Annotated in this window: 230 protein-coding genes, 1 other RNA gene, 1 pseudogene and 1 other annotated feature (1 of these 233 only partly in view); of the genes and pseudogenes, 149 read left to right on the top strand and 83 right to left on the bottom strand. The window is 74.2% G+C overall.

Annotated features, from left to right (window positions below):
• The 3 genes and pseudogenes from MY526_RS00005 to MY526_RS00015 all read right to left on the bottom strand — a co-directional run.
• Positions 1–411, bottom strand: a 411-nt coding sequence (locus MY526_RS00005; protein WP_436703069.1) for a DDE-type integrase/transposase/recombinase, incomplete at its 3' end; no start/stop codon positions are given.
• Positions 385–522: pseudogene (locus MY526_RS00010) on the bottom strand (IS3 family transposase); the annotation flags it as partial. The gene MY526_RS00005 and the pseudogene MY526_RS00010, both read right to left, overlap by 27 nt.
• A 68-nt stretch (positions 523–590) precedes the next feature.
• Positions 591–718 (bottom strand) — a sequence feature (AL1L pseudoknot).
• Positions 613–1,002, bottom strand: coding sequence for a transposase (locus MY526_RS00015; protein WP_436702893.1), 390 nt, complete (start codon positions 1,000–1,002; stop codon positions 613–615). (Overlaps the previous feature by 106 nt.)
• A gap of 972 nt (positions 1,003–1,974) precedes the next feature.
• Here MY526_RS00015 and MY526_RS00020 point away from each other — a divergent pair.
• Positions 1,975–2,475 (top strand): hypothetical protein, encoded by a 501-nt coding sequence (locus tag MY526_RS00020; RefSeq protein WP_436689683.1) that lies wholly within the window; start codon positions 1,975–1,977, stop codon positions 2,473–2,475.
• 250 nt (positions 2,476–2,725) lie between these two features.
• On the opposite strand, the gene MY526_RS00025 is transcribed toward MY526_RS00020, so the two are convergent.
• On the bottom strand, positions 2,726–3,349 hold the full coding sequence (locus MY526_RS00025) for a hypothetical protein (protein ID WP_436689685.1): 624 nt from the start codon (positions 3,347–3,349) through the stop codon (positions 2,726–2,728).
• 1,505 nt (positions 3,350–4,854) lie between these two features.
• Here MY526_RS00025 and MY526_RS00030 point away from each other — a divergent pair.
• The 4 genes from MY526_RS00030 (at position 4,855) to MY526_RS00045 (ending at position 7,169) form a co-directional block, all read left to right on the top strand.
• Positions 4,855–5,307: an SRPBCC family protein gene (locus tag MY526_RS00030; RefSeq protein WP_436689687.1), complete on the top strand. Its 453-nt coding sequence runs from the start codon at positions 4,855–4,857 to the stop codon at positions 5,305–5,307.
• Positions 5,300–5,824, top strand: coding sequence for a TetR/AcrR family transcriptional regulator (locus MY526_RS00035; RefSeq protein WP_436689689.1), 525 nt, complete (start codon positions 5,300–5,302; stop codon positions 5,822–5,824). Before MY526_RS00030 ends, MY526_RS00035 begins: the two co-directional genes overlap by 8 nt.
• A 197-nt stretch (positions 5,825–6,021) precedes the next feature.
• Positions 6,022–6,636: a hypothetical protein gene (locus MY526_RS00040; RefSeq protein WP_436702895.1), complete on the top strand. Its 615-nt coding sequence runs from the start codon at positions 6,022–6,024 to the stop codon at positions 6,634–6,636.
• The gene (locus MY526_RS00045) at positions 6,633–7,169 is read left to right on the top strand and encodes a tryptophan-rich sensory protein (protein WP_436689693.1); all 537 of its coding nucleotides are present in this window, start codon (positions 6,633–6,635) and stop codon (positions 7,167–7,169) included. The genes MY526_RS00040 and MY526_RS00045 overlap by 4 nt, the downstream gene beginning before the upstream one ends.
• 143 nt (positions 7,170–7,312) lie before the next feature.
• On the opposite strand, the gene MY526_RS00050 is transcribed toward MY526_RS00045, so the two are convergent.
• Positions 7,313–9,331 carry a transcriptional regulator gene (locus MY526_RS00050; protein ID WP_436689695.1) on the bottom strand — a complete coding sequence of 673 codons (2,019 nt, stop codon included), beginning with the start codon at positions 9,329–9,331 and terminating at the stop codon, positions 7,313–7,315.
• Positions 9,332–9,495: 164 nt separating this feature from the next.
• On the opposite strand from MY526_RS00050, the gene MY526_RS00055 reads away from it, so the two are divergent.
• The 5 genes from MY526_RS00055 (at position 9,496) to MY526_RS00075 (ending at position 13,459) form a co-directional block, all read left to right on the top strand.
• Positions 9,496–10,314 (top strand): alpha/beta fold hydrolase, encoded by an 819-nt coding sequence (locus MY526_RS00055; protein ID WP_436702897.1) that lies wholly within the window; start codon positions 9,496–9,498, stop codon positions 10,312–10,314.
• A 167-nt stretch (positions 10,315–10,481) separates the two neighbouring features.
• Positions 10,482–11,075 (top strand): hypothetical protein, encoded by a 594-nt coding sequence (locus tag MY526_RS00060; protein ID WP_436702899.1) that lies wholly within the window; start codon positions 10,482–10,484, stop codon positions 11,073–11,075.
• A 109-nt stretch (positions 11,076–11,184) separates the two neighbouring features.
• The gene (locus tag MY526_RS00065; protein WP_436689701.1) at positions 11,185–11,997 is read left to right on the top strand and encodes an SRPBCC family protein; all 813 of its coding nucleotides are present in this window, start codon (positions 11,185–11,187) and stop codon (positions 11,995–11,997) included.
• Between the two features lie 134 nt (positions 11,998–12,131).
• On the top strand, positions 12,132–12,638 hold the full coding sequence (locus MY526_RS00070; protein WP_436702901.1) for a SixA phosphatase family protein: 507 nt from the start codon (positions 12,132–12,134) through the stop codon (positions 12,636–12,638).
• A gap of 173 nt (positions 12,639–12,811) precedes the next feature.
• Positions 12,812–13,459: a DUF6308 family protein gene (locus MY526_RS00075; protein WP_436702903.1), complete on the top strand. Its 648-nt coding sequence runs from the start codon at positions 12,812–12,814 to the stop codon at positions 13,457–13,459.
• Positions 13,460–13,466: 7 nt separating this feature from the next.
• On the opposite strand, the gene MY526_RS00080 is transcribed toward MY526_RS00075, so the two are convergent.
• The 3 genes from MY526_RS00080 to MY526_RS00090 all read right to left on the bottom strand — a co-directional run bounded on the left by MY526_RS00080 (position 13,467) and on the right by MY526_RS00090 (position 16,632).
• Positions 13,467–14,930, bottom strand: coding sequence for a protein adenylyltransferase SelO (locus MY526_RS00080; RefSeq protein WP_436702905.1), 1,464 nt, complete (start codon positions 14,928–14,930; stop codon positions 13,467–13,469).
• Positions 14,931–14,939: 9 nt separating this feature from the next.
• Positions 14,940–15,908 carry a hypothetical protein gene (locus tag MY526_RS00085; protein WP_436702906.1) on the bottom strand — a complete coding sequence of 323 codons (969 nt, stop codon included), beginning with the start codon at positions 15,906–15,908 and terminating at the stop codon, positions 14,940–14,942.
• A 304-nt stretch (positions 15,909–16,212) separates the two neighbouring features.
• Entirely contained in the window at positions 16,213–16,632 is a 420-nt protein-coding gene (locus tag MY526_RS00090; protein ID WP_436702908.1) for a DUF1761 domain-containing protein, read from the bottom strand.
• Between the two features lie 86 nt (positions 16,633–16,718).
• On the opposite strand from MY526_RS00090, the gene ppk2 reads away from it, so the two are divergent.
• The 3 genes from ppk2 to MY526_RS00105 all read left to right on the top strand — a co-directional run bounded on the left by ppk2 (position 16,719) and on the right by MY526_RS00105 (position 20,407).
• Positions 16,719–17,555 carry a polyphosphate kinase 2 gene (ppk2, locus tag MY526_RS00095; protein ID WP_436689713.1) on the top strand — a complete coding sequence of 279 codons (837 nt, stop codon included), beginning with the start codon at positions 16,719–16,721 and terminating at the stop codon, positions 17,553–17,555.
• Between the two features lie 65 nt (positions 17,556–17,620).
• A complete protein-coding gene (locus MY526_RS00100) occupies positions 17,621–18,907 on the top strand; it encodes a nucleotide disphospho-sugar-binding domain-containing protein (protein WP_436702910.1) in 1,287 nt (428 codons plus the stop codon).
• A gap of 99 nt (positions 18,908–19,006) precedes the next feature.
• On the top strand, positions 19,007–20,407 hold the full coding sequence (locus tag MY526_RS00105) for a TonB-dependent receptor (protein ID WP_436689717.1): 1,401 nt from the start codon (positions 19,007–19,009) through the stop codon (positions 20,405–20,407).
• Between the two features lie 16 nt (positions 20,408–20,423).
• Here the strand turns inward: MY526_RS00105 and MY526_RS00110 are convergent, their stop codons facing one another.
• The gene (locus MY526_RS00110; protein WP_436689719.1) at positions 20,424–20,642 is read right to left on the bottom strand and encodes a hypothetical protein; all 219 of its coding nucleotides are present in this window, start codon (positions 20,640–20,642) and stop codon (positions 20,424–20,426) included.
• Between the two features lie 92 nt (positions 20,643–20,734).
• Between MY526_RS00110 and MY526_RS00115 the strand changes: the two genes are divergently transcribed.
• Complete coding sequence (locus MY526_RS00115) at positions 20,735–21,049, top strand: hypothetical protein (RefSeq protein ID WP_436702912.1); 315 nt, start codon at positions 20,735–20,737, stop codon at positions 21,047–21,049.
• 9 nt (positions 21,050–21,058) lie between these two features.
• Here MY526_RS00115 and MY526_RS00120 read toward each other — a convergent pair whose 3' ends face one another.
• A complete protein-coding gene (locus MY526_RS00120) occupies positions 21,059–22,411 on the bottom strand; it encodes a GmrSD restriction endonuclease domain-containing protein (RefSeq protein WP_436702913.1) in 1,353 nt (450 codons plus the stop codon).
• 201 nt (positions 22,412–22,612) lie between these two features.
• Here MY526_RS00120 and MY526_RS00125 point away from each other — a divergent pair, with 201 nt between their 5' ends.
• From MY526_RS00125 to MY526_RS00150, 6 genes are all read left to right on the top strand, one after another.
• Complete coding sequence (locus tag MY526_RS00125) at positions 22,613–23,008, top strand: nuclear transport factor 2 family protein (RefSeq protein ID WP_436702914.1); 396 nt, start codon at positions 22,613–22,615, stop codon at positions 23,006–23,008.
• 126 nt (positions 23,009–23,134) lie between these two features.
• On the top strand, positions 23,135–24,316 hold the full coding sequence (locus tag MY526_RS00130; RefSeq protein WP_436689726.1) for an acyl-CoA dehydrogenase family protein: 1,182 nt from the start codon (positions 23,135–23,137) through the stop codon (positions 24,314–24,316).
• 113 nt (positions 24,317–24,429) lie between these two features.
• Entirely contained in the window at positions 24,430–25,434 is a 1,005-nt protein-coding gene (locus MY526_RS00135) for an ABC transporter substrate-binding protein (protein ID WP_436689728.1), read from the top strand.
• A gap of 63 nt (positions 25,435–25,497) precedes the next feature.
• Positions 25,498–26,370, top strand: coding sequence for an alpha/beta hydrolase (locus tag MY526_RS00140; protein WP_436689730.1), 873 nt, complete (start codon positions 25,498–25,500; stop codon positions 26,368–26,370).
• Positions 26,371–26,492: 122 nt separating this feature from the next.
• Positions 26,493–27,632, top strand: coding sequence for a globin domain-containing protein (locus tag MY526_RS00145; protein WP_436689732.1), 1,140 nt, complete (start codon positions 26,493–26,495; stop codon positions 27,630–27,632).
• Entirely contained in the window at positions 27,629–28,399 is a 771-nt protein-coding gene (locus tag MY526_RS00150; protein ID WP_436689734.1) for a DivIVA domain-containing protein, read from the top strand. The genes MY526_RS00145 and MY526_RS00150 overlap by 4 nt, the downstream gene beginning before the upstream one ends.
• A 16-nt stretch (positions 28,400–28,415) precedes the next feature.
• Here the strand turns inward: MY526_RS00150 and MY526_RS00155 are convergent, their stop codons facing one another.
• A complete protein-coding gene (locus tag MY526_RS00155) occupies positions 28,416–28,595 on the bottom strand; it encodes a hypothetical protein (protein ID WP_436689736.1) in 180 nt (59 codons plus the stop codon).
• 192 nt (positions 28,596–28,787) lie between these two features.
• On the opposite strand from MY526_RS00155, the gene MY526_RS00160 reads away from it, so the two are divergent.
• Positions 28,788–29,546, top strand: a complete 759-nt coding sequence (locus MY526_RS00160; RefSeq protein WP_436702916.1) for a hypothetical protein — start codon at positions 28,788–28,790, stop codon at positions 29,544–29,546.
• Positions 29,547–29,548: 2 nt separating this feature from the next.
• Here the strand turns inward: MY526_RS00160 and MY526_RS00165 are convergent, their stop codons facing one another.
• The gene (locus MY526_RS00165) at positions 29,549–30,898 is read right to left on the bottom strand and encodes a multidrug effflux MFS transporter (protein WP_436689740.1); all 1,350 of its coding nucleotides are present in this window, start codon (positions 30,896–30,898) and stop codon (positions 29,549–29,551) included.
• A gap of 138 nt (positions 30,899–31,036) precedes the next feature.
• Here MY526_RS00165 and MY526_RS00170 point away from each other — a divergent pair, with 138 nt between their 5' ends.
• The 4 genes from MY526_RS00170 to MY526_RS00185 all read left to right on the top strand — a co-directional run bounded on the left by MY526_RS00170 (position 31,037) and on the right by MY526_RS00185 (position 35,333).
• Complete coding sequence (locus MY526_RS00170) at positions 31,037–31,651, top strand: hypothetical protein (protein WP_436690004.1); 615 nt, start codon at positions 31,037–31,039, stop codon at positions 31,649–31,651.
• Between the two features lie 139 nt (positions 31,652–31,790).
• Positions 31,791–32,798: an ABC transporter substrate-binding protein gene (locus MY526_RS00175; protein ID WP_436689742.1), complete on the top strand. Its 1,008-nt coding sequence runs from the start codon at positions 31,791–31,793 to the stop codon at positions 32,796–32,798.
• A 142-nt stretch (positions 32,799–32,940) separates the two neighbouring features.
• Positions 32,941–34,386 carry a M1 family aminopeptidase gene (locus tag MY526_RS00180; RefSeq protein WP_436689744.1) on the top strand — a complete coding sequence of 482 codons (1,446 nt, stop codon included), beginning with the start codon at positions 32,941–32,943 and terminating at the stop codon, positions 34,384–34,386.
• 89 nt (positions 34,387–34,475) lie between these two features.
• Positions 34,476–35,333, top strand: coding sequence for a CmcJ/NvfI family oxidoreductase (locus MY526_RS00185; RefSeq protein WP_436689746.1), 858 nt, complete (start codon positions 34,476–34,478; stop codon positions 35,331–35,333).
• Positions 35,334–35,338: 5 nt separating this feature from the next.
• Here the strand turns inward: MY526_RS00185 and MY526_RS00190 are convergent, their stop codons facing one another.
• Positions 35,339–36,226: an acetoacetate decarboxylase family protein gene (locus MY526_RS00190; protein ID WP_436689748.1), complete on the bottom strand. Its 888-nt coding sequence runs from the start codon at positions 36,224–36,226 to the stop codon at positions 35,339–35,341.
• A 220-nt stretch (positions 36,227–36,446) separates the two neighbouring features.
• On the opposite strand from MY526_RS00190, the gene MY526_RS00195 reads away from it, so the two are divergent.
• Entirely contained in the window at positions 36,447–36,797 is a 351-nt protein-coding gene (locus MY526_RS00195) for a hypothetical protein (protein WP_436702918.1), read from the top strand.
• 91 nt (positions 36,798–36,888) lie between these two features.
• Positions 36,889–39,186, top strand: a complete 2,298-nt coding sequence (locus MY526_RS00200; protein ID WP_436702920.1) for a putative bifunctional diguanylate cyclase/phosphodiesterase — start codon at positions 36,889–36,891, stop codon at positions 39,184–39,186.
• 2 nt (positions 39,187–39,188) lie between these two features.
• Here MY526_RS00200 and MY526_RS00205 read toward each other — a convergent pair whose 3' ends face one another.
• The 4 genes from MY526_RS00205 to MY526_RS00220 form a co-directional block, all read right to left on the bottom strand.
• Positions 39,189–39,728, bottom strand: coding sequence for a PaaI family thioesterase (locus MY526_RS00205; protein ID WP_436689753.1), 540 nt, complete (start codon positions 39,726–39,728; stop codon positions 39,189–39,191).
• 170 nt (positions 39,729–39,898) lie between these two features.
• Positions 39,899–40,732, bottom strand: coding sequence for a succinate dehydrogenase/fumarate reductase iron-sulfur subunit (locus MY526_RS00210; protein ID WP_436689755.1), 834 nt, complete (start codon positions 40,730–40,732; stop codon positions 39,899–39,901).
• Entirely contained in the window at positions 40,729–42,675 is a 1,947-nt protein-coding gene (locus MY526_RS00215; RefSeq protein ID WP_436689757.1) for a fumarate reductase/succinate dehydrogenase flavoprotein subunit, read from the bottom strand. The genes MY526_RS00210 and MY526_RS00215 overlap by 4 nt, the downstream gene beginning before the upstream one ends.
• 11 nt (positions 42,676–42,686) lie before the next feature.
• Positions 42,687–43,391, bottom strand: coding sequence for a succinate dehydrogenase cytochrome b subunit (locus tag MY526_RS00220; RefSeq protein ID WP_436702922.1), 705 nt, complete (start codon positions 43,389–43,391; stop codon positions 42,687–42,689).
• Positions 43,392–43,570: 179 nt separating this feature from the next.
• Here MY526_RS00220 and MY526_RS00225 point away from each other — a divergent pair, with 179 nt between their 5' ends.
• Genes MY526_RS00225 through MY526_RS00235 form a run of 3 tightly spaced genes read left to right on the top strand, consistent with a single transcriptional unit; the run spans position 43,571 to position 46,508 of the window.
• The gene (locus MY526_RS00225; RefSeq protein WP_436689760.1) at positions 43,571–44,179 is read left to right on the top strand and encodes a molybdopterin-dependent oxidoreductase; all 609 of its coding nucleotides are present in this window, start codon (positions 43,571–43,573) and stop codon (positions 44,177–44,179) included.
• Positions 44,172–44,894 carry an FAD-binding oxidoreductase gene (locus tag MY526_RS00230; RefSeq protein ID WP_436702924.1) on the top strand — a complete coding sequence of 241 codons (723 nt, stop codon included), beginning with the start codon at positions 44,172–44,174 and terminating at the stop codon, positions 44,892–44,894. The genes MY526_RS00225 and MY526_RS00230 overlap by 8 nt, the downstream gene beginning before the upstream one ends.
• 36 nt (positions 44,895–44,930) lie before the next feature.
• Positions 44,931–46,508, top strand: coding sequence for a succinic semialdehyde dehydrogenase (locus MY526_RS00235; RefSeq protein WP_436702926.1), 1,578 nt, complete (start codon positions 44,931–44,933; stop codon positions 46,506–46,508).
• Between the two features lie 27 nt (positions 46,509–46,535).
• On the opposite strand, the gene MY526_RS00240 is transcribed toward MY526_RS00235, so the two are convergent.
• Both MY526_RS00240 and MY526_RS00245 read right to left on the bottom strand, forming a co-directional pair.
• On the bottom strand, positions 46,536–48,017 hold the full coding sequence (locus MY526_RS00240) for a M1 family metallopeptidase (RefSeq protein ID WP_436702929.1): 1,482 nt from the start codon (positions 48,015–48,017) through the stop codon (positions 46,536–46,538).
• Positions 48,018–48,192: 175 nt separating this feature from the next.
• The gene (locus MY526_RS00245; RefSeq protein WP_436702930.1) at positions 48,193–49,497 is read right to left on the bottom strand and encodes a BtrH N-terminal domain-containing protein; all 1,305 of its coding nucleotides are present in this window, start codon (positions 49,495–49,497) and stop codon (positions 48,193–48,195) included.
• 266 nt (positions 49,498–49,763) lie between these two features.
• Here MY526_RS00245 and MY526_RS00250 point away from each other — a divergent pair, with 266 nt between their 5' ends.
• A complete protein-coding gene (locus MY526_RS00250; RefSeq protein WP_436689769.1) occupies positions 49,764–50,279 on the top strand; it encodes an N-acetyltransferase family protein in 516 nt (171 codons plus the stop codon).
• On the opposite strand, the gene MY526_RS00255 is transcribed toward MY526_RS00250, so the two are convergent.
• Positions 50,280–50,978, bottom strand: coding sequence for a monooxygenase (locus tag MY526_RS00255; RefSeq protein WP_436702931.1), 699 nt, complete (start codon positions 50,976–50,978; stop codon positions 50,280–50,282). It abuts the gene before it with no gap.
• A 236-nt stretch (positions 50,979–51,214) separates the two neighbouring features.
• Here MY526_RS00255 and MY526_RS00260 point away from each other — a divergent pair, with 236 nt between their 5' ends.
• Both MY526_RS00260 and MY526_RS00265 read left to right on the top strand, forming a co-directional pair.
• The gene (locus MY526_RS00260; RefSeq protein WP_436702932.1) at positions 51,215–54,331 is read left to right on the top strand and encodes an ATP-binding protein; all 3,117 of its coding nucleotides are present in this window, start codon (positions 51,215–51,217) and stop codon (positions 54,329–54,331) included.
• 154 nt (positions 54,332–54,485) lie between these two features.
• Positions 54,486–56,483, top strand: a complete 1,998-nt coding sequence (locus MY526_RS00265; protein ID WP_436703070.1) for an AarF/UbiB family protein — start codon at positions 54,486–54,488, stop codon at positions 56,481–56,483.
• Positions 56,484–56,522: 39 nt separating this feature from the next.
• Here MY526_RS00265 and MY526_RS00270 read toward each other — a convergent pair whose 3' ends face one another.
• The 6 genes from MY526_RS00270 to MY526_RS00295 all read right to left on the bottom strand — a co-directional run bounded on the left by MY526_RS00270 (position 56,523) and on the right by MY526_RS00295 (position 62,967).
• Positions 56,523–56,912, bottom strand: a complete 390-nt coding sequence (locus MY526_RS00270) for a hypothetical protein (protein WP_436702934.1) — start codon at positions 56,910–56,912, stop codon at positions 56,523–56,525.
• Between the two features lie 105 nt (positions 56,913–57,017).
• Positions 57,018–58,694: an MFS transporter gene (locus MY526_RS00275; protein WP_436702935.1), complete on the bottom strand. Its 1,677-nt coding sequence runs from the start codon at positions 58,692–58,694 to the stop codon at positions 57,018–57,020.
• Between the two features lie 9 nt (positions 58,695–58,703).
• Positions 58,704–59,417 carry a Crp/Fnr family transcriptional regulator gene (locus tag MY526_RS00280; RefSeq protein ID WP_436702937.1) on the bottom strand — a complete coding sequence of 238 codons (714 nt, stop codon included), beginning with the start codon at positions 59,415–59,417 and terminating at the stop codon, positions 58,704–58,706.
• Positions 59,418–59,885: 468 nt separating this feature from the next.
• Positions 59,886–61,199 (bottom strand): TldD/PmbA family protein, encoded by a 1,314-nt coding sequence (locus tag MY526_RS00285; protein ID WP_436689781.1) that lies wholly within the window; start codon positions 61,197–61,199, stop codon positions 59,886–59,888.
• Positions 61,196–62,671 carry a TldD/PmbA family protein gene (locus MY526_RS00290; RefSeq protein ID WP_436702939.1) on the bottom strand — a complete coding sequence of 492 codons (1,476 nt, stop codon included), beginning with the start codon at positions 62,669–62,671 and terminating at the stop codon, positions 61,196–61,198. The genes MY526_RS00285 and MY526_RS00290 overlap by 4 nt, the downstream gene beginning before the upstream one ends.
• Positions 62,668–62,967, bottom strand: coding sequence for a hypothetical protein (locus MY526_RS00295; RefSeq protein ID WP_436689785.1), 300 nt, complete (start codon positions 62,965–62,967; stop codon positions 62,668–62,670). The genes MY526_RS00290 and MY526_RS00295 overlap by 4 nt, the downstream gene beginning before the upstream one ends.
• Before the next feature lie 116 nt (positions 62,968–63,083).
• Between MY526_RS00295 and MY526_RS00300 the strand changes: the two genes are divergently transcribed.
• Both MY526_RS00300 and MY526_RS00305 read left to right on the top strand, forming a co-directional pair.
• On the top strand, positions 63,084–63,674 hold the full coding sequence (locus MY526_RS00300) for a GAF domain-containing protein (protein WP_436702941.1): 591 nt from the start codon (positions 63,084–63,086) through the stop codon (positions 63,672–63,674).
• Positions 63,652–64,464 carry a S8 family serine peptidase gene (locus tag MY526_RS00305; protein ID WP_436689789.1) on the top strand — a complete coding sequence of 271 codons (813 nt, stop codon included), beginning with the start codon at positions 63,652–63,654 and terminating at the stop codon, positions 64,462–64,464. The genes MY526_RS00300 and MY526_RS00305 overlap by 23 nt, the downstream gene beginning before the upstream one ends.
• A gap of 159 nt (positions 64,465–64,623) precedes the next feature.
• Here MY526_RS00305 and MY526_RS00310 read toward each other — a convergent pair whose 3' ends face one another.
• Positions 64,624–66,738 (bottom strand): catalase, encoded by a 2,115-nt coding sequence (locus tag MY526_RS00310; RefSeq protein ID WP_436702943.1) that lies wholly within the window; start codon positions 66,736–66,738, stop codon positions 64,624–64,626.
• A 173-nt stretch (positions 66,739–66,911) separates the two neighbouring features.
• Between MY526_RS00310 and MY526_RS00315 the strand changes: the two genes are divergently transcribed.
• Together MY526_RS00315 and MY526_RS00320 are read left to right on the top strand one after the other, a co-directional pair.
• Positions 66,912–67,814 carry an ATP-binding cassette domain-containing protein gene (locus tag MY526_RS00315; RefSeq protein ID WP_436702945.1) on the top strand — a complete coding sequence of 301 codons (903 nt, stop codon included), beginning with the start codon at positions 66,912–66,914 and terminating at the stop codon, positions 67,812–67,814.
• Positions 67,811–68,560: an ABC transporter permease gene (locus tag MY526_RS00320; protein ID WP_436702947.1), complete on the top strand. Its 750-nt coding sequence runs from the start codon at positions 67,811–67,813 to the stop codon at positions 68,558–68,560. Before MY526_RS00315 ends, MY526_RS00320 begins: the two co-directional genes overlap by 4 nt.
• A 17-nt stretch (positions 68,561–68,577) precedes the next feature.
• Here the strand turns inward: MY526_RS00320 and MY526_RS00325 are convergent, their stop codons facing one another.
• Entirely contained in the window at positions 68,578–69,765 is a 1,188-nt protein-coding gene (locus tag MY526_RS00325) for a serine hydrolase domain-containing protein (RefSeq protein ID WP_436702949.1), read from the bottom strand.
• A 53-nt stretch (positions 69,766–69,818) separates the two neighbouring features.
• Positions 69,819–70,367: a DUF1990 family protein gene (locus MY526_RS00330; protein ID WP_436689798.1), complete on the bottom strand. Its 549-nt coding sequence runs from the start codon at positions 70,365–70,367 to the stop codon at positions 69,819–69,821.
• Positions 70,368–70,412: 45 nt separating this feature from the next.
• Here MY526_RS00330 and MY526_RS00335 point away from each other — a divergent pair, with 45 nt between their 5' ends.
• The 4 genes from MY526_RS00335 (at position 70,413) to MY526_RS00350 (ending at position 74,191) form a co-directional block, all read left to right on the top strand.
• Positions 70,413–71,267: a HipA family kinase gene (locus MY526_RS00335; RefSeq protein ID WP_436689800.1), complete on the top strand. Its 855-nt coding sequence runs from the start codon at positions 70,413–70,415 to the stop codon at positions 71,265–71,267.
• On the top strand, positions 71,264–71,656 hold the full coding sequence (locus MY526_RS00340; RefSeq protein ID WP_436702950.1) for a DUF3037 domain-containing protein: 393 nt from the start codon (positions 71,264–71,266) through the stop codon (positions 71,654–71,656). The genes MY526_RS00335 and MY526_RS00340 overlap by 4 nt, the downstream gene beginning before the upstream one ends.
• A 124-nt stretch (positions 71,657–71,780) precedes the next feature.
• Positions 71,781–73,727, top strand: a complete 1,947-nt coding sequence (locus MY526_RS00345; RefSeq protein ID WP_436689804.1) for a PhoX family protein — start codon at positions 71,781–71,783, stop codon at positions 73,725–73,727.
• Between the two features lie 86 nt (positions 73,728–73,813).
• Positions 73,814–74,191, top strand: coding sequence for a VOC family protein (locus MY526_RS00350; protein WP_436689806.1), 378 nt, complete (start codon positions 73,814–73,816; stop codon positions 74,189–74,191).
• A 3-nt stretch (positions 74,192–74,194) separates the two neighbouring features.
• Here MY526_RS00350 and MY526_RS00355 read toward each other — a convergent pair whose 3' ends face one another.
• From MY526_RS00355 to MY526_RS00375, 5 genes are all read right to left on the bottom strand, one after another.
• The gene (locus tag MY526_RS00355; RefSeq protein ID WP_436689808.1) at positions 74,195–74,488 is read right to left on the bottom strand and encodes a 4a-hydroxytetrahydrobiopterin dehydratase; all 294 of its coding nucleotides are present in this window, start codon (positions 74,486–74,488) and stop codon (positions 74,195–74,197) included.
• Between the two features lie 134 nt (positions 74,489–74,622).
• Entirely contained in the window at positions 74,623–75,333 is a 711-nt protein-coding gene (locus MY526_RS00360; protein ID WP_436689810.1) for a phosphoadenylyl-sulfate reductase, read from the bottom strand.
• A gap of 168 nt (positions 75,334–75,501) precedes the next feature.
• A complete protein-coding gene (locus tag MY526_RS00365) occupies positions 75,502–77,190 on the bottom strand; it encodes a nitrite/sulfite reductase (protein WP_436702952.1) in 1,689 nt (562 codons plus the stop codon).
• Between the two features lie 277 nt (positions 77,191–77,467).
• Entirely contained in the window at positions 77,468–78,019 is a 552-nt protein-coding gene (gene cysC, locus MY526_RS00370) for an adenylyl-sulfate kinase (RefSeq protein ID WP_436689814.1), read from the bottom strand.
• Positions 78,020–78,065: 46 nt separating this feature from the next.
• Complete coding sequence (locus MY526_RS00375) at positions 78,066–78,548, bottom strand: RrF2 family transcriptional regulator (protein ID WP_436689816.1); 483 nt, start codon at positions 78,546–78,548, stop codon at positions 78,066–78,068.
• Between the two features lie 46 nt (positions 78,549–78,594).
• Between MY526_RS00375 and MY526_RS00380 the strand changes: the two genes are divergently transcribed.
• Together MY526_RS00380 and MY526_RS00385 are read left to right on the top strand one after the other, a co-directional pair.
• Positions 78,595–79,356 carry a (deoxy)nucleoside triphosphate pyrophosphohydrolase gene (locus tag MY526_RS00380; protein WP_436689818.1) on the top strand — a complete coding sequence of 254 codons (762 nt, stop codon included), beginning with the start codon at positions 78,595–78,597 and terminating at the stop codon, positions 79,354–79,356.
• A gap of 128 nt (positions 79,357–79,484) precedes the next feature.
• A complete protein-coding gene (locus tag MY526_RS00385; protein ID WP_436689820.1) occupies positions 79,485–80,369 on the top strand; it encodes a DUF559 domain-containing protein in 885 nt (294 codons plus the stop codon).
• Positions 80,370–80,463: 94 nt separating this feature from the next.
• Here MY526_RS00385 and MY526_RS00390 read toward each other — a convergent pair whose 3' ends face one another.
• Positions 80,464–80,634, bottom strand: a complete 171-nt coding sequence (locus MY526_RS00390; protein WP_436689822.1) for a CsbD family protein — start codon at positions 80,632–80,634, stop codon at positions 80,464–80,466.
• A 346-nt stretch (positions 80,635–80,980) separates the two neighbouring features.
• Between MY526_RS00390 and MY526_RS00395 the strand changes: the two genes are divergently transcribed.
• The 7 genes from MY526_RS00395 (at position 80,981) to MY526_RS00425 (ending at position 88,071) form a co-directional block, all read left to right on the top strand.
• Positions 80,981–82,594 carry a peptide ABC transporter substrate-binding protein gene (locus tag MY526_RS00395; protein ID WP_436702953.1) on the top strand — a complete coding sequence of 538 codons (1,614 nt, stop codon included), beginning with the start codon at positions 80,981–80,983 and terminating at the stop codon, positions 82,592–82,594.
• Between the two features lie 139 nt (positions 82,595–82,733).
• On the top strand, positions 82,734–83,657 hold the full coding sequence (locus MY526_RS00400) for an ABC transporter permease (RefSeq protein WP_436689826.1): 924 nt from the start codon (positions 82,734–82,736) through the stop codon (positions 83,655–83,657).
• On the top strand, positions 83,650–84,618 hold the full coding sequence (locus MY526_RS00405; protein WP_436689828.1) for an ABC transporter permease: 969 nt from the start codon (positions 83,650–83,652) through the stop codon (positions 84,616–84,618). The genes MY526_RS00400 and MY526_RS00405 overlap by 8 nt, the downstream gene beginning before the upstream one ends.
• Positions 84,615–85,664, top strand: a complete 1,050-nt coding sequence (locus MY526_RS00410) for an ABC transporter ATP-binding protein (RefSeq protein WP_436689830.1) — start codon at positions 84,615–84,617, stop codon at positions 85,662–85,664. Before MY526_RS00405 ends, MY526_RS00410 begins: the two co-directional genes overlap by 4 nt.
• Positions 85,657–86,712, top strand: a complete 1,056-nt coding sequence (locus MY526_RS00415) for an ABC transporter ATP-binding protein (RefSeq protein WP_436689832.1) — start codon at positions 85,657–85,659, stop codon at positions 86,710–86,712. Before MY526_RS00410 ends, MY526_RS00415 begins: the two co-directional genes overlap by 8 nt.
• 37 nt (positions 86,713–86,749) lie before the next feature.
• Positions 86,750–87,655: an N-acetyl-1-D-myo-inositol-2-amino-2-deoxy-alpha-D-glucopyranoside deacetylase gene (gene mshB / locus MY526_RS00420; RefSeq protein ID WP_436702954.1), complete on the top strand. Its 906-nt coding sequence runs from the start codon at positions 86,750–86,752 to the stop codon at positions 87,653–87,655.
• Complete coding sequence (locus MY526_RS00425) at positions 87,652–88,071, top strand: hypothetical protein (RefSeq protein ID WP_436689836.1); 420 nt, start codon at positions 87,652–87,654, stop codon at positions 88,069–88,071. The genes mshB and MY526_RS00425 overlap by 4 nt, the downstream gene beginning before the upstream one ends.
• On the opposite strand, the gene MY526_RS00430 is transcribed toward MY526_RS00425, so the two are convergent.
• Complete coding sequence (locus MY526_RS00430; RefSeq protein WP_436689838.1) at positions 88,028–88,780, bottom strand: GNAT family N-acetyltransferase; 753 nt, start codon at positions 88,778–88,780, stop codon at positions 88,028–88,030. The two genes, MY526_RS00425 and MY526_RS00430, sit on opposite strands and share 44 nt — an antisense overlap.
• A 159-nt stretch (positions 88,781–88,939) precedes the next feature.
• On the opposite strand from MY526_RS00430, the gene fdxA reads away from it, so the two are divergent.
• Genes fdxA through MY526_RS00445 form a run of 3 tightly spaced genes read left to right on the top strand, consistent with a single transcriptional unit; the run spans position 88,940 to position 91,304 of the window.
• Positions 88,940–89,266 carry a ferredoxin gene (fdxA, locus tag MY526_RS00435; RefSeq protein WP_436689840.1) on the top strand — a complete coding sequence of 109 codons (327 nt, stop codon included), beginning with the start codon at positions 88,940–88,942 and terminating at the stop codon, positions 89,264–89,266.
• Between the two features lie 32 nt (positions 89,267–89,298).
• A complete protein-coding gene (dapC, locus tag MY526_RS00440) occupies positions 89,299–90,384 on the top strand; it encodes a succinyldiaminopimelate transaminase (protein ID WP_436703071.1) in 1,086 nt (361 codons plus the stop codon).
• Positions 90,381–91,304, top strand: coding sequence for an aminoglycoside phosphotransferase family protein (locus MY526_RS00445; protein WP_436702955.1), 924 nt, complete (start codon positions 90,381–90,383; stop codon positions 91,302–91,304). Before dapC ends, MY526_RS00445 begins: the two co-directional genes overlap by 4 nt.
• Before the next feature lie 2 nt (positions 91,305–91,306).
• Here MY526_RS00445 and MY526_RS00450 read toward each other — a convergent pair whose 3' ends face one another.
• On the bottom strand, positions 91,307–91,972 hold the full coding sequence (locus MY526_RS00450) for a hypothetical protein (protein WP_436689843.1): 666 nt from the start codon (positions 91,970–91,972) through the stop codon (positions 91,307–91,309).
• A gap of 98 nt (positions 91,973–92,070) precedes the next feature.
• Between MY526_RS00450 and MY526_RS00455 the strand changes: the two genes are divergently transcribed.
• Entirely contained in the window at positions 92,071–93,204 is a 1,134-nt protein-coding gene (locus MY526_RS00455; protein ID WP_436702956.1) for an alpha/beta fold hydrolase, read from the top strand.
• Positions 93,205–93,216: 12 nt separating this feature from the next.
• Here the strand turns inward: MY526_RS00455 and MY526_RS00460 are convergent, their stop codons facing one another.
• Complete coding sequence (locus MY526_RS00460) at positions 93,217–94,590, bottom strand: TrpB-like pyridoxal phosphate-dependent enzyme (protein ID WP_436689847.1); 1,374 nt, start codon at positions 94,588–94,590, stop codon at positions 93,217–93,219.
• Between the two features lie 189 nt (positions 94,591–94,779).
• A complete protein-coding gene (gene dapD / locus MY526_RS00465; RefSeq protein ID WP_436689849.1) occupies positions 94,780–95,754 on the bottom strand; it encodes a 2,3,4,5-tetrahydropyridine-2,6-dicarboxylate N-succinyltransferase in 975 nt (324 codons plus the stop codon).
• A 129-nt stretch (positions 95,755–95,883) separates the two neighbouring features.
• Here dapD and dapE point away from each other — a divergent pair, with 129 nt between their 5' ends.
• Genes dapE through MY526_RS00495 form a run of 6 tightly spaced genes read left to right on the top strand, consistent with a single transcriptional unit; the run spans position 95,884 to position 99,596 of the window.
• The gene (dapE, locus tag MY526_RS00470; protein ID WP_436689851.1) at positions 95,884–97,002 is read left to right on the top strand and encodes a succinyl-diaminopimelate desuccinylase; all 1,119 of its coding nucleotides are present in this window, start codon (positions 95,884–95,886) and stop codon (positions 97,000–97,002) included.
• On the top strand, positions 96,999–97,838 hold the full coding sequence (locus MY526_RS00475) for a TIGR00730 family Rossman fold protein (RefSeq protein ID WP_436702957.1): 840 nt from the start codon (positions 96,999–97,001) through the stop codon (positions 97,836–97,838). The genes dapE and MY526_RS00475 overlap by 4 nt, the downstream gene beginning before the upstream one ends.
• A gap of 3 nt (positions 97,839–97,841) precedes the next feature.
• Complete coding sequence (locus MY526_RS00480; protein ID WP_436689855.1) at positions 97,842–98,192, top strand: DivIVA domain-containing protein; 351 nt, start codon at positions 97,842–97,844, stop codon at positions 98,190–98,192.
• Entirely contained in the window at positions 98,185–98,643 is a 459-nt protein-coding gene (locus tag MY526_RS00485; RefSeq protein WP_436689857.1) for an SRPBCC family protein, read from the top strand. Before MY526_RS00480 ends, MY526_RS00485 begins: the two co-directional genes overlap by 8 nt.
• A 47-nt stretch (positions 98,644–98,690) precedes the next feature.
• Positions 98,691–98,876: a hypothetical protein gene (locus MY526_RS00490; protein WP_436689859.1), complete on the top strand. Its 186-nt coding sequence runs from the start codon at positions 98,691–98,693 to the stop codon at positions 98,874–98,876.
• Positions 98,877–98,888: 12 nt separating this feature from the next.
• The gene (locus MY526_RS00495) at positions 98,889–99,596 is read left to right on the top strand and encodes a DNA alkylation repair protein (RefSeq protein WP_436689861.1); all 708 of its coding nucleotides are present in this window, start codon (positions 98,889–98,891) and stop codon (positions 99,594–99,596) included.
• 2 nt (positions 99,597–99,598) lie between these two features.
• Here the strand turns inward: MY526_RS00495 and MY526_RS00500 are convergent, their stop codons facing one another.
• Both MY526_RS00500 and MY526_RS00505 read right to left on the bottom strand, forming a co-directional pair.
• Entirely contained in the window at positions 99,599–99,931 is a 333-nt protein-coding gene (locus tag MY526_RS00500) for a hypothetical protein (RefSeq protein ID WP_436689863.1), read from the bottom strand.
• A 71-nt stretch (positions 99,932–100,002) separates the two neighbouring features.
• Entirely contained in the window at positions 100,003–100,623 is a 621-nt protein-coding gene (locus MY526_RS00505) for a LysE family translocator (protein ID WP_436689865.1), read from the bottom strand.
• Between the two features lie 52 nt (positions 100,624–100,675).
• Between MY526_RS00505 and MY526_RS00510 the strand changes: the two genes are divergently transcribed.
• The 6 genes from MY526_RS00510 (at position 100,676) to MY526_RS00535 (ending at position 106,888) form a co-directional block, all read left to right on the top strand.
• On the top strand, positions 100,676–101,605 hold the full coding sequence (locus MY526_RS00510; protein WP_436702959.1) for a DMT family transporter: 930 nt from the start codon (positions 100,676–100,678) through the stop codon (positions 101,603–101,605).
• A gap of 131 nt (positions 101,606–101,736) precedes the next feature.
• Positions 101,737–102,285 carry a DNA-3-methyladenine glycosylase I gene (locus MY526_RS00515; RefSeq protein ID WP_436689869.1) on the top strand — a complete coding sequence of 183 codons (549 nt, stop codon included), beginning with the start codon at positions 101,737–101,739 and terminating at the stop codon, positions 102,283–102,285.
• Positions 102,286–102,400: 115 nt separating this feature from the next.
• Complete coding sequence (locus MY526_RS00520; protein WP_012947303.1) at positions 102,401–102,568, top strand: DUF3117 domain-containing protein; 168 nt, start codon at positions 102,401–102,403, stop codon at positions 102,566–102,568.
• 89 nt (positions 102,569–102,657) lie between these two features.
• Complete coding sequence (locus tag MY526_RS00525; RefSeq protein WP_436702960.1) at positions 102,658–104,169, top strand: leucyl aminopeptidase family protein; 1,512 nt, start codon at positions 102,658–102,660, stop codon at positions 104,167–104,169.
• On the top strand, positions 104,169–105,632 hold the full coding sequence (locus MY526_RS00530) for a hypothetical protein (RefSeq protein ID WP_436689874.1): 1,464 nt from the start codon (positions 104,169–104,171) through the stop codon (positions 105,630–105,632). Before MY526_RS00525 ends, MY526_RS00530 begins: the two co-directional genes overlap by 1 nt.
• A gap of 194 nt (positions 105,633–105,826) precedes the next feature.
• Positions 105,827–106,888 carry an MBL fold metallo-hydrolase gene (locus MY526_RS00535; protein WP_436702961.1) on the top strand — a complete coding sequence of 354 codons (1,062 nt, stop codon included), beginning with the start codon at positions 105,827–105,829 and terminating at the stop codon, positions 106,886–106,888.
• 1 nt (position 106,889) lies between these two features.
• Here the strand turns inward: MY526_RS00535 and MY526_RS00540 are convergent, their stop codons facing one another.
• Positions 106,890–108,392 carry a phytoene desaturase family protein gene (locus MY526_RS00540; RefSeq protein ID WP_436689878.1) on the bottom strand — a complete coding sequence of 501 codons (1,503 nt, stop codon included), beginning with the start codon at positions 108,390–108,392 and terminating at the stop codon, positions 106,890–106,892.
• 137 nt (positions 108,393–108,529) lie between these two features.
• Between MY526_RS00540 and MY526_RS00545 the strand changes: the two genes are divergently transcribed.
• Entirely contained in the window at positions 108,530–108,928 is a 399-nt protein-coding gene (locus MY526_RS00545; protein WP_436689880.1) for a hypothetical protein, read from the top strand.
• An 85-nt stretch (positions 108,929–109,013) separates the two neighbouring features.
• The gene (locus tag MY526_RS00550; RefSeq protein ID WP_436689882.1) at positions 109,014–109,703 is read left to right on the top strand and encodes a DUF6766 family protein; all 690 of its coding nucleotides are present in this window, start codon (positions 109,014–109,016) and stop codon (positions 109,701–109,703) included.
• Between the two features lie 228 nt (positions 109,704–109,931).
• On the opposite strand, the gene MY526_RS00555 is transcribed toward MY526_RS00550, so the two are convergent.
• From MY526_RS00555 to MY526_RS00565, 3 genes are all read right to left on the bottom strand, one after another.
• Positions 109,932–111,035: a spore photoproduct lyase family protein gene (locus MY526_RS00555; protein WP_436702962.1), complete on the bottom strand. Its 1,104-nt coding sequence runs from the start codon at positions 111,033–111,035 to the stop codon at positions 109,932–109,934.
• 64 nt (positions 111,036–111,099) lie between these two features.
• Positions 111,100–112,134, bottom strand: coding sequence for a M23 family metallopeptidase (locus tag MY526_RS00560; protein WP_436702964.1), 1,035 nt, complete (start codon positions 112,132–112,134; stop codon positions 111,100–111,102).
• Positions 112,131–112,832, bottom strand: a complete 702-nt coding sequence (locus MY526_RS00565) for a hypothetical protein (protein ID WP_436689888.1) — start codon at positions 112,830–112,832, stop codon at positions 112,131–112,133. Before MY526_RS00565 ends, MY526_RS00560 begins: the two co-directional genes overlap by 4 nt.
• A 166-nt stretch (positions 112,833–112,998) precedes the next feature.
• Between MY526_RS00565 and MY526_RS00570 the strand changes: the two genes are divergently transcribed.
• The 4 genes from MY526_RS00570 (at position 112,999) to MY526_RS00585 (ending at position 118,385) form a co-directional block, all read left to right on the top strand.
• Entirely contained in the window at positions 112,999–113,268 is a 270-nt protein-coding gene (locus MY526_RS00570; protein WP_436689890.1) for a hypothetical protein, read from the top strand.
• Between the two features lie 121 nt (positions 113,269–113,389).
• Positions 113,390–115,330 (top strand): hypothetical protein, encoded by a 1,941-nt coding sequence (locus tag MY526_RS00575; RefSeq protein ID WP_436702966.1) that lies wholly within the window; start codon positions 113,390–113,392, stop codon positions 115,328–115,330.
• Positions 115,327–116,850, top strand: coding sequence for an SCO6880 family protein (locus MY526_RS00580; RefSeq protein WP_436689894.1), 1,524 nt, complete (start codon positions 115,327–115,329; stop codon positions 116,848–116,850). The genes MY526_RS00575 and MY526_RS00580 overlap by 4 nt, the downstream gene beginning before the upstream one ends.
• A complete protein-coding gene (locus MY526_RS00585; protein WP_436689896.1) occupies positions 116,847–118,385 on the top strand; it encodes a hypothetical protein in 1,539 nt (512 codons plus the stop codon). Before MY526_RS00580 ends, MY526_RS00585 begins: the two co-directional genes overlap by 4 nt.
• 117 nt (positions 118,386–118,502) lie before the next feature.
• On the opposite strand, the gene lepB is transcribed toward MY526_RS00585, so the two are convergent.
• The 11 genes from lepB to glgA all read right to left on the bottom strand — a co-directional run bounded on the left by lepB (position 118,503) and on the right by glgA (position 129,939).
• On the bottom strand, positions 118,503–119,129 hold the full coding sequence (gene lepB, locus MY526_RS00590; RefSeq protein ID WP_436689898.1) for a signal peptidase I: 627 nt from the start codon (positions 119,127–119,129) through the stop codon (positions 118,503–118,505).
• 110 nt (positions 119,130–119,239) lie between these two features.
• Positions 119,240–119,890, bottom strand: coding sequence for a hypothetical protein (locus MY526_RS00595; RefSeq protein ID WP_436689900.1), 651 nt, complete (start codon positions 119,888–119,890; stop codon positions 119,240–119,242).
• Entirely contained in the window at positions 119,887–121,863 is a 1,977-nt protein-coding gene (locus MY526_RS00600) for a multicopper oxidase domain-containing protein (RefSeq protein WP_436689902.1), read from the bottom strand. Before MY526_RS00600 ends, MY526_RS00595 begins: the two co-directional genes overlap by 4 nt.
• Before the next feature lie 135 nt (positions 121,864–121,998).
• Positions 121,999–123,354: a sensor histidine kinase gene (locus MY526_RS00605; protein ID WP_436689904.1), complete on the bottom strand. Its 1,356-nt coding sequence runs from the start codon at positions 123,352–123,354 to the stop codon at positions 121,999–122,001.
• Positions 123,344–124,030 (bottom strand): response regulator transcription factor, encoded by a 687-nt coding sequence (locus tag MY526_RS00610; protein WP_436689906.1) that lies wholly within the window; start codon positions 124,028–124,030, stop codon positions 123,344–123,346. The genes MY526_RS00605 and MY526_RS00610 overlap by 11 nt, the downstream gene beginning before the upstream one ends.
• 204 nt (positions 124,031–124,234) lie before the next feature.
• Entirely contained in the window at positions 124,235–124,648 is a 414-nt protein-coding gene (locus MY526_RS00615; protein ID WP_436689907.1) for a response regulator, read from the bottom strand.
• A gap of 214 nt (positions 124,649–124,862) precedes the next feature.
• The gene (locus MY526_RS00620; RefSeq protein WP_436689909.1) at positions 124,863–125,618 is read right to left on the bottom strand and encodes a GAF domain-containing protein; all 756 of its coding nucleotides are present in this window, start codon (positions 125,616–125,618) and stop codon (positions 124,863–124,865) included.
• A gap of 82 nt (positions 125,619–125,700) precedes the next feature.
• Complete coding sequence (locus MY526_RS00625; protein ID WP_436689911.1) at positions 125,701–126,504, bottom strand: ABC transporter ATP-binding protein; 804 nt, start codon at positions 126,502–126,504, stop codon at positions 125,701–125,703.
• On the bottom strand, positions 126,501–127,589 hold the full coding sequence (locus MY526_RS00630; protein WP_436689913.1) for a FecCD family ABC transporter permease: 1,089 nt from the start codon (positions 127,587–127,589) through the stop codon (positions 126,501–126,503). Before MY526_RS00630 ends, MY526_RS00625 begins: the two co-directional genes overlap by 4 nt.
• Positions 127,590–127,600: 11 nt before the next feature.
• A complete protein-coding gene (locus MY526_RS00635) occupies positions 127,601–128,542 on the bottom strand; it encodes an ABC transporter substrate-binding protein (protein WP_436702968.1) in 942 nt (313 codons plus the stop codon).
• 224 nt (positions 128,543–128,766) lie between these two features.
• Positions 128,767–129,939, bottom strand: coding sequence for a glycogen synthase (gene glgA, locus MY526_RS00640; protein WP_436689917.1), 1,173 nt, complete (start codon positions 129,937–129,939; stop codon positions 128,767–128,769).
• Positions 129,940–130,012: 73 nt separating this feature from the next.
• On the opposite strand from glgA, the gene glgC reads away from it, so the two are divergent.
• Positions 130,013–131,233 carry a glucose-1-phosphate adenylyltransferase gene (gene glgC / locus MY526_RS00645; RefSeq protein ID WP_436689919.1) on the top strand — a complete coding sequence of 407 codons (1,221 nt, stop codon included), beginning with the start codon at positions 130,013–130,015 and terminating at the stop codon, positions 131,231–131,233.
• 96 nt (positions 131,234–131,329) lie between these two features.
• On the opposite strand, the gene MY526_RS00650 is transcribed toward glgC, so the two are convergent.
• Positions 131,330–131,995 (bottom strand): O-methyltransferase, encoded by a 666-nt coding sequence (locus tag MY526_RS00650; RefSeq protein ID WP_436689921.1) that lies wholly within the window; start codon positions 131,993–131,995, stop codon positions 131,330–131,332.
• Positions 131,996–132,185: 190 nt separating this feature from the next.
• Between MY526_RS00650 and sigE the strand changes: the two genes are divergently transcribed.
• The 4 genes from sigE to MY526_RS00670 all read left to right on the top strand — a co-directional run bounded on the left by sigE (position 132,186) and on the right by MY526_RS00670 (position 135,490).
• Complete coding sequence (sigE, locus tag MY526_RS00655; protein WP_436689923.1) at positions 132,186–132,803, top strand: RNA polymerase sigma factor SigE; 618 nt, start codon at positions 132,186–132,188, stop codon at positions 132,801–132,803.
• Positions 132,800–133,393: a zf-HC2 domain-containing protein gene (locus MY526_RS00660; RefSeq protein ID WP_436689925.1), complete on the top strand. Its 594-nt coding sequence runs from the start codon at positions 132,800–132,802 to the stop codon at positions 133,391–133,393. The genes sigE and MY526_RS00660 overlap by 4 nt, the downstream gene beginning before the upstream one ends.
• Positions 133,394–133,692: 299 nt before the next feature.
• The gene (locus MY526_RS00665; RefSeq protein ID WP_436689927.1) at positions 133,693–135,000 is read left to right on the top strand and encodes a S1C family serine protease; all 1,308 of its coding nucleotides are present in this window, start codon (positions 133,693–133,695) and stop codon (positions 134,998–135,000) included.
• Positions 135,001–135,094: 94 nt separating this feature from the next.
• Positions 135,095–135,490 (top strand): twin-arginine translocase TatA/TatE family subunit, encoded by a 396-nt coding sequence (locus MY526_RS00670; RefSeq protein ID WP_436689930.1) that lies wholly within the window; start codon positions 135,095–135,097, stop codon positions 135,488–135,490.
• 51 nt (positions 135,491–135,541) lie between these two features.
• On the opposite strand, the gene MY526_RS00675 is transcribed toward MY526_RS00670, so the two are convergent.
• A complete protein-coding gene (locus tag MY526_RS00675) occupies positions 135,542–136,693 on the bottom strand; it encodes an Mrp/NBP35 family ATP-binding protein (protein ID WP_436689932.1) in 1,152 nt (383 codons plus the stop codon).
• Between the two features lie 213 nt (positions 136,694–136,906).
• Between MY526_RS00675 and MY526_RS00680 the strand changes: the two genes are divergently transcribed.
• On the top strand, positions 136,907–137,602 hold the full coding sequence (locus tag MY526_RS00680; RefSeq protein WP_436702970.1) for an AzlC family ABC transporter permease: 696 nt from the start codon (positions 136,907–136,909) through the stop codon (positions 137,600–137,602).
• A complete protein-coding gene (locus MY526_RS00685; RefSeq protein ID WP_436689936.1) occupies positions 137,599–137,919 on the top strand; it encodes an AzlD domain-containing protein in 321 nt (106 codons plus the stop codon). The genes MY526_RS00680 and MY526_RS00685 overlap by 4 nt, the downstream gene beginning before the upstream one ends.
• Before the next feature lie 14 nt (positions 137,920–137,933).
• Here MY526_RS00685 and MY526_RS00690 read toward each other — a convergent pair whose 3' ends face one another.
• Both MY526_RS00690 and MY526_RS00695 read right to left on the bottom strand, forming a co-directional pair.
• Complete coding sequence (locus MY526_RS00690) at positions 137,934–138,452, bottom strand: DUF1003 domain-containing protein (RefSeq protein WP_436689938.1); 519 nt, start codon at positions 138,450–138,452, stop codon at positions 137,934–137,936.
• Positions 138,445–139,674 carry a magnesium transporter MgtE N-terminal domain-containing protein gene (locus MY526_RS00695; RefSeq protein WP_436689940.1) on the bottom strand — a complete coding sequence of 410 codons (1,230 nt, stop codon included), beginning with the start codon at positions 139,672–139,674 and terminating at the stop codon, positions 138,445–138,447. Before MY526_RS00695 ends, MY526_RS00690 begins: the two co-directional genes overlap by 8 nt.
• A 34-nt stretch (positions 139,675–139,708) precedes the next feature.
• Here MY526_RS00695 and MY526_RS00700 point away from each other — a divergent pair, with 34 nt between their 5' ends.
• The 3 genes from MY526_RS00700 to MY526_RS00710 all read left to right on the top strand — a co-directional run bounded on the left by MY526_RS00700 (position 139,709) and on the right by MY526_RS00710 (position 142,607).
• Positions 139,709–140,587, top strand: a complete 879-nt coding sequence (locus MY526_RS00700) for a PhzF family phenazine biosynthesis protein (RefSeq protein ID WP_436689942.1) — start codon at positions 139,709–139,711, stop codon at positions 140,585–140,587.
• A 74-nt stretch (positions 140,588–140,661) separates the two neighbouring features.
• A complete protein-coding gene (locus tag MY526_RS00705; protein WP_436689944.1) occupies positions 140,662–141,555 on the top strand; it encodes a DMT family transporter in 894 nt (297 codons plus the stop codon).
• A 98-nt stretch (positions 141,556–141,653) separates the two neighbouring features.
• Positions 141,654–142,607 carry an HpcH/HpaI aldolase/citrate lyase family protein gene (locus MY526_RS00710; protein ID WP_436689946.1) on the top strand — a complete coding sequence of 318 codons (954 nt, stop codon included), beginning with the start codon at positions 141,654–141,656 and terminating at the stop codon, positions 142,605–142,607.
• Positions 142,608–142,688: 81 nt separating this feature from the next.
• On the opposite strand, the gene MY526_RS00715 is transcribed toward MY526_RS00710, so the two are convergent.
• Together MY526_RS00715 and MY526_RS00720 are read right to left on the bottom strand one after the other, a co-directional pair.
• The gene (locus MY526_RS00715; RefSeq protein WP_436689948.1) at positions 142,689–143,078 is read right to left on the bottom strand and encodes a DUF4190 domain-containing protein; all 390 of its coding nucleotides are present in this window, start codon (positions 143,076–143,078) and stop codon (positions 142,689–142,691) included.
• Positions 143,079–143,104: 26 nt separating this feature from the next.
• Positions 143,105–143,770 carry a hypothetical protein gene (locus MY526_RS00720; RefSeq protein WP_436702972.1) on the bottom strand — a complete coding sequence of 222 codons (666 nt, stop codon included), beginning with the start codon at positions 143,768–143,770 and terminating at the stop codon, positions 143,105–143,107.
• Between the two features lie 103 nt (positions 143,771–143,873).
• Here MY526_RS00720 and MY526_RS00725 point away from each other — a divergent pair, with 103 nt between their 5' ends.
• Entirely contained in the window at positions 143,874–145,073 is a 1,200-nt protein-coding gene (locus MY526_RS00725; RefSeq protein ID WP_436702974.1) for an acyl-CoA dehydrogenase family protein, read from the top strand.
• A 15-nt stretch (positions 145,074–145,088) separates the two neighbouring features.
• On the opposite strand, the gene MY526_RS00730 is transcribed toward MY526_RS00725, so the two are convergent.
• The gene (locus tag MY526_RS00730; protein WP_436689954.1) at positions 145,089–145,796 is read right to left on the bottom strand and encodes a DUF4230 domain-containing protein; all 708 of its coding nucleotides are present in this window, start codon (positions 145,794–145,796) and stop codon (positions 145,089–145,091) included.
• An 87-nt stretch (positions 145,797–145,883) separates the two neighbouring features.
• Positions 145,884–146,330: a hypothetical protein gene (locus MY526_RS00735; protein WP_436702976.1), complete on the bottom strand. Its 447-nt coding sequence runs from the start codon at positions 146,328–146,330 to the stop codon at positions 145,884–145,886.
• 566 nt (positions 146,331–146,896) lie between these two features.
• Between MY526_RS00735 and MY526_RS00740 the strand changes: the two genes are divergently transcribed.
• From MY526_RS00740 to MY526_RS00755, 4 genes are all read left to right on the top strand, one after another.
• The gene (locus MY526_RS00740) at positions 146,897–147,835 is read left to right on the top strand and encodes a quinone oxidoreductase family protein (RefSeq protein ID WP_436689958.1); all 939 of its coding nucleotides are present in this window, start codon (positions 146,897–146,899) and stop codon (positions 147,833–147,835) included.
• Between the two features lie 79 nt (positions 147,836–147,914).
• Positions 147,915–148,247, top strand: coding sequence for an EthD family reductase (locus tag MY526_RS00745; protein WP_436689960.1), 333 nt, complete (start codon positions 147,915–147,917; stop codon positions 148,245–148,247).
• A gap of 31 nt (positions 148,248–148,278) precedes the next feature.
• Positions 148,279–149,829, top strand: a complete 1,551-nt coding sequence (locus MY526_RS00750; RefSeq protein ID WP_436702978.1) for an acetolactate synthase large subunit — start codon at positions 148,279–148,281, stop codon at positions 149,827–149,829.
• A 7-nt stretch (positions 149,830–149,836) separates the two neighbouring features.
• Positions 149,837–150,655 (top strand): alpha/beta hydrolase, encoded by an 819-nt coding sequence (locus MY526_RS00755; protein WP_436702980.1) that lies wholly within the window; start codon positions 149,837–149,839, stop codon positions 150,653–150,655.
• On the opposite strand, the gene MY526_RS00760 is transcribed toward MY526_RS00755, so the two are convergent.
• The gene (locus MY526_RS00760; protein WP_436689966.1) at positions 150,648–151,037 is read right to left on the bottom strand and encodes an MmcQ/YjbR family DNA-binding protein; all 390 of its coding nucleotides are present in this window, start codon (positions 151,035–151,037) and stop codon (positions 150,648–150,650) included. The genes MY526_RS00755 and MY526_RS00760 overlap by 8 nt on opposite strands.
• Before the next feature lie 184 nt (positions 151,038–151,221).
• Here MY526_RS00760 and MY526_RS00765 point away from each other — a divergent pair, with 184 nt between their 5' ends.
• Positions 151,222–152,952 carry a hypothetical protein gene (locus MY526_RS00765; RefSeq protein ID WP_436689968.1) on the top strand — a complete coding sequence of 577 codons (1,731 nt, stop codon included), beginning with the start codon at positions 151,222–151,224 and terminating at the stop codon, positions 152,950–152,952.
• Positions 152,953–152,989: 37 nt separating this feature from the next.
• Here MY526_RS00765 and MY526_RS00770 read toward each other — a convergent pair whose 3' ends face one another.
• On the bottom strand, positions 152,990–153,670 hold the full coding sequence (locus tag MY526_RS00770) for a class I SAM-dependent methyltransferase (RefSeq protein ID WP_436689970.1): 681 nt from the start codon (positions 153,668–153,670) through the stop codon (positions 152,990–152,992).
• 68 nt (positions 153,671–153,738) lie between these two features.
• Between MY526_RS00770 and MY526_RS00775 the strand changes: the two genes are divergently transcribed.
• Positions 153,739–154,722 carry a helix-turn-helix domain-containing protein gene (locus tag MY526_RS00775; protein WP_436702982.1) on the top strand — a complete coding sequence of 328 codons (984 nt, stop codon included), beginning with the start codon at positions 153,739–153,741 and terminating at the stop codon, positions 154,720–154,722.
• Positions 154,723–154,957: 235 nt separating this feature from the next.
• Here MY526_RS00775 and MY526_RS00780 read toward each other — a convergent pair whose 3' ends face one another.
• From MY526_RS00780 to MY526_RS00795, 4 genes are read right to left on the bottom strand one after another with little or no spacing between them, the layout of a single operon-like run.
• A complete protein-coding gene (locus tag MY526_RS00780; RefSeq protein ID WP_436702984.1) occupies positions 154,958–155,659 on the bottom strand; it encodes a 2OG-Fe(II) oxygenase in 702 nt (233 codons plus the stop codon).
• Entirely contained in the window at positions 155,656–156,219 is a 564-nt protein-coding gene (locus tag MY526_RS00785) for a methylated-DNA--[protein]-cysteine S-methyltransferase (RefSeq protein ID WP_436702986.1), read from the bottom strand. Before MY526_RS00785 ends, MY526_RS00780 begins: the two co-directional genes overlap by 4 nt.
• Positions 156,209–156,694: an RNA polymerase sigma factor gene (locus tag MY526_RS00790; protein WP_436702988.1), complete on the bottom strand. Its 486-nt coding sequence runs from the start codon at positions 156,692–156,694 to the stop codon at positions 156,209–156,211. The genes MY526_RS00785 and MY526_RS00790 overlap by 11 nt, the downstream gene beginning before the upstream one ends.
• Position 156,695: 1 nt before the next feature.
• Entirely contained in the window at positions 156,696–157,181 is a 486-nt protein-coding gene (locus MY526_RS00795; RefSeq protein WP_436689980.1) for a methylated-DNA--[protein]-cysteine S-methyltransferase, read from the bottom strand.
• 334 nt (positions 157,182–157,515) lie between these two features.
• Here MY526_RS00795 and MY526_RS00800 point away from each other — a divergent pair, with 334 nt between their 5' ends.
• The 6 genes from MY526_RS00800 to MY526_RS00825 all read left to right on the top strand — a co-directional run bounded on the left by MY526_RS00800 (position 157,516) and on the right by MY526_RS00825 (position 162,593).
• Positions 157,516–158,184, top strand: a complete 669-nt coding sequence (locus MY526_RS00800) for an ATPase, T2SS/T4P/T4SS family (RefSeq protein WP_436702989.1) — start codon at positions 157,516–157,518, stop codon at positions 158,182–158,184.
• Between the two features lie 3 nt (positions 158,185–158,187).
• Positions 158,188–159,630 (top strand): recombinase family protein, encoded by a 1,443-nt coding sequence (locus tag MY526_RS00805; RefSeq protein ID WP_436702991.1) that lies wholly within the window; start codon positions 158,188–158,190, stop codon positions 159,628–159,630.
• Between the two features lie 173 nt (positions 159,631–159,803).
• On the top strand, positions 159,804–160,169 hold the full coding sequence (locus MY526_RS00810) for a hypothetical protein (RefSeq protein WP_436702993.1): 366 nt from the start codon (positions 159,804–159,806) through the stop codon (positions 160,167–160,169).
• Positions 160,170–160,690: 521 nt separating this feature from the next.
• Positions 160,691–160,957 (top strand): hypothetical protein, encoded by a 267-nt coding sequence (locus MY526_RS00815; RefSeq protein WP_436702995.1) that lies wholly within the window; start codon positions 160,691–160,693, stop codon positions 160,955–160,957.
• A 128-nt stretch (positions 160,958–161,085) separates the two neighbouring features.
• The gene (locus tag MY526_RS00820; RefSeq protein WP_436702997.1) at positions 161,086–161,997 is read left to right on the top strand and encodes a hypothetical protein; all 912 of its coding nucleotides are present in this window, start codon (positions 161,086–161,088) and stop codon (positions 161,995–161,997) included.
• A 347-nt stretch (positions 161,998–162,344) separates the two neighbouring features.
• Entirely contained in the window at positions 162,345–162,593 is a 249-nt protein-coding gene (locus tag MY526_RS00825) for a hypothetical protein (protein ID WP_436702999.1), read from the top strand.
• A gap of 97 nt (positions 162,594–162,690) precedes the next feature.
• Here MY526_RS00825 and MY526_RS00830 read toward each other — a convergent pair whose 3' ends face one another.
• Positions 162,691–163,149: a hypothetical protein gene (locus tag MY526_RS00830; RefSeq protein WP_436703000.1), complete on the bottom strand. Its 459-nt coding sequence runs from the start codon at positions 163,147–163,149 to the stop codon at positions 162,691–162,693.
• A gap of 215 nt (positions 163,150–163,364) precedes the next feature.
• On the opposite strand from MY526_RS00830, the gene MY526_RS00835 reads away from it, so the two are divergent.
• Together MY526_RS00835 and MY526_RS00840 are read left to right on the top strand one after the other, a co-directional pair.
• The gene (locus MY526_RS00835; protein WP_436703001.1) at positions 163,365–163,892 is read left to right on the top strand and encodes a hypothetical protein; all 528 of its coding nucleotides are present in this window, start codon (positions 163,365–163,367) and stop codon (positions 163,890–163,892) included.
• Between the two features lie 649 nt (positions 163,893–164,541).
• On the top strand, positions 164,542–165,798 hold the full coding sequence (locus MY526_RS00840) for an IS110 family transposase (protein ID WP_436703003.1): 1,257 nt from the start codon (positions 164,542–164,544) through the stop codon (positions 165,796–165,798).
• 157 nt (positions 165,799–165,955) lie between these two features.
• Here the strand turns inward: MY526_RS00840 and MY526_RS00845 are convergent, their stop codons facing one another.
• Positions 165,956–166,537 (bottom strand): hypothetical protein, encoded by a 582-nt coding sequence (locus MY526_RS00845; RefSeq protein WP_436703004.1) that lies wholly within the window; start codon positions 166,535–166,537, stop codon positions 165,956–165,958.
• Positions 166,538–166,673: 136 nt separating this feature from the next.
• Between MY526_RS00845 and MY526_RS00850 the strand changes: the two genes are divergently transcribed.
• The 7 genes from MY526_RS00850 (at position 166,674) to MY526_RS00880 (ending at position 171,213) form a co-directional block, all read left to right on the top strand.
• Positions 166,674–167,288 (top strand): CpaF family protein, encoded by a 615-nt coding sequence (locus tag MY526_RS00850; protein ID WP_436703005.1) that lies wholly within the window; start codon positions 166,674–166,676, stop codon positions 167,286–167,288.
• Positions 167,276–168,148: a type II secretion system F family protein gene (locus tag MY526_RS00855; RefSeq protein WP_436703006.1), complete on the top strand. Its 873-nt coding sequence runs from the start codon at positions 167,276–167,278 to the stop codon at positions 168,146–168,148. Before MY526_RS00850 ends, MY526_RS00855 begins: the two co-directional genes overlap by 13 nt.
• Before the next feature lie 70 nt (positions 168,149–168,218).
• Complete coding sequence (locus MY526_RS00860) at positions 168,219–169,160, top strand: type II secretion system F family protein (protein WP_436703007.1); 942 nt, start codon at positions 168,219–168,221, stop codon at positions 169,158–169,160.
• Between the two features lie 29 nt (positions 169,161–169,189).
• A complete protein-coding gene (locus MY526_RS00865; RefSeq protein WP_436692387.1) occupies positions 169,190–169,396 on the top strand; it encodes a hypothetical protein in 207 nt (68 codons plus the stop codon).
• A 91-nt stretch (positions 169,397–169,487) separates the two neighbouring features.
• A complete protein-coding gene (locus MY526_RS00870; RefSeq protein ID WP_436703008.1) occupies positions 169,488–169,850 on the top strand; it encodes a TadE/TadG family type IV pilus assembly protein in 363 nt (120 codons plus the stop codon).
• Entirely contained in the window at positions 169,847–170,314 is a 468-nt protein-coding gene (locus MY526_RS00875; protein ID WP_436703009.1) for a hypothetical protein, read from the top strand. The genes MY526_RS00870 and MY526_RS00875 overlap by 4 nt, the downstream gene beginning before the upstream one ends.
• A 515-nt stretch (positions 170,315–170,829) precedes the next feature.
• Positions 170,830–171,213: a hypothetical protein gene (locus MY526_RS00880; protein WP_436703010.1), complete on the top strand. Its 384-nt coding sequence runs from the start codon at positions 170,830–170,832 to the stop codon at positions 171,211–171,213.
• Between the two features lie 137 nt (positions 171,214–171,350).
• Here MY526_RS00880 and MY526_RS00885 read toward each other — a convergent pair whose 3' ends face one another.
• Together MY526_RS00885 and MY526_RS00890 are read right to left on the bottom strand one after the other, a co-directional pair.
• Entirely contained in the window at positions 171,351–171,863 is a 513-nt protein-coding gene (locus tag MY526_RS00885; RefSeq protein ID WP_436692383.1) for a DinB family protein, read from the bottom strand.
• Positions 171,864–171,990: 127 nt separating this feature from the next.
• On the bottom strand, positions 171,991–172,653 hold the full coding sequence (locus MY526_RS00890; RefSeq protein ID WP_436703011.1) for a hypothetical protein: 663 nt from the start codon (positions 172,651–172,653) through the stop codon (positions 171,991–171,993).
• A gap of 334 nt (positions 172,654–172,987) precedes the next feature.
• Here MY526_RS00890 and MY526_RS00895 point away from each other — a divergent pair, with 334 nt between their 5' ends.
• Both MY526_RS00895 and MY526_RS00900 read left to right on the top strand, forming a co-directional pair.
• The gene (locus MY526_RS00895; protein WP_436692381.1) at positions 172,988–173,182 is read left to right on the top strand and encodes a hypothetical protein; all 195 of its coding nucleotides are present in this window, start codon (positions 172,988–172,990) and stop codon (positions 173,180–173,182) included.
• Between the two features lie 321 nt (positions 173,183–173,503).
• Positions 173,504–173,707, top strand: coding sequence for a hypothetical protein (locus MY526_RS00900; protein WP_436703012.1), 204 nt, complete (start codon positions 173,504–173,506; stop codon positions 173,705–173,707).
• A 21-nt stretch (positions 173,708–173,728) separates the two neighbouring features.
• On the opposite strand, the gene MY526_RS00905 is transcribed toward MY526_RS00900, so the two are convergent.
• Complete coding sequence (locus MY526_RS00905) at positions 173,729–176,275, bottom strand: Hsp70 family protein (RefSeq protein ID WP_436703013.1); 2,547 nt, start codon at positions 176,273–176,275, stop codon at positions 173,729–173,731.
• A 186-nt stretch (positions 176,276–176,461) separates the two neighbouring features.
• Here MY526_RS00905 and MY526_RS00910 point away from each other — a divergent pair, with 186 nt between their 5' ends.
• The 19 genes from MY526_RS00910 to MY526_RS01000 all read left to right on the top strand — a co-directional run bounded on the left by MY526_RS00910 (position 176,462) and on the right by MY526_RS01000 (position 195,996).
• Positions 176,462–177,130 (top strand): histidine kinase, encoded by a 669-nt coding sequence (locus tag MY526_RS00910; RefSeq protein WP_436692378.1) that lies wholly within the window; start codon positions 176,462–176,464, stop codon positions 177,128–177,130.
• Positions 177,121–177,786 carry a response regulator transcription factor gene (locus tag MY526_RS00915; protein ID WP_436692377.1) on the top strand — a complete coding sequence of 222 codons (666 nt, stop codon included), beginning with the start codon at positions 177,121–177,123 and terminating at the stop codon, positions 177,784–177,786. Before MY526_RS00910 ends, MY526_RS00915 begins: the two co-directional genes overlap by 10 nt.
• 86 nt (positions 177,787–177,872) lie before the next feature.
• Complete coding sequence (locus tag MY526_RS00920; protein ID WP_436692376.1) at positions 177,873–179,210, top strand: hypothetical protein; 1,338 nt, start codon at positions 177,873–177,875, stop codon at positions 179,208–179,210.
• The gene (locus MY526_RS00925; RefSeq protein WP_436703014.1) at positions 179,207–181,453 is read left to right on the top strand and encodes a sensor histidine kinase; all 2,247 of its coding nucleotides are present in this window, start codon (positions 179,207–179,209) and stop codon (positions 181,451–181,453) included. Before MY526_RS00920 ends, MY526_RS00925 begins: the two co-directional genes overlap by 4 nt.
• 94 nt (positions 181,454–181,547) lie before the next feature.
• Positions 181,548–182,747 (top strand): hypothetical protein, encoded by a 1,200-nt coding sequence (locus MY526_RS00930; protein WP_436703015.1) that lies wholly within the window; start codon positions 181,548–181,550, stop codon positions 182,745–182,747.
• 321 nt (positions 182,748–183,068) lie between these two features.
• The gene (locus MY526_RS00935) at positions 183,069–183,293 is read left to right on the top strand and encodes a hypothetical protein (RefSeq protein ID WP_436692373.1); all 225 of its coding nucleotides are present in this window, start codon (positions 183,069–183,071) and stop codon (positions 183,291–183,293) included.
• Between the two features lie 113 nt (positions 183,294–183,406).
• Positions 183,407–184,195 carry an esterase/lipase family protein gene (locus MY526_RS00940; RefSeq protein ID WP_436703016.1) on the top strand — a complete coding sequence of 263 codons (789 nt, stop codon included), beginning with the start codon at positions 183,407–183,409 and terminating at the stop codon, positions 184,193–184,195.
• A 156-nt stretch (positions 184,196–184,351) separates the two neighbouring features.
• Entirely contained in the window at positions 184,352–184,747 is a 396-nt protein-coding gene (locus tag MY526_RS00945) for a hypothetical protein (protein WP_436692371.1), read from the top strand.
• 77 nt (positions 184,748–184,824) lie between these two features.
• Positions 184,825–186,045 carry an acyl-CoA dehydrogenase family protein gene (locus tag MY526_RS00950; protein ID WP_436703017.1) on the top strand — a complete coding sequence of 407 codons (1,221 nt, stop codon included), beginning with the start codon at positions 184,825–184,827 and terminating at the stop codon, positions 186,043–186,045.
• Positions 186,046–186,078: 33 nt separating this feature from the next.
• Positions 186,079–186,990 carry a hypothetical protein gene (locus MY526_RS00955; RefSeq protein WP_436703018.1) on the top strand — a complete coding sequence of 304 codons (912 nt, stop codon included), beginning with the start codon at positions 186,079–186,081 and terminating at the stop codon, positions 186,988–186,990.
• Between the two features lie 60 nt (positions 186,991–187,050).
• Positions 187,051–187,683: a DivIVA domain-containing protein gene (locus tag MY526_RS00960; RefSeq protein WP_436692368.1), complete on the top strand. Its 633-nt coding sequence runs from the start codon at positions 187,051–187,053 to the stop codon at positions 187,681–187,683.
• 32 nt (positions 187,684–187,715) lie between these two features.
• Positions 187,716–188,606: a HesA/MoeB/ThiF family protein gene (locus MY526_RS00965; RefSeq protein WP_436692367.1), complete on the top strand. Its 891-nt coding sequence runs from the start codon at positions 187,716–187,718 to the stop codon at positions 188,604–188,606.
• The gene (locus tag MY526_RS00970; protein WP_436703019.1) at positions 188,603–190,951 is read left to right on the top strand and encodes an MMPL family transporter; all 2,349 of its coding nucleotides are present in this window, start codon (positions 188,603–188,605) and stop codon (positions 190,949–190,951) included. Before MY526_RS00965 ends, MY526_RS00970 begins: the two co-directional genes overlap by 4 nt.
• A gap of 248 nt (positions 190,952–191,199) precedes the next feature.
• A complete protein-coding gene (locus MY526_RS00975; RefSeq protein WP_436703020.1) occupies positions 191,200–191,886 on the top strand; it encodes an RNA polymerase sigma factor in 687 nt (228 codons plus the stop codon).
• Between the two features lie 63 nt (positions 191,887–191,949).
• A complete protein-coding gene (locus tag MY526_RS00980; protein ID WP_436703021.1) occupies positions 191,950–193,590 on the top strand; it encodes a phytoene desaturase family protein in 1,641 nt (546 codons plus the stop codon).
• A 2-nt stretch (positions 193,591–193,592) separates the two neighbouring features.
• A complete protein-coding gene (locus MY526_RS00985; protein WP_436692363.1) occupies positions 193,593–194,183 on the top strand; it encodes an ester cyclase in 591 nt (196 codons plus the stop codon).
• Positions 194,180–194,818 carry a superoxide dismutase family protein gene (locus MY526_RS00990; RefSeq protein WP_436692362.1) on the top strand — a complete coding sequence of 213 codons (639 nt, stop codon included), beginning with the start codon at positions 194,180–194,182 and terminating at the stop codon, positions 194,816–194,818. Before MY526_RS00985 ends, MY526_RS00990 begins: the two co-directional genes overlap by 4 nt.
• A gap of 114 nt (positions 194,819–194,932) precedes the next feature.
• Positions 194,933–195,412, top strand: coding sequence for a hypothetical protein (locus MY526_RS00995; protein ID WP_436692361.1), 480 nt, complete (start codon positions 194,933–194,935; stop codon positions 195,410–195,412).
• A 5-nt stretch (positions 195,413–195,417) separates the two neighbouring features.
• Positions 195,418–195,996 carry a hypothetical protein gene (locus MY526_RS01000; RefSeq protein ID WP_436703022.1) on the top strand — a complete coding sequence of 193 codons (579 nt, stop codon included), beginning with the start codon at positions 195,418–195,420 and terminating at the stop codon, positions 195,994–195,996.
• A gap of 46 nt (positions 195,997–196,042) precedes the next feature.
• Here MY526_RS01000 and MY526_RS01005 read toward each other — a convergent pair whose 3' ends face one another.
• The 3 genes from MY526_RS01005 to clpS form a co-directional block, all read right to left on the bottom strand.
• The gene (locus tag MY526_RS01005; RefSeq protein ID WP_436703023.1) at positions 196,043–196,726 is read right to left on the bottom strand and encodes a hypothetical protein; all 684 of its coding nucleotides are present in this window, start codon (positions 196,724–196,726) and stop codon (positions 196,043–196,045) included.
• Positions 196,727–197,416: 690 nt separating this feature from the next.
• Entirely contained in the window at positions 197,417–197,911 is a 495-nt protein-coding gene (locus tag MY526_RS01010; RefSeq protein WP_436692358.1) for a DUF2017 family protein, read from the bottom strand.
• Positions 197,908–198,195 (bottom strand): ATP-dependent Clp protease adapter ClpS, encoded by a 288-nt coding sequence (gene clpS, locus MY526_RS01015; RefSeq protein ID WP_436692357.1) that lies wholly within the window; start codon positions 198,193–198,195, stop codon positions 197,908–197,910. The genes MY526_RS01010 and clpS overlap by 4 nt, the downstream gene beginning before the upstream one ends.
• 110 nt (positions 198,196–198,305) lie before the next feature.
• Between clpS and MY526_RS01020 the strand changes: the two genes are divergently transcribed.
• On the top strand, positions 198,306–199,370 hold the full coding sequence (locus MY526_RS01020) for a hypothetical protein (protein WP_436692356.1): 1,065 nt from the start codon (positions 198,306–198,308) through the stop codon (positions 199,368–199,370).
• A gap of 24 nt (positions 199,371–199,394) precedes the next feature.
• Positions 199,395–200,432: a methyltransferase domain-containing protein gene (locus MY526_RS01025; protein ID WP_436703072.1), complete on the top strand. Its 1,038-nt coding sequence runs from the start codon at positions 199,395–199,397 to the stop codon at positions 200,430–200,432.
• On the opposite strand, the gene MY526_RS01030 is transcribed toward MY526_RS01025, so the two are convergent.
• Complete coding sequence (locus MY526_RS01030) at positions 200,399–200,758, bottom strand: nuclear transport factor 2 family protein (protein WP_436692355.1); 360 nt, start codon at positions 200,756–200,758, stop codon at positions 200,399–200,401. The genes MY526_RS01025 and MY526_RS01030 overlap by 34 nt on opposite strands.
• A gap of 148 nt (positions 200,759–200,906) precedes the next feature.
• Between MY526_RS01030 and MY526_RS01035 the strand changes: the two genes are divergently transcribed.
• Positions 200,907–203,567, top strand: coding sequence for a putative bifunctional diguanylate cyclase/phosphodiesterase (locus MY526_RS01035; RefSeq protein ID WP_436703024.1), 2,661 nt, complete (start codon positions 200,907–200,909; stop codon positions 203,565–203,567).
• Positions 203,568–203,573: 6 nt separating this feature from the next.
• Here MY526_RS01035 and MY526_RS01040 read toward each other — a convergent pair whose 3' ends face one another.
• Entirely contained in the window at positions 203,574–204,524 is a 951-nt protein-coding gene (locus MY526_RS01040; RefSeq protein WP_436703025.1) for a helix-turn-helix domain-containing protein, read from the bottom strand.
• A gap of 279 nt (positions 204,525–204,803) precedes the next feature.
• On the opposite strand from MY526_RS01040, the gene MY526_RS01045 reads away from it, so the two are divergent.
• On the top strand, positions 204,804–205,670 hold the full coding sequence (locus tag MY526_RS01045) for an alpha/beta hydrolase (RefSeq protein ID WP_436692352.1): 867 nt from the start codon (positions 204,804–204,806) through the stop codon (positions 205,668–205,670).
• Positions 205,667–206,473, top strand: coding sequence for an MBL fold metallo-hydrolase (locus MY526_RS01050; protein ID WP_436692351.1), 807 nt, complete (start codon positions 205,667–205,669; stop codon positions 206,471–206,473). Before MY526_RS01045 ends, MY526_RS01050 begins: the two co-directional genes overlap by 4 nt.
• A 9-nt stretch (positions 206,474–206,482) precedes the next feature.
• Here MY526_RS01050 and MY526_RS01055 read toward each other — a convergent pair whose 3' ends face one another.
• Complete coding sequence (locus tag MY526_RS01055; protein ID WP_436692350.1) at positions 206,483–206,719, bottom strand: hypothetical protein; 237 nt, start codon at positions 206,717–206,719, stop codon at positions 206,483–206,485.
• Positions 206,720–206,781: 62 nt separating this feature from the next.
• On the opposite strand from MY526_RS01055, the gene cutA reads away from it, so the two are divergent.
• Both cutA and MY526_RS01065 read left to right on the top strand, forming a co-directional pair.
• Positions 206,782–207,111: a divalent-cation tolerance protein CutA gene (gene cutA / locus MY526_RS01060; RefSeq protein WP_436703026.1), complete on the top strand. Its 330-nt coding sequence runs from the start codon at positions 206,782–206,784 to the stop codon at positions 207,109–207,111.
• A gap of 99 nt (positions 207,112–207,210) precedes the next feature.
• Complete coding sequence (locus tag MY526_RS01065; RefSeq protein WP_436692348.1) at positions 207,211–208,980, top strand: putative bifunctional diguanylate cyclase/phosphodiesterase; 1,770 nt, start codon at positions 207,211–207,213, stop codon at positions 208,978–208,980.
• Between the two features lies 1 nt (position 208,981).
• On the opposite strand, the gene MY526_RS01070 is transcribed toward MY526_RS01065, so the two are convergent.
• Positions 208,982–209,269 (bottom strand): DUF6343 family protein, encoded by a 288-nt coding sequence (locus MY526_RS01070; protein WP_436692347.1) that lies wholly within the window; start codon positions 209,267–209,269, stop codon positions 208,982–208,984.
• A gap of 45 nt (positions 209,270–209,314) precedes the next feature.
• Between MY526_RS01070 and prfB the strand changes: the two genes are divergently transcribed.
• The 8 genes from prfB (at position 209,315) to MY526_RS01110 (ending at position 216,073) form a co-directional block, all read left to right on the top strand.
• The gene (gene prfB, locus MY526_RS01075; RefSeq protein ID WP_436692346.1) at positions 209,315–210,430 is read left to right on the top strand and encodes a peptide chain release factor 2; all 1,116 of its coding nucleotides are present in this window, start codon (positions 209,315–209,317) and stop codon (positions 210,428–210,430) included.
• A 211-nt stretch (positions 210,431–210,641) separates the two neighbouring features.
• A complete protein-coding gene (ftsE, locus tag MY526_RS01080) occupies positions 210,642–211,331 on the top strand; it encodes a cell division ATP-binding protein FtsE (RefSeq protein ID WP_436692345.1) in 690 nt (229 codons plus the stop codon).
• Between the two features lie 81 nt (positions 211,332–211,412).
• Complete coding sequence (ftsX, locus tag MY526_RS01085; RefSeq protein WP_436692344.1) at positions 211,413–212,297, top strand: permease-like cell division protein FtsX; 885 nt, start codon at positions 211,413–211,415, stop codon at positions 212,295–212,297.
• Positions 212,298–212,407: 110 nt separating this feature from the next.
• The gene (gene smpB, locus MY526_RS01090; RefSeq protein WP_436692343.1) at positions 212,408–212,884 is read left to right on the top strand and encodes an SsrA-binding protein SmpB; all 477 of its coding nucleotides are present in this window, start codon (positions 212,408–212,410) and stop codon (positions 212,882–212,884) included.
• Entirely contained in the window at positions 212,884–213,807 is a 924-nt protein-coding gene (locus MY526_RS01095; protein ID WP_436703027.1) for an NADP-dependent oxidoreductase, read from the top strand. The genes smpB and MY526_RS01095 overlap by 1 nt, the downstream gene beginning before the upstream one ends.
• A gap of 95 nt (positions 213,808–213,902) precedes the next feature.
• On the top strand, positions 213,903–214,763 hold the full coding sequence (locus MY526_RS01100) for an alpha/beta fold hydrolase (protein ID WP_436703028.1): 861 nt from the start codon (positions 213,903–213,905) through the stop codon (positions 214,761–214,763).
• A gap of 48 nt (positions 214,764–214,811) precedes the next feature.
• Complete coding sequence (locus MY526_RS01105) at positions 214,812–215,705, top strand: amidohydrolase family protein (protein ID WP_436703029.1); 894 nt, start codon at positions 214,812–214,814, stop codon at positions 215,703–215,705.
• On the top strand, positions 215,705–216,073 hold the full coding sequence (locus tag MY526_RS01110) for a VOC family protein (protein ID WP_436692340.1): 369 nt from the start codon (positions 215,705–215,707) through the stop codon (positions 216,071–216,073). The genes MY526_RS01105 and MY526_RS01110 overlap by 1 nt, the downstream gene beginning before the upstream one ends.
• 4 nt (positions 216,074–216,077) lie before the next feature.
• On the opposite strand, the gene MY526_RS01115 is transcribed toward MY526_RS01110, so the two are convergent.
• Entirely contained in the window at positions 216,078–216,398 is a 321-nt protein-coding gene (locus tag MY526_RS01115) for a GYD domain-containing protein (RefSeq protein WP_436692339.1), read from the bottom strand.
• A 115-nt stretch (positions 216,399–216,513) separates the two neighbouring features.
• Here MY526_RS01115 and MY526_RS01120 point away from each other — a divergent pair, with 115 nt between their 5' ends.
• The 9 genes from MY526_RS01120 to MY526_RS01160 form a co-directional block, all read left to right on the top strand.
• The gene (locus MY526_RS01120; RefSeq protein WP_436703030.1) at positions 216,514–217,497 is read left to right on the top strand and encodes a GNAT family N-acetyltransferase; all 984 of its coding nucleotides are present in this window, start codon (positions 216,514–216,516) and stop codon (positions 217,495–217,497) included.
• A complete protein-coding gene (locus MY526_RS01125) occupies positions 217,494–217,895 on the top strand; it encodes a protein-tyrosine phosphatase family protein (RefSeq protein ID WP_436703031.1) in 402 nt (133 codons plus the stop codon). Before MY526_RS01120 ends, MY526_RS01125 begins: the two co-directional genes overlap by 4 nt.
• A 50-nt stretch (positions 217,896–217,945) precedes the next feature.
• Positions 217,946–218,809 carry an SCO6745 family protein gene (locus MY526_RS01130; protein WP_436692336.1) on the top strand — a complete coding sequence of 288 codons (864 nt, stop codon included), beginning with the start codon at positions 217,946–217,948 and terminating at the stop codon, positions 218,807–218,809.
• Positions 218,806–219,342, top strand: a complete 537-nt coding sequence (locus MY526_RS01135; protein ID WP_436703032.1) for a carboxymuconolactone decarboxylase family protein — start codon at positions 218,806–218,808, stop codon at positions 219,340–219,342. The genes MY526_RS01130 and MY526_RS01135 overlap by 4 nt, the downstream gene beginning before the upstream one ends.
• A 27-nt stretch (positions 219,343–219,369) precedes the next feature.
• The gene (locus MY526_RS01140) at positions 219,370–219,630 is read left to right on the top strand and encodes an anion permease (RefSeq protein WP_436703033.1); all 261 of its coding nucleotides are present in this window, start codon (positions 219,370–219,372) and stop codon (positions 219,628–219,630) included.
• Positions 219,631–219,856: 226 nt separating this feature from the next.
• On the top strand, positions 219,857–221,002 hold the full coding sequence (locus tag MY526_RS01145; protein ID WP_436703034.1) for a magnesium and cobalt transport protein CorA: 1,146 nt from the start codon (positions 219,857–219,859) through the stop codon (positions 221,000–221,002).
• 161 nt (positions 221,003–221,163) lie between these two features.
• Positions 221,164–221,538: a transfer-messenger RNA gene (gene ssrA, locus MY526_RS01150) on the top strand.
• A 140-nt stretch (positions 221,539–221,678) separates the two neighbouring features.
• Positions 221,679–224,447, top strand: a complete 2,769-nt coding sequence (locus MY526_RS01155) for an ATP-binding protein (RefSeq protein ID WP_436703035.1) — start codon at positions 221,679–221,681, stop codon at positions 224,445–224,447.
• Positions 224,448–224,548: 101 nt separating this feature from the next.
• Positions 224,549–225,978: the 5' portion of an FAD-dependent oxidoreductase gene (locus tag MY526_RS01160; protein WP_436703036.1), read on the top strand. It continues 145 nt past the right edge of the window; the window shows 1,430 of its 1,575 coding nt (coding positions 1–1,430); its start codon is at positions 224,549–224,551; its stop codon lies off the right edge, out of view.

Genomic DNA, 225,978 nt, shown 5'->3' on the forward strand with positions numbered 1-225,978 from the left:
TGACGTCGCACCATCGAACACCTCCGTGATCACGGGGTGTTGCGACGACCGGTTGAGTCCGCCTTGCGAGCCCCTGTCCGACTGGTGAATGAGCCCGCGGACTTCGTGGCCGTCGACGGCGCGCTGCCACAGCCCCTGCTCGAGGGCGTCGGCAGCCAGGTCGGTGCGCAGCGAGGTCGAGCAGCGCCAGCCGACGATGCGCCGCGAGTAGACGTCCATGACGAAGGCGACGTACACCCAGCCCGACCAGGTCGCGACGTAGGTCAGGTCGGCCACCCACAGCCGGTTGGGCGCCGAGGACCGGAAGACGCGCTGCACCAGGTCATCGGGGCGGGTGTCGACCGTCGGCGCCGGGACGGTGGTCCGCTTGACCTTGCCGCGCACCGCGCCAGCCAGGCCGAGGTCGCGCATCAGCCGCTCGACCTGGCAGCGCGGCACCCGATGGCCCTCGCGCTTCAGAGTCCGCCAGACCTTGCGGTCTCCGTAGACGCCGAGGTTCGCCTCGAAGACCCGCCCCATTTCGGCTAGAGCTGCTCGTCGCGGACCGACAGATCCGAGAGAGGTCTGGTCCGCGCGGCGTAGTAGGTGCTCGAAGCGATCGCCGCGCCCGCCTCAGTGAGCGCGCGGCAGATCGGCTCGACTCCGAACTCCTGACGATGCTGGTCGATGTAGTCGATCAGCCTGGGATGGCCGGTCGAGCTCGGCTGCGAAGAAAGCCGACGCGCTCTTGAGGATCGCGTTGGCCCGGCGCAGCTCACGGTTCTCCCGCTCCAGCTCGACCAGTCGCGCCCGCTCGTCGGTCGTCAGACCCGGCGCGCTGCCCGCGTCGATGCGGGCCTGCTGCACCCAGTTCCGCAGCGAGTCCGGCACGATCGCCAACTGCTCGCCGACCCGCTTGCACGCGGCGTTGACGCTCAGCTTCTCCGGCCCCTCCACCAGATCGAGCGCGAGGCGGATCGCCCGCTCACGCAGCTCGTCGGGGTACTTCCGCGGTGCCGCCATGACTTCCGTCCTTCGGTGGTTGGAAGCCTCCATCAATCCCGGGGCGGTTCAACCTCAAGCGCACCGAGACAGTCACTCGGCCAAGCGCCATGCTCCCGCTGGATAGGTCTACGGCCCTCAGGTGTTACTGCCCATGGCGGCCCGCCTTGCGCGAGCCGGTCGGCCGGGACGTGTAGAGGCTCTGTTCGGACTACTGCGTGGCCGCGTACTGCACGGACACCGAGGGCATGGGCCGGTATTGGACGGCAGTGTGCTTGGCCTGAATGAGCTGGGACGGCCTTGTGTGACACCGTCCGCCACGTCGGGCTGAGACTTGTGATCTGTTGGTTGGCACGGCGGTGTCGTCCCGAACGGCGACTCCGGGCCACGCATGTCTGTCTGTGAAGACGACGCTGCTCAACTGCCTGTGCGCGGCCATCCCGGCGCGCGAGCGGGTGGTCACCTGCGAAGAGGTGTTCGAGCTCACGGTCACCGGGATCGCTGCACAGAGTGTTAGCCATGTCCCACCGGCCAGATGTGGCTGCTCACCTGCCTGTGCGCGTCCATCCCGGCGCGCGAGCGAGTGGTCGCCTGCGAAGAGGTGTTCGAACTGTCCCGTCCCTCGCCCCAGGTCTACGGCGGTCGCCTTCGGTGCCGGGTCCGGCAGGCGCCCGTTCCCCCGATCTTGGTGAGGGTGCGTGCGCCCTCGTGCATGGACACCGCGCCGCGCACAGGGCAGCGTGCCCGAGGGGATGAGGAGGGGATGTGGCAGAACAGGGACGGCTGACCCGCCGGCGGCAGTCGCGGTGGTCCGGTCGGCTCCCCTTCATCATCAGCATCGCTGCCGTCCTGGTCGCCTGTGGTGGAGACCCGACGACTCCTGGCATCCCGGACTCCTCCGTCCCCGACGCGCTACCCGGCACCCCGGCGGAGGTGGAGGAGGCCCTCTTGACCACCGACGACCTGGGGGAGGGGTGGGTCGACCTCGGTGCGGTGCCGCTCGACGAGCGGGGTTTCGACGGTTGTCCCGAAACGCGGGTGGTCACCTCCGGAGCGGACCCCACCCGGCTGGGGGAGGCGCAGAGCCTCTACGCCGAGGGCGACCCGCCCGTCCCGACGTTCGGCGAGTCCGTCTCCCTGTGGGAGTCACCGGAGGTGGCGACGGAGAGGTTCGCTGCGTTCGCGTCGATGACGTCGGAGTGCCGGTCCTTCGAGCACGAGATGCCCGACGGGAGCACGGCCACGGTGAGGATGCTCTCGCGCGAGGCGCCGCAGTTGGGCGACGAGGCAGTGGGCGTGGTGATGGAGGCCGACCACGACGACGGGCCCACGATCCTGCGGGACACCATGATCGTCCGCATCGGCGACGTGCTGGTGCTGGCCGAGGGCGTCGACCGCTCTGAGGACGATCCCGAGGCCGACCGCCAGCAAGAGCGCTTTGACGAACTGACCCGGCAGGCGGTCGACAAGGCGACCTCGATCCTTTCCGACTGACGGCCCGGGCCCCTCCACGGGTCGTCATGGCGGGGGCACGCGTGGGTCCCGACCTGCTCAGCGACACCGGCTGACAGCAGATCCGCTCTGGCGGGCTCGAGCTCACCGCGTGACCCGTCTTGGGCACGGGGAGGCCCTCGTAGAGGCGCACGACGGGAGCCACCTGGCCGATCGCGCCGCCTGGCGTGACCAATCCATGACCGAAGCGGCGGTGCGCGCCCTGGCAAGACTGGAGGCCCTCTGTCGCCCGCTACTCGTCATCGGGGAGTCTTGCGTCTATGTCGTCATTCCAGTAGGACAGCTCGTACGTTCTGATGATCGCCCACTTACGGAATGCTGCAGACTGGTACAGGCATCCCGCTGCGACAAGTGCGAGGACGAGCGCGGTCAGTCCTGCAAACAGTGGAGAGCTACTCGTGAAGGTCTCCACGAGAGCCATCAAGGCGCCCAGGGCGAGTGGGGGGACCGAGCGACTCAGCATCAGGCCGATGGCTCTCAAGCGCGAGATCTCAGCAGCAGCCTCGTTGTCGTCCGCCTCCAGCGCGGCGAGGAGCGTGAACGGATCCAACTGCAGGAAACGTCGCGGGGTTGCAATGGCGTTGCGTCGAAGAAACTCCTCCTTCGCCTCTACCGACGGTTCGATCGAGCTGAACGGGTTTAATCGATCGATGATGCTACCGAGAGGGCTTGACGCCTGTCCCGTCAAGAACGCCGCGACAGCCAAGGCGGTGAGCAGCAGCAGAGAGGGAAGACCCAGAAGGCTCGGGACTTCGATCCAACCGGCTCGGTGAGATGCGTACGCGAGAGCTGTCAGGTATAGCGATCCTGGTACCGCGTACGCGAGCAAGTCGAAGAGGCCGAGTACTATCGCCATTCCTTGCTCCCAGTGGTCGACCTGACGGGGCGTTGGTGATCCGCTGACCGATGTCGTCTGTGTGGGGTTCCACTTCGACGTGCGACCTGTAGGGGACTGTCCCGAGTCCTGTTGGCTCGTCGGGTAGGCGTCAGGCCGCGGGTAAGAGACTCGCACCTGACGGGGTCAGACGTCCGGGGCGGTAGTTCCGCTCGATCGTCACTCGTCGGCACAGGCGCTTGGTCGACAGCCCCCTCCGTCGATGTCCACAGATTGCCGATGACCCGCTGATCGTTCGCTCCGGCGTCTGATGGCGTGTCAGACCCGTGCCCGGAGGATGCGGCGGAAGTAGATCCCGGCAGCACGTATCGGTCGACGAACCAGGTCGTGCGGCGGGGCTTCATCGGATCGACGAACGGCACCGACGGGGTCGGCCGGCTGTCGCGATCGACCTCGACGAGCGTCAGCTTCCGTCGGCTCACGGTGATCGGCATGACCGTGTAGCCGTCGAACCGCTGCATCGGCTTCCCGTTCCGGGCGGCGGCCGTGTCATGGGCCAGTATCTGGACCTGGTGCCGGAGCGCCCCGCCCGACGGGCGGGTCGCCACGTCGGCCGCATCGCCGATCGTCCAGATCGACTCGTGCCGTCGGGAGCGCAGCGTGTGCGGGTCGATGTCGACGAGGCCAGGGACCGAGTCCGCGGTGAGGCCGGCCTCCGCGATCCAGCGCGGAGCCCGGCCCGATGGTGCGAGACAGTGGGGGTGAAGTCGAGCTCCTCGAGCACCCGTCGGCCCGTCCGCGAGGTGACCGTGATGGCGTGGGTGTCCCAGTCCACCCGCTCGATGCCGGCCTCGCGCAGTACCTCCACCCCGTAGCTGGCGAAGGTGCCGTCGAGGTGTCCTCCGGTGCGGCCGTTGCGGTCGGTCCAGAAGGACCAGCCGGACCTCGAGGTCTGCCAGGACGCCGGTGCGCCGCCAGTGATCGCACGCCATGAGCAGCGGCTTGAGCGCCGTCGAGCCGCAGGACGCCGGTTCCGGTGGCATGGTGTCCTCCACCAGACCGGGGCAGAGGTCGAGGGTCGAGGGTCGAGCAGTGCAGCGTGCGCCCTCCGCGCGTGCGCACGGTCATGGCGCCCGGATCGACGGTCTCGACGCTGTCGCGGACCCAGCCGCACCCGTCGGGGACGACGTCTCCCATCGGGCGCTCCAGATCCGCCGTCGTCGCCTGCCCGCCGGCGACGTGGTTCAGCCGCGGCTTGTACCGGTGCACCGGCTGAGGGGCCACGAGGGTGAGGTCCGAGGCGCCGTTGTGGATCAACCCCGCCGCAAAGGGAGATGCCGGGTTGCCGCCGCCGACGAACAGCACCTCGGATGCTCCACGTCCGCCTCCTGAGCATGGCGGACATGCGGGTGATCTGGCCCCGGCTCTCTGCCGGAGGACCATCAGCATCAAGGGTCTTGACGAAGGCTAACGTTGTTAGCCACTCTGTGCGCTAACAACGTTAGCCAGTGCGGAGGAGGAACGTCATGGCCAAGCGACTGATCGCCGACGTCGACATCGCTGCGACACCTGACCAGGTCTGGCGGGTGCTCACCGATCTCGCCGCCTATCCGGCGTGGAATCCGTTCATCGTGCGGGCAGAGGGGGTCGTGGAGCCGGGCCGTCGGCTGACCCTGACCATGCAGCCGGTAGGCGGTCGAGCGGCGACCCTGCACCCCCGGCTCATCGAGGTGGACGTGGGCCGGCAATTGCGGTGGCGCGGCACGGTGGGGATTCCCGGCTTGATGGACGCCGAGCACACCTTCACGCTCGAGCCGCGGGGCAGCGACACCCGGCTGATCCAGCTGGAGGAGTTCCGAGGCGTGCTCGTCCCGTTCCTCGCAGCGTCGCTAGACCGGACCACGCTGCCTGCGTTCGAGGCGATGAACGAGGCGCTCAAGAGCCGGGCGGAGCACGCCACGTCGCGCCGTCGTGGCTGACCCGCTCTCGACCCGCGCGCGCGAGATCGTGGCCGTGGCCCGCGATGTCCTGGAGCGGGAGGGCTCAGACGCGCTGACCATGCGTCGGATCGCCGAGGTCCTGGGGATCCGGGCCCCGTCCCTCTACAAGCACGTACCCGGCAAGGACGCGCTGGAGGTCGCGATCATCATCGCAGGCTTCGAAGAGGCCGCCGAGGCGTTCGAGACGGCCACTGACGGAGCGTCGGAGCCCCTGGCGGCCTTCGTCGGGGCCTATCGCGCCTTCGCCCACGGACACCCGCACCTGTACCGGCTGATGACCGATCGACCCCTCCCTCGCGCGGACCTGCCTCCGGGGCTGGAGGAGCGCACCGCCGCGCCGCTCCAGCGAGCCACGGGCAGCCCCGCCCGGGCTCGCGCGGCGTGGGCCTTCATCCACGGCATGGTCCTGCTCGAGCTGACGGACCGCTTCCCCAAGGACGGGATCACCGAGCAGGCCTGGCAGGCCGGTATCGCCGCGATGCAGCGCCCCGAGTGATGCGCCCCACCTGAGCCGTGCGGTCGCGCAGATGGATCGCTCCTCCATGGAGTACCGGGATGGAGCACAGCGTCGACCCATCGCCGTGGCGCGCCGATCGTCGAGCGAAATGCCCTCGGGATCGTCGCGCTCGTCGCACTGATGACAGGCGTCGTCGATCACCCCGTACCAGTCACATCCACTCCTGGGAGACCGTCGTGGACATCCCGCACTGCCTGGCCGACTTCGGCGACTGGGCCTTCGACCGCCACGCCAACCCGCTCAGCTGGTACATCAGGCCGCTGTTCCTCCTGCCGCTGGCGTGGTTCGCCTACCGACGCAGCGGCTGGGGCATGGCCTGCACCCTCGTCGCGCTGGCCTCCAGCATCTTCTGGTTCCCGGCGCCGGCGCAGCCCGATCCGCAGGTCCTGGAGTTCCTCGACTTCGAGCGGAAGTGGCTCACCGGCAACTGGAACGCCCAGAAGACCCTGCTGGCGCTGGTCGCTCCCCTGTCACTCGCCGCCTTTTGTCTCGCGTTCTGGAAGCGGTCCGTCGGGTGGGGGCTGGTCATCCTCAACCTCATGGCCGGCGCCAAGCTGCTGTGGGGCGTCGTCTCCGGGGACGGCACCGGATGGGCGATGACCGCGCCTGCGCTGGTCGGCCTGGTGCTCGGGGACGTCGCCTTCCTATGGGCGCTCCGGCGGCTGCGAGAGCGCCGTCACGGGCACGCCGACCAGCTGACGGTCCGGCCCGTCGTGACATCGCCCGAGTTCGTCGTAATCCCGGGCCGCGTCTCGGCACGCCCTACTCACCGGACAGGAGATCCCCGATGACCATCCAGAACCCTCCTGCGGCCACGACCGTGCCCATCCGCATGAGGCGGCAGTCCTTGGTGCGGGCGAGCGTCTGCACAGGGGTGGCCGCGGTTGCCGGGAACGCCTTCGTCGGCAAGGCGGCGATGGACTGGTTCCGAGGCCTCACAGCTCCGCGCTGGCAGTTGCCGATGCCTGCTCTCGTGGTCGTTGCTGGGCTCTACTACGGGGTCATCGGCTACGTGCTGGCACGGAGCATCGACCGTCGCGACGCCAGGAGCACCGCATGGAGCGTGGCGGTCATCGTCGGCAACGAGGCCTGGAACGGAGCCTTCTTCGGCCGTCGAAGCACTCGTGCCGGCGTCGTCGGACTGTGCGCCTTCATCGTTCCTCTGGTGGCGCTACAGCGATCGGTTGCGGGGGACGCACACTCGCGCCACGCATTGACCCCGTACACGGCCTACGTCGTCATCTACGACCTGCCGTGGGTCTACCGGCTGTGGCGGCTGAATCCCACACGCGTGCGGACACACCTCCCCGGGACCGATGACTGACCAGCGGGGCGCCGAGGCGCAGTCCCGCGGCTCGGTGCGCATGGAGGGCGAGGACCACGTCGGGCAGGACGGCGACCTCCGTGGATTTCCGCTTCGATGTGTAGCTGCAGCAAGGGTCGATCGCCGGCCGCCGCCTCCCGATGTCAGAACACCCATCCGGCGGGCGCGCGGGGATCGGGGACGTAGGCGCAGTACGTACCGGTGCGGATCGTGCGGTCCAGGTGCTCGCCGAGTTCGAGATGGTGCTCACCGATCCGCGCGATCGCCTGACGGATCGCGCGGGTGACGCCGGCTCGGGCGCGCTCGGACGAGGACGCAGCTCGTCGACCACGGCCACCGAGCCCGAATGCACGGGCGAGCTCGTGCACCAGGAAGTCGCGTTCGGCGTCGGACTGCGCAGCTCGTCCGGCGTCCCCCATCTCCCGCGCCTCGGCGATGTCGTCCTCGATCTCGGTGAGGCGCCGCCGGTAGGCGTCCCTGGCCTGCGCGTCGAGGAGCTCGCCCGCGTCACCGAACGTCGAGTGCGTGACCTCTGCGGCCCGGCCGGTGGCGCCGGGCGCACTCGTGCCGGCCTCCGCGGCGACGAGGTCCAGCACATGGAACTCGTGTCCCGGATGGGCGAGCAGCCGTGCGAGGTACCGCATGCCCTTGAGGTCGCGCACGAGGACCGTCTGCCCGTCGAAGACCACTGACCAGTAGTCGCCCGCGCGACGGAAGACGTTGTCGCTGGCGTCCGACGGCCCGTCCAGGGGAGCCTGGCCGCCGGGGGGGTCCACGAGTGGCGCGGCCGCGATCCTGTCGAGGATCGTCCGGGCTGCTCGGCGCTCCAGGGCGGCCCGGTGCTCGCTTCCGCTGGCGGCGTGTGCCTCGGCCAGGCCCATCCGTGCGCGTGCCGCCTCGTACGGTGCGCCCACTTCGTTCCAGAGTCCTACCGCTTCGGACAAGGACTGCTCGGCCTGGGCCGCATCGCCGTCGGCGAGCTGGACCCTGCCGCGCGCGAGGGCGGCGCTGGCGGTCAAGGCCTTGTTCTGGAAACGGGCGGCGACGAGTTGCAGTTGGTCCGCGGCCGATCGGGCGCGGACGACGTCGCCGGCCGCGATCTCGATCTCGACCTGCGCCTCCAACAGCGGCGCACGCTGCAGGTCGGTGTCCGGTGGGCGCTCTTTCCACGGCACCCGCAGAGGGCGCTCGAGCGCGTCTCGGATGGAGGCGGCCGCGGTGGTCACGTCCCCCCGGCTCAGGCGTACCAGAGCCAGACCCGGTTGGGGATCCCACCCGGCGCGGTGGCTGGCCAGCAGGGCTTCCTCCGCACCCGCGATGTCCCCCTTGTGCAGGCGGATGCGTCCGAGCTCGTTCAGCGGCCACCCGAGCTCGCGTCCCAGGTAGGGGCGTAGTTCCTCGCAGGCCATCAGCGCCTGACCCTCCGCCTCGCTGCACGCCCCCCGGAGCCGGAGGATCTCGGCGCGGTGGACCCGGCAGCGCCCGTGGAGGCTCCCGATGGCACTCCTCTCGCCCCAGCGTTCCATCGCTTCGGTCCACTGCTCGGCCAGGTCGTACTGGGCCAGGCCCTGTAGAGCGCACACCAGTTCGCAGTAGACGACCCCGGTCGAGAGGGGATCGAGGTCCCCGGACACGGCCGTCACCCCGGCCTGGTCGAGCAGCGTCAGACCGCGCCGGACATCGCCGTCCAGGATGAGCAACCGGGCCTGTGCGACCTGTCCGATGGTGGCCGCGGCTGGATCACACGTCGAACCCACCTCGATGGCCTGGCGCGCCCAGCGCCGAGCGTTCGGCAGGTCGCCGGTCAGCATCCGCTCGTACGCGCGGACGACGCCCAGCCACGCGTGCACAGGTGTCGGGCCTCGATCCTCCAGAAGCCCGTCCGCTCGTGCCAACCAGCCACGCACCGGGGCCATGAGGGCGGTGTCGAAGAGCAGGTGCATGGCGACGCGCACGGCGGCTCCCGCGGCCGCGAGATGGTCTCCGGCTTGCAGACCGGCGGCGTGGACCCGCTCCCACGCCTCGATGGTCACATCCAGCTGGCCGGCCGTATAGGCGACCTCGCCGAGCGCCTCGAGATCGGCGGCCTCCAGGAGGCCGTTCGCGTCCGCCTCGATGAACAGGTCGAAGGCCTGCTGCCAGGCGCCTCGGGAAGCTGCCACCCGTGCCCGCTCCACGAGGCCGTGCTCAGCGCCACCGCTCATCGCGCCCCTGCCGTGTCCGACGGCCGCCGTAACCGTGGCGGTTACCGCCGTAACAGTCCTCCTTCCGCATCTCGGGTGGGGACCACGAACCCCCGAATCAGCGAGGCATCCGAGGAGAAGTCATGGAGCGTGCAACCGTCAACGACGTCGAACTCGCCTACGAGGTGGTCGGATCCGGTGAACCCGTGCTGCTCATCAGCCCCGTCCTCGCCGACGGGTTCCTGCCGCTGCTCTCAGAACCGGCGCTCGCCGGCCGCTATCAGCTGATCCGGTACCACAAGCGGGGTTGGGTCAGCAGCACCCACTCGCCGCCGCCGGTGAGCGTGGCGACGCACGCTGCCGACGCCGGGGCGCTCCTGGCGCACTTGGGCGTGCCGCGCGCCCACATAGCCGGCCACTCCAGCGGCGCGGCGGTCGCGGCCCAGCTGGCACTGGACTGCCCGGATCGCGTGCACACGCTGGCCCTGCTGGAGCTGTCGCTGCTCTCCGTGCCCAGCGGCGAGGCCTTCTTCCAGCAGGTCGGCCCCGCGTTCGAGGCGTACGGCAGCGGCGACCACGAGGGAGCGGTGGCCCGGTTCCTGAGTGTCGTGGGCGGCGTCGACTGGGTGACCTGCCGGGCGGTTCTCGACGAGCGGCTACCGGGCGCCGTGGAGCAGGCGGTCAAGGACGCGGACACCTTCTTCGGCGTCGAGCTGCCGGCCCTGGCCGAGTGGGCGTTCAGGTCCGAGGAGGCTGCCGCCATCGATCGCCCCGTCTTGTCGGTGCTCGGCGCGGACACCCAGCCGCTGTGGGTGGAGGTCGCCGGCTTCCTCCGTTCCTCACTCCGGCAGGTCGAGGAGCGCACGATCGACGGCGTCGGCCACCTCCTGCACATCCAGCAATCCCCGCCGGTGGCCAGAGCCATGGCCGACTTCCTGGGCCGCCATCCGATGGCCGGCTGAGGAGGGCCGCGCCGGCCATCCGTCGCCCCCAGCTGCTGGACCCCGTCCAGGCGATCCGGCCCAGCGGGGTGAGCGGCTGTCCTGCCGCTCGGTGACGGCGCGACGGGAACACCCGTTCGCGGGCGCCCTGCCTCTGCGCCGTCCCCTCGACGGTGTCACCGTCGGGCATGCGCACCCGGGGACAGCGGGTGGGGCCGGTGCTCCTGGCGACCGCCCTGGCCCTGTGCGGCTGCAGCGGGGAGGAGTCGGCGGGTGAACCCGTCGCCACGGTCTTGGTGACGGTCGTCCCCGAGCCGGCCGCGCCCGACCCCGCCCCGCCCGACCCGGCGCCGCCCGACCCTGCTCCACCCGACCCGGCTCCACCGGACCCGGGGGCGGTCCACCCCGACGCGGGCGAGCCGGAGCAGGCGGCCCCCGTACCGGCCTCGGTCACCTCGTCGCCGATGGCCGTGGCATGTGCCGACGCGGTCGCGGCGCTCACGGATGCGGTCACCGCCTACGAGACCGAGGCGCTGGCCGAGGGCGGGGGTGGCGGCGACCGGGCAGCCACCGCCGCGGAGATGCGCGCGGCGTGGGATCGGGCGTGGGCGGCGGTGTACCGGGTCGGGGCCGGACTGCCCGAGGCAGCGGCGCCGGCCATGGCCGCCGTCACCGCCCTCCACGACGGTCTCGCCACCCGCCCGACGCTGGACGAGAGCGATGCCGATCCCTGGCGGGCTGCCCGGGAGGACCTGCAGGACTGGTGCCAGGCGCAGGGTTGAACGCCCCCGCGCCACGAGGCCCTCAGCGGCCGCGGGCTTCACCTGCCGGCACCCGGGGTAGCGCTGGGACACGTTGTTCCGGAAGTCCTGAGACGAGGGAGGGCGCGCGATGACGACCAAGGTGGAGAAGTCGATCCAGGTCGACGTACCGGTGACCACGGCCTACAACCAGTGGACCCAGTTCGAGGACTTCCCGCACTTCATGGGCGGGGTGAAGCAGGTCCGCCAGCTCGACGACCAGCGACTGCACTGGGTCGCCGAGATCGCCGGTGTGAAGCGGGAGTGGGAGGCCGCGATCCTGGAGCAGGTGCCGGACCAGAAGGTCGCCTGGGCCGCCACGAGCGGCGCGACGAACGCGGGTGCGGTCCGGTTCGAGCCCGCCGGGGCGAACTCGACCATCGTCTACCTGCAGTTGGAGTACGAGCCCGAGGGTCTCGTGGAGCAGGTCGGCGACAAGCTCGGCATCGTCGAGCGGCAGGTGAAGTCCGACCTGGAGCGGTTCAAGGCGCTGATCGAGGACCAGGGCTACGCCAGCGGTGCCTGGCGGGGCTCGGTGAACGAGGACCTCGACGTCGGCACGCCCGGGGTCGGTGCCGCCTTCGGCTCGGAAGGCGACAGCGGGAAGGCAGGGGTGTCGGCGAAGGGCGTCATCGCCGGCGCGGCAGCCGTGGCCGGCGTCGCGGCCGCAGGTGTCGCCGCGGCGACGTCCAGGAGCGGCCAGCAGTCCGAGACGGAGCAGGGCGTGGTCCAGCCGCAGGAGGTGGCCGTCGTCCCGCAGCCACCCGACGACGCGGTGCGTGACGACGTGCTGGTCGAGGAGTCGCACCCAGAGGGCTACACCACCGCGCCGTCGACCGAGGGCGTGGAGAAGGGCGTGCGCGACACCGGCGACGACCCGATGATCGGCGGCGGCAGCCGCTGACCACACGCGAGACCTGCGAACTCGGGGCCATCGCCCGCTGATCGCCACGAGTTCGCAGGTCTCGAGGGGGCGACCACGCCGCGGGTCCGCGACTCGGGGTGAGCCCGCGCGCGGGAAGGTGCCAGACTCGGCCGGTGCAGCTGCACAGACTCCTGCTGATCCGCCACGCCAGGGCCGCTGGCGGCCACGTCGATGCGGACCGGCCGCTCACCGAGAAAGGCCGACGGCAGGCCGCGGCGATCGGGACCTGGCTGGCCGAGGCCGGGATGGTGCCCGACACGACGCTCGTGTCTCCGGCCCGTCGGGCGGCGCAGACCTGGGCGCAGGCGAGTGCCGCGCTGGAATCGGGACGGCAGCCGATCGTCGACTCGCGCATCTACGACAACACGGTCGAGGCGCTGCTCGCCGCCGTCCGGGAGACCTCCGAGGACGTGCGGATCCTGGCGGTCGTCGGGCACAACCCGTCGGTCGCGGAACTCGTGAGCACCCTCGACGACGGTCGCGGCGATCCGGTTGCCCGGCGTGCCGTCGAGGCCGGGTTCCCAGCCGGTGGTGTCGCCTTGTTCGACGTCGCCGCGCCGTTCGCCGCGGTCATCGAGGGTTCGGCCACGCTGACCGACTTCCAGGTGCCGGGCGGCTGATCCCCGCACGGCAGCCGCCGGCCACGCGCCAGACCTGCGAAGTCGTGGCCATCGCGCGCTGATCGCCACGAGTTCGCAGGTCTCGAGGGGGCCGCAGAACCACCCCACCCCTCCGGGTGCCCCGGCCGGTCAACCGCGACCGCCCGGCCCACAGCGGATGCGACGGTGGGCTGATGTGCACCCTGACGATCGGTGGACGGACGGTCGACCGCGGCGAGGCCCGCGCGTTCGCCCGGCGGTACCTCACCGAGGGCGTCGGCTGGTCCTACCCCTCCTACGACGGCTTCGACGCCGCGGGAGCGCGGGGACCTCTCGTCGACGGCGACTTCCTGGCGCCGGTCCTGCTCAACGTCCGGCACCTCGCGGTGACCACGTACGAGAACCTGCAGCGGGTGCGGCCGGCGCTCCAGTCGGCGCTCGACGACCTCCCGCCGGACCTGTCCCTGCTGGACGCGCGGCCGGCCGACCACCGCCTGCTCGCCCGCCTGTTCGCGGTGCTCGATGGTCCCGGGGTGGGCGGGGTGAGGGGCACCGTGCTGTCGAAGGTGCTCCACCGGAAGCGGCCGGCGTTCATCCCGCTCTACGACGAGCGGGTCCGCAGCGTCTACCAGGACGGCGTCGACGCCCCCGTGCCCCCGGAGGCCAGGTCCTGGGCGGACTTCTCGATGCTGTTCGCCCAGGCCGTGCGGGCCGACCTCGAGCGGGAGCTCCCGTTCTGGGAGGACCTCACCAACTTCGCCGCCGGACCGCCGATCACCCCGCTGCGCGCCCTCGACATCGTGGCCTGGTGGGCCGGCGCCGGCCCGATCGACGAGGAGTGACGCGCGCTCAGGTCCCGCAGAACGTCCGGTAGGCGCCGAAGTCCTGCGGGGCCGGGGCGGCGTAGCGCTCCAGGCCCGGCCGCTCGCCGAACGGGTCGGTCACCGCGTCGAGCAGCCGTTCCAGCGGCCCCAGGTCGCCGTCGGTCGCGGCCGCGAGCGCCTCCTCGACGAGGTGGTTGCGGGGGATGTAGGCGGGGTTGACCCGGTCCATCGCATCGGGGTCCGGACCCAGGGCGCGCCAGCGCTCCAGCCAGGCGTCGAACCCCGCGAGGTCCAGGAACAGGTTGCGGGCCAGGTCGACGTCGCCGCGAGCGGCCGCACCCAGTGCGCGGAAGGACGACGTGTGGTCGACGTGGTCCCGCCGGAGCAGGGCGAGCCACTCGTCGCCCAGCGCCGAGGCCACCGCGTCGTCCAGACCCTCGGGCAGACCGAGCTTCGCGCGCATCCCGGCCGACCAGGCCGCGCCGTACCGACGGCGGAACGCGCCGAGGGACTCCACCGCGAGCGCGACCGCCGTCTCCGGGTCGTCGTCGATGAGCGGGAGGAGGGCCTCGGCGAGCCGGGCGAGGTTCCACTCGGCCACCAGCGGCTGGTTGCCGTACGCGTAGCGCCCGCTCTCGTCGATCGAGCTGTAGACCGTGGCGGGGTCGAACGCCTCCAGGAAGGCACAGGGCCCGTAGTCGATGGTCTCGCCCGAGATGGTCGTGTTGTCGGTGTTCATGACCCCGTGGACGAACCCCACGAGCATCCACCGGGCCACGAGCGAGGCCTGGACGGCGACCACCGCCTCGAACAGCGCCAGGTACGGGCGCTCGGCCGCCGCGGCGCCGGGGTGGTGGCGCGCGATCGCGTGGTCGGCCAGGCGGCGCAGCAGGTCGACGTCGTCGGTCGCCCGGGCGTACTGGAAGGTCCCCACGCGCAGGTGGCTGCCGGCGACCCGGGCGAGCACGGCGCCCGGGAGCAGGGTCTCGCGGCGCACCTGCCGCCCGGTCGCCACGACGGCGAGGGAGCGCGTCGTGGGGATGCCGAGCGCGTGCATCGCCTCGCTGACGACGTACTCGCGCAGCATCGGACCGACCGCGGCGAGGCCGTCCGCACCACGGGAGAACGGCGTGCGCCCGGAGCCCTTGAGGTGCAGGTCGCGGAGGCGGCCGTCGGCGTCGGCGAGCTCACCGAGCAGGAGGGCGCGGCCGTCGCCGAGCCGCGGGGCGTACCAGCCGAACTGGTGCCCGGCGTAGGCCTGCGCCACCGGGGTGGCCCCCTCGGGAACGAGGTTGCCGACCAACAGCCGCCGGCCCTCGTCGGACCGCAGCCAGCCAGGATCGAGGCCGAGTTCGGTGGCCAGCGGCTCGTTGAGCACCAGCACCTGCGGGTCGGGGGCGGCGTCGGCCTGCCAGGGGAGCGCCAGTTCGGCGAGCTCGCTGGCGAAGCGGTTGCCGAGGGCGATGGTCGGCGGCGGGGCGACGCTCATCCACCGAGGTTACGGGGGAGTTGGCGAGGCGTCAGAAGTCGAGCGGCTCGCCCCGGCCGGGAGGACGTCAGTCGCCGTCTGAACCGCCGGACTCCCAGAACTGGGATCGCTGTCCAGAGAGGACCGGTCGCGCTTGTGCGGAGCCGACTCCCCGAGTCGGTACAGCTGATCCCGGCTCGTGAAGTGGGAGGCGATCAACCGTCGACGGTTGTCGATCTCCTCGTCGGTGTAGGCGTTCTCCAGGATCTTTCGGTCGCCAGGCTTGACACGTACGAGGTCGACTTGTCGCTGGTTGGCGAATGACAGGATCTCGCCTGTCGGTTGACCGGTGAGGAACCATCCGTGGCCGAGATTGGCACTCCTGATCTTCTCACCGACCTCGAAGTGGAACTCGCCGATACCCATGACCGGCCCGACCAGCTCGTCCTCGCACTTGTAGGTATGGCCCTCGAACCTGTAGAAGAGGCGGACGGGTGCGAGCCTCTCGATGGCCACGGCGGTGGCACCCCACCAGGCCAGGAACAGGCCTTGTGAGTCGTACTGCCTGCCGGACAGGTCGAACGCATCCACGGAGCCGGACAAACGGATCTCCAGCAGGGTCACGGCTTCCAGTCTCGCTCCGCCGTCTCTGCTGGGGACCAGCACGTATTGCCACCAGAGCCCATCGGCCAGCCGGGCCGCCGCCTGGCGCGGTTCGTAGTCGACTATCCAGAACCGCTGTTCTCGCGCATCGCGCAGGGACAACGCAAGAGTGATGGCGGAGCCGGCGAGGACGACAATCGCGACGACGATGATCGTGGTCCTTCTCGTCTCCTCGTCGGTCGAGGTGGAGACGATGGCTGTACCCAGAAGCGTCAGTGCAAGGACGAAGAAGGCGTAAGTGCGATCTCTGAGTTGCACCTCTTTCAGGGAGCTGTTGAGCGCCTGGAGGACCGAGAAGGGGCCGACACCGCTTGACGAAGGTTCGTAACCGGTCATGAGCGTTCCTCGCCGTTGAGGCCGGATCGCAGCGCTCAGCGGTCGATGGGAGACGTGGGCTCGGCTCCTCGACCGAGCAGCTCCATCGGCCGCTCGCGAATGGATCCGTCGAACTCGACGGTCCACCATCCCGGCGACACGTCACGGATGCGTCACCGCAGCGCGCGCCATGGGAACGGATGTCGGCGAGCTGTTGGCGCCCGACGGCGTCGCGGCTCGACCCAACCGACGTTGAGAGCCGCGGACGACTCCCGCACCTGTAGGTGGCCGGTAGCAGCAAGCCCGGCACTCGCTGAGCCCGCGGTCATCGGGCGGCCCAGTCGGCCCTCCGGCCGCTTCGGCCGGCGATCGTCGAGACCAGCACCAGCTTCACCAGCCAGTCGCCCGCGTGGATCGCGGCCTGTCGCCACGGCACCCTCTCGTGGACGACGGAGCCGGTGAGCAGGACGACGGGGAAGGCGCCCCACAGCGTCAGCCCGAGCGTCACCGCCTCCCGCGTCGTGGTCACCCCGGTCCGCGCGGCGAGGGCCGCCACGGCCGCCGCGACCGTGCCGCTGCGCACCAGCTCGACCGGCAGCACCCAGGCCGGCATCGAGGGGTCGGCGTAGGCGTCGTCCAGCCGGGCCAGCTCCTTCCCGAACGCCGCGTACCAGGCGCCGCTCGCGGCCACGGCCGCCGCGGATGCGACGCCGACCCTCCGCAGGTCCGTCTCCCGTTGCCTCATGCAGGTCAGACGGCGGGGAGCCGGGGGAGTCATCGGTAGACCGACCCGGGTTGCCGACCTGCCGCGGCGGGTCGATCCTCCGCAGCATGGCAGCAGCCCGTAGATCAGCGCCGTCGGTGGAAGAAGCGCCGCAGTCGACCGCGAAGGTGGACAAGGCCTACTACGAGAAGGAGATCGCCCGGCTGCAGATCGAGCTGGTCAAGCAGCAGGAGTTCATCCGGGCCCGGGGCCTGCGGGTCGTCGTCGTCTTCGAGGGTCGGGACGCGGCGGGCAAGGGCGGGGCGATCCAGCGGATCACCGAGACCCTCAACCCCCGTGCCGCCCGCGTCGTCGCGCTCGCGGCGCCGACCGACCGCGAACGGGGCCAGTGGTACTTCCAGCGCTACGTCGCGCACCTGCCGGCGAAGGGCGAGATGGTCCTGTTCGACCGGTCCTGGTACAACCGCGCCGGAGTCGAGCGGGTCATGGGCTTCTGCACCGAGGCGGAGTACCGCGAGTTCCTCCGCTCGTGCCCGGAGTTCGAGCGGATGCTCGTCCGCAGCGGGATCACGCTGATCAAGTACTGGTTCTCGGTCAGCGACGTCGAGCAGGAGAAGCGCTTCCAGGCCCGGCTCAAGGACCCGACCAAGCGCTGGAAGCTGAGCCCGATGGACCTCGAGGCCCGCAACCGCTGGGTCGACTTCTCCCGCGCCAAGGACGCGATGTTCGCCGCCACGGACATCCCGGAGGCGCCGTGGTGGGTGGTCGAGGCCGAGGTCAAGAAGCGGGCCCGCCTCAACGTCATCAACCACCTGCTCGCCCAGGTCCCCTACGAGGACCTCACCCCCGAGCCGCCGACGCTGCCGCCCCGGCCCCCGGTGCAGGACGACTACGTGCGGCCGCCGAAGGACAGCCAGAACATCATCCCCGACGTCGTGCCCTGACTCCCCGGGCGGAGGAGCGCGCGGCACCCCTCCCTGACCCCGCGGACGACGGCGAAGACTGCCCCATGGCCGCTTCCCGCCCGGGCACCGTCCTGCTCGTCACCCTCCAGGGCGGAGGCAACGTGCCGCCGCAGATGGGACTGGCCCGTCGGCTCACCGGGCGCGGGCACCGCGTCCACGTGCTGAGCGAGCCGAGCGTGGCCGGCGAGGCGCGCGCGGCCGGGTGCGCGTTCACGCCGTGGCCGACCGCTCCCTCCGGCAACGCCGTGGACCGGGACCGCGCGGCGGCCCGAGACTGGGACCTGCGCACCCCCGCGAAGGCCGTGCGGTTCGTGCGGACGGTGGGCGACTTCCTCTTCGGCGCCGCCGGGCTCTTCGCGCGGGACGTGCTGGCCACGCTGGAGGAGGCTCCGGCCGACGTCGTCCTGGTGGACCTGGCGCTGGTGGGGGCACTGGCCGGCGCGGAGCGGTCCGGGCGGCCGACCGCGGCCCTGATGCCGAGCATCTACATGCGGCCGACCCGGGGCCGTCCGGTGCTGGGCAGTGGGTGGCAGCCCGCCCGGGGCCCGCTCGGCCGGCTGCGCGACCGGGCGGCTCCGGCCCTGTTCAGCCGGTTCGTCGACCTCGGCCTGCCGCGGCTCAACGCCGCCCGCGCCGACCTGGGGCTGGCGCCCGTGGACGGCGTCTTCAGCGCCCTGGACCGCTGCGCCCGGGTCCTGGTCATGACCAGCCCGACGTTCGACCCGCCCCCGGACCACCTGCCGGCCAACGTCCGCTACGTGGGCCCGCTCGTCGACGACCCGGCGTGGGCCGGTGCCGGGCCGGTGCCGGTGCCGCCGGGCGACGAGCCGCTGGTCCTGGTCGCGATGAGCTCCACCTACCAGGCGCACCAGGAGGTGCTCGGCCGGGTCGTCCGCGCCCTCGCCGCGCTCCCGGTCCGCGGGCTGCTCACCCTGGGCCCCGGTCTCCGCGCCGAGGAGGTCCGGGGTGCCGGCAACGTCAGCGTCGTCCCCTCCGCACCGCACGCGGTGGTGCTGCGGGAGGCGTCGGCCGTGGTGACCCACGCCGGGCACGGCACCGTGGTGAAGGCCCTGGCCGCCGGTGTGCCGATGGTGTGCCTGCCGCACGGGCGGGACCAGGAGGACAACGCCGCGCGCGTCGTGCGCCGCTGCGCCGGGCTGCGGATCTCCCGGCGGTCGGAGCCGGGCACCATCCGGGACGCCGTGCAGCGGGTCCTGGCCGAACCCCGGTACCGGGAGGGCGCGGGCCGGATGGCCGCCGTCCTCGCCGCGGAGGCCGCCCGTGGGCCGTCGGCCGTCGACGAGGTCGAGGCGCTGCTCCGCGGCGGCTGACGACGGGCGTGATCACGGTCCCGATCGCGCCCGTCCACACGTGCTCGGGAGCGCCCGGCGGGGCTACTCTCGCCGCCACTCACCGGAAGGGGAGCGCTCATGGACGCCGGCGCGGACACGCTCCAGAAGGCGTTGCGGGTCAACCTCGACCCCCGCTGGTACGGGACCATCGCCGAGATCGGCGCCGGCCAGGAGGTCGCCCGCTGGTTCTTCCGGGCCGGCGGCGCGGCGGGCACCGTCGCCAAGACCATGTCGGCCTACGACATGGCGGTCAGCGACGCGGTGTACGGCAAGGCCGACCGGTACGTCTCCAAGGGCCGGCTGCAGGCCATGCTCGACCACGAGTTCCAGCTCAACCTCGACCGGCTCGGCGACGACCGCGGGGACGACACGGCGTTCTTCGCCTTCGCCGACACGGTGGTGGCGCGCAGCTACCGGGGCGGGAACGAGTGCCACGGCTGGATGGGCGTGAAGTTCCAGTCCCACCCCCGCGACGAGCCCAGCCAGGTCGTCCTCCACGTGCGGATGCTCGACGACGAGGCCGCGCTGCAGCAGGAGGCCCTCGGCGTCGTCGGGGTCAACCTCCTGCACGCGGCGTTCTTCCAGCACCACCAGCCCGACGAGCTCGTGGAGAGCCTGCTCGACCGGCTGACCACCGGCCGCATCGAGGTCGACATGATCGAGATGAGGGGGATCGAGTTCCGCGCCGTCGACAACCGGCTGATGGCCCTCAAGCTGGTCCAGCTCGGGCTCAGCGGCGCGGCGATGTTCGGGCCCGACCGGCAGGTGCTGCAGCCGAGCGAGGTGCTGCGGAAGAAGGCGATCCTGGTCGAGCGGGGCAGCTTCCGCCCGCCGACCGTCGTCAACATCGACATGCTCGAGGCGGCCCGAGGGAAGTTCGAGACCGACCCCGCGGTCGCCGGCCGCGACATCCTCCTGCTCACCGAGCTGACCATGGCCAACCTGCGCGCCGGCAGCGACGTCGTCGACCGGCGGGACTTCCTCGCCCGCGCCGACCTGCTGGCCGCCTGCGGGATGACCGTGCTCATCTCCGACTACGTCGCCTACCACCGGCTGGCCGCCTACCTGGCGTGGCGCACCGACGGCCGCATCGGCATGGTCATGGGGGTCCCGAGCCTCGCCGACCTGTTCCACGAGGCCAACCACGCCGCCCTGCCCGGCGGCATCCTCGAGAGCTTCGGCCGGCTGTTCAAGAACGAGCTGAAGCTCTTCGTCTACCCCATGCTGCGCGACGGCGAGGTGGTCACCGTCGACACCCTCGCCGTCGGCGAGGGCCTCCAGCCGCTCTACGACTACCTGTACCGCCGCGGCAGCTTCGTGGGCCTGGACAACTACAAGCCCGACTACCTGCCGATCCTCAGCCGCGACGTGCTCCGGCGGATCCCCACGGACGACGAGACCTGGACGTCGATGGTGCCGTCGGAGGTGTGCGAGGTGATCAAGAAGCGCGGGTTCTTCGGCTACCAGCGCGCCCGCTGAGGACCGGCGGCCCTCGTCAGCGGCGCGGCAGCCCGGCCAGCACGTTGCCGATGCCCGCCGAGTGGGTGTCCTGGCTGTCGAGCTGGCGCACGGTGCGCCAGTGGCCCGGAGCCCAAGCCCGCGACATCAGCCCCTCCGCGGAGAGGGCGATCAGCGCACCGCCCTCGGTCGCGAGCAGTTCCGCCTCGACCCGCTCGTCCTCGCCGCCTGCCGTCCGCACTGTCCACACCGGCATGTCGCGCTCCCCCGGCTCGGGGCGCCGCTGCTTGACGCCCGATCCCGCGTAGCCAACCGGGCACGCCGAGCGAGCGTCAATCGCGGCCGGGCGTGGCATCGCTCTGCGCGACGGAACGAGAGAGATCGGAAACAGGGGGTTGCCCGCTGGGCCGGGACGGCGAGCACTTCTCGGCCGAGCGCGTCGCCCTGGCGCTCGGTGAGCTGCCGCCCAAGCAACTGCGGTACCTCGGCGGCGACCTCGACGGGGTCCAGGTGCGGGCGACCGACGTCGACTGGTCCCACGGCGCCGGAGAGCCCGTGACGGCGCGGGCGGGCGACCTCCTGCTGCTGGCCTGCGGCCGCCGGGTCCCCGCCGAGCGGCTGGCCGGGCCGGCGGCCGCGCGGTTCACCGGGTCGGGCGCGTAGCCCGCCGGCTCACTCGCAGCCCACCCCGTCCCGGTCCCGGTCGAACTTCTGGTCCCAGCCGGGGTCGCCCGCGCGGATCGGGGCGGCACCCGCCGCCCGGACGGCGTCGCAGTTCGCGTAGGACGGCCCGGGCGCCGGCGCCGGGACGGGGACGACGGGGGCGGGTGCCGGTGCGGGCACGGGCGCGGGAGCCGGCGCGGGCCGCGGCGCCGGAGCCGGGGCCGGCACGACCACCGGAGCCCGCGGCGCCGGGGAGGCAGCCGGGACCGGTGCAGGAGCCGGAGGGGAGGTCGGCGCGGGGAGCTGCGCCACCACACCGCGGGGCAGCGGCTCGTCGGGGCAGGCGCTGAGCACGGTCGCGATGGCGTTCTTCTCGGCCTGCGTCATCCAGAGCCCGTAGCCGACCTTGACCGCCACCTGCCGGGCCACGTAGGCGCAGCGGTAGGAGCGGGCCGGCGGCAGCCAGCTGGCCGCGTCGCCGTCGCCCTTCTGCATGTTGAGCGGGCCGTCGACGGCGAGCAGGTTCAGCGGGTCGTTGGCGAAGGCGGTGCGCCGTCCGCCGTCCCAGCCCTGCGCGCCCTTCTGCCAGGAGTCGGACAGCGCGACGACGTGGTCGACCTGCACGTCGTCGCTCGTGGTCTGTCCCCGCTGGAAGGCGATCGTCCGCCCCGAGTAGGGGTCGGCCAGGGTGCCGGTCAGCACCACGCAGTTGCGGGTGCCCGGCTTGACCGTCTCCCCGGTCAGGTCGCGGGCGAGGACGTCGTTGCGCGTGTCGCAGCCGTTCCGGTCGGTGTCCACCCAGCCGGACCCGAACAGGTCGCGGTCGTACCCGGTCCGCGGTGCCCGGCCCCGCACCTCCACGGCCGCGAGGGCGGCCAGCGCCGACGTCCGCTCCGCACCCGCGACGGCGGCCTGCGCGTCCTGGTCACCGAGCAGGCCGCTCGCGGCGACGCTGGTCGGGGCGCTCGTCGGTGCCGCGACCTCGTCGGTCTCGGTCTGTGCCAGGGCGCGCTCCGCGGCCGCGATCGCCGCCTCGTCCGGGGTGGGGGAGGCGGGGGCGGAGGGAGTCGGCGTGCTCGGCCTCGACGCGGCCGCCGTCGGGACGGTCGGGGGTGCGGTGGCCGCGCCGGCCACCAGCGCGACGACGCCGGCCGCCGCGACCAGGCCGGCCGCCTTCCGGCCGGCGATGAACGCCCAGCGCGCCCGGCCGGTGATGGCCGCCCCCGTGCCCAGCAGCAGCGCCGCCAGGCCGGCCATCAGCACTCCACCGGGGAGACCGCTCGCGGCCAGGCCCCCGACGACGAACAGCAGGACCACCGCGACGGCTGCCCATCGCACGACCCGTACCGGCCGACCGGTCATGGGATCCCCCTCAGGAGCGGAACTGCGGAGTCCGGAAACTACGGGCGCGGCGGGGCCCTCCCGGGGACGTGACCGGGGGCACGCCCGGCGGCGTCCCACCCGCCACACCGGCCACGCCGGGTGCCGGGCGCGGGGGCGGCGCGGAGTCCCCGCGGGCGTGGGACCGTGCTCCGACGCCGGCACACCACCGAGGAGCGGGCCGTGGACGATGCAGCCGTACGGGCAGTGCTGCTCCACTACCTGGAGCGCAGCGCGGCGGGCGACGAGGAGGGGGCGAGCTCGATCTACCACCCCGACGCCGTGCTGGAGTTCCCGCAGTCCGGGGAGCGCTTCGAGGGTGTCGCCACCTTCCTGCCGTGGCGCCGGGAGTACCCCGCGACCTCGATCGAGTACGAACTGGACCGGGTGCGGGGCGGGGGCGACGTCTGGGTCGCCGAGCTGCGCATCCGCTACGACGGCGGTCCCTGGCTGTTCGGGGTCGACGTCCTGGAGTTCCGCGGCGACGAGGTGGTGCGGGAGTCGATCTACGTGGCCGAGGGCTGGGACGCCCCGGAGTGGCGGGCCCGGTGGCGGGCCGCGCCTCCGCCGACCGGGTGACCGCTTGACGTGGGTAACAGTTCGACATGACGGAACTCCTGTCGTGTATCTCTTTGACTGCGGAATCAGCGGCTAACCTCCCTGGAGTGGGCGCAGGAGCGCCCGCCGACGGTGGAGGGACGCACGATGACGACGGTGGACGAGCAGCGGGCGGTCGCCGGGCCGGGGCAGGCGGATGCCGCCGAGGTGATCCGGCAGGCCGAGGGCCTGTTCGACCTGATCGACAGCCACGGCGAGGAGAACGACCGCGAGGGCCGCATCGCCGAGCCGGTCGTCGAGGCGCTCTACCGGATCGGCGCGATCGGCGTGTTCACCCCGCGCGAGCTCGGCGGCCTGGAGATGACCCCGCGGCAGTCGATGGACCTCTTCCGCACCCTCTCGTACGCCGACCCGTCGACCGGTTGGGTGACGATGGCCATGGGCCTGGCCACCGGCCTGGCGGGGGCGTTCTTCGACCGCGCGACGGCCGAGGAGCTGTTCGCCACCCCCCGGCTGGGCATCGCCGGCCAGGGCACCAAGCCGGGTCGCGCCGTCCCCGTGGAGGGCGGCCACCGGATCAGCGGTGACTGGTCCTTCGCGTCGGGGATCAAGCACTCCACGCACCTGCACACCGCAGCGCAGGACACCGAGACCGGCGAGACGCGGTTCTTCATCGTCCCGGTCGAGCAGGTGACCTTCATCGAGAACTGGGACGTCCTGGGGCTGCGCGGCACCGGCAGCATCGACTACACGCTCGAGGACTGCTTCGTCCCGATCGAGTACAGCTACCCGTCGTTGAGCACCGAGCCGGTCACCGGCGGCGACCTCTACCGCATCGGCATCGGCAACTTCGCCAGCATCAACCACGGTGGCTGGGTGCTCGGCGTCGGCCGCCGGCTGCTCGACGAGCTCGCCGCCGTCGTCCGCGCCAAGGCCGGCCGGCCCGGCGCGCAGACCGACACCGCCGCCTTCCACGAGAACTTCGCGAAGGCCGAGGTGGAGCTGCGCGCGGCCAAGGCGCTGCTGTACGAGGTGTGGGAGGACACCGAGCAGGTGCTCGCGCGCGGCCAGGAGATCCCGCTGCGGCTGCACACGCTCAACCGGGTGGCGCTGCACAACGCCACGTTCTCCGTGGCCGGGATCGCCCAGTTCGTCTACACCTCGGCCGGCACCGACGCGCTGCGCCGCGGGACCATCCAGCGGCTGTTCCGCGACGTCCACGGCGGCACGCAGCACGTCTCGTCCTCGCCGCTGATCATGCAGGCGGCCGGGCAGGAGCTGGCCGGGCTCGCCGAGGGCAAGCGGTGGGTCCACTTCTCCCTGAAGTGAGATTCCCCAGCACGGAACTTCCGTGTCAGTCATTGCAGTCACAGGAAACGGTGACATACGTTACGGCGCCCCCCGGGACCACCGACGTCCCGAACGAACTACCGAGGAGACCGATGAAGCGCTCGAAGGCCGCCTGGGCGGTGGTCACCGCCGCCGTCCTCATGGCCGGCACCGCGTGTGGCGGGTCGGACGACGACGCCTCGAGCAACGCGTCCGGCGCGACGACCGGGGGCGCGGACGGTGGCCCGACCACGCTGACCATGGCCGAGACGCCCGGCAGCCCCTTCGCCTTCGTCAGCTACGGGGTCCAGCGCGGCCACTTCGAGGACGAGGGCATCGACCTGCAGCCGCGGGTCAACCCCGGCGGCGGGACGTCCAGCGTCCCGGCCCTCCTGCAGGGCGACATGGACATCCTGGGGCTGGACTTGGTGTCCACGCTGACCAGCATCGGCGCGGACCTGCCGATCAAGATGGTCGCCGCCGGCAGCGCCACCTCCGAGGACGCCGAGGGCGACTTCGCCGCGGTGCTGGTGCGGGCCGACAGCCCGATCCAGGGCCCCGAGGACCTCGACGGCGTCCGCATGGGCGTCAACGCGCTGCGCAACGTCAACGAGCTCTACATCCGGGAGACCTTGGACGAGCTGGGCAAGCCGCAGGAGGCCATCAGCCCGGTCGAGCTGCCCTTCCCCGACATCCTGGCCGCCATCGACCGGGGTGACGTCGACGCCGGCGTGGTCATCGAGCCGTTCGCGACCATCGGCCAGAACCAGGGGCTGCGCGTCGTCGACCGCCCGTGGCACGCGATCGAGCCGGGCCTGCAGATCGGCACGATGGTCATGACCGACGAGACCGTCGCCCGGGTGGGCGAGGACGTCGTGGCGGCCTTCGGCCGGGCCGTGCAGGCCACCGCCGAGGACATCCAGCAGGACCCCGACGCCTTCCGGGAGGCCCTCCCCGGGCTGGTCGAGCTCGACCCGGCGCTGGCGCAGTCGATCAACCTCATCCAGTGGCGCGGCCAGAACGACCGCGAGTCGATCGAGCTGACCGGGGAGCTGATGACGCAGTTCGGCCTGCTGGACGCGGAGATCGACTACGACGAGGTCATCCTCGACGACTGATCACGGACCCCGGTGCGGCAACGGTGCCGCACCGGGGACGCCGTTCTCCCGGGAAGGAGACCCATGACGAGCGGCCTGCCGACCGGCGGCCCGCAGTTGGTCGACGTCCCGGCCGAGGACGGCGTCCTGCTCCAGGGCCTGCTGTACCCGCCGCCGGCCCGCCCGGCGGCGGCGCTGCTGCACGTGCACGGCAAGGGCGGCAACTTCTACTCCGGGCCGCCGCGCACCCTGCCGCCGCACATCGCGCCCGACCGGTTCGTCCACCTCGCGCTCAACCTGCGCTGCCACGACCTCGCCTACAGCCGGCTCGGCGACGCGCCCGGCATCGCCACCGGAGCCGAGGCCGCCGACGGGGGCATGTGGGAGCGGCTGGACGACGGCCCGATCGACATCCGCGCCGGCGTGGCCTGGCTGCGCGAGCGGACCGGCCTGCCGGTGGTCGTCGTCGGCCACTCCGCCGGTGGCTACTTCCTCGGGGACTGGGCTCCCGGCCCCGGCGAGGTGGCCGGCCGGGTGTTCCTCTCCCCGCTGACCTCCGTCCGCTTCCCCCTGTCGGCGTGGTTCGCCGACGACGCGGAGCTGGAGCGTGCGCGGGCGCACGCCGAGCGGCTCGTCGAGGCGGGGCAGGGGCACCTGCTGCTCCCGGTGCCGGCCTGGTACTTCGCCATCTCCGCGGCGTCGTTCCTCGAGCGCCTCGCCGAGCGCCCCGGCCGCTGGCTCGAGGGCGTCGAGGCCTCGGCGAGCCCGCTGCTGCTGGCCTGGGGCGGCGCGGAGACCCGGGCCGCCGCGTGGCGCGAGCTCTTCGACCGGATGACCGTCCCCGACCGGAGGTGCGTCGAGCTGCCCGGAGCCGGGCACGAGTACGGCGGCCACGAGGCCGCCCTCGCGCGGGAGATCACCCGATTCGTCGAGGCCCACGTCCGGCCCCGCCCCTGAGATCGCGACCGAGCCGGACCGTCGATACGGTAGCTCGGACGCGACGTCTCCGTCACCGGCTGTAGACCACGGCCGCGGGGAGTCGCACGCAGTGTCGACAGCACGGGGGAACGGAGGTGCTGGTGGACATCCCTGCGATGCGGGCGAGCTTCGCCAAGGCGGCCGCCGCCGGTGACGAGGCGCCCCTCTACTTCTACTCCCACCTGTTCCTGAGCCATCCCGAGGCGCGGAAGCTGTTCCCCGTCTCGATGGCCCACCAGCGCGACCGGCTGTTCCAGGCGCTCGGCGACGTCATGGAGTACGTCGACGACCTCGACCGGCTCGTGCCGATCCTCCAGGAGCTCGGGCGCGACCATCGCAAGTTCGGCACGGTCGCCGCGCACTACCCGGCGGTCGGCGCCAGCCTGATCGCGACGCTCCGGCACTTCGACGACCAGTGGAACCCCGCCCTCGAGCAGAGCTGGGCCGAGGCCTACGGCGTGGTGGCGCAGGTGATGATCGAGGCGGCGGAGGCGGGGGCGGACCAGCCCCCGTGGTGGGAGGCCGACGTGGTCACCCACGAGCGCCGCACGATCGACACGGCGGTCATGTGGCTGCGCCCCCGGCCGGAGTTCCCCTACCGGGCCGGGCAGTCGGTGTCGCTGGAGAGCGACGTCCGGCCGAAGCTGTGGCGCTACTACTCGCCGGCGAACGCCCCGCGCCCCGACGGGCTCATGGAGATCCACGTCCGGGCCTACGACGGCGGCCCGGTGAGCACCGCCCTCGTCCGCCGGGTCGGCCCCGGCGACGTGCTGCGCCTCGGCCCGCCGATGGGGCACATCGCCTTCGACGCGGACTCCGACCGCGACCTGCTGCTGGTCGCCGGCGGCACCGGCCTGGCGCCGCTGAAGGCCGTCGTCGACCACGTCGCCCGGTACGGTCCGGCGCGGCGGGTCGACCTGTACGTCGGCTCCCGCACCGAGGAGCGCATCTACGATCGGGTCGACCTGGAGCGGATGGCGGGGGAGCACCCCTGGCTGACCGTGACGTTCGCCGTCTCCGGGGACGACCTGTCGCCGCTGGAGCAGGGCGACGTCGGTGAGGTCGTCGTGCGGCACGGACCGTGGTCCAGCCGCGACGTGTACGTGGCGGGCCCGGCCGCGATGGTCGAGGACACGACGACGAGGCTGGTGAAGGACGGCGTCCGCCCGGAACGCATCCGCAGCGAGGTGTTCGCCCCGAGCCGGCTGGGACCCAGCCTTGACGGAGAGGTGACCGAATGACCGGCGACGAGTACGGGCAGGCGCGGGCGGGACGGCGGCTGACGCCGGGCGACGTCCGCAACGTGCAGTTCGCCCGCGCCACGATGCTGCGGCCCGGGTACAACGACGTCGAGGTCGACCGCTTCCTCGACCGCATGGCCGAGGAGCTGGCGCAGCTGCACGCCGAGAAGGCCGAGCTGCGCGACGAGGTGCACGTGTTGCGCGACCAGGTGGCCGGGGCGGCCGCGGTGGAGCCGCCCAGCGACCAGGCGGTGCGCATCCTCGCGACCGCCCAGCAGACGGCCGACGGCTACGTCGCCGAGGCCGAGGACTTCAGCCGGCAGATGACCGCCGACGCGCGGGCCCAGTACGAGGAGCAGTTGCGCCGGGCCAAGGAGAGCGCCGGCGAGATCATCCACGCGGCGCAGGAGGCCGCGGCGCGGATGGTCGCCGGCGGCGCGCCGCCGGTGCCGGCCGAGGGCGGCAGTGCCGGCGAGCGCACCACCCAGGAGCTCGAGGACCAGGTCGCCTACCTCAAGGCGTTCGCCCAGGCCTGCCGGGTGCAGCTGCGCGCCTACCTGGAGGCGCTGCTCACCGACGTCGAGAGCGAGTGGGGACGGGCCGACCCGGGGTCGTTGCCGCAGGTCCCGATCCGCGCGTCGTCGCACCGCCCCGAGGTCTCGCGCAACGTCGCCCGCGAGGTGCCGCTCGACGACAGCACCAGCGAGCGACCGGCGGTCACCCCGGGCGAGGGCGCCGAGGTCGCCACCCGCCGCCGGGGGAGCTGAGCCCGGGCCTCCGCCCTCAGGCGGACGGCGTCGGGCGCCCGGGTGCCGGCTCCGTCGGCCAGGGCAGGTCGACGCCGTCCCCCGGCGGCTCGCCGGGCTCGCTCGAGCGGGCCACGCCGACCGCCACGGCCAGCCACAGGACGCCGACCGAGGCGGCGATCGCCCACGCGACCACCGCCCACATCCACCAGTCCATGACCGTCTCCCCCTGAGCCGTGCGGTGCGGAGGACGACGGTCGCGCCGCCACCCCGCTCCGGCAACGCATGCCGGGCCGGGAGCACCCGGACGGGTGGCCCGGGTCACACGGGGTGACGCGGTGTCACCCGATCGGGCGACGCCGCAGGTCACGCTGAGCGACGTCCGGGCGGCCCCCATAGCGTCGATTTCATGATCGCCTCGATGCGCCGCCGCCGCAGCCTGCCGATCGTCCTCGCCGGTCTGGGGGTGGCGGCCGCGGTGGCCGGCTGCGCCGCCCGCGGGGAGGGTGAGGCGGCCGCTCCCGCGTCGGGCGAGCCCGCGTCGGCCGGCAGCTCGGCGGCCGCGGAGGAGGACGGCGGCAGCACCCAGGACGAGCTGGCCGCCGCGCTGCTCCCGGCGGAGGCGTTCGGGCCGGACGCCAACGTCGTCACCGTCGACGTGCGGCAGGTGAGCACGTCGGCCACGGGTCGGCTGCCGCCGGACGCGACGGTCACGCCGCCGGAGTGCGGGCAGAGCGTCGGTGCGACGCAGCTGACCCCGGAGGACTTCGGGGCGATCGTGGCCCAGTCGGCCACCGGCCCCGCCGACGTCACCGTCGAGGTGCTGGCCGAGAGCGACCAGCTCGACGGCGAGGCCGCGAGCTTCGACGAGCTGGTCGTGCAGTGCCCCCAGGTGATCGTCAGCGCGCCGGACGGCACCACCGCCACCATCGACTTCACCGACCTCGCGGTGCCGGACCTCGGTGACGCCAGCGACGGCGTCGCGTTCACCACCGCCGTCCGGGCGGCGGACGGAACCGGCCTGACCGTCCCGACGTTCCTGGCCGTGGCCCTCGACGGGCAGCGCATGGTGTACCTGCAGCGGACCGGGACCTCGTCGGCGCCCCTGGACGAGGCGGCCTTCGGCGAGCTGTTCGAGCAGGCCTTCGCGGCCCAGCAGGACGGCTGAGCTCAGCCGGACGCCGGCTGCTCGTCGGCCTCGGTCAGCTGCCACGGCCGGACGACGGTGACCAGGACGGCGATCGCCACGAGCAGCGCGCCGACGACGACCGTGCCCATCGCGGCGGCGTCGTTGCCCAGCACCCCCACCAGCGGGGCGACCGCGGCACCGACGCCGAACTGGACGGCACCCAGCAGCGCCGCGGCCGCGCCCGCCGCCTCGCCGTGCCGTGCCAGCGCGAGGGCCGGGGCGTTGGGCAGCGCCAGACCGCCGGCGAAGAGCACCGCCCACAGCGGCAGCACCACGCCGGCGAGACCGCCGGTGCCGGTGGCGGCCAGCACGAGCAGCACGGCGCCCGCGACCGTCCCGGTCAGCACGCCGGCGACCAGGATCTGCGCGGGTGACCAGCGGCGCAGCGCGACCGGGTTGAGCTGCGTGGCGGCGATCAGCCAGAACGCCCCCGCCCCGAACAGCAGGCCGAACTGCTGCTCGTCGAGGCCGAACTCCCGCTGGAAGACGAACGAGGAGCCGGACACGTAGCTGAACAGCCCGGCCATCGTCAGCCCGGCGACCAGCACGAGCCCGACGTACGTGCGGTCCCGCAGCAGACCCCGGTAGGTCCGCAGCGTGCCGCGCACGCCGTCGCTGCTCCGCCGCTCGACGGGCAGCGTCTCGCGCAGCACGAACGCCCCGACGGCGAGCATCAGCAGCGCGTAGCCGGCCAGCAGCACGAAGATGCCGCGCCAGGAGGTGAACCGCAGGACCTCCCCGCCGATCGTCGGGGCCAGCACCGGAGCTGCCCCGAGCACGAGGAACAGCCGGGAGATCATCGTGGCCGCGGCCCGCCCGGTGAGCAGGTCGCGGACGACGGCCATCGCGATCACCGCGCCGGCCGCGCTCCCCATCCCCTGCAGCACCCGCAGCGCGCCGAGCACGCCCACGTTCGGCGCGACCAGCACCAGCAGCGAGGCCAGGACGTACAGCGCGGTCCCGGCCAGCAGCGGGCGGCGCCGGCCCAGCGCGTCCGACAGTGGCCCGAGCACCAGCTGGCCCAGCGCCAGGCCGACCAGCGTGCCGGTGAGCGTGAGCTGGATCGTCGCCGACGTCGCCCCCAGGTCGGCGGTGATCGTCGGCAGTGCCGGCAGGTACATGTCGATGGTGAGCGGCCCGATGGCGACGAAGGCGCCCAGGACCAGCGTGAACAGCGCCCGCCGGCGGCCGTCCAGGGGAGGGGCGACGGCGGGCGGGCGGACCGGAGAGGTGGTGGTGGCGGTCACGGGGTCCCCCGGCTCGAGACGGTGTCGGATGAGGCCCTCGTCGGCCACGTACGTGCAGGCGAAGTCCGCAGGTGGGTCGTTCATTCCGCCCGGCAGGGTGGTCGGGGTGTCGGTCGGGCCACATCCGGGCCGGGCTCCGCGGCGGACGGGGGGATGCCGGACCGCGCGGTGCGCGACGATGGGCCGCCACCTGCGTCCGACCACGAGGAGACCGACGTGACGATGCCCCCGGGAGCGCAGCACCAGGCCGCGATGGTGGTGCCGATGTTCTTCATCAAGCAGCGGATCACCGTCATGGTCAACCGCTACGAGGTGATCGCGGCCAACCCCGACGGCTCGGAGGCCGACCTGCTCGCCTTCGCCGAGCAGAAGCGGATGAAGCTCAAGGAGGAGGTGGTCTTCTGGGCCGACACCGCGAAGACCCGCCAGGTCTTCTCCTTCAAGGCCCGGCAGCGGCTCGACGTCCACGCCGAGCACGACGTCTTCGACGAGTACGGGCAGCCGCTGGGCACGTTCAGCAAGCAGTTCGGCATGAGCCTGCTGCGCTCGACCTGGAACCTGGACGCCCCGGGGATCTCCGCCGTCGGCCGCGAACGGCGTCCGGCCATCGCCGTCCTGCGCCGGATCTGGGACTTCCTGCCCTTCGTCGGTGACATCTGGGTGCCCTTCGTCTTCCACTTCGACTTCGTCGACACCGCCACCGGCGCGACCGTGCTGGTCAGCGAGCGGCAGAAGGCGATCCGCGACCGCTACACCGTCACCGTCCCGGATCCCCGCCTGGACTTCCGCGTCGCGGCGTCGATGGCCGTGGCCCTGGACGCGCTGCAGAGCCGGTGACCGAAAGCCGCGCGGACAGTTGACCGTGTGATGGCCGTCACCTAGGTTCCGCTTCGGACAACTCGTCCGGAAACCGCACCTGCGTTCGGATGCCGCACGTTCGTCGTCCCGCCGGCGCGCCCGCACCACTGGAGGACCGTTGCGCACTTCGACCAGGGCCCGTGCCACCTCACTCGCCGCCGCGCTCGCGCTGCTGCTCAGCGCCTGTGGCGGGGACTCCGGCGAGGAGGGCGGCGGAGGTGGGGACGGCGGCGCCGAGGCGACCGGTACCCAGACGGTGCAGGTCGGGATCATCCCGGTGAGCGACGTCGCGATCCTCCACCTCGGCCAGGACCAGGGCTTCTTCGCCGAGCGCGGGATCGAGCTGGAGTTCAACCTCGGCCAGGGCGGCGCAGCGCTCGTGCCGGCCGTCGTCACCGGCGAGTACGCCTTCGGGTTCAGCGGGATCGTCTCGATCCTGCAGGCCCGCGAGCAGGGCCTCCCGGTCACCGCGATCGCGCCGACGTCCTGGAGCAACGGGCAGGAGGGCCAGCACATCAACGCCCTCATGGCCAGCGACCCGGCGATCCAGGACGCCGGGGACCTCGAGGGCCGGACGGTCGCGCTCAACATCCTCAACAGCCAGGTCGAGACCCTCGCCCGCAACTCGATCGAGGTCGCCGGCGGCAACCCCGACAACGTCAACTTCGTCGAGATGTCGCTGCCCGACGCGGTCACCGCGCTCGGCAGCGGCCAGATCCAGTCCTTCGTGTGCGGCGAGCCGTTCTGCACGCTGGCCATGGACGGCGGCGCCCGGGTCATCGCCGACAACTGGCTGGACCTCGTGCCCGACGGGATCGGCCTCTCCGGCGTCTACTTCTCGACCACCGACCAGATCGAGGCCGACCCGGAGCTGTTCGAGGGCATCCAGGCCGCGATCCTGGAGTCGCTGGACTACGCGGCCGCGAACCCCGACCAGTGGCGCGCGCAGATCCCCGAGTACACCGAGATCGACCCGGGACTGGTGGGGCGGCTGACCATGCCGCTGTTCAAGTCCGAGCTGGAGCCCGAGGAGTACGAGGCCGCGCCGCAGAAGGCGCTCGAGTACGGCATCCTCGACGAGGACGTGCCCTCGGTCGAGGAGTTCTTCTGGCAGCCGGAGAACTGACCGGTACTTGACGATTGCAGTTCCGGGGGCGCGACGGGTGCCGCAACGGGGGGATTCGCCCTAGATTGCGCGCCAGCGGGGGCGGTCGTGAGCAGACCCGTCGAGCGCGGGCCCGGCCGCACCCGCGGGGTGGGCAGAGACGATGCTCGACGCGACCGACCGCAGGACCGCGGGACGCCGATGGGCCGCGGGCTGCGGCGCGGTCGTGCTGCTCGCGGCGTGCACCTCGTCCCCGGAGGAGCGGGCCGAGCAGGCCGGTCCCGCCGCCGACTGCAGCACGGTGGAGCGGGCCGCGCCCGCCCCGGACCGGCCGGTGGTCACCCTGGACTTCCGGCTGGACGACGACCGGCGCACCGTGACAGGGACCGAGACCGTCGTCTTCACCCCCGACCTGGCGGTCGAGGAGATGTGGTTCCGGCTCATCCCCAACGCGCCGCAGTCGGCGGGCCACGAGTTGCGGGTCGACGCGGCGCGCGGGGACGACGTGGCCGGCGGCCGGCACGTCGCCGCCGAGGCCGCGCCCGGCACCCCCGGCGGGCTCTACCGGGTCGACCTGCGGTCGCCGGTCGCAGCCGGGGAGACCGTCGAGATCGAGCTGGACTTCACCCTGCGGCTGACCACCGGGCGCACCCCGGCCGGCTTCGACCGGCTCGGCTCCCGCGACGACGTCACCTGGTGGGCCGGCGGCTATCCCGTCCTGACCTGGGAGCCCGGGCACGGCTGGGCGGAGGACCCGTTCAGCGAGATCAGCGGGGAGACGACCGCGACCGCGGTGGCCGACACGACGATCACCGTGTCGGCACCCGAGGAGCTCACCGTGCTCATGACCGGCGACCAGGAACCCCCGCAACCGGCCCCGGGCGGCCGCCGGGTGTGGGAGTCGCACGAGCCCGTCGCGCGGGACGTCAACGTGACGGCCGGTGAGTTCGAGACCGCCGAGGTGCAGGCGGGTGACACGACGGTCACCGCGGGCGTGCTGCCGGGGGCGGACGACTCCGCGGAGGATCTGGCCGAGGACACCGCCGCGGCGATCGCCCTGCTGGAGGAGCGCTTCGGCCCGTTCCCGTACCCGACCCTCACCGTGCCGCTGGTGGCGGACGACGGCGGCGGCGAGGAGTACGGCTCGTCGATCCTGCTGGGCAGCGACGGCTTCGGCCTGGTCCTCCACGAGGTCGCCCACATGTGGTTCTACGGGCTGGTCGGCAACTCCCAGTTCCGCGACCCATGGCTGGACGAGGCGTTCGCGTCCTTCGCCGAGTCCGTCGCCGACGACGGCCACGACGGCCACGACGGGGACGACCTGGACCGGGGCGGTCCGGTGGCCGGCACGATGGCCGAGTTCAGCGACCAGGACGACTACGAGAACCGCGTGTACTCCAAGGGCTCGGCGGCGCTGCACGCGGCCCGGGAGGCGGCCGGCGAAGAGGCCTTCGACGAGGCGATCCGCTGCTACGTCGAGACCCAGGCGTGGACGATCGCCCGCCCCGAGGACGTCGCCCGCGCCCTGGCCGACCTCGAGCCGGCCATCGACGTGCTCGTCGAGGCCGGCGCGCTCGACCGGCAGGACGTCGAGGCCGCCGCCGAGTGACCGGTCTTCCGCCTGACCGAACGCGCGGTGACGGCGGGGGCCCGGCGTGCCCAGACTCGGGGGCCGGATCCCGAGAGAGGCCGACGACGATGACGCTGACCCCCGCACCCGACCAGGGCACCGCGGTCCAGGCCGAGCTCAGCTACCTCGCCGAGGGGTCGACCGTGCTGCGCCGGTTCACCGCCCCCGGCCACAGCGTGAACACCGGGCGGTACGAGACGCACGTCGTCCCGATCCGTAACGGCCGTCCGGTGCAGGACCGCTTCACGGTCGCGGAGAACGGCTTCCGCATCGCCCGGCACGAGAGCGCGGTCCGGGACTTCACCGACAAGCCCGAGGTGGACGACGTGTACGTCCCCGAGGTGCTCGACTTCGTGAAGGAGCAGCTCGGCGCGGACCGGGTGGTCTCCCGCGGCTGGGTGTTGCGCCGGTCGGCCGCCCCCGGGGAGAACGCCTCCCAGCCGCAGGCCGGCCTGGTGCACATCGACTACGCGCCCGAGGGGGCCGCCGAGATGGCGGCCGCGGTCTACGCCGAGCACTGCCCCGACGGCCCGGGCTTCCGGCGGGCCGTGGCGACGAGCACCTGGCGGGTCTTCAGCCCGCCGCCCCAGGACTGGCCGCTGGCCCTCTGCGACTTCCGCAGCGTCGCGCCCGGGGACGGCCTGCCCAACACCCTCTACTTCGTCGACCGCGTCCCCGACGACCCGTTCGGCCCGGTTGACGGGCTGACGCGGGTCACCAGCGGTTCGGAGTTCCACCACGACCCGGCGCACGAGTGGTGGTACTTCCCGGACATGACCCGCGACGAGGTGCTCTTCTTCGTCTTCCACGACTCCGACCACGAGCGTGCCTGGCGGGTGCCGCACTCGGCGTTCCGGGACCCGACCGCGCAGGCCACCGTCCCGCGGCACAGCATCGAGGTCCGCACCTTCGCCTTCTTCGAGTAGACGGCTCAGGTCGCGACCGGCACCGGCGCCGACAGGTCCAGCGGCGGGGTGTGCGGGTAGCGGACGGTGAACCGGCCCGCCTCCCGGTCCGCCCCCCGGTGGCCGCTGTACGCCGGGGCCGGCCCCACCGGGCGCCCCGCCGGGAGCACACTGCGGTGGTCCAGGTAGTCGAAGACCGCCAGCGGCCGCGGCGCGATCCCCAGCCCGCGCAGGGAGTCGGCCACCGGGTGGTCGCCCAGCCGCAGCTCGCCGGCGTCGGCCCCGAACGCCACCCGCAGCCGCCCGGCCATCGGCACGACCGTCTCCAGCAGCTGCCCGCCCAGCGTCGTGTACATCGCCGCCGGACGGCGGTCGGTCACCACCGGCCCGCGGCCGCGCACGGCCAGCTCGAGCACCGTCGTCCCGCCCTCGGCGAGGGTGACCCGGCGGACCGGCCGCTCCTCGGCGAAGTCCATGTCCGCGACGAACTTGGGAAAGCCCCACAGGGCGGCCCCGGCGTCCCGCGCCTCCCGTGTCGTCACCGGGAGGTGCAGCACGAACATCGACAACCGGCGCCGCAGCACCGGCAGCAGCCGTGGCGCCGGCCCACGGGTGACCACGACGCCGACCGACACCTCCCCGTACGGGGCCAGCAGGCCGGCGGGGCTGTCGGCGGTCGTCACCGCGCGGTAGCGGAAGGCGGCCACCGAGACCAGGGCGCGGCCGTCGGTCCAGCGGGCCGGCCGCAGGTCGCTCGCCGGCAGCGCGGCCGCGACGGCGTCGTAGGACGCCGGGTGCACCGCCGCGAAGCAGGAGGAGTCGGAGTAGCGCAGCGGCAACCGCAGTGAGCGGTCCCCGACGCGCACCTGCGGCGTCGGCCCGTCCCAGTCGTCGGGCTCGTCCCGGTGGGTCACGGCGACCTCCCTCGCGCGGCTGCCCCCAGGCTCCCGCGGCCGGGGTGCCGCGGTCGAGGGGGCTACGCCCGCGTCGGGGCTGCGGCGACGCCGGCGGCCACCTGCACCAGCCGGCCGTCCTGTCGCAGCGGCGCCGACACGGGGGCCGCCCGGCTGGAACCCGGGACGACCGGCACTCACCCGTCAGGGGGGAACCGGGTGAACAGTCCGCCGAGGATGGGTGACGTCGCTCGAGGGAGCCCCCGCGGCGGCCGATCGTGGGGACGTGGACGTCTCCGGCGCTCTCCTGCTGCTCCTCGCCGCCGCCACCGCCGCGGCGGCCGGTCTCCTCATGACCGGCGGCTCGACCCGCGAGCGGTCGGCGACGGCGGGGCTGGTCGTCGCCTGGGTCGCGGTGGCCGCCGCGGCCACGGGGGCGGCGTCGCTCAGCTCCGGAGCGGTCTCGGTGCGCGGGCTCGCTCCGTTCGGGCTCGCCGTGATGGCCGTCGTCCTGCCCCTGGCCGCAGCGGCCGCGTGGGGGCGTGCCCGGCCGCACGCCCAGGGACGGCGGGTCCGCGCCCCGGGGCACTGACGACCCGCCACGTGCCCCTTCCGGGGGGAGCCGGCCGGTCCGGGCGACGGCTGGGGTTGAGGGCCGCCGCGGGGCGGCCGATGCCTTGGACGTGGTCGAGGAGCACCGCGCCCGACGGCGGGCCCGCACCCGGCAGATGACCGACCGGTCGCTGCGGTGGGTGCGGATCGCCGCTGCCCTTCTCGGGATCACCTACGTCGCCTCGGTGGTGGCCCTGGCGCTCGGCGCCACCGGTCCGCTGGCCGTGCTGGCCGGCAGCGGCAAGCTGCTGTTCCTCGCGGGCGTGGCCGTGCTGCTGGCCAGCCGCGCGGTGGTCCGGACCGCCGATCGCGCCGCCTGGCTGTGCTTCGCCGGCGCGGTCGCCTCCTATCTGGCCGGTTCCCTCCTGCACGAGGTGCTCTACGCCGACCGGGCGGCGGTGCCGCGCCCGTCGTGGGCCGACCTCGGTTGGATGGGCCTCTACCCGCTGGCCTACGCGGGGCTGTTCCTCCTGCTGCGCGCGCGGATCCGCCGGCTCACCTCGAGCATGTGGCTCGACGGCGTGGTCAGCGGGCTCACCGCGGCCGCCGTCGGCTCCGCGCTCGCCCTCGGCGCGCTGCTGCGCGCGGCCGACGGCCCCGCCGGCGCGGTCGTCACCGCGGCCGCCTACCCGGTGGCCGACCTGCTCCTGCTGGTGCTCATCGGCGGCGCGCTCACCGTCATCGGCCGTGGCGCCGGCGGGGTGTGGTGGTGGGTGGCCGGGGGGATGGTGCTGTTCGTCGTCACCGACACCGTGTACGCCTTCCAGGTCGTCCACGAGACCTTCGTCCCGGGCGGCGTCCTGGACGTCGGCTGGGGCCTGGCCTTCGCCTGCTTCGGCCTGGCCGCCTGCCAGCGTCCCCGCGCCGGCGGGACCAGCCGGCTGGAGGGCCTCGGCGCGCTCGCCGTCCCGGTGGTCTGCGCGCTGACCGCGCTGCTGCTGCTGTTCGCCGGCTACCTCGACGACGACGACGACCCGCTGGCCGGCTTCCTCGCCCTCGTCGCCGTGCTGGCCGCGCTGGCCCGCACCGCCCTGACCTTCCGCGACGTCCGGGCGCTGGCCGACAGTCGCCGGCAGGCGCGCACCGACGACCTCACCGGACTGCCCAACCGGCGGCACGTGTTCGAGGCGCTCGCGGCCGCCGACGTCGAGCTGGCGCGCGGTGGCTCGACCGCGGTGCTGGTCATCGACCTCGACCGGTTCAAGGAGATCAACGACTCGCTGGGGCACGACGTCGGGGACGCGCTGCTCCGGCAGGTGGCTCCGCGGCTGGTGGCGCAGCTGCGCGACGGGGACCTGCTGGCCCGCCTCGGCGGCGACGAGTTCGTCGTCCTCACCGCCGGTCTGGACGAGACCGCCGCGCTCGCCCTCGCCGAGCGGCTGTGCGCGGCCCTGCAGCGGCCGTTCCGGCTCTCCGGGATGGCGCTGAGCGTCGACGCCAGCATCGGCATCGCGCTCGGGCCGCAGCACTCCCGGTCGGCCGAGGAGCTGCTGCAGATGGCCGACCTGGCCATGTACTGCGCCAAGGCCGGCCGCCGGGGCGCCGCCGTGTACGACGAGGCGCGGGACGGCTCGGGCCGGCACCGGATCGAGGCGGTCGAGCAGCTGCGCGCGGCCATCGGCGGCGGACAGCTGGTGCTGCACCACCAGCCCAAGCTGACGCTGGCCACCGGCCGCGTCGAGGGGGTCGAGGCGCTGGTCCGCTGGCAGCACCCCACCCGCGGGCTGCTGTGCCCGGACGCCTTCATCGAGCTCGCCGAGTCCGCCGGGCTCATGTCGGCCCTGACGAGGGCGGTCGTCGACCTGGCCCTGGCCCAGCGCAGGGCGTGGGCCGACGCGGGCCGGGAGCTGACGGTGGCGGTGAACGTCAGCCCGTCCGACCTGGTCGACGAGCGCTTCCCCGACGAGGTGGCCGAGCTGCTGGCACACCACGGGGTGCCGGCGCCGGCGCTGACCCTCGAGGTGACCGAGAGCCTGCTCATGGAGGACCGCGAGCGCGCCGTCCGCGTGCTGGCCCGGCTGCGCGCCTCGGGCATCGGCGTCGCCATCGACGACTACGGCACCGGCTACTCGAGCCTGGCCTACCTGGCGGCGCTCCCGGTGACCGAGCTCAAGCTGGACCGGACGTTCGTCGGCGCGCTCACCGGCAGCCCCCGGTCGGCCGCGATCGTCACCTCCACCCTGCAGCTGGCCCACGCGCTCGACCTGACGCTGGTCGCCGAGGGGGCGGAGGACCAGAAGACCGTCGACGCGCTGGCCGCCCTCGGCTGCGACGTCGTCCAGGGCTACCACCTGAGCCGCCCGCTGCCGGCCGACCGGCTGACGGAGTGGATGGCCGACCGGGAGACCGCCGCCGACCTCGTGGGGTGAGCTCAGCCCGGGATCGGGAACACCAGCAGGGAGCTGGACGCCGTCGCCACGGTCGTGCCCGCGGCGTCGCGCACCTCGCCCTCGGCGAAGGCGACCCGCCGGCCCGGCTTCACCACCGTGCCGATCGCGGTGAGCGGCCCGCTGCCGGCGTGCACCGCCCGCAGGTAGCTCACCTTGAGCTCGATCGAGGTGTACGCCAGCCCGCGGGGGAGCGTGGAGTGCACCGCGCAGCCGGCCACGGTGTCGAGCAGCGTGCAGACCAGCCCGCCGTGGACGACACCGATCGGGTTGTAGACCGACTCGTCGACCGCGCAGCTGAACTCCACCCTGCCCTCCTCGACCGCGATCAGGTCCATCTGCATCAGCGGCACGATCGGCGGGGGCGGGAGGACGCCGTCACGCAGCGCCTGCAGCGTCTCCAGCCCGGAGCGCTCCAGCCCGCCGGCGGCGGCGATCATCGGGTCGTACCAGGTCACGGTGCGGGAGCGGGGCTCGCCCCACTCGGCCGGCGCGGTCGGGACGTCGGTCTGCTCGGTCGTCACCCGGCTAGGTTCGCACACCGAACTCAGCAGCGTCCACCCGGGGGCCCTCGAGGGGCCGAAGTGGCCACCTCGGCCCCTCCGGGGTCCGCCGGAGACGCCGCGGGCGGGGACCCCGATGGGGATCCCCGCCCGCGGCCGGCCCTCCTGCGCGGGGCAGGAGGACCCCTTCGTCAGCTCTTCGGCCGGGCGCCGGCGCGGAGGGCGCCGAGCAGGTCGTGGTTGAGCCGGGAGATGGTCTCCATGGAGATGCCCTTCGGGCAGGCCGCCGAGCACTCGCCGATGTTCGTGCAGCCGCCGAAGCCCTCACGGTCCTGCTGGGCGACCATGTTGACCACGCGGTCGTTGCGCTCGGGCTGGCCCTGCGGCATCAGGCCGAGGTGGGTGACCTTCGCCGAGGTGAACAGCATCGACGACGCGTTCGGGCAGGCGGCCACGCACGCGCCGCAGCCGATGCAGGTCGCCGCGTCGAACGCCGCGTCGGAGTCGTTCTTCGGGACCAGGATCGAGTGGGCCTCCGGCGCGGTGCCGGTCGGGGCGCTGATGTAGCCGCCGGACTGGATGATCCGGTCGAAGGCGCTGCGGTCGACCGAGAGGTCCTTGATCACCGGGAAGGCCGAGGCACGCCACGGCTCGATGTCGATGACGTCGCCGTCCCGGAACTTGCGCATGTGCAGCTGGCACGTGGTCGTGGGCCCGTTGGAGATGCCCCGGCCGTGCGCCGTCCCGTTGATCATCAGGCCGCAGCTGCCGCAGATGCCCTCGCGGCAGTCGTGGTCGAAGACCACCGGCTCGTCGCCGGCGAGTATCAGCTGCTCGTTGAGGACGTCGAGCATCTCCAGGAACGACATGTCCGGCGAGATGTCGGCGACCTTGTAGGTCACCATCTTGCCCTTGACCGTCGGGCCCTTCTGCCGCCAGACCCGCAGGGTCAGGGTCATGCCCCGCTTCTCGCCGGGCGCACCCCCGCCGACGGTGCGGATGGCGCCCTCTTCCGTGACTGTCACTTGTAGCTCCGCTGGGCGAGGTGGACGTACTCGTACTCGAGGTCTTCGCGGTGCAGCACCGGGGGAGCGCCCTCGGGCGTCCACTCCCAGGCGGCGACGTAGGCGAAGTTCTCGTCGTCGCGCAGCGCCTCGCCCTCGGGGGTCTGGCTCTCCGCGCGGAAGTGCCCGCCGCAGCTCTCGTTGCGGTGCAGCGCGTCGACGCACATGAGCTCGGCGAGCTCGATGAAGTCGGCCACCCGGCCGGCGTGCTCCAGCGTCGGGTTCATCGACGTCCAGTCGCCGGAGACCTTGACGTTGGTCCAGAACTCCTGGCGGATCTCCGGGATGCGGTCCAGCGCCTTGCGCAGGCTCTCCTCGGAGCGCTCCATCCCGCAGAGGTCCCACATCAGCTTGCCGAGCTCGCGGTGGAAGGACGCCGGCGTGCGGTTGCCGTTGATGTCGAGCAACCGGCGGACCTGCTCCTGCACGCCGCGCAGCGCCTCGGCCGCCGCCGGGTGGCTGTCGTCGATCCGCTCGAACGGGGCGTCGGCGAGGTAGTCGGTGATCGTCGCCGGCAGGACGAAGTAGCCGTCGGCCAGGCCCTGCATGAGGGCGCTGGCGCCGAGCCGGTTGGCGCCGTGGTCGGAGAAGTTCGCCTCGCCGATGACGAACATGCCGGGGATCGTCGACTGCAGGTCGTAGTCGACCCACAGGCCGCCCATCGTGTAGTGCACCGCGGGGTAGATCCGCATGGGCGTCTCGTAGGGGTCCTCGCCCGTGATCTGGGCGTACATGTCGAACAGGTTCCCGTACTTGGCCTCGATCGCCGGGCGGCCGAGTCGCTGCATGGCGTCGGAGAAGTCCAGGTACACGCCGAGGCCGCCGGGCCCGACACCGCGACCCTCGTCGCAGACGTTCTTCGCCTGGCGGGAGGCGATGTCGCGCGGCACGAGGTTGCCGAACGCGGGGTAGATGCGCTCGAGGTAGTAGTCGCGCTCGCCCTCGGGGATGTCCCGCGGGTTGCGGCTGTCACCCCGCTCCTTGGGCACCCACACGCGGCCGTCGTTGCGCAGCGACTCGCTCATCAGCGTGAGCTTGGACTGGTAGTCGCCCTTCACCGGGATGCACGTCGGGTGGATCTGCGTGTAGCAGGGGTTGGCGAAGTACGCGCCCTTCTTGTGGGCCCGCCAGATCGCCGTGGCGTTGGAGCCCTTGGCGTTGGTGGACAGGTAGAAGACGTTGCCGTACCCGCCGGTGGCCAGGACGACGGCGTCGGCCATGTGCGTGCTGACCTCGCCGTTGACCAGGTTGCGGGCGACGATGCCCCGCGCCCGGCCGTCGACGACGATCAGGTCGAGCATCTCGTGCCGGGCGTACTGCTCCACGCTGCCGGCCGCCATCTGCCGCTCCAGGGCCTGGTAGGCGCCGTAGAGCAGCTGCTGGCCGGTCTGGCCGCGGGCGTAGAAGGTGCGCGACACCTGCGCGCCACCGAAGGAGCGGTTGTCCAGCAGGCCGCCGTACTCGCGGGCGAACGGGACGCCCTGGGCCACGCACTGGTCGATGATGTTGACGCTGACCTCGGCGAGCCGGTGCACGTTGTTCTCGCGGGAGCGGAAGTCGCCGCCCTTGACCGTGTCGTAGAACAGCCGGTGCACGCTGTCGCCGTCGTTGCGGTAGTTCTTCGCGGCGTTGATCCCGCCCTGGGCGGCGACGCTGTGCGCCCGGCGCGGGCTGTCCTGGTACCAGAACGACTTGACCTTGTAGCCGGCCTCGCCGAGCGTCGCGGCAGCAGCGCCGCCGGCCAGGCCGGTGCCGACGACGATGACCGTCATCTTCCGGCGGTTGGCCGGGTTGACCAGGCGGCCACGGAAGCGGCGGGTGCTCCACCGCTCGCCGATCGGCACGTCCATCGGCGCCTTGGTGTCGGCGATCGGGTCGCCGACGGTGAACAGATCGAGGGGCATCGCGGAGCTCCTTAGTCGATGAGCCCAGAGAGGACGGAGAAGGGCACGAGCAGGAAGCCGCCGATCAGGACCACCGAGAAGCCCAGGGCGAAGAGGCTGACGGTGCGCTCCCGGCGCTTGTTGCTCTGCCCCAGCGTCTGCGTGGCGCTCCAGATGCCGTGGCGCAGGTGCATGCCGAGCAGGATGAGCGAGATCGCGTACGCGATGACGACGATCGGGTTGTTGAACCCGGCGACCAGGCGGTCGTACGGCGTGCTGCCGGTGCCGTCGGGGTTCGCCACACCCAGGGTGAGGTCGAGGATGTGGTAGATGATGAACGCCAGGACGATCACGCCGCCCCAGCGCATGGTGCGCGACGCGTAGCTCTGCGCCACCGCCTTCTTCGTGACGTAGCCCTCGGGGCGGGCCCGCTTGGCCTGGCGCCAGAGCAGCACGGCCGACACGATGTGCGCGATCACCGCGACCAGCAGCACCACGCGGATGACCCACAGCGTGGTCTGCGCCGGGACGGCGGGCTCTCCGATGGTCCGGATCCACTCGGAGTAGTGGTTGAAGGACTCGCGGCCGGCGAAGGCCTTGAGGTTCCCGATCATGTGGGCGATCAGGTAGAGCACCAGGATGATGCCGCTGACCGCCATCACCGCCTTCTTGAAGACCGAACTGGTCTTGGCGGCCTTGGGCGTCCTGCGCTGGCCCGACTGCGTTCCCGTCACCACGGCGCCAACGCTAGGTCGTTGCCGTCTTGACGGCCAAGTTAACGCGTGGTGACACAGCTCTCGTAAGGCTGCCCTAACCGCTGGGAGCCGCTAGGGTGCGCTCGGCCGCCGCTGCGGCGCACCGGGCAGCGCCTCCTCCTGGGAGGTCGCGGCCCACCCCGGAGGGCGAGGAGGAGTCCGTGCCCGGACCCACCCGCGGCTTCCTGAGCCGCCGACGTGACCGCGATCCCCGGCTCCCGCCTGGGCAGTACGACGCCGGCCGGGACTGGCCGGTCCTCACCGCCGAGCCGACGCCGCGGATCGCCCCGGAGACGTGGAGCATCACCGTCGACGGGCGGGTCGCGACGCCGACGACGTGGACCTGGGACGAGGCCCACCGGCTGCCCGGGTCGGAGTACCGCGGGGCCATCCACTGCGTCACGACGTGGTCGAAGTTCGACACCTGGTTCGCCGGCGTCAGCGTCGACACCCTGCTCGAGGCGGCCCGGCCCACGCCCGAGGCGCACTTCGTCATCGCGACGTCGAAGACCGGGTACACGACCAACCTGCCGCTCGAGGACGTCACCGGCGGGAAGGCGTGGGTCGTGTGGGAGTACGACGGCGGGCCGCTGCCGATCGAGCACGGCGGGCCGGTGCGGCTGCTCGTCCCGCACCTCTACTTCTGGAAGAGCGCCAAGTGGGTCACCCGGCTGACCCTGGTGCAGCGGGACCAGCCCGGCTTCTGGGAGCAGAACGGCTACCACGACCGCGGCGACCCCTGGCGCGAGCAGCGCTACCAGGGTGACTGAGCGCCTCGGGGCCGGGCTGCCCGGCGCGCCCAGCGGCGGCTGGCGGACCGCGACGGTGGTGGCGGTCGACCACCCCCTCCCGCGGTCGGTCCGGCTGCGGCTCGACGTCGCCGACCGCATCGGGCACATGGCCGGCCAGCACTACGTCGTCCGGTTGACCGCGCCCGACGGCTACACCGCCCAGCGGTCCTACTCGGTGTCCTCGGCGCCGGGGGACCCCCTCGTCGAGCTCTTCGTCGAGCGGCTGGAGGACGGCGAGGTCTCCACGTACCTGGCCGACGTCGTCGAGCCCGGCGACGAGCTGGAGGTCCGCGGGCCGATCGGCGGCTGGTTCGTGTGGGACGGCGAGAGCCCGGCGCTGTTGGTCGGCGGCGGCACCGGAGTGGTGCCGTTCGTCGCCATGCTGCGGTCTGCGCAGGAGCTCGGGCGCACCGGGCTGCTGCGGACCGCCGTCTCCACGCGCACCCTCACCGGGCTGCCCTACGCCGACGAGCTGCTCGCCTCCGGCGCCCTGGTCGTGACCACCCGGGAGGCGCACGGCATCCGGCCCGCCGGACGGCTCACCGACGCCGACCTCGTGCCGCTGTGGGAGCCGGGCCAGACCGCCTACGTGTGCGGATCGGCGTCCTTCGCCGAGGCGGCCAGCCAGCTGCTGGTCGGCATGGGGGTGCCGGCCCCCCACATCCGCGTCGAGCGCTTCGGCCCCAGCGGCTGACCCGCACGCGACGCCGCGCGAGCGAGGGGAGCCGCCATGACCGCCGACGCCACCGACCGGGCACCGGCCGCCGCACGGCTGGGCGCGGAGACCGCGCCCCGGCTCGCGGCGCTGGTCACCGCAGCTCCGGGCCGGCCCCGGCAGACCTCCGCCTGCCCGTTCGACGGGTCCCCGGTCGGTGAGGTGCCGACGTGCACCGCCGAGGACGTGCGGACCGCGCAGCACCGTGCGCGGGCGGCGCAGCGGGACTGGGCCGGGCGCCCGCTCGCGGAGCGCCGCCGCGTCGTGCTGCGCTTCGGCGACCTGGTCGTGCGGCACCGCGAGCGGCTGATGGACGTGCTCCAGGTCGAGACCGGGAAGGCCCGCATCAGCGCCTTCGAGGAGGTCGCCGACGTCGCGATGACCGCGCGGTACACCGCCCGAGCCGCGGCCGCTCACCTGCGGCCGAGCCGCCGGCGCGGGGCCGTGCCCGGGCTCACCCGCCCGCTCGTGCACCACCGCCCGAAGGGGCTGGTCGGGGTGATCAGCCCCTGGGACACCCCGATGACCCTGGCGGTCTCCGACGCCCTCCCCGCCCTCGTCGCGGGCAACGGCGTGGTGCTGAAGCCGGACGCCCAGACGCCGTTCTCGGCACTGGCCGTGGTGGAGCTGCTGTACGAGGCCGGCCTGCCCCGCGAGCTGTTCCCCGTGGTCACCGGGCGCGGCACGGTCCTGGGCCCGCCGCTGATCGACGGTGTCGACCACCTCACGTTCACCGGCTCGACCGCCACCGGGCGCACCGTCGCCGAGCGGTGCGCCCGCCGGCTGATCGGGTGCTCCGCGGAGCTGGGCGGGAAGAACCCGATGCTCGTGCTGGCCGACGCCGACCTCGGCCGCGCGGTCGAGGGCGCGGTGCGCGGCTGCTTCTCGAACGCCGGCCAGCTGTGCATGCACGTCGAGCGGATCTACGTGGAGGACGCCGTCCACGACCGGTTCGTCCCCGCGCTGGCCGACCGGGTCCGGCGGATCCGGCTCGGCCCCGGGTTCGGCTGGGACGTCGAGATGGGGTCGCTGGCCAACCAGCAGCAGCTCGACGTCGTGACCCGGCACGTCGAGGACGCCGTCGCGCGCGGCGCCCGGGTGCTGGCCGGGGGCCGGGCGCGCCCCGACCTCGGCCCGCTGTTCCACGAGCCCACCCTGGTCGAGGGCGTCACCGGCGACATGCTGCTCGCCCGCGAGGAGACCTTCGGACCGGTGGCCGGCGTGACCCGGGTGCGGGACGCCGCCGAGGCGGTCGCGCGGGCCAACGAGAGCGCGTACGGCCTCAACGCCAGCGTGTGGTCGACACCGCGGCGGGGTGCGGCGGTCGCCGCCGCCCTGCGCGCGGGGACGGTGAACGTCAACGAGGGCTACGCCGCCGCGTGGGCGTCGCACGACGCCCCCATGGGCGGCATGGGGGACTCCGGCCTGGGGCGCCGGCACGGCCGCGAGGGCACCCTCGCCTACACCGAGGCGCAGACGGTCGCCGTGCAGCGCGGCCTGCCGCTCGGGCCGCTGCCCGGGATGCCGCTGGACCGCTACGCGCGGGTCATGACCCTCGCGCTGCGGGCGCTCCGGCGGGTGCCGACGGCCTGACCGCCGGCGGCACCCACCGCGGAGTCGTCAGCCGAGCGCCGGCCGCTCGGGGGTGAACAGCCACGCCTGGAAGAGGTCGTCCAGGTCGCGTCCGGCGAGCTCCTCGGCCAGGGCGGTGAACTCGTCCGTGGTGACCGCCTCACCCGCGCGGGAGGTGGCCCACTCCTCAACGATCTGGAAGAAGGCGGTGTCGCCGACGACCTGCCGCAGCGTGTGCACGGCCATCGCACCGCGGAAGTACACGGCGATGTCGAAGAGCGCGCCCGGCCCGGGATCGCCGATGACGACCTGCCAGAACTCCGGCGGCGCACCCGTGTAGATGGCGTCGAACTGCTCCTGGGCGGTGGCCACACCCTCCTGCTCCAGCCACAGCCACTCCGCGTAGGTCGCGAAGCCCTCGTTGAGCCAGGTGTGCTGCCAGGCGGCCAGGCGGACCGAGTCGCCGTACCACTGGTGGGCGAGCTCGTGTACGACGACCGTGTCGGCGAGCACCGGGTCGGCGAAGAAGCCCGGGGCGTAGACCGGCCGGGTCTGGTTCTCCAGGGCGAAGCGCAGCTCCGGGACGGCGTCGACGATGCCCCCGGAGGTGCTGAAGGGGTACGGGCCGAACACCCCGGACAGGAACCCGATGATCTCGGGCTGCCGCGCCAACGCCGCCCGGACCTGGTCGACGACCGACACCGGCTCCGGCGCCGGCGGCGGAGGAGCCGCCGGGTCCTCGGGTGGCGGCAGGAACGGGACGGCGGTGGTGTCGAGGTCGATCGCGTCCCAGAACCGGATGCCGTCGGCCTCGTACTCGCTGACCTCGAACTCACCCACGGCCAACGTCACCAGGTACGGGGCCATCGGCTCCTCGGCCTCCCAGGCCCAGGTCGTCCACCCGTCCTCCGTCGCGGCGTCCTCGAGCGCGCCGTTGGAGATGCCCTCCAGCCCCTCGGGCACGGCGATCGCGACGTCCACCGTGGCGGCGTCGAGCGGGTGGTCGTTGGCCGGGAACCACGTCGCCGCGACGTCGGGCTCACCGATGACCAGGGCGCCGTCGTCGGTGTGGATGAAGCCCGACGGCCCGATCAGGGGGTCCTGGATGGTGGCCGGGACGCCGGAGTACGTGACGACGACCTCGAAGGCGTGCTCCTCGCGGAGCGGGCGCTCGGGGGTGACGGTCAGCTCGCCCTCGGCCCGGGTGTAGGTGGCCGGCCGCCCGTCGACCGTGAGCTCCGAGACGTCAAGGCCGACGAAGTCGAGGTTGAAGGCCGACAGGGCCTGCGTCGCCTCCGCCTCGATGGTCGCCGTCCCGGAGAGGACGTCGGTCCCCGGGTCGTAGCGCAGGTCGAGGTCGTAGTGCTCGACGTCGTAGCCGCCGTTGCCGTCGAGCGGGTAGTACGGGTCGCCGATCCCGGGAGCGCCGGGGGACGGCGGCCCACCCCCCTCCTCCTCGGCGTTCGCGGTGGCCGGGACGAGCCCGACCAGGACCGTCGTCGCCATCAGCACTGCAGGCCTGCGGGTCATCGCACGCTCCCGGGTGTGTGCCGCCGTCCCCGCGCCGGGACACCGTGATGCTGGGCCCCGGCGCGGGTTGCTGCACGACGGCATCTCGGATCAGGCGCGTTTCGTGACCCTGGGCGGGTGTGGGGTCGCCCGCGGCTACCCCGGGTCGTGCGCGGCTACCCCGGGTCGTGCGCGGCTACCCCGCCGCCACCTGCTGCAGGGCGGCGCAGGCCTCCCGCTCGACGTCGAGCACGTCCGCGGCCAGCTCCCCGATGCGGTCCAGGCGGTCCAGCCGGTCGGCCTCGGACACGTCGTACGCGGTGGCGAACGCGGCTGCCTGCCGCGCCAGCTCCTGCAGCTCGGCGGTTGCCGCGCTGCCGCGGTCGAGCAGCAACTCCACCCGGCGCTCGGCCAGCTCCCGGTAGGGCGCCATGGGACCGTCCACCGCCGCGTCGGCGATCCGCGTCCACAGGTCGCCGGCGCGGCGGTAGAGGACGGCGCACTCGGCGGCGGCCGGAGCGTCCAGGACGCCGGCGGCCGCGTCGAGGCAGTCGGCGTAGAGCGGCCGCACCGCACCCGGCGAGGAGTGGTCGGTCGTCAGGCAGTCGTGCAACCGGCGCATCGCCGTCGCGAACGCCGGACCGCTGTCGAACAGCCGGGCCCAGCCGGTCTTCGTGCGCCGGTCGGCCACCGCGCCGGCCCACTTCGCCAGGCCGCGCAGGCCGAAGTTGCCGGCGAAGTTGTTCGGCATGACGTCCTCGGTGAGGTCGTGGGCCGTTCCGGCGAGGGCGGCCCGGATCGCCGGAGCCAGCGCGACGGGGGCTGCGGCCGGCTCCACCACGACCATGCGCTGCCGGCTCTGCCGGTGCGCGGCGCGGGCGGCGGCGAACACGTCCTCGGCGACCGCGTTCGGCTCCAGGCAGTCGTCGTCGAGCAGCACCGTGCCGTCCCGGCGCCCGAGGACGGCCACGTCGTAGGGGGTGGCGCCCTCGAGGTCGTCGGCCCAGGCCTGGTAGGGGACGCTGCCCCGGTCGAGCGTGCACACCGGAGTGCGGCCGGCGGCCAGCGCGGCGTCGAGCTCCCGGGCCGCCTTGGCGGCGGTGGTCGTCTCGACCACGCGGTGCCCGACGCCGGCGCGCTCCAGGGCACCGCGGACGAACGGCCGCGGGTGGGTGCGCGGCACGATCGTCATCGTCGGCAGCCAGCCGGCGTAGGCGAACGTGAAGTACATGAAGCCGATCCCGCCGGCGAGACCGGCGACGACGGCCTCCTCCAGCGGTTCGCCGTCGGTGTCCGCAGTGACGCCCGCCGCCGCCAGGACGTGCGCGAGCAGCGCGCTGTCGTGGTGCCGGCCGCCGCCCACGGCCGGGTAGCCGGCGGGCAGGTCGGGCCGGTCCTCGCCGGCGGCCGCGGTGAGGTTGCGGTGCGCGGTCGTGTAGTGCTCGCCGGTGCGGGCCATGCGGGCGCGGACGGCGGCCTTCAGGTGCTTCTGGCGGGTCATCGTGAGCTCCTCGGCGGCAGAGGTCCGACCGACCCCACGCGTCGCCGGACCCGGCCGCAGCGGAGAGGGCTCGACTGCTGCAGGTCGCGTTCCCCGAGGACACCGATCCCCTCTGCCCTCGCACGGCCGGAGGCGTGGGCAACCGGTCAGAGGGTCCGGCGTGGGGCACGCCGCAGGCGGACGGTACCGGACGCCGGGAACCGCCCGGAAGGCGCGACGGACCGCCCGCGTCGGGGGCCCGCGGCGGCACCCGGAGAATCGGCGGCATGCGCACCGACGTCTCGCCGATCGTCACCGTCGACGAGGAGCTCCGGTCGGAGCTGCTGGCCTGCTGGATCGACGTCAGCAACGCCGGGGGAGCGGTCGGGTTCGTCGCCCCGGTGACGGCGGACGACGTCGTGCCGGTGCTCGACGCGATGGTCGAGCGGGTGAACCAGGGGCGCGACGTGCTGGTCCTGCTCCGCGTGGACGACGAGGTGGCCGGGTTCGCCGTCCTGTCGCTGTCCCTGTCCCCCCTGCGCACGCACTGGGCCAGCGTCTTCCGGGTGCAGGTGCACCCCAGCCGGCAGGGGCAGGGCCTGGGCACGGTGCTGATGTCCGGCGTGCACGACATCGCGCGTGCCCGCGGCATGGAGTTCCTCCACCTGACCGTGCGCGGCGGCACCGGCATCGAGCGCTTCTACGCCGGCTTCGGCTACCGGGAGTTCGGCCGCATGCCCGGCGCGATCCGGGTCGCGCCAGGGGACGACCGCGAGGAGATCCACCTGACCTGCCGGCTGTAGTCAGCCCAGAGGGTCGCGCCCGCCGACGGTGCCCGCGGCCGAGAGCAGCGCCAGCCGGGCGAACAGCTCCTCGGCGTACCAGCCCTCCTGCGCCGTGCGGGTGACCACCGCCGCGTGCGGCGCGCGGTCGTAGGCGAAGGAGTTCAGCGCCGCGGCGGAGTCCCAGACGCTGAAGGTGCCCTGCAGGCCGATCGGCGCCTCGCCGATGCCGAGGGCGAACCGCAGGCCGGGGCTGGCGTGCAGGTCGGCCGAGACCGGCGGGACGGCGCGCCAGAACGCCAGCGCCTTGCGCGGGACCAGCCGGGCGCGGGTCACCGCGGCGACCCGCCCGTCCCAGCGCTGCGGCCAGGGCCGCCCGAACGGCTCCTCCCTCGACCAGCGGCCGCGGGCGGCCAGCGGGCGCAGCCGGGCGGCCCACTGCTCGTCGGCGATCCTCCGCCACCGGCGCAGCACGTCGCCGCCCTCGAAGGCGTCCGCCGCGGCGGCGTCGTCCCAGACCGCGAGGAGCGCCCAGCGGCGGGGGTCGGCGTCCCGCACGGTGAAGGTGCGGCCGCTGCCGGTGCCGAGCAGCTTGGCGAACCGCAGCCCGGGGGTACGGCGCAGCGCCCGCCGGTCCGCGGCCATCCGGACCAGCGCGGCCGGCACCGCGCGGCCCGGCACACCCCAGACGTGCAGCGTCGCCACCCGTCGAGACGTCACGACCGTGGATCCTCCCCTCCGGACACCCGGGCAGCACGACGGGCGGGGCTCACGCGATGGGCGCGGTGCCGCTGGAGCGGCGCGACGTCGGACCGCCTGGGCTCGATACCGCCACTGACGACCGAGCCGGACGGGTTCGTCGGGCCTATCGTCCCCCCATGCCGACCTGCGGGGCATGCGGTGAGGACCTTCCTCCGCGCTTCCGCTTCTGTGGTGCCTGCGGCACGCCCGTGGCCGTGGAAGCAGCTCCGCAGCGCGAGATCCGCAAGACGGTGACGGTCCTCTTCTGCGACGTCGTCGACTCGACACGGCTGGGCGCCCGACTCGATCCCGAGTCGCTGCGGCAGGTCATGAGCCGCTACTTCGAGGTGGCCCGGGCGGCGCTGCAGCGGCACGGCGGGACGGTCGAGAAGTTCATCGGTGACGCGGTCATGGGCGTGTTCGGCGTTCCCACGGTGCACGAGGACGACGCGCTGCGTGCCGTCCGGGCCGCGGCGGACCTCCGGGACGCGATGCGGGGCCTCAACGACGAGCTGGCCGGCCAGTGGGGCGTGGAACTGACGCTCCGGATGGGTCTCAACACCGGTCAGGTCATCGCCGGTGACCCGGCCGGCGGCCAGACACTGGTGACCGGTGACGCGGTCAACGTCGCCGCGCGGTTCGAGCAGGCCGCGGGCCCGTCGGAGATCCTCATCGGGCCGGTCACGTGGACGCTCGTCCGCGACGCCGTGGTCGCCGAGCCGGTCGCCGGGCTCGTGCTCAAGGGGAAGGACGACGTCAGCCAGGCCTACCGGCTGGTGTCGGTGACCCCGAACGTGCTCGGCCGTGCTCGACGGACCGACACCCCGATGGTGGGGCGCGAGCGTGAGCGCCGCCTGCTGGACCAGGCCTTCGAGCGGTCGGTCGCCGAGAGCGGCTGTCACCTGTTCACCGTCCTGGGGCCGGCAGGAGTAGGGAAGTCGCGACTGGTGCACGACTTCCTGGCCGACGTCCGCGCGACGGCGACCGTGGTCAGGGGGCGGTGCCTGGACTACGGAGAGGGGATCACCTTCTGGCCGATCGTGGAGATCGCGCGGGAGGCGGCCGGCGCCGAGGAGACCGACGACGTCGAGCGGCTGCGCGCCCGCCTGACCGAGCTCATGGCCGGCGATCAGCACGGTGAGCTCGTCGCCGACCGGCTGGCCGCGCTCGCGGGCACCGATGAGGTCGCCAACCGGGCGGAGGAGGTGCCGTGGGCCGTCCGCAAGTTCCTCGAGAACCTGGCCCGCCACCGGCCGCTCGTCGTCGTCCTCGACGACCTGCACTGGGCCGAGCCGACGTTGCTGGACCTCGTCGAGCACGTGGCGGACTGGAGCCGCGAGGCGCCGATCCTCCTGCTGTGCATCGCCCGCCCGGAGCTGCTCGACGAGAGGCCGGGCTGGGCCGGTGGGAAGCTGAACGCCACCTCCATCCTGCTGGAGCCGCTGAGCCCCGTGGAGTCCGCGACGCTGGTCGCGAACCTGCTCGGGCAGATCGCCGACGGGGAGGCGGTCCGGACCCGCATCGCGGCCGCGGCGGAGGGCAACCCGCTGTTCGTCGAGGAACTGGTCGCGATGCTCGTCGAGGACGGCCTTCTCGTTCGCGAGGGGAACCGGTGGGTCGCCACGGCCGATCTCGGCACGACCCCGATCCCACCGACGATCTCGGCACTGCTGGCCGCGCGGCTCGACCGGCTCGCCGTCCAGGAGCGGTCGGTGGTCGAGCGCGCCAGCGTCGTGGGCAAGGTCTTCTACCGCACCGCGGTCGCCGAGTTGTCGCCGTCGGAGGTGCGGCCCGACGTGGCGAACAGCCTCATGGCACTGGTGCGCAAGGAACTGATCCGACCGGACCGGTCCGGGTTCCTCGGCGACGACGCGTTCCGCTTCCGGCACCTGCTCATCCGGGATGCGGCGTACGAGGCGATGCCCCGTCGGGAACGGGCCGAACTGCACGAGCGCCTGGCCGACTGGCTGTACGACGCCGCCGCCGGCAAGCTGGCCCAGTTCGAGGAGATCCTGGGCCACCATCTCGAGCAGGCCTACCGGCAGCGGGCCGGCATCGGCATGGCGGACGAGCACGTCATCGGGCTCGCGAGGCGCGCTTCCCGCCACCTGGCCGCCGCCGGCCGCCGTGCATCCGCACTGTTCGACGTCCCGGCGTCGCTCGGCCTGCTGCGCCGCGCCTGGGAGGTGGCTCCGGAGGAGGACCGAGCGGCCATCGCCGCCGACCTGGTGTCGGTGCTGGTGGATGCGGGACGGCTGGACGAGGCCCGCGAGGTGCTGGACGGGACCGAGGCGCCCGAAGCGAGCCCGGGCGCCGTCTCGCTGCGTGTGGCCGGGCTGGAGCTGGAGTGCACCACCAGGGGTCGGGGTCTGATCGATCTGGAGGCGGAACTCGAGTCCCTCCTCCCCGTGCTCGAGCGGGAGCCGGTCGGCCCGGCGCTGGTCCGGGGGTTGCACCTCCTGGCCCGGCTGCACTGGGAACAGGGGCACGTCCGGCGGGCGGACGAGCTGACCCAGCGGGCGCTCGACGGCGCGCGCGGGGTCGGGGACATGCGGCGCGCCAGCCACGCGCTCACCCAACTGGCCTATTGCAGTCTGATCGGGCCGACACCCGTCGACGAGGCCATCGACAGGTGCCAGACCTACCTGGTCGAGGCGGGGGAGGACCGGCGCCTGCGGGCATCGCTGCTGCAGACCGTCGCCGGCCTGCGCGCGCTGCGCGGCGAGTTCGAGGAGTCGCGGCGCCTGGCGGCCGAGTGCACCGCGGTCTTCGAGGACCTCGGACTCGAACTGGCCGCGGGCCAGGCAGCCATGGAGTTCGCCATCCGGGAGTTGCTGGCCGGCGACCCGCTCGCCGCAGAGGCCGTGGCGCGACGGGGCTTCGAGACGCTGCAGCAGATGGGCGAGAAGTCGTTCCTGTGCAACTGCGCCGCGGTGCTGGCCCAGGCGTTGTCGTTGCAAGGGCTGCACCACGAGGCCGGCCGGTTCGCGGCCATCAGCGCGGAGGTCACGGACGACGACGATGTGGCCGGGCAGGTGCAGTGGCGGATGGCCAGGGCCCGGGTGGCATCCGCGCTGGGGCGATCGAGCGAGGCGGTGTTCCTCGCCGAGTCGGCGCTCGAGCGGCTGGCGGGGACCGAGTTCGACTTCTTGCACGGCGATGCCCTCTTCGACCTCGCGCAGGTCTACCGCCAAGCCGGACGACATCCGGACGCGGTCCGGGCCGCGCGGGCGGCCTTGGAGGTGTTCGAGCGCAAGGGCGTCGCCGCCGTGACCCCGTACGTCGTCGCGTTCCTCGACGAGTTGTCCGACGAGCAGCTCAGTGGGGTCTAGAGCCGTGCCCCGGCCCGGACCCGGCGTCGTGTCAGGCAGACTGCGTGCCGCCGGTGCCCAGGTGGGTCGGGGGCTGCGGCTACCACTGGTCTTGGGGGGCCGGGCGCCGGGGCTGGCCCGTGCCGCGCTCACGGACGGTGACCGGTTGCCCGCCATGGTCCGAGATCTGCTCGTCGCACTGGGCCCCGCCTACGTCAAGGTCGGTCAGGTGCTCAGCACCCGCGTGGACGCACTGCCGGCGCGGTGGGTCGCCGAACTCGCCGTCCTGCGCGACCGGATGGCCCCCGAACCGGCTGCTGCTGTCACCGCCGTGCTGTCGAGGGCCTTCCCTGACGGTCTGGCCCGGGTCTTCTCCGAGTTCTCCCAGGTGCCGGTGGCAGCCGGGACGGTGGCCCAGGTCCACCGGGCGCGCCTGGTCACGGGCGAACTCGTCGCGGTCAAGATCCTCCGGCCTCGTGCCGAGGACCGGCTGCGGGCGGACTTCACGGTGCTCCTGGCGCTGGCCGGCGCCGCGGAACGGTTGAGCACGGCCGCACGGGTGCTGAACCTCCGCGGGCTGGTCGTCGAGTTGCGCGACCTGCTGCTCTCGCAGACCGACCTGACCCGGGAGGCGCGCAACCACCGGCGTTTCGCCCGCGAGTTCGCCGACGACGACACGATCCGCATCCCCCGGGTCTTCGGTGCGGTGAGTTCACCGGAGGTGCTGGTCACCGAGTTCGTCGAGGGGATCGACCCCTACGACATCGGACGGGTCGCCTGCGATGCCGGCACCCTGGCGCGGCGGGTCGACGACCTCGTCGACCGCATGATCTTCGTCTCCGGCCTCTGCCACGCGGACCTGCACCCGGGGAACTTCTTCTGGACCGCCGCCGGCCGGATCGTGCTGGTCGACCTGGGACTGGTGCACGACGTCTCCGAGGAGGAGCGGCAGCACCTGCTCGCGTTCTACTCCGCCGTCCTCGACGGCTTCGACGAGTTCGCGGCGGCATACGTCCTCCGGCACCTCACCCGCCTCGCCGGCGAGCCGGTCGAGGAGTCGGACGTTCCCGCCGCGGCCTTCGAGGCCGTCGGCCGGCTGGTGCGGAAGCACTGGATCGACTCCGCGGGCCGGCCGAGTTTCTCCGCGATGTTCGTCGACCTCCTCGGCGTCCTCGGGCAGCACCGGCTGCAACTGAGGCACCACTACAGCAGGCTCTTCCTGACCCTCGTCACGGTCGAGGGGTACCTGTTCTCCCTCGACCCGACGTTCGACACGCTGGAGAACGCGCGACGCAAGCGGGTCGAGCAGGCGGAGTACGTGAGCATCCCCCCGGCGGCCGACGCGCTGGTCCTGCAGGGCTTCGCCACCTACTCGACAGCCCTGTTCGGCGACGGCGCAGACCCGCGGCAGGCGTGGGCCGACCGCGACCGACTCGTGCTCGACGCACTCGGCGTCGGGCCGGGCACGTCCTTCCTGGACGTCGGGTGCGGCCGTGGACAGTTGCTCGTCGCAGCCGAGCACCGCGGCGCCAAGGCGCTCGGCGTCACGATCAGCCGGACCGAGCACGAGGTCTGCACCGCCCGGGGACTGGACGTGGTGCTCAGCAGCTGGGAGGACGCCGACCGCCACCTCGCCGGCCGTGCCGGCGTGTTCGACGCCATGGCCGCCATCGAGATGGACGGCCACCTGGGAACGCTGCACGAGAACCGGGTCGGCCTGTTCGACCTTCGGCTGGAGCGCTTCTTCGCCTGGGCTCAGGCCCACCTGCGGACCGACGGGAAGCTCTTCGTCCAGACGCTCAGCGTTCCCGAGCAGCTGCTGCACGACCCCGCGGAGGCCGCCGAGTTCGAACGGCTGACCGGTGCACTGCCGTGGTTCGGGTTCAGCACGCTGCCGCAGATGATCCGGTGCTCGGACCGGTACTTCGCGGTCGAGCAGGTGCTCGACCACTCCGGCGACCTGCTGCCGACCCACGCGTTCTGGCGGGACAACGTCAACCGGCAGCTGCCGGACCTGCGTCGGATCGCGAGTGACGAGACGATCGTCCTGGTCCGGCGGCAGCTGGACACGCTGATCGGCTTGGCGGAGTCCGGGCGGCTGTCGCTGTACCGGATCCTCCTGCGGGCACGGAACGCGCCGGACCGGACGACCGCGAGTCACCGGCCAGGGTGACGAGCGGCCGGTGCCTGTTCGACTCCGGCCGCCCGGCCCTCAGGTCCCGTCCTCGGTCTTCTTCTTCGATCCGAGTGCGCCGCTCAGGTGGCCGGCGACGTCGTCGTCCTCGCGGGCCTTCGGGTCGGTCGGCCGGTAGCGGCCCCGGATGACGTGGCCCTGGGTGTCGTCGGTCTCGTCGCGCTCGGCGTCGGCGCCCCACCGTGGTGCGTGGCCGTGGGTGTCGTCGGTCTCGTCCCGTTCGGCGTCGGCCCCCCACCTGCCGGCGTGGCCCTGGGTGTCGTCGGTCTCGTCCCGTTCCGAGTCCGCTCCCCACCTGCCGAGGTGGCCCTGCGTGTCGTCGGTCTCGTCGCGTTCGGCATCGGCGCGCGCCTTGTAGAGGTGGCCCTCGGTGTCGTCAGGGTCGAAGACGGGCTGCTGCGGGTTCATCGGTTCCTCCTCGGGGTGCGGACTTGCTGGTACTGCGAGTCTTCGACCGCCGGCGGCACCGGACTGTCGAGCCGGCGACTCCGCAGCTGTCGGCTGCGCGACACGTCAGGCTCTCCCCGGGGTGCGGGCCAGCCGGGTGCTGATGCCGGTGGTCAACGTCGGGGACAGGGTGGGTGCTCCGGTCACCGCCTCCAGGAACAGCTCACCGGGGATGCGCCACAGCAGGGCCTCGGTCGCCGCCGTGACGGTGGCGGTGCGCGGCACCCGCTCGACCAGACCGATCTCGCCGAGGTAGTCGGGCGCCGTCATCTCGTTGATCCGGCGCACGGTCACGCCGTCGTCGTGGTCGACCACCAGGTCGCCGTCCACGAGCACGAAGAGGTCCTCGGCCGGCTCCCCCTGCCGAAGGACGACGGTGCCCCCGGGCAGCCGCTCCTGACGGACCGCGGCGGCCAGCCGCTCGATCGCCGCGGGACCGGCTCCCTCGAACAGCCGCAGTGTCTGCAGGACGGCGACCCGCGGCTCCAGCGCGTGCCGCCCGCGCTCCGTCGCGGCGTCGAACCCGCGCAGCAGCGACAGCGAGGCGGCCGCGATCAGCACCGGTGTCAGTCCCGCGACGGCCAGCGTGGCCGGGAGCCCCAGCCCGTCGACCAGGGCCGGGGCGACGAGGGTCCCGAGGGCCGTGCCGACCGCGGAGAGGGAGAGGACCAGACCTGACACCCGACCCAGGACGTCCCTCGGCACGGTGCGCTGCATCGTCGTCTCGATGAGGATGTCGAGCGCCACGATGGCCACCCCCTCGACGACGAGGACGAGGTAGGCCACTGCCGGCGCCCTGACCAATGCCAGCGCCGCCAGGGGCACCCCGGTGAGCAGGACGAGGATGGCGATGGTCAGCCTCGGGCGGCGTGCCCGCGCGAACCGGGGGCTGAGGGTCGCCCCCAGGATCCCGCCGACGCCGGAGGCGGCGAGCAGCCAGCCCAGGCCCTGGGAGCCGGTCCCGAGCAGCTCGCTGCTGACCAGGACGAGGACGACGAGCTCGACGCCGTACACGAGCGTCCCGGCCACCAGGCAGCCGACGAGGACGAGGACCACCCGATCTCCGACCAGGGCCCCGACGCCTTCCCGCAGTTCACCGAGGACACTCCCGTGCGCGGACGGCGTGGTGCGCCGGGATCGGGTGCGGATGGCCAGCAGCAGCAGGGCCGAGATCCCGAAGGTCGCCGCGTTGATCCCCAGGGCGATCGCCGGCTGGCCGAACAGGAGGAGCAGCGCGCCACCCGCGGGTCCGGCGACGAAGGCGACCTCGTCGACCGTGCTCATCAGCGCGTTGGCCGCCGCGAGCTCGTCCTCCGGGACGACGGTGGTCACCATGGCCGATGCCGCCGCGTGGTACAGCGTGGCCGCCGACGCGGCGACCGCGGAGAGGACCACCACGAGCGGGACGGGCCCGGACATCGCCGCGGTCACCGTCAGGCCCGTCATCACCGCCAGCTGGACGACGTCCCCGGCGGCCATCACCGTGCGGCGTTCGTAGCGGTCGGCGATCACGCCGGCGATCGGGGACAGCAGCGTGTAGGGGACGAACCGGCTCAGCGCCGCCGCCGACACCCACGCGGCGGACCCGGTCTGCGCGAACACGTACGCGACCAGCGCGACGATGTAGAGGAAGTCGCCGAGCTTGGACGTGGTGAACGACAGCAGCAGCAACCGGTAGTCGCGCCGCCCGAGCACCTGGCGCCGCGGGCTGCTGCGCGTGACGGCTGCCCGCTCGGTGACCATCGGCGTCCCTCAGCCGACGAACCGGTGCAGCGCGTCGACGTCGTGCAGCCGGATCTCCTGGGAACCCACGGTGACCCACCCTCGGCGCTGGAAACCCTGCAGCGCCGCGTTGAGGCTCTGCCGGGAGGCCCCGACCCGGTCGGCCAGCTCCGCCTGGGTGAGCCGGGTTCGGACGACGACGGCGTCGCCGTCTGCCCGCGGGAGCGACAGCAGCAGCTTGGCGACCCGCCGCGGGATGTCGAGGAACACCAGGTCGGCGGCGTGCCCGGTCAGCCGCCGCACGGTGGAGGCGAGCGAGTCGAGCAGCGCCCGGGTGAGCGCCGGCGAGCGCTCCGCGGCCGAGAGGACCGCCTCGCGTGGGATGCGAAGCACGGTGGCGTCGGTCAGGGCCGCGATGGTCGCCGACCGCGCACCGCCGTCGGCCACGGTCAGCTCACCGACCGTCTCCCCCGGCTCCACGACGGCCAGCAGCAACTCCTCGCCGTGCGGCGAGCTGCTCACCGCCTTGAGGCTGCCCTCGACGACGACGAGGAGAGAGTCCCCGGGGTCCCCCTCGTAGACGAGCAGCTGCCCCCGCCGGTAGCGCCGAGCCGTGGCGACGGTGGCCAGGCGCTGGAGGTCGGCCTCGGGGACGCCGGCGAACAGCCGGCACCGGGAGAGCGCCCGGGCCCGTCCCTGCTCGTCCACCATGCCCCCGCCCCACGACGATGTGATCTGAGTCATGAACGGCCCGGTGAGCATGACTGCCCTCGCCCCCGCTGGGAAGGCCGGGCGGGACGTTCCCGGCTCGTATCGCGTCCTGCCCCAGCGCCTCAGCGGTCGCGTGGAGCGTCGCCCTGACGTGCTTCCACGGCTGCGAGGCGCCGGTCCAGCTCCTTGACCGCCTCGATGAGCGGTGCGACCAGGCCCGCGTAGCCGACCTGCTTGCGGCCCTGCTCATCGGTGGTGACGAGCGCGGGGAATGGCCCTGCGTGTCGTCGCCGCCGGATCCGGGGGCCGTCTCCTGCAGCGTGGTGAGGGCACTGCTGAGCTGTGCGACGGCCTGCTCGAGGCCGCTCGCGTCGTGGGTGCCGGTCGTCTCGGATTCCCTCTCTCTCGTGGGTGGTGGCACGAGCCTGTCCCGGACGACATCCCCCGGCTGTCGGGGTGTGCGACAGCCCCGCGGTCGGATGCGCGACGCCGCGCGCCGGCTCACCGCAGTCCCCGAGGCAGGAGGACGGTCGGCGCTCGGACGGGGGCGCCGGTGACGACGCGGGCGTTCGCGCCCACGCCGCCGACCTGGGACCACAACTCCCCGAGCGTCGTGGACCAGGGCAGGACGGGGAGCCGTCCCGCGGGCTGCCCGTCCTGCACGAGGTGGCCGACGAGGCCGACGTCCACCCGTCCGGTCACCGGCCGGATGCCGCTGCCCTCGCCGGTCAGCTGCCGGACGTGCACCGCCTCGTCCGCCGTCACCACGCCGGACGGCGCGAGCCGGAGCGTCGTCGGGGCGACGACGGGCAGCGACCGGTGACTGCCCCGGCGCGCGTTGCCGGTCGACCGCTGACCCGGGGGTGCGGTCGCCGAGGTGTGCAGCGCCCCGACGAGGCGGCCGGCCTGCAGCAGCGGCGTCAGCTGCCGGGGCACCCCCTCGTCGTCGACGGGCGCCGCGAGGGGGGACGCCGGGTGGAGCCCGTCGTCCACCAGGGTGACGCCGGGTGCGGCGACCTCCTGGCCGAGCCCGCCGGAGAACGGTCCGCGCCCGTCGAGCGCCGGGCCGGTGAGAGCCCGGCCGAGCGCGGCCAGCAGGGGGGCGGTGACCTCGGGGGCGAGCAGGACCGGCCATCCGGGGGGCAGCGCCCGGTGCGGACCGAGCAGGTCAGTCGCGGAGCGGACGGCGTCCTGGGCGACCGACGCCGTATCGCACCCGCTGTCCGTGCCCCACCACTCCGCGTACCCGCTGGCGGTTCCGTGGGCGTCCTCGCCGACGACGGCGAGATCCACCTCGACGGACCGTCGGGAGTACCCGGTCCGCACCCCGCGCGACGAGGCGACGGTGACCTCCACGCACTCCTCGCGCCAGGAGGCGGTGTCGACCGTCCGCACCCGCGGGTCGAGGGTCGGCGCGCGGCGGGCGAGCTCGATGGCGAGGGAGATGCCGTGCCTCAACCCCGTGCCCTCCGCCGACGACGAGGACGGTGCCGGTGGCAGCGGCGCGGGGTCCGGCAGCCGGTTCGCCGGGGACGGCGTGGACAGCGCCGCTGCCGCGCGAGCCGACCCCAGCGTGGCCGCCAGCCCCGCCGCGCCGAGGTCGGTGGTCGACGCGTAGCCCATGCGGTCGCCGGTGACCAGCCGCAGCCCCACCCCCTGGCTCTCCGACCGGCCGACCCGACGCAGCCGGCCCCCGGCGCCGGCCTCGACCCGCGTCACGAGCCGGTGCAGTCCGTACACCTCGACGTCCTCGTGGCCCTGGCAGCGGGCGAGCAGCGCGTCGACCGCTCCCGCGATGTCCGGTGCGTCGGTCACGAGGCCACCCCCGTCACGACGAGGCCGTCGATGCGCAGCGTCGGGCTGCCGTAGGACACCGGCACCCACTGACCGTCGTTGCCGCACAGCGCCTGGGTGAACACGAGGTCGTCGGCCACGGCCGAGATGCCCGCGAGCGCGGCGGGTCCCTTGCCCAGGAGGGTCACTCCGGACAGCGGCATGGTGAGCGCCCCCCGTTCGACCAGGTGGGCCTCGCTGGCGGTGAACGAGAAGTCGCCCGTCGCGATGTCGACCTCCCCGCCGGACAGCCGCGACACGTACACGCCGTGGGCGACGTCACCGAGCAGATCGGCCGGGTCGGCGGGGCCCGGGCGCAGGTGGGTGTTGCTCATCCGGCACAGCGGGGCCGACGCGGCGGACTCGCGGCGGCCGTTTGCCGTGCGCGACCGGCCGAGCTCGTCAGCGGTCGAGCGGTCGGTCATCGCGGCCGCCTGCACCCCGGAGTCGATGAGCACCGTCGGGGCGGCCGGCGCCCCCTCGTCGTCGACCCGGTAGGAGCCGAACCCGCCGGGCAGGGTCGGGTCGTCGACCAGGGTGACGTGCGGGTCGGCCAGTTCCCGGCCCTGCGTGCCGGCGTAGATCGAGGTGCCCCGTGCCACCCCGTCGGCCTCGAGGCCGTGCCCGCAGGCCTCGTGCACCAGCAGGCCTCCGCCGCCGGGCCCCAGGACGACCGGCATGGGGCCGGCCGGTGCCGGCCCGGCGTCGAGCATGCGCAGTGCCCGGCCGGCGGCCTCGGCGCCGATCCCCTCCGGCGGGCGATCGTCGAACAGCTCCAGGCCGCCGCCGTGACCGGGGCCCTCGAAGCCGGTGGCCGTGCGGCCCGACCGCCGAGCCACGACGCGGCAGGTCATCCGCGTCCGCACGCGGGTGTCCCGGGCGAGCAGCCCGTCGCTGGTCGCGACGAGGACGTGCTGCACCACCTCGACGAGGGTCACCGTCACGGAGCGGACGGCGGCGCCCGCTCCGTGCGCCGCGTCCGCCGCCCGCCGGAGCAGGTCGGCCCGGACGGCCGTGTCCACGTCGGCCCTGTCCACGTCGGCCGGGGGCCGGCCGACGGCCGGTGCGGTCGTCCGGTCGAGCGGACGGACGGCGACCCGGGAGCCTGTTCCGTCCCGGACGGCGGCTGCCGCCTCCGCCGCCCGGAGCAGGGACGGCCGGGTGAGGAGCGTGGTCGAGGCGGAGCCGCGGGGTCCGCGCCCCCCGACGCGGACCCCCGCCCCGACGTCCCGGTCGCTGCGGAACTCGAGCTCCCCGTCGTCGAGCCGCGCGGTGGAGCTGGTGCGGTGCTCGGCGAACACCTCGCTCCACGTGCCGCCGCGGACCAGTGCGGCGGTGAGCGCGGCGGTGACGTCCCCGGGGTCGAGGAGATCCCGGAGGGGGTCGATCGGCCCGTTCGGCTCGCCGCCCGCCTCGACCGCGCCGTCCACGTCGGGGCGGCGGGCTCCGGTCACGGCTTTTTGTAGCCCTGGGGTGCCTCGGGCGGGTCGGTCTCGGCGTCGGCCCGAGCGAAGTGGCGGCGGTGGCCTTCGACGTCGTCGGTCTCGTCGGATTCGGCGTCGGCGTGCCGGAAGTTGCGGCGGTGGCCTTCGACGTCGTCGGTCTCGTCGGTCTCGGCGTCGGCTCGCTTGAAGGGCATGTGGCCCTCGACGTCGGGGGTCTCGTCGGTCTCGGCGTCGGCCCTGTACCGGAGGGGCATGTGGCCCTCGACGTCGGCGGGCTCGGGGACGGGGCGGTCGGTCTCGGTCATGACGTCCTCCTGTGGTGGTTGCTGCGGTGCAGCACTACCGTCCCGGCGCGGCGGCGGGCAGCCTGTCCGCCGTCGGACGTCGGAGTTGTCGGATTCCGGACAATGCAGGGGGTCTCGTGGCCGCGCAACACGTGGATGCCCTCCTGGCGTCGCTCACCGAACTGGGCCGCCGGGTGTTCGGTGCAGCGGCCTGCTCGCTGGCCGTCCTGGAGCCCGACGACGAGCACCTCGTCTTCCGCGCCGCGAGCGGGGCGGGCGCCGACGAGGTCGTCGGGTTGCGGCTGCCGGTGAGCAGGGGCATCGCCGGGTGGGTGGTCTCGTCCGGGCAGCCGATCGCCGTCCACGACGTCCGCGCCGATCCGCGCTTCGCCGTCGACGTCGCGGAGTCCACCGGCTACGTGCCGCGGTCCATCCTCGCCGCGCCGATGACCGCTTCCGGCGAGGCGATCGGCGTGGTCGAGGTGCTCGACCGGCAGGCGGTCGACGGCCGCGACGACATGGACCTGCTCACCCTGTTCGCCGACCAGGCGGCGCTCGCCATCGGCCTGGCGCGGACGTCGCCGACCGCACCGCCCGGAACCGACCCGGCTGCCGTGCTCGCCCAGGTGTCCCGGCTCGGCGCAGCCGAGCAGCGGGTCGTCGTCGGGCTGCTGAGCGAGTTCCTCGCCTACGTGGGACGGCGCGGTGGACCTGCCGGCCTGGTCTGAACCGTTCACCGCCGAGCGGCTGGGGACGGTCCGACCCCTGGGGGTGCCGATCACCCGGGAGTGGGCCTGGGGCGGCTCGACCGGGCGGGGCGTGAAGGTCGCCGTCATCGACAGCGGCGTCGACGGAGGGCACCCGCGCGTCGGCGGGGTCGACGGCGCGGTGGCGCTGGAGTACGACCCGGACGCGCCGGACGACGTCCGCGTCCTCGAGGGGCCGCACGAGGACCTGTTCGGCCACGGCACCGCCTGCGCGGGGGTCATCCGGGGACTGGCCCCCGACTGCGAGATCCACAGCGTCCGGGTCCTCGGACGGCGGCTGACCGGCAAGGGCCTGGTCTTCGCCGCCGGCCTGCGCTGGGCGATCCAGGCCGGGATGGACGTCGTCAACCTCAGCCTGAGCACGTCGCGGCGGGAGTACTTCCCGCTGTTCCACGAGCTGGCCGACGAGGCCTACTTCCGCCGGGTGCTGCTCGTGTCCGCGGTGAACAACACCCCGGCCGCGAGCTACCCGTCGCTCTACTCGTCGGTCTGCTCGGTGGCCGCCCGGCCCGGGCCCGGCCCGGGCTTCGCCTACAACCCCGACCCGCCGGTCGAGTTCGGGGCGGCGGGGGTGGACGTCGACGTCGCCTGGCTCGACGGCGGTGCCATCACGGCGACGGGCAACAGCTTCGCCGCCCCGGTGATCGCGGGCTACGCGGCACTCATCCTCGCCAAGCACCCGGGCCTGACGCCGTTCCAGGTGAAGACCGTCCTGCAGGCGACCGCCGACAACGCCGCCCCGACCGCCTGAGCCGGTGCCGGAGCGGAACGGATGCGTTCCGGCAGGCGCGGGGTCACAGTGCTGTCCTCCGGCACGGAGGCGACATGGCGACGCGGACGTTCCTGTTCGTGGACCAGGTGGGGTGCCCGAGGGGCAGAAGTGGCCACTTCTGCCCCTCGGGGGCGGAGCTCAGACAGTCGGCGGGACCAGGGAGGCGCTGACCAGCGGGGTGCGGTCCCAGGCGCGGTGCAGCCCGAGGGCGCCGACCAGGCCGGCGGCGAGCGCCTTGTCCGACTTCTTGCCGGTGAGCACGCCCGGGGCCTCGACGTCGATGCCCGCGGTCTGGAGCACCTGCACGCCGTCGCCCCACGCGCCGACCGCCTTCAGGTGCCGGAAGGCCTCCTGAAGCATCACCAGCGCGCGGAAGTCGCCGTCCTTCGGGGCGCCGTCGGCCACGACGATCGCGTCGAACTCGATCGACCGGCCGGTGGCGAAGGTCCGCTCGACGATCTCCACGTCCTTGCCGTCGACGAGCTGCCCGCCGTGCGGGGCGATGACCCGCAGCAGCGCGCCCTCCGCCTCGAGCGCCGTCCGCAGCGTGGCGATGCCCTTGAGGTCGGCGCCGGGACCGGCCACCACGCCGACGATCCGGCCGGCGATCGGGAAGGGGGTCGGCGTGATCTGGCGCAGCGCGGGGGACTCGACGGTGGGCCGGACGGGGTCGAGCTCCGGCGCGGGCAGGCCCAGGCCGGTGGCGACCTGGGTGCACAGCTCGGCGTCGATCCGGGCCAGCACGGTCAGCGCCCGCTCCTTGATGCCCTGCTCGTAGCACTTGCCGAGCTCGAAGGTGTAGGCGTCGATGACGTGCTGCTGCTCGACGCCGGTGAGGCTGGCGTAGAACAGCGCCGGCTGCGAGAAGTGGTCGTCGAAGGACGCCGGCGCCGCGCGCACCGCCTCGCCCTGGATCACCCGCGGCACGTTCACGTAGCCGCCCTCGGCCCAGTCGGAGGGGAACGGCGCGCCCGCGTCGACGCTGTTGGGCGTGTACGGCGCCTGCCCGGTGTGGACGGCGTGCTGGTGGAAGCCGTCGCGGGTGTTGTCGTTGACCGGCGCGTGCGGCCGGTTGATCGGGATCTGGGTGAAGTTCGGGCCGCCGAGCCGGGTGAGCTGGGTGTCGAGGTAGGAGAAGTTCCGGCCGGCCAGCAGCGGGTCGTTGGTCGGCTCGATGCCCGGCACCAGGTGCCCGGTGTGGAACGCGACCTGCTCGGTCTCGGCGAAGAAGTTGGTCGGGTTGCCGTTGAGCACCAGCGTGCCGATCACCTGCACCGGCGCGAGCTCCTCCGGGACGATCTTCGTCGGGTCCAGCAGGTCGATGCCCTCGAACGTCTCCTCGGGGGTGTCCGGGAAGACCTGGATGCCGAGGTCCCACTCGGGGAAGGCGCCGGCCTCGATGGCGTCGTACAGGTCGCGGCGGTGGAAGTCGGGGTCGACGCCCGCGGCGATCTGCGCCTCCTCCCAGGTCAGCGAGTGCACGCCCAGCCGGGGCTTCCAGTGGAACTTGACCAGCACGGTCTCCCGGTCGGCGTTGACCAGCCGGAAGGTGTGGACGCCGAAGCCCTCCATCGTGCGGTAGCTGCGCGGGATGCCCCGGTCGCTCATGTTCCAGATCGTGTGGTGGGTGGCCTCGGTGTGGAGGGTGACGAAGTCCCAGAAGGTGTCGTGCGCCGACTGCGCCTGCGGGATCTCCCGGTCCGGGTGCGGCTTGCCGGCGTGGATGATGTCGGGGAACTTGATCGCGTCCTGGATGAAGAAGACCGGGATGTTGTTGCCGACCAGGTCCCAGGTCCCCTCCCGCGTGTAGAACTTCGTCGCGAACCCGCGGGTGTCGCGCACGGTGTCGGCCGACCCGCGCGAGCCCAGCACGGTCGAGAACCGCACGAAGACCGGCGTCTCCAGGCCCTTCTCCGCCAGGACGGCGGCCCGCGTGACCTTGGCGGCCTTCCCGTTGGCGGTGAAGACGCCGTGCGCCCCCGCGCCGCGGGCGTGCACCACGCGCTCCGGGATCCGCTCGTGGTCGAAGTGCATGATCTTCTCGCGCAGGTGGAAGTCCTCGAGGAGGACCGGGCCGCGGGGGCCCGCCTTGAGCGAGTGGTCCGAGTCGGGGATCCGGACGCCGTTGGGCGTGGTGAGCGCGTCGCCGGCCTGTCCCCGCGGGTCGCGGCCCGCCGCCGGGCCCTCGTACACCACCCCCGTGGGGCTGACGGTGGCGGGCGCGGACTGGTCGGGCTGACGTGCGGGGGGCATGGCTTCTCCTGACGGGACTGCGAGTGCGGTACCGGACCGCTACCCGGCGCCCGCCGCGTCACAAACGGACGGCCGCAATCCGGTGGGGCACCGGCGACCCGAGGCGCCCGCCGCGTCACACGGACGGCCGCGCCTCCGCGGGAGCCGGGTCCGCGGTCGTCATGCTGACGCGCGTGATCGAGCTCGACGGCCTCACCAAGGAGTACCGGGACCGGGTCGCCGTCGACGACCTCACCCTCCGCATCGAGCCGGGCCGCGTGACCGGCTTCCTCGGCCCCAACGGCTCGGGCAAGACGACGACGATGCGCTGTGTCCTGGGGCTCACCCGGCCCACCGCCGGGACGGCGACGGTGCTCGGCGTGCCCTACCGGCAGCTGGACCACCCGGCGCGGCGGGTCGGCGCGCTCATCGACGCGCGGGCGTGGCACCCCGGCCGCACCGCCCACGCCCACCTGCTCGCCCTCGCGCAGAGCAACGCGCTGCCCCGGTGGCGGGTCGACGAGGTGATCGAGCTGGTCGGCCTCGGCGCCGTCGCCTTCGAGCGGGTGCGCAGCTTCTCCCTCGGCATGGGGCAGCGGCTCGGCATCGCCGCCGCGCTGCTGGGGGACCCCGACGTCCTGATCCTCGACGAGCCGGTCAACGGGCTGGACCCGGAGGGGATCCGCTGGGTGCGCGAGCTGCTGCGCGGGCTGGCCGCCGAGGGCCGCACGGTGCTGGTGTCCAGTCACCTGATGAGCGAGATGGAGGACACCGCCGACCACCTCGTCGTCCTGGGCCGGGGCCGGCTGCTGGCCGACGTGTCCGTCCCCGACCTGCTGGGCGGGCACGCGGCCGTGCGCGTGCGCAGCCCGCGGGCGCCGCTGCTGTCGGCGGCCCTGCGGCAGGCCGGGGCGCTGGTGTCCCTGGAGGTGGACGGCGCGCTGCGGGTGGAGGGCCTGGACACCGTCGCCGTGGGGGACGTCGCCTTCGCGGCCGGGGTGCGGGTGCACGAGCTGACCGCGGTGACGGTCTCCCTCGAGGCGGCCTACCTGGCCCTCACCGGCGACGAGGTCGAGTACCGGGCGGTGGCCCGGTGAGCCGCGGCGTCCCGTTCCCCGCGCTGCTGCGCAGCGAGTGGACCAAGCTGCGCTCGGTGCGTTCGACGTGGTGGTCCAGCGCGGTCTACGTGGTGGTGGTCGGGGCGTTCAGCTGGCTGGCCGCGGCGGTCACCGACCGGGCGCCGGCGGCGGGCGTCGCCGTCTCCACGGCGCTGACCGGGTTCGGGTTCGGCCAGGTCGTGCTCGTCGTCCTGGGCGTCCTCGTCGGGGCAGGGGAGCACACCACCGGCATGGCGCTCGCCTCGTACGCGGCGGTGCCCCGGCGCACCCGGCTGCAACTGGCCCGGACGGTCGTCGTCGCCGCGCTCGTCGCCGTCCTCTCCGTCGTCCTGGCCGTGGGTTGTGCGCTCGCCGCCCGGCTCCTGACGGTCGTGCCCGGCGGCGTGGACCTCACCGACCCCTCCGTGCTGCGGCCGCTCGGGCTGCAGGTGCTGAGCGCGGTCGCGCTGGTCGTGCTGGGGGTGGCCGTCGGGACGGCGCTCCGCTCGACCGCCGGCGGCGTGGGGGCGTGTCTCCTGCTCGTCCTGGTCCTTCCGGTGCTGCTGGCCGCGGACGGCGGGCCGTGGACCGAGCGGCTCGGTGAGGCCCTGCCGGCGCTGCGGGTCGGCGAGGACGCGTTCCTCGTCGGCGCGTCGACCTGGCCGGTGGGCCTGGTGGTCGTCGGTGCGTGGGCGCTGGGGGCCTGGGCGATCGGCGCCGTGCTGATCGAGCGCCGGGACGTCTGAGGAGGACCCCGCCCCCCTCACGCCTCGCCGGCTCGGCACGAGCCTGCGGGCGGGGCCGCACCGAAGGCGACGGCCCGGAGGTCACCGAACACCGCCGGCGGCTCGGGGGAGGACCACATCTGGTTGGTCAGCAGGATCGCCGTGGCCCCGCTGACCGGATCGGTCCACCAGGAGCCGCCCAGGCCGCCGTCCCAGCCGAAGGACCCGGCGTGCCGGCCGCCCGGCTCGTCGGCCCGGCGGACGCCGATGCCCAGCCCCCAGCCGCCGCCCTCGTCGTCGACCGGGCCGGCCTGCTCGGTGGTCATCGCCCGGACCGCCGCCGCGCTCAGCACGCGGTTCCCGCGCGGCGTGCGGCCGCCCGCGGCGAGCATCCCGGCGAAGGCGGCGAGGTCGTCGACGGTCGCGACCAGCCCGTCGCCGCCGTCGGGGAACGCCGGCGGTCGGGCCCACTGGCCGTCGGCGGGGTCGTAGAGCGCGCGGGTGCCGTCGTCGGACGGCGGGGTCCAGTGCGGACCGAGCCGGCCGCGCGCGTGCTCCGGCACGCCGAACCCGGTGTCGGCCATGCCGAGGGTATCGAGCACCCGCTCGGCCAGCACGTCGGGCAGCGGCCGGCCGGCCACCCGGGCGACGAGGACACCCAGGACGCTCGCGCCGGTGTGGTACAGCCAGCGTTCCCCGGGCTGGTACGCCAGCGGGACGGTGGCCAGCCGGCGCAGCCACTCGTCCGGCTCCGGCGTCGCCTGCGGGTTGGGCGGTCCGGCGGGCAGGCCGGCGTCGCCCAGCGCGGCGACCGTCGGCGACGGCCACGGGGCGGTGAAGTCCAGCCCGAGCCCCAGCCGGAACGTCAGGACGTCGCGGACGGTGATCGCCCGGCGGGCCGGCACGGTCCCCGCCGCCGGATCGGCCGGGTCGGCGAGGACCCGCCGGTCCGCGAGCTCGGGGAGGACGTCGTCCACCGGGTCGTCCAGGACCAGCGTGCCGTCGTCGACCAGCGCCATCGCCGCCGCGGCGACCACGGGCTTGGTGATCGAGGCGATGCGGAACACGGTGTCCGGTCCGATGCGGTCGTCGCCGCCCGGCGTGTGCGCCCCCGCCGCGCCCCGGGCCACCTCGCCGCCTCGGGACACCCACCACGCCGCGCCGGGCACCCCGCCCGCCGCCACGGAGCCGGCCACCACCGCCTCGACGTCCTCCGCCAGCCCCACGCCGCCTCCCCGGTCCGCTCGCTCCCAGGTCCGACCGGCCGGCGGTCCGGGACTCATCGGTCCCGGGCGGCCCGCCGGATCGCCGACAGGTAGCGCGCGGTCGCCAGGCGCTGCACGACGGTGCTCACCGGCCCGCCGAGACGGGCGAGCGGGGAGGCCAGCCGGGCGAAGACCCGCACCGCGAAGACGACCTCGCCGTCCGGCGTGCGGCGGACGAGGAACGCCTCCTCGCCGCTCTCGGGGTGCCCCGGCAGGGTGCCGTAGCCGAAGCCGTGCTCGTCGCCGTCGGTCCGGGCCCACACGACCCGGCAGGGGATGTCGTAGCCCAGCCGCGGCAGGCCGGCGGTGAGGACGACGACCGTGCCGGGTTCGGACGCCGGACCGCTCGCCGCCACCCGCAGCCCGACGCCGCGCTGCGCCCGCCAGTCGAACACCGCGGCCGCGGCGCGCTCGAACACCGCGTCGCCGCGGCCGACGACGACGGACCGCTCGACGTGGTCGTAGCCGGCCGGCAGCTCGGCGTCCCGGGTCGCGCCCACATCGGGATAGGTGAACGGCGCGTCGGCGAGGTCGGCGGGGGAGGTCGCGCGGAGGAGGCCCACGCCCGCAGTCTCCCCGGCCGGGCCGCCGGTAGGGTCGCGGCCACTGTGCTGCCCGCCGTCACCGCCACCCGCTACGTCACCCCGCTGCGCGAGGGTGGCTCGCTGCCGGGGCTCATGGAGGCCGACGACCTGGGCACCTACGTGGTCAAGTGGCGGGCCGCCGGGCAGGGCGTGAAGGTCCTCGTCGCCGAGGTCGTGTGCGGCGAGCTCGCCCGGGCGCTGTCGCTGCCGGTGCCCGCGCTGGTCACCGTCGACGTGGCGCCGGAGCTGGCGGTGGGGGAGCCCGACCCCGAGGTGCAGGAGCTGCTGCAGCGCTCGGCCGGGCGCAACCTCGGCCTGGACTACCTGCCCGGCGCGCTGGACTTCGAGGCCGGCGTCGCGTCGGTGGAGCCGGAGCCGGCCGGCCGGGTGCTCTGGCTCGACGCGCTGATCGGCAACGTCGACCGCTCCTGGCGCAACCCCAACATGCTGTTCTGGCACGGCCGGCTCCAGCTGATCGACCACGGTGCCGCGCTGACGTTCCACCACCACTGGCCCGGCGCCGCGGCCGCGGTTGCGCGGCCCTACGACGCCGCGCAGCACGCGCTGATCGACTGCGCGCCCGACCTGCGGGCGGCCGACGCCGCGCTCGGGCCGCGGGTGACGCCCGAGCTGCTGGCCGGCGTGCTGGCCCAGGTGCCCGACGAGTGGCTGGAGGGTCCCTCCCCGGACGACGCCCCGGACGCCGTCCGCGCCCGCTACGCCGACCAGCTGCTGGCCCGGCTGGCCGCCCGGGACGCCTGGCTGCCGCCGCTGGTGGCCGCCGCGGAGGCCGGAGGGTCGCGCCGCCGGGCGCCGCGGGGCGAGAACCGGCCGTCGTGGCTGGGGCCGCCACCGCCGGAGGGGGTGACCCAGCGATGACCCGGGACACCTTCGAGTACGCCGTCCTGCGGGTCGTGCCGCGGGTCGAGCGGGGGGAGTCGCTGAACGCCGGCGTCCTCGTCTACTGCCGGCAGCGGGACTACCTCGGCTCGCGGGTGCACCTCGACGTCGACCGGCTGCACGCCCTGGACCCGACCGCCGACGCCCGGGCCATCCGGCGGGCGCTGCAGGTGGCCGCCGACGTCTGCGCGGCCGACCCCGGGGTGGGCGCGGCCGGCCGGGAGGCGCTGGGGTCGCGGTTCCGCTGGCTGACCGCGCCGCGCAGCACCGTCGTCCAGCCGGGCCCGGTGCACACGGGGCTCACCGAGGACCCCGATGCCGAGGCGGACCGGCTGCTGCGCCTCCTGGTGCTGCCCGTCGCCGGCTGACCGGGACGGGTGAACGGCGGGTGGCCACCGGGTTCACCGGTCGGCCGCCCGGCGGCCACGGCGCCGTCGATCCGGCTCCCTAGCGTCCGCGGCGGTCCACCGCCGAATCCCAGGAGCATCCTCCGTGACGCTGACGTCCGACCCCGCCCGCCCCGACGCCGTCGACCCCGACGACCTGCCGTCCAACCCGACCAGCAGCACCCCGCTGTCGGACCTCGTGACGGCGCGGGTCTCCCGCCGAGCCGTGCTCACCGGCGGTGTGCTCGCCGCCGCCGGATTCCTGACGACGAGCCTGGTCGCGCCCCCGGCGGCGCAGGCCGCGCCCGGCCGCGGTGCCGGGCGGGCGCTGCTCGGCTTCGCCCCGATCGGGCCGAGCACCGACGACGTGGTGCACGTGCCCGCCGGCTACACCGCGCGGGTGCTGATCCCGTGGGGCACGCCGATCACCGGTGCGCACCCGGCGTTCGTCCCCGGGACCCCCGGCGAGCCCGGCGGCAACGCGTCGGGCAACACCGCCGCCCAGCAGGCCGAGCAGGTGGGCATGCACCACGACGGGATGACGTACTTCCCGCTGGAGTCGGGGCGCCGGGGCGACGAGCGCGGCCTGCTCGTGCTCAACCACGAGTACACCGACGAGTTCTACCTGCACACCGGGAGCTACACCGCCGGCTACAAGCCGATCACCGCTGAGGGCGTGCACAAGTCGCAGGCCGCGCACGGCGTCTCCGTGGTGGAGATCGAGCGCGGCCGCTCCGGCGAGTGGGCCCCGGTGCGGTCCGCCCGCAACCGCCGGATCACCGCCACGTCGCCGATGGCCTTCTCCGGGCCCGCCGCCGGGCACCCGCTGTTGCGCACCGGCGCCGACCCGCAGGGCAGCACCCCGCTGGGCACGATCAACAACTGCGGCAACGGCGAGACCCCGTGGGGGACGTACCTGACCTGCGAGGAGAACTTCAACGGGTACTTCCGGGTCGACGGCCCGCTCGCCCCGGCCGACGCCGCGCGCGTGTCGCGGTACGGGGTGGGCGGCGACCGCAACGGCTGGGCGGCGCACGACCCCCGCTTCGTCCTGACCGCCGGCGACCCGAACGAGCCCAACCGGTTCGGCTGGGTCGTCGAGATCGACCCGTTCGACCCGTGGTCGACGCCGGTCAAGCGGACCGCCCTGGGCCGGCTGAAGCACGAGGACGCCACCGTCCACGTGACCAGGGGCGGCCGGGTCGTCGTCTACATGGGCGACGACCAGGTGTTCGAGTACCTCTACAAGTTCGTCAGCGCCGACAACTGGAGGTCGATGCGGGCCCGCCGCCGCAGCCCCCTCGACGAGGGCACGCTGTACGTCGCGCGCTTCGACGCCGACGGCCGAGGCACCTGGATCCCGCTGGTGCACGGGCAGGGTCCGCTGACGGCGGACAACGGCTTCGCCGACCAGGGCGCGGTGCTGGTGGACACCCGGCAGGCGGCGACGCTGGTCGGGGCGACGCCGATGGACCGGCCGGAGTGGACCGCTGTCGACCCCCGCACGGGCACCGCCTACCTGACCCTCACCAACAACACCGAGCGCACCGAGACCGACGCCGCCAACCCGCGGACGGCCAACCGGTGGGGGCACATCATCCGGTGGGACGAGGACGGCGGCGACCACGCGGCGACCGGTTTCACCTGGGACGTCTTCCTGCTCGCCGGCCCGGGAGGCGGCGTCGAGGGCTCCACGATCGCCGCCGAGGACGCCTTCGGCTCGCCCGACGGGCTGTGGCTGGACCCCGACAGCCGGGCGTGGATCCAGACCGACGGCACCCAGCCCGGCTCGGCCAACAACCAGATGCTCGCGGCCGACCCCACGCGCACCGACGTCACGGGAGCGCCGGAGGTGCGCCGGTTCCTGACCGGGCCGAAGCAGTGCGAGATCACCGGCATCGCGATGACCCCGGACCAGCGCACGCTGTTCGTCAACGTGCAGCACCCAGGGGAGAACGGGCAGAGCGCCTGGCCCGCGGAGGACGGCGTCGCCACGCCGCGCTCGGCCACCGTCGTCGTCACCAAGGACGACGGCGGCGTGATCGGCACCTGACGGCCCGCTGCGCCGCTCACGGCGCCGTGACCACCGGGCGCGGGTCACGGCGCCGTGCTGTCGGAGGCCGGGTGCAGGCCTGCGGCATGGAGATCGCCGCCGTGGCCGTGAGCGCCACCGACCTGCCCCGCGCCGTCGCCTTCTACGAGCTGCTCGGTTTCCGCTTCCCGCCGCTCGAGCCGGACTCGGCGCACGTGGAGGCCGAGGCCGGCATCCGCCTCATGATCGACACCGCCACCCTCCTCGAGGGCCTGCACGGCGAACCCCCGCGGCCGGGGAACACCGCCGCCTTCGCGCTGCTGTTCGGCTCGCCCGCCGAGGTGGACGACGCGGTCGGCCGGGTGTCGGCGGCCGGGCGGACCGTCGTGGACGAGCCCTTCGACGCCCCCTGGGGCCAGCGCTACGCGACCGTGGCCGACCCCGACGGGTACCGCATCGACCTGTTCTGTCCCCTGCCGGGGTGAGGGTCAGCCGGGCAGGAGCTCGTCGATCCGGCGGGCGAGCTGCAGGTCCAGTTCGGTGACCCCGCCCGCGGAGTGGGTCGCCAGCGTGAGGTGCAGCGTGCGCCAGCGCAGGTCGACGTCGGGGTGGTGGTCCAGCTCCTCGGCCACGAACCCGATGCGGACGATCGCGGCGACGGCGTCCGGGAAGCCCGCGGTCTCGACGCTGCGGTGCAGTCCCTCGCCGTCCCCCGACCACAGCGGCAGCCCGGACAGGGCGGCGGCGATCTCGTCGGGGGACAGGCGGGGAGGCGGGGCCACGGCGGTGAGTCTGCCGCCTCGAACGGCCGCGTTCCAGGGTGCCGCGGCGCGGCCCCGTCCCGAGGCTCGCCATGAGCTCGCGAAGGGTGAGGAGGACGGGGTCCTTCGATCGTGGGGTGGAACGGGGTCCTTCGTCAGACGTGCAGGCCGCACTCGGTCTTGCCGATGCCCGCCCAACGGCCCGCGCGCGGGTCCTCGCCCGGGGCCACCGGCCGCGTGCAGGGCGCACAGCCGATGGACGCGTAGCCGATCTCCTGCAGCGGGTTGACCGGCACCTGGTGCTCGGTGATGTAGGCGTCGACGTCGTCCTGCGTCCACGCGGCGAGCGGGTTGACCTTCACCATGCCGCGCTTGTCGTCCCAGTCGACCAGCCGGGTGCCGGCGCGGGTCGGCGACTCGTCCCGGCGCACGCCCGAACCCCAGGCCACGTAGCCGGCCAGCGCCTTCGCCAGCGGCGTGACCTTGCGCAGCGAGCAGCACAGGTCGGGGTCGCGCTCGTGCAGCCGCGGGCCGTACTGGGCGTCCTGCTCGGCGACCGTCTGCGGCGGCTTCACGTCGACCAGCGTGATCGGCATGACCGCGCTGACCCAGTCGCGGGTGCCGATCGTCTCGGCGAAGTGGTACCCGGTGTCGAGGAAGACGACGTTCACCCCGGGCACCGCCCGGGAGGCCAGGTGGGCGAGCAGCCCGTCGGCCATGGACGACGTGACGGCGAACTCGTCCCCGAAGGTGTCCCCGGCCCACGCCAGCACGGCGAGCGCCTGCTCGACCGGGTCGGCGATGCCCTCGAACAGGGCGTCGGCCTCGGCGGCGAGTTCTGGCGTGGCACGTACGGCGGTCGTCATGGGTGCTGCACTCCTGTTCCGGTCAACCGGACGGCGAAGGTCCGCAGGCAGGCGGCGCAGTGCCACTCGCCCCCGTCCCCGTGCGGGGTCAGTTCCTCGTCCCCGCAGTACGGGCAGCAGAACACCGGGAGCTGCCGGACCCTTCCCGCCGTCGGCTCGTCGTCCATGTCAGAGCAGCCAGGCTTCCTCGGCGCGGGCGACGTACGAGGCGAAGGTCTCACCGGGCGCCCGGCGGTCCAGGTAGCCGCGCAGCACCCGCTCGCAGTAGTCCGCGGTCTCCGCCTTGGTCACCTTGTGCCCGCGGAACTTGCGCCCGAAGGCGGCCTCGATCCCCAGGTGCCCGCCCAGGTGCACCTGGAAGCCCTCGACCATCTCGCCGCTGTCGTCGCGCACCATCGACCCCTTGAAGCCGATGTCGGCCGTCTGGAACCGGGCGCAGCTGTTCGGGCAGCCGTTGACGTTGATCGTGATGGACTCGTCGAAGTCCGGCAGCCGCTTCTCCAGCTCGCCGTAGAGCTCCTGGGCGTGCTGCTTGGTCTCGACGATGGCCAGCTTGCAGAACTCCAGGCCGGTGCACGCCATCGTGCCGCGGCGGAACGCACTCGGCCGGACCTGCAGGTCGAGGTGGTCCAACGCCGAGATCAGGCCCTCCACCCGCTCGTCGGGGACGTCGAGGACGACCAGCTTCTGCTGCGCGGTGGCGCGGATCCGGCCCCGGCCGTGCTCGTCGGCCAGGTCGGCGACCCGGGTCAGCAGCGTGCCGCTGATCCGGCCGGTGCGCAGCGCGAAGCCGAGCGCGTTGGCGCCGTCCTTCTGCTTCATGACGCCGACGTGGTCGCGCTGGTCGTGCCGGGCCGGCTCCGGCGCCGGGCCGTCGGGCAGCTCGTGGTGGAGGTACTCGTCCTCCAGCACCTGGCGGAACTTCTCCGGGCCCCAGTCGGCCATGAGGAACTTCATCCGCGCGTGGTTGCGCTGCCGGCGGTAGCCGTAGTCACGGAAGATCGAGGTGACCGCGGCCCACACGTCGGTGACCTGGTCGGGCCGGACGAAGACGCCGATCCGCTCGGCCAGCTTCGGGTTGGTGGACAGCCCGCCGCCCACCCAGAGGTCGTAGCCGGCCTGGCCGTAGTCGTCGAGGACGCCGACGAAGGAGACGTCGTTGATCTCGTGGTTCGTGCAGTGGTCGGCGCACCCCGACATGGACGTCTTCCACTTGCGCGGCAGGTTGCTGAACTCCGGGCTGCCGACGTACTTGGCGACCGTCTTCGCGAGCACGTCGGTCGCGTCGACGACCTCCTCCTCGAGGAGGCCGGCCAGCGGGCAGTTGAGCATGACGCGCGGGGTGTCGCCGCACGCCTCCGTCGTCGACAGCCCGACGGCCTCGAGCCGCCGCCAGATCTCGGGGACGTCCTCGATGCGGATCCAGTGCAGCTGCACGTTCTGCCGGTCGGTCACGTCGGCGACGTCGCGGCCGAACTCCGTGCTGATGCCGGCGATCGTCCGGAGCTGGTCGCTGGTCAGCGCGCCGCCGTCGATGCGCACGCGCAGCATGAAGTAGGAGTCCTCGAGCTCCTCCGGCTCGAGGACGGCGGTCTTCCCGCCGGGGATGCCCTGGGCGCGCTGGGTGTAGAGGCCCATCCAGCGCATCCGGCCGCGCAGGTCGCTGGGGTCGATGCCGTCGAAGCCGGTCTTCGAGTAGATGTCGAGGATCCGCTGGCGGACCGTGAGGCCGTCGGCGTCCTTCTTCATCCGCTCGTTGGGGTTGAGCGGCTCACGGTAGCCCAGTGCCCACTGGCCCTGGCCGCGCTGGGGCCGGTTGCTGGTCCGGGTCGGGCCGGAGCCGGTAGAGGGAGTCACGAGGGCACTTCCTTCTGCGCCGCCCGTCCGGCGCCATACCGGGACGGAGTGGGCGCTGCCAGATCGGAGGGCGCAGCGGAGCTGCGCGGGGGAACCGGGGGTCAGCGCGCGGGGCGACAGACCGCGCTGCTGACCAGCGCCAGATCGATGTGACGGCGCGCGACGAGGAACTGCCCGCGATCGGTCACGCCCTCCATCGTCCCACACGTGGCCAGGGCCGCCGAGTGGAACTCCGACCGTGCCCGCCGGGACCTTCTCTCGGGGTGGCCGGGCGGCGTCACGCGACGGACGCCGGCCGCCCGTCCATCGCCTCCCGGATGCGGGCCACGGACTCCGCGAGCGGCGTCACCGAGGTGTCGATGACCAGCTCGGCGCGGACCGGCGGCTCGTACGGGTCGTCGATGCCGGTGAAGCCGGGGATCTCCCCGGCGCGGGCCCGGGCGTACAGGCCCTTGACGTCGCGGCGCTCGCAGACCTCGATCGGGGTCGACAGGTGGACCAGCACGAAGCGGCCGTGCCGTTCGACCAGCGCGCGGGCCTCCTCGCGGGCGTTCTCATAGGGGGCGATCGCCGCGACGACGACCGTTCCGCCGTGCTTGACCACCTCGCCGGCGACGAAGCCGATGCGGCGGATGTTGAGGTCGCGGTCCTCGCGGGAGAACGAGAGCTCGCTGGAGAGGTGGGTGCGCACCACGTCGCCGTCCAGGACGGTGACCGGCCGGCCGTCGTCCTCCAGGGACGCCACCAGGGCGTCGGCGATCGTGGACTTCCCGGCACCGGACAGCCCCGTGAGGAACACGGTGACGCCCTGCCGCTGCGTGCCTGCCATGCCCGCCAGTCTCGCCCAGGCCGTCCGGCCGCCCGCCACCCGCCCCTCAGCGCGACGGTTCGTCGCCGAAGGAGCGCCAGGCCTCCTCGAGCGCGGTCAGCTCCGCGACGGCGGCCGGCAGCTTGCCCGCAGCCACGTCGGCAAGGGTGACCTCCTCCAGCACCCGCCGGTAGGCCTCCCGCGCGGCCACCCAGACGTCGGCCAGCGGGGCGGCGGCACCCGGGTACTCGACGTCCTCGGGGCGCTCCCCGTGCACCTCGGCGAGGAAGCCCTGCTCGATCCGCATGACCCGGGCGATCGAGACCTCCTCCGGCGGGAGCGCCAGCCGGTAGCCGCCCTCCCGGCCGCGCTGGCTGGTCACCAGCCGGGCGTGCTGCAGGTCGCCGAGGATGGACTGCAGGAAGCGCGAGGGGATGCCCTGCGCGGTCGCGATGCGGTCGCAGGTGAGCGCGCCGGGCGCCGCGGCCGCGAGCTCGACGGCGGCGCGGACGGCGTAGTCGACCCGGGCAGTGATGCGCACGGGGGTCATCCTGCCGTGGGATGGGCCGGCGGACCCGGTCTGGGACCCTGATCGGGTGTCCCAGCTGCGTTTCACCACGCTGGTCGAGGCGCCGCTGACGGTGGCTTTCGACGTCGCGCGCGCCCTCGGCCGGCCGTGGCCGGTGCCGCTGGAGGAGGTCGTGTCGGTGCGGCCGGCGCGGGACGTCTATGCGGTCGGGCCCGGTCGCGGCTGGCGCTGGCTGACCCACTCCCGCCGGTTCACCCCCACCGGCGCCGGCACCCTCGTCGACGAGCAGGTGGACTGGTCGACCTCGCTGCCGGCCCCGCTGGACCGGGTGCTCGACCGCCTGCTGCGCCGCCGCATCCTGCGGGCCATGCGGGCGCACCTGGACGCCTACTCCGCGGCGGCGGCCCGGCGCGCGCTCGACGTCGTCCAGGTGGTCGGCGCCGCGATGGTCGACGGCGACCGCGTGCTCGTGGCGCAGCGGTCGGGTGGGCCGTACGACGGCTGCTGGGAGTTCCCCGGCGGCAAGGTCGAGCCGGGGGAGGACGACCTGACCGCCCTCGTGCGCGAGATCGGGGAGGAGCTCGGCGTCGTCGTCGCCCCGCAGGCGTTCCTCGGGGAGGTCGTGCTGGACGGCGTCGTGGCCGGCGGGCTGCCCGGCGCCTCGACGCTGCGGGTGTGGTGGGCGCGGATCGTCGACGGGGCGGAGCTGACCGCGCTCGAGCACGCCGAGCTGCGGTGGCTGCCCGCCGACGAGCTGGACGCGCTGGACTGGATCCCCGCCGACCGCCCCCTCCTCCCCGCCGTCCGCTCCCTCCTCACCCGCCTCTGACCCGCCTCCGTCGGTTTCCGCGGAAAGCGACGGCACGACCCCCGGCGGTTTCCGCGGAAATCTCCGGGGCGGACGGCGGCCTGTGGACAACTCCCCGAGCACGCCATCAGGTCGGCGAGCATCCGCGGATGCTGCTGCGATCGCTGGGCCTGCACGGTGTGTTCCTCGGGTCCCACGCCGTCGGGGAGGGAGCGCTCTCCCAGAGACAGCTGCGAGAGGGGCCGTACGTCCGCGTGCTCCACGGCGTCTATGCCGACCCGTCCCTCCCGCGGGACCACCTGCTGCGCTGCCGGGCGGCCGCGCTGCTCATGCCAGCGGGAGCGGCACTGGGTGGGAGGTCCGCGGCGGCGGTCCTGGGTGCGCCGGCGCCGTCCTACGGCGACCCGGTCACCGTCGTCCTGCCCGCTCCGCTCAAGTGGGCAGGCCCCAGAGGCGTCCGGGTGCACCGGACCGACCTCGAGACCGAGGACATCGGTCGCGGCGTGGACGATCTGCCGGTCACGTCCCCGTTGAGGACCGCCTGGGACCTCGCGGTGCTGGAGACGGTGCCGACAGCCGTTGGCGTCCTGGATGCGATGGTGCGCAGCGGTCAGGTGACCACGGAACAGTTGCTCGGCCTGATCGACCGGAGCACCGGCCGATGGGGGCTCCGGCGAGTCCAGCGCGCTGTCGACCACGTCGACGGACGCAGTGAGTCACCGCCGGAGTCGTGGGTGCGGGTGGCCTGTGCTCAAGCGGGACTGCCCGCCCCGGTCCCGCAGTACGTCGTCGTCGAGGACGGGGACTTCCTGGGCAAGGTCGACCTCGCGTGGCCGGAGGCCCGGCTGGTCGTCGAGTACGAGGGCGAACACCACTTCGACGAGCTGCAGATCCGACGCGACGACCGCCGGTACGAGCGGCTGGTCGCTGCGGGATGGCGCGTCATCCGTCTGTCGGCGGCGGACCTGCGCGACCTGGAGGCCGTCGTCCGTCGGATCGCCGAGGCGCTGGGTGTGACGGCTCGGGTCGGCTGAGCCGGACCGGCGGTTTCCGCGGAAACCGCCGGGGCCGGCGGCGGGCGCCGGCCGGGTGGCGCGGCGCCCGTCGGCCGTGCGTCCGGGGCTGTGGTTACTTGAAGACGTCCTTGACCTTCTCGCCGGCCTGCTTGAGGTTGCCCGACGCCTGGTCGGCCTTGCCCTCGGCGCGCAGGTCCGGGTCGTCGGTCGCGTTGCCGACCGCCTCCTTGCCCTTCCCGGACAGTTCCTCGGCCTTGTTCTTCATCTTGTCCATGCCGCTCATGCCGGGACTCCTCTCGCTCGGTTCGGGTGGGAGACGTACCCCGGCGGGGCTGACCCGACACCCTGCCGCAACACTTGCGGCCGAACAGGGTCTGCGCCGCAACCCGTACGGCTCCTGACCGGTCGGCTGGCCGCGAGGAGGAGTCCACCCTGTGGGATCCTGAGCCGAGGTCACAAGTCGGTGACGGTCGTGGACGCTCCTCGCGGCGCGCGCCTAACGTCCCCCGTCGTACCGACGAGACTCCGGTACCTGTCCGCAGGTCCACCAGCCGTCCGGCCCATGGCGCCGGGCAGCTGGGAGAACCCGTCCATTCCCCCCGCACCGCGGGACGAGGGAGGCATTGCACGTGAAGTTGAGCAAGCACTCTGCTGCGCTCATCTCGACCGGCCTCGCCGGTCTGATGGTCTTGTCCGCCTGTGGCGGCGGTGACGACGAGGGGGAGGGTGGCGCCAGCGACGGTGCCGGCACCTTCAGCATCTACACCGGCGAGCCCGAGAACCCGCCGGTCCCCGGCAACACCACCGAGCAGAACGGCGACCGCATCGTCAACGCCCTGTGGACCGGCCTCGTGAAGTTCACGCCGGAGGGCGAGATCGACTTCTCCGGCGTCGCGGAGTCGATCGAGTCCGACGACAACGTCAACTGGACCATCACGCTCAAGGACGGCTGGACCTTCCACGACGGGACGGCGGTCGACGCCGAGTCCTTCGTCGACGCCTGGAACTACACCGCCAACCCGGCGAACGCCCAGGACGGCGGCTCCTACCTGTCCCGCATCGCCGGGTTCCAGGAGCTGCAGGACGGCGCCGCGACCGAGCTGAGCGGGTTGACGGTCGTCGACGAGCGCACCTTCACCGTGCAGCTGAGCGCGCCCTTCGCGCTGTTCCCGGCGGTCGTGGGCTACAACTCGTTCTACCCGTTGCCGGACGCGTTCTTCGAGGACCCGGAGGCCTTCGGCAACCGCCCGATCGGCAACGGGCCGTTCCAGGCCGATGGCGACTTCGTCCCCGGCGAGGGCATCACCCTGACCCGGTACGACGACTACGCCGGCGAGGACGCCGCGGAGTCCGGTGGCGTGGAGTTCGTCATCTACGCGGAGCAGGACACCGCCTACACCGACGCCCAGGACGGCAACGTCGACATCGTCGACGTCATCCCGCCGGACGTCATCGAGAGCGCGGAGCAGGAGTTCGGCGACCGGTTCATCGAGACCGAGTCCTCCCAGATCACCTACCTCGGCATGCCGACCTACGACCCGCGGTTCTCCGACCCGCGGGTGCGGCAGGCCCTCTCGATGGCCGTCGACCGCGAGGCGATCTCCGAGGCCATCTTCGCCGGTACCCGCGCGCCGGCGGACTCCTTCATCCCGCCGGTCCTCGACGGCTACCGGTCCGGCTCGTGCACCTACTGCATCCTGGACGTCGAGCGGGCCAACCAGCTGCTCGACGAGGCGGGCTTCGACCGCAGCCAGCCGGTCAACCTGTGGTTCAACTCCGGCTCCGGGCACGACGCCTGGATGGAGGCGGTCGGCAACCAGCTCCGGCAGAACCTCGACGTGGAGTTCACGCTGCAGGGCCAGCTGGACTTCGCCGAGTACCTGCCGCTCGGCGAGCAGAAGGGCTTCACCGGCCCGTACCGCTACGCGTGGAGCTTCGACTACCCGGCCGCGGAGGGTTACCTGACCCCGCTGTTCACGGCCGCGTCCTTCCCGCCCATCGGGTCGAACTACAGCTTCTACGACAACCCGCAGGTCAACCAGGCCATCGCGCAGGGTGACCAGGCGTCGGACGAGGCGGCGGCGATCGAGTCCTACCAGGCGGCGGAGGACATCATCGCCGAGGACATGCCGATGGTCCCGATGTTCTTCACCGAGATCCAGTCGGTGCACACGGAGAACGTCTCCAACGTCCGGCTGGACCTGTTCCAGCGGGTCGTGCTCTCCGAGGTCACCGTCAACTGACCCCTGAGGGCCCGCACCACCCGCCGGGGGCGCCCGTCCGCGAGGACGGTCGCCCCCGGCGGCGCGCGGATCCCGTTCCGGGCACGATGGACTCCGTGCCGCCGGGTCGTCCCGGCGCCACGCCGACCCGAGGGGGGACATGGGCCGCTACGTAGCGCGCCGTCTTCTGCTGACCATCCCGGTCCTGCTCGGCGCCTCATTCCTGATCTTCGCGCTCGTCTACGCCCTCCCCGGGGATCCGATCCGCGCCCTCGGCGGTGACCGGCCGCTCAGCCCCGCGGTGGTCGAGGAACTCACCCAGCGGTTCAACCTCGACGACCCGCTGTGGGTCCAGTACTGGGAGTACCTGAAGAACCTCCTCCAGGGCGACCTCGGCACCGACTTCCGCGGCCGGCCGGTCGCGGACACCATCGAGCGCACGCTGCCGGTCACGGTGCGGCTGACCGTCGTCGCCGTCGTGTTCGAGGTCGTCATCGGCATCATCGCCGGCGTGCTCGCCGGTCTCCGCCGGAACAGCTACTTCGACAACCTGGTGCTCGTCTCGACCACGCTGGTCGTCTCGGTCCCGATCCTGGTCCTGGCCTTCGTCGCCCAGCTGCTGTTCGGCCTGGAGCTGGGGTGGTTCCCCATCGCCGGCACCCGCGAGGGCTGGTACAGCTACGTGCTCCCCGGCCTGGTCCTGGCCGCGGGGTCGCTGGCCTACGTCGCCCGGCTCACCCGGACGAGCCTCGCGGAGAACATGCGGGCCGACTACGTGCGGACGGCGAGGGCGAAGGGGCTGCCCCGGCGCACGGTCGTGGTCCGGCACACCCTCCGCAACAGCCTCATCCCGGTGGTGACCTTCATCGGGGCCGACATCGGAACCCTGCTGGGCGGGGCCATCGTCACCGAGTCGGTCTTCAACCTCCCCGGCGTCGGCCGCGAGGTCTTCGACGCCATCCGCTCCCAGGAGGGGGCGGTGGTCGTCGGCATCGTCACCCTGCTGGTCTTCTTCTTCATCTTCTTCAACCTGGTGGTGGACGTGCTCTACGCCGTCCTCGACCCGAGGATCCGCTATGACTGAGCCCAGTCGCCGGTCCGACCAGCAGCTGGCCGACCTCCGGCACGACGAGGTGGAGGCCGGCACCACCACCGGTCTGGCCTCGCCCTCCGTCGACGTGACCAGTGCCCGGCAGAACAGCCTGTGGAGCGACGCCTGGCGCGACCTGCGACGCAACCCGCTGTTCTGGATCGGGGCGGTGCTCGGCGTCGTCTTCCTGGTGATGGCGGTGTTCCCGCGGGCGTTCACCCGGGGTGCCGACCCGCGCGCCTGCGACCTGGCCAACTCGGCCGAGCCGCCGTCGGCGGACCACTGGTTCGGCTACGACCAGCAGGGCTGCGACTACCTGGCGAACGTGGTGTCCGGGGCCCGCAACTCGCTGATCATCGGCTTGCTCGCGGTGACGGTCATCCTGCTGCTCGGCGTGCTCGCCGGCGCCGTCTCCGGCTTCTTCGGCGGGGTCACCGACGGCGTCCTCTCCCGGATCGCCGACATCTTCTACGGCCTGCCGCTGATCCTCGGCGCGCTGGTCGTGCTCCGCAGCGGCACCCTGGGCCGCGGCGTCGTCGCCGTGGCCATCGCCCTGGCCGCGTTCAGCTGGATGACCGCGATGCGGCTGGTCCGCTCACAGGTGATCGCGGTGAAGAGCTCCGACTACGTGGCCTCGGCCCGCGCCATGGGGGCCTCCAACCGGCGGATCCTGCTGCGGCACATCCTGCCCAACGCCGTCGCGCCGGTCCTGGTCTACACGACGATCACCATCGGTGTCCTCATCGCCGCCGAGGCGACCCTGACCTACCTGGGCGTCGGTCTCCAGCGGCCGGCGATCTCCTGGGGGCTGCAGATCGAGGCCGGCCAGTCGCTGCTGCGCTCGGCGCCGCACCTGGTGCTCTTCCCCAGCGTGATCCTGACCCTGACCGTGATGGCGTTCGTCATGATGGGCGACGCCCTGCGGGACGCACTCGACCCGAGGCAGCGCGCATGACCCGACCCGGCCCCTCCGCCCCCCTCGTCGCCCCCGGCGCCGGTCCGACCGTCCTCGAGGTCGACGACCTGCACGTCGAGTTCCGCACCCGCAGCGGTGTGGTCAACGCCGTCAACGGGGTGAGCTACCGCCTCGCCGAGGGCGAGACGTTGGCGATCCTCGGCGAGTCGGGCTCCGGCAAGTCGGTCTCGGCGCAGGCCATCATGGGGATCCTCGACACCCCACCGGCGGTCATCAGCGGCGGCGGAATCCACTTCGCGGGCCGCAACATCCTCGAGATGTCGGAGGAGGAGCAGCGCAAGGTCCGCGGCCCCGGCATCTCCATGATCTTCCAGGACGCCCTGTCGTCGCTGAACCCCGTGTACAGCGTCGGCTTCCAGATCGGCGAGATGTTCCGCGCGCACCGCGGCGCCTCCCGCAAGGAGGCCAAGCAGAAGGCCATCGAGCTGATGGACCGGGTGCGGATCCCGGCGGCCCGGTCCCGGGTCAACGACTACCCGCACCAGTTCTCCGGCGGCATGCGGCAGCGGGTCATGATCGCGATGGCGATCGCCCTCGACCCGCGGGTCCTCATCGCGGACGAGCCGACGACCGCGCTCGACGTCACCGTGCAGGCGCAGGTCATGGACCTGCTCAAGGACCTGCAGCGGGAGACGGGGATGGGCCTCATCCTCATCACGCACGACCTCGGCGTGGTCAACGAGGTGGCCGACAACGTGGTGGTCATGTACGCGGGGAAGATCGTCGAGCGCGGCACGGTGGACGACGTCTTCACCAACGCCGCCCACCCCTACACCGACGGGCTCATGAGCTCGGTGCCCCAGGTGGAGGCCAAGGGTGGCCGGCTGCAGCCGATCGCCGGCCAGCCACCGAACCTGGCGGCGATCCCGTCCGGGTGCTCGTTCCACCCGCGCTGCTCGCGTCGCCGGCTGGGGGCGGCCGCCGCCCCGGGCCGCGAGTGCGCCACCGACGTCCCCCCGCTGCGGCTGGTCCTCCCGGGCCGCGAGGCGGCCTGCCACTACAGCGAGGAGTTGCTGGGTGTCTGATCTCCCGACCTCGTCCGCCTCGTCGCTGCGCGGCGCCCTCGGCGAGACCCTGCTCGAGATCCGGGGTCTCAAGAAGCACTTCCCGCTCACCCAGGGCGTCGTCTTCAAGCGGACGGTCGGCCACGTCCAGGCGGTGGACGGCGTCGACCTGACGTTGCGCCGCGGCGAGACCGTCGGCCTGGTCGGCGAGTCCGGCTGCGGCAAGTCGACGGTGTCCAAGCTGCTCGTCGCGCTGGAGAAGCCCACCGACGGCCAGATCCTGTTCAAGGGCAAGGACCTCGCCAGGATGTCCGGCCGGGCACTCAAGGACTACCGGCGCGAGGTCCAGATCATCTTCCAGGACCCCTACGCGTCGCTGAACCCGCGGATGACCGTCGGGGACATCGTCGCCGAGGGCTGGTCGGTGCACGCCGACGTCGCGCCGAAGAAGGGCCGCCTGCAGCGCACCCAGGAGCTGCTGGACCGCGTCGGCCTCAACCCCGACTACGTCAACCGCTACCCGCACCAGTTCTCCGGCGGCCAGCGGCAGCGCATCGGCATCGCCCGCGCCCTCGCCCTGCGCCCCGAGGTCATCGTCTGCGACGAGCCGGTGTCCGCCCTCGACGTCTCGGTGCAGGCACAGGTGGTCAACCTGCTCGAGGACCTGCAGGACGAGTTCGGCCTCTCCTACCTCTTCATCGCGCACGACCTGTCCGTGGTTCGGCACATCTCCGACCGCGTGGCGGTGATGTACCTGGGCAGGATCGTGGAGGAGGGCACCGACGTCGAGGTCTACACCGCCCCGTCGCACCCCTACACGCAGGCGCTGCTGTCGTCGGTGCCCCTGCACGAGCCGGCGCTGCGCGGGCAGAAGGACCGGATCCTGCTGCAGGGGGACGTGCCGAGCCCGGCCAACCCGCCGTCGGGCTGCCGGTTCCGCACCCGCTGCTGGAAGGCCCAGGACGTCTGCGCCGAGGAGGTCCCGGCGCTGGTCGACCGCGGCCAGGGCCACCCGTCGGCCTGCCACTTCGCCGAGGCCCGCGCGGTGGTCCCGGTCGACGTGGAGTAGGAGGCGCGTCGCCGGCCCGGCCGCGGTACCCGCGACAATGTCCCCCGTGACCGCTGAACGACGGCTGCTGCTGGTGCACGCCCACCCCGACGACGAGACGATCAACAACGGCGCGACGATGGCGCGCTACGTCGACGAGGGGGTCGCGGTCACCCTGCTCACCTGCACGCTGGGAGAGGAGGGCGAGGTCCTGGTCCCCGACCTCGAGCTGCTGGCCGTCGACCACGCCGACCAGCTGGGCGGGTACCGGATCGGCGAGCTGCAGGCGGCCATGGCGGCCCTGGGCGTCAGCGACTGGCGGTTCCTCGGCGGGCCGGGCCGCTACCGGGACTCCGGGATGATGGGGACGCCGGCCAACGACCGGCCCCGCGCCTTCTGGAACGCCGACCTCGACGAGGCGGTCGCGCACGCCGTCGCCGTCGTCCGGGAGGTGCGGCCGCAGGTGGTCGTCACCTACGACGAGCACGGCGGTTACGGCCACCCCGACCACATCCAGGCCCACCGCGTCGCCATGGGCGCCGTCGAGGCCGCCGCCGACCCGGGGTACCGCCCGGACCTCGGCCCGGCGTGGGACGTCGCCAAGGTCTACTGGTGCTGCATGCCGCGCTCGGTGCTGCGCGAGGGCATCGCGGCGATGGCCGCGCTGGGGGAGGAGTCCCCGTTCGACTCGCTCGGCGACATCGAGGAGGTGCCGTTCGCCGTCCCCGACGAGCTGGTCACCGCCGCGGTGGACGGCCGGCCGCAGGCCGGGCGCAAGGACGCCGCGATGCGGGCGCACGCCACCCAGATCACCGTCGACGGCCCGTTCTTCGCCCTGTCCAACAACCTCGGCCTCGAGGTCATGGGCGTCGAGTACTACCGCCTCGTGCGCGGCGAGCGCGGACCCGCCGGCGGGGCCCCCAACGGCTGGGAGGACGACCTGTTCGCCGGTCTGACCGGATGAGCCGGAGCCCCTGGGCGCGTGCCGGGGCGGGGCTGCTGGTCGTGGTGATCGCGGTGGAGCTGGCGCTGGTCGAGGTGTTCTGGCTGCCGCTGCGCGTGCTGGGCGTGCTCGTTCCGGTGTCGGTCGTCGCCGCCGTCGCCGGCAACCTGCTGCTGGTGTCGCTGGCCGCCCGGCTCACCGGGTCGCGGGTCGCCGCGGCGCTGCCGGCGCTGGTCTGGCTCGTCGTCGCGGTGGCGGGCAGCATCCGCCGTCCCGAGGGGGACCTGCTCATCACCGGCGGCGGCGTCGCCGGCTTCGTCAACCTGGCGTTCCTGCTCTGCGGTGTGGTCGCCGCGGCCTTCGCCGTCGGCAAGGCGATGGCCGCGCCGCCGGTCAGCCGGGGGCGTACCGGTAGTGGTAGCGGTGGTGCTCGATGAACCCGGCGCTGCGGTAGAACGCGCGGGCGGGCGCGTTGGACGACGTGACCTGCAGGTACACCCACGCGGCTCCGCGCTCGGCGGCCCAGCGCTGCAGCGCCGCCATGACGGCGGTGGCCAGGCCCCTCCGGCGGTGCTCCTCGGCGACGGTCACCGCGGTGACGCCCAGCCAGTCCCCGGTGACCACGCCGCGGGCGACGGCGGCCAGCGGCGCCGGTCCGGGGTCGAGGCGCACGGAGGCGAAGACGACGTCGTCGGCGTTGGTCAGCACCGCGCGGGCGGTGGGCGGCAGCGGGCGGCCGCGGTGGTGGTAGCCGGCCAGCCAGGCGTCGTCCGGCTCGGGGGCGAGCGCGACGGGGACGCCGCCGTCCGGCGGAGGGGTCAGCGGTGCGGTGAGCACCAGGACGTCCTCGTCGCGGTCCCAGCCGGCGGCGGCGAGGGCGGCGTCGGCGGCCCGGGCCTGGCGGCCGGGCAGCTGGGCGCAGGGCCGCAGGTCCCGGTCGCGGTACCAGGTGGCGACGGCGTCGACGGCGTCCGCCAGGGGCAGGCCGGGATCGCCGACGACGAGCACGGAGTTGGCCCGCCCGGTGAAGCCCCCGCCGGCGCGCAGCAGCCAGTCGCCGAGCGCCGCCTCCTCGGTGCCGCGCCACCCCCGCGCGGCGATCCGCTCCAGGCCCGCGACGTCCAGGGGTGAGCGGCTCTGTCCCATGCCGCGATCCTGCGCCGGTGCCCCCCGTCCTCACCCGCGCGGGTCCCCGCGCCGACCCGTCGCACCCACGACCAGCGCGACGCGCCATACTGAGCACCGGAACAACCGGCCTGGCCCCGGCCAGAGCCCGAGCCTGCGCGTCCCCGGGAGGGATCCACCGTGACCTACGTCATCACCCAGGCCTGCGTCGACGTCCTCGACAAGGCGTGCATCGACGAGTGTCCGGTGGACTGCATCTACGAGGGCGACCGGATGCTCTACATCCATCCCGACGAGTGCGTCGACTGCGGTGCCTGCGAGCCGGTGTGCCCCGTGGAGGCCATCTACTACGAGGACGACGTCCCGGACAAGTGGAAGGACTTCTACAACGCCAACGTGGAGTTCTTCTCCGACCTCGGCAGCCCCGGCGGTGCGGCGAAGACCGGCAAGATCGGCAAGGACCACCCGCTGGTCGCCGCTCTGCCGCCGCAGGCGGAAGGGCACTGACGACCACCGTCGCGGGGACGGCGGCCGGCCGGCTGCCCGACTTCCCCTGGGACTCCCTGGCCGCGGCGCGGGCGAAGGCGGCCCGGCACGCGGGCGGCGTGGTCGACCTCTCCATCGGGACGCCGGTCGACGACACCCCTGAGGTGCTCGCCGACGCCCTCGCCGGCGCGGGCAACGCACCGGGGTACCCGACCGCCCTCGGCACCGCCGAGCTGCGCACCGCCGCGGCCGGCTGGCTGCAGCGACGGCTGGGCGTGCACGTGGCGGACCCGCTCGGCACCGACCCCTCGGTCATCCCGACCGTGGGCTCCAAGGAACTGGTCGCGCTGCTGCCCACGCTGCTGGGCCTGCGCGGCGGCGGGAGCGTCGTCCTCCCCGAGGTCGCCTACCCCACCTACGAGGTCGGGGCGGTGCTGGCCGGGCTCAAGGTGCGCCGCACCGACACCCCGCCGGACGACGCCACCGGCATCGTGCTCGCCTGGCTCAACTCGCCGGGCAACCCGCACGGCCGCGTGCTCACCGACGACCAGCTGCGGCGCTGGGTGGCGTGGGGCCGGGCGCACGGCATCCCGGTCGTCGCCGACGAGTGCTACGTGACCCTCGGCTGGGACGTGACGCCGCGGTCGATCCTCCACCCGGAGGTCGCCGGGGAGGACCACAGCGGCCTGCTGGCCGTGCACTCGCTGTCCAAGCAGTCCACCGCCGCCGGCTACCGGGCCGGGCTGCTCTCGGGTGACCCGGAGCTGGTCCGCCAGGTCTGGGAGGTGCGCCGCCACGTCGGCCTGCTGGTGCCGGGCCCGGTCCAGGTGGCGATGACCGCCGGGCTGGCCGACGACGCGCACATCGACGTGCAGCGGGAGCGCTACCGCGCCCGGCGCGACAAGCTGGCCGCCGCGGTGCGCCGGGCCGGCGCCCGCATCGACCACTCCGAGGCCGGGCTCTACCTCTGGGTCACCCGCGACGAGGACTGCTGGACGACGATCGACTGGCTGGCCGGCCTGGGCATCGTCGCCGCCCCGGGGTCGTTCTACGGCCCCGCGGGCGTCCGGCACGTGCGCCTGGCCCTCACCGCCACCGACGAGCGGATCGCCGCCGCGGTCGAGCGCCTGGCGGGATGAACCCTGTCGTCCCTCCCGCGCTGGTCGCGGCGATGGGCGACCTGCACGGCGACGCCGGACGGAACTGGTGTGCCGGGCTGCCCGACGCGGTGCGGCGTGCGGCGCGCCGGTGGGAGGTGACGGTCGGTCCGCCGTACCCGGCCACCTACCACTGGGTGGCGCCGGCGGTGCGGGCCGACGGGGCCGCCGTCGTCCTCAAGCTGGGCCTGGCCGGGGACCTCGCGGAGGAGGCGGCCGTCCTCGGCGCCTGGCGCGGTCACGGCGCGGTGCGGGTGCTGGCGTACGAGCCGGACGACGGCGGGACGGCGGCGCTGCTGGTGCGGGCCGCCGTCCCGGGCAGCGACCTGTGCACCCTGCCCGACGAGCAGGCCCTCCCGGTGCTGGCAGCGGTCGCCCGCCGGCTGCACGACAGCGGCGCGGCCCGGCCCGAGGGCGTCCCGGACAGCCGCCGGCGGGTGCCGCTGCTGCGCGCCGGTCACCCGCTCGTGCCGGCGACGGTCACCGGCGCCGCCGCCGACGTCCTCGAGGGGCTGCTGGCCACCGCGGCGCCGCCGGTGCTGTGCCACGGGGACCTGCACTCGGCCAACGTGCTCCGCGACGGGGACGGCTGGGTGGCGATCGACCCGCACGGCGTCTGGGGCGAGCCCGCGCTGGACGCCGGCACGGCGCTGCACAACCCGGTGCGGCCGTGGGCGTCGGTCCCCGGGCTGCCGGACCTGCTGGCCCGTCGGGTGGCCCTGCTCGCCGAGGGCCTGGGCGTGCCGGCCGCGCGGGTCCGCGACTGGGGCCTGGTGAGCGCCGCCGTCGGGGCGGTGTGGACGGCGGAGGACCACGGCCGGCGCGACGACGACGCCGTCGCGCTGGTCGCCGCGCTCAGCGCGCTCGACGCCTACGCGCTCGGGGCCGGCGCCCTCGGGTGAGGTCAGCCGCAGGGCAGGTCGTCGACGTCGATCGCGGCCGTGAGTTCGACGGCCATGCCCTCGTGCTTCTGGTAGGCCTCGGGGAAGCCGCTGCGCTGCACGATCTGGGCGGCGTCGGTGAGCCGGCGGGTCTCCCAGCCGGGCACGCGCACCAGCCCGTCGTAGAACTTCCCGGCCGCGTAGACCGGGTCCTGCACCTGCGCTTCGGTGCCCCAGCCCTGCGACGGACGCTGCTGGAACAGCCCGAGGGAGTCCCGGTCCCCGTAGGCCAGGTTGCGCAGGCCCGACTCCTGCATGGCCGTGGCCAGGGCGATGACGACGGCCCGCTCGGGCAGCCCGCGGTCGTGGCCGACCCGGGCGATCGCCCGGGCGTTGGCGATCTGCTCAGGGGTGAGCTGCACGCCGGTCGCGGGCAGGGTGCACTCCGCGGTCACGGTGGCGGTGTCCTCCGGGTCGTTCGTCGTCGTGAGCGCCACGAGCGCGACCACGGCCACCACCACCGCGAGCCAGGCCCAGGACGCCAGGTCCCGGCGGCGGTTGCGCCGCCCCGGCGACGGGCGGCGCGCCGACGGCCGTCGACGGCGGTGCGGACGGCGGGCCGAGGAGGGGCGCCGGGCCGCCGTCCGCCGGACCGGGCGGGCCGCGGTCGCACTCCGTCCACTGCTCATCACCGCCGACTCTAGGTGCCGGTGCCGCGAGGACCGTGGTGTCGCGGCCGAGGTGTCCGTCGCTAGGGTGCCTCCGCCCGTCACCTGTGAGGAGACCGATGAGCGACGTCCTGCTGCCCGGCATCACCGCCACCCGCGTGCCCACGCCGCGGCTGACGCAGAACGTCCTGCAGCCGGCCGGCACCGACCCGGCCGGCCCGGGCGAGGCGGTGCTGTTCGTGCACGGCAACGTCAGCTCCGCGCTGTTCTGGCAGCAGCCGATGCTGGCGCTCGCGGAGACCGGGCGGGTGCGGCCGCTCGCCGTCGACCTGCGCGGGTACGGCGACACCGATCCGCTGCCCATCGACGCCCGGCGCGGCGTGCGCGACTGGGCCGACGACGTCGCGGCGCTCGTGGAGGCGCTCGGCCTGGAGCGGGTGCACCTGGTCGGCTGGAGCATGGGTGCGGGTGTGGTGCTGCAGTACCTGCTCGACCACCCGGAGCGGGTCGCCTCGGTGGCGCTGGTCGCGCCGATCTCCCCGTACGGCTTCGGCGGCACGGCCGGCCCCGAGGGACGGCGGCTCTCCGACGAGGGCGCCGGCGCGGGCGGGGGCGCGGCCAACCCCGCGTTCGTGGCCGCCCTGGCCGCCGGCGACACCAGCGCGGACGAGCCGACCAGCCCGCGGTCGATCCTGCGGGCCTTCTACGTCGCGCCCGGCTCGCTGCCGATCGACCCGCAGCTGGAGGACCTCTTCGTCGCGTCGATGCTCAGCACCCGCACCGGCGAGGACCACTACCCCGGCGACGCCGCCACCTGCGGCACCTGGCCCGGCATCGCGCCGGGGGAGCGCGGGGTGCTCAACACGATGGCGCCGACGGTCTTCGACCTCAGCGGGGTCGTCGACCTGGCCCAGAAGCCGCCGGTGCTGTGGATCCGCGGGGACGCCGACGCCATCGTCTCGGACGCGTCGATGTTCGACCTGGCGCAGCTCGGGGCGCTGGGCGCGGTGCCGGGCTGGCCGGGGGAGGAGGTCTGCCCGCCGCAGCCGATGGTCGCCCAGACGCGCGCGGTGCTGGACCGCTACGCGGCGAGCGGCGGCGCCTACCGCGAGGTCGTGCTGCCCGGCGTCGGCCACTCCCCGCACGTGGAGCGCCCGCAGGAGTTCGTCGTCGCGCTGCTCGAGCACCTGAGCTCCCCGGCGGCCGCGCCGTCGAACACCCCGGAGACGCCCGGGCCGGGGGACCTGGGCTGATCCGGCCGGGCCTCAGGCCCCGGCGGGCACCGGCGGCAGCTCGGCCAGGCCCGGCGCCAGGCGGTCGTCGGTCACGTCCTCGTCGGTCATGCGCCCGGTCAGGTACGCCTCGTACGCCGCCAGGTCGAAGTGGCCGTGCCCGCACAGCGCCGTGAGGATCACCTTCTCCTCGCCGGACTCACGGCACGCCTGTGCCTCGCGCAGGCAGGCGGCGAGCGCGTGCGACGGTTCCGGCGCCGGGACGATGCCCTCGGTGCGGGCGAAGCGCACGGCGGCCGCGAAGCACTCGGTCTGCGGCAGCGCGAGCGCCTCCACCAGCCCCAGCTCGTAGACGTGCGAGAGCAGCGGGGACATCCCGTGGTAGCGCAGCCCGCCGGCGTGGATGGGGTCGGGGATGAACCGGTGGCCGAGCGTGTGCATCTTCAGCAGCGGGGTCATGCCCGCGGTGTCGCCGAAGTCGTAGGCGTACACCCCGCGGGTCAGCGACGGGCAGGACGCCGGCTCGACCGCCCGGATCGTCGGGGACATCCGGCCGGCCAGCTTCTCGCGCAGGAACGGGAAGGCGAGGCCGCCGAAGTTGGAGCCGCCCCCGGTACAGCCGACGATGACGTCCGGACGCTCGTCGACGGCGGCCAGCTGGAGCAGCGCCTCCTCGCCGATGACGGTCTGGTGCAGCAGGACGTGGTTGAGCACGCTGCCCAGGGCGTAGCGGGTCTGCGGGTCCTGCGCGGCGACCTCCACCGCCTCGCTGATCGCGATCCCGAGCGACCCGGGGTGCTGCGGGTCCTCGGCCCGGACGTCGCGGCCGGCGGCCGTGAGCTCCGAGGGCGAGCGGTGCACGGTCGCCCCGAAGGTCTCCATCATGACCCGCCGGTAGGGCTTCTGGTCGTACGAGGCGCCGACCATCCACACCTCGCACTCGAGGTCGAACAGCGCGCTGGCGAAGGCCAGCGCGGTGCCCCACTGCCCGGCGCCGGTCTCGGTCGTCAGCTTCCGCACGCCGGCCTTCGCGTTGTAGTAGGCCTGCGGAACGGCGGTGTTCGGCTTGTGCGAGCCGGCCGGTGAGACGCCCTCGTACTTGTAGTAGATGCGGGCGGGCGTGCCGAGGGCCTTCTCCAGCCGGCGCGCGCGGTACAGCGGCGAGGGCCGCCACAGCCGGTAGACGTCGAGCACCTCGCCGGGGATGTCGACGAAGCGCTCGGCGGTGACCTCCTGCGCGATGAGGTCCATCGGGAAGAGCGGGGCCAGGTCGTCGGGGCCCACGGGCTGCATCGTCCCCGGGTGCAGCGGGGGTGGCGGTGGGCTGGGCAGGTCCGGGACGACGTTGTACCACTGCGTCGGCAGCTGGGACTCGTCGAGCTGGATCTTGGTCCGCGTCTCGGTCACCGTCGTCTCCTCCGACTCGGTCCGCGCACGAGTGCGGGCGAGCGTAGTGCCGGACGCCGTCGGTTTCCGCGGAAACCGACGGGGCTCGGTCCACCCCGGACTTTCGGCGCGGAAAGTCCGGTAGCCGTAGGCGTCGGTTTCCGCGGAAACCGACGGGGCTCGGTCCACCCGGGGGAGTCCGGGAGGTGTTCAGTTCTTGTGGAGCTCCGCGTTCAGCGCGCCCCAGTCGCCGTCGCGGGGCAGGGCCTCCAGCGCGCCGCTGACGCTGTTGCGCCGGAACAGCAGCCCGTCCCGGCCGGAGAGCTCCGCGGCCTTGACCACCGAGCCGTCGGGGAGGGTGACCCGGGAGCCGGCCGTCACGTAGCAGCCGGCCTCGACCACGCACCGGTCGCCGAGGGAGATCCCGACGCCGGCGTTGGCGCCCAGGAGGCAGCCCGAGCCGATCGAGATGACCTCCTTCCCGCCACCGGAGAGGGTGCCCATGATCGACGCGCCGCCGCCCACGTCGCTGTCGGCCCCGACGACGACGCCGGCGCTGATCCGGCCCTCCACCATCGACGGGCCGAGCGTCCCGGCGTTGAAGTTGACGAAGCCCTCGTGCATGACCGTCGTCCCCTCGGCCAGGTGCGCACCGAGCCGCACCCGGTCGCCGTCGGCGACCCGCACGCCCGAGGGGATGACGTAGTCGACCATCCGCGGGAACTTGTCGACGCCGAACACGGTGACGTGGCCCAGTGCCGCCCGGAGCCGGTGGACGTTGAAGGTCGCCGCCTCGACCGGGCCGGCGCTGGTCCAGGCGACGTTGGTGAGCAGCCCGAAGACCCCGGTCATGTCGGCACCGTGCGGGCGGATCAGCCGGTGCGAGAGGAGGTGCAGCCGCAGCCAGACGTCGTGGGTGTCGACCGGCGGCGCGGACAGGTCGGGGATGACGGTGCGGACGGCGATCACCTCGACCCCGCGGGCCTCGTCGCGGCGCACCAGGCCGCCGTAGTCGGGGCCCAGCTCCCCGGAGAGCTCGAGTGCCCCGAGCCGGCTGGTCCCAGCCTTGGCGCCCTCGGGCGCACCGAGCCGGGGCTCGGGATACCAGGTGTCGAGCACCGTGCCCGAGGGGGTCACGGTGGCCAGACCGGCGGCGACGGCGGAGAGCGGGGCGGTGTCGGTCACGGCGACGACGCTACCGAGGGCGGGACGACGGCGTGCCCGGCGGCCCGCGGGGTGAACGTCGGGTGACCGGTCGGTGCCCTGGCGCGCTGCGGCGGCCGGGCGCGACCGCCGCCCGTAGGCTCGGCTGCCGTGAGTGCCGCGCTCGATCTGTCCGCCGACGTCCTGACGCTGACCCGGGCGCTGGTCGACACCCCGTCGGTGTCGGGCACCGAGGAGGCGCTGGCCGACGCGGTGGAGACGGCGCTGCGCGGGCTCGGCGGCCTGGAGGTCGAGCGGGTCGGCAACGCCGTGCTGGCCCGCACCAGCCTCGACCGGCCCAGCCGGGTGGTGCTGGCCGGCCACCTGGACACGGTGCCGATCGCCGACAACGTGCCCAGCCGGCTAGACGAGGAGTCCGGCCGCCTCTACGGCTGCGGCACCAGCGACATGAAGGCCGGCGACGCGGTGATGCTCCGGCTGGCCGCGCGGTTCGGCGTCCCCGGTGCGGAGCCGGCGCACGACCTCACGTTCGTCTTCTACGACAACGAGGAGGTCGAGGCGGTCAAGAACGGCCTCGGCCGGGTGGCGCGGGAGCGCCGCGGTTGGCTGTACGGCGACCTGGCGGTCCTGCTGGAGCCGACCGACGGCGAGATCGAGGCCGGCTGCCAGGGCACCCTGCGGGCGGTGCTCGAGGTGCCCGGACGGCGGGCGCACAGTGCGCGCGGCTGGCTGGGCGTGAACGCGATCCACGGTGCCGCCGACATCCTCACCACACTGGCCCGGTACCGGGCCCGCGAGGTCGAGATCGACGGCTGCACGTACCGCGAGGGCCTCAACGCCGTCCGGGTCGAGGGCGGGGTCGCCGGCAACGTCATCCCGGACCGGTGCGCGGTGACGGTGAACTTCCGCTACGCGCCGGACCGGGACGAGGACGCCGCCGAGGCGCACGTCCGCGAGGTGTTCGCCGGCGCGCTGGCGGCCGGCGTGACGCTGACCGTCGTCGACAACGCCGGCGGTGCGCTGCCCGGGCTGGCCGAGCCCGCGGCCGCCGCGTTCGTCGCCGCCGTCGGCCGGCCGGCGCGGGCCAAGCTCGGCTGGACCGACGTCGCCCGGTTCGCGGCCTTCGGCATCCCCGCCGTCAACTACGGGCCCGGCGACCCGCAGCTCGCCCACACCCGCGAGGAGCACGTCGTCGTCGACCGGCTGCAGCCGGCCGAGGACGCGCTCGTCGCCTATCTCTCGACGCCCACCGGAGGAAGCGCCGCATGACGACCACCCCTGAGCCCGCGACCGGCCGCAAGCCGCGGCCCACCCGGCACCGCGGCCCGGTCATGCTGCGCGGCGGCGAGCCGGACCCGCGCACCCAGGGGACGACGACCGATGCCCGGCTGCTCGACCGCCGCGGCCCCACCGACTGGGTGCACACCGACCCGTGGCGGGTCCTCCGGATCCAGAGCGAGTTCGTCGAGGGCTTCGGCCTGCTCGCCGAGCTGCCGCGCGCGGTCAGCGTCTTCGGCAGCGCGCGCACGCCCCGCGACCACCCCCACTACGAGTCCGGCGTCCGGATCGGCGCGGCGCTGGCCGACGCCGGGTACGCGGTCATCACCGGCGGCGGTCCCGGGGCGATGGAGGCGGCCAACCGCGGCGCCTCGGAGGCCGGCGGGCTGTCCGTCGGGCTGGGCATCGAGCTGCCGTTCGAGCAGGAGCTCAACGAGTGGGTGGACGTCGGCATCGCGTTCCGCTACTTCTTCGTGCGCAAGACGATGTTCGTGAAGTACGCCCAGGCGTTCGTGATCCTCCCCGGCGGCTTCGGCACCCTCGACGAGCTGTTCGAGGCGCTCACCCTGGTGCAGACCCGCAAGGTCACCCGGTTCCCCGTCGTCCTCTTCGGGTCGGAGTACTGGACGGGGCTGGTCGACTGGATCCGCGGCACGATGGTCCCGGCTGCCACCATCCGGGAGAGCGACCTGGACCTGTTCACCGTGACCGACGACGTCGACGAGGTGGTCCGGGTCATCCAGGAGGCCGAGGCCGGCCGCGTGGCCGGCGACGCCGGCGGTGGGATGCGGTCGCTGCCGGTCGACACCGCGCCCAGCGACGCCTGAGCCGTGCTCTCCGCCGTCGTCTTCGTCGTCACCGTCCTGGTCGTGGGGGCCCTGGTCTTCCTCGGCGGGTCGCTGCTGCTCGGGCGCGGGGAGACCCGGCCACCGGCCGATCCGGACCACTCGCCGGTGGAGCTGCCCGAGGACCGGCCGGTCACCGCGGACGACGTCCGCGGGCTGCGGCTCTCGGTGACCGTCCGCGGCTACCGGATGACCGAGGTGGACTGGCTGCTGGAGCAGCTCGCCCGGACGCTGGAGGAGCGCGACGCGGAGCTGGCCGCGCTGCGCGGCCGGGTGGACGCCGGTGGCCCGGGCGACGCGCCGTCCGGCCCGAGCGGGCGGCACGCGCGTGCCTGAGCTGGTCGAGACCGTCGACGTCGACGCGCCACCCGAGCGGGTGTGGGCCGCGCTCACCGACTGGACGCGGCAGGGCGAGTGGATGCTCCTCACCGACGTGGAGACCGTCGGCGACACCGTGGCGGGCGTGGGTGCCCGGTTGGCCGCCCGCACCGGCGTCCCCTGGCGCCGCGGCCGGCACCTCGGGGTCCTGGACACGATGGTCGTCACCGAGTGGGACCCCCCGCGGCGCGTGGTCGTCCAGCACACCGGCCGGATCGTGCGCGGCCCCGGCATCTTCGTCGTCACGCCGCGGGGCGAGCACGCGACCCTGGAGTGGACCGAGCGGCTGTACCTGCCCTTCGGCGTGCTGGGCCGGCTGGGCTGGCCGCTGGTGCGCCCGGTCATGGTGATCGGGGTGCGCCGCTCGCTGCGCCGGTTCGCCGCGTTCGCCGCGACGCACCCCGGCTGAGCGCGACGGGCCTGGTCAGGCCGGCCCCCGCGGCCCAGACTGGAGCCATGACCGAGCGCGCCGGCGGGCCCTTCGACCTCAGCCTCGAGGAGTTCGACCGCCTCGTCCGGGTACCCGAGGAGGTCCGTGAGGAGTGGGTGCCCGTGGTGCCGCCCGTCGTGCCCGACCCGTCCACCTGGCTCGCGGCCGGCGGCGGCGGGGGAGCGGACGCCGGCGGCTGCGACGGTGACTGAGCAGCACAGCGGGTGACCGCGGCGCGGATCCGGGCGGAGCTGGCGGCGGCCGCCGACCCCGAGCGGGCCGCCGGGATGGCCCGCTACTTCCAGGTCCGGCCCGGCGGGTACGGGGAGGGTGACCGGTTCCTCGGTATCGGCGTGCCCGCGCAGCGGCGGATCGCGCGGCGGCACGCGGCCACCACGCCCCTGGAGGACGTCGAGGCGCTGCTCGCCAGCCCGCTGCACGAGGAGCGGCTGACCGCCCTGTTCGTGCTGGTGCAGCGCTTCGGCACGGCCGACGTCGGCGAGCGGCAGCGGATCGTCGACCTCTACCTGCGCTGCCGGGCGCACGTCTCCAACTGGGACCTGGTCGACGCCTCGGCGCCGTACCTCCTCGGTCCCTGGCTGATCGACCGGGACCGCGCCGTGCTGGACGAGTTGGCGGCCTCGCCGTCGGTGTGGGACCGCCGGATCGCGGTGATGGCGACCTTCGCCCTCATCCGCGCCGGGGAGTTCGCGCCGACGCTGCACCTGGCCGACCGGTTGCTCGACGACCCGCACGACCTCGTGCACAAGGCGGTCGGCTGGATGCTGCGCGAGATCGGCGACCGCGACCGCGCCCTGGCCGAGGAGTTCCTCGCGTCCCGCTACCGGCGGATGCCGCGGACGATGCTGCGCTACGCGATCGAGAAGTTCCCGCCCGAGCGGCGCCGCGGCTACCTCGCCGGGACGGTCTGACCTCAGCGGCGCCGGGAGCGGACGAACTCCAGGGCCTCGCGGGCCAGCGGCAGGTCGGAGGCGGGATCGCCGTCCGGCAGGGTGACCCACTCGCGGTACGGCTGCCCCTTGCCGTTGCCGAACGGCGCCCCGGTGCCCGCGGCCAGCAGCGCCTCGACCCGCGTGCCCGGCAGCTTGAGCACCAGCGCGCCCTGCACGAGCATCGCGAAGATCGAGCCGCCGGCCCGCAGCGTGGCCGAGCCGAAGCGGCGACCGCCGTCGGCGTCGGGCGGCGTCACCCCGGGGTCGTCGGCGAGGGCGTCGACGAGGGCGGTGAAGCGGTCCTGTGCGTCCACCCGCCCATGTCAGCGGTCCAGGTGCCGGTGCACAAGCCCGGCCGGGCGGACGCGCGGCTGACGTACCAGCGTCAGGCGCGCTCGGTGGCCAGCCGGGCGCCGAAGCCGAGCAGCGCGCAGCCGGTCAGCGCGTCGAGCGCGCGGCGGAGCGGTCGCCGGGAGAGCACCGCGCGGGCCCGGTCCAGCCCGGCGACCAGCAGCAGCAGCCAGCCCAGCCCCAGGACGGCGTGGGTGAGCGCGAACGCCGCCAGCACCGGCACCGTGGCACCCGGGCCGAGGAACTGCGGCAGCACCGCGAGGTAGAAGGCGAGCACCTTCGGGTTGGTGATGTTGGAGACGAGGCCCTGCCGCCAGCCGGCCAGCGCCTGCCCGGTGGGGGCGTCTCCGGCCGACAGCGCCGGGTAGCGGCCGCGCACGGCCGAGCGCAGCGCCTGCACGCCGAGCCATCCGAGGTAGGCCACGCCGGCCCAGCGGATCGCCTGGAACACCGGCTCGACCCGCACGACGACGGCGGCCAGCCCTGCGGCCGCTGCGACGCCCTGCACCACGTTGGACGAGGTGATGCCGAGCGCGGCCCAGGCACCGCGGCGCCGCCCGCCGGAGAGCGTGTTGGTCACGACCACCGCGAAGTCCGGCCCCGGCACGAGGACCAGCACCGCGGCGAAGAGGACGAAGCCGCCGTACCCCGACATGAGCCCACCGTAGGACGTCGGTGGGCTCGGGCAGGATGTCCGCCGTGAGGTCGTGCAGCGCAGCGCGTCGGCAGCGATGAGCCGGAAGGGCTGGGCGCTGTTCCTGGCGATGTCGGTGATCTGGGGTGTCCCGTACCTGCTCATCAAGGTGGCGGTCGGCGAGCTCTCCCCGGTCATGGTGGTCTTCGGCCGCTGCCTCCTCGGCGCGGCGCTGCTGCTGCCGTGGACGGTCGCCCGCGGCCAGCTGCGCCCGGCGCTGCGGTACTGGAAGCCGCTGCTGCTGTTCACCGTGCTGGAGATGACCGGCCCCTGGCTGCTGCTCTCCTACGCCGAGCAGACGCTGTCGAGCTCGCTGACCGGGCTGCTGGTGGCCGGCGTCCCCTTCGTCGCCGCGCTGGCCGGCCGGCTGGCGGGCGACGAGGAGCGGCTCACACCGGTGCGGCTGGCCGGCATGGGCCTGGGCGTCGTCGGCATCGCCGTCCTGCTGGGCCTCGACGTCGAGGGGCTGGCCCTGCTGCCGCTGCTGGCGGTGGCGCTGGTCGTCGTCGGTTACGCCACCGCTCCGCTGATCGTCAGCCGGGCGCTGCCCGACGTGCCCGGGGTGGCGGCCAGCGCGATCGCGCTCACCGTCACCGGTGTCGTCTACGCACCGTTCGCCGTCCCCCGGCTGGGCTCGGCGGTGCGGGCTCCCGCCGACGCGCTGCTGTCGGTGCTCACCCTCGGAGTGCTGTGCACCGCGGTCGCCCTGGCGCTGTTCTTCGCGCTGATCCGCGAGGTCGGTCCGCAGCGGGCGCTGGTCATCACGTTCCTCAACCCGGCGGTCGCGGTGCTGCTGGGCGTGCTGCTGCTCGACGAGCCGTTCACCCTCGGCCTCGCCGTCGGGCTGCCGGTCATCGTCCTGGGCTGCGCGCTGGCCACCCGGCGCAGCCCCGTGCGCACCGACCGCTGCGAGCTGTCCGACGTCGACGCCGCCGTCCCCTGACCCCGGCGGCCGGTCAGCCCAGCCGGCGCAGCTGCGGCGGGGGTAGCGGTGCGACGGGGCGGAGGGAGGTCGCCGGCGCGGCCACCGGACGACCGTAGGGGTGTCGGTGCCCCCGGCTAGCGTTCCGCGCCGTGGACCGCATCAGGTGTGAATGGGGGGACAGCGCCCCCGAGTACGTCGTCTACCACGACGAGGAGTGGGGCACCCCGCTGCACGGCGACGACGCCCTGTTCGAGCGGCTCTGCCTGGAGGCGTTCCAGTCGGGGCTGTCGTGGATCACCATCCTGCGCAAGCGCCCGGCGTTCCGGACCGCGTTCGCCGGGTTCTCGATCGACGCGGTCGCCGAGTTCACCGAGGAGGACGAGGCCCGGCTGATGGCCGACGCGGGCATCGTCCGGAACCGGGCCAAGATCCGGGCGTCGATCGCCAACGCCCGGGCCGCGCAGCAGGTGCCGGAGGGGCTCGACGCGCTGCTGTGGTCGTTCGCACCGCCCGGTCCGCGGCCCCGTCCGGCGTCGCTGGCCGACGTCCCGGCGACCAGCCCCGAGTCCACGGCGATGGCCAAGGAGCTCAGGCGCCGCGGCTTCGTCTTCGTCGGCCCGACGACCGCTTACGCGCTCATGCAGGCCACGGGGATGGTCGACGACCACGTCGCCGACTGCTTCCGGGCGGGCCCCTGAGGGGGCTCGTGTTGGAACCCTGCCGCGGATACGGGATCATGGGACCGGAGCTGAGCATCGACGAACGCCACACCACGACCGGCCCGGTCGTGGGTGGCCGGTGAAGGAGGCACGCATGGCGGCCATGAAGCCGCGCACTGGTGAAGGTCCCCTGGAGGTCACCAAGGAGGGGCGCGGCCTGGTCATGCGCGTACCGCTCGAAGGCGGCGGTCGCCTGGTCGTCGAGCTGTCGCCCGACGAGGCCGCGGCCCTCTCCGAGGCACTGAAGGGCGCGACCAGCTGAACACCGCAGCGCATCTGCCCCCGGGCAGCCCCGCGCAGGACGTCACGGCCCCGGCCGCCGGCAGCACGCCGGCGACCGGGGCCGCGCCGTTGCCGCGGGTCGAGGTCACCACCACGCTGCCGGCGCTGGGGGAGGACGACGTCCTCGCCGTCCCGGTCGGCTCCGGCACGGCGCTGCCCGGCTGGCTGGAGGCACCCGGCTCCCCGGTCGACGCCGCGCTGCTCACCGGCGCGCTGCGTGACACCGGCAACACCGGCCGGCCGGGCACGATCACCAACGTCCCGGTCCCCGGCCGGCGCCCGCGCAGCGTGGTCGCGGTCGGCGTCGGCGACGCCACCCTGCTCGACCTGCGCGCCTACGTCGGTGTCGCGGTGCGCCGAGCCCAGACCCTCGCCGAGCACGGCGCCCGCCGGCTGGTCCTCCCCGTGGACGACGCCGCCGCGCCGGCCGGAGCCGAGGAGGTGCGCGCCGCCGTCGAGGCCGCGCTGCTGGCAGGCTACCGCTACCGCGAGACTTCCCGGCCGCACCCGCCGCGCCTGGCGACCGTCACCGTCGTCGCCGCGGACGCCGCCGACCCCGCCGTGGGCGCGGCCGCCCGCGCCGGCGAGGTCGCCGGGCACGCGGTGGCCTGGGCCCGCGACCTGGTCAACACGCCCAGCAACACCAAGGACCCCGCCTGGCTGGCCGAGCAGGCGACCGCCCGGCTGGGCGGCCTGCCGCACGTCACCGTCACCGTGCTCGGTCCCGAGGAGCTGCGGGCAGGCGGCTTCGGCGGCGTGCTCGCCGTCGGTGGCGGGTCGGCCAGCCCGCCCCGGGTCGTCGTGGCGAGCTACCGCCCGCCGACGGCGCGGCCGGGACACCCGGTCCTCGTCGGCAAGGGGATCACCTTCGACACCGGCGGCATCTCGATCAAGCCCAACGCCGGCATGCGGGAGATGAAGACCGACATGGCCGGCGGCGCCGCGGTGCTGGCCGCGGTCGACGCCGCGGCGCGGCTGGAGCTGCCGGTGGCGGTCACCGCCGTCGTCCCCGCGGCGGAGAACGCCGTCTCCGGCTCGTCCTACCGTCCGGCCGACGTCGTCCGGCACGTCGGCGGCCGGACGACGGAGGTGCTCAACACCGACGCCGAGGGCCGCATGGTGCTCGCCGACGGCCTGGCCCACGCGCGGTTGCGCCTGGGCGCCACCGTGCTGGTCGACGTCGCCACGCTGACCGGGGCGATGAAGGTCGCGCTGGGCACCCGCACCGCCGGCCTGTACGCCACCACCGACGGCCTGGCCGATGCGCTGCGCACCGCCGCCGCGCACGCCGGGGAGGCGGTCTGGCGGATGCCGCTGGCGGAGGAGCACGCCGACCTGCTGGAGAGCGCGATCGCCGACGCCAACAACGCGCCCGGGAACCCCGGCGGCACGACCGCCGCGCTGTTCCTGCGGCCGTTCGCCGGCGACCTGCCGTGGGCGCACCTCGACGTCGCCGGCCCGGCGCGGGCGGGTGCCGACGAGGCGGAGATCGTCAAGGGCGGCACCGGCTTCGGCGCCCGCACCCTGCTGCGGTGGCTGGAGGCCGGCGCACCGGCCTCCGCCCCGATGACCGTGGACTGATGGCCGACGACACCGGCGTGGTCTTCCCGGCCGGGCCCGACGGGCGGCGCAGCACCGCGGCCCTCGGCCGGGCCGTCGTCGCCGACGCGCTGCGCGGGGTCGACCCGCCCGGCGCGCTCGCTGCCGAGCGGGAGACCAACTGGCGGGCCGGGTACCTGACCCACTTCCGGCGGCTGGTCGAGGCGGGGCTGCCCTCGCGGGCCGCGGCGCTGTCCATCGCCGACGCGGGCCTGACGTCCCTGCACGGGCGGATGCGGGTCACCGGCGCGGACGGCGCCGAAGCCGGTCTCGACGCCCTGGCCACCGCACCGGCCGGGCGCCCCCTCGCCACGGCCGAGGTGCGCGGCACCGCGGAGCCAGAACGTGAGCTGTCCGTGCCGTTCCGGGGCTCGCGGCTGCGCGGCGACGCGCTGCTGCGCCGGCTCGACAGCTGGGTCGAGGCCGGGGTCGTGGAGCCGTCGTGCGCCGAGGCGGTCCGCACCGTCGCCGCGCATCCCGAGTGGCTGGCGCTGCCCGACACCACCGTGGTGGTCCTCGGGGCGGGCGCGGAGATGGGGCCGCTGACCGCGCTGCTGCGCTGGGGTGCGCGGGTGGCCGGGATCGACCTGCCCCGTTCGGCGCTGTGGGAGCGGGTGCTCGACACCGCCCGCCGCGGGGCGGGCACGCTGCTGCTGCCCACCAGCGAGGCGGGCGCCGCGACGCCCGCCGCGGCCGGGGCCGACCTGATCGCCGAGGTGCCCGCCGCCGCCGACTGGGTGGCCGCGCTGCCCGGGCGGGCGGTGCTGGGCAACTACGTCTACGCCGACGGCGCGACCAACGTGCGGGTCTCGGTGGCCGTCGACGCCCTCACCGTCCGGCTGGCCGCGGCCCGTGACGACCTCGCGCTGGCGTTCCTCGCGACGCCCACCGACGTGTTCGCCGTCCCCGCGGAGGCGGTCGAGCAGTCGGTGCGCGCCTATGCCGGGCGGTCGCGGCTGGGCAAGCTGGTCGGTCGGCCGCTGCGGACTCTCTCGGCCGGCCGGCTGCTGCGGCGGGCCTACGTGCCGGGCACCGATCCGGGCATCGCCGACAGCCTGGTGGCCCAGCAGGGCCCGAACTACGCGCTTGCCAAGCGGCTGCAGCGGTGGCGGGCGACGACCGCGCGGGCGGCGGGGACCACGGTGTCCATGAACGTGGCGCCGCCGACCCGCACCCGGTCGGTCGTGAAGAACCGGGCGCTGGCGGCGGCCTACGCCGGGGCGCACCGGTTCGGCGTCGAGGTGTTCGAACCGGCGACATCCAACGTGCTCATGGCGGCGCTGCTCGTCCACGACCTGCACACCGGCGGCGGCCCGGCGCACGAGCACCCGTGGCAGGACGAGGCGCACGCCGCCGCGCACGGCGGCCTGTGGCGAGGCCCCTACGCGCCGCGCAGTGCCCTCGGCCTGGCCGCCCTGCTCGGCTACGGCGCCGCCCGCGGCTGACCGCCGGCCCCGGTCGTGCGACAGACGTCCGTGTCGTCGCCGTGCGTCGTGAGTCGGACAGGAGCCCGCCGCGGTCAGGTCCGTCCCCGCGCACTAGCGTGTCGCGCATCTCACCGAGCCCAGGTGGATGTCAGAGGGCGACCGCGCCCGCTGCACCGAGAGGGACGCTCATGACCCTTCCGTCTCACGGTGGGATGTCCCGACGAAGGCTGTTCACCGTCTCCGGCGGTGCCGTCCTGGCCTCGGGTCTCCTGGGGGCCGCCGCGCCCGCAGCCGCCGCTCGAACCACCGACCAGTCCACGCCGGTGCCCGGCACGGGGACGCACGTCGTCACGCTCGGCACGGCCGCCGGCCCAGCCATCCGGGGGCCGCGGATCGGCATCTCCACCGCCGTCGTGGTCACCGGGAACCTGTACCTGGTCGACTGCGGCCTGGGTATGGTCCGGCAAGCGGCCGCTGCGGGCCTGACCATGGACCGCCTGCGCGCCCTGTTCATCACCCACCTGCACTCCGACCACATCAGCGAGCTGCCCGGCCTGCTGCTCTACAACTGGGGCCCGGGCGTGAACGGCATCGTCGAACCGGTCCGCATCCTGGGCCCGGGGCCGGCGCCGCTGCCCCAGGGCGCCGAGGTCCACGTCCCTCCGTCCACGGCCAGCACCGAGCGGTTCGTCGTCGACCTGCTGCAGGCGTACGCCTACGACGTCAACATCCGGGTGTACGACGAGGGCCGGGCACCTCTCGACGACCTCGTCCGGGCCGAGGACATCCGGCTCCCCGCAGCGGTCCACGCGGATCCGGACCGCAACCCGTGCCCGGAGATGGAGCCGTTCGAGGTCTACGCGGACGCGTCCGTCCGCGTGCTGGCCACGCTGGTCAACCACCCACCGGTCTTCCCGGCGTTGGCTTTCCGGTTCGATTCGGCAGACGGCTCGGTCGTCATCTCCGGCGACACGACCGAGCACCCGAACGTCGTCCGGCTGGCCACCGGCGCAGACGTCCTGGTCCACGAGGCGATCGACCCCGCGTTCTACCAGGCGCAGGGCCTGCCCCCCGACCTGCTGGAACACATCCTCGAGAGCCACACCGACCTGCAGGCCGTGGGCCGGGTGGCCCGGGACGCCGGCGTGGGCCACCTCGTGCTCAGCCACCTCGGCGGCATCCAGGACGACTCGGACGCGGCCCCGACCCGGACCGTCTTCGGCGGTCCGGTGACGGTCGCCGCCGACGGGCAGGTGTTCGCGGTCGGGCAGTGACTCACACGGGACCGACGAGCCCGGCGACGATCTCGGCCGACAGCGCCACGAGCGGCAGCCCGCCCCCGGGGTGCGAGGAGCCCCCGACGAGGAAGAGGCCGGGGACGGGGGAGGCGTTGCCGGGACGGAGGAACGCCGCCCGGGCGCCGTTGCTCGACGTCCCGTAGATGGCCCCGCCCACGCTGCGGGTGTCCCGCTCCAGGTCGGCGGGGGTCCGGACGACGCACCAGCGCAACCGGTCCCGGACGTCGAGCCCGCGCCGCGCCATCACCTCGAGCACCCGGGATGCGTAGCGGTCGGCCAGGCCGGGGGCGTCCCAGTCGACTCCCCCGGCCGGGTCGTGGCGTGCGGCGTTGACCAGCACGAACCACGACTCGCTGTCCTCGTCGGGCCGCGTGGCCGGGTCGTCGGGCGCGCTGATGTAGACGGTGGGATCGTCCACCGGTTGCGGCCGCCCGCGGTGCCGGCCGCCGCCGAACACCGCGTCGAACTCCGCGTCGTAGTCCTCGGGGAAGAGCACGGTGTGGTGCGCGAGCCCCGGTGTCCGCCCGCGCAGGGCGAGCAGCAGCACGACGCCCGACAGCGACGGCGTGCTCCGGGCCAGGTCGCGGCGCACGCTGCGGGTGGACCGGGACGCCGGCAGCAGGTCGGCGTAGAGGCCCGCGGCGTCCGCGCCGGAGACGACGACGTCGGCGCGCACCGCCTCCCCGCCGGCCAGCCGCACCCCCGACGTCCGCCCACCCGCGGTCAGCACCTGCTCCACGGTGCAGCCGGTGCGGACGACGGCGCCGCGCTCGACCGCCCGCTCCGCGACCGCCACGGCCAGCCGGCGCAGCCCCCCGCGTACGTACCAGGAGCCGAACTCCTGCTCGACGTAGGGGACCGTGGCCAGGACCGCCGGCGCCCGCCGCGGGTCGGACCCGGAGTAGGTGGCGTACCGGTCGAGCAGGGTGCGCAGCGCCGGGTGCGCGAGGTGGGCCGCGCCCAGGCCTCGCAGCGTCTGCCAGGGCGCCACGGTGGCGACGTCGGAGGCGCTGCGGGCCAGCCGCGCGAGCGTGGCGGCACCGGCCAGGGGCGAGCGCAGGAAGGGCCCCTCGGTGACCCGCCACATCGCTTCTCCCCGTTCGAGGAGGCCGGCCCACTGCGCTCCGGCGCCCGGTCCGAGGGCGGCGTCGAGCGCGTCCGGGATCGCGGCTCGGGTGCCGGGCACGACCAGCGGCGTCCCGTCGGCGAAGCGGTAGGCGACGGCGGGATCGAGACGCACCAGCTCGACGGCGTCCTCCAGCGGACCACCGGTCGCGTCGAACAGGTCCCGGTACACCTGCGGCAGGGTCACCAGGCTCGGGCCGGTGTCGAAGCCGTGCCCGTCGCGGGCGTACCAGCCGAGCTTGCCGCCCACGGCCGGCGCCTGCTCCAGCACGGTGACCGCGTGCCCGAGAGCGGCCAGCCGGGCCGCCGCCGCCAGCCCGCCCAGTCCGGCGCCGACGACCGCCACCCGCGCCACGCGGCCACGGTAACCGCGGACGCCGAGGCAACCCCCGGTTCCCCCGACGGGTGAAGATCGTTTGACGGGTCTCCGGGGCGGGAAGGCGATCGTCCCGGCGACCACCGCCGGGTGGAGGGGGAGAGCAGGAGGGCCACGTGGGAACCTCGACGAAGAGGTGCCTGGTGGGCGCGGTGCTGGGGGTCGCGGCGCTGCTGTCCGGCTGCGCCGGTGCGCAGTCGGACGACGTCGGCGACGTCGCCGCGGCGTTCGAGGACACCGAGGGGAACCCCGGCGAGCGGTGCGCCCTGCTGGTGCCGGCCACGCTGGCCGCGCTGGAGTCCGAGGAGTCGGCGTCCTGCGCCGACGTGATCTCCGAGCTCCCGCTGGAGGGCGGCGCCGTCGAGTCGGTGGAGGTCTGGGGCGGTGACGCCCAGGTCCGGCTCAGCGGCGACACGCTGTTCCTCACCGAGACCCCCGCGGGGTGGCGGGTGGTCGCCGCGGCCTGCGAGCCCCGGGCCGATGCCCCCTACGACTGTGAGGTGGAGGGGCCGTGAACGGCGTCCGGGCGGTGTTCGTCGGGTTCCTGGTCGTGATCGTGGTGGGGATCGTCTACGTCACCGCGCTGGGGTTGATGGGCCGATGAGCGCCCCCGACCGCTACGGGTTCTTCCGGGCCAACGCGCTCAGCCTCGCGTTCGGTGCGCTGTTCGTCGTCACGCTGGCCGGCCAGGCGATCTCCGGGACCGCCGACGTCAACGCCCAGCAGGTGGCCAACGGGCTGCCGACCGTCTCGTTCCTCGACTACGTCACCTCGTCGTCCTTCGGCGTCGACGTCATGGAGAACTGGCAGTCGGAGTACCTGCAGTTCTTCCTCTACGTCTTCGCCACCGTCTGGCTCGTGCAGCGCGGGTCGTCGGAGTCGAAGAAGCCCGGCGAGGAGGGGACGGAGTCCGACGAGGAGCAGCAGGTCGGCCGGCACGCCGACGGGCACTCCCCGGCGTGGGCGCGGCCCGGAGGCTGGCGGACGGCGGTGTTCTCCCGCTCGCTCGGCCTGCTGATGGGCACCCTGTTCCTGCTGACCTGGGCCGCCTCGTCGATCGCCGGCTGGGCGGCCTTCAACTCCGAGCAGCTGGCCGAGAAGCAGGACCCCGTCACCTACGTCGGCTACCTGGGCGAGGCCGACTTCTGGAACCGCTCCTTCCAGAACTGGCAGTCGGAGATGCTCGCCGTCGGCTCGATGGCGGTCTTCGCCGTCTACCTGCGCCAGCGGGGGTCGCCGGAGTCCAAGCCGGTGGGCGCCGCACACGCGGAGACCGGCCAGACCGGCTGACCACCCGCTACGCGGAACGGACACCGCGAGCACGGCGAGGTCGTCGGCCTCGTGCCGCGAGGTGCGCAGCTGCTCCTCGACGGCGCTGGTGGGGGGCGACGGTGCCGGCGTCGAGCGTCATCCCCCTCCTCGCCTCTCCGGGGAGTGGTACCAGGGTCGCGCACGCCACGTCAGGCAGTGGACACGCAGCGTCGACATGGCGTCATGTCGACATCGCGACACGTCGGCTCAGAACGCGTAGCGCACCCGCAGCCAGGGCGCGTGCGCCGCGATCAGCTCCTGCAACCGGGTCACTCCGGCCCGCTTGACGTCATTGCGGTAGCGCACGTTCCACTGGCCGTTCTGGCTGCGCTTGGGCTGCTGGAGGTCCGGCCGCCAGAGCAGCTCCTCGGCCTTCGGGTGCCAGCCGAGGTTGACCTCGTGCAGGTCGCGGTTGTGGGTCAGCATGATCACCTCGGCCGCGGCCTGGGCCTTGGCCGCCGGGGACAGCTCGTCGTCCAGCCGGCGCAGCAGCTCGGCCCAGTCGGCCTCCCATCCCTCGCGCAGCACGACGGGGGAGAGGTTGAGGTGCACCTCGTAGCCGGCGGCGACGAAGTCGTCGACCGCGGCGATCCGCTCGGGGACGCGGCTGGTGCGCACGTCGAGCACCTTCGCGTCGACGTCGGGCATGAGCGAGAAGCGGATCCGGGTGCGGCCCTGCGGATCGAGGTCGAGCAGCTGCCGGTTGACGTACTTGGTGGCGAACGACGCCTTGGCCGTCGGCAGCCCCCGGAAGGTGCCGACCAGGTCGGCGACGTTGTCGCTGACCAGCGCGTCGACCGAGCAGTCGCTGTTCTCGCCGATGTCGTAGACCCAGCTCACCGGGTCGCACTGGTCGGCCTCGGTCTTGGCACCCTGCCGGGCCACGTGCCGGCGCAGGTAGCCGGTGATCTGCTCGATGTTCGTGAACACCGTGATCGGGTTGGCGTAGCCCTTGCGCCGCGGCACGTAGCAGTAGGCGCAGGCCATGGCGCAGCCGTTGGACGTCGAGGGCGCGATCCAGTTCGACGAGCGGCTGTTGGCCCGCGCGGTCAGCGACTTCTTGACCCCGAGCACCAGCGTCTCGGACTTCACCCGGACCCAGCGGTCGACGTTGCCCGCGTTGCCGTGCAGCTCGGGGATCTGCCAGTGCGACGGGACCTCGATCACCTCCGCGCCGGGGAAGCGGGCCAGCACCTCCCGTCCCCGGGCGGAGTCGAGGGCGGCCGGTTCGGCGTGGATCTCGCGGACCTGCAGGAGGCGCGACAGATCGGTGTCGGGGTGGACGGGGGACGGCGAGGCGGCGGCTCCCACACCAGGTCCAGCAGCGCCCGCGGGCGCGGGATTCCGGCCGGGACTGCGCCCTGGGCCACCCTCGTCAGCGCAGGTCGAGGCCGCGGTCGGTGAGGAAGGGCAGCGGGTCGACCGGGGCGCCGTCCTGGTACACCTCGAAGTGCAGGTGGCACCCGGTCGAGTCGCCCTTCGTGCCCACGCGGGCGACCTGCTGGCCGGCGACGACCGGCTGGCCGACGACGACGAGCAGGTCGTCGTCCTCCATGTGCGCGTACCGGGTGACGACGCCGCCGCCGTGGTCGACGACGACGAGGTTGCCGTAGCCGGAGGACGCGCCGGCGCGGACGACCACCCCGGCCGCCGCCGCGACGATGGGCGCGTCGCAGCCCGGCGCGAGGTCCAGGCCGGCGTGCAGCCGCACCCCGCCGCCGGTCGGGCTGTTGCGCTGCCCGAAACCGCTGGTGAGCGGGCCCTCGGTGGGGATGGTCCACTCGCCGGTGACCGACCGCAGCAGCGGGCTGACCCCGGTGCACGCGACCGATCCGGTGCCCGGCGCGAGGCCGGTGACGGTGGCGCCGGAGAGCGCGGCGGCGACCTCCAGCGCGTCGTCCCACCAGCGGGCGTAGTGGTACGGGTCGGCGTTGCGCTGCGTCTTGTGGGCGGCCAGCGTCGGCGGCAGCGCCTCCCAGCCCTCCACCTCGAGCAGCGCGGCGTAGAAGTTGGTCGCCGAGGTGGTCGGGTTCATCCGGTCCTCGTAGCTGCCCCACGCCCCGTTGGCGCGCTGCTGGAACAGCCCGCGACTGTCCGGGCCGACGGCGTCGCCGTGGTCGACCACCGTCAGCGAGGACTCGCCCATCGCGGTCATGACGCCGATGACCTGGCCGCGGGCGCTCACGCCCATCGCCTCGCCGGCCTCCATGATCAGCGCCGCGTTCACCAGCTGCTGGCCCTCCCAGCCGGCGACGGGCCCGTCCGGCATGCCCGCCACGCTGACCGACGTCCCGACCGGGGCGCAGGCGCCGGCCTGCGGGTCCTCGTGGGTGACCAGGGCCGCGGTGACCAGGCCGCCCGCGACGAGGACCGGTGCGACGGCAGCGGCCACCAGGAGCAGGCGCCTCACGGTGCCGGCTCCGTGGCTCCGGTCCCGGGAACCGGGGCGTCGCCGTCCAGCGCGCCGCCCGCGTCCTCCGCGGTCCCGGCCTCCGGCGGCACGGTCTCGGCCTCCGGAACGGCGGGCTCGGCCGGGTCCACCGACCCGGGCCCGGCCGGGTCCACCGGCTCCACCGGCGCGACGTCCCCGGGCACCGCGGGATCGGCGGCCTCGACCGGCGTGATCCGCTCGACCAGCCACGGCGCGCCGGCGCCCTCGCGCACGAGGAGGACGGCGTACTGGCCCGCGTCGGTCGGCACGCGCACGGTCGCGAGGTAGGGGCTGACCGCCGGCGTCGGCAGCGGGGCCCCGGTCACCGCGGACACCGGGACCAGCGCGGGGTCGGTGCCCTCGTAGGCGACCGTGGCCGACGGGCTCAGGAACGGGGAGAACTCCGTCCACCAGGTGCCGGCGTCGAGGTCGGGCCGGGCGAAGGCGGTCATCGCGGCCGTGGCCGCGTCGAGGGCGGACTGCTGGGAGTCGGCGTCGTCGGTGGGGGAGGGCAGCGCGGCCGGGAGGGCGGCGTCGGCGTCACCGGGCCCGTCCTCCGCCGCGGCGGTGGGCTCGGGGCGCGGCTCGGGTCGATCCGGGGCGCCGCCGCAGCCGCCGAGCAGGAGCGCCACGACCAGTGCGGCGGTTCCCGCGAGCCACCGTCGCGAGCTGGACATGCCCGAGCCCTCCTGTCAACCCCGGCGGGACCCCCGCCACACCGGTGCAGCAAGGAGTAGAGCCGGTCGGAGGACCCCGACGGCACCCCCAATGTCGGGCATTGCCGCTGGTGCGGCCCGCACTGCACCGTGGTCATGCCACTCACGACATCCAGGGACGGAACCGATGAGCTCGCTCGCACCTCTCGCGCAGGCCGTGGTCGACCCCGGCCAGGGCATCGCCCCGCCCGGGTCGGAGGGCATCGTCACCATCGTCCAGTGGGTCGCGTGGACCGTGCTGGCCGTCTGCGTCGTCGGCGTCCTGATGGTCGGGGCGCGGATGGCGCTTGCCCACCGGCGCGGTGAGGGCGCCGAGCACGCGGTGAGCCTGGCCTACGTCCTGGGTGGAGCGGTCCTCGTCGGTTCGGCCTCCGGGCTGATCGCGGCCCTGGTCTGACGGGCGCTCGGGGGCGAGGTCAGGCATGGCAGCGGAGACGACGACGGCGGAGGCGACGGCCACCTCGGCCGCGCCCACGTCTGCGTCGACGTCCGTGCCCGAGCCGTCCCCGGAACCCGCGGTGACCGCCACCGCAGCCCCCTCGCCGGAGCCGGAACCCGAGCCGGAGCCGCCGGCCCCGGCTCCCGAGCCGAGCCCTGAGCCGACCACCCCGGCTCCCGAGCCGAGCCCCGAGCCGACCACCCCGGCTCCCGAGCCGAGCCCCGAGCCGACGACGCCGGCTCCCGACCCGACGACGGACCCGGCGACGCCGACCACGGACCCGACGACGGACCCGGCGACGCCGACCACGGACCCGACGACCGACCCGGCCACCCCGACGACGGACCCGGCGACGCCGACCACGGACCCGACGACCGACCCGGCCACCCCGACCACGGACCCGACGACCGACCCGGCCACCCCGACCACGGACCCGACGACGCCGACCACGGACCCGGCGCCGCCCACGCCGGAGGAGACCGCGGTCGAGACCGACCGCATCCCCGCCGGCGTGGTGGACAACGCCCCACCCCCGCCGGCGCCGCCCACGCCGCAGGAGACCGCGGTCGAGACCGACCGCATCCCCGCCGCGATCGTGCCGCCGGCCGCGGACCCGGGCGACGGCCGCTCCGGCGGCGGCGACTTCGGTGGCGGCGGGCCGGGCGGCTCGGGGCTCGACGGTCCCGACGGCGCCGGCCTCGACGCAACGGGCCTCGACGGCTCGGGGCTCGACGGCTCCGGCCTCGACGCCCTCGGCATCGGCGACACGCTCTCCGGCAGTGCCGACATCAGCAGCACCGACCCCACCGCCGCCGACTTCGGCGAGGCGTTCCTCGACCCGGCCATCCCGGCCGCGGGCGTCGGCGTGGTGGACCAGACTGGAGGAAGTGACCCCTTGGGCGACTTGGCGCGGGAGATCGTCGAGGCGGCCGGCGACGCGCTGGCCGCCGTGGCGCGACTGTGGGCGGACCCGCCGTCCCCCGGCATCGGCACCATCGGCGCCGACGGCATCGCGACGCCGTCCGAGGCGACCGGGCTGCTGACCGGGTCGCTGGCCTGGTACACCGGCGCGATCGCCGTCCTGGCCGTGCTGGTCGCGGCCGGCCGGATGGCCTGGATGCGCCGCACCCAGCCGCTGGCCGAGCTGCTGCGCGGCCTCGGCACGCTGGTGCTGGTCTCCGGCGCCGGCCTGACCGGCGTGATCCTGCTGGTGAGCGCGTCCGACGCGTTCTCCGGCTGGATCCTCGAACAGGCCACCGGCGACGTGGAGGCCGGACTGACCGACCTGCTCGCGCTCCAGCGCACCGAGGAGCTCTCCGTCGTCCTCAGCGTGCTGGTCGGCACGGCCACGCTCCTGGCCGCCGTCGTGCAGGTCGTGCTGCTGGTCGCGCGGGGCGTGGTGCTGGTGGTCCTCGCCGGCGTGCTGCCGCTCACCGCGTCGGCGACCAACACCGACACCGGGCGCGCCGTCTTCGTCCGGACCCTCACCTGGACCGTCGCGTTCGCGCTCTACCAGCCGGCCGCCGCGCTCGTGTACGCCGCCGCCTTCCTCACCCCGCTGCCCGAGGACTCGCCCCTGGTCGCCGCGCTGACCGGGACCACGTTCCTCCTGCTGGCCATCGCCGCCCTGCCGGTGATGCTCCGGGTGCTGCGGCCGATGGTGCGGACCGTCGCCGCCAGCAGCCGGGTCCGCGCCGCCGGCGCACACGGGCTGCCGACCGGTGCCCGTGCGGTCGCCCCCGTCACCGTGGCCACCGGCGCCGGCGGCGGTGCCGCGTCGGTGCGGGTGCCCTCGGCCCGCGGCGCTGCCCCGCGCCACGCGGCCGGCACCCTGCCCCGGGACGCCCGCGTCGGCGCCGCCCGGCTGGGCGTGGCCGGCCCGGTCGTCGACGCCTTCCCCGGGCTGGGCCGCAAGCCCGAGCGTGAGGCCATCCGTGCCCGGGTCGCCAGGGCCGGCGCCGCCACCGAGATCGCCCCGATCCCCACCCAGCGCCCGGATCGAGAGGACTCCGACTCGTGACCGCGCCGTCCGACTCCCCCCGCACCTACGGGAACTGGCGCCGGCCGGGCAGCGCCGGCCTGGGCAGCCTGGGCGCCCTCGGGACGGCGCTCCTGCTGCTCGGTCTGATCGGCGTCATCGCCGCCCTGATGCTCGCCGGTCTGCTGTGGGCGATCGCCGTCGCCGTGGTCCTCGGCCTGCTGCTGACCCTGCTGGTGGTCCGTGACCGGCACCACCGGTCGGGGGTGCAGCGGCTGTCGACCCGGCTCGGCTGGGCGCGGGCCCGGCGCAGCGGGGCGAACGTGTACCGCTCGGGCCCCCTCGGCCGCGTCCCGACCGGGACGAACCAGCTGCCCGGGCTGGCCGCGGCGTCCGAGCTGTCGGAGTGGCAGGACTCGCACGGCCGCCCGTTCGCGATGGTCACCGTCCCGGCCACCCGGCACGCCACGGTGGTCCTGGTCACCGAGCCCGACGGCGCCTCGCTGGTCGACGAGGAGCAGATCGACACCTGGGTGGCGCACTGGGGTGCCTGGCTGAGCGCGCTCGGCAACGAGCCGGGTCTGGTGGCCGCGTCGGTCACGGTGGAGACCGCGCCGGACTCCGGCACCCGGCTGCGCCGCGAGGTCGACACCCACCTCGACCCCCGCGGCCCCTCGGTCGCCCTCGAGATGCTGCGCGAGGTGGTCGACACCTACCCGGCCGGCTCGGCGACGGTCACCGCGTACGTCTCCCTCACCTTCACCGCCGCGGGCCGCGCCGGCGGCCGCAAGCGGGAGCCCGCCGACGTCGCCCGCGACATCGGCACCCGGCTGCCCGGCCTCACCGCCGGCCTCAGCGCCACCGGCGCGGGCGTCGTCCGCCCGGCGACCGCGCAGGAGCTGTGCGAGGTGGTCCGGGTGGCCTACGACCCGTCCGCCGCGCGGGTGCTCGACGAGGCGCACGCCACCGGGGCCGCTCCCGAGCTGCAGTGGTCCGACGTCGGCCCGACCGCCGCCCAGGCCGCCTGGGGTCACTACCGCCACGACGGGGCGCTGTCGGTCACCTGGTCCATGACGGAGGCGCCGCGCGGCGAGGTGTACTCCTCCGTGCTGGCCGACCTCATCGCCCCGCACCCCGACATCGACCGCAAGCGGGTCACCCTGCTCTACCGGCCGCTGGACGCCGGCCGCGCCGCCCGCGCCGTCGAGCAGGACCGGCGCACCGCCGACTTCCGCGCCTCGTCCTCCTCGCGGCCCACCGCCCGGACGCTGCAGGAGCAGCGCGCCGCGGCGCTCACCGCGGAGGAGGAGGCCCGGGGCGCCGGCCTGATCGACTTCGGCATGCTCGTGACGGCGACCGTCACCGACGCCGACCTGCTCGACGACCCGCACGCCGCGCTCGACGTCGTCCGCGCCGCCGTCGACAGCCTGTCCGCGACCGCCCGGATCCAGCTGCGCCCGGTCTACGGGTCGCAGGACTCGGCCTTCGCCGCCGCGCTGCCCCTGGGTATCGTGCCCTCGGCCCACCTGAACGTCCCGAGCGAGCTCCGGGAGGCGCTGTGACGCGCAAGCGGGCGAGCCGGCCGGCCCCGGGGCCCGGGTCCCGCGGCTGGCCCGGCCGCGGCGGGGGAGCGGCGACGTACGTGCAGGCCCCCGACGAGTGGCGGGCCACCACGGTGCAGGCGTGCGGCCTGTGGCCGTTCGCCGCCGGCGCGGGGACGCCGATGACCGGCGTGCCGCTGGGCCGCAACCTGCTCTCCGGCGCGACCCTGTGCTGCGACCCGATCAGCTGGTTCCAGCGGGCCAACCTCATCAGCAACCCGTCGGCCTTCGTGCTGGGCAAACCCGGCCTCGGCAAGTCGACGGTCGTCCGCCGGATGGCCCTCGGCCTGGCCGGCTACGGCGTGCTGCCGATGGTCCTCGGCGACCTCAAGCCCGACTACGTCGACCTGGTGGAGGCCATCGGCGGCCAGGTCATCCGCCTGGGCCGCGGCCGCGGTCACCTCAACGTGCTCGACCCGGGCGAGGCGCTCGCCGCCGCCCGGCGGCTGACCGGCGACGCCCGCACCCAGGTGCTGGCCGACGCCCACGGACGCCGGCACGCCATCGTCTCCGCGCTCATCACCGTCATGCGCGGTACCCCGCCCACCGACCGCGAGGAGACGGTGCTCGACCGGGCGCTGCGCGTGCTCGACGACACCCACGACGCCGAGCGGCTGGGAGCGCCGACGCTGCACCACCTGCTCGAGGTGCTGCGGGCCGCGCCCGAGGACGTCCGCGCCGCGGCGCTGGACCGCGGGGACCGTGCCCGCTACGACGACGTGACCGAGGAGCTCGAGGCGACCCTGATCGGCCTCACCGGCGGTGGGCGGCTGGGCCGCATCTTCGCCGAGCCGACGACGACGCCGATCCGCCGCGACCGCCCGGTCGTCTTCGACGTGTCCAGCGTCGACGACGCCCAGAACGACCTGCAGGCCGCGGTGCTGCTCGCCTGCTGGTCGGCCGGCTTCGGCTCGATCAGCGTCGCGCACGCCCTGGCCGACGCCGGCCTGGAGCCGCGCCGGCACCACTTCGTCGTCCTCGACGAGCTGTGGCGGGCGCTGCGCGCCGGCCGCGGCATGGTCGACCGGGTCGACGCGCTCACCCGGCTCAACCGGCAGCGCGGCGTCGGCATGGCGATGGTCAGCCACACGATGAGCGACCTCCTGGCCCTCCCCACCGAGGAGGACCGGATGAAGGCCCGTGGCTTCGTGGAGCGCTCCGGCATGGTGATCTGCGGCGGGCTGCCGTCGGCCGAGATGCCGATGCTGACCTCCGCCGTCCCGCTCACCCAGGCCGAGCAGGACCTGCTGGTCGGCTGGCAGGACCCGCCGGCCTGGAACCCGGGCACCGGCGCGGAGGCCGAGCCCCCCGGCCGCGGACACTTCCTCGTCAAGGTCGGCGGCCGCCCCGGCATCCCGGTGCACGTGGCGCTCACCGCCGTCGAGCGCGAGCTCAACGACACCAACAAGCTCTGGCACGAGCTGTCGCGGTCCGCCGACGACCTCGCGTTCCCCTCGGCCGGTTCGCCGGCCACCGACGGCCCCGTCCGCGGCTGAGCCGTCCCGGTCGCCGCTGAGTGGCGACCGGGACTCCTCCTCCCGAGGCATCCCGCACCGCAGCGAGCTCCGGTGGCCGGACCGGCCACCGGAGCTCGCGGGCGTGCGGGGAGGGCCTCAGCAGCCCGCGTACGGGTCGGGGAGGGTGCCCGGGGACGGCCAGAGCCGCAGGGACACCGTGCCCACCATCGAGCTGGTCGGCACCGGGCCGAACGTGCGGGAGTCGATCGAGCGGTCGCGGTTGTCGCTCAGCAGGAAGAGCGTGCCCTCGGGGACGTCCACCGGCCCGTGGAAGACGCCGTCCAGCCGGGACCGGTCGATGGCCGGCTCGCAGACCTCCACGCCGTTGACCAGCAGGACCCCGTCCTCGATGGCGACCACGTCGCCGCCGACGCCGACCACCCGCTTGACCAGCATCCCCTCGGCGTCCTGGGGGTCCTCGACGGCGACGACGGTGCCGTGCTCGACCGGGCCCGAGCCACGGTCGACGACGAGGAGGTCCCCGATGTCGATCGTCGGCTGCATGCTGTCCGAGTCGACCCGCATGACCTGCCAGGGCAGGAGCCCGGACATCGACGCGATGAGCACCAGCACCGTGCCGATCGCGAGCCAGGGGCCGAGCTGCAGCAGCCGGCGCCACAGGGCACCGCCGCGGACGCCGGTGCGGGGGTCACCGGCGTCCGCGGCGGTCGTCCGGGGGGAGGTGCCGCCGTGGTCACCGGTGCGGGGGTCACCGGTGACCACGGCGGCAGACCGGGCGGCCGTCCCCGGGCGGGGACGACGGTGCCGGCCACCGCCACGGTCACCGGTGCGGGGGTCACCGGTGACCGTGACGGTTGATCGGGGGGCGGTCCTCATCCGAGGACGCCGGCGAACCAGAGGATCCAGGCCAGCCCGCCGAGGGCGAACAGGCCGTTCACCGCGGTCCGTCGCCAGGACGACGGCAGGAGCGCGGTGAGCCCCAGGACGGTGAGCAGCTCGACCGCGACCGTCGCCGTGCCGACCGCCTCGGGCCCGTGCCGGGTGGCGACCGGGTCGCCGGCCATGGCGACGGGACCGTCGGCCTGGGACATGCCCGCGAAGTAGTCGACGCCGGTCACCGGGTCGTAGCGCAGCATGCGCTCCATGTTGTCGCTGTGCGCGTGGGCGCCGGTGGCGTGGTCGGCCACCGCGAACGCGTCGAGCAGGTTCGTCGCGTGGGCCACCAGGTACAGCGCCAGCAGGCCGACCGTGCCCAGCAGGGCCAGCGCCACCAGGCGACGGTCCGGCGTCGACCTCGTCATGCTGGTGAGGAGCAGCCAGCCGGCGAAGCCGACCTGGACGAGCGCGGTGAGCAGGAAGAACCCGACCGCGAGCTCACCGGCACCCAGGTGGTCGACCGCGGCGGCCACGTGCAGCGCGCCCGCCGCGGCCGCGCCGAGGGCCGTGATCCGCAGCCACCAGGCGGACCGGTCGCGGCGTCCGTCGGTGGGTGCCGCGACCGGCTCGGCGACGGCGGTGCTCACTGCCCGCCGCCCTCGGTCGTCGTGGTGCCGGTCGTCGTGGTGCCGGTCGTCGTGCTGCCGGTGGCCGGGGTGGTGGACCCGGTCGAGGTGGTCTCCGACGAGCCGGACGTGCTCGACGTGCTCGACGTGCTGGAGGTGCTGGACGAGTCACCCGAGGACGAGTCGTCGACCGGCTCGGCCGGGGCCGCGGCCGCCGGCGGCTGCGCGGGAACCAGGTCGGGTGCCGGCAGCGGCTTGGGCGGGCAGGAGTTGATCGCGTCGCAGTCGATGTCGTGGTGCCCCACCTGGTACTGGAGCATCATGTCGTGGTCCTCGTGCGACAGGTTGTGGCAGTGGATCATGTACCGCCCGTCCTCGTGCTCGAACTTCATGAGCAGTCGCACGGTCTCGCCCTCGGCGATGTAGACGACGTCCTTCGGGCCACGTTCCTCGGGCGCCGGCGGCAGGCCGTTCCGGGTGAGGACCTTGAAGTCGATCAGGTGGATGTGCAGCGGGTGGAACCAGCCGCCGCCGTTGTTCGTGACCTCCCAGATCTCGATGTCGTCACGCTGGGGGTTGGCGAACAGGCGGGTGTAGTTGGACCGCACGACGTCGTCCCACGTCTGGTCGTTGATCTTCCACAGGCCGTTGCTGCGGTGCAGCTCCATCGTCCGGACGGTCTTCCGGTCGGCGGCCTTCAGCGCCATCGCCGGGTGCGGCGCGCCCAGCTGGCCGGGGGCCTTGTTGTTCGCGGTGCTGGTCACCTTGGTGCCGACCTCGAACTGCATGATCTTGCCGGTGTTGTCGTAGTCGATCGCGTTGGCCACGCCGTCGTTGAGCAGCTGGACCTTCTGCCCCTTGAGGTCCTTGAAGTCGAGGATGAACTCGTAGCGCTCGGCCATGCCGATCCGGAACGTGGTCACGTCCTGGGCGAACTGCATGAACCCGCCGTCGGTGGCGATCAGCTTGAACGACATGCCGTTGCTCATCCGGAGCTGGTAGCCGCGGGCGAGGGAGCCGTTGAGCATGCGGAACCGGTACTTGCGCGGCTCGACCTTCATGTTCGGCCACGGCACGCCGTTGACCAGGATGATGTCGCCGTAGAGGCCGTCGTCGCCGGAGTCGTCGAACACCAGCTGACCGTCGGCGCTGAGGATGACGTCGCTGAGGATCAGCGGCGCCTCGTACTGGCCGGGGGCGACCGGCGGCAGGTTCGGGTCGTACTGCGGGATCTCGAGCGCCTGCTCCAGCTCCCGGTCGACCAGGTGGTACTGGGCGGCCAGGCCCATGTAGACGTTCTCGGCGGTGTGGTGCACGCCGTGGTCGTGGTACCAGAGCGTCCGGGGGGTGCAGCTGTTCGGGTACTCGTAGTTCTTCCACTCGCCCGGGTTCGTCAGGTCGCCGGCGTAGCCGTCGAACTGCGGCTTGGAGGGGGACCCGTGCAGGTGCAGGGAGGTCCACGGCACGTAGCCGGCGGTGGGGTGCTTGACCGGCAGGTCGTTGATGACCTGCATGACGGTGCGGCGGGGGGCCTTGTTGCCGTTCGCGTCCCTGCCGATGTAGGACCGGATGGTCGGGCCCGGCACCGAGCGGATCGTCGAGCCGTCCTTCGCCTTGCCGGAGTAGCACCAGAACTTCGTCCACATGCCGGGCGCGATCTGCGCCTGGACGTTGGTCTCGGTGATCCGGTAGTAGTCCGTTCCGGCGTAGGCGCTGCCCGTGATCGGCTGGCCGGGGAAGTGCGAGTTGCCCGGGACCGGGACGTAGTCGTCCGGGACCTTGCCGTAACTGTTGCCGGGGACGTCGTCCCGGGCGACCGGCTCGAGCACCGCCGGTGCCTTGAAGGCGGCGAGGAAGGGCTTCGGCATCTTGGTCTCGGCGAGGGTCGACGCCGTCGCCGCCTTCAGGACAGCCTGGAAGGGCAGGGCCGCTGCGGCGGTGCCGGCGAGCGAGACCTTGAGAACGTCGCGTCGGTTCAGGCTGGGCGTGTCCATCGGGGAAGCTCCTTCTACTGCCGCCTCGTGCGGTAGTGGAACTCTCCCGTTCGGGACCCTCTCGTCACAGCCGTCACAGGGGGTGGACGGCATCCCGTATTTGGGGGGTCTGTGCAGGTCAGACGCCGTATTGGGTCACTGACCGTCACTCAGTGGTACCACTGTGGTCAGCATCGCCCCTCCACCGGGCCGCTCACTGAGCGTCACGGTGCCACCGAGGTCGACCACGCGGTCCCGGAGGAGTGACATGCCCAGGTGGCCCTCCTGCCGGCGGTCGGTCCCCGTCGCCGGGAAACCCACCCCGTCGTCGGCGATCTCCAGGCGCACCGCGGGACAGTCGGCCACCTCGGTCTCCTCCAGGGTCACCCACGCGTGCTGGGCCTGGGCGTGCTTGGCCACGTTGGCCAGAGCCTCCTTGGCGGTGCGGTAGAGCACCGCCGCGGCGTCCGGCGTCATCTCCGGCAGCGGGCCGGCGTCCACGAGGACCTCGACCCCCTCGGCCCGCAACGGTTCGGCCATGTCCTTGATCGCCTCGCCCAGACCCGGGCCGCTGAGGTCGGGCGGGTAGATGTCGACCATGAGCCGGCGCAGCGACTGGACGGCGTGCCGCACGGCACCCACCAGCCGGTCGACCGTCGGTTGGCGCTCCGGTGGCAGGCTGCCGCGCAGCGCGGAGAGGGCGTAGCTCACCCCGGCGAGGTCCTGGACCGGCCCGTCGTGCACGTCGGCAGCGATGGCGCGGCGCTCGCGGTCGGAGGCGTCCATGGTGCGCTGCATGAGGGCGGTGCGCTCGGCCTCCTGCCGGCTCACCCGGCGGGCCAGGGACGTGGCGATGGGGATCTGCACCAGCTGCAGGAGCACCAGCGCGCCGATGGCCATGGGGATGATCTGCCCGCGCAGCCGTGCGGCCTGCCGGTCGATGGTCTCGTAGGAGAAGTACGCCTCGAAGGCGAAGTCCTCGCCGGCCGCGGAGAGCGGGGCGTAGACCTCGAGCAGCGCCTCGGCGCCGTTCGTGGAGGTCTCGGGCGACTCGTCGACGTCGGAGACGGTCTCGCCCCCGACGGCCCGCAGCATCTCCTCCGAGGGCTCCAGCGTGCGGCCCATGAGGTTGGGGTCGCTGGAGTAGACGATCTCGCCGGTGGCGCGCCAGACCACCATCTTGGTGACCGAACCGTCGCTCATCCGGTTCTGGACGGCACGGTCGAGCACCTCCCGCCGGCCGGGCAGCCCCAGCAGCAGCTCCTCGAGGTCCGGTGCGACGAGGAGCGCACCCAGACGCTCGGCGGAGCGCTCGGCCTCGGCGAGGGCGTTGGCGCGAGCGATCCGCTCGCTGATCCACACCGTCCCCGCCGACACGACCAGCAGGACCAGCAGGGCGGTCAGGCAGAAGGCCAGCAGCTCGCGACGTGGGCCGCCGCCCCGGGCGGGACGGCGGCCCTTCGTGGACCTGGTGATGACGGAGGGGATTGGCGCAGGGGCCTCAGTGCTCATCAACCGAGCTGATCAGGCCCAGCTGCTGGGCCTTGACGACCGCCTCCAGCTGCGAGCGGACGCCGAGCTTCGCGTGCAGCGACTTCACGTAGCCGCGGCAGGTCTCCAGGGTGATGCCGAGGACCCGCGCGATCGCCTTGACCTGCATGCCGCGGCCGAGGCAGTCGAGGACCTCCTGCTCGCGGCGGGTCAGCTGGGGCACCGTGCCCCGGTCGCCGGTCGACGCCGGCGCGCAGGTGGGGCCGCCGGCGAAGGTCGAGGGCGCGACGAGCATCTGGCCGGGCTGCACCCGGGAGAGCACGTCGATCATCTCGGCGAGGGAACCGTCCTTGGGGATGAAGGCCGAGGCGCCGGCCTGCGCCGCGCGGACCACCCAGTCGGGGTCGCGGTGCGCGGTCACGACGGCGACGACGGCCTGCGGCGCGACCTCGCGGATGCGGCGGGTCGCGGCCAGCCCGTCCTGGCGCGGCATCTCGATGTCCATGACGACGATGTCGGGCTGCAGGTCCTGGGCCATGGCGATCGCCTGGGCGGCCGAGTTCGCGGTCCCCACGGCGTCCATGCCCGCGAACGCCAGCGCTCCCGACAGCAGCTCGGCGAACGTGCGGTGGTCGTCGACGACCAGCACACGCGTCGTGGCTGTGTCTGCCGGCCGGTCCATCTGTGCAAGCGCCATGGGATCCCCCCCGTTGGTCAGCGAGTGCTCCCGCCCGACTCAGCGGGGGGAGCGCGCTTATGTGACCTGAGCGGGGCTCTTCTCACCAAGGGCTTCGCGCCCATTCGGGTCGAAGGTCCCTGCCGTCACCCACATCACATCAGCGAGTCGACACGCAGCGTAAGTGAGACGGTGGGGTTCCGTGCCCTGACCCGAGGGGACCCGTCACCCGTTCGGGGCACCTGCCGATGCGGCCGCATCACTCCACGCCGTCCGTCCGGCCGCCACCGCACGTACGTGGCCCGGGAGCGCGCCGGGGTCGTCGTCCTTGAGCAGGTAGCCGGCGACGCCGATCTCCTGCGCCTCCTTCACCAGCGCGGGGGTGAGCTGGCCGGTGAGCAGCACGATCTTCGCGTCGGGGTGTGCCGACAGCAGCTGTCGGGCCGCCTCCAGCCCCGTGACGCGGGGCATCCCGACGTCGAGCAGCACGACGTCGGGCTGGGTGCGCTGCGCGGCGTCGAGCACCTGTGCGCCGTCCTCGCAGGCGGCGACGACCTCGACGTCGCCGCTGGAACCGAGAAGCTCGACCAGGGAGTCCCGGACGAACGCGTGGTCGTCGGCGAGCAGCACCCTGATCACGCGTCACCTCCTCCTTCGGCACCTGCGCCCCACCCCGGTGGGCGGAGCGCACCGTACCCACGGTCCGTCACGACGATGCGAGGGACCTTGGTCGGCAGGGACGAGTCTCGCAACCGGTGGACCCCCCGGCGACAGCCGAACGGCGGGGGTGTCCGACCCCCAATCGAAGGGATGGCGCGCAGCCGACCCGTGACCCACGGTGAACGCGGCGAGCTCAAACGGGTGGCCGCTCCGCCGGGTCGTCGACGTCCGCGCGGAGGTGGGCCGGGTCCACCCGGCCGTGCACCACGTCCTCGGCCAGCTCGTCGACCGACCGGTCCGACGACCAGGCCGCGGCGCGGAGCAGGTCGAGCGCCGTCGGGGCGTCGACGTCGCGCGCCATGCTCGTGTGGCCCATCGCCTCCCAGACCAGCGCCCGGCGCTGCGCGGTCGGCCCGTGCAGCCACGCCGGCCCGCCCTGGGGCGACCAGGACGACCACACGGCGGCGTCCCCGAGCGCGGCGGTGACGAGGTCGCCGACCACCATCGCCTCGAAGACGTCGAGGTCGGTCACCGTCGCCTCGTCGGTGAAGAACAGGTCGAGGGCGCCCTTCCCGGCCAGGGTCTCGCCGAGGGGGAGGGCGACGACCGCGCGGTACCCGGTCCGCTCGACCAGCAGCTCGGCGAAGGTGGGCCACCGGCGGCGGAGGTCGGACAGGGCGGCGAAGACCGGCTCCCGGTGCTCCTGCGCGGTCTCGCACGGCCCGCTGCCGGCGGTGAACTGCAGGCGCTCGGCGACGGCGGCCTCGGCCGAGCTGGCCCCCAGTGGGATCCGTCGTCCAGCGGCGTCGTGCACGCTCAGACCGGCCCCGTCGACGCCGAGCATCCGGGCGCAGGCCCGGGACAACCGCACCGGCAGTAGTTCGGGAGCGGCGAGGTCGGGGTCGTCCTCGAGGTCCAGCGCGGCCGTGAAGCGCGCGGCGATAGACACACCTCATGATGCGGCACGCCGACGTTCCGCACCGGGTGAATCGGGACGTCAGCGGGCCGGGTGCCGGGACCCCGGCGACGACTCACGCCCCGTCGTCCCCCGGGGCGCGGAGCGGGAGGACGGCGGGGCCGAACGGGCCGGGGACGACCTCGGCGCGGGCTCCGTAGTGCCGCTGCAGCGCCTCGGCGGTCAGGACCTCGGCCGGCCGGCCCTCGGCCACCACCCGTCCCTCCGACAGCAGGGCCAGCCGGTCGGCGTACTGCCCGGCGAGGCTGAGGTCGTGCAGCGTGCTCAGCACGGTGAGCCCGTCCTGCCGGCGGAGCCGGTCGACCAGGTCCAGCACCTGCTGGGCGTGGCCGAGGTCGAGCGCGGCGGTCGGCTCGTCGAGCAGCAGGACCCGCGGCTGCTGCGCCAGCGCCCGGGCCAGCACGGCGCGCTGCTGCTCGCCTCCGGAGAGGGTGGACAGCAGCCGGTCGGCCAACCCGGAGAGCTCCAGCCGCTCCATCACGTCGGCGACGACCTGCCGGTCCACGTGGCGGGGCGCCGCCAGCAGCGCGCGGTGGGGGGTGCGGCCCAGGGTCACGTAGTCCCCGGTCGTGACGCCCTCCGGGACGATCGGGCGCTGGGGGGCGTAGGCCAGCTGCCGGGCGCGCTCCCGGCGGGGCATCCCGCCCGTGGGGACGCCGTCGACCCGCACCATCCCCTCGTGCGGGTGGAAGCGGAGCACCGCGCGCAGCAGGGTGGACTTGCCCGAGCCGTTGGGGCCGATGACCGCCGTCCACCCGCCGGGCTCCACCGCGAGCCGGACGTCGGACAGCACGCGCGTGCGCCCATAGGCCGCCGACAGCCCGACGACCTCGACGCTGGCCCCGCCGCGGGGCGTCACCGGTGCCGCGCCCCGACCCAGAGCAGCCCGGCGAAGAAGGGCGCCCCGACGAAGGCGGTCACCACGCCGATGGGCAGTTCGGCCGGGGCCAGGGCCACCCGCGCGACCAGGTCGGCCAGCACGAGGAAGGCCCCGCCGGTGAGCAGCGCCGTGGGCAGCACCCGCGCGTTGGACCCGCCGACCAGGCGGCGGGCGATGTGCGGGACGACCAGCCCGACGAACCCGATCAGCCCGCTCACCGCCACGGCCGAGGCGGTGGCCAGCGACGCGGCGACGATGACCAGCAGCCGCAGCCGCCCGGGGTGGACGCCGAGGGACCGCGCCTCGTCGTCGCCGACGGCGAGCACGTCGAGGGCCCGCCCGCACAGCAGCAGCACGAGGCAGGCCGCGCCCAGGTAGGGCAGGACGAGCACGACGTCGGTCCACTGCGCCCGGCCCAGCTGGCCGAGCAGCCAGCCGTAGACCTCCCGCAGGTCGTCGGTGTTCTGCTGCTGCACCAGCGTCTGCGCCGCGGCGAGGAAGGAGGCGACCGCGATCCCCGCGAGCAGCAGGGTGGCGCTGTGCGACCCGCCGGCCGCCGTGCCGAGCACCAACGCGGCCCCGACGCCGACCAGCGCCCCCGCGAAGGCGGCCAGCGGGACCACGCCGAACGGCCCCAGGGACGTGCCGGGCGCGTACGCGATCACCAGGGTCGCGCCCAGCCCGGCCCCGGCGGCCGCGCCGAGCAGGTACGGGTCGGCCAGCGGGTTGCGGAAGACGCCCTGGTAGGCCGCACCCGACACGGCCAGCCCCGCGCCGACGAGCGCGGCCAGCACGACGCGGGGCAGCCGGAGCTGCAGCAGCACCGCCGCGCCGGTGCCCTCGAGGCCGCCGGGCACCTCCACGCCCAGCGGCGCGAGGGCGCGGTCGGCGAGGGTGGCGACGACCGCGCCGGGAGGGAGCGGCAGCGCCCCCACCCAGACGCCGGCCAGCATGGCCAGCACGAGCGCCGCAGCCGAGCCCCACAGCACCAGTGCGGCCCGGTGCCGGCGGCGGGCGGGCGCGGGTGCTGCGGGGCTGCGGGTGCCGCCCGTGGTGGCCGTCATCGCCGTGCCGGTCAGCCCTGCAGGACCCCGGCGACGTCCTCGGCGAAGTCCGCGACCCGCGGCCCCCACCGGGAGGCGATGTCGTCGTCGGCCTCGAGCACCCGGCCCTCCTGCACCGCGGGCACCGTGTCGAACGCGGGGCGCTGGGCGAGCGCGGTCGCGTCCTGCGCGCAGCACACCGTGTCGGCGAGCACGACGACGTCGGGCGCCTGGCCGACGACGTACTCGGCGGACAGCTGCGGGTACCCGCCGGCGGTGTCGGCGGCGCCGTCGGCGATGTTCTCCAGGCCGAAGAGCGAGTAGATCCCGCCGATGAACGTCTCGCTGGTCGCGGAGAAGAAACTCGGGTCGAGCTCGTGGTAGACCCGCATGCCCTGCGCCTCGGCCGGGACCGAGGCGACGGCGGCCTCGATCCGCTCCTGCACGTCGGCGACGACCTCGGTGGCCTCGTCGGCGTGGCCGGTCGCGTCGCCGAGGGTCTGCAGCTGGGCGTAGCTGTCGTCGAGGCTGCCGGCGGCGCCCAGGAGGAGGGTGGGCACCTCGAGGGCGTCGAGGGCGGCGACGATGCCGTTGAGGTCGTCGCTGAGCACGACCAGGTCGGGGGAGTACGCGGCGATCGCCTCGGCGTTGGGCGTGAAGCTCGACAGGTCGGTCACCGGCGCCTCGGCCGGGAAGTTCGACGTGCTGTCCACGGCCTCCACCTGCTCGCCGGCGCCCACGGCGAAGAGCATCTCGGTCGCGGTGGCCGACATCGACACGATGTTCTCCGGCCGCTGGTCCAGGGTGAGCTCGCCGTCGTCGCCGGTCACGGTGACCGGGAAGTCCTCGGCGGCACTCGGGGAGGCGCCGGCGGTGTCGCCGGCGGCGTCGTCGCCGGCGCACGCCGACGTGACGAGGAGCAGGGGGAGCAGCAGCGCGGCGGGGGCGAGCCGGCGGGAGACGGTGCTGGGCAACGGAGGCCTCTCGGGAGGCGGCAGGCGCCGCCCACAGGGCGCCCGACGCCCGATGCGCGACCCTTGCCGCGAGGGTCGGAACAGGGCGCACGGCAGGCGATCTGGCTCAGGTCGACGGGCGACCATCACAGTTGCGGGACAGCACCGGGTTCGCACCGGACTTCGCTGATCGTGCGCCGCCGGCTCGGTGGCCGGCGGGGGAACGGTACCAGCGGCGCGGCGGATCAGCCGCGCGTGGACAGCACGGCGGAGTAGACCCCCACGGTCTGCTGCGCGATCGCCGGCCAGCCGAACTCCGCGAGCACCCGCTCCCGCCCCGCGGCGCCCATGGTCGCGGCCCGGGCCGGGTCGGCCAGCAGCTCGGCGATCCGGGCGGCCAGACCCGCTTCGAACGTCGCCTCGTCCTCGGGGGTGTAGGGCACCAGCAGCCCGGTGCGGCCGTCGTCGACCACCTCCGGGATGCCGCCGACCGCGCTGGCGACGACGGCGGTGCCGCAGGCGGCGGCCTCGAGGTTGACGATGCCCAGCGGCTCGTACACCGACGGGACGACGAAGACGGTCGCCGCGGTGATCAGCGGGACGAGCTGCTCGCGCGGCAGCATCGCCTCGATCCACACGACGCCGTCCCGCCGGGCCTGCAGCGCGGCCACCGCGTCGGCGACCTGCTGCCGCTCGGCGGGGGTGTCGGCCGCGCCGGCGCAGAGCACCAGGCCGGCGCCGGCCGGCAGCTGCTCGGCGGCGGCGAGCAGGTGCATCACCCCCTTCTGCCGGGTGATCCGCCCGACGAACAGCGCGTAGGGGCGGTCGGGGTCCACGCCCAGGGACCGGACGACGCCGGGGTCCTGCACCGGCCGGTAGGCGTCGGCGTCCACGCCGTTGCCGACGACGTGCACCCGCTCGGGGTCGAGGTCGGGATAGGCGTCGAGCACGTCGGCCCGCATGCCGTTGCTGACGGCGACCACCGCGTCGGCGGCCAGGTAGGCCGTGCGCTCCACCCACGAGGAGAGCCGGTACCCGCCGCCGAGCTGGTCGGCCTTCCACGGCCGGCGCGGCTCCAGGGAGTGGGCGGTCACCACGTGCGGCACGCCGTGCACCAGGCCGGCGAACAGCCCGGCGGCGTTGGCGTACCAGGTGTGGCTGTGCACGAGGTCGACCCCGGCCAGGGCGCCGGCGATCTCGACGTCCACCCCGAGCGCCTGCAGCGCGCCGTTGGCCGCCTGCAGCCCCGCCGGGACGGCGTGACCGGTCGCGTCCGCGCGCGGATCGCCGAAACAGTGGACGTCGAGTTCGGGGCCGGCAGGGAGCGCCCGGAGCGCCGCCACGAGGTGCTCGACGTGCACCCCCGCCCCTCCGTAGACGTCCGGCGGCCACTCGCGGGTCACGATCCCGATGCGCACCGGCTCACCCTAGGGGGCACCGCCGCGCACCGTGGTGCGGCGACGACCCCGTTCAGCAGCTACGTTGCGTCACATGCGTGGCGGTCCTCGGGTTCTCGGCATCGTCCTGGCCGGCGGTGAGGGCAAGCGGTTGGCCCCGCTCACCGCGGACCGGGCCAAACCGGCGGTGCCCTTCGGTGGCAACTACCGGCTCATCGACTTCGTGCTGTCGAACCTCGTCAACGCCGAGGTCCGGCAGATCGCGGTCCTCACCCAGTACAAGAGCCACAGCCTCGACCGGCACATCACCACGACGTGGCGGCTGTCGCAGATGCTGGGCAACTACATCACCCCCGTGCCGGCGCAGCAGCGGCTCGGACCGCGCTGGTACACCGGCAGCGCCGACGCGATCTTCCAGAGCCTCAACCTGATCTACGACGCCCGGCCGGACATCGTCATGGTCTTCGGGGCCGACCACGTGTACCGGATGGACCCGGCGCAGATGATCGACCAGCACCTGCAGACCGGCGCCGGCGTGACGATCGCCGGGCTGCGGGTGCCGCGCGCCGAGGCCACCGAGTTCGGGGTGATCGACGCCGACGCCGACGGCCGGGTGCGCGGCTTCCTCGAGAAGCCGGCCGACCCGCCGGGGCTGCCGGACTCTCCCGAGGAGAGCTTCGCCTCGATGGGCAACTACGTGTTCAGCACCGACGCCCTGCTCGAGGCCCTGCGCGCCGACGCCGAGGACGAGAACTCCGTCCACGACATGGGCGGCTCGATCATGCCGATGCTGTCGGACGCCGGGGACGCGTGGGTCTACGACTTCTCCACCAACATCGTCCCCGGCACCACCGAGCGCGACCACGGCTACTGGCGGGACGTCGGGACGATCGACTCCTACTTCGACGCCCACATGGACCTCGTGTCGGTCACCCCGGTGTTCAACCTCTACAACGACCGGTGGCCGATCCTCACCTCGCCCCCGCAGCTGCCGCCGGCGAAGTTCGTCCTCGGCGGGCGGGCGGAGGAGTCGATGGTCAGCGCGGGCGCGATCATCGGCGGCGGCTCGGTGCACAACTCGGTCATCGCGCCGGGCGTGCGGGTCGAGCGCGGCGCCCGCGTGGAGGACAGCGTGCTCATGGACGGCGTCTACGTCGGTGAGGGCGCCTACGTCCGGAAGGCCATCCTCGACAAGAACGTCGTCGTCCCGCCGTGGGCGCGGGTCGGCGTCGACCTGGTCGGGGACGCCGAGCGCTACCACGTCAGCGCGGGCGGGGTGACCGTCCTCGGCAAGGGGTCCCGCGCGTTCGTCTGAGGCGGCCCCCCCGCTCCCACCACTGGTGTCCCTGCACCGGCCCCGACCAGGGCACCGCCCCGAGGGTGCGCGGGGCGGGGAGGGCGGGGTCCGTTCCTAGCGGCGCCTGGTGGCGACCAGCAGTCCGGCGCCGATCGGCAGGACGGCGGACGTGAGGTCCTCGTGCTCCCGGACGGCGCGGGCGAGCTCCCGCCAGGTCACCGTCTGCGCGTCGCGCGCGGCCCGGTCGGCGATCCGGTTGCCCTCGAGCAGGCCGTGGCAGGCCAGCGTGCCGCCGATCCGCACCAGCTCGAGCAGGGCGTCCAGGTGCGCGGCGTACTCGGTCGGCGCGCCGGCGCAGACCACCATGTCGTAGGCGCCCGGCGAGAGCCGGGGCAGCACCTCGCCGGGTGTCCCGAAGATCATCCGGGTGCGGCCGGCCGGGAAGCCCGCCTCGGTGAACGCCCGGCGGGCGGCGCGCAGCTGCTCGGGGTCGCCGTCCAGCGCCGTGAGGACGCCGTCGGTCCGCATCCCCCGCAGCAGCCAGAGCCCGGCGACGCCCCCGCCGCTGCCGATGGAGACGACCGAGCGGGCGCCGCCACCGGCGGCCAGGACGGCGAGCGTGGCGCCCACCGCGGGCTCGACGGGCGCCGGGCCGCCGAGCTGCGCGGCGCGGGACCGGGCGGCCACCAGTTCGGGGGTCTCGGTCGCGAAGCGGTCGGCGTACGCGGCGCCGTCGCCGCCCGGTCGCGGCCGCTCCGCTCCTCGATCACCGGCGCTCATCACCGGGCGAGGGTAGTGGCCCTCCCGGCCGCGACGGCCCGCGACCGGCGCAGCTGTGAGTGTCCTGTGAACGGGAACACCACCCCGTCGCCGGCCCGTTGGTCCTGACGTGCGCCCTGAGCGAGGAGTCAGACCCCGAACCGCCGACGGCGGGGAGTCGCCGACGACGTCCGTCTGCGATCCTGGTGGGGTGTCCGACCCCGCTTCCCCCGTCCAGCCGGCCGCCGCGCCCGACGAGCCCGGCCCGGCGGCGGACGTCTGGGTCGCGCCGACGTGGGAGCAGGTCGTCCGCGACCACTCCGCGCGGGTCTACCGGCTGGCCTACCGGCTCTCGGGCAACCCGCAGGACGCCGAGGACCTGACCCAGGAGACGTTCGTCCGGGTCTTCCGCTCGCTCGCCGACTTCTCGCCCGGCACCTTCGAGGGCTGGCTGCACCGCATCACGACCAACCTGTTCCTCGACATGGTCCGCCGCCGGCAGCGGATCCGGTTCGACGCGCTGCCCGAGGACACCGAGCGGCTGCCCGGCACCTCGCCCAGCCCGGAGCAGGTCTACACCGACACCCACCTCGATCCCCAGGTGCAGGCGGCGCTGGACGCGCTCTCCCCGGAGTTCCGCGTCGCCGTCGTCCTCTGCGACATCGAGGGTCTGACCTACGAGGAGATCGCGGCGACCCTGGGGATCAAGCTCGGCACGGTGCGCAGCCGCATCCACCGCGGCCGCGTGCAGCTGCGCGAGGCCCTCGCGCACCTCGCCCCGCGCCGCCCGGGTGCCGCCGTGGGCGTCGTCGAGGGGGGCGCCGGGTGAACATCCCCGAGAGCCACCTCGCGCAGGAGGCGATCGCGGCCCTGGTCGACGGCGAGCTGGCCGGCGGTCCGGCGGCGCGCGCGGCCCGGCACCTCACCGGGTGCGCGCAGTGCCGGATGGCCGTCCAGGCCCAGCGCGAGGCCAAGGAGGCGCTGCACACCTGCTCCGAGGTCGCGGTGCCCGGTGACCTCCTGTCCCGGTTGCGGGCCATCCCCTTCACCACCGACGTCCCCGGCACCGGCGGGGGACTCGGTGCGCTCAGCGCGGGCCCCGGGCAGCTGACCGTCAGCGGCGCGTCCGGCTCCTGGTCGGTGCCGCTAGACCCGCCCGCCCCGGCTCCCGCACGGCCGCACCAGGCACGGTGGCTGCGCCGCGGCATGGGCGGCGCGCTGGCCGGGCTGGGGCTCGGTGTCGCCGTCCTCGCCCTCAACCTGCCCGCCGCCGGTGCCGACCGCGACCGCTCCGTGCCGGCCTCGGTCGCCGACTCCCCGGCGGAGGTGCGCACCGAGATCGTGCCGCCGGTGGTGCGCGCGATGACCGTCGGCGCCGGCGGGTCACCCGCACCCGGCACGCCGGGCGGGACGCCCTGACCAGCCGCACCGACCCCCCGGCCGGGGAGGACCCGCTGCCCGAGACCCCGCAGACCCCGGAGGAGCCGCGGCCGGCGCCCGCCGACCCGGTTCCCGACGAGGTCTTCGCCCGCCCGCGGGACGGCGTCGGCGGCTTCGACCCGCCCCCGGCCCACCCCCGGCCGGCGGGGGCCTCCGTCCCGCCGCCGAGCCCGGCCCAGCAGGCCGCCTTCGGCCGCCCGGCCGCGATCTCCGGCAGCTTCGCCGGCGACCGTCCCCTGCCGCCGGCCCGTCCGGTCCCGCCACCGCCGCCGGAGGCGGTGCTGCGTGCCTTCGCGCCCGCCGGACCGGGACAGCGCGGCCTGCAGGAGCCGCCCGGTGGGCGGCCCGGACGGCGGCGCACCGCCACCGGCCCGTGGTGGAAACCCGACGCCCGCAACGACCCCTGGCGGGACCCGCACGCGCCGGCCGGGCTCACCGGCCCGGCGGTGTTCGAGGAGCCCGAGGAGCAGGAAGGCCCGGTCGTCGTCGACGCGAAGGGTCGCAAGCGGCTGCGGCTGCGCGACCTGACGGTCCGGCTGTCGGTGCTCGTGCTGCTCGCCGTCCTGCTCGTGGGCGCCGCGGGCGGGGCGGCCGGCTACCTGCTGACCCGCACCGCCACCGAGGAGCCGCTGCTGGCCCCGGACACCCAGCTCAACCAGACCGACGAGGGGATCGCCCGCGAGCCGGGTTCGGTCTCCGACATCGCCGAGCGGGTGACCCCCACGGTGGTCTCCGTCGAGGTGCGGCTCGGCCAGGCCGGCGCCACCGGGTCCGGCGTCGTCATCGACGGCGCCAACGGCTACATCGTCACCAACAACCACGTCATCTCCGGCGCCGACGGCGTCGAGGGCGCCGAGATCCGCGCGGTGTTCTCCGACGGCAGCGGCTCGGCGGCCCGCATCGTCGGCCGCGACCCGGCCAGCGACGTCGCCGTCCTCAAGGTGGAGAAGCCCGGGCTGCTGACCGCCGCGCTCGGCAGCTCGGACGCCGTCGTGGTCGGCGACCCGGTCGTGGCCGTCGGCTCCCCGCTGGGTCTGGCCGGCACTGTGACCAGCGGGATCGTGAGCGCCCTGGACCGGCCGGTGCGGCTTTCGGGGGAGGGCAGCGACACGAACGCCGTCATCAGCGCCGTGCAGACCGACGCCCCGATCAACCCCGGCAACTCCGGCGGCGCGCTGGTCAACGCCTCCGGCGAGCTCATCGGCATCAACACCGCCATCGCCTCGCTCGGCGGGGGCAGCGTGGGCCTCGGGTTCGCCATCCCGATCGACGCCGTCCGCGACATCGCCCAGCAGCTGATCACCACCGGTCAGGCCGTGCACGCCGCGCTCGGGGTGAACGCGCGCTCGGTGACCGACGGCACCCGCGACGGCGCCCTGGTCGTCAACGTCGAGCCCGGCAGCGGCGCGGCCGAGGCCGGGATCCAGGAGCAGGACGTCATCATCGCGGTGGACGACGACGCGGTCGGCAGCTCCGAGGAGCTGGTCGTCGCCATCGACGCGCACGACCCCGGGGAGACGGTCACCCTCGAGCTGATCCGCAACGGGTCCTCGACCACGGTCCAGGCCACGCTCGACCAGGCCTGAGACACCCCCCGGACTGGGCACTGACCGGGCGGCCCCGTCCGCCTAGTCTTGAGGCCTCGGCGGTCAGGGGGTCCGCAGGAGGAGGGAGGCGCGCGTGTTCGACTCGATCGGCTGGGGCGAGATCATCGTCCTCGCCCTGGCTGCGCTCTTCATCTTCGGGCCCGAGCGGCTGCCGGACCTCGCGAAGGACGCCGCCGCCGGCCTCAAGAAGGCCCGCTCGGCGATCACCGGCGTCCGGGCCCAGGTCGACGAGTCACTGGGTGACGACCTCGCGAAGCTGCGCGACCTCGACCTACGGCAGTACCACCCGCGGACGTTCATCAAGAACCAGTTGCTGGGCGACGACGACGAGCCACCACTCCGGCGGGGCAGCGTCAGCGGGACGGTGGGCCTCACCAAGGGGGGCGCCGGAGCCGCGGTGGCCGCGCGCGACGCGGTCCGCACCCGGGACGCCAACACGCCGCCCCCGTTCGACCCCGACGCGACGTGATCAGCGGCCCGGTCCCCTCCGATGAGGGGACCGGGCCGCTGTCGCGTCCGGCTAGCGGCGGACGGGCGTGAGCCCCAGCGACATCCCGGACAGCCCGCGCTGACGGCTGGCGAGGCCTTCGGCGATCGCGGCCAGCGCCATGGCGGCCGGCGACTCCGGCTCGGCGAGCACGACCGGCGCACCGGCGTCGCCCGCCTCGCGGACCCGCGTGTCCAGGGGGATCTGGCCGAGCAGCGGCACGCGTGCACCGAGGGTGCGGGTCAGCGCGTCGGAGACCGTCTGGCCGCCACCGGAGCCGAAGACCTCCATGCGGGAGCCGTCGGGCAGCTCCAGCCACGACATGTTCTCGATGACGCCGACGACCTGCTGGTGGGTCTGGGTGGCGATCGCGCCGGCCCGCTCGGCCACCTCGGCGGCGGCCAGCTGCGGCGTCGTCACGACGAGGATCTCGGCGTTGGGCAGCAGCTGGGCGATGGAGATGGCGACGTCGCCGGTGCCGGGCGGCAGGTCGAGCAGGAGGACGTCGAGGTCGCCCCACCACACGTCGGCGAGGAACTGCTGCAGCGCGCGGTGCAGCATCGGCCCGCGCCACACCACGGGGGTGTTGCCCGGGGTGAACATGCCGATCGAGATGACCTTCACGCCGTAGGCCTGCGGCGGCATGATCATGTTGTCGACCTGGGTGGGCTTGTCGTCGACCCCGAGCATCCGCGGCACCGAGTGGCCGTAGATGTCGGCGTCCACGACGCCGACCGACAGGCCGCGCCGGGACAGCGCGGCGGCCAGGTTGACCGTGACCGACGACTTGCCGACGCCGCCCTTGCCGGAGGCGACGGCGTACACGCGGGTCAGCGAGCCGGGCTGGGCGAACGGGATGACCGGGTCGGCGGCGTCGGTGCCGCGGACGGTGCGGCGCAGCTCGGCGCGCTGCTCGTCGTTCATCACGTCGAGGCCGACCTGGACCGAGGTGACGCCGGCGACGGCCGACACCGCCTGGGTGACCCGGTTGGTGATCGTCTCGCGCATGGGGCAGCCCGAGACGGTCAGGTACACCTCGACCCGGACGGCGCCGTCGGCGCCGATCTGCACGTCCTTGACCATGCCCAGCTCGGTGAGCGGGCGGTTGATCTCCGGGTCCTGCACGGTGGCCAGGGCGGCGTTGACGGCGTCGAGCGCCGGCGCGCCGGTCAGCGGGGCGGACATCGTTGCGGCTGTCTCCTTCGGCGGGGGACCCGGTCCGGCCCGCCGAGAGGCGACGGCGACCTGCGCACACGGGTCTCCTGCCACTGTACGGCGGCCAGGATCCGGAACCGCCCGCCGGAGCGTGATCCGTCCCGCAGCCCGCACCGGTCTCGGCGCCGTGCCCCGCCCCCCGAGCCGCCGCCGTGTCGGACCGGGTCGTTAGCCTCGGTCACCGTGTCCGCAGATCGTTCCGCCACCCTGCGCGACGCGGTCGGGCTGGGGCTCGCGGTGGGTCTCTACGGCGCGGCCTTCGGTGCCGCGGCCGACGCGGCCGGGCTGGATCTGTGGCAGGCCATGACGATGTCGCTGCTGATGTTCACCGGCGCCTCGCAGTTCGCCCTGGTCGGCGTGCTGGGCGCGGGTGGCAGCGGGCTCGCCGCGGTCGGCAGCGCGCTGCTGCTGGGTACCCGCAACACCGTCTACGGCGTCCGGATGCTGCCGCTGCTGCGGCCGCGCGGCGTGCTCCGTCGGGTCGGAGCGGCGCACTGGGTCATCGACGAGACGACGGCGCTGGCGATCGCCGCCCCCGACCGGGCGCTTGCCCGGCTGGCCTTCCTGTCCGGCGGCGGCACGATCTTCCTGGTCTGGAACGCCACGACCGTGGTCGGCTCGCTCGGGGCCGCGGCGCTGTCCGGGGCCGCCCTGGCCGCCCTGGACGCCGTCGTCCCGGCCGCCTTCCTGGCGCTGCTGTGGCCGCGGCTGCAGCGGTCGTTCCCCGAGGCGGCCGTGCAGCGGCGGGTGGCGGTGGGCGGCGCGGTGGTCGCGCTCGCGCTGACCCCCGTCGTGCCCGCGGGCGTGCAGGTGATCGCCGCGGTGGTCGCGGTGGCGCTGGCCGGGCGGCCGCGGGTGGCGTCGGAGGAGGCCCGATGACCGGCACCGCGCTGTGGGTGACTGTCGTGGCGGCGTCGCTCGGCTGCTACCTGCTCAAGCTCGCCGGGCTCTCGGTGCCCGCCGCCTGGGTGGAGCGGCCGTGGGTGACCCGCGTCGTCGACTTCGTGCCCGCTGCGCTGCTCGCTGCACTGGTCGCGGTGCAGGCCGCCACCACCGACGGCGCGCTGGTCGTCGACGGTCGGCTGGCCGGGCTCGCGGCCGCAGCGCTGGCGCTGGCGCTGCGGTCGCCGTTCATCGTCGTCCTGGTGGTCGCCGGGGCGACCGGCGCCCTGGTCCACGTCGTCGCCGGCGGCTGAGCCGGCCGCCGTCCTCAGCCGACCGCGTCGCGCTTCTTCCGCGCCTTCTTCTCGCGCCGGTCGGCGTCGTCGGCGGCGTCCTCGGCCATGCGGTTGAGCTCGCCGCGGATGAAGTCGCGGGTGGCCAGCTCGCCGATCGCCACCCGCAGCGCGGCCAGCTCGCGGGCCAGGTACTCGGTGTCGGCGCGGGTGGTCGAGGCCCGGGCGCGGTCCTCCTCCAGGGCCACGCGGTCGCGGTCGGCCTGCCGGTTCTGCGCCAGCAGGATCAGCGGGGCGGCGTAGGCGGCCTGGGTGGAGAACGCCAGGTTGAGCAGGATGAACGGATACGGGTCCCACTGCAGCTGGACGGCGAAGACGTTGAGCCCGATCCAGACGATCACGAGCACCGTCTGGACGGCGAGGAACCGGCCGGTGCCCAGGAAGCGGGCGATGGCCTCGGCGAACTGGCCGACCGCGTCCGGGTTGAACCGCACGAAGCTGCTCAGCCGGCGGGTCCGGCCGCGGGGGACGTCGAGCCGCTGGCTCTCAGCCACGTCGGGCCCGTTCGCGCCAGTCGTCGGGCAGCAGGTGGTCGAGGACGTCGTCCACGCTGACCGCGCCCACGAGGTGCCCCTGCCCGTCGACGACCGGGGCGGCCACCAGGTTGTAGGTGGCGAAGTAGCGGGTCACCTCCGCCAGCGGCGCCTCCGGCGTGAGCGGTTCCATGTCGTCGAGCACGCCGCTGACCAGCGTGGACGGCGGCTCGCGCAGCAGCCGCTGGATGTGTGCCAGCCCGAGGTAGCGCCCGGTCGGGGTGGCCGACGGCGGCCGGCAGACGTAGACCTGGCTGGCCAGGGCCGGGCTGAGCTCGGGCTCGCGCACCCGCGCCAGGGCCTCGGCGATCGTGGCGTCGGGGGTCAGGATCACCGGCTCGCTGGTCATGATCCCGCCGGCGGTGTCCTCGGAGTACTTGAGCAGCTGGCGCACCGGCTCGGCCTCGTCGGGCTCCATGAGCTCGAGCAGCCGGTTGCGGTCGACGTTCGACAGCTCGGCCAGCAGGTCGGCGGCGTCGTCGGGGTCCATCACCTCGAGGACGTCGGCCGCGCGGCTCTCGTCCAGCGTGCCGAGGATGGTGATCTGGTCGGCCTCGGGCAGCTCGCCCAGCACGTCGGCCAGCCGCTCGTCGTCCAGCGCCTCGGCGACCTCGTGCCGGCGCTTGATCGGCAGCTCCTGCAGCGCGTGGGCCAGGTCGGCGGCGTTGAGCTCGCGGTAGGTCGCGATGAGCGTCTCGGCACCCTGTCCGGTCTGCGGCAGGCTCAGCCCGCGGACCTCGTCCCAGTTCAGCTGGTGCAGCTGGCCGCGGCGGCCCAGCCGGCCGGGTTCCTGGACGGCGAGCTTGGAGAGCACCCAGTCGCCGGTGCGGGTCTGCTCCATCCCGGCGTCGACGACCACGGCGGGACGACCGGACTCGGCGAGGTGGACCGAGCGGTCAAGCAGCTCGCCGAGGACCAGGGTCTCGCCCCGCCGCTGCTCGAAGCGCTTGAGGTTGAGCGTGCCCGAGCCGAGGACCACCGCGCCGGGGTCGACCGAGGTCACCCGGCCCATCGGCACGAAGATCCGGCGACGGGCGACCACCTCGACGACCAGGCCGAGGACGCGGGGCGGCGCCGTGCCGACGCGCAATGCGACGACGGCGTCGCGGACCTTGCCCACCCGGTCGCCGTTGGGGTCGAAGACGGTCAGCCCGGCCAGCCGGGAGACATACGCCCTCGTCACCGTCGTCACGGGACGTGAGGCTACCGTCGGCGGCGTGTCGTCCCCCGCAGCCGAGCTCGAGTACGAGGTCGTCGACGTCTTCGCGCCGCGCGCCTTCGCCGGCAACCCGCTCGCCGTCGTGTTCGACGCCGACGCGCTGACCACCGAGCAGTGCCAGGCGCTGGCCCTCGAGTTCCACCTCTCGGAGACCTCGTTCCTGTGCGCGCCGACCGCCGGCTCGGGCGCCACCTACCGGGTGCGCATCTTCACGCCCTACGCCGAGCTGCCCTTCGCCGGGCACCCGAGCGTCGGCGCGGCGCACACGCTGGTGCGGGCCGGCCGGGCGGCCACGGGCACGCTGCGGCAGGAGTGCGGCGCCGGCGTGCTCGACGTCGTGGTCGACGAGCAGGGCGCGACGCTCACCGGCGGCCGCCCCACGCTCGAGGACGGCCCGGACCTCGCCGCGCTGGCCGAGGCGATGGGCCTGTCGGCGGCCGACGTGGTCGGCGTCCCGGCGCACGTGGCCGGCTGCGGCCTGCCGTTCACGTTCCTCGCGGTGCGCCCCGAGGTGGTCGACCAGGCGGCGCCCGTTCCGGCACTGCTGGGCCGGCTCGGGGTGGGGGAGGGCGTCTCGGTCCTCGCCTGGGACGGCGCGGCCTCCACCGCGTACGCCCGGGTGTTCGCCGCCGACATCGCCTGGGGCGAGGACCCGGCGACCGGATCGGCGGCCCTGGGCGCCGGCGTCTGGCTGGTGGCCGCGGGGCTGGTGGCCGGCGACGGGACGTCGTCCTACGTGGTCCGGCAGGGCGAGGCGATGGGCCGCCCCTCGGTCCTGACCTGCACCGTCACCGCGTCCGGTGGTGCGGCCGTCTCGGCCACCACGCACGGGGCCGTCGTGCCGGTCGCGCGCGGCCGGATCCGGGTCCCGAGCTGAGAGAGGACCCCGTCCCGCTCACCCCTGGCTCCGCTCGGCGCGAGCCTCTGGACGGGGCCGGCTCCGCGTGGGCGGTGCACCGTCCCGGCGGCCGGGACGTCGGGTTGATGGCCGCCGCCGTCGTCGGCATCTCGCTGTCCGCGCCGCTGACCACGCTGCTGGCGGCGCCGATGCTGGCGCTGGCGTTCTGGCGCAACGTGGGCGGCGCCGCGGTGCTGCTGCCGGTGCTGCTCCTGCGGGAGCGTCCGGTGCTGGCCGGGCTCCGGTTCCGCCACCTCGGCAGCTCCGTGCTGGCCGGGCTGTTCCTCGCCGCGCACTTCGCCGCCTGGCTGCCCAGCCTGTCGATGACCACGGTCGCCGCGTCGACCGCGCTGGTCACGACGACGCCGATCTGGACGGCGCTGGTCGCCCGGATCAGCGGGGTGCGGCTGCCCGCGGCGATCTGGTGGGGGCTGGTGCTGGCCGTGCTGGGGGTCGCCCTCATCGCCGGGGTCGACGTCACGGTCAGCGTGCGGGCGCTGGTCGGCGACGGGCTGGCGCTGCTGGGGGCGGTCTGCGCCGGCGGGTACGTCCTGGCCGGGGCGCGGGCCCGGCAGCGGCTGTCCACCGCCGCCTACGCGATCGTCTGCTACTCGGTCTGCGCGCTGACGATCGCGGTCGCGGCGGTCGTCGTCGGCGCCCCGCTCGGCGGGTTCAGCGGCCGGGACTGGCTGCTGATCGCGGCGATCACCGTGTGCGCCCAGGTGCTCGGCCACACCCTGCTCAACCTGGTGCTCTCCTCGGTCGGACCGACGGTGGTCAGCCTGGTGGTGCTGCTCGAGGTGCCCGGGGCGCTGCTGTTCGCGCTGGTCCTGCTCGGGCAGGTGCCGCCACTGCTCGCCCTGCCCGGCGTGCTGCTCGTCGTCCTCGGGGTGGCGCTGGTGGTGCGCGCCAGCCGGCCGGTGACCCTCGTCGAGCCCGCGACCTGAGGGGCAGAAATGGCCATTTCTGCCCCTGACTACCCTCCGGTAGCGACCTGACCCCGACCAGCTGTGTCGTCCGCCCACCCCACCACCCCGGAGGACCCGTGGCCGAGCTCCGATCCCGCCGTTCCAACCTGGCCGTGCCGGGCAGCAACCCCCGGTTCCTGGAGAAGGCCAAGGGCCTGCCCGCCGACCAGGTGTTCCTCGACCTGGAGGACGCCTGCGCCCCGCTGGCCAAGCCCGGCGCCCGGAAGAACATCGTCGCCGCGCTCAACGAGGGCGGGTGGGGGGAGAAGATCCGCACCGTCCGGGTCAACGACTGGACGACGGAGTGGACCTATCACGACGTGATCGAGGTCGTCGGGGGCGCCGGGGCGAACCTGGACTGCATCATGCTGCCCAAGGTGGTCGACGCCGCCCAGGTGCAGGCGCTGGACCTGCTGCTCACCCAGGTCGAGAAGTCCACCGGCCTGCCGGTGGGGCGGATCGGCATCGAGGCGCAGATCGAGAACGCCCAGGGGCTGATCAACGTCAACGCGATCGCGTTCGCCAGCCCGCGGATCGAGACGATCATCTTCGGCCCGGCCGACTTCATGGCCTCGATCAACATGAAGTCCCTCGTGGTGGGGGCGCTGCACCCGGACTACGCCGGCGATCCGTTCCACTACATCCTCATGCAGATCCTGATGGCCGCCCGGGCCCGCGGCGTGCAGGCGATCGACGGCCCGTTCCTGCAGGTCCGCGACGTCGACGCGTTCCGCGAGGTGGCCAAGCGGTCGGCGGTGCTGGGGTTCGACGGCAAGTGGGTGCTGCACCCGGGGCAGATCGACGCGGCCAACGAGATCTACGCGCCGTCGCAGGAGGACTACGACCACGCCGAGCTGATCCTCGACGCCTACGAGTGGTCCACGTCGGAGGCCGGCGGCGCGAAGGGCTCGGCGATGCTCGGCGACGAGATGATCGACGAGGCCAGCCGCAAGATGGCGCTGGTCATCGCCGGCAAGGGCCGCGCCGCCGGCATGGCCCGCACCTCGACGTTCAGCCCGCCGGAGAGCTGACTGCCCGCTGAACGAGGCATAGGAAGCTCTCCCCCCGTCCAGCACCCGTCGACGTGGGTAGAGCTTCCTATGCCCGAGGCGTCAGGGGCCGAAGGAGACGCCGGCCAGCGCGGCGACCGCCACGAACCACAGCACGATCGCCAGGACGACGAGCGCGCAGAACACCGCGCCGACGATGATGCCGGCCAGGGCCAGGCCCTCGCCGTCCTCGCCGGTCCGCCTGATCTGCCGGCGTGCGACGACGCCGAGCACCACGCCGGCCGGTGCGAAGACGAACGCCATGACCAGGGCGAGGACCGCCAGGGTGTTGGTCGGCCGCGGGTACGGCGCGGGTGGCGCGTACGGGAGGCCGTAGCCGGGAGGCGGTCCGTAGCCGGGAGGCGGTCCGTAGCCGGGGTCGGCGTACGGCGGCGGGGGCGGCACGGTGGCGGGGGAGTCGCCCCGGTACCGGCCGTCGTCGTGCGTGCTCATCGGGTCCTTCCGTCGGGGGCGCCGGGTCACCGCCCGACGGCGGCGCCGGGCAGCGCGGCCATCCGGGTCGCGATGCCCCGGGCGGCGGTGGCGCCTGCGGCAGGATCCTCCGCGATGAGCACCGACACCACCGCGCCACGCCCTTGGGCGAGCACGTCCTGCGTGGTCCCGTCCGCCAGCCGGTAGCGCACCGCGACGACGGTCCCGGCCAGTCCCTCGACGACCGGCGGCTCGACGAGCGTGCGGTCGCCGGCCGTGCAGGACTCGAAGGCGTCCCGCAGCTCGGTCAGCGCCAGCTCACCGGACTCGGCCGAGTCGTAGGCGATCGCCTCGGAGACGACGGTGGCGGCGCCGGCCGGGTGGAGGCCGACGACGGGGTGCTTGGCGACCCGGTGCTCCTCGGAGGCGAAGGCGACGCCGCAGATGCCGTCGAGGCTCGGGTCGCCGGCCAGGTCGCCGTCCGGCACGGGGTTGGCCTGCACCGACCAGCCGGCCGGGAGGTCCGTCGCCCGCAGCGCGACCGCGAGGGCCGCCTCCTCGGGGGTGGTCGCGGCCGCGGGGTCGGCCGTCGCGGCTGCCGACTGCTCGGCCTGGGCCGGCGCGGGCTCCTCCCGCGGGGCGTCGTCCGCCGGCGGGCTCCCGCAGCCGGCGGCCAGCAGGACGGCGGCGAGCGCGACGACCAGGGACCTCACCCCGGCGACGCTAGCCCGGCGGGCGGGTGTGACGAGGGCGGGTGGGCGGTGGCCCATACTCACCGGTAACTACGGACACCGAAGTCCCGGAGGAGCGACCGCCATGACCCGTCTGGCCCAGACCGCCGACCTGACCGACGTCCAGCAGGAGATCCTGGCGACGGTCCGCAGCTTCGTGGACAAGGAGATCATCCCGCACGCCCAGCAGCTCGAGCACGCCGACGCCTACCCGACCGAGATCGTCGAGGGCTTGAAGGAGATGGGGATCTTCGGGCTGATGATCCCCGAGGAGTTCGGCGGGCTGGGCGAGTCGCTGCTGACCTACGCGCTGGTGGTCGAGGAGATCGCCCGCGGCTGGATGAGCGTCTCGGGGGTGATCAACACCCACTTCATCGTGGCCTACATGGTGCTGCAGCACGGCACGCCCGAGCAGCGCGAGCGGCTGCTGCCGCGGATGGCGACCGGCGAGGTGCGCGGCGCGTTCTCGATGTCCGAGCCGGGGCTGGGCTCCGACGTCGCCGGGATCCGCACCAAGGCCGTGAAGCAGGTCGAGGGCGACTACGTGATCGACGGGCAGAAGATGTGGCTGACCAACGGCGGGTCCTCCACGCTGGTCGCGGCGCTGGTGCGCACCGAGGAGGGTGCGGCGAAGGCGCACCAGAACCTGACCTGCTTCCTGGTGGAGAAGCCGGCCGGGTTCGGTGAGGTGCTGCCCGGGCTGAGCATCCCCGGGAAGATCGACAAGATGGGCTACAAGGGCGTGGACACCACCGAGCTGGTGTTCGACGGCTTCCGGATCGGCGCCGAGCACGTCCTGGGTGGGACGCCGGGGCGGGGGTTCGCGCAGATGATGGACGGCGTCGAGGTCGGCCGGGTGAACGTCGCGGCCCGCGCCTGCGGCATCTCGATCCGCGCGTTCGAGCTGGCCATCGCCTACGCCCAGCAGCGGGAGACGTTCGGCCGGCCGATCGCGCAGCACCAGGCGATCGCCTTCCAGCTGGCCGAGATGGCCACCAAGGTCGAGGCCGCGCACGCGCTGATGGTGAAGGCCGCCCGGTTGAAGGACGCCGGCTCGCGCAACGACGTCGAGGCGGGCATGGCCAAGCTGCTGGCCAGCGAGTACTGCGCCGAGGTCACCACGACCTCGTTCCGCATCCACGGCGGGTACGGCTACTCCAAGGAGTACGAGATCGAGCGGCTGATGCGCGAGGCGCCGTTCCTGCTCATCGGCGAGGGCACCAGCGAGATCCAGAAGACCATCATCAGCCGCGGCCTGCTCAAGGAGTACGCCCTCAAGCGCTGAGGGAGGACCCCCCGATCAGCCGGCCGAGTCGGCCGGCTGCTCGAAGGTGACCTCGACCCGGTCGACGCCGAGCGAGCGGGCCAGCCCGGTCAGCATGTCCCGCGTGTTGTCCTCGGCCCGCTCGCGCAGGTCGCTCTCCGCGGCCGCGGCGGCCAGCCGGTCCTCCGCCAGCGCGTAGAGCTCGGTGTCGTCGACCGGGTTGTCGCCGAAGGCGTCGCCGACCCGCTCGAACAGCCCGCGGTCGCGGTCGAGGACCCGGCTCTCCGCCGGGTCGATGCGCACCTCGCCGACGCGCGGCGAGGGCAGGTCGATGGTGGCCGACGTGCCGTCGGCGGAGAGGGCGACCCGGCCGGAGTCCAGCCCCTCGAAGTCGACGTAGGCGTCCGCGGTGCCGGTGGCCAGGAAGCTGACCCGCTCGCCGCTGATCACCGACGGCACGTACCGGGTGTCCTTCTCCTGGTCGACGACGACCTGGAAGGTGCCGGTGGCCGCGTGGTACTCGTGCAGGTCGTCGAGGGCCAGCAGCAGCGGCGTCGTGCTGCGGTCGACGACGTCCTGCTCGAACGGGTTGCCGGGCAGCCAGTCCCACACCTGGCCCGACACGGGCACGAGCACGGCCAGCCCGATCGCGGCGGCGACCAGGCGGCGGGGCACCCGGCGCCGGCGGCGCGGCGTCCGCTCGGCGGTGCTGTCGGTGGACCGGTCCAGCAGGAGTGCGGGCATGCGCGACCTCTTCCGAACGGGCGGGGGACTGCCCTGTTCAGCGACGGGCAGCCGCCCGTCATTCCCGCGATCGGGGACGGCGGTGCGTCAGCGGGCCGGCCGCCGGTCGTACGCGGCCCGCGCCCACAGGTACCCGGCCCAGCGCGATCGCCGCGCACCAGCCGACCGACAGCAGGCCGTTGATGCCGCCCGGTGACGGAGATGGCGGGGGTCATGGTCGTCACGCCCGTCGGACGACGATGTCGCCGAAGCCGGTGCGGGCGCGCAGCCGCACGGTCTCCTGCTCACGGTGGCCCGGACGGCGCCGAGCGGCCCGGAGCAGTCGACGTCGCCGGTCCCGCAGTCGACGGCGAGCACCGAGCGCTCCGGCAGGAGGACGTCGACCTCGACCGATGGCAGGCCGCCGCCGAAGAACAGCAGGCGGGGCCGGCGGGGCGAGCTGACCAGCAGCGTCCCGCCGTTGTACTCGACCCGGGTCTGCTCGGCGGCCTGGATGCGCGCGGCAACGGGGCCGGGGGTGGCGAAGGTGGGCACGGTGGACCTCCGGACGGGTGGGTGTCGGGGCAGCGGGCGGGCGGCGGTCAGCTGACCCAGCCCGAGTAGGTCTGGCCGGACCAGCGGCCGCGGCGGCGTCCCGGCGCGTCCGGGCCGCCGTCCTGCAGGGCGCGCGTGACGGCTCGGACCAGCCAGCTGTTGACCGAGGAGCCCTGCCGCTCGGTGGCCTCCTCGACCCCGGGCCTTGAGCGCGTCGGGCAGGCCCAGGGTGATCCGCGCCGTCCCGCCGTCGTCCGCATCTCCCGGCGCCGGCTGCGCGGAACCCCGGGTCGGCCTCCGGAGCGCCCTCCTCGTGCGGCGGCACCGGGTGCGTCACGACCAGGCCGATGTCGCTGCCGCGCAGCCGCACGTCGACGGCTCCGGGCGCCAGCTGGCCGGTGAGCTCCTCCGCGGCCGCGGAGAGGGGCCTGAGCAGGGCGAGCCGCAGCGAGGAGTCCAGCGGCGCGGTGAGCCGTTCGGCGAGTGCGCGCCGGCGTCACGGTCCGGGGTTCCACGTCACGGAAGGGCGGGGAACACGTCGCGCGGGCCGGGGCTTGGCTCGGGACATGAGAGCTGTCGGAGTGACCGAGTTCGGTGGGCCGGAGGCCCTGCACCTCATCGACGTCCCGGCCGAGCCGCTGGGGCCGGGGCAGGTCCGGCTGCGGGTGACCGCGGCGACGGTGAACCCGACCGACACCCACGCCCGCAACGGCACGTACGCCCAGCGGGACCCGGTCAAGGAGTTCCCCTACGTGCCCGGGATGGACGCCGCCGGCGAGCTGCTCGAGATCGGCCCCGACGTCGAGACCGACCTGCAGGTGGGCGAGCGGGTGATGGCGATCGTGCTGCCGTCGGGGGCGCACGGCGGCTACCGGGAGGATCTCGTCGTCCCGGCCGGGTCGGTGGCCCGCTCGCCGAAGGGCGCCACGGACGCCGAGGCCGCGACTCTGCCCATGAACGGCCTCACCGCACGGCTGGCGCTCGACCTGATGGCGCTCGAGCCCGGCCAGGTGCTCGCGGTGACCGGCTCCGCGGGTGCGTTCTGCGGCTACGTGATCCAGCTGGCCAAGCGGGAGGGGCTGACCGTCGTCGCCGACGCCTCGGAGGCCGACGAGCAGCTGGTCCGCGACCTCGGCGCCGACGTCGTCGTCCGGCGCGGCGACGACGTCGCCGACCGGGTCCGCGAGCTCTACCCCGAGGGTGTCGACGGGCTGGCCGACGGCTCCGTGCAGGACGAGCTCGTGCTCCCGGCCGTGAAGGACGGCGGCACCGTCGCGACCGTGCGCGGCTACCGGGGCGACGGGCAGCGCGGGCTGCGCGTCCACCCGGTCGCCGTCCGGAACTACGTCGAGGAGCAGGAGCGGCTGGACGGCCTGCGGCAGCTGGTGGAGGACGGCGTGGTGACCCTGCGCGTGGCGCGGACGATCCCCGCCGAGGAGGCCGCCGAGGCGCACCGGCTGCTCGAGCGCGGCGGCGTCCGCGGGCGCCTGGTCCTCACCTTCTGAGGTCGCGGGAGTGGCCCCCGACCTGCCAGGGTGGGGCCACTCCCGGGCACCGGTGCCCGGCCGACGTGGAGGTGCGCAGATGGTGCACAGGCTCGTGGTCAACTATGGGCAGCCCGATGACCCGGGCGCGTTCGACGACTACTACCGCGACACGCACATGCCCCTGGCCATGGAGATGCCCGGGCTCATCCGGTTCACCGCCGGCCACGCCAAGTCGATGGACCCCTCCCAGCAGGCGCCCTACTTCGTCGCCGAGCTCGACTTCGAGTCCGAGGAGTCGATGATGACGGCCTTCGCCTCGCCGGAGGGCCGGTCGGCGGGGGAGGACGTCGCCAACTTCGCCACCGGTGGCGCGACGATGGCGCACTTCGACGTCCGCGAGATCAAGATCGGCATGCCGTACGTGCCGTGACGGCCTGTTGCGGTCGGCCGGGGCGCGGCCGGTGAACGGGGCGCAGGCGCTCATCCGCACCCTCGTCGCGGCCGGGGTCGACGTCTGCTTCGCCAACCCCGGCACGTCGGAGATGCACTTCGTCGCGGCCCTGGACGACGTGCCGGAGATGCGCGCCGTGCTGACCCTGTTCGAGGGGGTCGCGACCGGCGCCGCCGACGGCTACGCGCGCATGGCCGGCCGCCCCGCCGCGACCCTGCTGCACCTCGGCCCGGGGTTGGCCAACGGCCTGGCCAACCTGCACAACGCCCGCCGGGGCGGCGCCCCGCTGGTGAACGTCGTCGGCGACCACGCGCGGTCGCACAAGCGGCTGGACGCCCCGCTGGAGTCCGACGTCGACGCCCTCGCCGGCGCGGTGTCGGGCTGGGTGCGCCGGTCGCTGTCGCCGGCCGACGTCGCAGCCGACGCCGCCGAGGCGGTGGCGCAGGCGGCGCGGGGAGCGGTGGCGACCCTCGTGCTGCCCGCCGACGTCTCCTGGGAGGACGGCGCCGCGCCGGCCGAGCCGGTGCCGGTGCGGCCCGCCCCCCGGGTGCCCGACGCGGTGGTCGAGGACGTGGCCGCCGCGCTCGCGTCGGGGGAGCCGGCCGTGCTGTTCCTCGGCGGCGACGTCGTGGCGTGCGAGGAGGGACTGCTCGCCGCCGGCCGGGTCGCCGCCGGCACCGGCGCGCGGCTGCTGACCGAGACGTTCCCCGCGCGGACGGTGCGCGGCGCCGGCCTGCCCGACGTCGACAAGCTGCCCTACCCGCCGGAGATGGCGATGGCCGCCCTCGAGGGGACGGCGCACCTGGTCCTGGCCGGGGCGACCGGGCCGGTGCACTTCTTCGCCTATCCGGACGTGCCGGGGACGCCGGTGCCCGAGGGCTGCACGGTGCACGTGCTCTCCGCCCCGGGGGAGGACGGCGTGGCCGCGGTGCGGGCGCTGGCCGACCGCGTCGCGCCCGGCACCGAGCCGGAGCCGGTCGAGGCCGCCCGCCCCGAGCTGCCCACCGGCCTGCTGGACCCGCGGTCGATGGCAGCGGTGGTCGGCGCGCTGCTGCCCGAGCGGGCGATCGTCGTCGACGAGGCGCTCACCTCGGGGGTGGGCCTGGCCGAGCTGACCGCGGGCGCGCCGCGGCACGACTGGCTGGCGCTGACCGGCGGCGCGATCGGCGACGGGCTGCCGATGGCGGTCGGCGCCGCGGTGGCCTGCCCCGACCGGCCGGTGCTGTGCATCCAGGCCGACGGCAGCGCGATGTACACCATCCAGGCGCTGTGGACCCAGGCCCGCGAGCAGCTCGACGTCACGACGATCGTCTGCGACAACGGCTCCTACGCGATCCTCGAGCACGAGCTGTCCCGCGTGGGTGCCGACGGCGACGGCGAGCGGGCCGGGCAGCTGCTGCACCTGGGCGGTCCCGGGCTGGACTTCGTCGCGCTCGCGACCGGTATGGGCGTGCCGGCGACCCGCGCGACGACGGCCGAGGAGCTGGCCGACCAGCTCCGGCGGGCGCTGGCCGAGCCGGGCCCGCACCTGATCGACGCGGTGCTCCCCGGCCGGCACTGAGCGTGCGGTGGCGCGGCGGGCCGCTCGCGTCGCCGTGGCCGTCGTCCTGGTGCTCGCCGTGCTGACCGGGCTGCTCTGGGCCCTGCAGCGGCGGCTGGTCTACCTGCCCGACGACGGCCCGGTGCCGGCCGCGGCCGACGTCCTCCCCGGCGGGCGGGACGTCGTCCTGCGGACCTCCGACGGGCTGGCGCTGGGGGCCTGGTTCGTGTCCGGCCGCGCCCCGGACGCCGCCGCGGTGCTGGTGGCCAACGGCAACGGCGGGCACCGCGGACTGCGGGCGCCGCTGGCCCGCGCGCTGGCCGGTCGCGGGCTGGCTGTGCTGCTCTTCGACTACCGGGGCTACGGCGGCAACCCGGGCAGCCCGAGCGAGGCGGGGCTGGCCCGCGACGTGCGCGCGGCCCGCACCTTCCTGGTGGCGGAGGCCGGCGTGCCGCCCGGCCGGCTCGTCTACTACGGCGAGAGCCTGGGCGCGGCGGTGGTCGCCGAGCTGTCCGGCGAGCACCCGCCCGCGGGACTGCTCCTGCGTTCGCCGTTCACCGACCTCGCCGCCGTGGGCAGCGAGCACTACCCGTTCCTCCCGGTGCGGGCGCTGCTGCGCGACCGCTACCCGGTGGCCGAGCGCATCGCCTCGGTGCGCGCGCCGACGACGGTGGTGCTGGGCGACGCCGACTCCATCGTGCCGCCGGCGCAGAGCCGTGCGGTCGCGGACGCCGCGGCGCGGCTGCACCGGCTGGTCGAGGTCCCCGGGGCCGACCACAACGACCGGGTGCTGCTGGACGGCGACGCGCTGGTCGACGCGGTCGTGGAGCTGGCCGGCGTCAGGTAGCCGCGTCGAGGTACGCGCGGGCCAGCCGCTTCGGAGCGCGGGCCAGCCACGCCTCGGTGACCAGCTCGGGGAGCTCCTCGACCGCCATCTCGTCGAGCCGCACCAGCACGACCGGGTAGCCGGTGAAGTGCGGCGTCGTGAAGTAGACGGCCGGGTCGTCGGCGAGCAGCTCCTCCTTGGCGCCGAGGTCGGGCACCCAGGCGGCGAGCACCGGCCCGTCGGGAGCCTGGTCGCCGAGCGCCTCGAGGTCGGCGCGGCGCAGCGGCCGCTCCCAGACGAAGCCCTTGTCCCGCACCCGCCACTCGTGGCGGCCGCGCGCGTCGCTCTCGGTGACCTCGGGCAGGGTCAGTGCCACCTGCCGGACGTCGGTCCAGGTCGCCACGGGCGGCAGGGTAGTGCTCTCGGCTGCCCTGACGGGGCCCGGCCGCTGCGCCACCGAGCCGTCCGACCCCTGGCCCGCGTGGCCAAGGGCACTGGTGGTGCCGGGCGTCCCGCGCCACCGTCCGAGGCGGCGGTGGGGGAAGCGGGGCGGCAGCGTCCCGGCGCCGCCGGTGGAGCTGATCGACATGTCGTATCGGACCGGCGGTCGGCCGCTCGCGGCACTGCTTCTCGCACTGGTGACCGGAGCCCTCTGTCTGGTCGCCGTCCCGGCGGCGGCGCAGCCGTGCACCCAGGCGGACCCGATCGAGCGCCACCACTGCGAACTGGGGGGAACGGCGTCCTTCCTCGGCCCACCGCTGGGTCCCCAGTACCCCGTGGGTGCCGGCCGCGGACAGGACTATGCCGGTGGGGCGATCTACTGGTCGCCGGGCACGGGGGCGCACGAGGTGCACGGCTGGGTCCGCGACCGGTACCTGGCGCGTGGCGGGCCGACGGCTTTCCTGGGGTTCCCGGTGACCGACGAGACGCCGGTGGGCGACGGGGTGGGGGTGTTCAGCCACTTCCAGGGCGGGTCGGTCTACTCGACGCCGGGCACCGGGGCGCACGAGGTGCACGGCTGGGTGCGGGACCGGTGGAACGGATCGGGTGGAGCGCGGGGGTTCCTGGGTTATCCGGTGACCGACGAGACGCCGGTGGGCGACGGGGTGGGGGTGTTCAGTCACTTCCAGGGCGGGTCGGTCTACTCGACGCCGGGCACCGGGGCGCACGAGGTGCACGGCTGGGTGCGGGACCGGTGGAACGGATCGGGTGGAGCGCGGGGGTTCCTGGGTTATCCGGTGACCGACGAGACGCCGGTGGGCGACGGGGTGGGGGTGTTCAGTCACTTCCAGGGCGGGTCGGTCTACTCGACGCCGGCCACCGGGGCGCACGAGATCCACGGCTCCATCCGGGGGAGGTACGACTCGCTGGGTGGGCCGCGCAGCGTGCTCGGCTACCCCATCACCAGCGAGTACGACGTCGTCGCGGGACGGCAGAGCGACACCCAGGGCGGGTTCCTCCGGTGGACCGCGGCCACCGGTGCAGTGCGGGTGGCCGTCCTGGACCCCTACGAGCACGCCGGCACCTGGATCACCCGGTTCCGGTTCAGCCGCGAGTACGGCGGCCCGAACCCCGTCATCCGCCCCGAGCACGTCGACGCCATGGCGGACGCCGGTGTGCACACGATCTACCTCCAGGCCGCGGCACCGGATCCGCGCTACCCCGGCCTGATCAGCCCGGACCTGCAGGCGGCGTTCCTCACCAGGGCGCACGCGCGCGGGATGCGCGTGGTCGCCTGGTACCTGCCGACCTTCACCGACGTGGACGCCGACCTGCGACGGCTGATGGCGATGGTCGACTTCCGGGCGTCCGGGCAGGCGTTCGACGGGATCGGCGTCGACATCGAGGACCGCACGGTCACCGACGTGGCCACGCGCAACGCCCGGCTGGTCGACCTGTCCACGAGGCTGCACGCTGCCGCCCCCGGCGTGACCCTGAGCGCCATCGTGCTCCCGCCGGTGGTTCTCGACGTCATCAACCGCAACTACTGGCCGAGCTTCCCGTGGCGGCAACTCGCCCCGCTGTACCAGGTCTGGCAGCCGATGGCGTACTGGAGCAACCGCACCGACCCGGTCTACAGCGACGCGTACCGGTACACGGCGGAGAACACCACGCGGCTGCGCGGCAACCTCGGGGAGGCCTGCGCGGCGGTGTCGACGATCGGCGGCTTCGGTGCGACGGAGACGGCCGCCGACTACGCGGGCATGGCCCGCGCGGCCCGGGAGCAGGGTGCGATCGGGGTCTCGGTCTTCGACTGGACGACGACGCCGGCGGGTGCGTGGCCGGAGCTGCGCGGCTACGACGTCCGCGGTTGCTGATCCCGGTCTCTCGCGCGGGTCGACCGCCGCCGCCGTCTCAGCGGGTGGCGCGGTAGGAGCTGAACCGGCCGAACGGCCGGCGGGTCTCGGAGCCGGTCCGGGTCACCTCCGCGAAGCCGGCCCGGCGCAGCAGCGCGGGGACGTCGGCGACGGCGTGGTCGTGGATGGGTCCGCGGTGGTGCACGTGCCCGTGGCCGTGTGCGGCTGTGGGGTCCGGGGCGTCGGCGTCCACGAGGTGCAGGGTGCCGCCGGGGCGCAGCACGCGGAGCACCTCCCGCATGGCCGTCTCCTGCTCCTCGCCGGGCAGGTGGTGCAGCATGAACGAGGAGAGGACGACGTCGATGCTCGCGTCGGCGTAGGGCAGCGCGTCGGCGTACCCGCGGTCCAGCTGGACGGCGACCCGGCGGCGCTTGGCCTTGCGGTGGGCGCGGGCCAGCGCGGCGAGGTCGGGGTCCAGTCCGACGGCGGTCGCCTCCGGCTGGGCGCGCTTGGCCGCCAGCAGCAGGTTGCCCGTGCCGCAGCCGATCTCCAGGACCGTCTGGCCGGGGCGGAGGGCCGCCTGGTCCACCAGGCGCTGGTGGATCACGCCGACGTGGAGGAGCCGGGTCAGCGGGTCGTAGAGGGGGAGCAGCCACGCGTGGGACAACCCGGGGAGGAAGGCGCGCTGCCCGCCGTCCACCGGGGTCCGCGGGCCGGTGCTGCTGGTGGTGTCGGTCATGTCTCCGCTTTCTCCCGGTCCCGGGCGGGACCATCTTCGGGTCTGCTGCCACTACTCTCGGCCGCGTCATGAGCGGGGACAATGGCGGGAGCTCGGGCGGACCGGGACCATCTTCCGGTGCGCCGACGATCGGCCGGCTGGTCACGGGTCGCCGCGTCGACGGTGCGCCGGTGTACGGGTACGCGCGGACGGCCGGCGTCCCCCCGGTGGCGGTCGCCCGGTTCGAGGGTGGCCACCCCGGCCACTCCGAGGGCTGGCCGCACCAGGCCCATGCGCACGACTTCATCGTGCTCGGCTACGTCGAGCGGGGATCCGGCCGGCTCCGGCTGGACGGTCGCTGGTGGGCGGTGTCGGAGGGGGACCTGGTCGTCGTCGCGCCGGGGGAGGTGGTCGCGCCGGAGTGGGACGCCGACACCGCGGAGGTCGCGGTGTGGACGGCGTTCTTCCCGCCGGACGCGGTCGAGCGGCAGAGCCCCGGCACCTTCGGGTCGTGGCGGGCGCACCCGCTGCTGTTCCCCTTCGTCGGGCGGCGGGCCGGTGGCGTGCAGCGGCTCACCGTGCCGGAGGACGAGCGAGGGGCCTGGGCGCGGCACTTCGCCGACCTGGACCGTGAGCTGCGGGAGCGCCGGGAGGGCTCGGCCGAGGCGGCTCTGGCGCACCTGACCCTGCTGCTCGTCGACCTCGCCCGGCTGGCGACCGACGTCCCCGGGCACCTGCGGCTCCGGGGCGAGCCGTTGCTGGCCGCGGTCTTCGACGTCATCGAGCGGCGCTTCGCCGAGCCCATCTCGCTCCGGGAGGTCGCTGACGCGGTCGGGCTGACCGCCGGGCACCTGACCACCGTGGTCGGCCGGCGCACCGGCCGGACCGTGCAGCAGTGGATCACCGAGCGACGCCTGGCCGAGGCGCGCCGCCTGCTCTCCGAGACGGAGCTGACCGTGCAGGCGGTCGCCGGGCGGGTCGGGTACGCCGACGCGGGCTACCTGACCCGGCGCTTCCGCGCCGCGCACGGCGTGCCGCCGCAGGAGTGGCGCCGGGCGGCCCGGGCCGGGTGACCCGGTGCGTTCACTCCGGCCGTCGCGGGTATGGCCGCCTTGGGCGGCTCGGACTCTGTGTGTGAGGGGGACGCAGAGCACGAGCCGCCGGCGCTCGTCCGCGCCGCCGGACCACCTGGTCTGCGGATGCTCGTGCTCTGCCCACCATGCTGGGCAGAGCACGAGCTCCCGCCGACAGACCTCGACCCCGAGCGGCTCGGTCAGCCGTCGATGCCGTCCGACCGAGCGGCGCGCGCTACGCCGCGTCGTGGAAGACGAGGCCGAGGGTGTGCCGGACGCCGGTGCGCACCGTGCTGACCCCGTGCCGCATCGGGGCGGCCGACCAGCCGCGCGCCGAGCGCACCGGCCGCTCGCGGGTGGGAAAGACGATCCCGCAGCCCTGCCGCAGCGTGGCGGCGTAGCCGCGGGACTGCGCCCGCGGCCGCTGCTCCACGGTGAGGAACTCGCCGCCGGTGTGGTCGACCCCCGGCTCGTCGAGGCCGACGACCACCTGCAGCGGGAAGACGAGGTCGCCGTAGAGGTCGCGGTGCAGCGCGTTCCAGTCGCCGGTGCCGTACCGCAGCAGGATCGGCGTCGGCCTCGCCTGCCCGGCGTCGTGGCACTGCGCCAGCCACTCGTCGAGCGTGTCCGGCCAGGGCGCCGGCCGGCCCAGCCGCGTCGCCCACTCCCGCGCGATCGGCACCAGGTGCGGGTAGAACGCCGCGCGCAGGCCGGCGACGACGTCGGGCAGCGGGTGGTCGAAGTAGCGGTACTGCCCGCTGCCGAACCGGTAACGCGCCATGTCGATCGTCGAGCGGAACCGGCCGACGTCGTCGTACAGCGCGCTGATCTCGCGGCACTCGTCCGGCGTGAGCAGCGGCGCGGTCTGCGCGCTGCCGGCCTCGTCGACCTCCGCGGTCAGCGTGGCCCAGTCGAGGGCGTCCACGCGGTCCCTCATGCCGCCGCCTCCAGGGTGAGCAGCGTCCGCTTGGCCTCGGCGCCGCCGACGTAACCGCCGAGGGCGCCGTCGCTGCGCACCACCCGGTGGCAGGGGACGACGACCGGCAGCGGGTTGGTCGCGCACGCCGAGCCCACCGCCCGGACGGCGCGGGGGCTGCCGGCGGCGGCGGCGAGCGTCGCGTAGCTGGCCGTCGTGCCGTAGGCGACGTCGCGCAGCCGGTCGAGGACGTCGCGGCGGAAGCCGGACGACAGCCGCAGGTCCAGCGGCAGGTCGAAGGACGTCCGGTGCCCGGCGAAGTACTCCTCGAGCTGCCGGGCGGCGGGGGCGAGCCGGGCGGGGGCGTGCAGCACCCGCGGGCTGATCCGGTCGGCGAGGGACTGCAGGACGGTGTCGTGGTCCTCGGCCGCATAGGCGAGGCGGACCAGCCCCTGCTCGGTGGCGGCCAGCAGCAGCGGGCCGACCGGGGAGGCGACGGTGGTGAAGGCGACGTCGAGCTGGCCCGCCTCGTCGGCGGCCAGGGCCAGCCGCGCGGCCAGCCGGTCGAGGTCAGGAGTCATCGGTCGGCTCTCGGTAGGTGCGGCGCAGCGCCGCGATGCCGTCGGCGGCCGCGCGGCGCGCGGCCTCGGGGGTGCCGCCAACGAGGGCGGCGATCTCGGCGTAGGGCAGGCCGGCCAGGTGGTGGTAGGCGACGGTCTGCCGCTGCTTCTCCGGCAGCGCGGCGAGCGCCGCCCACAGCTCGCCGTCCGCGGCGCCGGGGAGCCCCAGCGCGCTCGGCACCTCGGGCAGGTCGGCGACGGGGACGGCGCGGCGCGCGGCGGCCCGCAGCTGGTCGACGGCCTTGCGGCGGGCGATGGTCATCAGCCAGGCCTCGACGTTGCTGCCCGGCGGCAGCTCCGGATAGGCGCGCAGCGCGACGAGGAACGTCTCCGACCAGGCGTCGTCGGCGGCGTCCGGGCCGACGACGGCGCGGCAGATCCGCAGCACCGTCGGCCCGTGCCGCCGCACGACCGTGTCGAACGGTTCCAGCCGCACGTCAGAACAGCCGGCTGTCGCGCTGCTCCAGGTCGAGCAGGAACCGCTTGCGCGGCAGCCCGCCGCCGAAGCCGACCAGGGTGCCGTCGGCGCCGATCACCCGGTGGCAGGGGACGACGATCGCCAGCGGGTTGCGGCCGTTGGCGGCGCCGACCGCCTGCGCGCCGCCCGGCTCGCCGACAGCCTTCGCCACGAACCCGTAGGAGCGGGTCTCGCCGTAGGGGATGCGGGTCAGCTGCTCCCACACGGCCAGCTCGAACGGGCTGCCGAGCGGCCGCAGCGGCAGGTCGAACGCCGTCCGCCCGCCGGCGAAGTACTCGCCCAGCTGCCGGACGACGTCGGCGAACCCCTCGTCGGTGCGCTCGCCCAGCTCGGCGTCCACGAAGAGCCCGGGCGGCGACATGGCCAGCCGGACCAGGTCCCCGCCCTCCCGGACCACCGTCAGCGGACCGATCGGCGAGGGCACGACAGTGTGCGTCCTGCTCATCGTCAACGTCTCCATACCGGGTAGACGCCCTGGACCTCGCGATTGTGAGGTCGGGGGACGACATCTTCTGCCACGGTGGGTGCATGTGCGCGGCCGCTCAGCGGGCGGCATCCGGACCGGCGGACCCACCACGGACGGCGAGGGGCGCTGGGCGGTGGACGGCTCGTCCGCGCACACACTCCGTGACCGCCGGGTGGCCGAGCCCGACGGTGCCTGTCGCCCGACCGGGTGGCGTTCGCGTGGCGTCGTCCACAGATCGTCCGATCGGCGCCCCGCGGACGCTCCAGTTCTCTTACAGTCCGTCGTCCTGACCAGGTGAGACGACGGGGGTGCCGTGCCGGCTGCGACCAGTGCGCTGGAGGTCGTCGACGGCGAGGTGCGGGAGCTGATCCGCCGTCGTGGGCTGGACCCGTTCAGCGACCCCGCGCCCGTGCGGCTGCTGGTCCGGGACGTGGTCGCGGACTACTCGGAGCGGTCGCTGTCCTCGGCGCTGCCGCCGATCGGGGACGCGGAGTCGGTGGTCCGCGACGTGCTGGACCGGGTGGCCGGGTTCGGGCCGCTGCAGCGCTACCTCGACGACCCCGAGGTCGAGGAGATATGGGTCAACGAGCCCGGCCGGGTGTTCGTGGCCCGCCGCGGCCGCAGCGAGCTGACCACCACGATCCTGGGCGCCGGCGAGCTGGCCGATCTGGTGGAGCGGATGCTGCGCACCTCGGGCCGGCGGGTCGACATGTCGACCCCGTTCGTGGACGCGATGATGCCCGACGGGTCGCGGCTGCACGTCGTCATCCCCGACATCACCCGCCGGCACATGGCGGTCAACATCCGCAAGTTCGTGCTGCAGGCGCACTCGCTGGACGAACTCGTCGCGCTCGGCACGCTGACCGCGCAGGCGGCCCGCTTCCTGGAGGCCGCCGTCGCCGCCGGGCTGAACATCCTGGTCGCCGGCGGGACGCAGGCGGGCAAGACCACGCTCGATAACTGTACGAAGTGGCATACTTGATGGGTGACCGCGACCCTCAACGGCCGTACGCCCCGGCCTGGCGCCCCGCTGGCAGACGTTCCCCGCGCCGCCGTCTACTGCCGGATCAGTGACGACCGCCGAGGGCTTGGCCTTGGGGTCGACCGGCAGCGGCAGGACTGTCATGACCTTGCTCGTCGGCACGGCTGGGAGGTCGTTGGTACGTACGTCGACAACGACGTCAGCGCCTACTCCGGCAAGCCCCGTCCGCAATACGCCCAGCTCATGGGGGCCGTCCAAGGGGGACAGGTGGACGTTGTCCTGGCCTGGGATCCCGACCGTCTGCACCGCTCCCCCGCCGAGCTGGAGACCTTCATCGCCGCGGTCGAGCGGGCCGGGGTCGACGTGGTCACGGTCCAGGCGGGGGAGTGGGACCTGTCCACCGCGAACGGCAGGCTCACGGCGCGGCTGCTCGGCAGCATCGCCCGTCACGAGTCGGAACATAAGTCTGAGAGGGTGCGGCGAGCCTTGGAGCAGAACGCAGCCGCCGGCCGTCCCCATGGGCGCCGCGCCTACGGATGGCAGCGCCAGCACACCCCCGGCGGTGCAGTGCGTGAGGTGGTCGTGCCGGAGGAGGCTGCCATCGTCCAGCGGATTGCCGGCGACCTGCTGGCCGGGGAGTCGCTGCGATCGGTGACGGCTGCTCTCAACGCCGATGGGGTCCCCTCGCCGACCGGGAGGCCCTGGGGCAAGAACATGGTCCGCGCCCTGGTGCTGCGCGAACGCAACGCCGGCCTGCGTGTTCACCATGGCGAGGTCATCGGCGAGGGGGCCTGGGAAGCCATCCTCGATCGGGGGCGCTGGGAGCAGCTGCGGGCGGTCCTATCCGACCCGGGGCGGAGGACCAGCACCGGCACGGCCGCCGCTCACCTGCTCTCCGGTATCGCCCGCTGTGGCGTCTGTGGTGCCACGCTCCGCGCCGCCCAGAACCGCGGAGTCCCCTCCTACCGCTGCTCCGCCGACGGCTGCGTGATTCGCCGGAAGACGGACCTGGACCGCCTGATCGTGGGTCTCGTCACGGCCCGGCTGGCGCGTCCGGACGCCGTGCGCCTGTTCGCCGCTGATGACAGCGACGAGCGGTCCGCGGCGCTGGTGGAGACGGAGCAACTGCGAGCACGCCTCGACCACGCTGCCGACCAGTACGCCGAAGGTGTGATCGACGGTCGGCAGCTAGAGCGGATTACGGCCAAGCTGCGGCCCATGCTGGCCGCGGCCGAGCGACGCGCCCAGGTGGTCGACCCCGCGCCCCTCCTGGATGGCCTCGCCGGGACCGAAGGTGTCGCAGAGGTCTGGGAGGCGCTCCCGCTGAGCCGCCGCCGTGCCGTCGTTGGCACGCTGATGGAGATCACCGTGAACCGAACACGGCAGGGCGCACGAACCTTCGACCCCAGGGCCGTGACGATCGCTTGGAAGGGGTCGGGCGCGTGAGCAGTCGTCGGGACCCGGACCCCCGTCCGATGGTCACTCCCATGCTGCACTGGGGGCCGGGTGTGCTGGCCGAAGCGAGTCAGCGGGACCGAGAGCACGCCCGCTGGCGGAACCTGAGCTACGGCCGGACATACGTACAGGTCCCCGATCGCCCGCCGGTTCAGGTGGGGCCCATGCTGCGGCGGGACGAACCCCAGTACCGGCTGGCCCACATCCGCTGTGCGGGCTGGGGGGCCAAGGGCTGTGGGGACAAGGTCGGCATGGTCCTCGCGGTGCTCAGGGAGTGGCGGGGCCGCCCGTTCACGTGGGCTGAGACCTGGTGGACCACCGACCGGCGGACAAGTCCGGCCCTCCTCACCCCGTACTCCATGATCTTGGACCGCGAGACGGCGGACGGGTTCGTCGAGGCCGAGTGCTCGACCCACGGCATCGTCTCGGTCAAGGTTCAGGACGTCCTGGATCGGCTGCCCGCCGTGCTCGACCGCGTGGCGCAGACCAGGCGACCCAATAAGGTGATTGCCCGACCAGTCCGGGACTGACAGTCGCCGGACCGCGGGACACGGAGCCCCGCGGGTCGTCACGGTTCGTATGGCGTGCGATACTCATCGCAGCGCCTCGGATTAGCCGGAAGCACCTGTGGACTGGGCGGCCGCAGACCACCATCGCATCACGCGAGGTCTGCCTTGGCTGCCCAAGATCCTGTTCTTCGTCGCCTTTCCGCCCAGAACGCCGCCCAGCGTCGCTGGAAGCGCCCCGTCCCCGGGGTCGCCGCCGAGTTGGCGGAGGTCCGTCTCGCCCAGTACATCAAGCAGGTCGTTGACGCTGCCCCGCCCCTCACGACGGAGCAGTGCGAACGGCTGTCCGCGCTCCTGCGCCCCGGCGGATCGCCCGGCGGCTCCCGGTGACGGCGGACGCAGGGGCGGCCCGGCTGCGAAACGGGACCGCCCCCACCGAGAACGCCACCGCCAGGAAGCCTCTCGACGTCGAGTCTAGGGCCGCTGAAATCACCCTGATCTCGGCGACCTTCGCCGACCTGTCCCGGCGTCTTCGTGATGCCGGCGTGGCCGCGGCCAACGGCAACCAGGACGGCTGGTGGGCCTCGTGCTGCGACGCCGCCATCCGTCATCTCGCCGCGCTGGATCGGCCGTTCACCGCCGACAGCGTTCAGGCGCTCATCCCGCCGGCCGACCACCCCTGTCGGATGGGCGGCCGGTTCCACGCCGCCGTCCGGGCAGGCATCATCCGGCCGATCGGCTACAAGCTCAGCGAGCGGCCGAGTCGACGGCGCGGCGTCCTCCGGCTCTACCAGCGGGGGGTGGCGGGGTGAGCCGCCCAGGGTCCTCCCATGGCACCGGCGGGCGGAAGCGAGGCGCTGAGGCGGCTCTAGGGCCCCCCAGGCGCAACCTGAGACCCCCGTTCATCGACCTCATCCGCGACGGCGTCACGACGGCCGGCATGAGCAGTCGCGAGCGGGACACGGCGGTCTACAACGCCCTGCTCCGGACCGCCATGGCCGCCGTCAACGCCGGCTGGCTGTTCTCGGAGTGGCACACCGAACTCAGCAGGCGCGCCAGCGGCCTGGGGATGCAGGTGGCCACCAAGCGGAACGGGGAGGACCGCCCCGCCGCGCAGGTGCAGAAGACGCTGCAGCGGGTGTGGGACAGGGCTGTCGACCGGGTCGAGGAGAGCCCGCCCTTGGACGAGGCGGGTCGAGCCGCCTACGTCGCGGAGTTCCGGACCTGGCTGGCGGAACCCGGCTGCCCCGTCTCCGACAACCAGCGGATCGTGCTGGATGCGGTCGCTCGACGGGCGGCCGAGCTCAAGGTCACCAGCCCCAACTGCCCGAGGCGGTACTTGACGGCCGCGACGGGCCTGGGGTTGACCGCTCTGCGGACCGCCCTGCGCCAGTGCATCGACAGGGGCCTGCTCGTGCAAGTGGAGAAGGGCCAGGCGTGGGCCAAGGGGCGGAAGCGGGAGAACTGCCGGGCGGCGGTCTACCGGCTGCCCGCGGTCGAATCCCTGCCGAGGGCCAACCAGTGCCCCGCAAGCGGGGCTAGTGGTGCCCCGCCCACGGTGCCCCCGCCGGTCGAGGTGGCCGAGGTGCCACTGACTAGTGGTGCCCCTCAGCCGATGCCCTCGGCCGAGACCGTCCCCGGTCCACTGCCTAGTGGTGCCCCCCCGTCGAGCAACCCACCCCCGGAGGAACAGGTGACGCTGAACGAACTGGCCCAGGCGCACGCCTTGATCACCCAGATCAAGGCGGAAGTGCTCGGGGCGCTCCGAGTCGAGCTGGGACTGGTCGCCCCCGACCGGTCCGAGGCGACCGTCCGACCACTGCGGGTGGTCCGCGGGGAAGCCGGGGCCTGATCGACCGGGACCCCGCTTCGATCGCGCACGCGCGCGAAGCGGGGTCCCGGAAGTCCCGGAACTGTTCGCGCGCACGCGCGTAAGGCGGAGCGCGAAATGCCCGAAACTGCGCCCCTGCTGAGCCGTTCACCAGCGACAACGCCAGCCGGGTGTTGGGTGGGCGTAATACACGAGGCGCTACCGACGGCCGGGATGTTGAGGGGAGGCCGGCGGTCCGCCGCCTAGGGTCAATCCTGCGGATCTCGTGCCCCACCGCCCTGTCCCCGAAGGCGGCCTCAGGGACACCCGCCGGACAACCCGCGCCCGCCCAGAAGGTGCTGACATCAGCGCCGGGGCAGGATGCCCTGGTGCGTCCCGACCTGAGCTTCGTGTGGAAGCGACCCGTCCTCAGCGCGGCGGTGTTCGCGGCGCTTGAGAGCGGCCTCCTCTACGTCCTCCAGCGATTTGTTTGGGATCGCGAGGGCTGGGACCAGGCGGCGACCGCTTGGTTCGGCCTGATCGTGTACGGCCTGAGCTTCTTCGCCCTGAACCTCTTCGCCTTCATGCGTGAGCGTCGCCGCCGACAACGCCGTGACAAGGAGGCGGCCTCGCCGTAACTGGGCGGCTCAGTGGCGCAGCGAGTGTGCCTGAGAGTGGGCCGCTAAAGGACACACGGCGGCTTTGGAACGTCGCTGGTGCGCAGATAGCCGAGACTCAGTCCCAGACGGCGGGGACGGTGCCTGCGACGTCGCACAGCGCGGCAGCATCGATGGTCACAGCGACGGGCTCGATCCCGAGAGAGGCGCACTCGACGGAGAAAGCGAGCGGTCCCGGGGGCGGCAGCGGGGTCAACCACAAGCTCGTGGTGAGCCCGGAGTTGTTCGCCGCGCGAGGGATGTGCCGAACCATGTACGGCCCATGGGGCCATTCACCCACGGGAGCCTGGAGCCGGGCCTCATCGGCGAGGACCAGTCCGAGGATGAAGTCGGGCCGGCGCCCAGGAATGGGCATGATCGCCGCCGTGACGGGGTCGTCGCCGTCGTCGTGGCCGTCATCGTCCACGCGGAAGAGCGCGGTGAGCTTGAAGGACACTCCCCGGGAGTAGACCAGGCAGTGGGTCAGGGTCACTGCAGACTCGGTGGTGCGGACCAGTGCCGCGTTGAGCCCGACCACGACGGGGATCTCGTTGCCAGGAGGCAGGCGTTCGCGCTGCCACGCCCGGAACTCCGCCTGAGTCATGTCGGAATCTGCGTCAGGCCACATCCCGGCAGTGTCTCTGAGTGGGCCGCTCAGAGACACCGGCGGCAGTCGCGGCGCACATGATCCGCAGGACAGGGCTCCGGTCACCGTCGACCAGCCGGCGGACGCGGGCCTGGCAAGGTGATCGCGTGCCGCCAGACGTGTCCACCGTTCTCACGAGTGCAGGCCTGTCTGCCGTCGTGGCAGTGTTCACCGCGGGGACCGTGGCCCGCCGGAAGGATCGCGCCGACCGGGATTTGGCCGCCCGCAGGGCAGTCCGCGAAGCGGTGCGACCCGTGCGGCAGGAGGTAGCTCGGTGGGATCGGCAGGGGTCAGGCGACCGGAAGCCGGGGCTCGCCGTTCCGGCTGACCCCGAGGCGGTGTCCGCGGTGCTTGGTGCGTTGCCGGACCTGCCGGCCTGGCGTGGATGGCTGGTGCGGAGGCGGCTGAGGCGGCTCTTCGGGGCGTTGTGGGTCGAGCACCTGGAGGTGTTCCCGTACAACCCGGAGACGACCATGCTCAGCGCGATGCTGCGGCAGGAGCGCGACGAGGGTCCGACTGGACGGACGCGGCTCCTGACCGATGGGCAGGTTCACCGCACGCTGGCCGGAACGCCCTGGGGCCTGTCGGCCAGGGATCTAGACCGTCAGCTGCGCCGACTGGCTGCCTGCTGGTGAGGGGCGGTGTGGACTCGTAGGTGTCCCTAGGCGGCCCACTCAGGGACAGGTGCGGTGGGCGTCAGATGCGACGGATCGTGAGTGCGGCACGAGGACGTCGGACCATGTTCCAGATCGCCGAGAACGGCAGCGCGACCTCCACCCGAACCTGCGCATCGTCCCCCAGCTCTACGTCGAGCGGCGGACTGCTCGTCCAATCCATTCGGCCCGTCACTGTGTGGGGACCCGGTGGGAGAGGGATCTCGGCAGACTCGCCCTGCTTGAGGGCAGCCACCTGGCGGCCATCAACGTCGACCCGAAGTCGACGCAGGATGCCCCCGCCATCATGAGGACGCTCGATGCGGAGATTCGCCACAGGAGCGGAACCTACCTTCGTCGCCGAGACACCCATGTCCCTCGTCTGGGCGGAGTTGGCCGCTGCCCCTGAAGTCCTGCATGTCCCCTGTCGGGGAGCGCCGTTCCGGGCTGAAAATGGTGCGCGGCCGCCCGTCGACGTCGTGGTGGCTTGGTCGTTCGAGGCCGGTCTGAAGTCGGGCGCCGGGAGCTGCGCTGTGGGCCGTTGCGTGTGCTTCGAGCACGAGGATCAGATTCGCCTTTCCCTGCAGCTCCTGCGGGTGGCCGCCTCCATCGGAACCGGGAGGCGAGGGCGATGCGGGTCGACACCGATGAACCCGAGATCATCGAGCGGGTCGCCGCTCTCGACGTGGCCAAAGCCGAGGTGGTGTGCTGCGCCCGAGTGCCCGGCCCGGGCCGGCAGCGGATGCAGGAGGTCCGCACCGTCTCCACGATGACCGCCGCGCTGCTCGGGCTGGGCGACTGGCTGGCCGAGCTCGGGGTGACCCGGGTGGTGATGGAGGCGACCAGCGACTACTGGCGGGCGCCGTTCTACCTGCTGGAGGACCGGTTCGAGACCTGGCTGGTCAACGCGCACGACGTCAAGCACCTGCCGGGCCGACCCAAGACCGACCGGCTCGATGCGGTGTGGCTGTGCAAGGTCGCCGAACGGCAGATGCTGCGGCCCAGCTTCGTGCCACCGCCGGCGATCCGGCAGTTGCGGGATCTGACCCGCTACCGGGTCGACCTGCTGGCCGTGCGCACCGCGGAGAAGCAGCGGGTGGAGAAGCTGCTCGAGGACGCGCTGATCAAGCTCTCGGTCGTGGTCAGCGATGCGTTCGGGGCCTCCGGGCGGGCAATCATGGCCGCGCTGATCGCCGGCGAACGGGATCCTGTGGTGCTGGCGAACCTGGCCCGCGGCAGCCTGCGGTCCAAGACCGCCCGCCTGGCCGAGGCGCTGACCGGCAGGTTCACCGACCACCACGCCTTCCTGCTGACCCAGATGTTGCAGCGGGTGGACGCGGTCACCGCCGACATCGCCACCGTGCAGGCCCGGATCGATGCCCGGATCGGCGAGCTGGCGCCCGCAGTGGCCCGCCTCGATGCGATTCCGGGGATCGGGCCGGTCGCCGCGCAGATGATCCTGGCCGAGATCGGCACCGACATGACCCGTTTCCCGACCCCGGCGCACCTGGCCTCGTGGGCGCGGTTCGCGCCGGGAGTCAACGAATCCGCCGGCCGCCCGACGGGCAAAGCGGCCAGCGGCAAGGGCAACCGCTACCTGGCCCGGGTGCTCGGCGAGGCCGCCGTCAGCGCCGCCCGCACCGACACCTTCCTCGGCGAGCGATATCGGAGGATCGCCCGCCGCCGCGGCAAGAAGCGGGCCATCGTCGCGATCGGCCGCTCGATCCTGGTCATCATCTGGGCGCTGCTCTCCGACGAGCAGGCCCACTTCATCGACCTCGGTCCGGACTACTACGCCGCTCGCAACAACCCCGAGCGCAAGGCCCGTCACCACATCCGCGAACTGCAGTCCCTCGGCTACTCGGTCACCCTCAACCCCGCGGCCTGACCGGGGCTCGGGGGGATTTTCGGATCAGCCGCCCTCAGGGAGCCACTGAGTCGGCGTGGACGGCGGCCACCGGCCTGCCGATCCAGGGCCGGTGCCCGGCGGCGAGAGCAGGAGTCCTACCGGGCGTGGGTCGGTTCGCCGCCGCCGGGCTCGGCCGTCATGAGGCTCGACTGATTGCCTGCTGACCGGTCGCCAGCTTCTCCGCGGCGCGGGTGATCGCCTGCTCGACCTTGTGCAGACTGCCCGCCGGGATGGCCTCCTGGTGCGCCATGTCGCCGAGACTCAACGTGTAGGTCAGGGGTTCGACGGGGCCGAATGGACCGTCGGCCTCCACCGTGACGAGGTACTCGGTGGGCACGGCGCTGTCGTTCAACAGCTTGTCGCCCCAGCCCAGCGTCCAGGTCATTACTCGGCCGGGCGGCATCGAAGGCAGGCGGCGCGGCGCCAGCGCCGCGAAGCCCTCCTTGGTGTGTTGGCGCTCAGGCAGTGGGGGCTGCCAGGTCAGCTGCACGTTGGTCGCCACCGTGGGGCCGCGGTTCTCCAGGTGCACGCTGACCAGGGCGGCTTGGGCCTTGTCCATGCGGAAGTCAACGAACACGTAGGGCTGCGCGCTGTCGACGCGCATATGGCGCTGCAGTTCGGTCTGCTGACGCGCACTCCGGGCCTGCTGAAAGGTCGCCAATGCGGCGGCGGCAGCGATGATGGCGGCGATGATGGCAACGACGGTGGCGGCGTCCACGCCTCGACCCTGCCAGCCGTCCCACGGTGGACGGCGCTGATAAACGTCGGCGCGCCGAGGGCCGCCCCGGCACCGCACCCGCTCGTGGCGAGTGCCGGAGGGCTGGACAGACGGTAACTCATGTCCGTCTGTCCAGATGTCGCTGCTCAACTGCCTGTGCGCGGCCATCCCGGCGCGCGAGCGGGTGGTCACCTGCGAAGAGGTGTTCGAGCTGCGGGTGCCGCTGCCCGACGTGGTGTCGATGCAGACGCGGCAGCCCAACCTCGAGGGCGCCGGGGAGATCCCGCTGCGACGGCTGGTCAAGGAGGCGCTGCGGATGCGGCCCTCGCGGATCGTGGTCGGCGAGGTGCGGCAGGAGGAGTGCCTGGACCTGCTCATCGCGCTGAACAGCGGGCTCCCGGGCATGTGCACCCTGCACGCGAACTCCGCCCGCGAGGCGGTCGTGAAGATGTGCACGCTGCCTCTGCTGGCCGGCGAGAACATCGGCCACGCCTTCGTCGTCCCCACGGTGGCGGCCAGCGTCGACCTCGTCGTGCACGTCGGCAGCGAGCCCGACGGACGTCGTCGGGTGCGCGAGATCGTCGCCCTCCCCGGCCGCGCGGAGGACGGCGTCATCGAGCTCGCCGACGTCTTCACCACGCGCGAGGGACGGCTGGTCCGGGCCTCGGGCTACCCGCCGCACCCAGAGCGGTTCGCCGCCCACGGCCTGGACCTGGCGGCGCTGCTCGACGACGGCCGGTGGACGCCGTGAGTCTGTCCGGGGCGCTGCTGGGCCTGCTGCTCGGCGTCGGGCTGCTGCTGGTGTGGCGCAGCGGTCCGCGGGCGCCGCAGCGACGGATCGGTGCGCGCGGGCCGTCGCGGCGGCGCGAGCAGCTCGCCGCGGCCGGCCTGCCGGGCATCAACCCCGCGCAGCTGACGGCGCTGCAGGTGGGCTTGGCACTGTTGACGACGGTCGTCGTCCTCCTGACCACGGGGACCGTGACGGTCAGCCTGCTGTTCGGCGTCTTCGGGTTCGCGCTGCCCGCCGTCCAGGTGCGGCGGCTGGCCGGAAAGCGGCGCGCGGACCTGCGCGAGGTGTGGCCGGAGGTGGTCGACAACCTGGCGTCGGCCGTCCGGGCCGGGCTGTCGCTGCCGGAGGCGCTGTCGGCGCTGGCGACCCGCGGGCCGGAGCCGCTGCGCGCGCCGTTCGCCCGGTTCGCCACGGAGTACCGCTCCAGCGGCCGGTTCGGTCCCTGCCTCGACCGGCTCAAGGACGACCTGGCCGACCCGGTCGGCGACCGCATCGTCGAGACGCTGCGGGTGGCTCGGGAGGTCGGTGGCAGCGACCTGGGCCGGGTGCTGCGGACGCTGGCCACCTTCCTGCGGGAGGACGCCCGCGCCCGCGCCGAGCTGGAGACCCGCCAGGGCTGGGTGGTCCAGGCGGCGCGGCTGGCGGTGGCCGCGCCGTGGGTGGTGCTGCTCCTCCTCGCGACCCAGTCGACGACGCTGGACGCCTACGACTCACCGATCGGGACCGCGTTGCTGCTCGGCGGGGCCGCGGTGTGCCTGGTCGCCTACCGGCTGATGCTGCGGATCGGCCGGCTGCCGCAGGACGTGCGGGTGCTCCAGTGAGTGAGCATCGCAGCGAGCGCCAGCGAGCGAGGAGCGGAGCGAACGGGCCGCGGAGCGGCCTGGTGACGCAGTGAGTGGGGCGCTGGCGGGGATGCTGCTCGGGCTGGCCGCGGCGGCGGGCGTGCTGCTGGTGGTCACGTTCGCGCCGCCGTTCCGCTCGGTCCGGCTGGTCGACCGGCTGGCACCGTACGTGCACGACACGCCGCCGCCGTCCCGGCTGCTGGGCACCGTCACCGAGCCGGGGCTGCTGACCGCGGTCCGGCGGGTCTTCGGGCCGGTGGTGGCCGACGGCGCCCGGCTGGTGGACCGGGTCCTCGGTGGCCGGACCGCGGTGCGCCGGCGTCTGGACGCACTCGGCACGGACAGCACCGTCGAGGACTTCCGCATCGAGCAGGTGGTGTGGGGCGGCCTCGGGCTGCTCGGGTCGGCGCTGCTCGCCGCCGTCGGCTCGCTGCTGGCCGGCGACCTCAACGTGCTGTCGGCCGGGCTGCTCTGTGTGGCCGGGCTGGTGGGCGGTGTGCTGGGGCGCGACTGGTGGCTGACGCAGGAGGTGCGCCGCCGGGAGGAGCGGCTGCTCGCGGAGTTCCCGGTGGTGGCCGAGCTGCTGGCGCTGGCGGTGACGGCGGGGGAGAGCCCGACGGCGGCGATCGCGCGGGTGACGCGGTTGTCCGGCGGAGCACTGGCCGCCGAGCTGGGGTCCGCGCTCGGCCGGGCCCGCGCCGGGGTGCCGCTGGTCGAGGCGCTGCAGCAGGTCGCCGACCGCACGTCGCTGGACCCGCTGGCCCGCTTCATCGACGGCCTGCTCGTCGCCATCGAGCGCGGCACCCCGCTGGCCGAGGTGCTGCGCGCCCAGGCGGCCGACGTGCGGGAGGCCGGCAAGCGCCGGCTGCTGGAGGCCGGCGGCCGGAAGGAGATCGCGATGATGGTCCCGGTCGTCTTCCTGGTGCTGCCGGTGACCGTTCTCTTCGCCCTGTTCCCGGGGTTGATCAGCATCGTCTCGCTGGCGCGATGAGCGCGGCGGACCGACAGGAAGGACGCCGCATGCGCGGGTTCACGGTTGTTCTCGCGGCACTGGCCGCTCTGGCGGATCGGGTGCGAGGTGAGGATCCCGAGCGAGGCGACGTCCCGGGCTGGGTGATGATCACGGTGATGACGGCGGCGCTGGTACTGGCCATCCTCATCCCGTTCCGCGAGGCGATCGTCGCGGCGGTCCAGAACGCGCTGTCCTCCGTCACGAGCGGTGGCTGAACCCTTTCCTGGACTTTCGGCGCGGGAAGTCCGTTTCCTGCCTGGACTCTCCGCGCGGAGAGTCCGGGGCGGGGAGCGCGGCGGGGCGGTCGTGGAGTTCGTCTTCGTCTCGGTGCTGGTCGTGGTGCTGCTGCTGGCCGTGCTGCAGGTGGCGGTCTACGTGCACGTGCGCCACGTGGTGACCGCCAGCGCGCAGGAGGGGGCGCGCTACGCGGCCAACGCCGACGTGCCGTCGTCCGCCGGTGCCGATCACACGGTGGCGGTGGTGGCACGGGCGACGTCGCCGGGCACCGCCGACGGGCTGCGCTGCACCGCGGGCGAGGAGACCGACCCCAGCGGCCTGGCGCTGGTGGTGGTGCGCTGCTCGGGCTCGGTGCCGACGCTGCTCGCCGGGCTGGGCGACCTGCTGCCGCTGACGGTGACCGGCCGAGCGGTGAAGGAGGCCGCGGGGTGAGCTGGGTGCGGGCCCGACTGGGTCAGGCGGCGGGCGAGCGCGGTTCGGCGCTGGTGGAGTTCGTGTTCATCGCGATCGTGGTGTTCGTGCCGCTGGTCTACATCGTGGCCGGGTTCTCGGCAGTGCAGCGTGGCGTGTTCGCCTCGACCGCGGCGGCGCGGGAGGCCGGGCGAGCGATGGGGACGGCGCCGGATCCGGCGACCGGCGCGGCCCGGGCGGCGGTGGCGGCGCGGTTGGCGGTGGAGGACCAGTCGGTGGACGCGACCGACGTGCGACTGGCCTACGCGCCCGCCGGCGCCGGCTGCGACGCGGCGGGGAGCTACGCGCCGACGCTGACGCCGGGGGAGGAGTTCTCCGTCTGCGTCACCGTCACGGTGCGGATCCCGCTGCTGCCGGAGTTCATCGACGCCAACACCGCCACCGGCCAGTTCCTCGTCGAACGCGATCGCTACGTCGACGGCTGAGGCTCGACCACGACGCTGCCACTGCCGACCACGGGGATGCCGAGGCCCGCCGTCGTCCAGCCAGTCCTGCACCGTCCTCCGGTGTTGTGCGGGATCACGCCTGTGGCAGCGGGAGGCGCATGGGATCGACCTTCCAGGCGGCACGATCATCAGACGGCGCGCGGCACCCGATGGGTGACGCTCTGCCTGCCGGATTCGACGCTCTGTAGCCGCTACGCTCCGGGAGCAAGGCATCTCAGTTCGCTGACACGGCAGGGGGAGCCGACATCGTGGACGCGCCAGAACTGATTCTCGTGATAGCGGGCGTCGTGGTCGGAGCCGGCGCGTTGTTTCCGACGGCTTTCCGGATGTGGTTCGGAGTAGCGGGTCTCACCCTGCTCCTCGTCGGCGTCGTTGTCTGGACGTTGTCTCCCGTCCCTGCGGAATCCACCTCGTCGTCCGGCGCCTCGGCGTCAGCATCCTCTGCGCCTTCCACGACTTCCTCCAGTCCCGCCGGGGAGGCCGGGGTGCGGAACGTGAGCCTCGAACTGGATGGAGCGCAGCAGCAGCGCTTCCTGGGAGTCGATCTGGACACCGGCGAGATGTCCACGGAAGAGAGGGACTCCCTCGACATCGCCGTGGACGTCAACGGTCGTCTGACGGCGCTCCAGGGCAACTTCGGCCGTCCAGAGCCGAGCGAATACGACGGAGTGGATGCCGCGGCGGACCTCTCCGCCTGCATCGGCGGAGGCCTGACGTCGAACCTGACCGGGGCCATTGACGTCAACGACCTGCAACCGGGCCAGGTCTTGTGCGTCTCCACCGATCAGAGGAGCGCGGTGGCCCTGCTGGTCCGCCAACGTACGCATTCCGTCTACGATGCAGCGCTGATCTTGGATGCTGCGGTTTCCAGGCGATAGATGACGACAGTCATCTCCTCCTGCTCGCGCGAGTCTTCGACGTCGCGTCGAGCCCCACGGCATGCGCAGCGGGGGACGTCACCGGCGCAACAGCGCGCCGGTCGCGACGGCCGTGGGGGTCGATGCGAGCGCCGGGGTCAGCCCATCGTCTTCTGACCGTCGATCGATTCCCGCAGGATGTCGGCGTGGCCGGCGTGCTGAGCGGTCTCGGCGATGATGTGGAGGAACACCCGCCGGGCCGACCAGCGGGCGCCCGGCTCGAACCACGGTGCCTCCGGCAGCGCATGCTCGGCGTCCAGGTCGGGCAGGGTGGCGACGAGGTCGTCGGTGTGCCGCGCGACCGCCTCGTAGTCGGCCAGCACGCCGGCCAGCGTCTCCCCGGGCGCGAGATGCCAGTGCCGGGTCGAGGCATCGGGACCCCAGTTGCGGTGCATCGCCTCGGCCCCGCCCTCGGCGAACTGCACCCATCCCGCCTCCGTGGCCGACACGTGCTTGATCAGCCCGGCCAGGTTGAGCGCGCTGACGGTCGGCCGCCGCATCGCCTGCTCGTCCGTCAGGTCGCGGACGGTGTAACGCAGGAAGGCCCGGTGTCGCCGCAGGGACTCGATCAGGTCCGCCCGCTCGCGGGTGAGGGTGGTCGAAGCGGTCATGGGATCGCCTTCCGTCGTCCTCCGGTGGGGTCGGTGCCGACGCTAGGGGCAGGGCGCGCCGGATGGGACCGATAGCGGTGTGAGCAGTCGAACCTCGGACCTGCGACGTCGTCACCGGGCCAGTGGGTCAGGGCGCGTCGGGAGGTCGGAAGGCGAAGAGGACCGAGGCCGTGAGGATCCACAGAGCTCCGAGAGCGCCCATGAGCCCGGCTGGTCCGAGCGGAGTGAAGGCGATGACGACCGGCACGCTCAGGGCGAGGCTGAACCAGCGGAACCAGCGAGGGAACAGGTCGTACCTGAAGCCGGCCACCACGGCGGTGGCGACCATGATGAGCGACGGAACCGCGAGGAGTCTCGCCACCTCATAGTCGGCAGTCATCAGGCTCCGCGCCGCAACGCCGTCACGGAGGTCCGCCGCGCTCGCCAAGCCGACACCCTCGGCGGCGAACTGGAGAGTCTGTGTGGCCCACAGGACCCCGCAGGCGACTCCGACGACGGCGAGCCCTTCCGACGCTCGCTTGAGCTGGTTCCACAGGGGCCCGAGGAAGACGACGGCGAGAACCGCGCCCAGCGCCGTGAACGACGCGCCTGTGCTGATCGCGGCCCCGTGCTCGCGAAGTCCGTCGACCAGCGCCTCGGGCGCCATCGTGGGGTCGAGGCCCTTGCCGCCCACGTCTCCGATGGAGCCGATGGTCAGCGTGATGACGGCCGACGCCGCCCCCGACAGAGCTGCGATCCGGTCAGCAGGGCCGACGCGCCCCGTTCGCGGATGCCCTGTCCCACTGGTCATGGCGGATCCATCTCTTCAGGAGGGGCCGGCAAGCGGCCGGGCCACCGGACTCTGGGGCGACGGACGCCCACGAACAAGGGGCCGAAGACGCCCGCCTCCTCACCCAGCCGGCTCGGTGAGGAGTGCCGGGGCCGCAGGTCCGGGCCGGCGGCGCCGGGCGCGGGTGGGCCGGGCCCGACGGGAGAGCGGGGGTTGACCCCAGGTCCAAGTGGGGGGATCTGCGAGCGGAATGCGGGGGTTTCCTCGATGGTTCGGCGACCGGCCGGCCGCCATTCTTTTCCCAGGCAAGAACACGGGAAACGAAGTTCCCGGGCCTGGAGCGAAGGAGAATCCCATGTTCGACCGCCACGGAAACCGCTGGGACAACGACCACGGCCACCACGGGCACGGCCACCACGACCACGGTCACCGCCACGACAACCACTGGGGCCACGACCGGCACGACAACCACTGGGGCCACGACCGGCACGACGGGCACCGCGAGTGCCACGACGACTACAACGACTACTCGGGTCACGACCACTACTGACCCCTGACCAGGCGTGGCCCGGGCCTCACGGCCCGGGCCACGCCCATGTCCGGCTCGACCTCGAGCGCCCGCGGCGGCTCCCCGCCGCGGGCGCTCAGTGCTGTCCGGGGCAGGCACCGGAACCGGTGGGGGGCGGGCCCCACCCACGTCCGGGGAGTCCCCTCCGGGTGATCCGGGGGCTGGCTCGATGTCCCGACGGCTGCGGGAAAGCCATTCTCTTCTCAGGGCACGGAAACACCGGGAAATCCATTCCGGAGCCTGATCGGACCGGCGGAGACGGATCTCGGGTTCCGCACCCATCGACGACATCGTGGAGCGATCATGACCATGACCCTGCCCATGACCCCCTCCGGTCTGCGCGACGAGCTCGAGGTCGACTTCGCCCAGGCGGCCTGCGAGCTGGCCGAGGCCCGCGCCCTGCAGGCGGAGAAGGACACGCCGGACCACCGGGCGGCCGTCGCCGAGTGCAGCGCCCGGCTGGACGCCGTCCTGGACATGTACCTCGACGCCGGCTTCCCCCGCTGACCTCCCGACCGGGGGGTGCGGTCAGCCGCCGACGTTGAGCACGGCCAGCCGGCCCTCGTTGAGCAGGCTGACGTAGGCCCGGCTCCCGTCGGGCAGCACCGCGACCGACGTCGGCCCGTCCCCGAGGGGCAGCCGCGCGGTCACCTCGAAGGTCTCGCCGTCGATCACCGACACGCTGTCGTCCTCGACGCTGGCGACGTAGGCGAACCGGCCGTCGGCCGACCAGGTGATGTCCTGGGGGTTCCGCCCGACGTCCACGCGGTCGATGACCTCGTTGGTGTTGGTGTCGATCATCGTGACCGAGGCGGAGTCGTAGTTGACGTTGGCCACCAGCGGCCGGGTCGGGTGCACCGCCACGCTGTGCGGACTCGTCTCCACCGGCACCTGATCGATGACCTGGAGGCTGTTCGGGTCCAGGACCGTGACCAGGTTGGACTCGTGGTTGGCCACGTACGCCCGCGATCCGTCGGGGGTGAACTCGATCCAGTGCGGGTTCGGGGGGACGGTGACGTCCTCGAGCACCGTGTTGTTCACCGTGTCGATCACCGAGATGCTCCCCGAGTCGTGGTTCGGCACGAACAGCCGTGACCCGTCGAGGGTCACCGCCCCCAGGTAGGGCCGGGTGCGCACCGGGATGGTGGTGATCTCCTTGTTGTTCGAGGTGTCGATGACGGTCACCGCGGCGATCGTGCGGGCGTCGTTGAAGACGCTGACGTAGAGCCGGCTCCCGTCCCGGTTGAAGATGAGGAACTGCGGGGGGCCCGCCGGGATCGGGATGTTCGAGGTGACGGTGTTGAGCGCGGTGTCGACCACGGTGACGAAGCCGGCGGCCCGCCGGGCGACGTAGAGCTGCTGCCCGTTGGGCGCGACGGCGACGAAGCCCGAGAGCTCCCCGACCTCGATGGGCGTCCCGACGGGCGGGATGGGCACGGCGGCCCGCGGGGGAGCGCTCGGCGTCGGAGCGGGGGCGGCGGATGCGGACGCGGACGGCGACGCCGCGGGCGGACCGCCGTCCGTGCTGGGAGCGTCGTCGTCCCGCAGGAGGACGATCGCGAGCCACACCCCCAGCGCCACCACCAGCAACGCCGCGGCGCCGACGAGCAGGGGACGGCGCCGGTTCGGCTGCGTCGGCATGGGCGGCGGCGGTGGGGATCCCGGCGGCCGGCCGTGGCCGGCGTCCTCCGACCACGCCTCCCGCGTCCCCCCGTCCGCCCCGGGGGGCGGGCCCGTCCGCCGGGGATCCGCCCCGTTGCGGCCGGACCACCCGCCTCCCGTCGACCGGTCGCCGCCGTTACCGGCCCCCTGCTGGACGGGGATGGCGCCGACGCCGGCCGGTCGCTCCGGAGCGGTCGCGACGGCCGCCTCCGTCCGGGGTTCGGCCACCGACGTGCCCGCCCGAGCGGCGGGCTGGGCGACGGTGGCCGCGGCGGCCGCGGCAGCGGCGGCGCCACCGGCGGCGGTGCGCCGGTCGGCCGACGACGTGTTCGGGCTCTGCGCCCGGCCGAGCCGGCTGTGGGCCTGGGCCAGGGTGGCGGCGCCGAGGGCGACGGCGTGTTTGGGGTGGGTGTCGACGACGGTGGGCCGGCCGAGCTCGTCGGCGATCATCCGGCCGATGAGCGGGATCCGGGAGGAACCGCCCACGAGCAGGACGGCCGACAGCCGGTCCGGGGGCACCTCCGCCGTCCGCAGCGCCCGGCTCAGGGTGCCGATCGTCGACTCGACCGGCGCGCGGATCATGTCCTCGAACTCGGCCCGGGTGAGCGGGACGTCCAGGTGCCGGGTGGGCAGGAAGACCGGGATGGTCACCTCGGTGTCGAGGGAGAGCGCCTCCTTGGCCAGGACGCAGTCCTGCCGCAGCCGGGAGAGCGCGACGACGGTCTTCGGGTCGCCGAGGTCGAGCTCGTTGAGCGCCCCGCCCGACTTGTGGTTGACGAAGGACAGGATGGCCTCGTCGAAGTCGGTCCCGCCCAGCCGTTCGATGCCGTCCGGCGAGCCGAGGATCTCGATGCCGTCGGCGACGCGCTGGAGGACCGTCGCGTCGAAGGTGCCGCCGCCGAGGTCGTACACGGCGATGACCTCGCCCTCCTCGAGCTGGCGGGTCGCCGCGTAGTAGGCGGCCGCCGCCTCGGGCTCGGTGACGGTCAGCGCCGACGACAGCCCGGCGAACCGCGGCACCTCCTCGAACAGCTCCCTCCGGAAGGGGCCCCAGTTCGCCGGGTGGGTCAGCACCACGATCCCGGGCTCGCCGCGTTCCGCGCCGACCCGGGTGAGCACGTCCTGCAGGAGCGCGCCGAGCAGGTCGGTGACGGCGTACGACGAGCCGCCCAGCAGGACCGGCGTCGGGTCGCCCAGCCGGCGTTTGATCTCCGTCGCGACGCGGTCGGGGTTGCTCACGACCCGGCGGGCGGCGGCGTCGCCGGTGACGAGCGCGCCGTCGTCCCGGGCGAAGACCGCGGCGGGGATCACCGTCGAGCGGTCCCCGAGGGCGAACATCTCCGTGTTGCTGTCATGGCTGACCGCGGCCGCCACGAACGTGGTGCCGAGATCGACTCCGAGGTAGTACTCCACAGCGTCTCCCGGGCGAGCGGCATACGGAATGAGCCCGTGTCGCCGACACCAAACACTGCCCGCAGCGGCCTGGCAACGACCTGTTTCCCGGCCCCGTGCGGCGAACACCGGGCGGGGTGACAACCCCACCAGTGGGTAGGGAGAGCACCCCTACCGCCCGGGGGCGGGGGCCACGACGATCCAGGGATGACGTCGACGCCTGCCGCCTCCGCGGGCGACGCTCCGGGCGCGGCCGGGCAGCCGGACGCCGATCCCTCCCATCCGGTGCCGGGCTCCCTGCTGCCGCTGCCGTCCCGCGCCGAGCGGGAGCGGTGGCAGCGCCGGCTGCGCCTGCAGCGGCAGCTGCACGACGGCGCCTCGCTGCGGATCTCCGCTCTCGTCCCGCAGCTCGGCGTGGTCCGGAACAAGGTGCCCGAGGCGTTGCCCGACCTGCACGCCTCCATCGAGGGCCTGCAGGACCAGTTGCACACGGCGCTGCAGGAGCTGCGGGAGATCGCGCGGGCCATCTACCCGCCGCTGCTCGACGAGGCGGGGCTCGGGCCGGCGCTGCGCGAGTTCGCCGACCGCGCCGAGGTGCCCGTGCGCATCGACGTGAGCCCGGCGCGCTGCGGCCCCGCTGCCGAGGGGGCGGCCTACTTCGCGGTCACCGACTGCCTCGCCGCCGTCCGCGCGGGAGGGGCACCGATCGAGGTGGCCGGCGGGCGCGAGGGCGACGTCCTCGTCCTGGTGCTGTCCGGGGTGCCGCTGCGGCTGGCCGTGGGGGTCCTCGACCACGTGTGCGGGCTCGACGGGCAGGTCACGCCGTCCGGCCCGGAGGAGAAGGGGAGGATCGAGGTGAGGATCCCGTGCGCGTAGCCCTGGCCGAGGACGGCGCCCTGTTCCGCGAGGGCCTGCTCATGCTGTTGGAGGCCGCCGGCCACGAGGTCGTCGGCTGCACCGCCGACGGTGACGCGCTGGTCGACCTGCTGGCCGAGCAGGAGGCGGACGTGGCGATACTGGACATCCGCATGCCGCCGGAACCGGACGGCGGTCTGGTCACCGCGGAACGGCTGCGGGCCGCGCACCCCGGCATGGGGCTGCTGTTCCTGTCCCACTACGCCGAGACCCACTACCTGATGCGCATCCTCGAGATCGGCACCGAGGCGGTCGGCTACCGGCTGAAGGAGAAGGTGGGCAGCGTCGACGTCCTCACCGACACCCTCGACCGGATCGCCGACGGCGAGATCGTGATCGAGCCGGTGCTGGCCAAGCGGCTGGTCGAGCGCCCGCGCGGGGACCGCAAGGAGGTCGTCGACGCCCTGTCACCCCGGGAGCTCGACGTGCTGCGGCTGATGGCCGAGGGCCGGTCCAACAACGGCATCGCCGCGCAGTTGTTCGTCACCCCCAAGGCCGTCGAGAAGCACATCGCCAACATCTTCAGCAAGTTCGGCCTGCAGGACGACGGCAGCGAGCACCACCGCCGGGTCCTGGCCGTCCTCACCTACCTGCGCTCCCAGCGCGGCGAGCGGTAACGCGCGGGTTGGCCGGGGCGGGCGGTCCCCCTAGCGTGGCGGCACGGGACCTGCCGGTTCCGCATGCCGAGGGGTCGGTGGTGGGGATGGCCCGGGCGACCGTGGCCGGTGCCGTGCGTGGACTGCTGGTCGCAGTCGGGGTGGCCGCGGTGCTGGTCGCCGTCGTCCAGGGCCTCGGCCGGGTGGTCGGGTCCGCGGTGCCGGCCGTGCTGCTGCCGGTCGCCGGCGCCGCGCTCGCGGCCCTCGGCCTGCACCTGTTCCTGCCCCGTGGCCGCGGGTCGCGGGCCGGTTCCGAGGCGTCGGACCGGTTCCCCGCCCTGGCCGAGGCGGCCCGGCGGATGCAGTCGGGCTCCCTGGAGCGGGCGCTGCCGGGCCTGGCCCAGGTGGTGGCCGACGGCACCGGGGCCGCGCAGGCGACGGTGTGGCTGGCGATCGGGGAGCGCCTGGTGGAGGTCGCGCGGCACCCGCCGGAGCCGGACGCCGGGGAGGTGACCGTGCCCGATCTCGCCACGCTGCTCGCCCGCCCGGACACCGACCACGTCGTCCCGGTCCTCGACGGGACGGCGTTGCGCGCGGTGGTGGCGATCCACAAACCGGGTGCGGTCACCGCCGAGGACCGCCAGCTCATGCAGGACGTGGCCAACGGGGCGGGGTTGCTGCTGCGGGTGGTCGCGCTCAACGCCGAGCTCGCCGAGCGGGTGCGGCGGGCGGCCGACCTGGCCGAGGAGCTGCAGGCGTCGCGGCGCCGGCTCGCCTCCGCCCGTGACTCCGAGCGGCGGCGGCTGGTCGCCGAGCTCGCCTACGCGACGGGCGACCGGCTGGACGCGCTGCGGGCCGAGGTCGGTCTCGCCGCCGCCGGACTCGCCGACCCCGAACCCGACCCCGCGCCGGTGACGGAGGCCCTGGCCCGGGCGCGGGTCCAGCTCGACGACCTGCTCGAACGGTTCCGGGCCGTCGCCCGGGGCGTCTACCCGGCCGTCCTGCGCGACCACGGACCCACCGCGGCGCTCGACGAGGTGATCTCCGACCTGCCCCGGCCGGTCCGGCTCAGCGGCGGCCTGGGGGAGCGGCTGCCGTGGGAGCTGGAGTCGGGCATCTACTACGTCGCCGCCTCGGCGGTCCGGGCACTGGCCGGCCGGCCCGGCGACGGCGCGGTGCTGGTGCGGCTGGAGCACGCCGACGGCCGGATCGTCGTGCACGTCGAGGACCCGGCCCCGCCCGTGCCCCCCGAGCGGCTGGGCGCCCTGCTGGCCGACGACGCCGACCGGCTCGCGGCGCTGGGCGGGGGGATGGACGTCGGGACCGGTCCTCCGCCCGGTGGCGACCCGGACGCCGCGGTGCCCCTGGTCGTCCGCGCCTGGCTGCCCGACCGGGTGGAGCCGGTCGTGGTGGCCACCGCCGGGACGGAGGTCGCGGTCCGGTGAACCGGGGTCGCCCGGAGACGCCTGCGCTCCTGGCCGGTCTGCTCTCCTGGGCGCTGGTCACGGTCGCGATCGGCGGCGCCTACCTGCTGGTGGAGCTCGTGGCGGGCCGTGTCGCCGGGCCCGCGGGAACGGCGGCGACGGCCACCGCGGTGGCCGCGGTGATCGCCCTGCCCGCGTACGAGGGGGCCCGGCGGGTGACCGGCAGCCGGACCGACGACGACCGCCCGGCCGGCTACCAGGTGCTCGCCCAGCTGGCCGCGCTGCCCCGGCCGACCCGCGACGTCCCCGACCTGGCCCGCGTCGTCGAGGCGGTGGGGCTGGGGCTGGGCGCGGATGTGTGCTCGCTGACGGTCCGGCGGCCCGGGCTTCGCGACCGGGTGCACACCTGGACCCGCCCCGGTGTCGAACCCGGCGAGACGCGGTGGGAGGTCCTCGTCCGGCACGGCACGGAGGACGTCGGCACCCTCGCCGTCGACCGCGTGACCGTCGCCGGGACCAACGCCGAGCGCCGGCAGCTGCTCGAGGCGGTCGCGAGCAGCCTCGGGGTGGCGCTGCAGGCCACGCGGGCCGGCATCGAGCTGGAACGGCAGCTGCGGGCGGCCCTGGCGCACGCCACCGACATCGCGGCCGCCCGCCGCCGCGCCGTCGCCGAGTCCGACGGTGAGCGCCGCCGGATCGAGCGCGACCTGCACGACGGCGCCCAGCACCACCTGGTGTCCCTGAGCCTCGGGCTGGGGTTGGTGGAGCACGAGCTCGCCACCGGCCGGCTCGAGCAGGCGCGCACCGGTCTGGACCAGATCACCGCACGGATCGCGACGGTCGAGGAGCTGCTGACCCGGACCAGCACCGGCGTCACGTCACCGGTCCTCGCCGAGGCCGGTCTGGTCGCCGCCCTCGAGGAGGACCTCGGCCACGACGACCCACCCGTCGCCCTCGACGCCCCGCGGGGCCTGCGGTTCCCCCCGGAGGTCGACGCCGCCGTCTACTTCTGCTGCCTGGAGGCGGTGAACAACGCCCGCAAGCACGCCCCGGGTGCCGCCGTGTCGGTGCGGCTGTGGGTCGAGGGGGACCGGCTGCACTTCGCGGTGCGGGACGACGGCCCGGGCTGGGACCCCTCCGCCGGCGCGCCGTCCCAGGGGCGCGGCATGCGGAACCTGGCGGCCCGCGTCGCCGCCGTCGGCGGGCAGGTCGACGTCCGGTCCGCGCCCGGCGCCGGCACCACCGTCGAGGGCTCCGTGTCGCTGCCCGAACCCCCTGCGGGCCCCCCGCCGAGGGAGGAACCGGCGGTCCCCGGGCTGCTCGGCGACGTGCGGACCGCCGTGCGGACCGCCCGGGAGATCCACTCCGGCACCGGCGTGGCCAGGCAGCTGGAGTTCCTCGAACGAGCGCTGGGCGAACCGCTCCGGATCGTCGTGACCGGCTCGCCCGGTGCGCCGGCGGCGGCGCTGGCCGAGGCGCTCGCCGCCACCGCGCCACCCGGTGTCCGGTACTCGCCCGCGGGGGTTCCCGGCGGTCCGCCCGACACCGCGGCCGACGCCCACGTCCTCGTCCTCGGCCACGCCGGGCCGGAGGACGACGACCGCCCGGCCTGGCTGCCCGCGACCGCCCGCCCCGCACAGACCATCGGCGTGCACCTCGGGGACGGACCTCCTCCGGCCGCGGCCCGCTCCTGCCAGACGGTGGTTACGGTCGGGCCCGGCGGGCCGGCCGGGGTCCTCCTGGACGACGACGCGCTGTCGCGGGTGCGGGAGGTGGTCGACAGCCGGCTCGTCGCCCGCGCCGCGGTGCTGAAGGCGCGGACCGTGCTGTCGGCTCTGGAGACCGTCCTGCACGGTGCGCCGTCCGGGCCGCTGGTCTACCAGCTGGAGGCGATCCGCTCCGGCGCGCACGAGCTGGTCGAGCTCGACCTCCTGGACGCCCTGTGCTCGGGGGAGATCCGCGTCCCCGACGACCAGCGCCGCGCCGCGGAACGACTGCTCGGGGTGGACGGCGTGCCCGCGTGGGCCCGCCTGGGCCGCGGCCCGGACGCGCTCCCGGCCGAGCTCGCCGACGCCGCGGCGGCGGACCTGGCCCGCTGGCAGCGCGCCGCCGCCCACCCGACGTCGACGGCGGCGTCCCGCCGCCTGGCCGAGTTCCTGGTGCGCACCTGCGAGCGGCTGCTGTCCGCGTCGGCGGCCTCGGGAGACCAGGGGACCGGGGGTTGTCCCCACCCGGGCGCGGGGGACGGTCCCGACCGGTCGTAGGGGCTCCCCGGTCGCCACGGACGGGCGCTCCGGACGACGCTTCGTGATGACGCCGCAACGGTGCTCACCGGAGACGACGAGGACGAGGCGCGAGATGACCCCCACGCGGCCGGACCGCACGGAGAACGGGATGCCCGAGGTCGACGTCCGGGAGCTCCTGGACCTGTGCACCAAGGGCGCCACCGTGCACGGCCGCCGGGACCTGGTCCAGCGGCTGACCGTCGCGCGACGGTCCCTGGGGACGGCGGGGCCGGGGCGGTTCTCCTTCGGCGCCGTCCGGGACGCCGCAGCCGTCGCCCTGCACGCGTGCGACGCGCTCGAGCACGACCTCCGCGCGCGGCGCGCGGAGCTGCTGGACCCGGCACTGCCCGCCCGGGCGCGCGCGGAGTACGGCGATGCCCGCGCGCGCTGGGAGGCCTTCGAGACGCCGGCCCAGGTGTGGCCCGCGGTCCTGGGGGAGGGCTTCGCCGCGCTGAGCTCCGACCTGGAGTTCGAGGCCCGCAGCGCGACCCGCGCCGTGCAGGCGGACGCCGACTCGAGCATCGAGGCGGGGGACCCCGGCCGGCACCGCGAGCAGCTCGAGGGCTGGCTGCGCGAGCGCCTGACCTTCGAGGCCGAGCGCATCCACCACCGGCTGCACGCGGGTGCCCGCACGATCGCGGCCCGGGTCGCCGGGGAGCTCGGGCTGGCCCCGCACCCGACGCCGGCCCTCCCGGTGCTCCCGGCCGCGGAACTCGTCGCCGGCCTGGACCCGCACACGCCACCCGTCGGGGGTGCCCAGCCGCTGTCCACCCGGCTGCTCATGGTCGTGATGCCCGGATACGCCGGGATCATGATGGCCTTCGTGCTCTCCCGGTTCCTGGGGCTGCACCTGCCGATGTGGGTCATCGCCCTGTGCGCCGTCCTCGGTGCCCTGGCCACCGGGGGTGCCGCGCTCACCGGGGACCGCCGGCGCCAGCTGGAGCGGCGCCGCAGCGACGCCCGGGCCATGGTGCGCGCGTTCGTCGACGACTACCAGCTGGCCCTCGGCAAGCAGGTCCGCGACGGCATCCGGGTCCTGCAGAACGACCTGCGCACCAGCACGTCGGTCGCCGTCAACCAGCGGAGCCGCGAGCTGACCGACCGACTGGACGCGGCCGGCTCGGCCGCCAAGGCGGCCTCGCACAGCGCGGAGGAACTCGCCGACGTCGACGCGGACCTGGGCTCGGTGGCCGAGCTGCGCGACCGGGCCCGCCGTCTCCTGCACCCGCCGGCCGAGACGCCGCCGGGGCGCCGGCTCACCCCGGTCGCCTGAGGCCGCCCCCCTCCGCCCGAGGCCACCCCGGGGCGGCTGAGGCCGACCCTGAGCCGTCCGCCCGCACGGCGGCTCCCGCTGCACACCTCGCCCGGCCCGTCGGACTCCCGCGTCCGACGGGCCGGGCCCGTGCCGTCGACAGCCGGGGACGTGGGGCGCTCCCGGCGTCGGCGGGGGTGTGGACCCCACCTCGGAAACGGGGGCTCCGGACGGCATTCCGGGGGGTCCGCTCGATGTTCCCGAGACCGCCCGGACGCCATTCTTCTCTCAGGAAGAAAACACGGGAATTGATTTCCCGGACCTCTTGAAGAGGAGAGAGAAATGTCCGCTCCCATTCCGTGCCTGCGTCACTCCGAGCGCAAGTGGCTGGCCTACTGCGACGACTGCAAGGCCTGGCACCTCGCCCGCCAGATCGCCGCCCGCGACGCCGCCGCCCGGAACACCGCCGCCCGCGACCTCGCCCCCCGCGTGACCGTGGCCCCCCGCCTGACCGTCGTCCCGGCCGTCGCCCGCGGTTCCGTTCCCGCCCTGACCGCCGTCGCCTGAGCGGCGAGGACGGCTCCCGCGCGCCGGCCACCGCCGCGCAGCGCAGGCCGCCGGTCAGCCCCGGCCCCACCCCGATTCCCGCCACCAGCCCGTCGACCACCGAGGAGGACCCCGTGCGCATCGTTCTCCCGCTGCCGACGCGAGCCCTGGACGTCGCACAGACGGTCCACGAGACGGCGGTCACCGGCCTGCTGACCCTGGTCAACTCCCGCCCCACCCGGAACGGCGCCGCAGCCCGGCAGCCGACCCCCGCCCCGAACGCTCCCGCCGCCGGTTCCCGGACGCCCGTCGTGCTCGTGCACGGCTTCGGCGGCAACGCCTCGACGTGGTCCCTGCTCGAGCGCTGGTTGAGCGCCGCCGGCTTCCCGGTCTCGCACGCCACGACCTACAGCCCCTTCGCCCGGTGCGTGACCGACGTCGCGCGGGCCCTCGTCGGCGACTGCCACGGCGCCATGGAGCGCGCCGGCACCGACCAGGTGCACCTCATCGGGTACAGCCTGGGCGGGGTCGTCGTCCGCTACGCCGTCCAGGAACTGGGCCTGGAGCCGCACGTCCGGACCGCCGTCACCGTCGCCGCGCCGCACCGCGGGACGCTCGCCGCCCGGCTCGGCCGGGGCACCGTGGCCGCCGCGCTGACGCCCGGGTCCGGGATCCTCGAGGACCTGCGCCGGGGCGCGCGGGCCAGCAGCGTCCGGTGGGTCTCCTACTACTCCGACCGCGACCTGGTCGTGCGGCCGCGCTCCTCGCGGCTCGACGAGCGCGCCCTGCGCGCGACCAACGTCCTGGTCCCGGGCGTCGGCCACCTCGGGATCATCCGGTCGCCGCTGTTCCTCACCTCGGTCGTCCACCTGCTGCGCCACGACGGCCACCCCGAGCGGACCCGTCCCGAGGTCGCCGCGTGAGGCCGGCACCCGCGGCCCGGCCCGGCCGCGCGCCATCCCGCGGTCCGCCCGCGCCGGCCACCCGTGCCCCGACCCCGGCGGGCAGAACCGCCGGCCCCGAACGCCGGGCTCCTCCGCCCGGACCCCACCCCACCCCCTGGAACACGAGGTCCCGCCATGCCCGCATACACGTCCAAGGCCCAGGCCGTCACCGTCTTCTCGCAGTTGTTCGAGATCATGCTGGAGGACGACGACTTCGCCCGGCTGGTGCGCGACCAGGCCCTGTCGGTGCGGTTCGTCCACACCAAGCCGGAGTTCGAGCTACTGGTCGACGCCGACGGCGTGCGGGTCGACGCACCGCCCGCGCCGACGTCGTTGATGATCAAGATGTCCTGCGACACCGCCGACGCGCTCTGGGCCGGCCGCCTGCTCATGCCCATCGCGGTCGCCACCGGGAAGATCCGGATCAAGGGCAGCGTGTCCAAGGTCATCGAGTTCGTGCCGCTGCTGCGTCCGGCGTTCGACCGCTACCCGGCCCTCGCCGCGGCCGCCGGCGTCTCCTCCGCCGCCTGAGCGGCTCCCCGGACCGGCTCCCGCGCGCCGCCCGACGACTCCCTCCCGTTCGCCCTGCCCGAAGGAGCACTCCCGCCATGCTCGACCTGTCCCTCCCCGAGACCACCGGCCCGACCTTCACGTCCCTGCCCCCCGCCGTGGAGGCGTTGCGCGACCGCGTGCGGGAGTTCGCCCAGGAGCGGCTCCGCCCCGAGGTGCGGCGCCTCGACCAGTCCGACGCCGCCGACTTCGACTGGCAGCTGGTGACCGAGGGGCACCAGCTCGGCCTCACCCGGCTGGTCATCTCCCGGCAGCACGGCGGCCTCGGCTACGGGGAGCTCGGCGTCGCCGTCGCGCTCGAGGAGCTGGCCGCCGTCGACGCCGGGTTCGCGCTGATCTTCGGCGCGACGATGCTCGGGCAGGCACCGCTGCTGCTGTCCGGCGACCCCGCGCTCCAGGCCCGGTTCCTGCCGCTGTTCTCCGGGGACGAGCCGGTCCTGGCCTGCAACGCGATCACCGAGGAGATGGCCGGTTGCGACCTGCTCATCCCCGAGAACGCCCAGTTCGCCGTCGACGTCATGCAGGCCCGCCGCGACGGCGACCACTACGTCCTCAACGGCGCCAAGAAGTTCATCACCAACGGCAAGGTCGCCACCTACGCCACGGTCTTCGCCAACATCGAGGGCTTCCCCGGGGCCAGCGCCCTCACCTGCTTCGTCGTTCCGCTCGACCAGCCGGGGATCGCCCTCGGGGAGGTCGCGGACAAGATGGGCTACCGCGCCTGCCTGGGCACCGAGATGTCCTTCACCGACGTCCGGGTGCCCGCCGAGAACATGATCGGCGGCGAGGGCGGCGGCGTGTTCATCAACGTCCAGCAGATGAACATGGCCCGCGCCGCGGTGGCCGCCATCTCCACCGGCGTCGCCCGCGGGGCACTGGACCTCGCCCGGCAGTGGTGCGGCGAGCGGATCCAGGGCGGCGTCCCCCTGTACCGGCACCAGTTCACGGCCCGCAAGCTCGCCGAGATGTCGATGAAGGTCGACGCCGCCCGGCTGCTCTACCTGCGGGCGGCCCACCTGGCCGACACCGAGATCCCGGCCCCCACCTACGAGCCGGCCGTGGCGAAGCTGTTCGCCGACCGGATCGCCGTCGAGGTGGCCGAGGAGGCCATGTCCCTCATGGGCGCCCGCGGCTACGTCCGGGACTTCGGCATGGAGAAGTACCTCCGGGAGGCGCTCGGCGCCCGCATCTACGAGGGCACGCCCGAGGTGCTGGCCCTCGCGATCACCGAGTCCCTGTACGCCGAGGACGAGTTCTGACCGTGCCGAGCCGACCGCGGAAGGACAGCTGACATGTGCACCGACCCGACCAGCAGCACCACCCGCCGGTACGCCGCCGACATCGTGGCCATGCACGAGCGGATGAGCTACCGCCGATTGCTCGAGCACCTCCCGCAGGGCGAGCTCCCGCACCTCGCCGTGCGCGGCGACGGCCTGGTGACCGTCGCCGCGACAACCGAGCAGCTCCCGCACCGCTACGTCCTCGGCCTGCAGGGTTTCCGGCTGGCCCAGTACCTCCAGCTCGGCTGGGCGTGCGAGGAGACGCTGCACCGCAGTGCCGGGTTCTGCGAACCACCGCAGTCCCTGCACCCCGACGACGTGCACGTGCTGACGCTCAGTGGCCGGACCGGCCGGATCCTCGGCTACCTCAGCATCACGACGTCCGCGGACGGCGACCCGCGCGACCTGCTCGCGCCCGACCGGGCGCGCTTCCCGGTCGAGGAGGCGCACGGGATCAACGTCTTCACCCGCGTCCCCGCCCCGCCGGGGGTGCGCACCGACCAGGTGCGGGAGCTCAAGCGGTTCGTGCACGCCCGGACCCTCACCGACCGCGCTCAGCGGCTGCGCGTGACGCTCGAGCTGCTGCTCGGCGCGGGGCGGACGCTCGTCGCCGTCGAGCCGGTCGTCCGCGTCCTGGTCGGCGACGTCGAGGAGGACGTCGCGCTGCGGCACCTGCTGCTCGCCGGCCTGGACGTGCAGCTGATCGAGGACACGCAGCCCTGGCTGCCGGACGGCGACCTGCTGCACCTGGCCTACACCAACCGCGGCGAGGTCAAGCCCTTCGTCGCGGGCGTCCCCGACCGCAGGGAGCTGCTCGAGCGCATCGAGCTGCTCGAGACCGCGCTCGCCGCCGAGGACCTCTTCGAGGCCGCCGGCGCACTCTCCGGCGCCCTGCAGGGGACGACGGAGCGCGTGGTCGCCTGACCCCCTGGGCGCCGCCCCGGCCCGGCGCCCGCACCGACAACCCCGAGAGGAGCGACCACCGTGCCGATCGACCCCGCCGACATCAGGGCCCAGGAGTTCCGGGTCACCTTCCGCGGCTACGACATCGGAGAGGTCGACGCCTTCCTCGACTGGATCGAGGAGGAACTGAGCCGGCCGTCCGGCGTCCGGGTCCCGTCCGGCGAGGCGCCGGCCGGCCCGGGCGCGGACGCCGCCGGACTCCGTGCCCCGGCCCCCGCCGAGGAGCACGGCACCCCGTCCGCCGCGCTGCGCACCCTCCTGCACGCCGAGCGGATGGCCGAGCAGGTCCTGGCCGACGCCACCACCGACGCCGCCGCGATCGTGGCCCGGTCACGGGCCGAGGCGGACACGATCCTCGCCGACGCCCGCGACGAGGCGGCGCAGATCGTCGCCGCCGCACACCGGGCGCCCCGGTCGGACGTCGACGACCTGGTCGCCCGCGGCCGCCGGCTGCGCGCCGAGCTGGACCGCGTCGACGAGTCCGAGCGCCGGTGCCGCGAGGACCTGCGGGCCTGGCTCGACGAGCACGAACGGCTGCTCGACGCGCCCCCGTACCCCGTTCCGGGCGAGACCGGCGACCGGCCGGCCCGGGCCCGCGCGGACACCACCGTCCGCAGGGTGACCACGACCCTCCCCTTCACCGCCGTCCGATGACCTCCTCACCAGCACCCGGAAGGGCACCTGCGATGACTCCGCTCCCGATCGACGTCTACGACGAGTTCACCAGCCGCAACCGGGGCTTCGTCCCCCCGGAGTCGCAGCAGCGGCTGCGGGCCGCGACGGTGCTGGTCGCCGGCTGCGGGTCGACCGGCGGCGCCGTCGTCGAGCCGCTGACCCGGCTGGGCGTCGAGGACTTCGTCCTCGCCGACAACGGCACCTACGAGCTGAACAACCTCAACCGGCAGAGCGCGGGGCAGGAGGACATCGGCCGGAACAAGGCGGAGGTCTGCGCCCGCCGGGTGGCGGAGATCAACCCGCGGGCCCGCACCTGGGTCGACACCGACGGCATCCAGCCCGGCACCGTCTCAGCGATGGTCGGCTCCTGCGACCTGGTGATCGACGGTGTCGACGTGACCGAGCCGGCCGGGTGGCGGGCCAAGTTCGCGCTGCACGAGGCGGCCGCCCGCCAGGGCCGGCCGGTCATCTCCGGCTACGACATGGCCGGGACCCAGTACGTGCGCTTCTACGACTACCGGCGGCCCGGGGTCGCCTTCGACGGCGCCATCACCCGCGCCCAGGTCGAGGAGGGGCGGACGTGGAGCCTCCTGCGACGGGTCGTCCCCCTGCGCGTCGTGCCGGTCGAGATGCTGGAGAGCGCCCGCCGCTCGGTGGCGACCGGCGAGGAGAGCGTGTCCCAGCTGGTCTACACCTCGATGCTGTTCGGCGCCCTCACCGCCCGGATGGTGATCGACGTGCTCGACGGCCGGCCGGTCCGCCGCCACACGGTCGTCGACGCCCACCGTGCCGTGCGGCCGCCCGTGACCCACCTGGTCACCCGGCTGCGCAAGCCGTGGGTGCTCGCCCTCGCCCTGCGGGACCTCGCCGTCCTGGAGCACGGGTCGGAGCGGAGGAGGTGATCGAGCGCTTCGCCGCCGCCACCCGGCGGTGGCGCTGGCCGATCGCCGTCGTCTGGATCGTCGCCGTGGCCTGCGCGGGCGTCGTCGCCATGGGGCTGCCGGGCCGGCTCAGCGGCGGTGGGTGGGAGGTCGAGGGCTCGCAGTCCGCGGCCGTGGAGGAGGCCCTGCACACGGGCTTCGTCGGCCGCGCGGCGAGCACCCTGACCGTCGTTGTCCGGGACACGTCGCACACGGCGGAGGAGGAGCCGTTCGAGGGGCGGGTCCGCGAGGTGATGGCCGCCGTGGCCGCGGACGAGACGCTCGACGTGCAGAGCAGCTACGGCTGGTCGACGTTGGGGCCGGAGGCCCGCGCGCCCTTCCTCGGCTCGGACCTGCGCACCGCGATCGACGTCGTCGGGCTCGGCATCCGGGAGGGATACGCCCGGCAGGAGCTGCCCGAGGTCCAGGCCGGGCTGCGCGAGCAGTTCGCCGACCGGGGGCTGCAGGTGTCCCTCGTCGGTGCGGCGTCCTTCTGGGGCGAGGTGAACGAGCTCAGCGAGAAGGGGCTCGCCCGGGCCGAGCTGATCACCCTGCCCCTCATCCTGCTCGTGCTGCTGGTGCTCTTCGGCGGCGTCGTCGCGGCGCTGGTCGCGCTGGTCGTCGGGGTGACCTCCATCGTGCTCACCCTCGCCGTGCTGACCGTGCTCGCCGGCCAGTACGAGCTGTCGCTGTTCGTGCAGAACACCGCGACCATGCTCGGCCTGGGCGTCGGGGTCGACTACTCGCTGTTCGTCATCGCCCGGTTCAAGGAGGAGCTCGCAGCGGGCAGGGACGTCGAGAGCGCCGTCGCTGCCACGCTGCGGACCTCCGGGGAGACCGTGCTCTTCTCCGGCGTCACCGTGATCGCCGCGATGTGCACGCTGTTCCTGGTCCCGCTCGGCGTGATCGGCTCGATCGCCCTGGGCGCGGTCGTCGTCGTCGCCTTCTCCGTGCTCACCAGCGTGGTCCTGCTGCCGGTGGTCCTGCAGCTGCTGGGCCGGCGCATCGAGCGCGGCGTCGTCTTCGTCCGCCGGGGGACGCACCGCCGGCCGGCCGCCGCACGCTGGGCCGCCTTCGCCGGCCGCGTCATGCGCCGCCCCGTGCTGTTCCTCGCCGTGAGCGTCGGCGGCCTGCTGCTGCTGGCGGCGCCGTCGCTGGGCCTGCAGACCTTCACCCCCGACTCGCGGATCATCCCCGCCGACGAGCCGGTGCGCGCCGGCTTCGCCCTCGTGGAGGAGCAGTTCGGGCCCGGCTCCACCGCGCCGCTGCAGGTGCTGGTGAGCTCGCCTGAACCCCTGGGCTCCGACGACGGCGCCGCCGTCCTCGGGCTGCGGGACCGGCTGAAGGCCCTGCCGTCGGTGGTCCGGGTGGATTCCGCCCTGGACGCGCTGGCCGCGGTGAACGCCGCCGACCCGCTGGCGGCCGCGGTGGGGCCCGCGCGGGAGGCCCTGCCCCCCGACGTCCGCCAGACGGTCGACCACCACCTCTCCGACGACGGCCGGCGGCTGCTGCTCAGCGTCGTCGCCGATGCCCCGGCGTCCGCGACGAGCACGCAGGACCTCCTGGCGGCCGTCCGGGCCGAGGCGGCGGACCTCGACGCTGCCGGTCTCTCGGTCGCCGTCGGCGGCGAGACGGCGCAGGGCGTGGACAGCAACGACGCCATCACCCGGACGATGCCGAAGGTCGTCCTGGCGATGCTGGGCGTCATCTACCTGTTCCTGCTGGTGAGCTTCCGGTCGGTGTTCCTGCCGCTCAAGGCGATCCTCATCAACCTGCTGTCGGTGGCGGCCACGTACGGGGTGCTGGTCCTGGTCTTCCAGCACGGCTACGGCGCCGACCTGCTCGGCTTCGAGCGCACGGGGTACATCCAGAACTTCATCCCGGTGCTGCTGCTGACCCTCCTGTTCAGCCTCAGCACCGACTACGAGGTGTTCCTCCTCAACCGGGTCCGCGAGTACCACCAGCAGACCGGCGACGACACCGGCAGCGTCGCGCGCGGCCTGGCCAGCACCGCACCGCTGATCTCCGGGGCGGCCCTGCTCATGGTCGTGGTCTTCGGGGCCTTCTCCTTCGCGGGGATCCTGCCCATGAAGCAGCTCGGGTTCGGCATGGCGGTCGCCATCGCCCTCGACGCCACGGTCATCCGCCTCGTGGTCGTGCCCGCCTCGATGCGGCTCATGGGCGCCTGGAACTGGTGGATGCCCGGCCGCCGCCGGGTGCCGGCCCGGCGGGCCGCCGGGCGGGGCCGGCAGCCGCACCGCCGCCCGGGCGGCGTCCCCGTCGGGGTGCGGGACGGCCAGCACCGCTGGGCGCCGGCGGCTCCCTGACGCGCGCTCCCGGCTCCGCTCCCGGACGGGAGCGCCCCACGTGCCGGGGGCGGGGGCGCACCCCACCTCCCGGCGGGGGGTTGGCGAGGGCTCCTCGTAGGGCCTGCTCGATCGTCCCGGGCGCCCGCCCGCACCAGGCTCTTCCCCATCCGAACGGCCACCGCCGCACCAGCGGCCCCCACGAGACGAGGCACGAGATGGTCAGCAGCCAGCCGGAGTCCACCCGCCCCGGGGGACAGGTGACGTCCGTGTCGAGGGTGCCGGAGGGCACCGGCCGGACCCCGGAGCCGGCGTCGCGCCCCCGGCAGCCGCGGCCGGCGTCCGGGCCGCCGAACCCGGGAGGACACCGGACGACACGGGGGACCGCGACGGGGCGCCCCGACCAGGCGGCGCGGGACGCCACCGGACACCTGGTCCGGCGAGCCGCGCAGGGTGACCAGCGGGCCTGGGACGCCGTCGTCGAGCGGTACGGCGGGTTGCTGCGGTCGGTCGTCGGTGAGTTCCGGCTGACCGACGCGCAGGCCGCGGACGCGGTCCAGACCACCTGGTTGCGCCTGCTGGAGGACCCCGGCGCTCTGCGGCGACCCGAGCGGCTGGCCGGCTGGTTGCGGGCGACCGCGCGCCGGACCTGCCGGGAGACGGTGCGCAGGGCGGGCCGGGAACGCCCGTGGGAGCAGCCCGACGGCGGCACCTCCGAGCGGGACACCGATCCCGAGGCGCACGTCCTCCGCCAGGAGCGGGTGGACCTGGTCCGCCGGGCCGTCCAGGAACTGCCCGAGCCGCACCAGCGGCTGGTCGAGCTGCTCGTCGCCTCCCCGCCGCTGAGCGACGCGGAGATCGGCGCCCGGCTCCGGATGCCGGTCGAGAGCGTCGAGCCGGCGCGGGCCCGCCTCCTGGACGGGCTGCGCACCGCTCTCGCGCCGGCCCACCTGTAGGACCCCTGCCCCGACACGCCCCACCCCCTCGCGATCCCACTCGAGAGAGAGAAGGAGAAGCCCGTGCCTCGACCTGACGCCGCTCCCCGTGGCCGCGCCGCCGACCGGACCGGTTCGCCCGCGGACCGGTACGACGCCATCGTCACCGGCGCCGGTGCCGGTGGTCTCACCTGTGCCCTCACCCTGGCCCAGCAGGGAGCCCGGACGCTCCTGCTCGAGAAGAACCCGTTCGTCGGCGGGTACGCCCACGGCGACGGTGAGCAGGGCTTCTACTGGGACCACGGCGGGCACATCGTGCTGGCCTTCCGGCTGGGGATGCCGGCCCGCCAGGTGTTCGAACGGCTCGGCATCGACCAGCGGATCGACATGGTCCCGGACCTGCAGAGCTTCCAGGGCGTCTTCCCCGACGGTCGGATGGAGATCCCGGCCGACCTCACCATGACCGCCGAGCTGCTGACCAAGCGGTTCCCGGCCGAGCGGGCCGGGATCACCCGGGTGCTGCTCGACATGGAGCGCATGGTCGCCGAGCTCGACCTCGTCGTCCCGAGCTTCCGGATCGCCGACGTACCCGGGGAGCGACGCCCGCTCGACCGGCTGCTCGAACAGTTCCAGCGACCGTGGCTCGGGGACGCCGTCGCGCCCGTGGCCGGCCGGCTGAACATGCCCGGCCACACCCTGCTGAAGTACCAGAACCGGACGTTGCAGCAGTTGCTCGACGAGCACCTGCGCGACCCCGACCTCAAGGCCTACCTGTCCATGCTGTGCGTCGGGATCGGCACGGCCCCCTCGGAGCTGTCGGCGGTCATCGCGTCGGTCTTCCTCGTCCACGCGCTCCGGCTCATGTGGATGCCGCGGGGCGGCTTCGGCCGGCTCGCCGAGGTGCTGCGCGAGATGTTCATCGAGGCGGGCGGCACGGTGGCCACCGGCGCGGAGGTCGACCGCATGCTGGTCACCGGTGGCCGGGTGCACGGGGTGCGGACCGTCGACGGCCGGGAGTTCACCGCGGGTTCGGTGGTCTGCGCGTCCGACGCCCGCCGGCTCTACACCGAGCAGCTGCCCGCCGACGTCGTCCCCCGCAAGCTGCGGACGGCGGTGCAGACCCACCCCACCACGCCGGCCTTCTTCCAGGTGCAGCTCGGGATCGACCTGGACCTGGCCCGGTACGGCGACGAGATCAAGCGGCTGAACTTCATCTACCCGCACCGCGACATCGACAAGGGGATGGCGAACTTCCCGCTGGGCAACGTCGAGGAGGCGGCCTACTACCTGTACGTCGCCACCCTCCACCAGCCGGAGCTCGCCCCGCCCGGGATGCACTCGATCAAGCTGGAGTGCCCGACCCGCCTCGACAGCGTCGGCATCGACTGGGACCGCGACAAGGACGCCATCGCCGACGTCTTCATCCGCCGGACCGAGGCGCTCATCCCGGACCTGCGCCGGCACATCGTGGCGCAGCGGGTCTACACGCCGCTGGACATGGTGCGGCGCACCCACAACAACCAGGGCGCGTTCGCCGGGTGGGGACTGGTGCCGCAGATGCTCAGCCGCTCCCGTCCGCAGCAGCGCTCCCCGCTGCCGGGGCTGTACCTGGCCGGGCAGTGGACGACGCCGAACGCCGGCCTGCCCTGGGTCGTGCTGTCGGGCTACAACACCGCGGGCATGGTGCTCGCCGACGGCGGAGGGCACCCGCGGTGGAACCACTGACGATGTCGACGACCGAGCAGCGCAACCTCGACACCATGGCGGCGGTGGTCCCGTACTGGAACCGCCACGACGTCGCCGGGATCCTGTCGCACTACGACGACGAGATCACCTGGCACGACATGGCGATGGGCCGCACCCACCGCGGGAAGGCCGAGGTGGGGGCGGTCCTCCGGGCCCTCTTCGACGCCGTGCCCGACCTGCGGCTGGACCTCACCACGCGGCTGCCGCACGGGGACGGCGTCGCGGAGGAGTACACGCTGACCGGCACCCACCTGGGGACGCTGTTCGGCGTCCCGGCGACCGGTCGGCGGCTGCGGATCCAGGCGGTCAGCTTCGTCCGGATGCGGAACGGGCGGCTCGCCGAGGACAACTTCTACATCGACGTGGCCGGCGTCCTGGTCCAGATGGGCCTGCTCCCGCCGCTGACCCTCACCGAGACCCGGTGGGGGCGGGCGGGCCTGCGGATCGCGGTGTTCCTCCGGTTCCCGCGCCGCGCCCTGGCGACACGCCGGCCGTCCGGTGCAGGATCCCGCGGATCCAGCTCCGACCGCAGCCGGGCCGACGCCGGGCTGATCCTCAGGAGGTCCCGGTGAGGCGATCGTCTGCAATCCCGTTCCTGTCGTCGTGCGCGGTCCTGCTCGCCGTCACCGGCTGTGGGCGCTTCGAGGAGGCGCCGGCCGACGCCCGCGGCCAGGACGCCGCCGCGGCCGGGTCCGGGTCGGCCGCGGCCGGCGCGGGCGACCTGACCGCCGTCCTGCTGGACGCCGCGGGCGCGGAGGTCGGGACGGTGACCCTGTCGGAGGCCGGCTCGGGCACGCGGGTGTCGGTCGAGGCGACCGCACTCCCGCCGGGTTTCCACGGTTTCCACGTGCACGCCATCGGGGTGTGCGAACCCGGCAGCGTCAGCCCGACCGACCCGACGATGACGGGGGACTTCCTCTCGGCAGGGGGACACCTCGGCGCCGCGGACGCCGACCACGGGCAGCACGCCGGGGACCTCCCCAGCCTGTTCATCGGGCAGTCGGGGACCGGTGACCTCACGGCCGTCACCGACGCGTTCACCCTGGCCGAGCTCACCGACGACGATGGCAGCGCCGTCATGGTGCACGCGGGCCCGGACAACTTCGCGAACATCCCGGAGCGCTACGCCCCTGCCGGAGCCGACCAGACGACGCGGGGCACCGGCGACGCCGGCGGGCGCATCGCCTGCGGCCGGGTCGAGGGCTGACCCGGGGAGCCGGGCGGCGCGGCGACGACGCCGGCACGCGTGATCGCAGCCGGCACCGCTGACGGGCGCGCAGCGGAGCAGGCCTGTCGACTGCGGAGGGGAACGGGATGCGTCGTGACCGATGAGGTGGCCCAACTCGCCTATGGCGAGGCGCGTGCTGCGCTACGTGAACAGGACGCGACCCTGGCAAATCTCCGGAACAGAGCCACTGCTCTCCTCGCAGCGGCTGCCGTGGGAACGTCCTTCGCGGCCGCTGTCGGCCTGCTCAACACCGATCCTGACCGCGGGCGCGTCTTCCCCCTGTGGGCCGGCTGGACTCTGCTGGTGCTGGTGGTCCTCGTGGGAGCCGGGGTGATGGTCGTTCTGTGGCCGGCGCCGGGCTGGAAGTTCGGACCGAGTCCGGACAAGCTGCTCGGCAGCGTCGGAACCGATCTCGGTGGCGTTCTGCGGGCCGCTACGACGGCCATGATCGCGGCAGTGGGGTCGAACGACGGACTGCTCAAGCGGCGGATGGATGCGTATCGCGTCAGCGTGATCATGCTGATGGCGCAGGTGGCTCTGCTCGTGCTCATCATGATCGTGGCCGGGGGGTGACGGGTGTGACGAGCGCGGGCGGACTCGACGAGGGGGAGGGGTCGGGTCAAGGCGACTGGATGCGCAGCGGCCTGAACACTGCTGCGCCGCAGGCGTCGCGGTCGCGCGGCCTCCTGTACGGCGGGGTCGTCGTCGCCGGCGTCGCCGCAGCGGCCGTCGTCCTGGGGTCGACCGGAGGTGACGCCGATCCCAGCGCAACTGCTCAACCGCCACCGACGTCGACACTCCCGGATGCCTTCCCGATGCCGGCGGAGGCCGGCGCGGATGATCCAGCTCCGCAGCCTCTCCCACCTCCGTCCGGGCCGCACTGGTCGATCTCCCCCGACGCGGTACCGATCGGAGGGAGTTGGACCTTTCACGGCTCTGGATTCCGGCCAGGGGAGATCGTCGAACTGCAGGCGTCCGGTGCGGTGTTGGGCATCGACCAGGCCGACGGTCTCGGGGTCGTGCAGTACAGGTCCGATCCGGTGGATGCCGAGCAGTGCGACTGGTCGCCGCTGGTCGTCGATGTCGTGCGCAGCAGCCCTGATGCCGATGAGGGCGAGTCGTTGGGTACGGCATCGGTCCGCCTGTGCTCCCCGTGACGCGTCCGGGTCGTGCCCTCCCGGTGCTCCTCCCGCGGGAGCTCGCTCAGTGGCCGCCGCCGGGAAGGCTCGGGCGGCTGCGTGAGAGGTTGATGTTGCAGCCGATGTAACCGCCACCGCACAGCTTCAGGGTGTTCGCGGTGTACCCCAGGATGCCGGCTCGCGGATCGGCGGCCCGGCAGAGGCGCGTCGACAGGCTCAGGTCGAAACCGGCGCCGCACTCCACGCGCTGGCCGAACTTCTCGCCGAGCTTCTTCGCCGCCTCCTCGGCGGCCGCGGCTGCGACACCGAAGGGTCCCAGGTACTTCTTGACGTCGATGAGCCCGATGATCTCGAGGTCTGCGTAGCCCTCGGCCGGGTGCGGTGTGAACAGCAGTCCGATCTCCAACCCGCCCTTGGCGAAACGGACCCGCTCGCCGGGGACGATGACGACGGGGAACAGCGCGACCCCGCCGCCGACATCGGCCGACACCCGCCCATGGGGCTCCTGCGGGCTCGCGCACCGACCCGGGGTGAGCAGGGCGCCCACGTTGCCGACGTTGAGCCTCAGTTCGGCGAAGGTGTAGCCGCCGTACCAGCCGTACGGGGTCTTGTAGCCCGCGCCGGCCCAGGCCCATCCGGTGAGGTCGACGTTGCCCGTCATGAAGTCGTAGCAGAGCTGGACGGAGGCGACGAGGCCACCCTCCGGGTGGAAGGCGGAGGTCCCCGAGCCGTCTCGCTGCACCGTCACCGCACCCGTGCGCTGGAGCGGCGCTCGCACCGAGGCGGGGGCCCCGCCGCCGCTCACGGTCACCGGGTGAACGGTCTGCGCGGCCGGTCCCAGTTCCGCGATCAGGGAGTCGACCTGCGCCTTGAGCTGCGCCAGGTCGAGAGGGAGTTGCGTCGGCGCCCCGGCGACTCCTCCCGGCGTGGTCGGCGCCCCGCCGACGTCGCGCTGGACCGTTCCCGACGTCGCCTGCGCCGGCGGTCCCGCTGTCGGCCGGGCACCGGCGTCGACGTGGCACGGGCACTGCCCGGGAGGCGTGTCCTCGCGTCGTCGGACCGCGCGGTCCCGGGCGACAGCGGCATTGCCGAGGCTGCGGTGCAGTGCTGTCACCGCGTCCCGCCTGCCGACCGTCGGCACGCTCCCGGTCACACGTGCCCGCGGAACCCGCACCCCGTGGCCGGGCACCCGGCTGCGCCCGGACGGCGATCGGTGCACCACCGCTGGCGGCTGGTCGACCGAGACCACGTGCATCGCCACACCCACCCCCACGTCACGGTGCGCGATCGACCCCCGGCTTCCCAGCGTCGCGCCTCGTGAGCAGGACGGCAATGGCCGTTCGGCATCGCAGGGAACCCCCGGCGTCACGGCCGCCGCCGCACACCGGCGCACCGCGGCCGGTGCTCGCGGGGCGGACCCGGTCGTGCGGGACGAGCGTCAGTGGCGGGGGCGGCCGGCGGCGAGGGCGTCGACCAGCGAGCCCTGCAGGCCGGTGAGCCAGTAGTAGACGGCGAGCTGCTGGCCCTCCTCGGAGGCGAGGTCCTCGGGCGGCTCGGTGTCCTCGGTGATGTCCAGCCTGGTGCCGAGGGCCAGCCGCAGGTCGTTGCTGGTGCGCAGCCAGGCGCCGGCCTGGTCGGGGTCCAGCCGCACCTGTCCGCCGTCGGGCGGCAGGGTGGCCCGCACGATGGCGAGGTCGTCGGCCTTGCCCGACCGCAGCGCCGACTCGGTCATCTCCCGGAAGTCCGCCGCCAGCTCCGGGTCGCCGCGGTGGCCGTCGGGCAGCAGCCGGGTGACGACGGGGTCGCCCCGGACGTCGTCGGCGTCGGCGGCCAGCAACTGCTCGAGCTGGTCGAGCAGGAGGGCGACGATCCGGGCCTCGGCCGACTCCAGCCGCGCCACCACGTCCGCGCCCTTGCGCTTGAACGGTCTCACGAGTCGCGCTGGAAGCTGGCCCACAGCCCGTAGGCGTGCAGCCGGCTCGTGTCGTGCTCCATGCGCTCCCGCGGACCGGAGCTGACGATCGCCTTGCCCTCGTGGTGCACCTGCAGCATCAGCGTCGTCGCCGTCGGCTCGTCGTAGCCGAACAGCTCCTGCAGCACGAAGGTCACGTACGTCATGAGGTTGACCGGGTCGTTCCAGACGATGGTCACCCACGGGCGGTCGAGGTCGCTCCGCTCCTCGACGGTGGTCTCCGGAGTCGCGAGAGGTCCGGCCACCCCTCCACTTTACGGCGCGCCACCAGCGGCGGGGACCACTGCGGGACAGTGACGGGCTGGTGACGGCGCGGTCCCTAGCCTGCGACGCCGGAACCGGCGGGAGGGGACCCATGCCAGGCTTCGAGGTGCGCCAGAAGAAGGTCCGGCGCGTGTGGGTCCCGCAGGTGGCAGTCGACGTCGAGGCGCTCCGGATCCGGGTGAACGTCCACGGGACCCGGGACCTGACCCCGGCCCAGCGAGAGCTGCTCGCGGGCGTGCGCATGCACCTCGACAAGGCCTGGAACGCCGCGTTCCGCATCGACCCGCTGCCGCGACGGCTGGCGAACTGGTGGCGCGGGACGCTGGTGGAGACCGCCTACCGGCACATGCACGCCGCTGAGGTGCTGCTGCTGGACCTGGCCGGCGAGGACGAACTGCACGCGGAGATCCGCCCCGCCGTCGCCCGGGCCAACGCCGCCCTGAACCGGGAGGACCCGCGGCAGCGCACGGTCGAGGAGTTCCGGAAGTACCAGTCCGCCGACAAGCTGCGGCCCCGGCTGCGCAGCGTCGTGCGGGACAGCTACGCGGCCCTCGACGCCCGGCACACCCAACTGCGCAGCTTCCGCAACATCCTGCTGATGTCGGCGGTGTCGATCACGGTGCTCATGGTCGTGGCCATGGTGGCCATCTCGAGGGCCCCGGAGGTGCTGCCGCTCTGCTTCCCGCGCGAGTTGGTGGACACCAGTTCCGGGGCCGTGGTCACCACCCAGGCCGGCGTCAACTGCCCCACGCGGTCGGCGACCGACGACCCCAGTGGCGGGGACGTCCTCGTCGTCGCCCTCCTGGGACTGCTGGGCGGCGCGCTCGCCGCGGCCATGTCGATCCGCAACCTGAAGGGGACGACGTCGCCGTACGACGTGCCGGTGGCCCTGGCCATGCTGAAGGTCCCGCTGGGGTCCTTCACCGCACTCCTGGGCCTGGTGGCCATCCGCGGGGACTTCGTCCCGGGCCTGTCCGCGCTCGACTCCCAGGTCCAGATCCTCGCCTACGCGCTGGTGTTCGGGTTCGCCCAGCAGGTGCTCACCCGGCTGCTCGACCAGCGGGCGCAGACACTGCTCGAGGGACTGCCCAGCAAGGACCTGACGGAGCGGGTGCCGCTGCCACCCCCGGCGCGACCGGAGGTGTCCACGGCCTGAGACCAGGAGGAGACCGTGCCGAGGATGATCAGCGCCCGCGCCACGTGGCGGCTCGTGCGCGCCGGGAACCTGCCCGCACGGCTCCGCGCGACCCGGGACGGGCAGACCGCCGTCCGGCTGCAGATCGTCGGCGCCGCCCTGGACACCGGCGTCCTCGACGCCCTCGCCGAGCGGCCGGCGACGACCGCGGACCTCGCCGCCCGGACCGGCGCCACCGACACCGCCCTGCTGGCCGCCTTCCTCCGCGTCCTCGAGGCGGCGGGCCTGGCCGAAGGGCGGGCGGGCACCTGGCGCCTGGGCAAGCAGGGCCGCGTCGTCCTCGACGACGACGTCGTGCGCGCCTCGTACGAGGCGTTCGCCGGCTTCCACACCGATCTCTACCGCGACCTGCGGCCCCAGCTGGCCGGCGGCCCGGCGCGTCGCGACGTCACCGAGCGGGGCGGGGTCATCGCGCGCATCTCCGCGGCCCTCGAGCCGTTCATCGAGGAGGTGCTCACCCGCACGGTCGCCGAGCTCCGGCCGGAGCGGGTCCTCGACGTCGGGTGCGGCGCGGGACTGCAGCTGGCCGCCGTGCTCGACGCCGCTCCGGGCGCCCGGGGCATCGGTGTCGACACCGACGAGCCGGCCGTCGCGATCGCCCGGCAGACCCTCGAGCGGCGCGGCCTCGCCGGCCGGGCGACGGTCCTGCACGGCGACGTCCGGGAGCAGCAGCTCGACCCCGTCGACCTCGCCCTGCTGGCCAACGTCGTCTACTACCTCCCCCTCGGCGAGCGCGTCGCGTTCCTCCGCGACATCGGCCGGCTGCTGGCCCCCGGCGGCGCGCTGGTGGTGGTCACCACCGCGGCCACGCCGCACCTGATCAGCCGGCACTTCGACCTGCTCCTGCGCGCCCAGGAGGGGGCGATGGAGCTGCCGGACACCGCCGAGCTGGTCACCCAGCTGACCGCGGCCGGCCTGCGCCCGGGGGAGCCCGAGCGCATCACCCCCGGCGCCCCGATCGTCGCGGTGGTGGCGACGCGGCCGGCCGGTCAGACGGAGGAGGGGTCCAGCTCCACGGTGTAGGACGTGATGGCCGCGACGACGCCGTCCCGGAACTCGTAGACGTCGCAGGAGGACACCACGCTCACCCCGCCCTCGGCGTCCACGTACCGGCCCACGGCGTCGACCGCGGCGGCGTCCCCGTCCGCGACGACGACGAAGCGGAGGAACTCCGTCCGCGTCGTCGCCAGCTCGGCCAGCGTGGCCTCGCACGCGTCGACGACGGCCTGGCGACCGGTGAGCACCCCCGCGCCGACCGAGGTCCACCGGACGTCGGCGTCCAGTGCGTCGTAGGCGTCGCGGAAGCGGTGCCCGGAGAAGGCCTCGACGGTCTGCCGGGGAGCGGCCACGGGAGCGGTCCTCTCGGTCGGACGGACAGGAACGGGAGAGCGCAGTCAACCGCAACCCGTGGCTCACCCGCAGGGGTGAGCAGCCGTACAGCGCGTCCGCCGTGCCGTCGATGCCGTTCGCGACAGATCCGGACAGAGGGGGTGTCGCGTGGACGCAGGAGTGCCCCAGCGGGGGAGTCGGCTCAGGCCGGTCGCCGCGGGCTGGCTGGTGCTGGTGGCCGCCGCCCTCGCCGTCCACGCCGCCGTGCACGGCACGCCGACCGCGGACCGGGTCTACCTCGCCGTGATGTGGGCGGCCGCGGCCGGCGCCTGGTGGGGGGCGTTCCGGCAGGGCCTCCGCGCCCCGGCCGTGCTCGTCGCCCTCGGCGTCACCCTGACCGCCGTCGGCGACGTGTTCTGGTTCCTGCAGACGTGGGCCGGTCAGGCCCCCGACGTCTCGATCGCCGACGCCATCTACATCGGCGGCTACGTCGCCCTCGGCCTGGGGCTCTGGCGCATGGCCGACACCCGCGGCCGCACCCGCGGCCAGCAGCTGGACGGCTGGCTCGACGGCGCCGGCGTCTTCGTCGCGGTGCTCATCCTCGTCTGGCAACTCTCGGTGGCCGGCACGGTCACCGACACCACCCTGCCGGTCCTCACCCGCTCGGTCTGGGCGCTCTACCCGGCCCTCGACGCCGCCGTCATCGGGCTGGTGTTCCGGCTGGTGGCCACCCGGACCCGCGGCGAGCGCGCACCCCTCGCCGTCGCCGTGGGCGCGGGCTGCTGGCTCGCCTCCGACCTGGGCTTCCTGCTCCTCGCCGACCCCGATCCGGTCAGCGTGTGGTTCGACACCGGCTGGCTGGCCGGGGCCGTCCTGCTCGCGGTGGCCGCCGGCTCCGGCGGCTCCGCGACGCGCAGCGACGCCGGCGAGGCGGTGCCGGGCCTGGCCCGGCTGGCCGTCAGCCTCGGCGCGCTGCTGGTCCCCGCCGGGCTCGAGGTGCTGCGGGGGGTCACCGGCGCGGCGGGCGCCCCCCTCACCGTCTTCGGCGGGACCCTCGTGCTCGCCGGGCTCGTCTTCCTCCGCACCGCCCGCGTGCTGCGTGCCGAAGCCGCCGCCCGCGCCCTCGTCGGCACCCAGCAGCGGCACAGCGCGGCCCTGGCCCGGCACTCCTCCGACGCGATCGCCGTCCTCGACGAGGACGGCCGGCTGCTCAGCGACCCCGCCTGGCTGGCCGCGCTGCTCGGGGGCACGGCGCCGAGGAACAGCCGTGAGCTGGTCGACCTCTGCGGCATCGACCGGGAGCAGGCGCAGGCCGTGCTGGCCCGCTGCCACCAGGCCGGCGGCACCGTCGTGGAGGCCGAGCTGACCGCCGTCCGTGACGACGAGCTGCGCTGGATCGGCGTCCGGCTGGTCGACCTGCGCACCGACCCCGACGTCGGCGGCACCGTCGCCCACCTCACCGACATCACCGACCGCAAGCGCGCCGAGCAGGCGCTGGCCCACCAGGCCACCCACGACACCCTCACCGGGCTGGCCAACCGCGCCCTCTTCGCCGACCGCGTCGACCAGGCGCTGCGGCGCCGGGCCCGCGGCGGCCCGTCGGGTGCGGTCGTCTTCATCGACCTCGACGGGTTCAAGGCGGTCAACGACAGCCTCGGCCACCAGGCCGGCGACGCGCTGCTGATCACGGTCGCCGACCGGCTGCGGTCGGCGGTGCGCGCCGGCGACACGGTCGCGCGGCTCGGCGGCGACGAGTTCGCCGTCCTGGTCGAGCAGGCCGACGACGGGACCGACGAGGTCGGCGCCACCGCCGCCCGCGTCCTCGACGTCCTCGGCCGGCCGATGCACCTGGCCGGCCAGCGCGTGGCGATCAGCGGCAGCGTCGGCATCGCCGTCGCCCACGACGGGGCGACCGCCGAGTCCCTCGTGCGGGACGCCGACATCGCGATGTACGCGGCCAAGGTCGCCGGCCGCGGCCGCTCGGTGGTCTTCGACCCGGCGATGCGCGCCGCCGCCCTCGAGCGCCGCCGGCTGGAGCAGGAGCTGACCGGCGCCCTGGCCGCCGACCAGTTCCGGCTGGTCTACCAGCCCGTCGTCGACCTGGCCGACGAGCGCGTGGTGGGCTTCGAGGCCCTGCTGCGGTGGGAGTCGCCCACGCTGGGCGCCGTCGCGCCCAACGACTTCGTGCCGGTCGCCGAGGAGCTCGGCCTGATCGGGGACATCGGTGCCTGGGTGCTGCGCGAGGCCTGCCGGACGGCGGCCGCCTGGCGCCGTGAGCACGCCGGTGCCGCGGACACCACGATGGCGGTCAACGTCTCCGCGGTGCAGCTGGCGTCGGCCGACCTGCTCGACCACGTGCGCGCGGCGCTGGCGGCGAGCGGGCTGCCGGCCGAGGCGCTGGTGCTCGAGGTGACCGAGACGGCGCTGGTCGACGACCCCGAGCGGGCCGCGGAGTCCCTCGTCGCGCTCCGCGAGCTCGGTGTCCGGATGGCGCTCGACGACTTCGGCACCGGCTACTCGTCGCTGGGCTACCTCCGGCAGTTCACCGTCGACGTGCTCAAGGTCGACCGGTCCTTCGTCGCCACCATCGCCGACGACGGCGAGGTGCCGGCGATCGTGCGCGGGCTCATCGACCTCGGCCGGGCCCTCGACCTGGAGGTCGTCGCCGAGGGCGTGGAGACCGCCGCCCAGCGGGACCTGCTCGCCGCGGGCCGCTGCGACCGCGCCCAGGGCTACCTGTTCGCCCGGCCGCTGGAGGCCACGGACGCCGAGCTGCTGCTGCTCGGCCAGCGGCCCGGCACCCCCGCCACCGGGCGCGCGCGCTCCTGACGCCGCTCAGCGGCCCGGCTGCTGCTGCCACTCCCGCGGCGTCACGCCGTAGGCCGCGCGGAACCGCCGGGTGAAGTGGCTCGGGTCGGCGAACCCGCAGGCCCGCGCCGTCGCCGCGATCGGCCGCCGGCGGCCCACCGGTGAGAGCAGCTCGGTCCGCGCCAGCTCCAGCCGCTGCCCGATCAGCTCCTGCTCGAGGCTCACGCCGGCGCGGGCGAGGGCCTTGTACAGCTGCCGGACCGAGACGTTGTGCGCCGCGGCGACGCGCTCCGGCGTGAGCGCCGGCTCGGCCAGGTGCGCCCGGACGTAGGCCCGCACCCGGGTCACCAGCGTCTCGGCCCGCACCGTGGCGACCAACCGGTCCGGCGCCCCCGCCGACACCAGCAGCGCCCGCACCAGCTCGGTCGTCGCCGTGCCCAGGGCGGCGGCGCCGGGGTCGCCGGCGACCCGGTCGGCGTCGCGGGCCATCCGCAGCAGGTGGTCGCGGACCAGGTCGTGCAGCGGGCTGGCGGCCAGCCGGGGCGCGGCCCCCCGGACGACGCCGGCCGGTAGCCCCAGCTGGTCGTGGGACACCTGGAACGCCCGCGAGCCGCCGCTGCCCGACCAGGCGAACGCGTACGGCGCGGCCAGGTCGTTGACCATCAGCTCGCCGGGCCGCACCAGCCGGTCGGCGCCGAACTGGCTGAACCGGCCCACCCCGCTGGACTGCACGGCCAGCGCCACGACCGGGGGGCTCTCCATCCGCACGTGCCGCGGGGTGCGGAGCAGCCGGAAGCCCGAGGAGTCGGTGGTGAACAGGTTCGCCCGCCCGTAGTGCCACAGGTGCATGCGGGTGCGGACCGCCCCGGCCGGGCCCAGGTGCTCGATCCGGCACGGCACCGACGCCTGGCCGAACGCGGCCCGGAAGGCGTCCACCCGGTGCTCGGGCGGCAGGGCGGCGGTGTCCAGGAGCAACATCGCGGACCCCCTCGGAGCGCGAGGACGGAGCCGACGGACCTCGTCGTGCGTCGTGCCCGGAGACGTGCGGGGCCGAGTCTGGCAGCCCGGGGCCCCGGCGCAGAAGGGCCGCGGGCCGGACGCGGCGTGCAGACAGGGACCAGAGGTGTGCAGCGAGGGGCCAGCACCCGCCGCACCCCGCTGCCAGGCTCCACGGAGAACGGAGCCGACACCATCCGACGGGAGTTCCGATGCGCACGTCCACCGCCGACCCGCTCGCGCGCGGCTGAGGGGACCGAGATGACCGACATCCCGAGCCAGCGCGGCGCCGCGACCCCCGCCCCCGGGGCGCCCGACACGATCGTCCTCGTCCACGGCTTCTGGGTGACCCCGCGCAGCTGGGAGAACTGGAAGGCCCACTACGAGGCCCGCGGCTACCGGGTGCTCGCCCCCGCCTACCCCGGCTTCGAGGTCGAGGTGGAGGCCCTCAACGCCGATCCCACCCCGATCGCCGACATCACCCTGCCGCAGATCATCGCGCACCTGGAGTCGGTGGTCCGGGAGCTGGACCGGCCGCCGATCCTCATCGGGCACTCCGCCGGCGGCACGCTGGTGCAGATCCTGCTCGACCGCGGCCTGGGAGCGGTCGGCGTCGTCCTCAACTCCGCGCCGACCGAGGGCGTCAAGGTGCTGCCGCTGTCGCAACTGCGGGCGACGTTCGTCGCGTTCAAGAACCCGGCCAACCGGCACCGCGCCGTGCCGCTCACCTGGCCGCAGTGGCACTACGCGTTCACGAACACCTTCAGCGAGGAGGAGTCGCGGGCGCTGTACGAGCGGTACGCCATCCCGGCGTCCGGCCGGATCCTCTGGAACACGGTGCTGGCCAACGTCATGCCCGGCCCGCAGGACGCCGCGGTCGACTACGCCAACGAGGCCCGGCCGCCGCTGCTGTTCGTCTCCGGCGGCGAGGACCACATCATGCCGCCGAGCGTGCAGCGGTCGAACGTGAAGCACTACGAGGCCGGCATCGTCGAGCACCGGGACTACCCGGGCTACGCGCACCTGCTGCCCGCGCAGGAGGGCTGGGAGGAGATCGCCGACGTCGTGCTGGACTGGGCGGTCGGCCACGCCCGGGGGAGCCGGCCCGAGGTCGCGGGCGCCCAGTGACCGCCGGGCCGGCGGACACCGTCCGGCTCACCCACGTCGGCGGGCCGACGGTGCTCGTCGAGGTGGGTGGCTGGCGGCTGCTCACCGACCCGACGTTCGACCCGCCGGGCCGGCGGTACACCTTCGGCTGGGGCAGCTCCAGCCGCAAGGTGGGCGGCCCGGCGGTCACCGTCGCCGACCTGCCCCCGGTGGACGCCGTCCTGCTCAGCCACGACCACCACGGCGACAACCTCGACGACGCCGGCCGTGCGCTGCTGCCCGCGGCCGGCACCGTGGTGACCACCGCCTCCGGCGCCCGCCGGCTGGGCGACGGGGCGGTGGGGCTGCGGCCGTGGGGGACGACGGAGCTGCGCGCGCCCGGCCGCCCGACGATCGAGGTGACAGCGACTCCGGCGCGGCACGGCCCGCCGCTGAGCCGGCCGATCGGCGGGGAGGTCACCGGCTTCGCGCTGCGCTGGGCCGGTCAGGCCGACGGCGTGCTGTGGATCTCCGGCGACACCGTGCTCTTCGACGGCGTCCGCCGGGTCGGGGAGCGGTTCGCCGTCGGCACCGCCCTTCTGCACCTCGGCGGGGTGCGCTTCCCCGTCACCGGGCCGGTGCGGTGGTCGATGACCGCCCGCGCAGCCGCCCGGCTGTGCCGGGTGCTCCGCCCGCGCACCGCCGTCCCGGTGCACTACGAGGGCTGGTCGCACTTCCGGCAGGACCGGGCGGCGGCCGAGCGGCAGCTGGCCGCCGAGCCGCCGGAGGTCCGGGACCGCTTCCGCTGGCTGACGATCGGCGAGCCGGTGGAGCTGCCGGCCTGAGCCGGCCGGTCAGGCGCCGCGCTGCGACTCCGCCTGCACCACCCCGCGCAGGGCCGTGACCAGCTCCGCGTCCGCGGTGTCCCCGCGCTCGAGCGCCTCCCGCGCCGGGGCCGAGAACAGCCCGGTGTCCACCGTGTCCAGCCAGGTGACCCCGCCGTCCACCCGGCGGCCCACCCGCAGGTCGCCGCCCTCCCGGCGCAGCACGTACTCCTCGCTGTCGAGCCGGATCGTCACGTCGTCGCCCATGCCGGTTCCCTACCCAGCGCGGCACCCGGTCCACCCCTGCCCGGCGGGGAGAGGATGGGCGCGTGGAGGAGTGCTGCGAGGTGGTGGTCACCGGCGCCGACGCCGAGTGGCTGGGCGGGTACACCCGCACCCTCGTGGAGGAGCGGCTGGCCGCCTGCGGTCACCAGCTCGCCGCCGTCCGGTCGGTGTACCGGTGGGAGGGCGCGGTGCACGACGAGCCGGAGGTGCGGGTCGCGCTGCACACCCGCCGGTCGCTGGTGCCGGCGATCGTCGCCCGCACGGCCGAGCTGCACCCCTACGACGTGCCCTGCGTGATCGCCCTCCCGGTGCTGGACGGCAACCCCGACTATCTGAGGTGGATCGTCGGGGAGACGAGGGATCCGGAGCGCTGACGGCGGGGGGCGGCGCGGACCGGCCGCGACCGGGCAGGGACGATGGGGTCCACGACCGGGCCGCCAACGGGGGGCGGCCCGACGAGGGCGGGAGCGTGCATGGCCGGAGTGCAGGGGCGGGTCGACCTGCCACTGGACGTCCGCCGCCGCGTGGCAGGGGCGGAGGGTTCCGCCGTCGCCGTCGAGGCGGTGCTCGACGCGCTGCCCTCGCCGACCCTACTCATCGACGCCCAGGGCCGGGTGCTGCTCGCGAACACCGCGTGGCAGGCCGCGGCCACCGTGCTCGACGACGACCGCGTGCGGGTCGGCGTCGGCGGCGACTACTTCGCGATGGCCCGGCGGCTGAGCAGCGACGGCAGCACGATGACCCTCGTCGAGCGGCTGCGGGCGCTCTCCCGCGGCGAGTGCTCCTCGGTGCAGGCCGACTACGCCCTCGAGCACACCGGCGGCACGCGCTGGTTCCACCTGCAGGCCTCCCGCGTCGACCAGGCCGGTCAGGTGGTGGTCACCCACACCGACGTCACCTCGCGGGTGCACGCCGAGCGGGCCTCGGACTGGCGGGCCCGCCACGACACCCTCACCGAGCTGCCCAACCGCGCGCACCTGCACGAGCTCATCGACGCCGAGCTGCAGCGGGCCGAGCGCGGCCCGGTCTCGGTGCTCTTCCTCGACGTCGACGGGTTCAAGGACGTCAACGACTCCCTCGGCCACGACGCCGGCGACGACCTGCTGCGCCAGATCGCCGGGCGGCTCACCGGCTCCACCCGCGGCGGCGACACCGTCGGCCGGCTGGGCGGCGACGAGTTCGTCGTCCTCTGCCGGGACTGCGACACCGACGGCGCGGAGGTGCTGGCCGACCGCTGCCGCGCCAGCATCGACCGGCCCTTCGACCTCGGCGGCCGGATGGTGCGGCTCGGGGCCAGCATCGGGATCGCCACCGCCCGGGACGCGCAGGCGCCGCCGGTGCGCTCCACCGACCTGGTCCGGGACGCCGACCTGGCGATGTACGCGGCGAAGGCGGCCGGCCGCAACCGGGTCCGGCTGTTCACCGCCGACCTCCGCGCCGCGGCCCAGCGCAAGGCCACCTTCGCAGCGGAGCTGCGCGAGGCCGTCCTCGACGACCAGCTGGTGCTGCACTACCAGCCGGTCCTGCAGCTGCCCTCGCTGCGGTGCAGCGGGGTGGAGGCGCTGGTCCGCTGGCAGCACCCCAAGCGCGGGCTGCTGGCCCCGGCCGAGTTCCTGCCCACCGCTGCGCAGCACGACCTCATGACGCCGATCGCCCGCTGGGTGCTGCGGGAGGCCACGGCCCGGACCGCGGCCTGGGCGCGCGCGGGGCTGCACCTGATCACCTCGGTGAACATCAGCGCCAGCCACTTCTCCACCGGCACCCTCGTCCGCGACGTGCACGACGCGCTGACCCAGGCGGGACTGCCGCCCGAGCAGCTGGTCATCGAGCTGACCGAGACCTCCGTCGCCGAGGACGCCAAGCGCGCCGCCGCCCAGTTCGCCCAGCTGCGCCGCTCCGGGGTCGAGGTCTCCATCGACGACTTCGGCAGCGGCTTCTCCTCGCTCGGCCAGCTGGTCTCCCTGCCGACCGGGATCCTGAAGATCGACCGCAGCCTCGTCGCGTTCCCGGAGGGGCGCCGCAGCCAGGCGGCCGCGGCGATCGCCGCCGTCGTCGCGCTCGGCCGGGCCTGCGGGGTGCGCAGCCTCGCCGAGGGCGTGGAGACCGCCGAGCAGCTCGCGCTGGCCACCGAGCTCGGCTGCACCTTCGCGCAGGGCTTCCACATCGCCCGGCCGATGCCGGCCGACGAGGTCGCGGGCTGGCTGGCCGACCACCCCGAGCACCGGCCGGCGCCCGCGCCGTGACTCAGCCGGGCTCGCCGCGGGCCTTGCGGCGGGCCACCACCCCGAGGTCGACGAGCGCGACCGCGGCGAGCACGAACAGCACGACGGCCGCCCACACCGGCAGGCCGGCGGCCAGCCACAGGATCCCGCCGCCGACGCAGACGACGAGCCCGAAGGCGGCCAGGACCAGCCGCAGGGTGAGCGCCGACTGCGCCGGCGCCGCGCCACCGATGCCGGCCGTCGGGTCGTGGTGGTCGGGCAGGCCGCGCTCGTAGTCCTCCCGCGACCGGGGTCGACGGGGTTCCTCCATGCCGGGACACCTACCCCTGCCCGGAGCGCACTACCCTGGGTCGACGTGGCCGCTGACTTCTCCGTCGTCCTGGACGAACTCGACACGACCCTCACGTCGATCGAGGCTGTCCTCGACGTCGACCGGCTGCGCCGGGAGGTCGCCGAACTCGAGCAGCAGGCCGCCGCGCCCGACCTGTGGAACGACGTCGAGGCCGCGCAGGCGGTGACCTCCAAGCTCTCCTACCTGCAGGGCGACCTGCGCCGGGTCGAGGAGCTGCGCAGCCGGCTCGACGACGTCGGGCTGCTGCACGAGATGGCCGCCGAGGAGGGCGACGACGCCACGACCGCCGAGACCGAGCGGGAGCTGGAGACCCTGCGCAAGGCGATCGACGAGCTCGAGGTCCGCACGCTGCTGTCGGGCGAGTACGACTCCCGCGAGGCGCTGGTGACCATCCGCTCCGAGGCCGGCGGTGTCGACGCCGCGGACTTCGCCGAGATGCTCATGCGCATGTACCTGCGCTGGGCCGAGCGGCACAAGTACACCGTCGAGCTGTACGACGTCAGCTACGCGGAGGAGGCGGGCATCAAGTCGGCCACCTTCGCGGTCAAGCAGCCCTACGCCTACGGCACCCTGTCGGTCGAGCAGGGCACCCACCGGCTGGTCCGGATCTCGCCGTTCGACAACCAGGGCCGCCGGCAGACGTCGTTCGCCGGGGTCGAGGTGCTCCCGGTCGTCGAGCAGACCGACCACGTGGAGATCCCGGAGAACGAGATGCGGATCGACGTCTTCCGCTCGTCCGGCCCGGGTGGGCAGAGCGTCAACACCACCGACTCCGCCGTCCGGATCACCCACCTGCCCACCGGCATCGTCGTCTCCTGCCAGAACGAGAAGAGCCAGATCCAGAACCGCGCGGCGGCGCTCCGCGTCCTCCAGGCGCGGCTGCTGGCGGTGCGCCAGGCCGAGCAGCGCGCCGAGATGGACGCGCTGAAGGGCGAGGGCGGCAGCAGCTGGGGCAACCAGATGCGCTCCTACGTGCTGCACCCGTACCAGATGGTCAAGGACCTGCGGACCGAGCAGGAGACCGGGAACACGACCGCCGTCCTGGACGGCGACATCGACGCCTTCATCGAGGCGGGCATCCGGTGGCGGCGTCAGCAGGAGACCGTCGCCGCCGGCTGAGAGAGGCCCCTGGGCGGGGAGTTCGCGGCACTCCGTCGCACCGGGCGTCCCGTTCGTCACACCCGACTCCCGGCGAGTCGGGGAATACGCCACGCTGGGTGAGCGGGGACCTGCGACGTCCGGGGACCCGTCACGCAGCGCGAGAACGGTACCGGGGCGTCTCGTGGCGAACGACCGATGATGCGCCTCGGGGAAGGTACCGTGGCCCCTCGTGATCGAATTGCAACACGTCACCAAGCTCTACCCGGCCAGCGGCCGGCCGGCCCTCGATGACGTGTCGACGGAGATCGACAAGGGGGAGTTCGTCTTCCTCATCGGCTCGTCCGGTTCGGGCAAGTCGACCTTCCTGCGGCTGCTGCTGAAGGAGGACGACCCCACCTCGGGCACCGTCACGGTCAACGGCAAGACGCTCAACGGCATGAGCAAGTGGCAGGTGCCGAAGCTGCGCCGCACGATGGGCTGCGTCTTCCAGGACTTCCGCCTCCTGCGCAACCGCACGGTGGCCCAGAACGTGGCCTTCGCGCTGGAGGTCATCAACAAGCCGCAGCGCACCATCAAGCGCGTCGTCCCCGAGGTGCTGGAGATGGTGGGCCTCGAGGGCAAGGCCAACCGGCTGCCCGGCGAGCTCTCCGGTGGCGAGCAGCAGCGCGTCGCCATCGCCCGCGCGTTCGTCAACCGGCCGCTGGTGCTGCTGGCCGACGAGCCCACCGGCAACCTCGACCCCGAGACCAGCGAGGGGATCATGCTCCTGCTGGAGCGGATCAACCGCACCGGCACCACGGTGATCATGGCGACGCACGACTACCACATCGTCGACTCCATGCGCCGTCGCGTCATCGAGCTGAACGGGGGAGTCATCACCCGCGACCAGTCGCGCGGTGTGTACGGCGTCGGCCGCTAGCCCGCCCGCCGGCCCGCACCGGGTCCGGCCGCCGTCCGCGGGTCGCTGACCCCCGCCAGCTGACATCCAGACAGGGAATCCATGCGCGTCAACTTCGTGCTCTCCGAGGTGGCCACCGGGCTGCGTCGCAACCTCACCATGACGGTCGCGATGATCCTGACCACGGCCATCTCGCTCGGCCTCATGGGCACCGGCCTGCTCATCGCCGGGATGATCTCCGACATGAAGGAGATCTACTACGACAAGGTGCAGGTCTCCATCTTCCTGGCCGACGACGTCACCGACGAGCAGCGCAGCGACATCGAGAGCCGGCTGTCCTCCTCCGACGAGGTGGCCAACTTCATCTACGAGTCCAAGGACGAGGCCTACCAGCGCTTCCAGCAGCAGTTCAGCCAGCAGCCGGAGCTCGTGCAGAACACCCCGCCGGACGCCCTGCCGGAGAGCTTCCGCGTGGAGCTGGTCAACCCGGAGCGCTACGAGGTCATCGCCGCGGAGTTCCCGAACGCGCAGAACGGCGTGGACCAGGTCCGCGACGAGGGCGACTTCCTCGACCGGCTGTTCAGCCTGCTCAACGGTGCGCGCAACGCGACGATCGCGGTCGCCGTCGTGCAGGCCCTGGCCGCGTTGCTGCTGATCTCCAACACGATCCAGCTGGCGGCGTTCAACCGGCGCAACGAGACCAACATCATGCGGCTGGTCGGCGCCTCCCGCTGGTACACCCAGCTGCCGTTCATCCTCGAGGCCGCGCTGGCCGGGCTGATCGGTGCGCTGCTCGCCGTCGGCGGCCTGGTGCTCACGAAGGTGCTCTTCGTCGACAAGACGCTGGCCGGGCCGATCAAGGCCGGCATCATCCCGCCGGTCGACTGGGGGGCGATCGCCTTCATCAGCCCGATCATCGCCGCCGCCGGTGTGGGCCTGGCCGCGATCGCCGCCTACGTGACGCTGCGCCTGTACGTGCGCCTGTAGCCGCACCTCCTCCTCCCCTCCCCGAGACCTGCGATCTCGTGGCCATCAGCGCGCGATGGCCACGAGATCGCAGGTCTCGGCGCAAGTGGGGGAGCCAGTAACCTGGGGGGATGCCGCGAGAACAGGGGCGGAAGCTCATCGCCCAGAACAAGAAGGCGCGGCACGACTACTCGATCCTCGACACGTACGAGGTGGGCCTCGTGCTCACCGGCACCGAGGTGAAGAGCCTGCGTGCCGGCCGTGCCTCCCTCGTCGACGGGTTCGCCACGGTGGACGGCGGCGAGGTGTGGCTGCAGCACGTCCACATCCCCGAGTACACCCAGGGCACGTGGACCAACCACGCCCCGCGCCGCAAGCGCAAGGTGCTCATGCACCGCGCCGAGATCGACAAGCTGATCGGCAAGACCAAGGAGGGCGGCCTGACCCTCGTCCCGCTCGACCTGTACTTCAAGGACGGCAAGGTCAAGGCCACCCTCGCGCTCGCCAAGGGCAAGAAGTCCTACGACAAGCGGCAGGACCTGGCCGAGCGGGACTCCCGCCGCGAGATCCAGAAGGCGTTCGGCCGGTACGTCAAGGGCCGCCGCTGATGCGGGGTGCCGCCTACGACCGGTTCGGTGACGTCGACGTCCTGACCGTGCGGGACGACCTGCCCGAGCCGCCGGTCGGGCCGGACACCGTGCTGGTGCGGGTGCACGCGGCCGGGGTGAACCCGGTCGACCTGGCGATCCGGCGGGGCCTCCTGGCCGGCGCCTACCCGCACCACTTCCCGATCGTGCCGGGCTGGGAGCTGTCCGGGGTGGTGGAGGCCGTCGGCCCCGCGGTGGTGGACTTCGGCCCCGGTGACGAGGTCTTCGGCTACGTCCGGCGGGACGACGTCCAGTGGGGCGCCATGGCCGAGCTCGTGCCCGCCCCGCAGCGCTGCCTGGCGCACAAGCCGGCGTCGCTGTCCTTCGCCGAGGCCGGGGCGCTGCCGCTGGCCGGGCTGACCGCCTACCAGGCGCTCACCGAGGTGCTCGACGTGCACGAGGGCGAGCGGGTGCTGGTGCACCGCGCCGCGGGCGGGGTCGGCTTCAACGCCGTGCAGATCGCCGTCGCCCTCGGGGCGCACGTGGTCGGCACCGCGAGCCCGCGCAACCACGGCTTCCTGCGCGACGCCGGGGCGGCCGAGGTGCTCGACTACTCGGCCGGGCCGATCAGCGCGCAGCTGTCCGAGCCGGTGGACGCCGTCCTCGACCTCGTCGGGGGCGACACCCTGGCCGACACCCCGAAGCAGGTGCGCGACGTCGGCCGCGTCGTCAGCGTCGTCGACCCGGCGGTCAACGGGATGGGCGGCCGATACGTCTTCGTCCGGCCCGACGCCCACGACCTGGAGGAGCTGGGCCGCATGGCCGACGCCGGCCAGCTGCGGGTGCCGATCGCCCGGGCGTTCCCGCTGGAGCAGGTGGCCGAGGCGCAGGCCCTGGTCGGCGAGGGGCACGTGCGCGGCAAGGTCGTCGTCACACTGCGATGAGCCGGTCGCCCCGGCACCCGGCCGGCGGGCCAGTCATAGGCCGTTCTGCGCACTAGGCTGCCCCGACGCGACAGCTGTCCTGAGGGGGCGGTTCCATGGACGCGCTCGTGCGGACGACCCTGCCGGACGGCTCCGAGATGGCCCATGCGGAGGTCGGCGCCCCCGGCGGCTCGGCCGTCCTCTACTTCCACGGCACGCCGAGCTCCCGGCTCGAGGCGACGATCGGACTCGACGACGTTGCCGATCGGCTAGGACTGCGCATCCTCGCCCCGGACCGCCCGGGGATCGGCGAGTCCCAGCTCAGGGCGTACCAGGTCCGCGACTATCCCGGGATCGTGTCGGCGTTCCTCGACGTCCTGGCCATCGAGGAGGTCTCGGTCGTCGGCGTCTCCGGTGGGGGCCGGTACGCTTGCGCCTGCGCCGCGGCGCTGGGCCCTCGGGTGCGACGTCTCGCCCTCGTGGCCAGCACGGCATCGCCGGACCTGCCCGGCGTCCGGCGCACCTGGGGCAGGCAGGACCGGCTGCTCTACGGCCTGGCCGTCCGGGCGCCGTGGCTGTTCCGCGCGCTCATGGCCAAGCTCTCCCGCGACCTGCGACGGGATCCGACGGCCGCGCTCAAGCTCTTCCCCCCACTCTCGGCGCCGGACCAGGACGTTCTCGCCGACCCCGGGGTGTCGCAGGCTCTGCAGGGCGTCCTGCGGGAGGCGCTGCGGCACGGCACCCGAGGAGTGACCCACGACTTCGCGCTCGAGGCCCGGCCGTGGGGCGTGGATCTCCGGCAGATCCGCGTGCCCGTCGACGTGTGGTTCGGCGAGGAGGACACCATCGTCGCCCCGGCCCAGGGCAGGCTCCTGGCCGCCGCCACACCCGGCGCGAACGTGTGCTCCGTCCCGGGAGAGGGGCACCTGTCCCTGCGGGTGAGGCGCATGGTCGACGTCCTGCAGCGGCTCGCCTGACCTGCCCTCCGCGGGTGCGGACGAGCCCGAGGGTGGAGACTGCCGGCAGTGGACCTGCCGCCCCCGTCCGACGACGCCGACGTCCCGCGCTACTGGCGCGCGCTGGGGCTGCCCGGGCTGGTCGACGTGCACGTGCACTTCCTGCCGGAGCGGGTGCAGGCCAAGGTGTGGGCCTACTTCGAGGCGGCCGAGACGCACTACGGCTCGGCCTGGCCGATCCGGTACCCGCTGCCCGACGACGAGCGGCTCGCCCTCCTCGAGCGGCTCGGCGTCCGGGCCTTCCCGACGCTGCCCTACCCGCACAAGGCCGGCATGGCCGCCTGGCTCAACGACTGGTCGGCGGAGTTCGCGGCGGCGCACCCGCGGGTGCTGCGGTCGGCGACGTTCTTCCCCGAGCCCGAGGCTCCGCACTACGTGGCCGAGGCGCTGGACCGCGGCGCCCGGGTCTTCAAGGTGCACGTGCAGGTCGGCGGGTTCGACCCGCGGCACCCGCTGCTGGACCCGGTCTGGGGCCGGCTCGAGGAGACCGGCACGCCGGTGGTCATCCACTGCGGTTCGGGTCCGCTGGCCGGCGCGCACACCGGGCCGGAGCCCATGACGGGGCTGCTCGAGCGGTACCCGCGGCTGCAGCTGGTGATCGCCCACCTCGGCATGCCCGAGTACCGGGAGTTCCTCGACCTCGCCGAGCGGTACGAGCGGGTGCACCTGGACACCACGATGTTCGCCACCGACTTCACCGAGCGGCTGATGCCCTTCGACCCCGCCGACCGGCCGCGCCTGGCCGCGCTGCGGGACAAGGTGCTGCTCGGCAGCGACTTCCCGTCGATCCCGTACCCCTACGCCCACCAGCTCGCGGCGCTGCACCGGCTGGAGCTGGGGGAGGAGTGGCTGCGCGCGGTCCTCTGGGGCAACGGGGCCCGCCTGTTCGGGGTGGAGGGCTGATGCCCGGCTTCCGGCTCACCGCCACGGTGCTCGACACCCCCGACCCGCAGGGCCTGGCCCGCTTCTACCAGCGGCTGCTCGGCTGGGCGATCGTCGACGACGACCCGGAGTGGGTCACCCTCCGCCCGGCGGACGGCGGCCCGGGGCTGTCCTTCCAGCGGGAGGAGGCGCACGTGCCGCCGGTCTGGCCGGCCGGCGCCGGCGACCCGCGGATGCAGCTGCACCTCGACATCGCCGTCGACGACCTGGCCGCCGCGGTGGGGGACGCGGTCGCCGCGGGGGCCAGGCTCGCGGAGTTCCAGCCGCAGGACCACGTCCGGGTGTGCCTCGACCCGGCCGGCCACCCGTTCTGCCTCTACCTGCCCTGAGGGCTCACCGCGGCCCCGCGTTGTAGTGCGGGTGCAGCGTCGCGGCGCGGTCCAGTTCCGCCGGGCTCAGCAGGACGACGGTGCGCACCGAGGCCACCCCGCCGCCGCTGATGGTGAGCGAGAGCGCGGCGGCCGAGGCGGCATCGGGCAGCTCGACGATCGAGTAGACGTCGTCGACGCCGAGGGCGAAGTCGAAGGTCTCCAGACGCCCGTGCAGGTCGAGGACGGCGTGCTCGAACACGCTCCGGCGCGCCGTTCCGCCGCCGGCCATCACCGCACGCGCGCCCTGCTGGGAGTACGTGGCGATGACGAGGAACCGGGGCACGGGGCCCTCCTCTCGGCCGGATCCTGCGATGCTGGCGGCGCGCGGCACCCGGCCGCAACCCCCGGCACCGGAACCCGGTCGCCCGCGACCCCCCGCCGTCCCTACGCTGCGCCCCGTGCCGCTGCTGCCCGACGGGTTGACCGCCCGCCCCCTGACCCTCGACGACGCCGCGGCGGCGGCCGAACTGCTCGCCGCCGCGGAGCCGGTCGACGACACCGGGGAGCACGAGGACGCCGACGACCTCGTCGAGTGGTGGAGCGGCGAGCTGGTGGACCTGCCGCGGGACGGGCGGGCGGTCTGCGCCGAGGACGGCCGGCTGGTCGGCTGGGCGACCACGATCGCCAGCCGCGGCGCCCGCGACGCGTTCCGGGTCTGGCTGGAGGGTCGGGTGCACCCGGACCTGCGGGGGCGGGGGGTCGGCGCGTGGCTGCTGGACTGGCAGGCCGAGCGGGGCGCGGAGCACCACGCGCGGCTGGAGCCGGCCTCCCCGGCGGAGCTCGACGTCACCGTGCACCCGTCGATGAGCTCGCTCGAGCGACTCGTGCGGGCGCGGGGCTACCGGCCCGAGCGGTACTACGCGGTCATGCGCCGTCCGCTCACCGAGGTGCCCGAACCGCGGCCCGGCGAGGGCGTGCGGCTGGTCCCGTTCACCTGGGACCGCGACGACGAGGTGCGCCGGGCCCACAACGCGTCGTTCACCGAGCACCACGGCTCGGCCGAGCGCGACGAGGTCGCCTGGCGGGCCTGGTTCACCGGGCAGAAGGCGTTCCGGCCGGACCTCTCCGTCCTGGCCCTGGTCGACGGCGCGGTCGCCGGCTACGCGCTGGCCTACGTGTACGAGGCCGACACCCGGGCCACCGGCGTGCAGGAGAGCCGGCTGGGCCAGATCGGTGTCCTGCCCGGTGCCCGCGGTCGGGGGATCGCGACCGCGACGATCGCCGCGGCGCTGCGCGCGGCGGCCGCCGCAGGCTGCACGCGGGCCTCGCTCGACGTCGACACGGAGAACACCACCGGCGCGTTCGGGCTCTACGAGCGGGTCGGCTTCCGCACCGACCGCTCCTGGACCTCCTGGGCGCTGACCCTCCCGCCGGTGGCGTGACCGACGGCGGGGTGACCCTGCCCTCGGGCGTCCGCGTGCGGGGGCGGCGGTTGAGCGCTCCCGCGACGCCGGTCGACTTCGCCCTCGTGCTCGGCACCGGACCGCTGCCGGCCTGGCCCGCGCGGCGGGTGCGGTGGCCGGACTTCTGGGTGCCGCTGGACCGCGCCGACACGCTCGACGCGCTGGGCGAGGCGCTGCGACGGGCGCGCGGCGGGGAGCGGGTCGAGGTGACCTGCCGGGGCGGGGTCGGGCGCACCGGCACCGCGCTGGCCGCGCTCGCCGTGCTCGACGGGCTGCCGGCCGAGGACGCCGTCGGGTGGGTGCGCGCGGCGTACCACCCCCGCGCGGTCGAGACGCCGTGGCAGCGCCGCTGGCTCCGCACGCTGCCAACCCCCTGAGGGCCATTGTGGCCACTTCGGCCCCTCGGGGCCTCGCTACTGTGCGGCGCATGGTCAGCGCCGATCCGAGGGACGTCGCCCGCGCGCACCGCGCCGTCGAGCCACTGCACAGCCACGCCTACTTCGCACCCGAGCAGGAGGAGCACCTCACCGCCGTGGGCCTGCGACCCGGGCGGATGTGCTACTTCGCCGGCCGGGCGGCGCCGATGGGGGCGGTCGGCCCGGGCCTGGTGACGGCGACCTTCTACAACTTCTCCCCGGCGATCGTGGCCCGGCACCTCCCGCGGGCCTGGACCCTCGCGAGCCCCGGGCAGGTCGTCGAGGCCCGTCGCGAGGCCGCGCGGACCTCGCTCACCCGGCTGCTCGGCGGGGCCGAGGCGGCAACCGCGCCGGAGGTGGCCGAGCTGGCCGGACTGCTGCGCGAGGCGTGCGGCGTCCTGACCCCCGAGGGCCGGCCCATCTACGCCGGGCACGCGGAGCTGCCGTGGCCCGAGGACCCGGTGCTGTCGCTGTGGCACGGCGCCACGCTGCTGCGCGAGCACCGCGGCGACGGGCACGTCGCCTGCCTGCTCCGGCACGGGCTCTCCGGCCTCGAGGCGCTGGTCAGCCACACGGTGACCGGGCGCGGGTTCACCGAGCCGGCGGCCAAGGCGACCCGCGGCTGGAGCGACGAGGAGTGGGCCGCGGCCCGCGCCGGGCTCGCCGACCGCGGGCTGCTCGGCGAGGACGGGCTCACCGACGCCGGCCGGGAGCTGCGGGCGGCGGTCGAGACCGGGACCGACGAGCTGGCGGCCGCGCCGTGGCAGCACCTCGGCGCCGAGCGGACCGCGCGGGTCATCGAGCTGGGCCGCCAGCTCTCCGGCCGGCTGGTGGCCGACGGCGCCTTCCCGCCCGGCCTCTTCGCCGCCGCGTGACCGGCACGCCGCGGCTGCCCGAGGCCGCCGACGAGGGGCCGACCGCCGATCTGCTGCGGATCCGCCGCGGCGGCCGGCTGTCGCCCCTGGACCGGCTGCTGCTGCACAGCCCACCGGTGGCCGAGGGGTGGAACGCGATGCTCGGCGCGCTGCGCACCGGCACCACGCTGCCCGGGGACGTGCGCGAGCTGGTCGTCCTGCGGGTCGCCGTCCTCAACGACGCCTTCGAGTGGGCCGCCCACGAACCGATCGGCCGCCGCGAGGGGCTCGCCGAGCTGCAGCTGCACGTGCTGCGCCGGCCCGATCCCCGCAGCGAGCGGGTGTGGACGCCGCTGCAGGCCGCCGTCCTCGCCTTCACCGACGCCGCCACCCGGGACGTCGCCGTCCCGGACGCGGTGTTCGACGCCGTCCGGGCGCACCTCGACGACCGGCAGGTGGTCGAGCTGACGGCGCTGGTCGCCGGCTACGCGATGGTGTCCCGGTTCCTCGTCGCGCTGCAGGTCCCGCCGCCGGACGGAGAGGTCGCCGGATAGCGCTCGCGTTCCACGTGGTCGGCCGCGGTGGTGGTGCCGATCATCATCCCGGTGGCGATGGCCGCGGAGATCAACCCGTTCGTGCCCGCGCTGGCGGCGACGTTCGCCGCCTCGTTCGGGTTCATGCTGCCGGTGTCGACGCCGCAGAACGCGATCGTCTACGGCTCGGGCGTCGTGCCGATCACGAAGATGATCCGGTCCGGGATCTCCTTCGACGTCCTGGGCGGGCTGCTGATCGTGGTGCTGCTGCCGGTGATGATCGACCTCGTCCTCGGCTCCGTCGGGTGACGGCCGGGTGATGTTCGCCGTGCGGACGGCGGGCGTTCGGGAGGACGTGTCACGATGGACGACGGCCTGCTGATGACCGGGCCCGGACGTCGACGGGAGGGAGCCGAGCGCATGCGCAGCGAACCGCCCAGTACCGGCACCGGGGTCCGCACCGCCACCTGACGCGCTCGCGCGGGGCGTGGACCTCCGACGTGTCCCCCGCCCCAGCGTCCCCCGGGAGTCCGCCGTGGTCGACCGCCGCCGTGCGTCCCTCACCGCCCTGTCCACCCTCGCCCGCCGTCCGCGGCCCGAGCTCACGCTCGCGCCCGTGCCGCCGCCGGCGCCCGCCCCCGCCGCCGACCGGGAGCGGCACGCGCTCATCGTCGACAACGCCGTCTACTCCTCCGGTCGCCGGGTGGCCACGCCCCGGACGGTGGCCGAGAGCCACGAGTGGCTGGCCGAGGACGCCGAGCGCCTGGTGTGGCTGGGCCTCTACCGCCCCGAGCCGGGGGAGCTCGGCGAGCTGGCCGAGCAGTACGACCTGCCCGAGCTGGCCGTCGAGGACGCGATCAAGGCCCACCAGCGGCCGAAGTTCGAGCGGTACGGCGGCACGCTGTTCGTCGTCCTCAAGGCCGCCCGGTACCTCGACGCGACCGAGGAGGTGGAGTTCGGCGAGCTGCACCTCTTCCTCGGCCCCAACTTCGCGATCACCGTGCGGCACAGCGAGTCGCCGGACCTCTCGCGGGTGCGCCGGCGGCTGGAGAGCGAGCCGGCGCTGCTGGAGAAGGGCAGCGAGGCGGTGCTCTACGCGATCCTCGACGCGGTCGTCGACGGGTACTCGCCGGTGGTCGCGGGGCTGGCCAACGACATCGACGAGATCGAGACCGAGGTCTTCCGCGGGGACCCGGGCGTCTCCCGGCGCATCTACGAGCTCTCCCAGGAGGTGCTGGAGTTCCAGCGGGCCGCCCAGCCGCTGACCGGCATCCTCGCCGCGATCACCGCCGGGTTCGACAAGTACGGCGTCGACGAGGACCTGCGCGGCTACCTCCGGGACGTCGCCGACCACGTGACCATCGTGACCGAGCGGGTGGAGGGCTTCCGGCTGCAGTTGCGGGACATCCTCACCGTCAACGCGACGCTGGTGGCGCAGCGGCAGAACGAGGAGATCCGGGAGCTCACCGAGGCCTCGATCGCCCAGGGCGAGGAGGTCAAGAAGATCTCCGCCTGGGCGGCCATCCTCTTCGCGCCGACGCTGGTGGGCACCGTCTACGGGATGAACTTCGACTCGATCCCGGAGCTGCACTGGCACCTGGGGTACCCGTTCGCGCTGGTGCTCATGGTCGGGGTGAGCGTGACGCTGTACGCCGTCTTCAAGCGCCGCGGCTGGATCTGACCCGGCCTCCTGGAGTTGATCATGGGCTTGTTGCTGTGCGGCACCCCGCAGGGAGCGTGTCGCCCGGCAAGAACCCCATGATCAACGGGGTGGGGGACGACGGCGCGCGGCGGGGAACAACGGGCTTGCCGGTGCCGTTAGGCTGTCTGCACAACTACACAGGGGGTGAATGGTCTCGACTTCGGTCGTGTGGCCAGGGGAAGCGAGCCGAGGAAGGCAACGATGATCTCGTTAACCATCCGTTGCACACCAACAAGTGCCGCTCCTAAGCAGCACGAGCTCGCCCTCGCTGCCTGACAGCAGCTAGGCGACTCTGTCAGCCCGGGTTCGTCATCGGCCCGGATCCTGGCATCAGCTAGATGACTCACTGCGCGCACCGGTCGCGGGTACGCGTGGGACACCCAACAGCGACTGGGCCCGTCACACCGACTTGTCTGCATGATCGGTGGGGCCGAGCAGAGGCGAGGCAGACTGCGCTCGGAGAAGCCCTGGACGTGCGTCGGAGGACGCGGGTTCGATTCCCGCCACCTCCACCCCTGGAGTTCGATCACGGAGGGCCCGGTCACACGACCGGGCCCTCCGTGCGTCTGCGCCCGCCGGCGACCGGAGCCGGTCGGAGAGAACCGGCGGGCCAGGAGACGGTGACAGGCGGCCGGGGGGGCGGTAGGACGTCGAGGTGGACACGGCGCCCCTGATCGGGCGGGACGACGCCATGGCCGCCGTCCGGGCCGCCGTCACTCGCGCCCGGGAGGGGAGCGGCGGAGTCCTGCTGGTCGTCGGCGAGGCCGGGGTGGGGAAGTCCCGGCTGCTCACCGAGGCAGTCCGGCTGGCTCGCCGCGACCGGGTGCACGTCCTGTTCGGCCGGGCCACGGAGTCCGGCGGCGCCTACCGGCCGCTGATCGAGGCGCTGCTCCGCGGCGGCGCGGACGACCTCGATCCGGGAACCGTGCCGGCGCCGTACGGCGCCGCGCTGGGTCGGCTGCTGCCCGGCTGGGCGACCGGCGGAGGACACGGGCCGGAACCCAGCGTGGACCCGGTGCTCGTCCTGGGCGAGGCCGTGACCCGGATCCTGGACGTGCTCGTCGGTGGGCCCTGCCTGCTCGTCCTGGAGGACCTCCACTGGGCCGACGCCGACACGTTCGTGCTGCTGGAGTACCTCGCCGACCGCCTGCACGACCGGCCCGTGCTCGTGGCGGCGTCGGCGCGCGACGACGAGCCGGCGGCTGCGGCGGTGGACCGGTTGGCCGCTGGTCCTCGTGTCCACACGGTGACCTTGTCTCGGCTGAGTTCGGGCGAGCTCGCCGCCCTCGCCGGTACGCGGGCGGCCGGCCGGTTGCGAACGGACGAACTCGCCGCTCTCGTCGTGCGGGCCGACGGGCTGCCGCTGCTGGCCGAGGAGCTCGTGGACGAGGCGGTACGGACCGCCACCGCCTCGACGTCGACCCCCGTTCCCCGGACGATGACCGCGCTGGTGCGCCGTCGGCTCTCCCTGCTCCAGCCCGATGCCCTCCGGTGCCTGAGCGCGGCCGCCGTGGCCGGAACCGATCCGGACTGGGAGCTGCTACCGGCCGTGGTCGGGCAGGCGGAGGACGTCGTGCTCGCCGCGGCCCGGGCCGCTGCGGACGCTCACCTGCTGCGCGAGGACGCCGGCCGGCTGCGGTGGCGGCACGCGCTGATGCGCGAGGCCGTCCTCGGGGGCCTGCTCCCGCCCGAACGAGCCGCCCTGGCACGGAGAGTCGCCGAGGCTCTGCTGGCGCGCGGCCGGCCCGACGACGTCATCCGCGCCGCCGAGCTCCTCGCCGCGGGCGGCGAGCGGGGGCGAGCCGCGACCCTCTTCCTGGAGCTGGCACGGCAGGACCGGAGGAGGGGGGCGCTCCGTCGCGCCGAGGAGCTGCTCGACCAGGCCGCGAGCACCGGCGCCGCCCCGGGGGCGGTCGCGGTCGAACGGGTGACCCTGCTGACGGCGACCGGTCGCATCGGTGACGCGCTGGGGGCGGGAGTGGCGGCCCTGCCCGCGACGGCGGGCGAGCTGCACGCGGAGCTGTGCCTGCGGCTGGCCCGCACGGCGGTGGCGGCCCGGCGGTGGAGGGACGCCGAGGCCTACGTCGAGCGGGCCGGGCGCCCCGCCGACCCGCGCTCGCTGCTGCTGGCGGCCGACGCCGCGTTCGGCGCCGGCGACGTCGAGCGCGCGGGCCCGCTGGCCGCGGCCGCGGTGACCGGTGCCGAGCGCTCGGGTTCGCCGTCCGTGCTGTGCGAGGCCCTGGACATCGCCGGTCGCGTGGAGCGGCTGCGCAGCCCACCGGCCGCGCGGGCCGCCTTCGCCCGCGCCGCGCAGGTGGCCACCGAGCACGGGCTCGTCCCGGAGCAGGTCACCGCCCTGATCGGTCTGGGCACGGTGGAGCTGCTGGAGCACGAGGCCTCCGAGACGCTGCCCCGGGCACGGGACCTGGCCGCGGCGGCGGGACTGCTCGGGTCGGCCAGCGCCGCCGACGTGGTCCTGTTCGACTCGATCGTGGTGAAGGACGGCCCCCGGGCCGTCGAGGCGCGGGCGCGGGCGCTCCTCGAGCGGGGGACCCGGCTGCACATGCCGGAAGTGCAGGCCGGCAGCGCGTACGGGGTCGCGCTCGCCCGGGCCTGGGTGGGGGACCCGACCGGCATGGAGGCGGCGCTGGCCGCGCTGTCCGGAACCGCGGTCTGGCCGGACGCGGGACCGCTCGAGGCGTACGTCCGTGCCGTTCCCCTGCTCCTGGCCCACGACCTCCCCGGTGCCAGCTCCACGCTGGACGCGGGCGTGACCCGTCTCGTGGCACACCGCGTGGCCGCGCCGCTGCACCAGTTCGGGCTGTGGGCGCTGCTCCGCACCGTGGTCGACGACCGGGGAGCAGCGGCACGGGAGGTCCTGTGCGGGCTCCCCGCCGCCCTGCGTCCGGCCAACCGTGGGGCCCTGCTCTACGCCGACGCCGTCGACGCCGGACGCGCGGGCCGGTGCGACGAGGCCGTGGCGCTGTTCGGCCGTGCAGAGCCCCACCTCGCCCGGGTGCCCTGGCTGCACCGGCTGTTCCGACTGCTGGTCCTGGAGGCCGCGGTCACCGACGGCTGGGGCGATCGGGTGCCGCTGCTCCGCGCCGACCTGGCCGAACACGAGCGGGCCGGCGACCACCAGCTGGCCCGCACCTGCCGCGACCTGCTCAAGCGGGCCGGCGCGCCCACGCGGCGCGGCCGTGGGACGTCGTCCGTGCCCGGCGCCCTCCGCGCCGCCGGCGTAACCAGCCGCGAGATGGACGTCCTCGGCCTGGTGGCAGCGGGGTTGACCAACGCGGAGATCGCCGGGCGGCTGTACCTCTCGCCGCGCACGGTCGAGACCCACGTGGCCAGCCTGCTGGCCAAGCTGGGCGCCGCCGACCGCGGCCAGCTCCGCAGCCGGGTCGCGGCGCCGACTCCGTAGCCGGGTGCGGCGCTTAACTCCGTAGCCGGTACGGATCCGACGGCGGGTCCCGGCGGCGACCGTGGGAGGACCACATCCCCACGGACAGGGAGAGCAGTGTCGTGGTGTCACACCTCGAGCAGTACGACGTCGTCGTCGTCGGCGCCGGCCCCGCCGGCCTCACCACCGCTGCCGGCCTGGCCCGTGCCGGCATCCGGGTCCTCGTCGTGGAGAAGCACCCCGGTACGTCGATCTTCCCGAAGGCGGCCGGCGTCCGGCCGCGGACCATGGAGATCCTCCGGTCCTGGGGCCTGGACCAGCGCGTGTACTCGGCCGGGCAGGACGTCCGGCTGGAGCTGGGGATCGCCCCCGTCCTGGCCGCTCCCGTGGTCGCCGTGGAGTCGCTGGGCGCACCCGCCGCCCAGTACGTCTCCACGATGAGCCCGGCGCCGTTCGCGTTCGTCCCGCAGGACCACCTCGAACCGGTGCTGCTCGAGCACGTGCAGGACCGCGGCGGGCACGTGCGGTTCGGAACGGAACTGGTCGGCTTCGAGGTCGACGGCGACGGCGTGCGGGCGACGCTCCGCTCGCGGTCGGGGTCGGCCGCCGAGTACGACGTCCGCGCCCGGTACCTCGTCGGCGCGGACGGCCCCCGGAGCACGGTCCGCCGTGCCCTCGGCATCGAGATGGAGAGCCTCGGTTCGGAGGGCCGGCAGCTGACGGCGCTGTTCGGCGCCGATCTCGGGAGGGTGGTCTCCGATCCGCCGTTCGCCCTGTACTGGGTGACCAGGCCGGGGGCGGAGGCGCTCTTCGTCGCGTCGGGACGGGACCGGTGGGGGTACGGCTGGGAGCCGGGCGACGGCGACCCGACGACACCCACGCCCGAGCAACTGGTCGAACGCATCCGCGCCTCGGCCGGTCTCCCGGAGCTCGACGTCGAGCTGCAGGGCACGTTCGAGTGGGTCTTCGGCGCCGAGATCGCCGCACGGTTCCGCAGGGGGCCGGTCTTCCTCGTGGGCGACGCGGCCACCCGGACCTCGCCGCGGCGGGCCACCGGCATGAACACGGGTGTGGCGGCGGCGCACAACCTGGCGTGGAAGCTCGCGTGGGTGCTGCGCGGATGGGCCGACGAGGCACTGCTCGACACGTACGAGGAGGAGCGACGCCCGGTGGGCTTGGCCAACGGCCTGCGGTCACTGCAGCAGCGGGAGGGAGCGCACGAGGCGTCGGGCCTCGAGGACTTCGGCGTCACCTATGTCTCGGCCGTCATCGCGCCGACCGAGCACGTCGAACCACCGGCGACGGTCGGCGAACGCGCCACCCCCGGTCGCCGTGCACCGCACGCCTGGCTGGACGTGACCGGTCGCCGGGTGTCCACCCTCGACCTGTTCGACGGGCGGCTGACGCTGCTCACCGGCTCGGCGGGCGGCGACTGGTGCGCTGCCGCCGAACGGCTGGCGTCGGGAGGCCTGCCGCTCGCGGCGTTCAGGTTCGGACCGGACCTGCCCGACCCGGACGGCTCCCTCGCCCTCCGGTACGGCGTCGGAGCGCG

Origin of the sequence: Geodermatophilus sp. CPCC 205761 (assembly GCF_051383655.1) — a bacterium.
Taxonomy (GTDB): Bacteria; Actinomycetota; Actinomycetes; order Mycobacteriales; family Geodermatophilaceae; genus Geodermatophilus.

Coding starts and splice junctions, on each gene's coding strand:
- MY526_RS00015 (WP_436702893.1), bottom strand. CDS start 1,002: ATGGCGGCACCGCGGAAGTACCCCGACGAGCTGCGTGAGCGGGCGATC.
- MY526_RS00025 (WP_436689685.1), bottom strand. CDS start 3,349: ATGGCGATAGTACTCGGCCTCTTCGACTTGCTCGCGTACGCGGTACCA.
- MY526_RS00030 (WP_436689687.1), top strand. CDS start 4,855: ATGGCCAAGCGACTGATCGCCGACGTCGACATCGCTGCGACACCTGAC.
- MY526_RS00045 (WP_436689693.1), top strand. CDS start 6,633: ATGACCATCCAGAACCCTCCTGCGGCCACGACCGTGCCCATCCGCATG.
- MY526_RS00055 (WP_436702897.1), top strand. CDS start 9,496: ATGGAGCGTGCAACCGTCAACGACGTCGAACTCGCCTACGAGGTGGTC.
- MY526_RS00060 (WP_436702899.1), top strand. CDS start 10,482: ATGCGCACCCGGGGACAGCGGGTGGGGCCGGTGCTCCTGGCGACCGCC.
- MY526_RS00065 (WP_436689701.1), top strand. CDS start 11,185: ATGACGACCAAGGTGGAGAAGTCGATCCAGGTCGACGTACCGGTGACC.
- MY526_RS00075 (WP_436702903.1), top strand. CDS start 12,812: ATGTGCACCCTGACGATCGGTGGACGGACGGTCGACCGCGGCGAGGCC.
- MY526_RS00080 (WP_436702905.1), bottom strand. CDS start 14,930: ATGAGCGTCGCCCCGCCGCCGACCATCGCCCTCGGCAACCGCTTCGCC.
- MY526_RS00085 (WP_436702906.1), bottom strand. CDS start 15,908: ATGACCGGTTACGAACCTTCGTCAAGCGGTGTCGGCCCCTTCTCGGTC.
- MY526_RS00090 (WP_436702908.1), bottom strand. CDS start 16,632: ATGAGGCAACGGGAGACGGACCTGCGGAGGGTCGGCGTCGCATCCGCG.
- ppk2 (WP_436689713.1), top strand. CDS start 16,719: ATGGCAGCAGCCCGTAGATCAGCGCCGTCGGTGGAAGAAGCGCCGCAG.
- MY526_RS00100 (WP_436702910.1), top strand. CDS start 17,621: ATGGCCGCTTCCCGCCCGGGCACCGTCCTGCTCGTCACCCTCCAGGGC.
- MY526_RS00105 (WP_436689717.1), top strand. CDS start 19,007: ATGGACGCCGGCGCGGACACGCTCCAGAAGGCGTTGCGGGTCAACCTC.
- MY526_RS00110 (WP_436689719.1), bottom strand. CDS start 20,642: ATGCCGGTGTGGACAGTGCGGACGGCAGGCGGCGAGGACGAGCGGGTC.
- MY526_RS00120 (WP_436702913.1), bottom strand. CDS start 22,411: ATGACCGGTCGGCCGGTACGGGTCGTGCGATGGGCAGCCGTCGCGGTG.
- MY526_RS00130 (WP_436689726.1), top strand. CDS start 23,135: ATGACGACGGTGGACGAGCAGCGGGCGGTCGCCGGGCCGGGGCAGGCG.
- MY526_RS00135 (WP_436689728.1), top strand. CDS start 24,430: ATGAAGCGCTCGAAGGCCGCCTGGGCGGTGGTCACCGCCGCCGTCCTC.
- MY526_RS00140 (WP_436689730.1), top strand. CDS start 25,498: ATGACGAGCGGCCTGCCGACCGGCGGCCCGCAGTTGGTCGACGTCCCG.
- MY526_RS00150 (WP_436689734.1), top strand. CDS start 27,629: ATGACCGGCGACGAGTACGGGCAGGCGCGGGCGGGACGGCGGCTGACG.
- MY526_RS00155 (WP_436689736.1), bottom strand. CDS start 28,595: ATGGACTGGTGGATGTGGGCGGTGGTCGCGTGGGCGATCGCCGCCTCG.
- MY526_RS00160 (WP_436702916.1), top strand. CDS start 28,788: ATGATCGCCTCGATGCGCCGCCGCCGCAGCCTGCCGATCGTCCTCGCC.
- MY526_RS00165 (WP_436689740.1), bottom strand. CDS start 30,898: ATGAACGACCCACCTGCGGACTTCGCCTGCACGTACGTGGCCGACGAG.
- MY526_RS00170 (WP_436690004.1), top strand. CDS start 31,037: ATGCCCCCGGGAGCGCAGCACCAGGCCGCGATGGTGGTGCCGATGTTC.
- MY526_RS00180 (WP_436689744.1), top strand. CDS start 32,941: ATGCTCGACGCGACCGACCGCAGGACCGCGGGACGCCGATGGGCCGCG.
- MY526_RS00185 (WP_436689746.1), top strand. CDS start 34,476: ATGACGCTGACCCCCGCACCCGACCAGGGCACCGCGGTCCAGGCCGAG.
- MY526_RS00215 (WP_436689757.1), bottom strand. CDS start 42,675: ATGCCCCTCGATCTGTTCACCGTCGGCGACCCGATCGCCGACACCAAG.
- MY526_RS00235 (WP_436702926.1), top strand. CDS start 44,931: ATGACCGCCGACGCCACCGACCGGGCACCGGCCGCCGCACGGCTGGGC.
- MY526_RS00240 (WP_436702929.1), bottom strand. CDS start 48,017: ATGACCCGCAGGCCTGCAGTGCTGATGGCGACGACGGTCCTGGTCGGG.
- MY526_RS00245 (WP_436702930.1), bottom strand. CDS start 49,497: ATGACCCGCCAGAAGCACCTGAAGGCCGCCGTCCGCGCCCGCATGGCC.
- MY526_RS00250 (WP_436689769.1), top strand. CDS start 49,764: ATGCGCACCGACGTCTCGCCGATCGTCACCGTCGACGAGGAGCTCCGG.
- MY526_RS00265 (WP_436703070.1), top strand. CDS start 54,486: ATGGTCCGAGATCTGCTCGTCGCACTGGGCCCCGCCTACGTCAAGGTC.
- MY526_RS00270 (WP_436702934.1), bottom strand. CDS start 56,912: ATGAACCCGCAGCAGCCCGTCTTCGACCCTGACGACACCGAGGGCCAC.
- MY526_RS00275 (WP_436702935.1), bottom strand. CDS start 58,694: ATGGTCACCGAGCGGGCAGCCGTCACGCGCAGCAGCCCGCGGCGCCAG.
- MY526_RS00280 (WP_436702937.1), bottom strand. CDS start 59,417: ATGACTCAGATCACATCGTCGTGGGGCGGGGGCATGGTGGACGAGCAG.
- MY526_RS00295 (WP_436689785.1), bottom strand. CDS start 62,967: ATGACCGAGACCGACCGCCCCGTCCCCGAGCCCGCCGACGTCGAGGGC.
- MY526_RS00310 (WP_436702943.1), bottom strand. CDS start 66,738: ATGCCCCCCGCACGTCAGCCCGACCAGTCCGCGCCCGCCACCGTCAGC.
- MY526_RS00340 (WP_436702950.1), top strand. CDS start 71,264: ATGACCCGGGACACCTTCGAGTACGCCGTCCTGCGGGTCGTGCCGCGG.
- MY526_RS00350 (WP_436689806.1), top strand. CDS start 73,814: ATGGAGATCGCCGCCGTGGCCGTGAGCGCCACCGACCTGCCCCGCGCC.
- MY526_RS00360 (WP_436689810.1), bottom strand. CDS start 75,333: ATGACGACCGCCGTACGTGCCACGCCAGAACTCGCCGCCGAGGCCGAC.
- cysC (WP_436689814.1), bottom strand. CDS start 78,019: ATGGCAGGCACGCAGCGGCAGGGCGTCACCGTGTTCCTCACGGGGCTG.
- MY526_RS00375 (WP_436689816.1), bottom strand. CDS start 78,548: ATGACCCCCGTGCGCATCACTGCCCGGGTCGACTACGCCGTCCGCGCC.
- MY526_RS00385 (WP_436689820.1), top strand. CDS start 79,485: ATGCTGCTGCGATCGCTGGGCCTGCACGGTGTGTTCCTCGGGTCCCAC.
- MY526_RS00390 (WP_436689822.1), bottom strand. CDS start 80,634: ATGAGCGGCATGGACAAGATGAAGAACAAGGCCGAGGAACTGTCCGGG.
- MY526_RS00400 (WP_436689826.1), top strand. CDS start 82,734: ATGGGCCGCTACGTAGCGCGCCGTCTTCTGCTGACCATCCCGGTCCTG.
- MY526_RS00405 (WP_436689828.1), top strand. CDS start 83,650: ATGACTGAGCCCAGTCGCCGGTCCGACCAGCAGCTGGCCGACCTCCGG.
- MY526_RS00410 (WP_436689830.1), top strand. CDS start 84,615: ATGACCCGACCCGGCCCCTCCGCCCCCCTCGTCGCCCCCGGCGCCGGT.
- mshB (WP_436702954.1), top strand. CDS start 86,750: ATGTCCCCCGTGACCGCTGAACGACGGCTGCTGCTGGTGCACGCCCAC.
- MY526_RS00425 (WP_436689836.1), top strand. CDS start 87,652: ATGAGCCGGAGCCCCTGGGCGCGTGCCGGGGCGGGGCTGCTGGTCGTG.
- MY526_RS00430 (WP_436689838.1), bottom strand. CDS start 88,780: ATGGGACAGAGCCGCTCACCCCTGGACGTCGCGGGCCTGGAGCGGATC.
- MY526_RS00445 (WP_436702955.1), top strand. CDS start 90,381: ATGAACCCTGTCGTCCCTCCCGCGCTGGTCGCGGCGATGGGCGACCTG.
- MY526_RS00450 (WP_436689843.1), bottom strand. CDS start 91,972: ATGAGCAGTGGACGGAGTGCGACCGCGGCCCGCCCGGTCCGGCGGACG.
- MY526_RS00455 (WP_436702956.1), top strand. CDS start 92,071: ATGAGCGACGTCCTGCTGCCCGGCATCACCGCCACCCGCGTGCCCACG.
- MY526_RS00475 (WP_436702957.1), top strand. CDS start 96,999: ATGACGACCACCCCTGAGCCCGCGACCGGCCGCAAGCCGCGGCCCACC.
- MY526_RS00490 (WP_436689859.1), top strand. CDS start 98,691: ATGACCGAGCGCGCCGGCGGGCCCTTCGACCTCAGCCTCGAGGAGTTC.
- MY526_RS00505 (WP_436689865.1), bottom strand. CDS start 100,623: ATGTCGGGGTACGGCGGCTTCGTCCTCTTCGCCGCGGTGCTGGTCCTC.
- MY526_RS00520 (WP_012947303.1), top strand. CDS start 102,401: ATGGCGGCCATGAAGCCGCGCACTGGTGAAGGTCCCCTGGAGGTCACC.
- MY526_RS00530 (WP_436689874.1), top strand. CDS start 104,169: ATGGCCGACGACACCGGCGTGGTCTTCCCGGCCGGGCCCGACGGGCGG.
- MY526_RS00535 (WP_436702961.1), top strand. CDS start 105,827: ATGTCCCGACGAAGGCTGTTCACCGTCTCCGGCGGTGCCGTCCTGGCC.
- MY526_RS00550 (WP_436689882.1), top strand. CDS start 109,014: ATGAGCGCCCCCGACCGCTACGGGTTCTTCCGGGCCAACGCGCTCAGC.
- MY526_RS00565 (WP_436689888.1), bottom strand. CDS start 112,832: ATGTCCAGCTCGCGACGGTGGCTCGCGGGAACCGCCGCACTGGTCGTG.
- MY526_RS00570 (WP_436689890.1), top strand. CDS start 112,999: ATGAGCTCGCTCGCACCTCTCGCGCAGGCCGTGGTCGACCCCGGCCAG.
- MY526_RS00600 (WP_436689902.1), bottom strand. CDS start 121,863: ATGGACACGCCCAGCCTGAACCGACGCGACGTTCTCAAGGTCTCGCTC.
- MY526_RS00605 (WP_436689904.1), bottom strand. CDS start 123,354: ATGAGCACTGAGGCCCCTGCGCCAATCCCCTCCGTCATCACCAGGTCC.
- MY526_RS00610 (WP_436689906.1), bottom strand. CDS start 124,030: ATGGCGCTTGCACAGATGGACCGGCCGGCAGACACAGCCACGACGCGT.
- MY526_RS00630 (WP_436689913.1), bottom strand. CDS start 127,589: ATGACGGCCACCACGGGCGGCACCCGCAGCCCCGCAGCACCCGCGCCC.
- glgC (WP_436689919.1), top strand. CDS start 130,013: ATGCGTGGCGGTCCTCGGGTTCTCGGCATCGTCCTGGCCGGCGGTGAG.
- MY526_RS00650 (WP_436689921.1), bottom strand. CDS start 131,995: ATGAGCGCCGGTGATCGAGGAGCGGAGCGGCCGCGACCGGGCGGCGAC.
- MY526_RS00675 (WP_436689932.1), bottom strand. CDS start 136,693: ATGTCCGCCCCGCTGACCGGCGCGCCGGCGCTCGACGCCGTCAACGCC.
- MY526_RS00685 (WP_436689936.1), top strand. CDS start 137,599: ATGACCGGCACCGCGCTGTGGGTGACTGTCGTGGCGGCGTCGCTCGGC.
- MY526_RS00715 (WP_436689948.1), bottom strand. CDS start 143,078: ATGAGCACGCACGACGACGGCCGGTACCGGGGCGACTCCCCCGCCACC.
- MY526_RS00725 (WP_436702974.1), top strand. CDS start 143,874: ATGACCCGTCTGGCCCAGACCGCCGACCTGACCGACGTCCAGCAGGAG.
- MY526_RS00730 (WP_436689954.1), bottom strand. CDS start 145,796: ATGCCCGCACTCCTGCTGGACCGGTCCACCGACAGCACCGCCGAGCGG.
- MY526_RS00740 (WP_436689958.1), top strand. CDS start 146,897: ATGAGAGCTGTCGGAGTGACCGAGTTCGGTGGGCCGGAGGCCCTGCAC.
- MY526_RS00745 (WP_436689960.1), top strand. CDS start 147,915: ATGGTGCACAGGCTCGTGGTCAACTATGGGCAGCCCGATGACCCGGGC.
- MY526_RS00765 (WP_436689968.1), top strand. CDS start 151,222: ATGTCGTATCGGACCGGCGGTCGGCCGCTCGCGGCACTGCTTCTCGCA.
- MY526_RS00770 (WP_436689970.1), bottom strand. CDS start 153,670: ATGACCGACACCACCAGCAGCACCGGCCCGCGGACCCCGGTGGACGGC.
- MY526_RS00775 (WP_436702982.1), top strand. CDS start 153,739: ATGAGCGGGGACAATGGCGGGAGCTCGGGCGGACCGGGACCATCTTCC.
- MY526_RS00780 (WP_436702984.1), bottom strand. CDS start 155,659: ATGAGGGACCGCGTGGACGCCCTCGACTGGGCCACGCTGACCGCGGAG.
- MY526_RS00785 (WP_436702986.1), bottom strand. CDS start 156,219: ATGACTCCTGACCTCGACCGGCTGGCCGCGCGGCTGGCCCTGGCCGCC.
- MY526_RS00795 (WP_436689980.1), bottom strand. CDS start 157,181: ATGAGCAGGACGCACACTGTCGTGCCCTCGCCGATCGGTCCGCTGACG.
- MY526_RS00810 (WP_436702993.1), top strand. CDS start 159,804: ATGCTGCGGCGGGACGAACCCCAGTACCGGCTGGCCCACATCCGCTGT.
- MY526_RS00820 (WP_436702997.1), top strand. CDS start 161,086: ATGAGCAGTCGCGAGCGGGACACGGCGGTCTACAACGCCCTGCTCCGG.
- MY526_RS00840 (WP_436703003.1), top strand. CDS start 164,542: ATGCGGGTCGACACCGATGAACCCGAGATCATCGAGCGGGTCGCCGCT.
- MY526_RS00850 (WP_436703005.1), top strand. CDS start 166,674: ATGTCGCTGCTCAACTGCCTGTGCGCGGCCATCCCGGCGCGCGAGCGG.
- MY526_RS00865 (WP_436692387.1), top strand. CDS start 169,190: ATGCGCGGGTTCACGGTTGTTCTCGCGGCACTGGCCGCTCTGGCGGAT.
- MY526_RS00885 (WP_436692383.1), bottom strand. CDS start 171,863: ATGACCGCTTCGACCACCCTCACCCGCGAGCGGGCGGACCTGATCGAG.
- MY526_RS00890 (WP_436703011.1), bottom strand. CDS start 172,653: ATGACCAGTGGGACAGGGCATCCGCGAACGGGGCGCGTCGGCCCTGCT.
- MY526_RS00895 (WP_436692381.1), top strand. CDS start 172,988: ATGTTCGACCGCCACGGAAACCGCTGGGACAACGACCACGGCCACCAC.
- MY526_RS00900 (WP_436703012.1), top strand. CDS start 173,504: ATGACCATGACCCTGCCCATGACCCCCTCCGGTCTGCGCGACGAGCTC.
- MY526_RS00910 (WP_436692378.1), top strand. CDS start 176,462: ATGACGTCGACGCCTGCCGCCTCCGCGGGCGACGCTCCGGGCGCGGCC.
- MY526_RS00920 (WP_436692376.1), top strand. CDS start 177,873: ATGGCCCGGGCGACCGTGGCCGGTGCCGTGCGTGGACTGCTGGTCGCA.
- MY526_RS00930 (WP_436703015.1), top strand. CDS start 181,548: ATGACCCCCACGCGGCCGGACCGCACGGAGAACGGGATGCCCGAGGTC.
- MY526_RS00935 (WP_436692373.1), top strand. CDS start 183,069: ATGTCCGCTCCCATTCCGTGCCTGCGTCACTCCGAGCGCAAGTGGCTG.
- MY526_RS00945 (WP_436692371.1), top strand. CDS start 184,352: ATGCCCGCATACACGTCCAAGGCCCAGGCCGTCACCGTCTTCTCGCAG.
- MY526_RS00950 (WP_436703017.1), top strand. CDS start 184,825: ATGCTCGACCTGTCCCTCCCCGAGACCACCGGCCCGACCTTCACGTCC.
- MY526_RS00955 (WP_436703018.1), top strand. CDS start 186,079: ATGTGCACCGACCCGACCAGCAGCACCACCCGCCGGTACGCCGCCGAC.
- MY526_RS00965 (WP_436692367.1), top strand. CDS start 187,716: ATGACTCCGCTCCCGATCGACGTCTACGACGAGTTCACCAGCCGCAAC.
- MY526_RS00985 (WP_436692363.1), top strand. CDS start 193,593: ATGTCGACGACCGAGCAGCGCAACCTCGACACCATGGCGGCGGTGGTC.
- MY526_RS01020 (WP_436692356.1), top strand. CDS start 198,306: ATGCCAGGCTTCGAGGTGCGCCAGAAGAAGGTCCGGCGCGTGTGGGTC.
- MY526_RS01025 (WP_436703072.1), top strand. CDS start 199,395: ATGATCAGCGCCCGCGCCACGTGGCGGCTCGTGCGCGCCGGGAACCTG.
- MY526_RS01040 (WP_436703025.1), bottom strand. CDS start 204,524: ATGTTGCTCCTGGACACCGCCGCCCTGCCGCCCGAGCACCGGGTGGAC.
- MY526_RS01045 (WP_436692352.1), top strand. CDS start 204,804: ATGACCGACATCCCGAGCCAGCGCGGCGCCGCGACCCCCGCCCCCGGG.
- MY526_RS01055 (WP_436692350.1), bottom strand. CDS start 206,719: ATGGGCGACGACGTGACGATCCGGCTCGACAGCGAGGAGTACGTGCTG.
- MY526_RS01065 (WP_436692348.1), top strand. CDS start 207,211: ATGGCCGGAGTGCAGGGGCGGGTCGACCTGCCACTGGACGTCCGCCGC.
- MY526_RS01070 (WP_436692347.1), bottom strand. CDS start 209,269: ATGGAGGAACCCCGTCGACCCCGGTCGCGGGAGGACTACGAGCGCGGC.
- ftsX (WP_436692344.1), top strand. CDS start 211,413: ATGCGCGTCAACTTCGTGCTCTCCGAGGTGGCCACCGGGCTGCGTCGC.
- smpB (WP_436692343.1), top strand. CDS start 212,408: ATGCCGCGAGAACAGGGGCGGAAGCTCATCGCCCAGAACAAGAAGGCG.
- MY526_RS01095 (WP_436703027.1), top strand. CDS start 212,884: ATGCGGGGTGCCGCCTACGACCGGTTCGGTGACGTCGACGTCCTGACC.
- MY526_RS01100 (WP_436703028.1), top strand. CDS start 213,903: ATGGACGCGCTCGTGCGGACGACCCTGCCGGACGGCTCCGAGATGGCC.
- MY526_RS01110 (WP_436692340.1), top strand. CDS start 215,705: ATGCCCGGCTTCCGGCTCACCGCCACGGTGCTCGACACCCCCGACCCG.
- MY526_RS01130 (WP_436692336.1), top strand. CDS start 217,946: ATGGTCAGCGCCGATCCGAGGGACGTCGCCCGCGCGCACCGCGCCGTC.